179 protein-coding genes, 8 tRNA genes and 1 pseudogene (1 of these 188 only partly in view) are annotated in these 194,869 nt (G+C 65.6%); 59 read left to right on the plus strand and 129 right to left on the minus strand.

The window, feature by feature from the left end:
- The 3 genes in view from HWX87_RS12265 to tsaB are tightly spaced (each overlapping or abutting the next) and all read right to left on the minus strand, a layout consistent with a single transcriptional unit that may run on beyond the window.
- Nucleotides 1-531, minus strand: the 5' portion of a protein-coding gene (locus tag HWX87_RS12265; protein ID WP_176047356.1) for a uracil-DNA glycosylase. The gene continues 468 nt to the left of window position 1, outside the view; 531 of the gene's 999 nt are visible here — the first part of the coding sequence; it begins with the start codon at nt 529-531; its stop codon lies beyond the left edge, outside the window.
- Nucleotides 518-1,018 (minus strand): ribosomal protein S18-alanine N-acetyltransferase, encoded by a 501-nt coding sequence (gene rimI / locus HWX87_RS12270; RefSeq protein ID WP_176047357.1) that lies wholly within the window; start codon nt 1,016-1,018, stop codon nt 518-520. Before rimI ends, HWX87_RS12265 begins: the two co-directional genes overlap by 14 nt.
- Nucleotides 1,015-1,782, minus strand: a complete 768-nt coding sequence (gene tsaB, locus HWX87_RS12275; protein ID WP_176047358.1) for a tRNA (adenosine(37)-N6)-threonylcarbamoyltransferase complex dimerization subunit type 1 TsaB — start codon at nt 1,780-1,782, stop codon at nt 1,015-1,017. The genes rimI and tsaB overlap by 4 nt, the downstream gene beginning before the upstream one ends.
- A 147-nt stretch (nt 1,783-1,929) precedes the next feature.
- On the opposite strand from tsaB, the gene HWX87_RS12280 reads away from it, so the two are divergent.
- The 3 genes from HWX87_RS12280 to aceA all read left to right on the plus strand — a co-directional run bounded on the left by HWX87_RS12280 (nt 1,930) and on the right by aceA (nt 5,819).
- Nucleotides 1,930-2,199, plus strand: a complete 270-nt coding sequence (locus tag HWX87_RS12280) for an acyl-CoA-binding protein (protein WP_176047359.1) — start codon at nt 1,930-1,932, stop codon at nt 2,197-2,199.
- 361 nt (nt 2,200-2,560) lie between these two features.
- Complete coding sequence (locus HWX87_RS12285) at nt 2,561-4,114, plus strand: DEAD/DEAH box helicase (protein WP_176047360.1); 1,554 nt, start codon at nt 2,561-2,563, stop codon at nt 4,112-4,114.
- 397 nt (nt 4,115-4,511) lie between these two features.
- Nucleotides 4,512-5,819 carry an isocitrate lyase gene (gene aceA / locus HWX87_RS12290; protein ID WP_176047361.1) on the plus strand — a complete coding sequence of 436 codons (1,308 nt, stop codon included), beginning with the start codon at nt 4,512-4,514 and terminating at the stop codon, nt 5,817-5,819.
- A gap of 193 nt (nt 5,820-6,012) precedes the next feature.
- On the opposite strand, the gene HWX87_RS12295 is transcribed toward aceA, so the two are convergent.
- The gene (locus tag HWX87_RS12295; protein ID WP_176047362.1) at nt 6,013-6,447 is read right to left on the minus strand and encodes a universal stress protein; all 435 of its coding nucleotides are present in this window, start codon (nt 6,445-6,447) and stop codon (nt 6,013-6,015) included.
- Between the two features lie 159 nt (nt 6,448-6,606).
- Entirely contained in the window at nt 6,607-7,512 is a 906-nt protein-coding gene (locus HWX87_RS12300; protein ID WP_176047363.1) for a LysR family transcriptional regulator, read from the minus strand.
- A 153-nt stretch (nt 7,513-7,665) separates the two neighbouring features.
- Between HWX87_RS12300 and HWX87_RS12305 the strand changes: the two genes are divergently transcribed.
- A complete protein-coding gene (locus tag HWX87_RS12305) occupies nt 7,666-8,427 on the plus strand; it encodes a haloacid dehalogenase type II (RefSeq protein WP_175845241.1) in 762 nt (253 codons plus the stop codon).
- Between the two features lie 67 nt (nt 8,428-8,494).
- Nucleotides 8,495-10,087, plus strand: a complete 1,593-nt coding sequence (gene aceB / locus HWX87_RS12310; RefSeq protein ID WP_176047364.1) for a malate synthase A — start codon at nt 8,495-8,497, stop codon at nt 10,085-10,087.
- Nucleotides 10,088-10,215: 128 nt separating this feature from the next.
- Here the strand turns inward: aceB and HWX87_RS12315 are convergent, their stop codons facing one another.
- The gene (locus tag HWX87_RS12315) at nt 10,216-10,632 is read right to left on the minus strand and encodes a gamma-glutamylcyclotransferase family protein (protein WP_176047365.1); all 417 of its coding nucleotides are present in this window, start codon (nt 10,630-10,632) and stop codon (nt 10,216-10,218) included.
- A 257-nt stretch (nt 10,633-10,889) separates the two neighbouring features.
- On the opposite strand from HWX87_RS12315, the gene HWX87_RS12320 reads away from it, so the two are divergent.
- A complete protein-coding gene (locus HWX87_RS12320) occupies nt 10,890-11,768 on the plus strand; it encodes a helix-turn-helix transcriptional regulator (RefSeq protein ID WP_176047366.1) in 879 nt (292 codons plus the stop codon).
- A 25-nt stretch (nt 11,769-11,793) separates the two neighbouring features.
- Here HWX87_RS12320 and HWX87_RS12325 read toward each other — a convergent pair whose 3' ends face one another.
- From HWX87_RS12325 to gltX, 7 genes are all read right to left on the minus strand, one after another.
- A complete protein-coding gene (locus tag HWX87_RS12325) occupies nt 11,794-12,258 on the minus strand; it encodes a GNAT family N-acetyltransferase (protein ID WP_176047367.1) in 465 nt (154 codons plus the stop codon).
- Between the two features lie 167 nt (nt 12,259-12,425).
- Nucleotides 12,426-12,502 (minus strand) — tRNA-Asp (locus tag HWX87_RS12330).
- A gap of 73 nt (nt 12,503-12,575) precedes the next feature.
- A tRNA-Glu gene (locus tag HWX87_RS12335) sits at nt 12,576-12,651 on the minus strand.
- Between the two features lie 66 nt (nt 12,652-12,717).
- Nucleotides 12,718-12,794: transfer RNA gene (locus tag HWX87_RS12340), tRNA-Asp, on the minus strand.
- A 79-nt stretch (nt 12,795-12,873) separates the two neighbouring features.
- A tRNA-Glu gene (locus tag HWX87_RS12345) sits at nt 12,874-12,949 on the minus strand.
- Between the two features lie 137 nt (nt 12,950-13,086).
- Nucleotides 13,087-13,162: transfer RNA gene (locus tag HWX87_RS12350), tRNA-Ala, on the minus strand.
- 128 nt (nt 13,163-13,290) lie between these two features.
- On the minus strand, nt 13,291-14,700 hold the full coding sequence (gltX, locus tag HWX87_RS12355; RefSeq protein ID WP_176047368.1) for a glutamate--tRNA ligase: 1,410 nt from the start codon (nt 14,698-14,700) through the stop codon (nt 13,291-13,293).
- Between the two features lie 278 nt (nt 14,701-14,978).
- Between gltX and HWX87_RS12360 the strand changes: the two genes are divergently transcribed.
- Nucleotides 14,979-15,905 carry a patatin-like phospholipase family protein gene (locus tag HWX87_RS12360; protein ID WP_176047369.1) on the plus strand — a complete coding sequence of 309 codons (927 nt, stop codon included), beginning with the start codon at nt 14,979-14,981 and terminating at the stop codon, nt 15,903-15,905.
- Between the two features lie 150 nt (nt 15,906-16,055).
- Here HWX87_RS12360 and HWX87_RS12365 read toward each other — a convergent pair whose 3' ends face one another.
- The 6 genes from HWX87_RS12365 to HWX87_RS12390 form a co-directional block, all read right to left on the minus strand.
- Entirely contained in the window at nt 16,056-16,730 is a 675-nt protein-coding gene (locus HWX87_RS12365; RefSeq protein ID WP_176047370.1) for a C40 family peptidase, read from the minus strand.
- Between the two features lie 128 nt (nt 16,731-16,858).
- Nucleotides 16,859-18,481 (minus strand): dipeptide ABC transporter ATP-binding protein, encoded by a 1,623-nt coding sequence (locus HWX87_RS12370; RefSeq protein WP_176047371.1) that lies wholly within the window; start codon nt 18,479-18,481, stop codon nt 16,859-16,861.
- Nucleotides 18,478-19,575, minus strand: coding sequence for an ABC transporter permease (locus HWX87_RS12375; protein ID WP_176047372.1), 1,098 nt, complete (start codon nt 19,573-19,575; stop codon nt 18,478-18,480). The genes HWX87_RS12370 and HWX87_RS12375 overlap by 4 nt, the downstream gene beginning before the upstream one ends.
- 48 nt (nt 19,576-19,623) lie before the next feature.
- Nucleotides 19,624-20,667: an ABC transporter permease subunit gene (locus HWX87_RS12380; protein ID WP_176047373.1), complete on the minus strand. Its 1,044-nt coding sequence runs from the start codon at nt 20,665-20,667 to the stop codon at nt 19,624-19,626.
- Nucleotides 20,668-20,717: 50 nt separating this feature from the next.
- Complete coding sequence (locus HWX87_RS12385; RefSeq protein WP_176047374.1) at nt 20,718-22,601, minus strand: extracellular solute-binding protein; 1,884 nt, start codon at nt 22,599-22,601, stop codon at nt 20,718-20,720.
- A 141-nt stretch (nt 22,602-22,742) separates the two neighbouring features.
- A complete protein-coding gene (locus tag HWX87_RS12390; RefSeq protein ID WP_176047375.1) occupies nt 22,743-23,105 on the minus strand; it encodes a hypothetical protein in 363 nt (120 codons plus the stop codon).
- A gap of 298 nt (nt 23,106-23,403) precedes the next feature.
- On the opposite strand from HWX87_RS12390, the gene HWX87_RS12395 reads away from it, so the two are divergent.
- From HWX87_RS12395 to HWX87_RS12410, 4 genes are all read left to right on the plus strand, one after another.
- A complete protein-coding gene (locus HWX87_RS12395; RefSeq protein WP_176047376.1) occupies nt 23,404-26,622 on the plus strand; it encodes an efflux RND transporter permease subunit in 3,219 nt (1,072 codons plus the stop codon).
- Entirely contained in the window at nt 26,612-27,787 is a 1,176-nt protein-coding gene (locus HWX87_RS12400; protein WP_176047377.1) for an efflux RND transporter periplasmic adaptor subunit, read from the plus strand. The genes HWX87_RS12395 and HWX87_RS12400 overlap by 11 nt, the downstream gene beginning before the upstream one ends.
- The gene (locus HWX87_RS12405; protein ID WP_176047378.1) at nt 27,780-29,195 is read left to right on the plus strand and encodes an efflux transporter outer membrane subunit; all 1,416 of its coding nucleotides are present in this window, start codon (nt 27,780-27,782) and stop codon (nt 29,193-29,195) included. Before HWX87_RS12400 ends, HWX87_RS12405 begins: the two co-directional genes overlap by 8 nt.
- Nucleotides 29,196-29,305: 110 nt before the next feature.
- Nucleotides 29,306-29,569, plus strand: coding sequence for a DUF4148 domain-containing protein (locus tag HWX87_RS12410; RefSeq protein WP_176047379.1), 264 nt, complete (start codon nt 29,306-29,308; stop codon nt 29,567-29,569).
- 57 nt (nt 29,570-29,626) lie between these two features.
- Here HWX87_RS12410 and HWX87_RS12415 read toward each other — a convergent pair whose 3' ends face one another.
- From HWX87_RS12415 to HWX87_RS12425, 3 genes are read right to left on the minus strand one after another with little or no spacing between them, the layout of a single operon-like run.
- Complete coding sequence (locus HWX87_RS12415) at nt 29,627-30,292, minus strand: winged helix-turn-helix domain-containing protein (RefSeq protein ID WP_176047380.1); 666 nt, start codon at nt 30,290-30,292, stop codon at nt 29,627-29,629.
- A gap of 19 nt (nt 30,293-30,311) precedes the next feature.
- The gene (locus HWX87_RS12420; RefSeq protein ID WP_176047381.1) at nt 30,312-31,703 is read right to left on the minus strand and encodes a HAMP domain-containing sensor histidine kinase; all 1,392 of its coding nucleotides are present in this window, start codon (nt 31,701-31,703) and stop codon (nt 30,312-30,314) included.
- 11 nt (nt 31,704-31,714) lie between these two features.
- Entirely contained in the window at nt 31,715-32,389 is a 675-nt protein-coding gene (locus tag HWX87_RS12425) for a response regulator transcription factor (protein ID WP_175845225.1), read from the minus strand.
- 218 nt (nt 32,390-32,607) lie between these two features.
- Between HWX87_RS12425 and HWX87_RS12430 the strand changes: the two genes are divergently transcribed.
- Nucleotides 32,608-32,907 carry a DUF4148 domain-containing protein gene (locus HWX87_RS12430; RefSeq protein WP_176047382.1) on the plus strand — a complete coding sequence of 100 codons (300 nt, stop codon included), beginning with the start codon at nt 32,608-32,610 and terminating at the stop codon, nt 32,905-32,907.
- 110 nt (nt 32,908-33,017) lie between these two features.
- Here the strand turns inward: HWX87_RS12430 and cyoD are convergent, their stop codons facing one another.
- From cyoD to cysS, 12 genes are all read right to left on the minus strand, one after another.
- The gene (gene cyoD, locus HWX87_RS12435; RefSeq protein WP_011352504.1) at nt 33,018-33,350 is read right to left on the minus strand and encodes a cytochrome o ubiquinol oxidase subunit IV; all 333 of its coding nucleotides are present in this window, start codon (nt 33,348-33,350) and stop codon (nt 33,018-33,020) included.
- Complete coding sequence (cyoC, locus tag HWX87_RS12440; protein WP_176047383.1) at nt 33,351-33,959, minus strand: cytochrome o ubiquinol oxidase subunit III; 609 nt, start codon at nt 33,957-33,959, stop codon at nt 33,351-33,353.
- Nucleotides 33,959-35,965 (minus strand): cytochrome o ubiquinol oxidase subunit I, encoded by a 2,007-nt coding sequence (gene cyoB / locus HWX87_RS12445; protein ID WP_176047384.1) that lies wholly within the window; start codon nt 35,963-35,965, stop codon nt 33,959-33,961. Before cyoB ends, cyoC begins: the two co-directional genes overlap by 1 nt.
- Nucleotides 35,966-35,968: 3 nt before the next feature.
- Nucleotides 35,969-36,856, minus strand: coding sequence for a ubiquinol oxidase subunit II (cyoA, locus tag HWX87_RS12450; RefSeq protein WP_176047385.1), 888 nt, complete (start codon nt 36,854-36,856; stop codon nt 35,969-35,971).
- A 275-nt stretch (nt 36,857-37,131) separates the two neighbouring features.
- Nucleotides 37,132-38,661: an NADH-quinone oxidoreductase subunit M gene (locus HWX87_RS12455; protein ID WP_176047386.1), complete on the minus strand. Its 1,530-nt coding sequence runs from the start codon at nt 38,659-38,661 to the stop codon at nt 37,132-37,134.
- Between the two features lie 496 nt (nt 38,662-39,157).
- Nucleotides 39,158-40,546: a hypothetical protein gene (locus HWX87_RS12460; protein ID WP_176047503.1), complete on the minus strand. Its 1,389-nt coding sequence runs from the start codon at nt 40,544-40,546 to the stop codon at nt 39,158-39,160.
- Nucleotides 40,547-40,753: 207 nt separating this feature from the next.
- Nucleotides 40,754-40,847: transfer RNA gene (locus HWX87_RS12465), tRNA-Ser, on the minus strand.
- Nucleotides 40,848-40,957: 110 nt separating this feature from the next.
- Entirely contained in the window at nt 40,958-42,211 is a 1,254-nt protein-coding gene (locus HWX87_RS12470) for an aspartate kinase (protein WP_176047387.1), read from the minus strand.
- A gap of 343 nt (nt 42,212-42,554) precedes the next feature.
- A complete protein-coding gene (tilS, locus tag HWX87_RS12475; RefSeq protein WP_176047388.1) occupies nt 42,555-43,976 on the minus strand; it encodes a tRNA lysidine(34) synthetase TilS in 1,422 nt (473 codons plus the stop codon).
- A 46-nt stretch (nt 43,977-44,022) separates the two neighbouring features.
- Nucleotides 44,023-44,994, minus strand: a complete 972-nt coding sequence (locus HWX87_RS12480; RefSeq protein ID WP_176047389.1) for an acetyl-CoA carboxylase carboxyltransferase subunit alpha — start codon at nt 44,992-44,994, stop codon at nt 44,023-44,025.
- A 103-nt stretch (nt 44,995-45,097) separates the two neighbouring features.
- Nucleotides 45,098-45,925, minus strand: a complete 828-nt coding sequence (locus HWX87_RS12485; protein WP_176047390.1) for a DNA-3-methyladenine glycosylase — start codon at nt 45,923-45,925, stop codon at nt 45,098-45,100.
- Nucleotides 45,926-45,968: 43 nt separating this feature from the next.
- Entirely contained in the window at nt 45,969-47,366 is a 1,398-nt protein-coding gene (cysS, locus tag HWX87_RS12490; protein WP_176047391.1) for a cysteine--tRNA ligase, read from the minus strand.
- A gap of 233 nt (nt 47,367-47,599) precedes the next feature.
- Between cysS and HWX87_RS12495 the strand changes: the two genes are divergently transcribed.
- The 4 genes from HWX87_RS12495 (at nt 47,600) to HWX87_RS12510 (ending at nt 50,347) form a co-directional block, all read left to right on the plus strand.
- A complete protein-coding gene (locus HWX87_RS12495) occupies nt 47,600-48,322 on the plus strand; it encodes a tetratricopeptide repeat protein (protein ID WP_176047392.1) in 723 nt (240 codons plus the stop codon).
- Nucleotides 48,323-48,361: 39 nt separating this feature from the next.
- Nucleotides 48,362-48,943: a peptidylprolyl isomerase gene (locus HWX87_RS12500; RefSeq protein WP_011352517.1), complete on the plus strand. Its 582-nt coding sequence runs from the start codon at nt 48,362-48,364 to the stop codon at nt 48,941-48,943.
- An 88-nt stretch (nt 48,944-49,031) separates the two neighbouring features.
- Nucleotides 49,032-49,523: a peptidylprolyl isomerase gene (locus HWX87_RS12505; RefSeq protein WP_027784822.1), complete on the plus strand. Its 492-nt coding sequence runs from the start codon at nt 49,032-49,034 to the stop codon at nt 49,521-49,523.
- A 23-nt stretch (nt 49,524-49,546) separates the two neighbouring features.
- Nucleotides 49,547-50,347: a UDP-2,3-diacylglucosamine diphosphatase gene (locus HWX87_RS12510; RefSeq protein WP_176047393.1), complete on the plus strand. Its 801-nt coding sequence runs from the start codon at nt 49,547-49,549 to the stop codon at nt 50,345-50,347.
- 46 nt (nt 50,348-50,393) lie between these two features.
- On the opposite strand, the gene cysE is transcribed toward HWX87_RS12510, so the two are convergent.
- Both cysE and HWX87_RS12520 read right to left on the minus strand, forming a co-directional pair.
- Entirely contained in the window at nt 50,394-51,197 is an 804-nt protein-coding gene (cysE, locus tag HWX87_RS12515; protein ID WP_176047394.1) for a serine O-acetyltransferase, read from the minus strand.
- Between the two features lie 269 nt (nt 51,198-51,466).
- On the minus strand, nt 51,467-52,291 hold the full coding sequence (locus HWX87_RS12520) for an RNA methyltransferase (protein WP_176047395.1): 825 nt from the start codon (nt 52,289-52,291) through the stop codon (nt 51,467-51,469).
- Nucleotides 52,292-52,571: 280 nt separating this feature from the next.
- Between HWX87_RS12520 and HWX87_RS12525 the strand changes: the two genes are divergently transcribed.
- Together HWX87_RS12525 and HWX87_RS12530 are read left to right on the plus strand one after the other, a co-directional pair.
- Entirely contained in the window at nt 52,572-53,375 is an 804-nt protein-coding gene (locus HWX87_RS12525) for an inositol monophosphatase family protein (RefSeq protein ID WP_176047396.1), read from the plus strand.
- A gap of 319 nt (nt 53,376-53,694) precedes the next feature.
- Complete coding sequence (locus HWX87_RS12530) at nt 53,695-55,317, plus strand: NAD(P)/FAD-dependent oxidoreductase (RefSeq protein WP_176047397.1); 1,623 nt, start codon at nt 53,695-53,697, stop codon at nt 55,315-55,317.
- A gap of 177 nt (nt 55,318-55,494) precedes the next feature.
- Here the strand turns inward: HWX87_RS12530 and HWX87_RS12535 are convergent, their stop codons facing one another.
- Both HWX87_RS12535 and HWX87_RS12540 read right to left on the minus strand, forming a co-directional pair.
- Nucleotides 55,495-56,190, minus strand: coding sequence for an isoprenylcysteine carboxylmethyltransferase family protein (locus tag HWX87_RS12535; RefSeq protein ID WP_176047398.1), 696 nt, complete (start codon nt 56,188-56,190; stop codon nt 55,495-55,497).
- 1,476 nt (nt 56,191-57,666) lie between these two features.
- The gene (locus HWX87_RS12540; protein ID WP_176047399.1) at nt 57,667-59,163 is read right to left on the minus strand and encodes an AAA family ATPase; all 1,497 of its coding nucleotides are present in this window, start codon (nt 59,161-59,163) and stop codon (nt 57,667-57,669) included.
- A 348-nt stretch (nt 59,164-59,511) separates the two neighbouring features.
- Between HWX87_RS12540 and HWX87_RS12545 the strand changes: the two genes are divergently transcribed.
- Both HWX87_RS12545 and HWX87_RS12550 read left to right on the plus strand, forming a co-directional pair.
- Nucleotides 59,512-60,243 (plus strand): hypothetical protein, encoded by a 732-nt coding sequence (locus HWX87_RS12545; RefSeq protein ID WP_176047400.1) that lies wholly within the window; start codon nt 59,512-59,514, stop codon nt 60,241-60,243.
- 53 nt (nt 60,244-60,296) lie between these two features.
- Nucleotides 60,297-61,331, plus strand: a complete 1,035-nt coding sequence (locus HWX87_RS12550; RefSeq protein ID WP_176047401.1) for a hypothetical protein — start codon at nt 60,297-60,299, stop codon at nt 61,329-61,331.
- Between the two features lie 196 nt (nt 61,332-61,527).
- Here HWX87_RS12550 and HWX87_RS12555 read toward each other — a convergent pair whose 3' ends face one another.
- Together HWX87_RS12555 and HWX87_RS12560 are read right to left on the minus strand one after the other, a co-directional pair.
- Nucleotides 61,528-62,109: a hypothetical protein gene (locus tag HWX87_RS12555; RefSeq protein ID WP_176047402.1), complete on the minus strand. Its 582-nt coding sequence runs from the start codon at nt 62,107-62,109 to the stop codon at nt 61,528-61,530.
- A 116-nt stretch (nt 62,110-62,225) separates the two neighbouring features.
- Nucleotides 62,226-62,888 carry an SOS response-associated peptidase family protein gene (locus HWX87_RS12560; RefSeq protein WP_176047403.1) on the minus strand — a complete coding sequence of 221 codons (663 nt, stop codon included), beginning with the start codon at nt 62,886-62,888 and terminating at the stop codon, nt 62,226-62,228.
- Nucleotides 62,889-62,970: 82 nt separating this feature from the next.
- Here HWX87_RS12560 and HWX87_RS12565 point away from each other — a divergent pair, with 82 nt between their 5' ends.
- The 6 genes from HWX87_RS12565 to HWX87_RS12585 all read left to right on the plus strand — a co-directional run bounded on the left by HWX87_RS12565 (nt 62,971) and on the right by HWX87_RS12585 (nt 66,290).
- Nucleotides 62,971-63,597, plus strand: a complete 627-nt coding sequence (locus HWX87_RS12565) for a hypothetical protein (protein ID WP_176047404.1) — start codon at nt 62,971-62,973, stop codon at nt 63,595-63,597.
- A gap of 90 nt (nt 63,598-63,687) precedes the next feature.
- A complete protein-coding gene (locus HWX87_RS12570; protein WP_176047405.1) occupies nt 63,688-64,101 on the plus strand; it encodes a PAAR domain-containing protein in 414 nt (137 codons plus the stop codon).
- Between the two features lie 3 nt (nt 64,102-64,104).
- Nucleotides 64,105-64,608: a DUF4123 domain-containing protein gene (locus HWX87_RS12575; RefSeq protein WP_176047406.1), complete on the plus strand. Its 504-nt coding sequence runs from the start codon at nt 64,105-64,107 to the stop codon at nt 64,606-64,608.
- Nucleotides 64,601-65,077, plus strand: a complete 477-nt coding sequence (locus tag HWX87_RS38000) for a hypothetical protein (RefSeq protein ID WP_244137659.1) — start codon at nt 64,601-64,603, stop codon at nt 65,075-65,077. The genes HWX87_RS12575 and HWX87_RS38000 overlap by 8 nt, the downstream gene beginning before the upstream one ends.
- A gap of 121 nt (nt 65,078-65,198) precedes the next feature.
- Nucleotides 65,199-65,567 (plus strand): restriction endonuclease fold toxin 5 domain-containing protein, encoded by a 369-nt coding sequence (locus tag HWX87_RS12580; RefSeq protein WP_347880173.1) that lies wholly within the window; start codon nt 65,199-65,201, stop codon nt 65,565-65,567.
- 12 nt (nt 65,568-65,579) lie between these two features.
- The gene (locus HWX87_RS12585; RefSeq protein ID WP_176047408.1) at nt 65,580-66,290 is read left to right on the plus strand and encodes an immunity 52 family protein; all 711 of its coding nucleotides are present in this window, start codon (nt 65,580-65,582) and stop codon (nt 66,288-66,290) included.
- A gap of 39 nt (nt 66,291-66,329) precedes the next feature.
- Here HWX87_RS12585 and HWX87_RS12590 read toward each other — a convergent pair whose 3' ends face one another.
- The 32 genes from HWX87_RS12590 to HWX87_RS12745 form a co-directional block, all read right to left on the minus strand.
- Complete coding sequence (locus tag HWX87_RS12590) at nt 66,330-67,118, minus strand: DNA adenine methylase (RefSeq protein WP_176047409.1); 789 nt, start codon at nt 67,116-67,118, stop codon at nt 66,330-66,332.
- Nucleotides 67,119-67,285: 167 nt separating this feature from the next.
- Nucleotides 67,286-67,780, minus strand: a complete 495-nt coding sequence (locus tag HWX87_RS12595; RefSeq protein WP_176047410.1) for a DUF2514 family protein — start codon at nt 67,778-67,780, stop codon at nt 67,286-67,288.
- Nucleotides 67,777-68,271, minus strand: a complete 495-nt coding sequence (locus HWX87_RS12600; protein WP_176047411.1) for a glycoside hydrolase family 104 protein — start codon at nt 68,269-68,271, stop codon at nt 67,777-67,779. Before HWX87_RS12600 ends, HWX87_RS12595 begins: the two co-directional genes overlap by 4 nt.
- Before the next feature lie 2 nt (nt 68,272-68,273).
- Nucleotides 68,274-68,558, minus strand: a complete 285-nt coding sequence (locus HWX87_RS12605; protein ID WP_176047412.1) for a phage holin family protein — start codon at nt 68,556-68,558, stop codon at nt 68,274-68,276.
- 77 nt (nt 68,559-68,635) lie between these two features.
- Entirely contained in the window at nt 68,636-69,685 is a 1,050-nt protein-coding gene (locus HWX87_RS12610) for a contractile injection system protein, VgrG/Pvc8 family (RefSeq protein ID WP_176047413.1), read from the minus strand.
- A gap of 9 nt (nt 69,686-69,694) precedes the next feature.
- Nucleotides 69,695-69,901 carry a tail protein X gene (locus HWX87_RS12615; protein ID WP_176047414.1) on the minus strand — a complete coding sequence of 69 codons (207 nt, stop codon included), beginning with the start codon at nt 69,899-69,901 and terminating at the stop codon, nt 69,695-69,697.
- Nucleotides 69,876-70,754: a phage tail protein gene (locus HWX87_RS12620; RefSeq protein ID WP_176047415.1), complete on the minus strand. Its 879-nt coding sequence runs from the start codon at nt 70,752-70,754 to the stop codon at nt 69,876-69,878. The genes HWX87_RS12615 and HWX87_RS12620 overlap by 26 nt, the downstream gene beginning before the upstream one ends.
- A gap of 10 nt (nt 70,755-70,764) precedes the next feature.
- Complete coding sequence (locus tag HWX87_RS12625; protein WP_176047416.1) at nt 70,765-73,206, minus strand: phage tail tape measure protein; 2,442 nt, start codon at nt 73,204-73,206, stop codon at nt 70,765-70,767.
- A gap of 80 nt (nt 73,207-73,286) precedes the next feature.
- Nucleotides 73,287-73,589, minus strand: a complete 303-nt coding sequence (locus HWX87_RS12630) for a phage tail assembly protein (protein ID WP_176047417.1) — start codon at nt 73,587-73,589, stop codon at nt 73,287-73,289.
- Between the two features lie 97 nt (nt 73,590-73,686).
- Nucleotides 73,687-74,190, minus strand: a complete 504-nt coding sequence (locus tag HWX87_RS12635; protein WP_176047418.1) for a phage major tail tube protein — start codon at nt 74,188-74,190, stop codon at nt 73,687-73,689.
- Nucleotides 74,191-74,200: 10 nt separating this feature from the next.
- Nucleotides 74,201-75,370, minus strand: a complete 1,170-nt coding sequence (locus tag HWX87_RS12640) for a phage tail sheath family protein (RefSeq protein ID WP_176047419.1) — start codon at nt 75,368-75,370, stop codon at nt 74,201-74,203.
- 84 nt (nt 75,371-75,454) lie between these two features.
- Nucleotides 75,455-76,207: a tail fiber assembly protein gene (locus HWX87_RS12645; RefSeq protein WP_176047420.1), complete on the minus strand. Its 753-nt coding sequence runs from the start codon at nt 76,205-76,207 to the stop codon at nt 75,455-75,457.
- Between the two features lie 15 nt (nt 76,208-76,222).
- Nucleotides 76,223-78,187 carry a phage tail protein gene (locus HWX87_RS12650; protein WP_176047421.1) on the minus strand — a complete coding sequence of 655 codons (1,965 nt, stop codon included), beginning with the start codon at nt 78,185-78,187 and terminating at the stop codon, nt 76,223-76,225.
- A complete protein-coding gene (locus tag HWX87_RS12655; RefSeq protein ID WP_176047504.1) occupies nt 78,175-78,753 on the minus strand; it encodes a phage tail protein I in 579 nt (192 codons plus the stop codon). Before HWX87_RS12655 ends, HWX87_RS12650 begins: the two co-directional genes overlap by 13 nt.
- Nucleotides 78,743-79,639 carry a baseplate J/gp47 family protein gene (locus tag HWX87_RS12660; protein WP_176047422.1) on the minus strand — a complete coding sequence of 299 codons (897 nt, stop codon included), beginning with the start codon at nt 79,637-79,639 and terminating at the stop codon, nt 78,743-78,745. Before HWX87_RS12660 ends, HWX87_RS12655 begins: the two co-directional genes overlap by 11 nt.
- A complete protein-coding gene (locus tag HWX87_RS12665) occupies nt 79,636-79,971 on the minus strand; it encodes a GPW/gp25 family protein (protein ID WP_176047423.1) in 336 nt (111 codons plus the stop codon). The genes HWX87_RS12660 and HWX87_RS12665 overlap by 4 nt, the downstream gene beginning before the upstream one ends.
- Nucleotides 79,971-80,171: a hypothetical protein gene (locus tag HWX87_RS12670; RefSeq protein WP_027808012.1), complete on the minus strand. Its 201-nt coding sequence runs from the start codon at nt 80,169-80,171 to the stop codon at nt 79,971-79,973. The genes HWX87_RS12665 and HWX87_RS12670 overlap by 1 nt, the downstream gene beginning before the upstream one ends.
- A 60-nt stretch (nt 80,172-80,231) precedes the next feature.
- Nucleotides 80,232-80,912 (minus strand): phage baseplate assembly protein V, encoded by a 681-nt coding sequence (locus HWX87_RS12675; protein WP_176047424.1) that lies wholly within the window; start codon nt 80,910-80,912, stop codon nt 80,232-80,234.
- Nucleotides 80,909-81,439: a hypothetical protein gene (locus tag HWX87_RS12680; RefSeq protein WP_176047425.1), complete on the minus strand. Its 531-nt coding sequence runs from the start codon at nt 81,437-81,439 to the stop codon at nt 80,909-80,911. The genes HWX87_RS12675 and HWX87_RS12680 overlap by 4 nt, the downstream gene beginning before the upstream one ends.
- Nucleotides 81,429-81,959 carry a phage tail protein gene (locus tag HWX87_RS12685; RefSeq protein ID WP_176047426.1) on the minus strand — a complete coding sequence of 177 codons (531 nt, stop codon included), beginning with the start codon at nt 81,957-81,959 and terminating at the stop codon, nt 81,429-81,431. The genes HWX87_RS12680 and HWX87_RS12685 overlap by 11 nt, the downstream gene beginning before the upstream one ends.
- 3 nt (nt 81,960-81,962) lie before the next feature.
- Nucleotides 81,963-82,250: a hypothetical protein gene (locus tag HWX87_RS12690; protein WP_176047427.1), complete on the minus strand. Its 288-nt coding sequence runs from the start codon at nt 82,248-82,250 to the stop codon at nt 81,963-81,965.
- 1 nt (nt 82,251) lies between these two features.
- On the minus strand, nt 82,252-83,247 hold the full coding sequence (locus HWX87_RS12695) for a major capsid protein (protein WP_176047428.1): 996 nt from the start codon (nt 83,245-83,247) through the stop codon (nt 82,252-82,254).
- A 72-nt stretch (nt 83,248-83,319) separates the two neighbouring features.
- Nucleotides 83,320-83,664 carry a head decoration protein gene (locus tag HWX87_RS12700; RefSeq protein ID WP_175981418.1) on the minus strand — a complete coding sequence of 115 codons (345 nt, stop codon included), beginning with the start codon at nt 83,662-83,664 and terminating at the stop codon, nt 83,320-83,322.
- Nucleotides 83,665-83,694: 30 nt separating this feature from the next.
- Entirely contained in the window at nt 83,695-84,804 is a 1,110-nt protein-coding gene (locus tag HWX87_RS12705; RefSeq protein ID WP_176047429.1) for a head maturation protease, ClpP-related, read from the minus strand.
- Nucleotides 84,801-86,294, minus strand: a complete 1,494-nt coding sequence (locus HWX87_RS12710; RefSeq protein WP_176047430.1) for a phage portal protein — start codon at nt 86,292-86,294, stop codon at nt 84,801-84,803. The genes HWX87_RS12705 and HWX87_RS12710 overlap by 4 nt, the downstream gene beginning before the upstream one ends.
- Nucleotides 86,291-86,497: a hypothetical protein gene (locus HWX87_RS12715; RefSeq protein ID WP_048248427.1), complete on the minus strand. Its 207-nt coding sequence runs from the start codon at nt 86,495-86,497 to the stop codon at nt 86,291-86,293. The genes HWX87_RS12710 and HWX87_RS12715 overlap by 4 nt, the downstream gene beginning before the upstream one ends.
- Nucleotides 86,498-86,510: 13 nt before the next feature.
- Nucleotides 86,511-88,553: a terminase gpA endonuclease subunit gene (locus tag HWX87_RS12720; protein ID WP_347880174.1), complete on the minus strand. Its 2,043-nt coding sequence runs from the start codon at nt 88,551-88,553 to the stop codon at nt 86,511-86,513.
- Nucleotides 88,498-89,028 (minus strand): MarR family transcriptional regulator, encoded by a 531-nt coding sequence (locus HWX87_RS12725; RefSeq protein WP_176047431.1) that lies wholly within the window; start codon nt 89,026-89,028, stop codon nt 88,498-88,500. The genes HWX87_RS12720 and HWX87_RS12725 overlap by 56 nt, the downstream gene beginning before the upstream one ends.
- A 529-nt stretch (nt 89,029-89,557) precedes the next feature.
- Nucleotides 89,558-90,331 carry a hypothetical protein gene (locus HWX87_RS12730; RefSeq protein WP_176047432.1) on the minus strand — a complete coding sequence of 258 codons (774 nt, stop codon included), beginning with the start codon at nt 90,329-90,331 and terminating at the stop codon, nt 89,558-89,560.
- Between the two features lie 222 nt (nt 90,332-90,553).
- Nucleotides 90,554-93,061 (minus strand): VapE domain-containing protein, encoded by a 2,508-nt coding sequence (locus HWX87_RS12735; RefSeq protein ID WP_176047506.1) that lies wholly within the window; start codon nt 93,059-93,061, stop codon nt 90,554-90,556.
- A 260-nt stretch (nt 93,062-93,321) separates the two neighbouring features.
- On the minus strand, nt 93,322-93,705 hold the full coding sequence (locus HWX87_RS12740; RefSeq protein WP_176047433.1) for a hypothetical protein: 384 nt from the start codon (nt 93,703-93,705) through the stop codon (nt 93,322-93,324).
- Nucleotides 93,692-94,234, minus strand: coding sequence for a phage regulatory CII family protein (locus HWX87_RS12745; RefSeq protein ID WP_176047507.1), 543 nt, complete (start codon nt 94,232-94,234; stop codon nt 93,692-93,694). Before HWX87_RS12745 ends, HWX87_RS12740 begins: the two co-directional genes overlap by 14 nt.
- A gap of 388 nt (nt 94,235-94,622) precedes the next feature.
- Here HWX87_RS12745 and HWX87_RS12750 point away from each other — a divergent pair, with 388 nt between their 5' ends.
- From HWX87_RS12750 to HWX87_RS12775, 6 genes are all read left to right on the plus strand, one after another.
- Entirely contained in the window at nt 94,623-95,051 is a 429-nt protein-coding gene (locus HWX87_RS12750; protein ID WP_176047434.1) for a transcriptional regulator, read from the plus strand.
- A gap of 445 nt (nt 95,052-95,496) precedes the next feature.
- A complete protein-coding gene (locus HWX87_RS12755; RefSeq protein WP_176047435.1) occupies nt 95,497-95,715 on the plus strand; it encodes a hypothetical protein in 219 nt (72 codons plus the stop codon).
- A 50-nt stretch (nt 95,716-95,765) separates the two neighbouring features.
- Nucleotides 95,766-96,128 (plus strand): beta-hexosaminidase, encoded by a 363-nt coding sequence (locus tag HWX87_RS12760; protein WP_176047508.1) that lies wholly within the window; start codon nt 95,766-95,768, stop codon nt 96,126-96,128.
- Nucleotides 96,128-97,558: a pyridoxal phosphate biosynthetic protein PdxJ gene (locus HWX87_RS12765; RefSeq protein WP_176047436.1), complete on the plus strand. Its 1,431-nt coding sequence runs from the start codon at nt 96,128-96,130 to the stop codon at nt 97,556-97,558. The genes HWX87_RS12760 and HWX87_RS12765 overlap by 1 nt, the downstream gene beginning before the upstream one ends.
- On the plus strand, nt 97,555-98,031 hold the full coding sequence (locus tag HWX87_RS12770) for a hypothetical protein (RefSeq protein WP_176047437.1): 477 nt from the start codon (nt 97,555-97,557) through the stop codon (nt 98,029-98,031). The genes HWX87_RS12765 and HWX87_RS12770 overlap by 4 nt, the downstream gene beginning before the upstream one ends.
- The gene (locus HWX87_RS12775) at nt 98,028-98,282 is read left to right on the plus strand and encodes an AlpA family phage regulatory protein (protein WP_244137660.1); all 255 of its coding nucleotides are present in this window, start codon (nt 98,028-98,030) and stop codon (nt 98,280-98,282) included. Before HWX87_RS12770 ends, HWX87_RS12775 begins: the two co-directional genes overlap by 4 nt.
- Here the strand turns inward: HWX87_RS12775 and HWX87_RS12780 are convergent.
- A complete protein-coding gene (locus HWX87_RS12780; protein ID WP_176047438.1) occupies nt 98,260-99,534 on the minus strand; it encodes an integrase family protein in 1,275 nt (424 codons plus the stop codon). The two genes, HWX87_RS12775 and HWX87_RS12780, sit on opposite strands and share 23 nt — an antisense overlap.
- Before the next feature lie 159 nt (nt 99,535-99,693).
- Here HWX87_RS12780 and mutS point away from each other — a divergent pair, with 159 nt between their 5' ends.
- Together mutS and HWX87_RS12790 are read left to right on the plus strand one after the other, a co-directional pair.
- The gene (gene mutS / locus HWX87_RS12785; RefSeq protein WP_176047439.1) at nt 99,694-102,384 is read left to right on the plus strand and encodes a DNA mismatch repair protein MutS; all 2,691 of its coding nucleotides are present in this window, start codon (nt 99,694-99,696) and stop codon (nt 102,382-102,384) included.
- A complete protein-coding gene (locus tag HWX87_RS12790; protein ID WP_176047440.1) occupies nt 102,365-103,636 on the plus strand; it encodes a hypothetical protein in 1,272 nt (423 codons plus the stop codon). Before mutS ends, HWX87_RS12790 begins: the two co-directional genes overlap by 20 nt.
- Here the strand turns inward: HWX87_RS12790 and HWX87_RS12795 are convergent.
- Nucleotides 103,616-104,158, minus strand: a complete 543-nt coding sequence (locus tag HWX87_RS12795; protein WP_175045517.1) for a peptidylprolyl isomerase — start codon at nt 104,156-104,158, stop codon at nt 103,616-103,618. The two genes, HWX87_RS12790 and HWX87_RS12795, sit on opposite strands and share 21 nt — an antisense overlap.
- A 32-nt stretch (nt 104,159-104,190) precedes the next feature.
- Here HWX87_RS12795 and HWX87_RS12800 point away from each other — a divergent pair, with 32 nt between their 5' ends.
- The gene (locus tag HWX87_RS12800; RefSeq protein WP_176047441.1) at nt 104,191-105,411 is read left to right on the plus strand and encodes a cupin domain-containing protein; all 1,221 of its coding nucleotides are present in this window, start codon (nt 104,191-104,193) and stop codon (nt 105,409-105,411) included.
- Between the two features lie 56 nt (nt 105,412-105,467).
- Nucleotides 105,468-105,714 (plus strand): annotated as a pseudogene (locus HWX87_RS38310) (hypothetical protein).
- Here the strand turns inward: HWX87_RS38310 and HWX87_RS12805 are convergent.
- The 11 genes from HWX87_RS12805 to HWX87_RS12855 form a co-directional block, all read right to left on the minus strand.
- A complete protein-coding gene (locus HWX87_RS12805) occupies nt 105,642-105,977 on the minus strand; it encodes a hypothetical protein (protein ID WP_081051808.1) in 336 nt (111 codons plus the stop codon). The pseudogene HWX87_RS38310 and the gene HWX87_RS12805 overlap by 73 nt on opposite strands.
- A 43-nt stretch (nt 105,978-106,020) precedes the next feature.
- Entirely contained in the window at nt 106,021-106,797 is a 777-nt protein-coding gene (locus HWX87_RS12810) for an MBL fold metallo-hydrolase (protein ID WP_176047442.1), read from the minus strand.
- Nucleotides 106,798-106,801: 4 nt separating this feature from the next.
- Nucleotides 106,802-107,947: an outer membrane protein assembly factor BamC gene (gene bamC, locus HWX87_RS12815; protein WP_176047443.1), complete on the minus strand. Its 1,146-nt coding sequence runs from the start codon at nt 107,945-107,947 to the stop codon at nt 106,802-106,804.
- Between the two features lie 111 nt (nt 107,948-108,058).
- Nucleotides 108,059-108,961 carry a 4-hydroxy-tetrahydrodipicolinate synthase gene (dapA, locus tag HWX87_RS12820; protein WP_175845203.1) on the minus strand — a complete coding sequence of 301 codons (903 nt, stop codon included), beginning with the start codon at nt 108,959-108,961 and terminating at the stop codon, nt 108,059-108,061.
- A 46-nt stretch (nt 108,962-109,007) separates the two neighbouring features.
- On the minus strand, nt 109,008-109,610 hold the full coding sequence (locus HWX87_RS12825) for a class I SAM-dependent methyltransferase (RefSeq protein WP_176047444.1): 603 nt from the start codon (nt 109,608-109,610) through the stop codon (nt 109,008-109,010).
- Between the two features lie 8 nt (nt 109,611-109,618).
- Nucleotides 109,619-110,821, minus strand: coding sequence for a tryptophan--tRNA ligase (locus HWX87_RS12830; protein ID WP_006487046.1), 1,203 nt, complete (start codon nt 110,819-110,821; stop codon nt 109,619-109,621).
- A gap of 8 nt (nt 110,822-110,829) precedes the next feature.
- On the minus strand, nt 110,830-111,492 hold the full coding sequence (locus HWX87_RS12835; RefSeq protein WP_176047445.1) for a site-2 protease family protein: 663 nt from the start codon (nt 111,490-111,492) through the stop codon (nt 110,830-110,832).
- A 47-nt stretch (nt 111,493-111,539) separates the two neighbouring features.
- Complete coding sequence (locus tag HWX87_RS12840; protein WP_176047446.1) at nt 111,540-112,172, minus strand: L-threonylcarbamoyladenylate synthase; 633 nt, start codon at nt 112,170-112,172, stop codon at nt 111,540-111,542.
- 70 nt (nt 112,173-112,242) lie between these two features.
- The gene (locus HWX87_RS12845; protein WP_176047447.1) at nt 112,243-113,073 is read right to left on the minus strand and encodes a 3',5'-nucleoside bisphosphate phosphatase; all 831 of its coding nucleotides are present in this window, start codon (nt 113,071-113,073) and stop codon (nt 112,243-112,245) included.
- Between the two features lie 82 nt (nt 113,074-113,155).
- Nucleotides 113,156-114,046: an alpha/beta hydrolase gene (locus tag HWX87_RS12850; protein WP_176047448.1), complete on the minus strand. Its 891-nt coding sequence runs from the start codon at nt 114,044-114,046 to the stop codon at nt 113,156-113,158.
- Nucleotides 114,047-114,187: 141 nt separating this feature from the next.
- Nucleotides 114,188-115,045 (minus strand): ferritin-like domain-containing protein, encoded by an 858-nt coding sequence (locus HWX87_RS12855; protein ID WP_176047449.1) that lies wholly within the window; start codon nt 115,043-115,045, stop codon nt 114,188-114,190.
- A 143-nt stretch (nt 115,046-115,188) separates the two neighbouring features.
- Between HWX87_RS12855 and HWX87_RS12860 the strand changes: the two genes are divergently transcribed.
- From HWX87_RS12860 to HWX87_RS12870, 3 genes are all read left to right on the plus strand, one after another.
- Complete coding sequence (locus HWX87_RS12860; RefSeq protein ID WP_176047450.1) at nt 115,189-115,713, plus strand: gamma carbonic anhydrase family protein; 525 nt, start codon at nt 115,189-115,191, stop codon at nt 115,711-115,713.
- A 25-nt stretch (nt 115,714-115,738) separates the two neighbouring features.
- A complete protein-coding gene (gene hslO, locus HWX87_RS12865; RefSeq protein WP_176047451.1) occupies nt 115,739-116,689 on the plus strand; it encodes an Hsp33 family molecular chaperone HslO in 951 nt (316 codons plus the stop codon).
- 134 nt (nt 116,690-116,823) lie between these two features.
- On the plus strand, nt 116,824-117,180 hold the full coding sequence (locus HWX87_RS12870; RefSeq protein WP_176047452.1) for a hypothetical protein: 357 nt from the start codon (nt 116,824-116,826) through the stop codon (nt 117,178-117,180).
- Between the two features lie 86 nt (nt 117,181-117,266).
- On the opposite strand, the gene ftsB is transcribed toward HWX87_RS12870, so the two are convergent.
- The 9 genes from ftsB to HWX87_RS12915 all read right to left on the minus strand — a co-directional run bounded on the left by ftsB (nt 117,267) and on the right by HWX87_RS12915 (nt 128,416).
- Complete coding sequence (gene ftsB / locus HWX87_RS12875; RefSeq protein WP_027784847.1) at nt 117,267-117,692, minus strand: cell division protein FtsB; 426 nt, start codon at nt 117,690-117,692, stop codon at nt 117,267-117,269.
- 81 nt (nt 117,693-117,773) lie between these two features.
- The gene (gene eno / locus HWX87_RS12880; protein WP_011352544.1) at nt 117,774-119,057 is read right to left on the minus strand and encodes a phosphopyruvate hydratase; all 1,284 of its coding nucleotides are present in this window, start codon (nt 119,055-119,057) and stop codon (nt 117,774-117,776) included.
- A gap of 106 nt (nt 119,058-119,163) precedes the next feature.
- Nucleotides 119,164-120,018 (minus strand): 3-deoxy-8-phosphooctulonate synthase, encoded by an 855-nt coding sequence (gene kdsA, locus HWX87_RS12885; RefSeq protein ID WP_047898480.1) that lies wholly within the window; start codon nt 120,016-120,018, stop codon nt 119,164-119,166.
- 3 nt (nt 120,019-120,021) lie between these two features.
- Entirely contained in the window at nt 120,022-121,674 is a 1,653-nt protein-coding gene (locus tag HWX87_RS12890) for a CTP synthase (protein ID WP_059233729.1), read from the minus strand.
- Between the two features lie 157 nt (nt 121,675-121,831).
- On the minus strand, nt 121,832-122,677 hold the full coding sequence (locus tag HWX87_RS12895) for an alpha/beta hydrolase (RefSeq protein WP_176047453.1): 846 nt from the start codon (nt 122,675-122,677) through the stop codon (nt 121,832-121,834).
- A 336-nt stretch (nt 122,678-123,013) separates the two neighbouring features.
- Nucleotides 123,014-125,497: a DNA internalization-related competence protein ComEC/Rec2 gene (locus tag HWX87_RS12900; RefSeq protein ID WP_176047454.1), complete on the minus strand. Its 2,484-nt coding sequence runs from the start codon at nt 125,495-125,497 to the stop codon at nt 123,014-123,016.
- A gap of 57 nt (nt 125,498-125,554) precedes the next feature.
- Nucleotides 125,555-126,343, minus strand: a complete 789-nt coding sequence (locus HWX87_RS12905; RefSeq protein WP_176047455.1) for a TatD family hydrolase — start codon at nt 126,341-126,343, stop codon at nt 125,555-125,557.
- Nucleotides 126,344-126,411: 68 nt separating this feature from the next.
- Nucleotides 126,412-127,107 carry a lipoprotein-releasing ABC transporter ATP-binding protein LolD gene (gene lolD / locus HWX87_RS12910; protein WP_176047456.1) on the minus strand — a complete coding sequence of 232 codons (696 nt, stop codon included), beginning with the start codon at nt 127,105-127,107 and terminating at the stop codon, nt 126,412-126,414.
- A gap of 55 nt (nt 127,108-127,162) precedes the next feature.
- Complete coding sequence (locus HWX87_RS12915) at nt 127,163-128,416, minus strand: lipoprotein-releasing ABC transporter permease subunit (RefSeq protein ID WP_175829644.1); 1,254 nt, start codon at nt 128,414-128,416, stop codon at nt 127,163-127,165.
- A gap of 150 nt (nt 128,417-128,566) precedes the next feature.
- Here HWX87_RS12915 and HWX87_RS12920 point away from each other — a divergent pair, with 150 nt between their 5' ends.
- The 5 genes from HWX87_RS12920 to HWX87_RS12940 all read left to right on the plus strand — a co-directional run bounded on the left by HWX87_RS12920 (nt 128,567) and on the right by HWX87_RS12940 (nt 135,308).
- Nucleotides 128,567-129,643 carry a regulator gene (locus HWX87_RS12920; protein WP_176047457.1) on the plus strand — a complete coding sequence of 359 codons (1,077 nt, stop codon included), beginning with the start codon at nt 128,567-128,569 and terminating at the stop codon, nt 129,641-129,643.
- Between the two features lie 14 nt (nt 129,644-129,657).
- Complete coding sequence (gene recJ, locus HWX87_RS12925; RefSeq protein WP_176047458.1) at nt 129,658-131,355, plus strand: single-stranded-DNA-specific exonuclease RecJ; 1,698 nt, start codon at nt 129,658-129,660, stop codon at nt 131,353-131,355.
- A 155-nt stretch (nt 131,356-131,510) separates the two neighbouring features.
- Nucleotides 131,511-132,615, plus strand: a protein-coding gene (gene prfB, locus HWX87_RS12930) for a peptide chain release factor 2 (protein WP_124455448.1) whose coding sequence is annotated in 2 segments (ribosomal slippage) — nt 131,511-131,591 and nt 131,593-132,615 — 1,104 coding nt in all. Because the reading frame shifts where the segments join, the coding sequence is not laid out codon by codon here.
- Nucleotides 132,616-132,688: 73 nt separating this feature from the next.
- Nucleotides 132,689-134,215 (plus strand): lysine--tRNA ligase, encoded by a 1,527-nt coding sequence (lysS, locus tag HWX87_RS12935; RefSeq protein WP_166960275.1) that lies wholly within the window; start codon nt 132,689-132,691, stop codon nt 134,213-134,215.
- 346 nt (nt 134,216-134,561) lie between these two features.
- On the plus strand, nt 134,562-135,308 hold the full coding sequence (locus HWX87_RS12940) for a glycine zipper 2TM domain-containing protein (RefSeq protein WP_176047459.1): 747 nt from the start codon (nt 134,562-134,564) through the stop codon (nt 135,306-135,308).
- Between the two features lie 147 nt (nt 135,309-135,455).
- Here HWX87_RS12940 and iscX read toward each other — a convergent pair whose 3' ends face one another.
- From iscX to HWX87_RS13000, 12 genes are all read right to left on the minus strand, one after another.
- Nucleotides 135,456-135,665, minus strand: coding sequence for a Fe-S cluster assembly protein IscX (iscX, locus tag HWX87_RS12945; protein ID WP_176047460.1), 210 nt, complete (start codon nt 135,663-135,665; stop codon nt 135,456-135,458).
- A gap of 19 nt (nt 135,666-135,684) precedes the next feature.
- Nucleotides 135,685-136,026 (minus strand): ISC system 2Fe-2S type ferredoxin, encoded by a 342-nt coding sequence (gene fdx / locus HWX87_RS12950; RefSeq protein WP_006478392.1) that lies wholly within the window; start codon nt 136,024-136,026, stop codon nt 135,685-135,687.
- Between the two features lie 90 nt (nt 136,027-136,116).
- Nucleotides 136,117-137,985, minus strand: coding sequence for a Fe-S protein assembly chaperone HscA (hscA, locus tag HWX87_RS12955; RefSeq protein ID WP_176047461.1), 1,869 nt, complete (start codon nt 137,983-137,985; stop codon nt 136,117-136,119).
- Between the two features lie 54 nt (nt 137,986-138,039).
- Nucleotides 138,040-138,567 (minus strand): Fe-S protein assembly co-chaperone HscB, encoded by a 528-nt coding sequence (gene hscB, locus HWX87_RS12960; protein ID WP_176047509.1) that lies wholly within the window; start codon nt 138,565-138,567, stop codon nt 138,040-138,042.
- Nucleotides 138,568-138,661: 94 nt separating this feature from the next.
- The gene (gene iscA / locus HWX87_RS12965) at nt 138,662-138,985 is read right to left on the minus strand and encodes an iron-sulfur cluster assembly protein IscA (RefSeq protein WP_014896627.1); all 324 of its coding nucleotides are present in this window, start codon (nt 138,983-138,985) and stop codon (nt 138,662-138,664) included.
- Nucleotides 138,986-139,050: 65 nt separating this feature from the next.
- The gene (gene iscU / locus HWX87_RS12970; protein ID WP_006481982.1) at nt 139,051-139,458 is read right to left on the minus strand and encodes a Fe-S cluster assembly scaffold IscU; all 408 of its coding nucleotides are present in this window, start codon (nt 139,456-139,458) and stop codon (nt 139,051-139,053) included.
- Between the two features lie 67 nt (nt 139,459-139,525).
- Nucleotides 139,526-140,749, minus strand: coding sequence for an IscS subfamily cysteine desulfurase (locus HWX87_RS12975; RefSeq protein ID WP_176047462.1), 1,224 nt, complete (start codon nt 140,747-140,749; stop codon nt 139,526-139,528).
- A 69-nt stretch (nt 140,750-140,818) separates the two neighbouring features.
- Nucleotides 140,819-141,358 carry a Fe-S cluster assembly transcriptional regulator IscR gene (iscR, locus tag HWX87_RS12980; protein WP_009691731.1) on the minus strand — a complete coding sequence of 180 codons (540 nt, stop codon included), beginning with the start codon at nt 141,356-141,358 and terminating at the stop codon, nt 140,819-140,821.
- 114 nt (nt 141,359-141,472) lie between these two features.
- Complete coding sequence (locus tag HWX87_RS12985) at nt 141,473-141,955, minus strand: low molecular weight protein-tyrosine-phosphatase (protein WP_176047463.1); 483 nt, start codon at nt 141,953-141,955, stop codon at nt 141,473-141,475.
- Nucleotides 141,956-142,056: 101 nt separating this feature from the next.
- On the minus strand, nt 142,057-142,284 hold the full coding sequence (locus HWX87_RS12990) for a hypothetical protein (RefSeq protein WP_043190346.1): 228 nt from the start codon (nt 142,282-142,284) through the stop codon (nt 142,057-142,059).
- Nucleotides 142,285-142,413: 129 nt separating this feature from the next.
- Nucleotides 142,414-143,826 carry a lactate utilization protein B gene (locus HWX87_RS12995; protein ID WP_176047464.1) on the minus strand — a complete coding sequence of 471 codons (1,413 nt, stop codon included), beginning with the start codon at nt 143,824-143,826 and terminating at the stop codon, nt 142,414-142,416.
- A gap of 34 nt (nt 143,827-143,860) precedes the next feature.
- Nucleotides 143,861-144,583 carry a (Fe-S)-binding protein gene (locus HWX87_RS13000; protein ID WP_176047465.1) on the minus strand — a complete coding sequence of 241 codons (723 nt, stop codon included), beginning with the start codon at nt 144,581-144,583 and terminating at the stop codon, nt 143,861-143,863.
- Nucleotides 144,584-144,766: 183 nt separating this feature from the next.
- On the opposite strand from HWX87_RS13000, the gene HWX87_RS13005 reads away from it, so the two are divergent.
- Complete coding sequence (locus HWX87_RS13005; protein WP_176047466.1) at nt 144,767-145,576, plus strand: IclR family transcriptional regulator; 810 nt, start codon at nt 144,767-144,769, stop codon at nt 145,574-145,576.
- Nucleotides 145,577-145,664: 88 nt separating this feature from the next.
- Here HWX87_RS13005 and pbpG read toward each other — a convergent pair whose 3' ends face one another.
- A complete protein-coding gene (pbpG, locus tag HWX87_RS13010; protein ID WP_176047467.1) occupies nt 145,665-146,834 on the minus strand; it encodes a D-alanyl-D-alanine endopeptidase in 1,170 nt (389 codons plus the stop codon).
- A 653-nt stretch (nt 146,835-147,487) separates the two neighbouring features.
- Between pbpG and HWX87_RS13015 the strand changes: the two genes are divergently transcribed.
- A complete protein-coding gene (locus HWX87_RS13015) occupies nt 147,488-148,054 on the plus strand; it encodes a phasin family protein (RefSeq protein ID WP_006481973.1) in 567 nt (188 codons plus the stop codon).
- A gap of 207 nt (nt 148,055-148,261) precedes the next feature.
- On the opposite strand, the gene lpdA is transcribed toward HWX87_RS13015, so the two are convergent.
- From lpdA to aceE, 3 genes are all read right to left on the minus strand, one after another.
- Nucleotides 148,262-150,022, minus strand: coding sequence for a dihydrolipoyl dehydrogenase (gene lpdA / locus HWX87_RS13020; RefSeq protein ID WP_176047468.1), 1,761 nt, complete (start codon nt 150,020-150,022; stop codon nt 148,262-148,264).
- Between the two features lie 287 nt (nt 150,023-150,309).
- Complete coding sequence (gene aceF / locus HWX87_RS13025; RefSeq protein WP_176047469.1) at nt 150,310-151,941, minus strand: dihydrolipoyllysine-residue acetyltransferase; 1,632 nt, start codon at nt 151,939-151,941, stop codon at nt 150,310-150,312.
- Between the two features lie 68 nt (nt 151,942-152,009).
- On the minus strand, nt 152,010-154,706 hold the full coding sequence (aceE, locus tag HWX87_RS13030; protein ID WP_176047470.1) for a pyruvate dehydrogenase (acetyl-transferring), homodimeric type: 2,697 nt from the start codon (nt 154,704-154,706) through the stop codon (nt 152,010-152,012).
- Nucleotides 154,707-154,979: 273 nt separating this feature from the next.
- On the opposite strand from aceE, the gene fixL reads away from it, so the two are divergent.
- The 4 genes from fixL to HWX87_RS13050 all read left to right on the plus strand — a co-directional run bounded on the left by fixL (nt 154,980) and on the right by HWX87_RS13050 (nt 161,582).
- Nucleotides 154,980-157,496: an oxygen sensor histidine kinase FixL gene (fixL, locus tag HWX87_RS13035; protein ID WP_176047471.1), complete on the plus strand. Its 2,517-nt coding sequence runs from the start codon at nt 154,980-154,982 to the stop codon at nt 157,494-157,496.
- Nucleotides 157,493-158,131, plus strand: coding sequence for an oxygen response regulator transcription factor FixJ (gene fixJ / locus HWX87_RS13040; protein ID WP_006493245.1), 639 nt, complete (start codon nt 157,493-157,495; stop codon nt 158,129-158,131). The genes fixL and fixJ overlap by 4 nt, the downstream gene beginning before the upstream one ends.
- Before the next feature lie 241 nt (nt 158,132-158,372).
- Nucleotides 158,373-159,233 (plus strand): bifunctional methylenetetrahydrofolate dehydrogenase/methenyltetrahydrofolate cyclohydrolase FolD, encoded by an 861-nt coding sequence (gene folD / locus HWX87_RS13045; protein WP_176047472.1) that lies wholly within the window; start codon nt 158,373-158,375, stop codon nt 159,231-159,233.
- Nucleotides 159,234-159,494: 261 nt separating this feature from the next.
- The gene (locus tag HWX87_RS13050) at nt 159,495-161,582 is read left to right on the plus strand and encodes a M3 family metallopeptidase (protein ID WP_176047473.1); all 2,088 of its coding nucleotides are present in this window, start codon (nt 159,495-159,497) and stop codon (nt 161,580-161,582) included.
- Nucleotides 161,583-161,640: 58 nt separating this feature from the next.
- On the opposite strand, the gene dinB is transcribed toward HWX87_RS13050, so the two are convergent.
- Nucleotides 161,641-162,804, minus strand: coding sequence for a DNA polymerase IV (gene dinB / locus HWX87_RS13055; protein WP_176047474.1), 1,164 nt, complete (start codon nt 162,802-162,804; stop codon nt 161,641-161,643).
- 137 nt (nt 162,805-162,941) lie between these two features.
- Between dinB and HWX87_RS13060 the strand changes: the two genes are divergently transcribed.
- Complete coding sequence (locus tag HWX87_RS13060; RefSeq protein ID WP_176047475.1) at nt 162,942-163,634, plus strand: aspartate/glutamate racemase family protein; 693 nt, start codon at nt 162,942-162,944, stop codon at nt 163,632-163,634.
- 107 nt (nt 163,635-163,741) lie between these two features.
- On the opposite strand, the gene HWX87_RS13065 is transcribed toward HWX87_RS13060, so the two are convergent.
- Nucleotides 163,742-163,818, minus strand: a tRNA-Met gene (locus HWX87_RS13065).
- Nucleotides 163,819-164,000: 182 nt separating this feature from the next.
- Between HWX87_RS13065 and xth the strand changes: the two genes are divergently transcribed.
- A complete protein-coding gene (xth, locus tag HWX87_RS13070) occupies nt 164,001-164,777 on the plus strand; it encodes an exodeoxyribonuclease III (protein ID WP_176047476.1) in 777 nt (258 codons plus the stop codon).
- A 21-nt stretch (nt 164,778-164,798) separates the two neighbouring features.
- Here the strand turns inward: xth and HWX87_RS13075 are convergent, their stop codons facing one another.
- The 4 genes from HWX87_RS13075 to glnA form a co-directional block, all read right to left on the minus strand.
- Nucleotides 164,799-166,907, minus strand: a complete 2,109-nt coding sequence (locus tag HWX87_RS13075) for a prolyl oligopeptidase family serine peptidase (protein WP_176047477.1) — start codon at nt 166,905-166,907, stop codon at nt 164,799-164,801.
- An 89-nt stretch (nt 166,908-166,996) separates the two neighbouring features.
- Nucleotides 166,997-168,505, minus strand: coding sequence for a nitrogen regulation protein NR(I) (gene ntrC, locus HWX87_RS13080; protein ID WP_176047478.1), 1,509 nt, complete (start codon nt 168,503-168,505; stop codon nt 166,997-166,999).
- Nucleotides 168,506-168,551: 46 nt separating this feature from the next.
- Complete coding sequence (glnL, locus tag HWX87_RS13085; RefSeq protein WP_176047479.1) at nt 168,552-169,694, minus strand: nitrogen regulation protein NR(II); 1,143 nt, start codon at nt 169,692-169,694, stop codon at nt 168,552-168,554.
- 161 nt (nt 169,695-169,855) lie between these two features.
- A complete protein-coding gene (gene glnA, locus HWX87_RS13090; protein ID WP_014896606.1) occupies nt 169,856-171,271 on the minus strand; it encodes a type I glutamate--ammonia ligase in 1,416 nt (471 codons plus the stop codon).
- Between the two features lie 406 nt (nt 171,272-171,677).
- On the opposite strand from glnA, the gene HWX87_RS13095 reads away from it, so the two are divergent.
- Nucleotides 171,678-172,142, plus strand: coding sequence for a rhodanese-like domain-containing protein (locus HWX87_RS13095; RefSeq protein WP_176047480.1), 465 nt, complete (start codon nt 171,678-171,680; stop codon nt 172,140-172,142).
- Between the two features lie 115 nt (nt 172,143-172,257).
- Here the strand turns inward: HWX87_RS13095 and HWX87_RS13100 are convergent, their stop codons facing one another.
- The 5 genes from HWX87_RS13100 to hrpA all read right to left on the minus strand — a co-directional run bounded on the left by HWX87_RS13100 (nt 172,258) and on the right by hrpA (nt 180,384).
- Nucleotides 172,258-173,073 (minus strand): molybdopterin-binding protein, encoded by an 816-nt coding sequence (locus HWX87_RS13100; RefSeq protein WP_176047481.1) that lies wholly within the window; start codon nt 173,071-173,073, stop codon nt 172,258-172,260.
- Nucleotides 173,070-173,897 (minus strand): EI24 domain-containing protein, encoded by an 828-nt coding sequence (locus HWX87_RS13105; RefSeq protein ID WP_176047482.1) that lies wholly within the window; start codon nt 173,895-173,897, stop codon nt 173,070-173,072. The genes HWX87_RS13100 and HWX87_RS13105 overlap by 4 nt, the downstream gene beginning before the upstream one ends.
- A gap of 111 nt (nt 173,898-174,008) precedes the next feature.
- Complete coding sequence (locus tag HWX87_RS13110) at nt 174,009-174,983, minus strand: sterol desaturase family protein (protein WP_176047483.1); 975 nt, start codon at nt 174,981-174,983, stop codon at nt 174,009-174,011.
- Between the two features lie 16 nt (nt 174,984-174,999).
- Complete coding sequence (locus tag HWX87_RS13115) at nt 175,000-175,989, minus strand: beta-propeller fold lactonase family protein (RefSeq protein WP_176047484.1); 990 nt, start codon at nt 175,987-175,989, stop codon at nt 175,000-175,002.
- Between the two features lie 180 nt (nt 175,990-176,169).
- The gene (gene hrpA, locus HWX87_RS13120; RefSeq protein ID WP_176047485.1) at nt 176,170-180,384 is read right to left on the minus strand and encodes an ATP-dependent RNA helicase HrpA; all 4,215 of its coding nucleotides are present in this window, start codon (nt 180,382-180,384) and stop codon (nt 176,170-176,172) included.
- Between the two features lie 23 nt (nt 180,385-180,407).
- Between hrpA and argA the strand changes: the two genes are divergently transcribed.
- Nucleotides 180,408-181,787, plus strand: coding sequence for an amino-acid N-acetyltransferase (gene argA / locus HWX87_RS13125; protein ID WP_014896599.1), 1,380 nt, complete (start codon nt 180,408-180,410; stop codon nt 181,785-181,787).
- 50 nt (nt 181,788-181,837) lie between these two features.
- The gene (locus HWX87_RS13130; RefSeq protein ID WP_006478357.1) at nt 181,838-182,113 is read left to right on the plus strand and encodes an oxidative damage protection protein; all 276 of its coding nucleotides are present in this window, start codon (nt 181,838-181,840) and stop codon (nt 182,111-182,113) included.
- Nucleotides 182,114-182,252: 139 nt separating this feature from the next.
- Here the strand turns inward: HWX87_RS13130 and HWX87_RS13135 are convergent, their stop codons facing one another.
- From HWX87_RS13135 to HWX87_RS13145, 3 genes are all read right to left on the minus strand, one after another.
- Nucleotides 182,253-183,671 carry an MFS transporter gene (locus tag HWX87_RS13135; RefSeq protein WP_176047486.1) on the minus strand — a complete coding sequence of 473 codons (1,419 nt, stop codon included), beginning with the start codon at nt 183,669-183,671 and terminating at the stop codon, nt 182,253-182,255.
- Nucleotides 183,672-183,784: 113 nt separating this feature from the next.
- Nucleotides 183,785-185,077: a CoA transferase gene (locus tag HWX87_RS13140; protein WP_244137661.1), complete on the minus strand. Its 1,293-nt coding sequence runs from the start codon at nt 185,075-185,077 to the stop codon at nt 183,785-183,787.
- Nucleotides 185,074-186,825, minus strand: coding sequence for an acyl-CoA dehydrogenase family protein (locus HWX87_RS13145; protein WP_176047487.1), 1,752 nt, complete (start codon nt 186,823-186,825; stop codon nt 185,074-185,076). The genes HWX87_RS13140 and HWX87_RS13145 overlap by 4 nt, the downstream gene beginning before the upstream one ends.
- Before the next feature lie 173 nt (nt 186,826-186,998).
- On the opposite strand from HWX87_RS13145, the gene HWX87_RS13150 reads away from it, so the two are divergent.
- Nucleotides 186,999-187,901, plus strand: coding sequence for a LysR family transcriptional regulator (locus HWX87_RS13150; protein ID WP_176047488.1), 903 nt, complete (start codon nt 186,999-187,001; stop codon nt 187,899-187,901).
- A 21-nt stretch (nt 187,902-187,922) separates the two neighbouring features.
- On the opposite strand, the gene HWX87_RS13155 is transcribed toward HWX87_RS13150, so the two are convergent.
- From HWX87_RS13155 to HWX87_RS13170, 4 genes are all read right to left on the minus strand, one after another.
- Nucleotides 187,923-189,344, minus strand: coding sequence for an amino acid permease (locus HWX87_RS13155; protein ID WP_176047489.1), 1,422 nt, complete (start codon nt 189,342-189,344; stop codon nt 187,923-187,925).
- 91 nt (nt 189,345-189,435) lie between these two features.
- The gene (locus HWX87_RS13160; protein WP_176047510.1) at nt 189,436-190,473 is read right to left on the minus strand and encodes a porin; all 1,038 of its coding nucleotides are present in this window, start codon (nt 190,471-190,473) and stop codon (nt 189,436-189,438) included.
- A 103-nt stretch (nt 190,474-190,576) separates the two neighbouring features.
- Nucleotides 190,577-190,963 (minus strand): RidA family protein, encoded by a 387-nt coding sequence (locus HWX87_RS13165; RefSeq protein ID WP_176047490.1) that lies wholly within the window; start codon nt 190,961-190,963, stop codon nt 190,577-190,579.
- Nucleotides 190,964-190,994: 31 nt separating this feature from the next.
- Nucleotides 190,995-192,209, minus strand: a complete 1,215-nt coding sequence (locus tag HWX87_RS13170; protein ID WP_176047491.1) for an amino acid aminotransferase — start codon at nt 192,207-192,209, stop codon at nt 190,995-190,997.
- 191 nt (nt 192,210-192,400) lie between these two features.
- Here HWX87_RS13170 and HWX87_RS13175 point away from each other — a divergent pair, with 191 nt between their 5' ends.
- The 3 genes from HWX87_RS13175 to cysC all read left to right on the plus strand — a co-directional run bounded on the left by HWX87_RS13175 (nt 192,401) and on the right by cysC (nt 194,208).
- The gene (locus tag HWX87_RS13175) at nt 192,401-192,883 is read left to right on the plus strand and encodes an Lrp/AsnC family transcriptional regulator (RefSeq protein WP_176047492.1); all 483 of its coding nucleotides are present in this window, start codon (nt 192,401-192,403) and stop codon (nt 192,881-192,883) included.
- Nucleotides 192,884-192,965: 82 nt separating this feature from the next.
- Nucleotides 192,966-193,040 (plus strand) — tRNA-Val (locus tag HWX87_RS13180).
- A gap of 625 nt (nt 193,041-193,665) precedes the next feature.
- Nucleotides 193,666-194,208, plus strand: a complete 543-nt coding sequence (gene cysC, locus HWX87_RS13185) for an adenylyl-sulfate kinase (RefSeq protein WP_244137662.1) — start codon at nt 193,666-193,668, stop codon at nt 194,206-194,208.
- Nucleotides 194,209-194,427: 219 nt separating this feature from the next.
- Here cysC and HWX87_RS13190 read toward each other — a convergent pair.
- Nucleotides 194,428-194,869: aminotransferase class III-fold pyridoxal phosphate-dependent enzyme (locus tag HWX87_RS13190; protein WP_176047494.1), on the minus strand; the 442-nt coding region annotated here is incomplete at its 5' end.

The raw sequence follows: 194,869 nt of genomic DNA on the forward strand, positions 1-194,869 counted from the left end.
GATCAGCATCCAGTCGGCTTCGCGGTCGCCGACGCCGAACACGGTGTTGGTCCGCTTCTCGCACAGCCGGCACAGCGTGCAGTCGGACACGCGCGCGGCCAGCGCATCCCAATCGAGCAAGGCAACCGGCGTGCCGGCGGGGCGCGATTCGGCGGCCGGCACGGGCACGGGATCGCCCGGCGGCGCCGCGTCGAACCACGCGAAGTCGTCGGCGCCGGCAGGCGGCGCGTCGTCCAACGGCGGCATCGTGTCGGCCGAGGCAACCGGCGCGGGCGCGCGATCGCGCTCGACGACCCGGCGCGCCTGCGCAGCATCGGCGGCACGCACCTCCGCCGCCGGCGTGTCGTCCTGCACCGGCTTGCGTGCCGGGCGCGCCTGTCGATCGTCCACGCCGGCAGCGGCGCCGTCCGCCGCACCGGCTTGCGTCACGACGGGCGCTTCGGCTGCCGCGCCTTCATCCGCGCGCTGCCCGCGCCGTACCCAGATCTGCGCGAGGCCCAGTTCCTCGAGCGCCGCTTCAGCCCACGCCATGCGCGTCTCCCTCGTCCTTGTTCAGCGTCAGACGCATCACGATCGCGTCCTCCCGGCTGCGATGCTTCGCCGGATAGTAGTTCTTGCGGCGGCCGATCGTCACGAAGCCGAACCGCTCGTACAGCTGGATCGCGCGCGGATTGGACGGCCGTACCTCGAGCAGCACGCCGTCGAGCCGCTCCGCGCGCGAAATGCGCACGGCCTCGCGCAGCAGCGCAAGGCCCGCGCCCGCGTGCTGCGCGGCCGGTGCGACGCACAGGTTCAGCAGGTGCATCTCGTCGACCACCGGCATCAGCACGCAATAGCCGACGAGCGACCCCGTCACGTGCCGCAGGCACACACCCAGATAACCGTTGCGCAACGAATCCTCGAAGTTGCCGCGGCTCCACGGGAATTCGTACGCGACATGCTCGATCGCGACGACCTCGTCGAGATCGGCGTCCGTCATCGGCGCCAGATAGCGGTCGCTCAGCAAGACACCCGTCATCCCTTCGCTCCGCCCGTCTGTGCGGCCCGTGCCGCGACACGCTCGGCGGTCGTCTGCGCGACCTTGTCGCGCACGTATTCAGGCGCGGCCTGATCGGCCGGCACCACCCGCCCGGCGCGGAACGCGCGCAGCGCGGCATGCGCGACAGCCAGCGCATGCGGCATTGCGTCGCTGTCGATCACGGCCGCACGCGACGCGGCCGGCAACTGCGCGCCGAACGCGGCGGCCGCATTGCCCGCGAGTGTGAACGGCACATCGGGCACGCCGACGGCGCCCGGCGCATCGAGCGAAGCCGGATGCAGCGTGCGCCAGTCGCCGGCACCGTCATCCCATTCGAAATCGGCCCAGTAGGCTTCGTCCATCCGCGCGTCCAGCGCGGCCAGCACGCGGGTCGTGCCGGGCGCGCGCAGCCGCGCATGCTCGGCGCATGCGAGCAGCGTGCCGATCGGCACGACCGGCAACCCGCCGCCGAATGCGAGGCCCTGCGTAATGCCCGTCGCGGTACGCAGGCCCGTGAACGAGCCGGGGCCCGCGCCGAACGCGATCGCGTCGCAATCGGCGAGCGTCAGCCCGGATTCGGCGAAGAGTTCCTGGATCGCCGGCAGCACGCGCGTGCTCGACACGGCGCCCGTCGGTTCGTGGCGGACCCAGGTTTGCGGGGAGGAAACGGCGTCATCGGCATGGGCCGAGCGCAGCAGCGCGACCGAGCAGTATTCGGTCGACGTATCGATGGCGAGGAGCACTGTTTGCGTCATGGCCGACATTGTAATGCGGCGCCCCGCTCCCACGGGCGATCGGGACCGATCCGTGCGCTCGCGCGGCACCGGCGGCGGTTTGGAAGGATCGCTCGACCCCGCGCGGCGGTCCGCTTGTTAAGATCGCCCGACCTGAAACCCTTACGGAGACACCCGATGAGCGAACTCACCGCCCAATTCGACCAGGCCCAGATCGACGTCAAGCAACTGACCGAGCGCCCGGGCAACCTAACCCTGCTGCGCCTGTATGCACTCTTCAAGCAGGCAACCGACGGCGATGCGCACGGCGACAAGCCGGGCTTTACCGACATCGTCGGCAAATACAAGTACGACGCGTGGGACGCGCTGAAGGGCACGTCCTCGGATGCGGCAAAGCAGCAGTACGTCGAACTCGTCGAATCGCTGAAGAACGGCACGGCTTCCTGACCGGATCGACCGCCGCCGCAATAGGCAATCAAATCAGTGGCGCAGCGCAGCAAATTTCTTTATAATGCTGCCTGCGTCACCCCCCGCGCTCGGCTCGCATGCCGTTCCGGCCAGACGCCTCGTAGCGTTAAGCTCCAATCCGGTTTAGAACCTGTCCCCTCCTGCTTCGACCCTCGCGGTCGTCACTTATCAGGCTGGCGGCCCCGCTCCTGAAGCGCGCCGCACCCAAAACAGCTTCTAATGCCTCATCCGCCGACGGTTCGGCGGATTGCACCCGTTTCCCGATTTGCTCGCTGAATCCGACGACTTGGGTATGCGCGATTGGCGCCGACGTTTCACCCACTGTGTTTCAAGGATTGTTATGACTTCGAGCATCAACTCCAGCCCGCTCAACGCGATCGCCGACCAGGCGCTCGGTCTCGACGACGCCGCCGTACCGGCCGCGGTCGAACCGGCGTCGGACGAGCCGAGCTTCGCGTCGCTCGGGTTGTCGCCGGAGATCGTCTCCGCGCTGGAGGCCGCCGGCTATGTGAAGCCGACGCCGGTCCAGCAGCGCGCGATTCCGGCCGGCATCGCCGGCCGCGACCTGCTGGTGTCGAGCCCGACCGGTTCGGGCAAGACCGCCGCATTCATGCTGCCCGCGATCGAACGTTTCGCGCAGCTCCAGAAGACGCTGGCGCAGCAGCCGCGCGCGCCGCGTGAACCGAACCAGGGCGACCGCCGTGCGCGCCGCCCGCAACCCGTCGCGCGCCCGGGCCTGCTCGTGCTGACGCCGACCCGTGAACTCGCGATGCAGGTCACCACGGCCGCATCGACGTACGGCAAGCACCTGAAGCGCCTGCGCACGGTCAGCATCCTCGGCGGCGTCGCCTACGGCCAGCAGCTGATGCTGCTCGCGAAGAACCCGGAAATCCTGGTCGCCACGCCGGGCCGTCTGCTCGATCACCTCGAGCGCGGCCGTATCGATCTGTCCGAACTGAAGATGCTCGTGCTCGACGAAGCCGACCGCATGCTGGACATGGGCTTCATCGAAGACATCGAAACGATCGTCGCCGCCACGCCCGAGTCGCGCCAGACGATGCTGTTCTCGGCCACGCTCGACGGCAAGATCGGTTCGCTGACGGGCCGCCTGCTGAAGGATCCGGAACGCATCGAGATCCAGCAGCGCCTCGAGTCGCGCGCCAACATCGCGCAGACCGTGCACTACGTCGACGACCGCGACCACAAGGATCGCCTGCTCGATCACCTGCTGCGCGACGACGCGCTCGACCAGGCGATCATCTTCACGGCAACCAAGATCGACGCCGACCAGCTCGCCGGCCGTCTCGCCGACGCAGGCTTCGAATCGGCGGCGCTGCACGGCGACCTGCCGCAAGGCGCGCGTAACCGCACGATCCGTGCGCTGCGCGAGCGCCGCGTGCGCGTGCTGGTGGCCACCGACGTCGCGGCACGCGGCATCGACATCCCGGGCATCACGCACGTGTTCAACTACGACCTGCCGAAGTTCGCGGAAGACTACGTCCACCGTATCGGCCGTACCGGCCGTGCAGGCCGTTCGGGCACGGCGGTGAGCCTCGTGCACCACGCCGAGCAAGGCGCGCTCAAGCGCATCGAGCGCTTCGTGCGCTCGCCGCTGCCGGTCAACGTGGTCGAAGGTTTCGAGCCGCGCAAGGCGCCCCCGCGTAACGGCGGCAACGGCGGCCGCGGCCGTCCGGGCGGCGGCAACGGCGGCGGCCGACGTTTCGGCGGCAAGCCGGGCGGCGGTTATGGCGGCAACGGCAACGGTAACGGCCGCAGCTACGGCGGCGGCAATGGCGGCGGCTGGAGCGGCAAGCCGGGTGGCAGCCGTGACGGCGGCCCGCGTCGCGACGGTCAGCGCAGCGGCGGCCCGCGTCGCAGCAACTCCGCGTCGTAAGCACGCACGGGCGGCGCCTCGCCGCCGCCCCACGGATGGGCCCCACCCATCCAGCCAACCGGCGCACCTGCGCCGGTTTTTTTTCGCCCCGCCCCACATTTCACGATGCGGAAAATTTTTTTGCGTCGTAAAAAATCATGTTGCACGGCACAACCCGTGCGATTGCGGGATGGAAAAATGCGTTTCTTATCCCGAAATCAAGAACACAAGCACTTGATTTAAAACACTTAAAAATTTACCCGATCCCCGGAAAAGCCCCCTGTTTCGTGCCCGCCGATTTGCCTAGACTCTTATACAAGACTTCGCGAAACGGAATGCCCCGCGCTCCGCTTCGCGAACGGCATCACACCCGTCAGATTCGGCACATTCGGCAACACACCGCATCAAGGAGCTCATCATGTCGCGTCAGCAACAGGCACAGGAACTGCAAAAGCAATGGGAAACCGACCCGCGCTGGAAAGGCATCAAGCGCGGCTATTCGGCTGAGGACGTGGTCCGCCTGCGCGGCTCGGTCCCGATCGAGCACACGCTGGCCAAGCGCGGCGCGGAAAAGCTGTGGAGCCTCATCAACCACGAGCCGTTCGTCAACGCGCTCGGCGCGCTGACCGGCAACCAGGCGATGCAGCAGGTGAAGGCCGGCCTGAAGGCCATCTACCTGTCCGGCTGGCAAGTGGCCGGCGACGCGAACGTCGCGGGCGAAATGTACCCGGACCAGTCGCTGTACCCGGCGAACTCGGTGCCGCTCGTCGTGAAGCGCATCAACAACACGCTGACGCGCGCCGACCAGATCCAGTGGTCGGAAGGCAAGAACCCGGGCGACGAAGGCTATGTCGACTTCTTCGCGCCGATCGTCGCCGACGCGGAAGCCGGTTTCGGCGGTGTGCTGAACGCATTCGAACTGATGAAGGCGATGATCGAGGCCGGCGCATCGGGCGTCCACTTCGAGGATCAGCTCGCGTCGGTGAAGAAGTGCGGCCACATGGGCGGCAAGGTGCTCGTGCCGACGCGCGAAGCCGTCGCGAAGCTGTCGGCCGCACGTCTCGCGGCTGACGTGATGGGCACGCCGACCGTGCTGGTCGCGCGGACCGACGCGGAAGCGGCCGACCTGATCACGTCCGACGTCGACGACAACGACAAGCCGTTCCTGACGGGCGAGCGCACCGTGGAAGGCTTCTTCCGCACGAAGCCGGGCCTCGAGCAGGCGATCTCGCGCGGCCTCGCGTATGCGCCGTACGCCGACCTGATCTGGTGCGAAACGGGCAAGCCGGATCTCGAGTACGCGAAGAAGTTCGCGGAAGCGATCCACAAGCAGTTCCCGGGCAAGCTGCTGTCGTACAACTGCTCGCCGTCGTTCAACTGGAAGAAGAACCTCGACGACGCGACGATCGCGAAGTTCCAGAAGGAACTCGGCGCGATGGGCTACAAGTTCCAGTTCATCACGCTGGCCGGCTTCCATGCGCTGAACTACTCGATGTTCAACCTCGCGCACGGCTATGCCCGCACGCAGATGAGCGCGTTCGTCGAACTGCAGCAGGCCGAGTTCGCGGCAGCCGACAAGGGCTTCACGGCCGTCAAGCACCAGCGCGAAGTCGGCACCGGCTACTTCGACGCGGTGACGCAGACGGTCGAGCGCGAAGCGTCGACGACCGCACTGCACGGCTCGACCGAAGACGAACAGTTCTTCGACGGCAAGAAGGTCGCGTAACACGCCCAAGCGTCACGCCGGTGCGCGGCTCGTCACGGCGCGGCACCGGCCACCGGACAACAATCAGGGAGGAGACGGCAGGCGCGCGATGCTGATCGCGCGACCGGCCGCGCGGCCTGCGGGCCGCCTGCAACGATGCGCGCCGGCTTCGTCCGGCGCGCCCTTTTTTGCGACGCTGCCCGAGCAGCCCGCCCTACCGATAAACGATCACCGGAATTTTCGTATGGGTCAGCACGCGCTGCGTCTCGCTGCCGATCAGCAGGCTGCCGAGCCCGCGGCGTCCGTGGGACGCCATGAAGATCACGTCGCAGCCGCCGCGTTCGGCCGCCTCGATGATGCCGAGATACGGCGACGGATGGACGCTCGTCCACGTGTCGCAGACGACGCCGGCCGCCCTCGCGGCCGCTTCGACCTCGTCGAGATGCGCGCGCGCCTCGCGTTCGCTGCGCGCGCGGAAATCGGCGGGCGGCTCGATGATCACTTCGGAAAACGGCGAGTACGGGTACTGCGGCAGGCACGCATAGGCCGTCACACGCGCGCTGACCGCGCGTGCCAGGTCGATCGCGCCGTCGATCGCCTTCTGCGACAGTTCGGAACCGTCGGTTGGAACGAGGATGTGCCGGAACATCGCGCCCTCCTTCGTCAATCGCACGCCGCGTGCCGCGATCCCGTCCGGACCGTTCGCGACGCATCGGAGATGCCTCCTACGATTGTAGTGCGCGAAATCGCCCGACCGGCACCGGCAGCGGGTTCGTCCTCATATCGGAAACGCGCGGGCGGGCGCCGCCTACTCGCCCCAATAGCCGGGCTGCTCGTACGTGTGCTTCAGGTAATCGAGAAACAGGCGCACGCGCAGCGGCAGGTGCCGGCGCTGCGGAAACACCGCGTGAATGCCGATCGGCGGCGCGGCGAACGCGTCGAGCACGCTGACGAGCCGGCCGGCCGCGATGTCGTCGCCAACCTCCCACCACGAGCGCCATGCAAGACCATGGCCTTCGAGGCACCACTCGTGCAACACCGCGCCGTCCGAGCATTCCATCGTGCCGTTTACGCGTATCGACACGACCTTGTCGTCCTCCTGGAACGCCCAGCCGCGCTGCTGGTTCGCGTTCGCAGCGAGCGCGAGGCAGTTGTGCCGCGCCAGTTCCGCGAGCGTGACCGGCGTGCCGCGCCGCGCGAGATACGCGGGCGACGCAACGCACACGCGGCGATTCTCGCCGAGCTTCAGCGACACGAGCGAAGAGTCGGGCAACTCGCCGAGCCGCACCGCGCAGTCGAACCCCTCGTTGACGAGGTCGACCATCCGGTCGGACAGGTCGAGCGTGACCGACACGTCCGGATGCCCGACGCTGAATTCGGGCACGAGCGGCGCGACGTGCCGCCGGCCAAAGCCGGCCGGCGCGGAAATCCGCAGGTGGCCGCTCGCCTTGACGCCGCCGGCGGACACGCTCGCCTCCGCGTTCTGCATGTCGTTGATGATCCGCTGGCAATCCTCGAGGAACGCCGAGCCCTCGAACGTCAGCGTGAGCTTGCGCGTCGTGCGCACCAGCAGCTTCACGCCGAGCCGCTCCTCGAGCGCGTCGAGGCGGCGGCCGATGATCGCCGGCGCGACGCCTTCCGCGTGCGCGGCCGCCGACAGGCTGCCTTTCGCCGCGACCGCGGCGAACGTTTCGATCTGTTTGAACCGGTCCATGAGTCGCAAGGACGGCACGGCCGCCCTTCAAATCGCTTAAGCCGTCAAGATTAGGTATATGAAAGTAAAAGATCAAGTGATGAATAGCGTCTTTTTTAGACCATACGATCACGAATAGAATCGATCCGACCTCTGAAACTGGAGCGCAAGGCTATGTCGGCCACAACGACACTCTCCTCTCCCGACGCAATCCTCTTCGACGCATTCGGCACGTTGTTCGACGTGCGCGCGGTCCTGGCCGCGGCGGAGCAAATGTTTCCCGGACACGGGGAACGGTTGTCGCAGCTGTGGCGGCGCAAGCAAATCGAATACTCGCAGTTGCGCACGCTCGCCGATCCGGCCGGTGCGCGCTATCGCCCGTTCCGGGACATCACGCTCGACGCGCTGCGGTTCGCCGCGCGCCGGCTCGGGCTCGCGCTGAACAGCGCGGCCGAGAAGCGGCTGATGGACGAATACGCGTGCCTGTCCACCTATCCCGACACCGTGCCCGCGCTGCGCAAGCTGCGCGCGCTCGAACCGCGCCCGCCGCTCGGAATCCTGTCGAACGGCACCCCGCAGATGCTCGACATCGCGATCAAGAGCGCCGGCATGTCCGGGCTGTTCGATCGCGTGCTGTCGGCCGACACCGTGCGTGCGTACAAGCCGAGTCCGGCCGCCTACGCACTCGGCACCGCCGCGTTCGGGTCGAACCCGCGCAGCATCGTGTTCGTGTCGTCGAACGCCTGGGACGTCGCCGGCGCCGTCTGGTTCGGCTACACGACGTTCTGGCTCAACCGCACGGGCGCGCCCGCCGAGGAACTCGGCGCGCCGCCCGACGGCACGGGCACCGGCATGGCCGACCTGCTCGCATTCCTCGCCACCCCGGCTCCGTCCGGCAAGCCCGCAAACCGCACGCGCCCCAGCCCGGGTGCATGACGTTCGCAGCGCTGCCGCCTTCCCCCTTCACCGAAACCGCAACTGACCGACCAAGGAGATGAGACTCATGAGCACCCCGATCACGCTGCCGCAAGGCATGACGATCACCGGCGAAATCAAGCCGGGTTACGAAGCGATCCTGACGCCCGAAGCACTGCAACTCGTCGCGGCGCTGCACCGCACGTTCGAACCGCGCCGCCAGTCGCTGCTGCAGGCGCGTGTCGAGCGCACGAAGCGCCTCGACGCGGGCGAGCGCCCCGACTTCCTGGCCGAGACGAAGTCGATCCGCGAAGGCGACTGGAAGGTCGCGTCGCTGCCGGCCGACCTGCAATGCCGCCGTGTCGAGATCACGGGCCCCGTCGAGCGCAAGATGATCATCAACGCGCTGAACTCGGGCGCCGATTCGTACATGACGGACTTCGAGGATTCGAATGCACCGAGCTGGACGAACCAGATCGACGGCCAGATCAACCTGAAGGACGCGGTGCGCCGCACGATCTCGCTCGAGCAGAACGGCAAGTCGTACAAGTTGAACGACAAGGTCGCCACGCTGATCGTGCGTCCGCGCGGCTGGCACCTCGACGAGAAGCACGTGACGGTCGACGGCCAGCGCGTGTCCGGCGGCATCTTCGATTTCGCGCTGTTCCTGTTCCACAACGCGAAGGAGCTGATCGCGCGCGGTTCGGGCCCGTACTTCTACCTGCCGAAGATGGAAAGCCATCTCGAGGCGCGCCTGTGGAACGACATCTTCGTCGCGGCGCAGGAAGCGGTCGGCGTGCCGCGCGGCACGATTCGCGCGACGGTGCTGATCGAGACGATCCTTGCCGCGTTCGAGATGGACGAGATCCTGTATGAGCTGCGCGAACACAGCTCGGGCCTGAACGCCGGCCGCTGGGACTACATCTTCTCGGCGATCAAGAAGTTCAAGAACGACCGCGACTTCTGTCTCGCCGACCGTTCGAAGATCACGATGACGGTGCCGTTCATGCGCGCGTACGCGCTGCTGCTGCTGAAGACCTGCCACAAGCGCAACGCGCCGGCGATCGGCGGGATGGCCGCGCTGATCCCGATCAAGAACGATCCGGAAGCGAACGAAAAGGCGATGGGCGGCGTGCGCTCGGACAAGGCCCGTGACGCGACCGACGGCTACGACGGCGGCTGGGTCGCGCACCCGGGCCTCGTGCCGATCGCGATGGAAGAGTTCGTCAAGGTGCTCGGCGACAAGCCGAACCAGATCGCGAAGCAGCGCGACGACGTGCAGGTCGAAGGCAAGAACCTGCTCGACTTCCAGCCGGAAGCGCCGATTACCGAAGCGGGCCTGCGCAACAACATCAACGTCGGCATCCACTACCTCGGTGCGTGGCTCGACGGCAACGGCTGCGTGCCGATCCACAACCTGATGGAAGACGCGGCCACGGCCGAGATCTCCCGCTCGCAGGTGTGGCAGTGGATCCGCTCGCCGAAGGGTGTGCTCGACGACGGCCGCAAGGTTACGGCGGAACTCGTTCGCGAGTATACGAAGGCCGAGCTCGACAACGTGAAGCGTTCCGTCGGCGGCAACACGCAGCCGTACGAGCGCGCCGCGGCCATCTTCGAACAGATGTCGACGTCGGAAGGCTTCACCGAATTCCTGACGCTGCCGCTGTACGAGGAAATCTGACGACGCCGCACGCAGCGACGGGCGGCCGCCTCGCGCGCCGCCGCCCGTCGCATGCGACGACCGCATGAAAAAAGCGCCCCGCGGGGCGCTTTTTTCCTTTTCAGCGAAGCCGGCTGCCGCCGGCATGCTCAGGCGACTTCCTGCTCGCGCCGGTGCTGAACCCAGTCGCCCGACGCGATGCGCGGACGCCCGGCTACCGCATGTGCGGCGATCGGATAATACAGGCACGCGTATTGCCGGCCACCGAGCTCGACGGTCACCTCTTCCGGCTTGAACAGCGAGTCGACGCCCGGATAGACGCGCTCGATCTCGTCGAGCACGGGGACGAGCTGCTCGTCGACCTCGTAGACGTCGCCCCAGACCAGCGACTTGCCGGTCGCCGGCCCGGCGATCATCCCCGGATACGTGCCGAAATCGTACAGCTCGCCCGGCAGCGCGGCCGCGCCCAGCAGCGTCGGCGCCGCGATGCCTTGCCGTGCGGCCGCATGGCCGATGTCGTTGGCCTGTCCGGCTCGCAAGGTGCCGTAGACGAATACGTAACGCATCGTGGTTCTCCTCTTCGATTCGTGATTGCCGTGTTCGCGCGCGATTCACATGAAAATGCGCCTGCATCGATAGACCACGCTACCGGCCCGATGGTTCGAACCCGCCGGCGCCCGCGCCCGCGGGCCGCCGCCCGGGAATCGCCGGCGCCCATACAAAGTTCATTTGAACACGGCATGATCGCCCGAAAAACCGCCGCATGCGCACGCGCTGCGCCTTCTAAAATAACGGCATCGCCGCCGCGCTGCCCGAACCGTCCATGAATCCGCCCGTCCAAGCCGACGCATCGAACCCGTACGACGTCATCGACATCCCGCCCGAATTCGCGCCGACCGCGGTCCATCCGATGCGCGTGCGCGCACGGCAGGTCGATGCCGGCCGCCGCATCCCGCTGCACACGCATGCGTGGGCGCAGCTCGCGTACGCGTCGCGCGGCGTGCTGCGCGTCGCGACGACCGGCACGACGTGGATGGTGCCGCCGTCCCGCGCGATCTGGGTGCCGCCGCACGTGACGCACGAGGTCGTGATCGTCGAAGAGGCGTATTTGCGCACGCTGTATATCGACGAGTCGATCGTGCCGGACGGGCTCGACGCGTGCCGCGTCGTCGAAGTGACGGGACTGCTGCGCGAACTGATCGTCGCGCTCGACGCACGCGACCTGAGCGCCGCACGCGAGCGCCTGCTGTGCGGGCTCGTGCTCGACGAGCTGAGTCACGCCGAACCGTTGCCGCTCGCGGTGCCGATGCCCGACGAGAAGCGGCTGCGCATGCTGTGCGAATCGGTGCTCGCGCACCCGGCGCATGCGGAGTCGCTCGAACACTGGGCGAGCGAAGTCGGCGCGAGCACGCGCACGATTTCGCGGCTCTTCAAGCAGGAACTGGGCGTGAGTTTTTCGCAGTGGCGTCAACAGGCGCTGCTGGCGCGCGCGATCCCGCTGCTGAACCAGGGGCGCCCGCTGTCGCATATCGCACGCGAACTCGGCTACCAGAGCCAGAGCGCGTTCTCGGCGATGTTCCGCCGTGCCTTCGGTCAAAGCCCGCGCGCGTTCATGCTGCGCGGCTACGAGCATCGCGGCGCCGAAGGCGGCCTCGCGGAAGACGAAACGCCTGACGACAACGCGATCGACGCCGCTCGCTGATCGCGCGCGGCGGATCGTCAGCCCGTCAGACCGGCCGCACCATGTGACGGATCGAGCCGAGTTGCGCGAGCCGCGGCCCGGCGACCCGGTAGCCCATGCGCTGGTAAAGACGCGCGGCGGGATTGTCGACGAATACACGCAGCTGCAATTCGTGCAGCCCGCGCGCACGCGCCCAGCGGTGGGACATGTCGAGCATGTAGGTGCCGGCGCCCTGCCCGCGATGGCCGGCCGCGATCTGCACGTCGCGGATGTGCAGCGAATCGCCTTCCTCGGTCACGCGCAACACGCCGATGCGCTCGCCGTCTGCCTCGAGGATGAAGTTTTCGGATTCGCGCCAGCTCGCGTAGAACAGGTCGCTGCGCCACACGAGCCCATGGCGCTTGTAGTAGCCGCCCATGTTGCCGTGCGTCAGCGCTTCGGCGAACGGGAAATCACCGGGCTCCGCGGGCCGGAGCTGATACAGGAGTCGCAGGTCGGTCGGATCGAGCATCACGCAGGGGTCAAGAATGCATCCCGCCACGATAGCGCAGTCGCGTGGGGATGCAATCGCGAATTTCTCGTAGCGGTGAGGCGCGTGATGCGGGTGCGAGGATGTGGGGCGGGCGCGATCGACGACACCAATGAAAAAGCCCGCACAAGGCGGGCTTTTTCATTTTTTGGCGGAGCGGACGGGACTCGAACCCGCGACCCCCGGCGTGACAGGCCGGTATTCTAACCGACTGAACTACCGCTCCAGTCTTGCTGCTTGCCTGGCAGGCGTCGGTTACTTCCTGCCGGCGCATCGTTTGTTCGAACGACGCCGAAATCTGGCGTCCCCTAGGGGATTCGAACCCCTGTACTCACCGTGAAAGGGTGATGTCCTAGGCCTCTAGACGAAGGGGACAACGTACTGCTTACATCTTTAACGATAAAGCCCGTTCAAAAAACGTTCTTTGAACGAGCTTCGTTCTGGCGGAGCGGACGGGGCTCGAACCCGCGACCCCCGGCGTGACAGGCCGGTATTCTAACCAACTGAACTACCGCTCCAGCTTTTTTTTCTACCACCTGCAGGACATCGTCTCGGTCCTGCCTGCGTCGCGACACTTCTACGAAACGCCGCTGAATCTGGCGTCCCCTAGGGGATTCGAACCCCTGTACTCACCGTGAAAGGGTGATGTCCTAGGCCTCTAGACGAAGGGGACATGATCTTTTCAGACCTGTCTGACTTTCGCTATTCACTTCTGGTCAACAGCGAAGGCCGAAATTCTAACTGCTTTGAATCATTTTGTGAAGCATTTATTACTACCGCTGCTTCGCAAATCAATCCAGCTTGTTCTGTTGGTGGAGGTAAGCGGGATCGAACCGCTGACCTCTTGCATGCCATGCAAGCGCTCTCCCAGCTGAGCTATACCCCCTTGCAGAACAGAAATGAGATTATATGGACCTACTTTGATCTTGTAAATACCCTTTTTGCGATTCGCGCGAAATATTTTGCGAAGCTGCCGCGCGCTCACGCGCAGACAGCTTCACTGACGCGCGAATCTCAGGCGAGCGCGCCCTCGATGCGCGACACCACGACGTCACGCCCGAACAGCACGAGCACCGCGTCGATCGACGGCGTATGCGTGGTGCCCGCCACCAGCAGACGCACCGGCATCGCGAGCTGCGGCATCTTCAGCTTGTGCGTGGCGAGCGTCGCCTTCAGCGCGGCGGACACCGCCTCCTTCGTCCAGTCGGCCGCCTTCAGCGCAGCGGCGAGATCGGCCAGCGCCGGCCGCACCGCATCGGTCACGTGCTGCGCGATTGCGTCGGCTTCCGGTGCCGGCACACGGTAGAACATCGCCGCACCTTCCGCGATCTCCTTCACCGTCGTCGCGCGATCCTTCATCAGGCCGACCACCGCATCGAGCGCCGGGCCCGTCGCGAGCGCCGCGTCGTCGATGCCGAGCGCGTCGAGGAACGGCTTCGCGAGTTCGGCGAGGCGTGCGTTGTCGGCTTCCTTGATGTAGTGCGCGTTCAGCCAGCTCAGCTTGCTGTGGTCGTACTGCGCGGGCGACTTGCCGAGATGCTCGAGATCGAACCATTCGACGAACTGCTCGCGCGAGAAGATCTCGGCGTCGCCGTGCGACCAGCCGAGGCGCGCGAGATAGTTGACGACCGCTTCGGGCAGGAAACCCGCGTCGCGGTACGCCATCACGCTCATCGCGCCATGCCGCTTGCTCATCTTCTCGCCCTGCTCGTTCAGCACGGTCGGCAGGTGCGCATAGACGGGCGCCTCGCCGCCGAGGGCATTCAGGATGTTGATCTGGCGCGGCGTGTTGTTCACGTGATCGTCGCCGCGGATCACGTGCGTGATGCCCATGTCCATGTCGTCCACCACCACGCAGAAGTTGTAGATCGGCGTGCCGTCCGGGCGCGCGATCACGAGGTCGTCGAGCTCCTCGTTCGAGATCTCGACACGCCCCTTCACCGCGTCTTCCCACACGACCGTGCCCGTCAGCGGATTGCGGAAGCGCAGCACGGGTTTCACGCCGGCCGGCGGCTCCGGCAGCACCTTGCCGGGCTCCGGACGCCACGTGCCGTCATAGCGCGGCTTAAGGCCGGCCTCGCGCTGGCGTTCGCGCAGCGCGTCGAGCTCCTCGGCCGACATGTAGCACGGGTACGCGAGGCCCTTCTCGAGCATCTGCGCGAGCACGTCGCGATAGCGGTCCATCCGCTGCATCTGGTAGATCGGGCCTTCGTCGAAATCCAGGCCGAGCCATTGCATCCCTTCGAGGATCGCATCGACCGCTTCCTGCGACGAACGCTCGACGTCGGTATCCTCGATGCGCAGCACGAACGTGCCTTCCATCTTGCGGGCGAACGCCCACGGATAGAGTGCGGAGCGGATGTTGCCGAGGTGAATGAAGCCGGTGGGACTCGGCGCGAAGCGGGTACGGACAGGACGGGTCATAAACGGTAACTCGAACGCCTGGGGCGCATGAATGATTCGACGCGGGCGACGGCGGCAGCCTGGACAGCAACGGAGCCGGCGACGCCCGGAACGGGAAAGAAGCCGGAATTATACTCGCGCCGCACATCGCGCCAAGCGCGCCGCGTGCTTTATGATGTGCGCGCCGCGGCCGCCAGCCGGCACGGCGCCGGCCGCACGGAACCCGCCGCGCGGCCGCTCGGAACCTATCGCCGCAGCGGGCCGTGTGACCCGCCGCCAAGCCGCCGGAGAACCATTCGATGTCGTCCCCTCGCCTGTCGCGCCGCCACTTCACGATCGCCGCCGCGTCCGCCAGCCTCGCCGCCTGCACGTCGTTCGGCGACAAGTCCCGCCCCGGCAACACGTCCGGCACCGCGCCGTCGCAAGAGAAGCCCGTGAAGATCGGCATCGCGCTCGGCGGCGGCGCCGCGCGCGGCTTCTCGCACATTGGCGTGCTGAAAGCGCTCGAGGCGCGCGGCATCCCGGTCGAGATCGTCGCCGGCACGAGCGCCGGCTCGGTGGTCGGCGCGCTCTACGCGTCGGGCATGAGCGCGCTGCAGATCAACAAGATCGCGCTCGACATGGACCAGGCGGCAATCAGCGACTGGGCGCTGCCGTTCCGCTCGCGCGGCCTCCTGCAAGGCGTCGCACTGCAGAATTTCCTGAACAAGACGTTGAACAACCGGCCGATCGAGAAGATGGCGAAGCCGCTCGGCATCGTCGCGACGGATCTGCAGAGCGGCCAGCCGATCCTGTTCCAGCAGGGCAACACGGGCCTCGCGGTTCGCGCGTCGTGCAGCGTGCCGTCGGTGTTCGAACCGGTGAAGATCGGTAATCGCGAATATGTCGACGGCGGCCTCGTGAGCCCGGTGCCCGCGTCGTATGCGCGCAAGATGGGCGCGAGCTTCGTGATCGCGGTCGACATCTCGGCCCGGCCGGATGGCGCGGCGACCAACAACCCGATCGAGATGCTGCTGCAGACCTTCACGATCATGGGCCAGACGATCAAGACCTACGAGCTCGACAAGTACGCCGACGTCGTGATCCGCCCGAACCTCGCGGCGATGGGCGGCAGCGACTTCAACCAGCGCAATGCGGCGATCCTCGCGGGCGAGGAAGCGGTCGCGCGCATCATGCCGGAACTGCAGCGCAAGCTCGCGGCCGCGCGCGGCGTGACTGCGGCGTAATCGCGCCCGTCAGCGCGGAAGGCGGCCGAGGTCGCCGCCCCGCTGCGGCCTGCCGTGCGATAGCCACGCCGTCACCCGCGCCGCCCCCAAAACAAAAAACCCTGCCGCCTTTCGGTGACAGGGTTTTTTCGGTCTGACCGACCGCGAACGTCAGTTGTTGCCGTTCGCCGAATCGTCGCCGATCGTCGCGCGCACGCGCTGACGGAGGTCCTCGGGTTTCATCGGGAATTCCGATTCGAGCCGGCGCGCGCCGGTGAACCGCTTTTCCCAGTAGCCGCTGTCGAGATCGTCGACGCGAACGGTGCTGCCCGTCGACGGCGAGTGCACGAACTTGTTGTCGCCGATGTAGATGCCGACGTGCGAGAACGTACGGCGCATCGTGTTGAAGAACACGAGGTCGCCCGGCTTGAGGTTGCTCATGCTCACCTTCTCGCCGACCCGGCTCATCTCTTCCGCGCGACGCGGCAGCGACATGCCGAGCGTGTCCTGGAACACGTAGCGGACGAAGCCGCTGCAGTCGAGACCCGAATCCGGCGAGTTGCCGCCCCAGCGATAACGCACGCCGATCATGTTCAGCGCGCCGACGACCACGTCGCCCGCCTTGCCGGCCATGCCGGCGAGGAACGACTTCGCGCCGCCGCTCGACGGCTGCGCGCTGGTCTGCTGGGGGGAGGAACCCGACCCGATCTGAGTCGAATTGGTGACATTCTGGTTAAAACTGCTGACTTCGTCGGCGAACGCGCCGGGTGCTGCTGCGAACAGGGCGCCGATGAACAGCCCGGCGATGGTGCGCGCGCATGCCTGGGTCAGGGATCGATGCTGCATTGGTCGATGGAATGTGCTTAAAAATCAGCTGATTGGCGGAAAATTTCGGTCGATACTAGCCAGCGCGTAATCGTTTGTCAAAACAAATTAATAAATACAATCGAGATGGTCAGACCATTGGACGTCTATCACGCTTTCCAGACCGCTTTCAACAGCTTTTGTGTGTAAGGATGTGTCGGTCTCGTGAAGATGTCGGACACCTCCCCCGACTCGACGACGGCGCCGTCCTGCATGACCGCGACGCGGTGCGCCATCGCGCCGATCACCTCCAGGTCGTGGCTGATGAACACATAGCCGAGGTTGTATTTCTGTTGCAAATTCGCGAGCAGTTTCAGCACCTGCTGCTGGATCGACACGTCGAGCGCCGACGTCGGCTCGTCGAGGATCAGGATGCGCGGCTCCAGCACCAGCGCCCGCGCGATTGCGATCCGCTGGCGCTGCCCGCCCGAGAATTCGTGCGGATAACGGTGCAGCACCGTGCGGTCGAGGCCCACTTCGCGCAGCACCGCGAGCGACTTCGTGCGGCGCGCGTCGGCCGTCATGTCCGGGCGATGCAGCTCGAGCCCCTCGCCGACGATCCGCTCGATCGTATGACGCGGCGAAAGCGAACTGAATGGATCCTGAAAGACCACCTGCATGTTCGAGCGCAACGCGGTCTGCTCGCGGCCGCGATAGGTCGACAGCGCGCGCCCCTGGAATTCGATCTCGCCGCCGGCCGTCTTCTGCAGCCCGAGCAGCGCCATCGCGAGCGTCGACTTCCCCGACCCCGATTCGCCGACGATGCCGAGCGTCTCGCCCTGCCGCACCGACACCGACACGTCCGCGACGGCCGTCACCGGCACCGTGCCGAACCAGCCCGCGATGCCCGGCCGCTTGCGCGCGAACTGCACGCTCACGTGGCGCGCATCGAGCACGACGGGTGCGATCGGCATCACCGGCATGACCGCGCGCTGCGGCCGGCTGTTCAGCAGCCGCTGCGTATACGGATGTTCGGGTTCCGCGAAGATCCGCTCGACCGGCCCGCTCTCGACGAGCCGGCCGCGCTCCATCACGGCGATGCGTTCGGCGAAATGTCTGACGAGATTCAGGTCGTGCGTGATCAGCAGGATCGCCATCCCGCGCTTTTCCGCCTCCTCGCGCTGCAGCTCCAGCAGCAGGTCGACGATCTGCGCGCGGATCGTCACGTCGAGCGCGGTGGTCGGTTCGTCGGCGAGCAGCAGCCGCGGCCGGCACGCCAGCGCCATCGCGATCATCGCGCGCTGCCGCTGGCCGCCCGACAGCTGGTGCGGGTAACTGTCGACCCGCTTGTCCGGCTCCGCGATGCCCGTGCGCGCGAGCAACGCGATCGCGCGCTTGCGCGCCTCGACGGCCGACACGCCGTCGTGCAGCACGATCGTCTCGCCGATCTGCACGCCGATCGTATACAGCGGGTTGAGCGCCGTCATCGGCTCCTGGAAGATCATCGCGATGTCCGAGCCGCGCAGCCCGCGCATCTCGCGCTCGCTCTTGGCCGAAAGGTCCTGCCCCGCGAAGCGGATCGCGCCACTGACTTCGGCGTCGCGCAGCAACCGCAGGATCGACAGCGCGGTCACGCTCTTGCCGGAACCCGACTCGCCGACGAGCGCGACGCGCTCGCCGCGCCCGATTGCGAGCGTCACGTCGTCCACCGCGACCGTGTCGCCGAAGCGCACGTGCAGATGCTCGAGCGACAGCAGCGGTTCGTGCTGCGTCGATACGGTCGGCTCGCTCATCGCTGGCCTCCCGCTGCGCGCACCGAATCGGCGATCCGCGTGTCGAGCGCGTTGCGCAGCGCGTCGCCCATGAAGGTCAGCAGCAGCAGCGTCGCGACCAGCACGCCGAACGTCGACAGCGAGATCCACCATGCGTCGAGGTTGCCCTTGCCCTGCGCGAGCAACTCGCCGAGGCTCGGCGTCGGCGGCGGCACGCCGAGCCCGAGGAAATCGAGGCTCGTGAGCGCGAGGATCGAGCCGCTCATCCGGAACGGCAGGAACGTGATCACCGGCGTGAGACTGTTCGGCAGCACGTGGCGCCAGATGATCTGCCAGTTCGTGAGGCCCATCGCGCGTGCCGCGCGCACGTAGTCCTGCGTGCGGTTGCGCAGGAATTCCGCGCGCACGTAGTCGGCGAGCCCGATCCAGCCGAACAGCGACAGCAGCACGATCAGCAACAGGAAGCTCGGCTCGAAGATCGACGCGAAGATGATCAGCAGGTACAGCTCGGGCAGCGAGCTCCAGATCTCGATCAGCCGCTGCCCGACGATGTCGATGCGCCCGCCGAAGAAGCCCTGTACGGCACCCGCGGCGATCCCGAGCAGCGTGCCGATCACGGTCAGGATCAGCCCGAACTCGACCGAGATGCGAAACCCGTACACGAGCCGCGCGAGCAGGTCGCGCCCCTGCGCGTCGGTGCCGAGCCAGTTCTCGCGCGACGGCGGCGCCGGGTTCGGCACGTTCGAGAAGTAGTTCAGCGTGTCGTAGTAATAGTGGTTCGGCGGATAGACGACGAAGTTGCCGGGCGCCTCGAGCCGCTTGCGCACATACGGATCGAGATAGTCGGCCGGCGTCGGGAAATCGCCGCCAAAGGTCGTTTCCGGATACGCATGGAACATCGGGAAATAGGTCTGGCCGTCGTAGCGCACGACGAGCGGCTTGTCGTTCGACCACAGCGGCGCCGCGAGGCTCGCGGCGAACGCGACGACGAAGATCACGAAGCTCCAGTAGCCGAGGCGCTGCTGCCTGAAGCGTCGCCACACGCGGCGCGCGGGTGACGGCGACACGCGCGCACGGGCGGCATCGATGCGGGAAGATGCGACGGCCCGGTTCATCGCGCTCCTCGCCCCACGGCGCCGGGCAGGCGGATGGATCGTTTCATGTCAGCGCTCCAGGTTGTCGAATTGAATGCGCGGATCGACCCACACATAGCAGAGATCGGAGATCAGCTTGGTCGCGAGCCCGATCAGCGTGAACAGGTACAGCGTGCCGAGCACGACCGGATAGTCGCGCCGCACGACCGACTCGTACGACAGCAGCCCGAGGCCGTCGAGCGAGAACAGCGTCTCGATCAGCAGGCTGCCCGTGAAGAACGCGCCGATGAACGCGGCCGGGAAGCCGACGATCAGCGGCAGCATCGCATTGCGGAACACGTGCTTCCACAGCACGCTGCGCTCGGAGAGCCCCTTCGCGCGCGCGGTCAGCACGTATTGCCGGCGGATCTGGTCGAGGAACGCATTCTTCGTGAGCATCGTGACGACCGCGAAGCTGCCGACGACCGACGCCGTGATCGGCAGCGCGATGTGCCACAGGTAGTCGAGCACCTTGCCGACGAGCGACAGCTGCGCGAAGTTGTCCGACGTGAGGCCGCGCAGCGGGAAAAGCTGCCAGAACGAGCCACCGCCGAACAGCACGAGCAACAGCACGCCGAGCACGAAACCCGGGATCGCATAGCCGACGAGCACGACGAGGCTCGTCGCGATGTCGAACGGCGAACCGTTGCGCACGGCCTTCGCGATGCCGAGCGGTACCGAGATCAGGTACGTGAGGAAAAACGTCCACAGCCCGATGCTGATCGACACCGGCAGCTTCTGCACGACCAGCGACCACACGCTCTGGTGGCGGAAATAGCTGTCGCCGAGATCGAAGCGCGCAAAGCGCTTCAGCATCAGCCAGTAGCGTTCGAGCGGCGGCTTGTCGAAGCCGTACAGCGCCTTGAGCTGCGCGAGCTGCTGCGCGTCGACGCCGGTGTGCGCGCGCATCCCGAACGGCACCGCGCCCTGCTCCGTCGCGCCCTTGCGCAACTCCTGCACGGCCTGCTCGACGGGCCCGCCCGGCACGAACTGGATCACCGCGAACGTGAGGGTCAGCACGCCGATGAGCGTCGGGATCATCAGCAGCAGGCGTTTGAGGATGTAGCTCCACATAGGGCGTCGACTCGTGATCGGTGGCGGGTTGAACGAAGGGCCGGCGCGGGTCAGTGATCGGGCTTCGCCCACCAGGTCGACACGACCCAGCCCTCGGCCGAATAGTACAGCGGCAGCGTCTGCGGATAGGCCAGCGTGCGCCGGTACGCGATCCGGTGCGTCGTGCTGTACCACTGCGGCACCGCGTAGTAGCCATGCATCAGCACACGGTCGAGCGCGTGCGTCGCGTCGAGCAGGTCCTCGCGCGTCTGCGCGGTGCCGAGCGCGTGCAGCAAGGCGTCGACCGCCGGCGACTTCAACCCGATGAAGTTGTCGGAACCCGGCTCGTCGGCGAACTTGCTCGCGTAACGCGAGTACTGCTCGGCGCCCGGCACCTGCACGCCCGGCAAGCGGATCGTCGTCATGTCGTAGTCGAACGCATCGAGGCGCTTCTGCAGCAGCGCGAAATCGGCCGTGCGAAAGCGCGCGTCGATGCCGAGCTTCGCGAGATTGCGCTGGTACGCCGTCACGACACCTTCCATCGCGGCGCCCGAATCGTCGAGGATCTCGAACGTGAACGGCTCGCCCTTCGCGTTGCGCAGCGCGCCGTCGCGATAGGTCCAGCCAGCTTGCGCGAGCAATGTGCGCGCCTTCAGCAGGTTCGCGCGCAGCGAGCCCGGCGGGTTCGTGTCCGGCTGCGTGACCATCGGGCCGAACACGGCCGGATCGAGCTGCGCGCGCAGCGGCTCGAGCAGCTTCAGTTCGCCCTCGCCCGGCGTACCGGTCGCCTGCAGATCGGTGTCGGCGAAATAGCTGTCGAGGCGCGTGTACGCGCTGTAGAACAGCTGGCGGTTCAGCCATTCGAAGTCGAACGCGAGGTCGAGCGCCTGGCGCACGCGCACGTCGCGAAACAGCGGCCGGCGCAGGTTCATGAAGAAGCCCTGCATGCCGGCGCCGTTATGCTGGCGGAATTCGCGCTTGACGAGCTCGCCGCTGTCGAAACGCTTGCCGACGTCGCGCCGGGTCCAGTTGCGCGCGATGTACTCGACGAGCACGTCGTATTCGCCGGCCTTGAACGCCTCGAGCCGCGCGACGCCGTCGCCGTACAGCTTGTAGACGATCCGCGCGAAGTTGTTGGTGCCGACCCGCACCGGCAGGTCGGCGCCCCAGTACGCGGGGTTGCGCCGGTACGTGATCGTGCGGCCGTTGTCGTAGTGCTCGATCAGGTACGGGCCGCTGCCGATAGGCTGCTCGAACGCGAGCTGGTCGAACGGGATGCGCGAGCCGTCCGCGCGCAATCCCCACTTGCGCGAGAACACGGGCACGCCGCCGGCGATCAGCGGCAGCTCGCGATTCGCGCTGCGGAACTCGAAGCGTACGGTGGCCGGATCGACCACCACGGCCTTCACGATCTCCGCGAAATACGCGCCGAACTGCGGCGCCGCCTGCTTGCTCTTCAGCGTATCGAACGAGAACTTGACGTCGTCGGCCGTGACCGGGTCGCCATTGGAAAAGCGCGCGCGCGGATTCAGGTGGAACGTGACCGAACGGCGATCGGGCGCGACGTCGATGTCGTCGGCCAGCAGCCCGTAAGCGGATGCCGGTTCGTCCGAACTCCCCGTCGCGAGGCTCTCGAACAGATTGTCGATGCCCGGCGCCGGGTTGCCGCGCATCGTGAACGGATTGAACTTGTCGAACGACGTCAGCCGGTTCGGGTTCGCGAGCACGAGCGTGCCGCCCTTCGGCGCATCGGGGTTGACGTAGTCGAAATGCTTGAAACCCGCCGGATATTTCGGCTCGCCGTACTGCGCGATCGCATAGACCGCGTGGGCGGCCGGCGCGGCCAGCGTCGCGTACAGCACAAACGCCGCGGCAAAGCGGCCGGCGGCCTGTACGGCACGCTGCGCGCCGAAGCAGGCCCGTGAGGCGGCGGCCCGGGGCGAACCCTTCGTCATAGAGGCCCTGTCGGTCGAATGAGGGTAGTAACGTGGGACGATTCTACCCATTCAATCCGCCGGGCTAAAAGAAAACCGCCACGCGGGCGGTTTCTTCATCAGCGAACGTTGCGCACGCATCACGCGTGCGCACCCTGTCGATCAACGCCAGCCGTTGTGGCGGCCGTTGTCCCAATGGCCGTGACCGCGATCGCCGCCCCAGCCGCGACCATGGCGGCGGTACCACTCGTCACGGCCCCAGTAGCGACGGCCGTCCCAGTAGCGGTCGCCGTGCCAGCCGATGATGATGGCCGGCGCCGGTGCGTAGACGGGTGCCGGCGCGTAGACCGGCGCAGGCTGATAGACGACCGGCGGCGGAGGCGGCGCATACACGGGTGCGGGCGCGACGTAGACCGGTGCCGGAACGCCGAGATTGATCCCGACATTGACTCCCGCCATTGCTGCGCCCGACACGAGCAAGGCCGTCATACCGGTCAAGAGCGAGGCAATACGCAAGGTCTTCATGGATTCCTCTTTGGGGGTTGTTTGATGTGTGATTCGACTATAACGGCAAGCACCGTCTCCGCATATTTCAAGTTTGTAAGAACTGATGCGCGGCATCGCAACCGGAAGCCCGCGCTAACGTCTTGTAACAATCGACGCCTGCCCTGCCCCTCACGACCCGTTCCTAAAACATCTTTCATCCTGCCTCGCGCCTCGCGTTAAGCGGCGCCACGCACACTGCGCGAGCCGAACCGGGCTCCCGCCACGCTTCGGCACTTCGCTGACTGGCCGGCGCCCCGCGCCGGCGGAGACCTCGCCGATGCTGAAACTCGTCCGACTCGCGCTCGCGCGCCCCTACACGTTCATCGTCCTCGCGCTGCTGATCCTGATCGCGGGGCCGCTCGCGGCGCTGCGCACGCCGACCGACATCTTTCCCGACATCCGGATTCCCGTCATCAGCGTCGTATGGAACTACGCCGGCCTGCAGCCCGCCGACATGTCGGGGCGCGTCGTCACGTATTACGAGCGCACGCTCGGCACGACGGTCAACGACGTCGCGCACATCGAGTCGCAGTCGTTCCGCAGCTTCGGGATCGTCAAGATCTTCTTCCAGCCGAGCGTCGACATCCGCACCGCAACCGCGCAGGTCACGTCGATCTCGCAGACGGTGCTCAAGCAGATGCCGCCCGGCACGACGCCGCCGCAGATCCTCAACTACAACGCATCGACGGTACCCGTGCTGCAGCTCGCGCTGACGAGCGACACGCTGAACGAGCAGCAGCTCGGCGACTACGCGACCAATGTGATCCGGCCGCAGCTGCTGTCCGTCGCGGGCGTCGCGATTCCGTCGCCTTATGGCGGCAAGGTGCGCCAGGTGCAGATCGACCTCGACCCGCAGGCGCTGCAGGCCAAGGGGCTGTCCGCGCAGGACGTCGCGACCGCGCTCGCGCAGCAGAACCAGATCATCCCGGCCGGCACGCAGAAGATCGGCGGCTTCGAATACAACATCCGGCTCAACGACAGCCCGCTGACCATCGACCAGCTCAACGCGCTGCCGATCCGGACCGTGAACGGCGCGGTGATCTTCATGCGGGACGTCGCGCACGTGCGCGACGGCTTTCCGCCGCAGGGCAACATCGTCCGTGTCGACGGCCGCCGCGCGGTACTGATGAGCGTGCTGAAAAGCGGCTCGGCGTCGACGCTCGACATCATCGCGGGCGTCAAGGCGCAGTTGCCGCGCATCGAGGCGACGCTGCCGCCGTCGCTCCGGCTCGTCGTGATGGGCGACCAGTCGGTGTTCGTCAAGGGCGCCGTGAGCGGCGTCGCGCGCGAAGGCCTGATCGCCGCCGCGCTCACCTCCGCGATGATCCTGCTGTTCCTCGGCAGCTGGCGCTCGACGTTGATCATCGCCGCGTCGATCCCGCTCGCGGTGCTGGCGGCGATCGCCGCGCTCGCCGCCGCGGGCGAGACGCTCAACGTGATGACGCTCGGCGGGCTCGCGCTCGCGGTCGGCATTCTGGTCGACGACGCGACCGTCACGATCGAGAACGTCAACTGGCATCTGGAACAGGGCAAGGAGGTGCGCAGCGCGATCCTCGACGGCGCGTCGCAGATCGTCGCGCCGGCCTTCGTGTCGCTGCTGTGCATCTGCATCGTGTTCGTGCCGATGCTGCTGCTCGACGGCGTCGCGCGCTTCCTGTTCGTGCCGATGGCCGAAGCCGTGATCTTCGCGATGATCGCGTCGTTCGTGCTGTCCCGCACGTTCGTGCCGATGATGGCCCGCTACCTGCTGAAACCGCATGCCGCGCATCCGGCGGCCGTGCTCGCGCCGCACGGTGCGCCGTTCGCGCCGCCGCGCGCACGCAATCCGCTGGTCGCGTTCCAGCAGGGTTTCGAGCGCCGCTTCGCCGCGCTGCGCGCCGGCTATCGTGTCGTGCTCGGGCTCGCGCTTGCCGACCGCGTCCGCTTCGTCGTGTTGTTCCTCGCGGCGATCGCCGTGTCGTTCGTGCTGGTGCCGGGTCTCGGCCGCAATTTCTTCCCGTCGGTCGACTCGGGCGAGATCGCGATCCACGTGCGCGCGCCGATCGGCACGCGCATCGAGGAAACGGCCGCGCTGTTCGACCGCGTCGAGCGCGCGGTGCGCGGCGTCGTGCCACCGCGCTCGATCGCGAGCATCGTCGACAACATGGGACTGCCGAACAGCGGGATCAACCTCACGTACAGCAATAGCGGCACGATCGGCCCGCAGGACGGCGACATCCTCGTGTCGCTCACCGGCGACCACGCGCCGACCGCCAGCTACGTGAAGCAGCTGCGTACCGCGCTGCCGCGTGCCTTTCCTGGCGTGACTTTCTCGTTCCTGCCCGCCGACATCGTGAGCCAGATCCTCAACTTCGGCGCGCCGGCGCCGATCGACGTGCAGGTGACAGGCCCCGACCGTGCGGCCAACCGTGCCTACGCGACCGGGCTGTTGCGGCGCATCCGCACGGTGCCGGGCGTCGCCGATGCGCGCGTGCAGCAGGCGTCGACCTATCCGCAGTTCACGGTGTCGGTCGACCGTGCGCGCGCCGCGCAGCTCGGCATCACCGAGCAGGACGTCACCAACGCGGTGGTCGCCAGCCTGTCCGGCACGAGCCAGGTGTCGCCGACCTACTGGCTCGATCCGCACAACGGCGTGTCCTATCCGATCGTCGCGCAGACGCCGCAGTACCGGATGACATCGCTGTCGGACCTGCGCGCATTGCCCGTCACGGGCCGCACGGGCGCCCCGCAACTGCTCGGCGGCCTCGCGACGATCGTGCGCGGGCAGACCGACGCGGTCGTGTCGCACTACGACATCGCGCCGCTGTACGACATCTTCGCGACGACGCAGGATCGCGATCTCGGCGCGGTCAGCGCCGACATCGAGCGCGTGCTGCGCGCGAGCGCCTCCGACCTGCCGAAGGGATCGCGCGTGACCGTGCGCGGCCAGGTGCAGACGATGAACGGCGCATTCGGCGGGCTGCTCGCCGGCCTCGCCGGCGCGGTGCTGCTGATCTACCTGCTGATCGTCATGAACTTTCATTCGTGGCGCGACGCGTTCGTGATCGTGAGCGGGCTGCCCGCGGCGCTCGCCGGCATCGTCTGGATGCTGTTCGTCACACGCACGCCGCTGTCGGTACCCGCGTTGACGGGCGCGATCCTGTGCATGGGCGTCGCGACCGCGAACAGCATCCTCGTCGTCACCTTCGCGCGCGAACGGCTCGCGCACACCGCCGACGCGGCCGTCGCCGCGCTCGAGGCCGGCTTCACCCGCTTTCGGCCCGTGATGATGACCGCGCTCGCGATGATCATCGGCATGGCGCCGATGGCGCTCGGTCTCGGCGACGGCGGCGAACAGAACGCCCCGCTCGGCCGCGCGGTCATCGGCGGCCTGCTGTGCGCGACCGTCGCGACGCTGGTGTTCGTGCCTGTCGTGTTCAGTCTCGTCCATCGGCGCGATCGCGCGCCGCGCTCCGAATCCCTTTCCGTCACTCCGGGAGAACAGCATGTCCACTGAATTCGAAGTCCGTCCCCCCGGCACGCCGCGCTACCTGAAGCCGCTCGCGATCGCAGGCGCCGTCGCTGCGCTCGCCGTCGCGGCCGCAGGCGTCTTCGCCCGCCTGCACGACGCGCACGCGGTCGCCGCGTGGACCGCGCAGCAGGCGATCCCGACCGTCGCAACGGTCGCGCCGCAGCCGGCCGCAGCCGACGCACTCGTGCTGCCGGGCCGTCTCGACGCGTATGTCGACGCACCGATCCATGCACGCGTACCGGGTTACCTGCATGCGTGGTACGCGGACATCGGCGCGCATGTGAAAGCCGGCCAGCTGCTTGCGTCGATCGACACGCCCGATCTCGACCAGCAGTTGCAGCAGGCTCGCGCCGATCTGCAAAGCGCGAGCGCGAACGAGCGGCTCGCCGCCGTCTCGGCCGCACGCTGGGCCGAGATGCTTGCGCAGGATTCCGTCTCCCGGCAGGAGGCCGACGAGAAACGCAGCGACCTCGACGCGAAACGCGCGGCCGTCGCGGCAAGCACAGCCAACGTGCGGCGGCTCGAAGCGCTCGAATCGTTCAAGCGGCTCACCGCGCCGTTCGACGGCGTCGTGACGGCCCGCAAGACCGACGTCGGCGCGCTGATCGACGCGGGCAGCGGCAACGGCGCCGAACTCTTCACCGTGTCGGATGCGCGGCGGCTGCGGCTGTACGTCCACGTTCCGCAGGACGACGCGGCCGCGATCCGCGCGGGCATGCAGGTCGCGCTGACCGTGCCGGAGCGCCCCGGCACGACGTTCGACGCGACGCTCGCGGATTCCGCGCAGTCGATCGATCCGGCATCCGGCACGCTGCTCGCGCAGTTTTCGATCGCCAACCCGGCCGGCACACTGTTTCCCGGCGAATACGCACAGGTGCGGATCGCGATGCCCGGCGCCGCGCATGCGCTGACGATTCCTGCCAGCACGCTGATCTTCCGCCACGACGGATTGCAGGTTGCGGTGCTCGACGCGAACGGGCATGCCAGGTTGCGCAACATATCGATCGCGACCGATCTCGGCACGCGCGTCGAGATCGCGTCGGGGCTCGCGGCCGGCGATCGCGTGATCGACAATCCGCCCGATTCGCTTGCGGACGGCGACCCCGTGCGCGTCGCCGGCGCCGCGACGACGGAGCGTGCGCATGGCTGACCGACTGCTTGCTGCATGGCTGGGCAGCGTCGCGCTGCTTGCCGGCTGTTCGCTGGCGCCGACCTATCGCGCGCCGGATGTCGCGGTGCCGGCCGCGTTTCGCGAAACGGGCCCGTGGGTCGATGCCGCGCCGGCCGACCGACTCCCTCGCGACGGCTGGTGGCGCGTGTATGGCGACCCAACACTCGACCGGCTCGAACCGCTCGTCTCACGGGCGAATCCCGACCTCGCGGTCGCCGTCGCGCGGCACGACGAAGCCGCCGCGCTGTTCGACGAAGCGCACGCGGCATTGCTGCCGACCATCGGCATCGATGCCGAACCCGACCGCGACCGGCAGTCGGCGCGCCGGCCGCTGCGCGGCAGCGGCCAGCCCGACGTCTACGAGTCGAACACGCTCGAAGGCGGCATCGGCTACGAGGTCGATCTGTGGGGCAAGATCCGCAACACGGTCGCGGCCGGCCGCGACGATGCGCAGGCGGCCGACGACGATCTCGCCTCGGTCCGGCTCAGCCTGCAAGCCGGCCTGGCCGCCACCTACTTCGATCTCGCGGGTCTCGACCGTGAAGCGGACACGCTCGCGCAAACGATCGACACGTACCGCCGCGCGTGGCAACTGACGGTCAGCCGTCATCGCGGCGGCCTCGCGTCCGGGCTCGACGTGTCGCGTGCGCAAACGCAACTCTCGCTCGCCCAGGCGCGCGCATCCGACATCGCCGCGCGCCGCGCCCTCGACGAACATGCGATCGCCGCGCTCGTCGGCGCATCCGCATCGACGTTCACGCTGCCACCCGTCGCGGCACTGCCGGGCGTGCCGTCGATTCCGACCGGGCTCGCGTCGACGCTGCTCGAACGCCGGCCGGACGTCGCCGCCGCCGAACGTCGCGTCGCGGCTGCGAACGCACGGATCGGCGTCGCCCGCGCGGCCTATTTCCCCGACCTGTCGCTCGGCCTCGACGCCGGCTTCCAGAGCGATACGTTTTCGCCGTGGCTCGCCGCGCCGAACGAGATCTGGTCGATCGGGCCGCGCCTCGCGATGACGCTGTTCGACGGCGGCCTGCGTGCCGCCGGCGTACGCAAGTCACGTGCGCAGTTCGCCGAACAGGGTGCGCGCTATCGCGCCGTCGTGCTGCAGGCATTCCGCGAGGTCGAGGACGACCTCGCGCTGCTGCACCGCCTCGGCGACGAGTCGGACCAGGACGACGCGGCGCTCGTCGCGGCGCAGCGGTCGCTCGCACTCTCGATGTCGCGCTATCGCGACGGCGCGGTCAGCTATCTCGACGTGGTCACGGCGCAGACGACCGAACTCGATACGCAGATCGCGTCGCTCGATGCCGATGCGCGACGCCTGCAGGCATCCGTCGGGCTCGTGCGCGCGCTCGGCGGCGGCTGGCACGGCGCGCAATCATGAACGTTTCTTCATCGGCGCGCCCGGTGTCCGCACCGGCGCGCCCGATAACGTGGTTCCTGCCGGCATTGCCGTCGCGGCACCGGCCTCTGTCACTTGAACAGGATCACGCCATGAAGACCTTGATGTTCGCCACGCTCCTCTCCGCCCTCTGCGTCGCACTGCCCGGCCGGGCCAGCGCGATGCCGCCCGGTGCGGTGACAGCACCGCCGACGCTCGCATCGGCCGCGCCCGTACCGCTGCCGTCGCAACCGGCATGGAACTGGAATGCCCCGCAAGCCGCGCCGCTGACGCGTGCGCAGGTCTATCGTGAACTCGTCCGCGCCGAACGCGATGGCCAGCTCGCGCAACTGAATCGCGAACTCTATTCGCACTGACCGCGCGCACGCGAACGTGCCGTGCGACGCGCGGCACGCCCGGCGCCATACCGATCGTCACCCGCCCGCGTCGAACCTGAACCCGAATCGCGCTACGGTTTCGATCCGCGCGGAGAACGCATGCGAGGCCAGCTTGCGCCGCAACCGCACGACCAGCGCGTTGACCGTTTCGGGCTCGATGTCGGCATCACCCCATGCATAACGCAGCACGGCATCGCGCCCGACCGGCCGCCCCGATTCCCGCAGCAGGCATTCGACGAGACGGAATTCCCGTGCGCTGAGCGCCAGCCGCCTGCCATGCTCCTCCAGTGCGCGCGTCGCCGCGTCGAGCCGGACCGATTCACGCGTTTCGATCGCGCCCGTCCGGCGCCACAACGCGCGCAGCCGCTCGTGCAGCTCCACGAACGAACACGGATGGGCAAGACACACGTCGCAGCCGGCCTGCAGCATTCGCGCACGCTGCGCGGGTGTGGTGCCGGTGACGATCGCGGCAATCGTCGCTCCCCCGGCCGATGCAGCCAGTCGCGGCAACCCGGTGAGGATCGCCGGGTCGGCCGCCGCATCGGGTGCCGCAATCACGATGGCATCGAACCGGTCCTGCGTCGCCGCGAAGCAGCCGTCGCGCCATCCGTCGACGCGTTCGACGCCATGCATGCTCTCGCGAAACGCCTTGTCGAGCCGTGCGGCCTCGGGCGTAGGCGGCGCAATCAGCAGGATGCGCATCGATCGCTCCCCGGTGCCGTCATGCGAGCGAGCGCGGCCAGCATTCGACCGTGATCGCCGTGCCGGCCGGCTGCGCATCGCCGATCCGCAGCGCGAAACCATGTACGCGCATCACGGCCGACACGACGCTCAAGCCGAGCCCCGACCCGTTCACGTGACGCGTGCGCTCGCCGCGGTAGAAGCGTTCGAGCACCGCGTCGCGCTCGCCCGGCGGGATGCCCGGACCGGTGTCCTCGAACCGCACGAGCGAGCCGTTCGGTGTCGCGTTGAGCACGACGCGCACGCGGCCGCCCGGCGGCGTGAACTTGATGGCGTTGTCCGCGAGATTGCTGAACGCCTCGAACAGCAATGCGCGGTCGCCATGAATGCCGTCGACCGGTGCCGCGTCGAGCGCGAACGAGACGTCAACGGCCTCGGCCAGCGGCTCGTAGAGTTCGCACACATCGCGCAGCAACGCCGCGACGTCGACCGCGGCAAAGCCGCCGCGCCGGCTCAGCGTGCCGATCTCGGAGATGCGCAGCATCGCGCGAAAGCGTTCGAGCAGCCGGTCGGTTTCGTCGCGCGCCGACGCCAGCAGCGCCGCCGACGCAGGATCGTCCGCGCAGAACGGCTGGTCGGCCAGTCGCGCCAGCATCGTATGCACGCGTGCGAGCGGCGTGCGCAGGTCGTGCGCGATGCCGTCGCAGGTATGGCGCACCTCGCCCATCAGCCGCTCGACCTCGTCGAGCATGTGGTTCACGAGATGCGCGAGCAGGTCGAGTTCGTCGTAGCGGCCGACCGGCAGCCGCTTGCCGAGATCGCCTTCGGCGATCTGCCGCGTGACGCGCCGGATCGCGGCGACGCGACGCATCTGCCGCATGCCGAGCATGCTGCCGCCCGCGATGCCCGCGATCAGGATCATCACGCCGCCGATCACGAGCCCGCGGATCGCGACATCGCGGATCTGGATGAAATGCGACAGGTCGCGCGCGACGACCAGCGTCATCCCGTTGTCGCGGCGCACGGCCATCGCGCGGGTGATCGGCGCGGGCTGGCCGTCGAGCGGTGCGAGCGTACGGTTCAGCGTGCGCCCGTCGCGATCCGTGCGCAACGCGGGCAGTGTCGCGATATCGCCGGCCACACGGCGACCGGTCGCGTCGAACAGCCCGTAGAAACTCGTATGCATGTGCTCGTGCTCGAGCCGCCGGTGGATCGCGAGCGGCAGCTCGGCATCGGGGATCGAATCGAAATAGATCAACTGCCACGCGAGCACCTCGTCGGTGTCGCGCGTCATCGTGTGCGTCGCGGCGACGTTGATCACGCCCGCGAGCAGCAGCAGCGACACCGAGAAGATCGCCGCATACGCGCACAGCCAGCGAAACGTCGTCGTATGCCAGCGGCGCGTGAAATTCGCCGCGCGAGCCGCGTCCATTCCCGCCTCCGTCACGCGAGCATGTAGCCCGAGCCGCGCACCGTCTGGATCATCGGTTGCGCGCCGGGCGGATCGATCTTCTTGCGCAGCCGGCCCATGTGGACGTCGATCAGGTTGGTGCCGGGATCAAAGTGATAGCCCCACACGGTCTCGAACAGCATCGTGCGCGTGATCGTCTGGCCCGCGTTGCGCATCATGAACTCGAGCACGCGGAATTCGGTCGGCAGCAGTGGAATCTCGTCGCCGCCGCGGCGCGCGCAGCGCGAAATGAGGTCGAGCTCGAGCGCGCCGACCTTCAGCAGCGTCTGCTGCGGCACGCCCGATGCCTGCCGGCGACGCAGCAGCACCTCGATGCGCGCGCTCAGCTCGCCGGAATCGAACGGCTTCGTCAGGTAATCGTCGCCGCCCGCGCGCAGCCCGCGGATGCGCTCGTCGACATCACCGAGCGCGCTCAGCATCAGCACCGGCGTATCGATGCCGACCGTGCGCATCGCGGTCAGGATCGCGAGACCGTCCGCGCCCGGCAGCATCCGGTCGAGCGTGATCGCGTCGTACGATGCGCTCATCGCGCGCATCATCCCTTCGCGGCCGTTGTCGATCCAGTCGACCTCGAACCCGCGCGCAGTCAGCTCGCCGACGATCTCGTTCGCGGTCACCGCATCGTCCTCGACCGTCAGTACTCGCATGGTTGTCCTCGCAATGAACGTCATGACGGGCGCACACGTTGCGCCCGCGACTATCGTAGGCGACGCGGCCACCGTCCGGCGTTACATGAAACATGCTTCATCCAGCGCCACGGCAGGCACGCGTGAAACATGTTTCATCCGTGCGTCGCCTGCCCCGCCGTGCGCGCCGCCTACGCTGACGTCATGCGGCATCGGGCCGCGCAACCAGGAGCTACCGGATGAAACTGTCGACCACCGTCGCCTGCATGCTGCTCGCATGCGCGAGCACCGCCGCGTTCGCGGGGCCGCACCTCACCCCTCGGGAATGCCAGGCATACCCGTTCGTTCACACGGGCCACGAGGTCACGCATGCGGACCTCGTACGCGAGCTGACCGAACTCGAACAGGTCGGCTACGATCCCGCGCACGCGAGCCCCTACTACCCCGACGATCTCGACGGCGCGAAGCATCGGCTCGACGTCGAATACCGCGCGGACTGCACGCATGCGCTGACGGCCGACGCGGGCGTGCAGCACTGACCGCACGGCCTGGAGCAACGCGGCCGGGGAGCAATAAAAAAGGCGGCACTCGCGTGCCGCCTTTTTGTCATGACCGCGCATGGATATCGACCGCTGCGCCGCGATGCCGCTCAGCGCGACATCATGTTCATGCTGACGTTGTGCATCACCCACAACGTGCCGACAATCAGGATCGCCGCGGTCAGCACCGTGTAGCTGAATGCCATCACGTTCCAGCGCTGGCCCGACGAGCCGTTCATGTGCAGGAAGTACACGAGGTGCACGACGATCTGCACGAAGGCGAGCACGGCCAGCGCGATCAGCGACGCATGCGGCGACAGCACGCCGCCCATCACGAGGCCGAACGACGCGGCCGTAAGCAGCACCGACAGGATGAAACCGGCGACGTAGCCGCCGACACTGCCGTGCCCTTCTTCGAGTTGAGACGAATGCGAATGGGCCATTTAGATCACGCTCGCGAGATAGACAAAGGAAAACACGCAGATCCACACGATGTCGAGGAAGTGCCAGAACAGGCTCAGGCATGTCAGGCGCCGCAGGTCGCGATCGGTCAGGTCGCCGCCGCGGAACACGATCTGCCCGGCGAGCACGACCATCCACAACAGGCCGGCCGTCACGTGCAGCCCGTGCGTGCCGACCAGCGTGAAGAACGCCGACAGGAACGCGCTGCGCTGCGGGCCGGCGCCTTCCGCGATCAGGTGCGAGAACTCGCGCAGCTCCATCGCGAGAAACGCCGCGCCGAGCACGAACGTCACCGCGAGCCATGCGAGCAGCGCGCCGCGCCGCTGCTTGTACGCCGCGAGCATCGCGAAGCCGTACGTGATGCTCGACAGCAGCAGCGCGGCGGTTTCCACCGCGACGCCCGGAATGTCGAACAGCTCTTTCGCGGTCTGGCCGCCCGCATACTGGTGGCCGAGCACCGCGAACGTCGCGAACAGCGCCGCGAAGATCACGCAGTCGGTCATCAGGTACAGCCAGAAACCGAACACCGAATGCGACGGCGGATGGTCGTCGTGCTCGAGCAAGGTTGCGCTCAAGGTTTTCTGCAACATCAGTTGGCCTCCAGTTCCACGTCGTCGACGCGCGCGGCCACGCGCTTCGTCGGCTGCTTGTCTTCGATCTTCCGCACCGTCGACGCGGGGATGTAATAGCCGTCGTTATCGCGCGAGCTGTAGATCACGAGCGTCGCGATGATCCCGACGAGCCCGCCGATCGCCATCCACCAGATGTGCCATACCAGCGCGAAGCCGAGCACCAGGCTGAAGATCGCGATCACGAGGCCCGCGCAGGTATTCGACGGCATGTGGATGTCGCGGAACGTTGCCGGGTTCGGCCGGCCTTCGCCGCGCGCCTTCATGTCCGCATAGGCGTCGAGCGTGCGCACCTGCGGGATCGTCGCGAAGTTGTAGTCGGCCGGCGGCGACGACGTCGCCCACTCCAGCGTGCGGCCGCCCCACGGGTCGCCCGTCGTGTCGCGGTACTCGGGCAGGTGGCGGTTGCGGATGCTGACCACCAGCTGCAGCACCTGGCACGCAATGCCGATCGCGATCAGCACGGCGCCGAACGCGGCGACCAGCAGCCACGGATGCCACGCCGGGTTGTCGTAGTGGTTCAGGCGGCGCGTCATGCCCATGAAGCCGAGCACGTAGAGCGGCACGAACGCGACGTAGAAACCGATCTGCCAGAACCAGAACGCGGCCTTGCCGAGCTTCTCGTTCAGCTTGAAGCCGAACGCCTTCGGGAACCAGTAGTTGAAGCCCGCGAGATAGCCGAACAGCACGCCGCCGATGATCACGTTGTGGAAGTGAGCGATCAGGAACAGGCTGTTGTGCAGCACGAAGTCCGCGCCGGGAATCGCCATCATCACGCCGGTCATGCCGCCGAGCGTGAACGTGACCATGAAGCCGATCGTCCACAGCACGGGCGTCGTGAATTCGATCCGGCCGCGATACATCGTGAACAGCCAGTTGAACACCTTCACGCCGGTCGGGATCGCGATGATCATCGTCATGATGCCGAAGAACGCGTTCACGTTCGCACCCGAGCCCATCGTGAAGAAGTGATGCAGCCACACGAGGAACGACAGCACCATGATCGCGCAGGTCGCGTACACCATCGTCTTGTAGCCGAACAGCGGCTTCTTCGCGAACGTCGCGATGACTTCCGAGAAGATCCCGAACGCCGGCAGGATCAGGATGTACACCTCCGGATGGCCCCACGCCCAGATCAGGTTCAGGTACAGCATCGCGTTGCCGCCGGCATCGTTCGTGAAGAAGTGCATGCCGAGGTAACGGTCGAGGCCGAGCAGCGCGAGCGTCGCGGTCAGGATCGGGAACGACGCCATGATCAGCACGTTCGTGCAAAGCGCCGTCCACGTGAACACCGGCATCTTCATCAGCGTCATGCCCGGCGCGCGCATCTTGATGATCGTCACGAAGAAGTTCACGCCGGTCAGCAGCGTGCCGACGCCCGAGATCTGCAGCGCCCACAGGTAGTAGTCGACCCCTACCCCCGGACTGAACTGCAGCTCCGACAGCGGCGGGTAGGCAAGCCAGCCCGTCTGCGCGAATTCGCCGATCACGAGCGACACGTTGATCAGGATCGCGCTGACGGCCGTCATCCAGAACGAGAGCGAGTTGATGAACGGGAACGCGACGTCGCGCGCGCCGATCTGCAGCGGCACGACCAGGTTCATCAGACCGACCATGAACACCATCGCCATGAAGAAGATCATGATCACGCCGTGTGCCGTGAAGACCTGGTCATAGTGGTGCGGCGGCAGGTAGCCGGGCCCGTTGTACGCGAGCGCGAGCTGCATGCGCATCATGATCGCGTCGGCGAAGCCGCGCAGCAGCATGATCAGCGCGACGATGATGTACATCACGCCGAGTCTCTTGTGGTCGACCGTGGTCAGCCATTCCGTCCACAGCCACTTCCACCGGCCGGTGATCGTCAGCGCGGCGAGAATGCCCAGTACGACCAGACCCATGAAGGCGCCCGCCCCCATGATGATGGGCTGATCGAACGGGATCGCCGAAAGTGTGAGTTTGCCGAACATGCGTTACCCCTTCGTGCCGCAGGCGGCGTCCTTCAGGTCGAGGACGTGGCCATCGTTGTATTTCGCGATGATGTTGTGGAAGAGCCGCGGATCGACCGACGAGAAGTAGCGCACCGGCGCCTTCTCGCTCGGTTGCGCGACGGTGCCGTACACGGTCGCGTCGAGCCGGTCCGGCGACGCCTTCACTTTCTGCACCCATGCATCGAACTGTTCGCGCGGCTCGGCGAGCGTGCGGAACTTCATGTCCGAGAAGCCGCGGCCGCTGAAGTTGGCGGACGTGCCCGCATAGTTGCCGGGTTCGTCGGCGATCAGGTGCAGGCGCGTCTGCATGCCGGCCATGGCGTAGACCTGACCACCGAGCTGCGGGATGAAGAACGAGTTCATCACCGAATCCGACGTGATGCGGAAGTTCACCGGCGTGCCCACCGGAATCGCGAGCTGGTTCACCGACGCGATGCCGAGTTCCGGATAGATGAACAGCCACTTCCAGTCGAGCGCGACGACTTCGACGTCGATCGGCTTCACCGACGACTCGAGCGGCTTGTACGGATCGAGCTCGTGCGTGGTCTTCCACGTCAGCACGCCGAGGAACAGGATGATCAGCGTCGGCACCGTCCAGATCACGACCTCGATCGCGGTCGAATGCGACCAGTTCGGCGCGTAGGTCGCGTTGCGGTTCGATGCGCGATAGCGCCACGCGAACCACAGCGTGAGCAGGATCACCGGCACGACGACGACCAGCATCGCCCAGGTGGACGTCGCGATCAGCGCCTTTTCGGCGGCGCCCACGCTACCTTTCGGATTTAGTACATCTAAATTACAGCCTGACAGGCTCAACGCCGCGCCGATTGATATCAGCGCCGACCAGCCTCTTGAAGCTTTTCTTTTCATCACACAGCCCGAGGGTCATTGAATCCGTTTGCGTATGCCCGATGCGCATTCGATCCACGAAAGTGGCCGAATCATACGTCGCGCGGGTGCGATGAAAAACCGGTGGATGCGGCAAATCATCATTGCAAAATCTGCCGTGAGTCACATTGTCGCGGGGCAATTTCACGCAGCCGGAAGCCGGCCCGGCGCTCGCCGTGCCGGACCTCGATCGATGCGTGCGCAACGAGCCGTATCGCCGTGCGATGCGGCCCGCTTGCGCGGCTCGACTGGCGGGGTCAGTCGTGCGTCGACGCCATGTACGACGGCAGCACCGGCACAGGGCCGTCCCCTGCCGGCACCTTCGACTGGCTTGCTTCCTGGATCAGCTTGCCGACGGTCGGATCGATCGCGTCGGTGAACGGCTTCGGATCGATGCCGATCGCCAGCACGATCAGCGCGAGCGACGCGAACATCACGATCTCGCGACGATTCAGGTCGGCGAGCTTTGCGATCCGCTGGCTCGCGACCTTGCCGAACACGACGCGCTTGAGCATCCACAGCGTGTACGACGCGCTGAGGATCAGCGTCAGTGCCGCGATCGCGCCGATCCAGAAGTTGAAACGGATCGCGCCCATGATGACCATGAACTCGCCGACGAAGCCCGACGTGCCCGGCAGGCCGACGTTCGCCATCGCGAACAGCACAGTGAAGGTCGCGAAACGCGGCATCACGCCCGCCACGCCGCCGTATGCGGCGATCTCGCGCTGCTTCGTGCGATCGGCGAGCACGTTCACGCACAGCAGCATCGCGCCGGCGACGAAGCCGTACGACACGAGTTGCACGATCGCGCCCTCGACGCCGATCCGGTTGAACAGGAACAGCCCGAGCGTGACGATGCCCATGTGCGCGACCGTCGAATACGCGAGCAGCTTGCCGAGATCGGTCTGTGCAAGCGCGATCAGGCTCGCATAGACGATCGCGAACAACGACAACGCGATCACGGCCGGCGCGAAGAAGTGACTCGCATCGGGCGTGATCGGCAGCGCGAAACGCAGGAACCCGTAGCCGCCGAGCTTGAGCATCGCGAGCATCAGCGCGGCACCGGTCGGACCGTCGGTGTAGACGTCGCTCAGCCACGTATGGACCGGCCACATCGGCACCTTCACCGCGAACGCCGCGAAGAAGCCGAGGAACACCAGCAACTGCGGCGCGAAGCCGAGCTGCAGCGTGCGCCACGCGGCCATGTCGAACGTATGCGACTGCGCGTACAGGTACAGCATCGCCATCAGCAGCAGCAGCGAGCCCGCGAACGAGATGAAGAAGAACTTCACGGCCGCGTACACGCGGCGCTCGCGCCCCCAGGTGCCGATCAGCAGGTACAGCGGAATCAGCGTCGCCTCGAAGAAGATGAAGAACAGCAGCCCGTCCTGCGCGACGAACACGCCGACCATCAATCCCGACAGGATCAGGAACGACGCGTAGTACTGCGCGACGCGCACCGTGACCGACTCCCACGACGCGATCACCACCACGAGCGTCGTGAAGGCGGTCAGCACGACGAGCCACAGCGACGCGCCGTCGATGCCGACGCGCCATCCGGAGTTGAACGCCGCCAGCCAGTCGCGGCTTTCGACGAACTGCATCGCCGCCGAATGGGCGTCGAAGCCGGCAACCAGCGGGACGACGGCCGCGAGCCCCACGATCGCGCCCGCGAGCGCGATCAGCCGCGTACGGCGCGGGTGGTGGTCGGAACCGGCACGCAGCAGGCACGCGCCGAACAGGATCGGAGCCCAGATGGCCAGGCTCAGGAAGGGGAAATCATGCATGTCAACAAGGCCTTGAGGAGGTCGCGCACTGCATCGGGGACAGGCGAGACGAAAGGAACGAAATCAAATCGACAGGTAGATTTCGTGAATCGCCAGTGTTGGCAAAATGTAAAGCGACATCACGGAAAAACTTGATGTCGCTCAAACGCGATCGGGTTAACCAGCATAAGGCGATTGATTATTTTCTGCAGCGCAGCAGAGCCTCAATTTTCCATTCCGATGCATGACGCTGATTTTATTCAGTAATTTTTTGTATTGCGTGCCATGGCAAATCGCGAAAAACGACGCAATGCCGCATTTTTGGCGTCAGCACGTCATTTCACGGGGCCGGAACAGGATTATCGAGGGCGCGCCGGGTGGCGATCCGACGCCTCGCTTTTCCTTACATCGATCATTACGTTTTAATTACTTTTCACCGACGAGATACAGGCCGAGTGACTGGCACCCTGCCCGCCCAGTGTCGCGGCAGGCATCGCACCCTTCATGTTCCCGGCCGTCAGCGCTGATGACTCAACCGATCCCAGACGCGCATCGTCACCGCGCGATAGTGGTTGTGTTGTGCGGGGAAATGGACGAAACGGCTGTCGCGCGTCGCATAGACCGGCGATGACGCGAGCGTCGTCGCGTCGACGATATGACGCGCATCGATCAGGCCGGACTCCAGCAGCTCCACATAGATCGCCTGCTGGTCGCCGCCGCTCGCGTAGACCGACGATCGATCGTCGAAATGCTCGATGCGCGCGCAGATGCGCTCGACGAGTTCGCGCATCGGCGCCACGTTGCGCACGCCGATCATGCACGAGTTGATCGCCCAGGCTGTGTGATCGGTACCGATCAGGAAGTCGCGGCCATCGATCACGCTGTCGATCGCCTGACTCTGGTCGATCGCCAGGATGTCCGCATCGACCCAGAACACGAATTCGTGATGCGGCAGATGTTCGCGAATCAGATGCAGCTTCGCCCAGTTCGCGTCGATGCCGCGCGGCAGGAACGCGGGCGCCTCGCGATACGCGTGGTACGCATAGCCGTGCCGCGTGCAGTAGCGGACGAAGTTCTCCTCGTGCAGATCGCCATAGCCCGCGATATGCGACGTATGCAGGCTCACGAACGCAATGCGGGCATGCGGATTCACATGCCGCTCCGCCTCACGCGTTCGCTGCTGCGCGGCGCGCCAGTCATCCAGCGCACGCGGTTGATCGCCGTGCTGGTACCGCTCGGCATCGTCGACGAGCGCAACCACGTAGCGGAAATCGTAGTCGGCCGCCGGCGCCCAGACGCTCTCCACCGCCTGCCACTCGGGCGCGTGGTGCACGACGAGCGGCCGCGCGCCGGCGATCGAATCGATCGAGATGCCATCGCTCCAGACCGTCTGCGCCGACGCGAAATGGCCGTTCGCGAGCGGTACATCGAACGGCAGCGGAGGAAAGTGCTCCGCAAGCAGCGTCGCCTCGCAAGCATCGCGGCGTTCCGGAAGGCGCATCGCCCACTTGCCCAGCTCGAGTGCGAGCTTGCGCAATCGCTCCCGCACGTCGGGCACGTTGCGGAAGATCATGCCGCTTGCGGCGGGCAGCGGCGACTTCGACGTCTGCGTGGTGACGATTGCGTCGTAACCGTGCGCGACGTCCGGCAGCGCGTGCGGATCGAACACGACGGAAAACGGATCGAGCACGAGCAGCAATGCGCCCGGCTCCATCGCGACGAGCTGCGCGATGATCGCGTGGTACTTGTGCAGGATCTGCTGGCGCTCGCCGTACACGTGCATACCGTCGACCGTTGCATGCCGATAGCCGTGCAGCTGCGCGTAACGCGCGTGGTTATCGACGAGTCCGTCGACAGGCCGATGAGAGAGGAAAGTCAGAACGGAATGCGGGCTTGCCAAGAGCATCACCTTGAATTGCGCCAGGACGATACGCGATATGTAGCGCATGACGGGGGCTCAAGTCGAGCATTCATTGCCGGTGGGGCCGCGACGAAGTTCGCGTGAGGATGCGATCCGGCAGCATCGAACCTTTCGCGCGCGACACGGCACGATGGGCCCGAAAAAGAAAAAGCCCCGTCAGTCCTAGAACTGACGGGGCTTTGTCACCGCTTTTGGCGGAGACGGAGGGATTCGAACCCTCGATCCAGGTTTTGGCCCAGATGCTCCCTTAGCAGGGGAGTGCCTTCGACCTCTCGGCCACGTCTCCCAAACTTTCGCTCGCACCAGGGAGGCAGTGCGACGAGAACGAGATAATATAGGGTTTCGAACCGTACGTCAATTTCCGTGATGCATTTTCTTCAATGCATCACGAAAAATTCACGATGCCTGGTCGAGTTCGAATGCCTTGTGCAGCGCGCGGACGGCCAGCTCCATGTATTTCTCGTCGATCAGCACCGAAATCTTGATTTCGGACGTCGAGATCATCTGGATGTTGATGCCCTCTTCCGACAGCGTGCGGAACATCTTGCTCGCGACGCCCACGTGCGAACGCATGCCGACGCCGACGACCGACACCTTCGACACCTTCGGGTCGCCCTGCACGCGCTCGGCGCTGACGTGGCCCTTCACCTGGTTGGTGAGAATGTCCATCGCCTTCTGGTAGTCGCCGCGACCGACCGTGAACGTGAAGTCGGTTTTGCCTTCGACGCTCTGGTTCTGGATGATCATGTCGACGTCGACGTTCGCGTCGGCGACCGGGCCAAGGATCTGATATGCGATGCCCGGCTTGTCGGGCACGCCCATCACAGCAATGCGTGCTTCGTCGCGCTGGAACGCGATGCCGGAAATGACTGCCTTTTCCATGGTCTCGTCTTCTTCAAAAGTAATCAGGGTGCCCGAGCGCATTTCTTCGTCGAGCGCAATCATCGGATCGGTCAGGCTCGACAGCACACGCGTCTTCACCTGGTATTTGCCGGCGAATTCGACCGAGCGGATCTGCAGGACCTTCGAGCCGAGGCTGGCCATTTCCAGCATCTCTTCGAACGTCACGCGTTCGAGGCGGCGCGCCTCTTCGACGACACGCGGGTCGGTCGTGTAGACGCCGTCGACGTCCGTGTAGATCAGGCACTCTGCAGCATCGAGCGCAGCCGCGACCGCCACCGCCGACGTATCGGAGCCGCCACGGCCCAGCGTCGTGATGTGACCGTCCGGATCGACGCCCTGGAAGCCCGTGATGATCACGACCTTGCCTGCGTTCAGATCGGCCTTCACGCGCTCGTCGTCGATCGAGTGAATGCGCGCTTTCGTGAACGCGCTGTCGGTCTTGATCGGCACTTGCCAGCCGGCGTAGCTCACGGCCTCGACGCCGATTTCCTGGAGCGCGATCGACAGCAGGCCGACGCTGACCTGCTCGCCGGTCGACGCGATCATGTCGAGCTCGCGCGGGCTCGGCTGGCTCGAAATCTCTTTCGCAAGACCGAGCAGACGGTTGGTTTCGCCGGACATCGCCGAAGGCACGACCACCATCTGGTGCCCGGCCTGATGCCATTTTGCGACGCGTTTCGCGACGTTCTTGATGCGCTCGACCGAGCCCATCGAAGTGCCGCCGTATTTGTGTACGATGAGTGCCATTGTCGTTCTGAACTGGAGGAGAAACCGCACGGGCGCGCTGGGCAGGCCGCGTAGCCGTTCAGTCACGCGGCTTGTGGCTGTGGACGGACGACGAGAGGGACGGCTGGGACGCAACACGCAAGCGTGACGGATTTTGCCCGGAAGGCCGATCAGGCCGCGCAAACCGGGTACGTCACGCGGAAAACCTGCACAAAACGCTCAAAAATCGAGCCGAGCAAACGACCGAGCGTACCCGATAGAAGCCCGCTTGACAAGCCGCCCGCCGTGTTGGCGGCCGTTCCGGCGCTGTTTACCAAATGGTGAAAATGGGCGCGCCATCACGGCGCCGGAAGCCTGCCCGCCGTTACGCGATCAGCAGGTCGGGACGCCATTCGATCCGGCGCCAGGCGCCGTCGCCAGCCGCCTCGCTGTCGAACAGGTCAGCATCGCGATTGATGCCGAGCCGCGGCACGTAGATCAGCCGCTCGCCCGCGAACAAGAGCGGCACGTCGCGCTGCCAGGCCGGTACGCCGCGCTCCTGGAACAGGTTCTTCAGCGTGCGGCCCGGCCCGCCCGGCGACGCGCGCATCCGCTCGCCGCCCGCGCGGGCGCGTACCGCGAGCCGCACGCTGCGCAGCAGCGCCTCCGGCACGGCATCGGCACTCCCCGCCTCGGCTTGCGCGAACAGGTATGTGCCGCGCCAGCCCGGCAGGTGCCACACTTCCTGTCCATCCCACGCGAGCGCCGCTTCCGGGTGCGGCGTGCCCGTGCCGTCGTCGGCCGGTTCGCTGCTGTCGCCCGCTTCCCAGTAGACGACATCGCGATAGAGCCGCAGGCACTGCCCCGCGTGATCGACACGCAGCGCGTGGGCGTCATGCGCGGCGCGCAGTTGCCGCATCATGTTGGCGAGCCGCGCGGCCGACGCGCCCGGCAAGCCGAGCCGGCGCATCCAGAAGCGCAGCAGGTTCGCGCCGCGCGTGTCGTCGAACGCGACCAGCGCGTCGCGCGACAGCGCATGCCCGTCGTCGCGCGCGGCGGCGGCGAAATCCAGCTCGGCCAGATCGTCGAGCAGCCGCTGCGCGGCGGCCGCATGCTGGGCCGCGCGGCCGAGCGCATCGCGAAAGCCCGGGAAATGCACGGCCAGCGCCGGCAGCACGTCGATACGCAGCGCATTGCGCGCGTAGCGCGTGTCGCCGTTCGATTCGTCGTCGATCCAGGCGAACGCGTGCTGCTCCGCATAGCGCTCAAGTTGCACGCGCAACAATCGCAGCAACGGCCGCACACGCTCGACGCTCACGCCGTCCGGGCGATAGCGCGGCGCCATCGCGGCGAGCCCGGCGATGCCCGCGCCGCGCAGCAATTGCAGCAGCACGGTCTCGGCCTGGTCGTCCGCATGCTGCGCGAGCCATAGCGTGGCTGCGCCGTGGCGTTCGCACATCTCGTCGAGCGCCGCGTAGCGACGCTCGCGTGCCGTCGCCTCGATGCCGAGGCCGCTGTCGCGCGGCACATCGACGCGCATCGATTCGAATGCGACGCCGAGCCGCGCGGCTTCCGCTTCGGCATGCGCGACCCACGCATCGGCGTTCGCGCTCAGGCCGTGATGCACATGCAGCGCGACGCAGCGGGACGCGCCCGCGACACGCACGGCCGCATCGAGCAGCACGGTCGAGTCGAGGCCGCCGCTGTAGGCGATCGCGATGCACGCATCGGCCGGCATGCCGGAAAGCGCAACGCCGACCGCGTCGAGGACGACGCGGTCGGCGGAGAATTCGGTCGGCGGGATCACGAGCGGGACGCGCGCGCAGCGGCGCGCGAGTTGAATACGCAGCCGGTCATGCGCCGGGCGTGGTTTCCTTGAACTTGCCGTAGGCCATCAGGCGTTCGAAGCGGCGCTCGCGCACTGCATCGATGCTCATGCCTTGGAACTGGCGCAGCGAATCGGCGAGCGCGCGGCGCAGCAGTGCGGCCATGCCCTTCGGATCGCGATGCGCGCCGCCGAGCGGCTCGTTGATGATCTTGTCGATCAGGCCGAGCGCCTTCAGGCGGTGCGCGGTCAGGCCCAGCGCTTCCGCGGCTTCCGGCGCCTTCGCGGCGCTCTTCCACAGGATCGACGCGCAACCTTCCGGCGAGATCACCGAATAGGTCGAGAACTGCAGCATCATCACGGTGTCGGCCACGGCGATCGCCAGCGCGCCGCCCGAACCACCCTCGCCGATCACGGTCGTGATGATCGGCGTCTTCAGCTCGGCCATCACGTACAGGTTGTGACCGATCGCTTCCGACTGGCCACGCTCTTCCGCGCCGATGCCCGGGTATGCGCCCGGCGTGTCGACGAACGTGAAGATCGGCAGCCCGAACTTTTCGGCGAGACGCATCAGGCGTTCGGCCTTGCGATAGCCTTCCGGACGCGGCATCCCGAAGTTGCGCGCGGCGCGCTCCTTCGTGTCGCGGCCCTTCTGGTGACCGATCACCATGCACGGATGACCGCCGAAGCGCGCGAGGCCGCCGACGATCGACAGGTCGTCCGAGAACGCGCGGTCGCCATGCAGCTCGTGAAAATCGGTAAACAGTTCCGCAACGTAATCGAGCGTGTACGGACGCTGCGGATGCCGCGCGATCTGCGAAACCTGCCACGGCGACAGGTTCGCGTAGAGGTCTTTCGTCAGTTGCTGGCTTTTCTTCGACAGCCGCTCGATTTCTTCCGAAATATCGACAGCCGAGTCGTCCTGCACGAATCGCAGCTCTTCGATCTTGGCCTCGAGTTCGGCGATCGGCTGTTCGAAATCCAGAAACGTGGTCTTCATGTGTTCGAATCCTTGGGTCTTGCGGCAGCGCGTATTCTACCCGCGCGGGCGACGCTCAAAACCGACTCTCAACTATTGATGTTTAAAACCCGATAGCCAACGCTCAGGCGTCGGTGTCGGGCGCATCGAGGCTGCGCCACATGTACCAGGTCGCGACGGTGCGCCACGGCTCCCAGTTGGCGGCGACTTCACGCGCCTCGCTGCGCGTGACGGGTTCCCCGCTGAAGTAATTGACGCTGATCGCGCGGATCAGGCCCGGGTCGTCGAGCGGCAGCACATCCGGCCGCGACAGGTTGAAGATCAGGAACATCTCGGCCGTCCAGCGGCTGATGCCGCGGATCTGCGTGAGTTCCGCGATCACGTCCTCGTCGTCCATCGACGTCCATTTGTCGACGTGCAACGCGCCCGATACGAAATGCTGCGCAAGATCGAGGATGTATTCCGTCTTGCGTTTCGACAGCCCGCATGCGATCAGCTTGTCCGCACCGAGCCGGATCACCGGCTGCGGCGCGAGTTTCGGACAGGCGTCCTCGATGCGCGCCCACAGCGACTGCGCGGACGGCACCGAAATCTGCTGGCCGACGACCGAGCGCGCGAGCGTGACGAACGGGTCGCCGCGCTTCACGAGATGCGCGGGACCGAACTTCGGAATCAGTTTCTTCAGGATGCGGTCGCGCTTGACGAGGTCGGCGCATGCCTTGTCCCAGTAGGCAGGACGCACGACGACCTCCTCGCCGTCCGCTTCGGACGCACGGGTCTTGCGGGCCGCGTCGGCAGCCGGTTGCGCAGCCGCCGGCTGCGCATGACCGTTCAGCGCGCCGTTCGGCGCGGCACGCGTCGCGTCCGCCTTCGCCGCCGGCACGCGCCTGGCTGCCGGACGCGCGGCGACCGTGGTCGCGCGCCTGACCGGCGCTTTTCTAGCCGTTGCCATCTTGCCTCCTACCTGACGGATCGGTCAGTGGAACGCACCGCGCTCATACGCGACGCCATTCGGTCGATCCGCCCGGTTTGTCTTCAAGTGCGATGCCGGCTTCGAGCAATTCCGCCCGGATCCGGTCCGCTTCGGCATAGTCCTTCGCTTGCTTCGCCGCGACGCGCGCGGCGATCTTCGCTTCGATCTCGTCGGCGGCGACCCCGCCCGCCTGCGCGGCGCCGGACGCCTGCTGCAGGAACGCGCGCGGTTCGCGGCCCAGCAGGCCGAGCAGGCCCGCCAGCTGTTTCAGCTGCCGCGCGAGCGACGCGTCGCGCGTGCGATTCACTTCGCCCGCGAGCTCGAACAGCGTCGCCACCGCGACCGGCGTGTTGAAGTCGTCGTTCATCGCGGCCGCGAAACGCTGCGCGTGCGGCTCGTTCCAGTCGAGCGCGAGCGTGTCGGCCTCGACGTCCTTCAGCGCCGTATACAGACGCGTGAGCGATGCACGTGCGTCGTCGAGATGCACGTCGCTGTAGTTGAGCGGTGACCGGTAGTGCGTGCGCACGATGAAGAAGCGCATGACTTCCGCGTCGTACCGCTCGAGCACTTCGCGGATCGTGAAGAAGTTGCCGAGCGATTTCGACATCTTCTCGTTGTCGACCTGCACGAAGCCGTTGTGCATCCAGTAGTTGACGAACGTCTCGCCGGTCGCGCCTTCGCTCTGCGCGATCTCGTTCTCGTGGTGCGGAAACTGCAGATCCTGCCCGCCACCGTGGATGTCGAAGTGATTGCCGAGCAGCGAGCAGCCCATCGCCGAGCACTCGATGTGCCAGCCCGGGCGGCCCATCCCGTACTTCGATCCCCAAGACGCGCCTTCCGGATCTTCCGGCTTCGCGCGCTTCCACAGCACGAAATCGAGCGGATCTTCCTTCGCATCGTTCGCCGCCACGCGTTCGCCCGCGCGGAGGTCGTCGAGCGACTTGCCCGACAGCTTCCCGTAGTTCGTGAACTTGCGCACCGAATAATTGACGTCGCCATCGGTCGCCTGGTACGCGTAGCCGTTCGTCTCGAGCGTCTCGATCATGCCGAGCATCTGCGGGATGAACTGCGTCGCGCGCGGCTCGATGTCGGGCCGCTGGATGCCGAGCGCACTTTCGTCCTCGTGCATCGCGCCGATGAACCGGTCGGTCAGCGACTTGATCGTCTCGCCGTTCTCGACCGCGCGGCGGATGATCTTGTCGTCGATGTCGGTGATGTTGCGCACATACGTGACCCGGTAACCGATCGCACGCAACCAGCGCTGGACGAGGTCGAACACGACCAGCATGCGCGCGTGGCCCACGTGACAATAGTCGTAGACGGTGATCCCGCATACGTACATCCGCACTTCGCCGGACTGGCGCGGCACGAAAACTTGCTTGTCACGCGCGAGCGTGTTGTAGATGCGCAGTGATTCCATAGAGATGAACCGTGAGCCGAAGGAAACCGCCCTGGCGAAGCTCGCCCAGCATGCGAAACGGACGGACCATCTGCTGCGGCGCCAGGCCGAGCGTCCTCGTATCACATGGGGCGGTCAGGCTGCAAGCACAGCGGTGACGGCCACGAGAGGCAAAGAAAGACTGTCTGCCGCTCGCCGGAACGCGCAGACGTTTTGTTAGAATGGCTCGGAGTATAACATTCCGATTTACGCCTATGAAACCTCATCGCGGCCGCGCGCAGAGCGCTGCGACCCTCGTTGCGACCACCGTCATGGGCGTCGCGCTGACGCTTTTCGCGGTCCCCGCGGCGCATGCGCAGAAGGCCCCGGCCGTCGCCGACGGCACCCCCGAAATCGACGCATCGATCGCCGGCAAGCAGTGGAAGCAGGCGCTCGCGCAGCTCGATGCGCGCATCGCGTCGAACCCGCACGACGTGCAGGCGCAGTTCAAGCGCGGCACCGTGCTGGCCCGCCTGAACCGCGACGACGACGCGATCCAGCAGTTCGTCGCGATCACGCAGGCGTACCCGGAACTGCCCGAGCCGTACAACAACCTTGCGGCGCTTTACGCGAAGCATGGCCGCTACGACGACGCGCGCACCGCGCTCGTCACCGCGACGCAATCGAATCCGAGCTACTCGCTCGCGTACGAGAACCTCGGCGATCTCTACCTGCGCCTCGCGGCCGAGTCGTACAAGCGCGCGCAATCGCTCGGCCGCACGAGCGGCGCCACCGCGCAGCGCCTCGCCGATCTCCAGAAGATCGTGTCGCCGCCGAAAGCCGCGTCGAATGCACGCGCGGCGACGCCGGCCACGCGCGACTACACCGACCGCGCCGCCGCGAACGTGAGCACCACCACGCTGCCGATGTCGCCGACGTTCCAGTTCAGCGGTCCGTCGGGCGCACTGGCGGCGCCGTACGTCGCGCCGTCGCAATAAGCGGCGCGACCTTCTTTCCCTCCCAACCTGAGGATCGCAATGAAACGTCTGTTGCTGGCGCTTGGCGGCGCCGCCCTTCTCGCGACCGCGACCGCACCTGCGTTCGCGCAATCGGCTACCGCGCACCCCGTCGTGCAGCTGAAGACCTCGCAGGGCGACATCCGCGTCGAGCTCTACCCGGAGAAGGCACCGAAGTCGGTCGCCAACTTCCTCGATTACGTGAAGGCCGGCCAGTACAACGGCACGATCTTCCATCGCGTGATCAAGGGCTTCATGATCCAGGGCGGCGGCTACAAGACCAACTTCGAGGAGAAGCCGACCCGCGCGCCGATCCCGCTGGAGAGCCGCAATGGTCTGAAGAACCTGACGGGCACGATCGCGATGGCGCGCACGAGCGATCCGAACTCGGCCACCGCGCAGTTCTTCATCAACACGGTCGACAACAGCGGCCTCGACTACCCGAACCCGGACGGCAACGGCTATGCGGTGTTCGGCAAGGTCGTGTCGGGCCTCGACGTCGTGAAGAAGATCGAAGGCGTCGCGACGACCTCGCGCGGCCCGATGCAGGACGTGCCGGCACAACCGATCGTGATCGAATCGGCCAGCATCGTCTCGAAGTAAGAACCTGCCGGCACGTCCGGCGACTCACGCGGCCGCGTCGCACGACCGGCCGCGTGCCATTTAAACCGCCTCACCGAAGGAATTCATCATGGTTGAACTGCATACGAACCACGGCGTGATCAAGCTCGAGCTCGACGCCGAGAAGGCACCGAAGACGGTCGAGAACTTCCTGAACTACGTGAAGAAGGGCCACTACGACGGCACCGTGTTCCATCGCGTGATCAACGGCTTCATGATCCAGGGCGGCGGCTTCGAGCCGGGCCTGAAGCAGAAGCCGACCGACGCGCCGATCGACAACGAGGCGAACAACGGCCTGAAGAACGACAACTACACGGTCGCGATGGCTCGCACGAACGATCCGCACTCGGCCACCGCCCAGTTCTTCATCAACGTGAACGACAACGACTTCCTGAACCACTCGTCGCCGACGCCGCAGGGCTGGGGCTACGCGGTGTTCGGCAAGGTCGTCGAAGGCCAGGACGTGGTCGACAAGATCAAGGGCGTCAAGACGGGCAACGCTGGTTTCCACCAGGACGTGCCGGCCGACGACGTCGTGATCGAAAAGGCCGTGGTGGTCTGACGCACGGTTACGGAGACACTTCGATGTTGCAGGAGAGTCCGCCGCGAAGCGTCTCCGCGGGCGTGCCAGGCGAGCGCGAGTACGCGCAAGCCGCACGCCCGTTCCTGTTTCTCTCCGATCTGCATCTGAGCGAAGCGATTCCGAAGACGGTCGCCGCGTTCGAGCATTTCGTGAAATACACCGCCGACAGCGCCGACTCGGTGTTCATCCTCGGTGATCTTTTCGAATACTGGATCGGCGACGACATCCTCGACGACGATCCGTTCGCGGCCCGCATGGCCGCGCTGATGCACACGTTCTCCGAGCGCGGGATCGCGCTCTACGTGATGCACGGCAATCGCGATTTCCTGCTCGGCCGTCGCTTCATGAAGGCAGCCGGCGCAATGCTGCTGCCCGACCCGTCGCTGATCATGGCGTTCGGCCAGCGCATCGTGCTCGCGCACGGCGACGCGCAATGCACGGCCGACCGCGGCTACCAGGTGTTCCGCCGCTTCGCGCGCAACCGCGTCGCGCAATGGCTGTTTCTCGCGTGGCCGTTCCGCTGGCGCCGCGCGCTCGCGCAGCGCATGCGCTCGAACAGCGAAGCGGGCCGGATGCGCCCTGCTTCGGCCATCTACGACGTCACGCGTGAAGGCGTGGCCGCCCTGTTCCGGAAGAGCCGCGCGAGCGTGATCATTCACGGCCACACGCATCGGCCCGCGCGCCACCTGGAACCGGGCGGCATCCGCTGGGTCCTGCCCGACTGGGATCTCGATCACGGCGCGCCGCGCGGCGGCTACCTGCGCGTCGACGCGGAAGGTATCCACGCGATGCCGCTCGACTGACGCCGCCGTCACACTGACCGGCGGCCGTCGGCACGCATCGCGTTCGTCACATCTGGCGTTCGACCGTCTTTCCTTCCAGCACCGCCGACAGCCTGCGCAGGTCGAGGCGCGCCGCATCAGCGCCCTGCAGCGTTTCCAGATGCGTCCCGAGCTGTTCGAGCGCCGCGACGATCTCGTCGACACGACGGCTTTCCTTCGCCGCGTGATCGATCAGGCCGTGGATCGCGAGCGACATCGGATCGTCGGCGTTCGGCGTGATCCCGTACGCGCAGAATGCCGCGCGCTCGGGCTGCGGCTTCGGCTGTGCCGGCATCACGACGCGTGCCGGATTGCCGACCGCCGTGCCGCCTGCCGGCACCGGCTTCACGACGACCGCGTTCGAGCCGATCTTCGCCCCCGCCCCGACCGTGAAACCGCCGAGCACCTTCGCGCCCGCGCCGACGATCACGCCGGCTTCGAGCGTCGGGTGGCGCTTCGCGCCGCGCGTGAGCGACGTGCCGCCCAGCGTCACGCCCTGATAGATCGTGCAGTCATCGCCGATAATCGCCGTCTCGCCGATCACGACACCCATGCCGTGGTCGATGAACACGCGCCGGCCGATCGTCGCGCCGGGGTGGATTTCGATCCCCGTCAGGAACCGGCCGGCCTGCGACGCGAAACGCGCGAGCCAGTAGCGCTTCGCGCGCCAGCATGCGTGCGCGAAACGATGCAGCACGAGCGCATGCAGCCCCGGATAACAGGTCAGCACTTCCCATGCACTGCGAGCGGCGGGATCCCGCTCGCGAATCGTTGCAACGTCTTCGCGCAGTCTCGTGAACATGATGTGGTCTGGGAAAAGGCCGGCGCGCATCGCCGGCAATGACCGGCCGTTATCGCGCCGGGTAATTTGCTTATGACGTCCGGCGATTGTAGGGCCAGTCGCGCACGGCCGCACGCGGTCGCGCGTTCACCCCGCGGCCGGCGCGGGTATTCGGGCGGGAGGCTTGCCGGAACGGGCTTCCGGGGAGGATCGACCGGGTGGAATGCGCCGGGCCGGGGCGCTACCGCGCTGACCGACGCGCAGCCTGCGTGGCCCGAAGCGGCATCCGGGCGACGACCGAGCAACCGGCCGCCGGCCGCTTACGCGTCGCCGCCGGGCTTGCCCGATTTCAGCAGGATGTGCTTCGCGACGCCGCGCAGGATGTTGACTTCCTCGCGCTCGAGGCCCGTGCGAGCAAATAAGCGCCGCAACCGCGGCATCAGCTTCTTCGGATTGCGCGGATCGAGGAAATCGAGCGCGATCAGCGCGTTCTCGAGGTGGACGTACATCCGCTCGATCTCGTCGCTCGGTGCGAGCGTGCCGACTTCGGCCGACGGTTGCGCCAACGGCTCGCTCGCCTGCTCGAGAAACGCGACGCGCAACTCGTACGCGAGCACCTGCACGGCCTGCGCCAGGTTCAGCGAGCTGTAGGCCGGGTTCGCCGGAATGTGCGCGAGCGCGCTGCACTGCTCGACATGCTCGTTCGCGAGGCCCGTGCGCTCGTTGCCGAACACGAGCGCGATGTCGCCCGTGCCGACCTGCGCGCACGCCTGCGCGGCGGCCGCACGCGGCGCGAGGCGCGGCGGCCCGTATTCGCGCGTGCGCGCGGTCAGTGCGATCGACCAGTGAACGCCGGACAGCGCGTCGCCGAGCGTCGGCACGACATGCGCGGACGCGAGGACGTCGTCCGCGCCGCTGGCCATCGCGATCGCCTCGGGGTCGCTCTGCACGTGCGGCACGCGCGGCGCGACCAGCACGAGACGCGAAAAGCCCATCGTCTTCAGCGCGCGGGCGGCCGCCCCGACATTGCCGGGATGGCTCGGCTCGACCAGCACGAAGCGGGTGGACGTGAAGCCGCCGGACGGCGGCGGGGACGAGGCCGCGCCCGGCTCGGACGGCGCGGCGGTGTTCTGCGGGGTTTCCACTACGATGCGACTCGGTTCATCAGAATGGCAGTATGGTATCGCCATCGCCGCGGCAAACCCACTCGTCCGGACGGACAGTGGGGGTTTCCCCGCATTCCGGTCGCCTGAAACCGCCAAAAATCGGGTAAAATCATGCCTTTACGCGTCGCACACCGTGCGGCGCGGGTCGTACCCCGCTCTTTGTCAATTCGCGTCTCACCTCGCCCGGCATGCTTGCGCCGTTCCGGGCGGTTGTCCCACTTCGTGGCGGCCCGTGCCGCCGGCTACAGGATCCAGGCTCATGCATCCCATGCTCAACATTGCTGTCAAGGCTGCGCGCCGCGCCGGACAGATCATCAACCGCGCGTCCCTCGATCTCGACCTGATCGAGATCCGCAAGAAGCAGCAGAACGACTTCGTCACCGAAGTGGACAAGGCCGCCGAAGACGCGATCATCGAGACGCTGAAGACCGCCTACCCCGATCACGCGATCCTCGCCGAGGAATCGGGTGAATCGGAGAACGAATCCGAATTCAAGTGGATCATCGATCCGCTCGACGGCACGACCAACTTCATCCACGGCTTCCCGTACTACTGCGTGTCGATCGCGCTCGAGCACAAGGGCGTCGTCACGCAGGCCGTCATCTACGATCCGAACAAGAACGACCTGTTCACGGCCACGCGCGGCCGCGGTGCGTACCTGAACGACCGCCGCATCCGCGTCGGCCGCCGCGACCGCCTGGCAGATGCGCTCGTCGGCACCGGCTTCCCGTTCCGCGAGAAGGACGGCCTCGACGCGTACGCACGCCTCTTCACCGAAATGACGCAGGCCTGCACGGGCCTGCGCCGCCCGGGCGCGGCGGCACTCGATCTCGCGAACGTCGCGGCCGGCCGCCTCGACGCGTTCTTCGAGCAAGGCATCAACGTGTGGGACATGGCCGCGGGCAGCCTGCTGATCACCGAGGCCGGCGGCCTCGTCGGCAACTACACGGGCGACGCCGATTTCCTGCATCGCCATGAGATCGTCGCGGCGAACCCGAAGATCTACGCGCAGATGATCCCGATCCTGAACCGCTACAGCCGAGTCCACCCGGCAGCGGAGTAAAGGCCCGAGCCGCGCCCGCATGGCGCGGCTTTTGTGCAAACCGCTCGCGGGCATCGTCACGATCGCGCGCCGTTCGCCTCCCGATCGCCCGGGAGGCGCGACAATCTTCCGTGCACAAGGGGCGCTTCGTGCGCCTATCCTGAAGTTGCCCGAGTCGTCCGGGCGGGTCGGCGTACTGCTGCCCGCCCTGCTTTTCCCGCAATGACAATGAATGGTTTGCGTCCGGCAGGCCCGCGCGACGAACAACGCCGCCGCCGGCATACCGGCCCCACCCGTATCAACATCGCCACGACGCCGTGGCAATCGCATCCGAGTCCCCATGTTACGGCTAAGCGAAATTAAACTCCCCCTCGACCACCCCGAGAGCGCACTCGAGGCCGCCGTTCGCGCGCGCCTCGCCGAGCTTGGCGTGGCGGCGGACGAGCTCCTCCGTTACACCGTGTTCCGCCGCGCGCACGATGCGCGCAAGCGTTCGGACATCAAGCTCACGTACATCGTCGATCTCGAGGTCAAGGACGAAGCGGCCGCGCTCAAGCGCATGGCCGGCAAGCCGCATTGCGGCAAGACGCCCGACATGGCGTACCACTTCGTCACGAAGGCGCCCGAGCGCGCCGATTTCCTGCGCCCGGTCGTCATCGGCATGGGGCCGTGCGGCCTGTTTGCCGGCCTGATCCTCGCGCAGATGGGCTTCCGTCCCATCATCCTCGAACGCGGCAAGGCCGTACGCGAGCGCACCAAGGACACCTTCGGCCTGTGGCGCAAGAGCGTGCTCAACCCGGAATCCAACGTGCAGTTCGGCGAAGGCGGCGCCGGTACCTTTTCCGACGGCAAGCTGTACAGCCAGATCAAGGATCCCCACCACTATGGCCGCAAGGTGCTGGACGAGTTCGTCAAGGCCGGCGCACCGGAAGACATCCTGTATCTGAGCCGGCCGCACATCGGCACGTTCCGCCTCGTGAGCATGGTGGAAAAAATGCGCGCGTCCATCCACGAACTCGGTGGCGAAGTGCGTTTCGAAACCCGGGTCGACGATATCGAAATCGATCAGGGCAAGGTGCGCGCGCTCAAGCTGTCGAACGGCGAAACGCTCCCGTGCGACCATGTGGTGCTGGCCGTGGGCCACAGCGCGCGCGACACGTTCCAGATGCTGCACGACCGCGGCGTCTATATCGAAGCCAAGCCGTTCTCGCTGGGCTTTCGCATCGAACACCCGCAGGGGCTGATCGACCGCAGCCGTTTCGGCAAGTTTGCGGGCCACAAGCAGCTCGGCGCGGCCGACTACAAGGTGGTTCACCACGCCAATAACGGCCGGGCCGTCTACAGCTTCTGCATGTGTCCGGGCGGCACGGTGGTCGCAGCGACCTCCGAGCCGGGCCGCGTCGTGACCAACGGGATGAGCCAGTATTCGCGCGCCGAGCGCAACGCGAATGCCGGCATCGTCGTCGGCATCACGCCGGACGACTATCCCGGCGGCCCGCTGGCAGGCATCGCGTTCCAGCGCAAATGGGAAGAACGCGCGTTCGAACTCGGTGGCGGCGATTACCGCGCGCCGGGCCAGTTGGTCGGCGATTTCATCGCAGGCCGGCCGTCGACGTCGCTGGGTTCCGTGGAGCCGTCGTACAAGCCTGGCGTGAATCCGACCGACCTCAGCACCGCGCTGCCGAACTACGTGATCGAAGCCATCCGCGAAGCGCTGCCCGAGATCGACAAGAAGATCGCCGGCTTCGCGATGCACGATGCGGTGCTGACCGGCGTGGAGACGCGCACGTCATCGCCGATCCGGATTCGACGCAAGGACGACTACCAGAGCATGAACGTGGATGGCCTGTATCCGGCCGGCGAAGGCGCCGGATATGCGGGCGGCATCTATTCGGCGGCGATCGACGGTATCGAAGTCGCGCAGGCGGTCGCACTCAGCATGACGTCGGGACACACGTCCTGACAAGCCGGACAAAGCCGGCGTGCGAAGGTCCGTGACCCGAGTACGCCGGCTTTGTCCTGACAAGCCGGACAAAGCCGGCGTGCGAAGGTCCGTGACCCGAGTACGCCGGCTTTTGCACGTCCGCCGCGCCACTCTGTCTCATCGGCGCACCGCCACGGCGCGCTTTCGGCATTCCCGTCAAAACACGCCGGGAATCAGCCGGTACCGAACCTTCGTCTTGTACGCGCGATAGTCGGCGTCTTCCGACAGCACCCGCTCTTCCATACTGATTCGCCCGATCTGCAACAGCATCCAGATGCCGATCGTGAGCAGGTTTCGCGTATTGAAGTTTGCAAGCAGGAAACCGATTTCGGACAACAGATAACCGGCATAGATCGGGTGGCGCATGAACCGGTACGCACCGGTCGACACGACGCCGCGATTCGCCGGCAGCAAACCGAACGAGCGCCCGAGCGACAGTTTCGCGAACAGTTGCCACGCAATCCCGCAAATTTGCCAGGTGCCTCCCGCCCACTCCGGAATCAGTTGTGTGCTGGCAGTCAGCTGATAGGTCAGGCAGTAGAACGAACCGCCCAGAGAAAAGCACACCGCGACGGGATGCCAGTCGCGCCGTGTCGGCAATTTGGCAAAAGCCGACATGCCGACGGTCAGTACTGCGGATACCAGCAGCAGGATCAGCGTGATCCGGCTCGGGTCCGCTCGCCACGGCATGTAAATCAGACAAGCAAATACGCCCAGCACGGTCACTGACAACACGCGAGCACCAAGCTCGATCAGATTGATCCGCTCCGACTCATCCGCGACCGCTGCAACGTGCGGCACCAGCGTACTTTGCGCGCACGCGCCCCCCGCATCCTGTATGGCCTGCTTCATGTTTGTGCCCCGAACTTACTGCGTTTTTATATATATTGCCGTTTCAGACTAGCACGCTCCCTCCCTTGAAACTTGCCTAAGTTTCAGTTTTGCGAGGTTGATTGGTGTAAGTCCCGAGAGCATCGGCAAATATAAGGACCGTGTAACTGGATTACGCGGTCTGCCAAACGTTTCACAGTTCGCGGCACTGTCCAGACGGACGAAATCGCCTGCGGCCGGCCGCAATGAGTGGCTTGTATCCGCGACAAAAAAGGGCCGAATGAAAGCCGCGGACCGGATGCCATGATCGAAACCGACCGATGGCGCCGCGCAGCCCGGTTCGAAGCGGCAACACGCCGCCCGACGTCCAAGCACACGCGCTGATGTGCGGGGTGCCGTCGGCACGCAAGGGTTCGCGCGATCGCCCACACCTGGCCAAACGGCGAACTTCGCGCGTGCACATGGAAGCGACTGGTAAACTCGGGCAACCCAAGCAACAACTTCATGCCTGACCTATGACCACGCTGTCGCCCGACGCCTTCGCCGGCCACACTCCGATGATGCAGCAGTACCTGCGCCTTATCTGACAAGGCTAGATACGTAAAGCTACGCCAAGACCTACGCCACCCCGTCGGTCAGGAGAATGACGAGCGGCATTCGGCCACGGCTACAGCAAACTCGTTGCACCCAGAATAGCCCGCTCCCAGCGGGCTTTTCGTTGTCTATGCACTCGCCGTCCGCATCCAGTTGCAATACTGCATCCCATATCCGATGATGAATGGACGAGACACATGATAGGCGCGTCCGCAACATTCTTCGCCCCGTCGTGCACACACCATCACCGCTTTCGAAGCCTTCCAACAGGAGGTGCAAGATGGAAAAAATTGCGGCAGATCAAACCAAGATCGTAATCAGCCTACTCGTTCTCCATGTTTTTCTTGCGCTCTGTCTGCTGGTATCGATTATTTTGTTTAGATTTGCGCCGATTCTAATCGTTGGTCTCCTTACGGTCGGTTGCAGCATCTTACTTAGCCGTATCAGTCGCGATAGCGATGCCACGCGCCACATAATCAAGAGCCGCGGTGGCAAGGTGTATCTGTACTGCATGTGGGGTATTGCGGCATGTTCGGCGCTCGTTTTGGTTGTACCGAATTACCTAGGAATATTTACGCATCACCGTTAAACAGATGCCCCATGTGGGCTCACTAGTAATCTGGCTGCCAAAGCGACTTTTCCCGGTCACATGAGCACGCAACCCACCGCAGCACCTGCACCCGTCACCCCAATGATGCAGCAGTACCTGCGCCTTATCTGACAAGGCTCGATGTACAAAGCTACGCCAAGACCTACGCCCGCACTTTCGAGGACGGACCGTTACCACCCACAGCTGTCGTCCAGACCTGAGCAAATCCACAGCCGCTTCCGATTCACAGAAGCTGCTGCTCAGACGCCGTATACGTCGCCCGCAGTCTCATACTTTGCTCACGGCTAGCAAGACTAGCCGCGAACGATGGGACCCATGAGCCGCATGATCCTAGCCCGTTCGCTCTCAAAGAGATGGTCAGCTAGCAACTTGAGAAGCGTCTCTTTCACATCGGACGAACTGACGTTCGGGAGTTGCTCTGCGATAACACCGCATACCCGGCCAACAAGCGCCTTGCATGCATCGCGGTCATCCGGCGCGGGCAAGGCCCCCACATCTCGTTGAACCACAGTAATCTGAAGTCTGTAATGCGTGCGCAGGGTATCCTGAACGTACCGTATGCTGCTGTGCAGAAACGTCGCCAGGCCCACTTCCGGCGTAACGGGCAGGTACGAAATCGAATCCCTCTCCCCATCTCTAATCCGAACAATGTCCTCTGCTCGCGCTGTGTTAAGGCCCTGTTCAGCATCCTCATCCAACATCACATAGCAACGGGTAATAGCAGGAAGCAAAGGCCGTTGACGAACAAAAAATCGTAAGACGTTCGTCATTCCACCAACAGGAATGACCTGTATGCTCGGTGCCAACTGATTGTTTCGATACTCCTGCTGCATGAATCTAAACGCAAATTGTTCTACGATGACTTGTGCGGCTTCGTCTTCGACATAGACGATCACGTCGGCAGCGGTTTCTTCGCGGTAAGCAAGTGCCCCCAACACGAGAGACGGGAAGCACTTGTCTTGGCAGACGATATTTCCAGCAGCGTCCTCTTGGAGAAGCAATAGCCGGCTTGCCCTAGCCTGCTTAATCAGCGTCGCGGAATGAGTCGATACGATAATCGTTAGAGCTTTTTCGGCTGCGATATCATCAAGATAGCGAAGAAGCATCACCTGAGCCATCGGATGGAGCGCAAGTTCAAGCTCGTCGATCAGTACGAGCGAGCCACGAGGGCAATCTTTCAGCAGCCGTAGCAGTTTCAGGATGCAGAGCTCTCCGAGACTCAGATTCTTTTCTGAAATGTAGTGCCGTGCATTTCGCCAGGGCACGGCCGGGAGCTCCAACAAAAACGCGTCGCTACCGACTCCGGTCCGGAGATTTATGGTTTTGAGCGCACTGAACTTGCCAGTATTGAATATCCTGTTCGCGGCAGCAACGATATCCGCGTGCGCGGGCCGTACTCTCCTAGGCTGAAAGTCGTCCCTGTTGGGCTCAATACGCGTTGCGTCGGCTGCTATATAACGTACGGAAGGAAATCCAGCCTGACTCAGTAGCTTACTATTGGCCTTCGGAAACGGAACCCAGCGCTCGCCGCGGTACCGATAGGTGACAGCCGCGCCATTGACGTCATATCGGACGGATGAACCGTCGAAGGAATCAAGCCTGTCCGACATCTGAGATGCGGGAAAATGCGTCGGAAAAGCGTTGCTGAAGCCTATCCGCCGAAGGCACGCCAGCAGGGACGTTTTCCCGGTTCCGTTGGCCCCGGTCAAAAGCCACACCCCGGTATTTGGAATCGTGAATTCTAGGCGACGAATGTGTCGTAGGTTTTCGATTGTGATTCGTATGGCCATCAGCTCACCATTCTCTTCGTTTTAATTACCGGCGAATGCTACCAGCTTATCCCCTTAGCTACGTGTCGCATCGGCGAGCCGTCAGACCCACAGATGACAGCAGCAAGTCAATGACGCCCTTGGCATAGACGAACCAGACGTTCGAGCGTCCAAGCTATGCCGTGGCCGAATGGCACTACCTGCCGATCGCTGTCGCCCGCCATCGCCAACACCTGGCCAGATGGCGAACTTCGAGCGGTCCCGTGCGGGCCGCTGGTAGACTAGGCCTGCCAAAGCAACTTTACCGATCACATGAGCACAGCCCCGCAGCTGCCCCTGCAACCGTCTGCCCTTCGATAAGGCGCAAATATGGCCACGCTTGCCCCAGAGCAGCTTCTTGCTGAGATTGAAGACATTATCCGCACAATGCCGCCCCGGGCAACCATTCGGCACGAGTTGCCGGAAAACTTTGCCTGGCTTGGCCGCGCCTCTGCGGCGATGCGTTTGTGGGATCCCGTGAGAGCCACGCGGTTCGATGGCTTCGTCGAGACCATGCACGCGCACCTGGCCATTGACGCAAATCGGGGAATTCGAGGCGTTCAAACAATGCTGCATCAGGCCGGCCACGAATTGCGCATGCAAACACTGGGCCCTGTGACGATCGCAATGGGGCAAGGGGCCGTCTTCGACTATTTTGATGAAGTTCGCAAAGTTGTTGAGGCAGCGAAGAACGAACTACTGTTCGTTGATCCATACCTCGACGCGGAATTCGTCTCGCGGTATCTGCCACACGTAGCACCGGGCGTTACCGTACGCCTGCTAGGTCGAGAACGCATGACTACGCTCCTTCCAGCCGTGGAACTTTTGCGACAGCAAAACAGTGTGACAATCGAAGTACGGTCGGCCACAGGATTTCATGACCGATACGTCTTTGTAGACAGATTATCTTGCTATCAATCGGGCTCATCTTTTAAGGACGGCGCGAAGAAGGCGCCGACAACGCTTACACAGATAGTGGACGCTTTTGATGCGATGCAAGCAACATATCAAGAGTTGTGGGACAAAGCAACGCCGCGCAGCCAATCGATTATGTGCTTATAAAACCCAAGCACATCCAAATCCATCAACGCAATCCAACAGTTTTTTGCTGATCGATGACCTTCGACATTTCGGCACTCACCGCGCGTGAATCATTCTGGGACACTGTTGGCGTTTGGTTAGCAATTTTAGTCGCACTCGGCGTGATTATGGAGTCCGTAGTCGACTTCAAAAGTCTAGCCAAATTGACAACACTCGATAGACGCGAAGAGCTTAAGGAAAAGATCGCCAAACTCGGACTTTTGATCCTCATCGTAGCGTTGGTTGGTGAGGTTATAGCCGCAGTAAAAAGCCACGATGTGGGCGAAGAGATCATCCACGGCTTAAACACAGAGATTTTACAGGGGCAAGACCGAGAGGCAAAACTTGTAGAACTCACGAATAAGCTTGGCCAATCGAATCGATCTCTAAGCTCAGAACTCGCCGAACAAGACTCCCTTCTTCGATCCTTACAAAATCGAAGCGCGGCATTCGAAAGCCTTGCTAAGGCCCAGAAGGCACGGGACGATGCGGCCCTCGACCTTTTAAAATCTGAGGAGAAAAAACTAGAAATTGCTCAGAAAGACGCAAATGCGAGCTCAATCAAGGCAGAGAAGGCCGCTGCAATTGCCGACACGACAGCATCAAATATGGAAAAGACGCTCCATGCAGAAGAGGAAATGCGTCAAAAAATGCACAACCTCATAACACCAAGAAGCCTTACCGAAGAACAATTAGTGAATATTTCTCGGGTCTTAAAACGACACATCGGCACGTCAATTGACATCTTGCAGATTGGGGAGAACCCCGAAATCGAAGGATTGCGATCGCAAATCGATAAGGCGTTGTTAGCTGCTGGCTGGAACACTGTCTCGGCCACCGCGGTCGGCAGCGGTTCGTTTGTTGGCGTTGCGGTCGCAGTCGTCGAAGGCGCGCACGAATCAGATATTTCTGCAGCCAACGATCTGCGAGCCGTGCTAAACAGAAACGAGATCAATACCATCGACAAGGGCATCCAAAAGAGAGGGTATTGGCCTAACGCATATATGTCTGCCGAGGGGACCACTGCGAACAAGGCACCGATCCGACTCTACATCGGCAGCAAGCCATAGGTTGCAATCAGCCCCGTAGTTCAGGGGATGGAATGATAAGCGCAACGCTTGTCCAGCAAGGCTCCCGCCCCTTGCTGTAGCAAATTCGTAGCACGTAAAAAAGCCCGCTCGCAGCGGGCTTTTTTACGTCGTGATGTTGCGCCGCGTGCTACCCAGTGGAGCATCTAGCACACTGCTCCCTTGGCGACCGGATCCATCACTCCTCCGATTCACCTCGGGGCTGTACATCCAGCAGAACAGCCTCCGACCTTTGCGAATAGTTGTATGCCCGGTCTCGAATTTCATAGGACACGACCACCCTGCCGTCATTGCCCGTAGCGTCAATGGTGCTCAAAGGAATCACGACAGCAACTGGTTTTACCCCCCCGCCGTCCGCGACATCGTGGAATGTGGTGCTCTCGCCTTTTAGACCTTTCCAAGAAAGTACGATCGTGTCGCCTGCAGCAATGCCTTGGTAGCGCGGAATAACCACCGTAGCGCCCGCGTCCGATATATCCCCCAAATGCAATATGCCGTTGACAGCTTCTGGTATCACTGGCCGCGGCAAGCCGATTCTACCTGGCGGAATATCAAATTCCATTGCCGCCTCGTCGTCCGCGACAACGTTGGTTACGCTTGTGCCACTCCAGTAAATTTGAATCAGATCACCGACGGCCTTTGATTCGTATGGCGGAATAGTCACCGAAACACCCTCGCCCGATAGAGCTTTCGGGTCCAACAAGCCGTCGTCGGCTTGTGGTATCAGCAGCGGCGGCAACTCACTCTTATCAGCAGTCATAGCCCTCTCTCCTTGTTCTCGATTGGTTTGCGCGGGACACCACAGCGCTTACACATCGTACTAGGCGGGAGGAACTTGGGTAGTCGAAATTGTGAATTCTCGCAGGACGCGCGCTGTTATTTGCCCGCCGCTTCGGCAGCCATACCGTCAGCCGGGAACAGCTGCAACATCGCACGTGCGGCCTCGACGTTCGTCGTGTGCAACCATTCGTCATAGTCGGTCGGTCGCAAGATGACCACGGACCGCTTCTCGTCGCCGGGCTTGTGCATACGCGCCATCACGGCATGGCCGTCCGCGTTGACGGTCATCATGGTCATGCCGACCAGCGAGCGCCCGTCCTCACCTTCGTAGCGCCGCCAAATGCCGGCGACGCAATACGGTTGCCAATCCATTAATCCGATCCGCTGCCAGACGTTTCGTCCCGTTTCGTAACACGGCTCGTATATCCATCGGACCGGGATCAAACAGCGCTGACCAGCCCGCCACGCCTTGCCGTAGAGTCGAGACTCACCGACCGTTTCTGACCGGGCGTTGACCGTGTCGAACTTTTTCCGCTTCTTCCCTTTGTCGTCGACTCGCTCAGGCTGCATGAATTTCGGCCAGAAACCGAACACAGCTTTGACGACGCCAAGACCATCACCATCCGCCCATGCGATCGGCGCTGCATAGTCTGGATACACATCCGGCTCCCAAGGGTCGCGATGGTACAGATCGCCGATCCCGATCTTCAGCTCATTGATGCCCGGATCTTCGTCTGGCGCTTTGTAATTTGTGCACACGGCCCGCCCCCATTTTTGAGACTTGACGGCTCCATCTTACCGCGCGATAAACTGTATATCCATACAGTATTTTCCGCGCATCATGATTCTGCCCCCATTCGATCCGCCACAGTTCGACGCGATGTCGCAGTGGTGGCGCACGTGCACGTATGCCGACGTCCACCGGCTGATTCTCGAAGTGCTGCACCTGCGACTCACGCTGCGCGAAATGGGCACCCTGACCGGCGATGCTACGCGCATGATCGCGTACCTCGAACGAGCCGACGAGCTGAAGTACGCGGCACCGCTGCGCCGCTTGTCGATCAAGATCGACAAGGAGATCTCGCGGGCAGGCAGCATGGGGAATCCGCGTGCGTCCGTTGCTCCGTTTTCCGACGAATGGCGCGCACGCGAAGCCATGAAATGCCGGCTCCATGACACTCCAGAGGAGCCAGATCCCGGCTCCGACAAGGCAACGAAGTTACCCGAGTTCCAACGGCTGACGTGGGAGGAGTTGCGCGACGCGTGGAGCGTGGCCGACTTCAAGAAAAGGCGTGCGCTGACGCTCGAACAGCGCTTCGTGCTGGAAGTCGTGCACGTCCGCCGAGCGTTGCGACTCATGGAGAAAATGGTCGGCGCGGCCGAACTGGAATTAAAGAAGAGCGGTTATCCCGACTCGTTCGCGCTCGACCAGCTCCGTCGCATGATCGACAGCGCTCGCTTCGATTGACAATAGTTGACTCACCGCGAGTTAGCCAACGGTCAGCCGTTCTCTCGGAAATGGTAAATTCATACGAAAACCACACCTACGAGAGAACATATGGCCCGAGCCATGATCTGCGTCGGCGACACGACGACGCACGGCGGCCGCGTGCTGGAGGGCAGCGCGACCGCGACAATTGACGGAAAGCCCATTGCCGGCGTCGGACACAAGGTTATGTGCCCGCAGTGCAAAGGCGTCTTTCCGATCCTGCCGACGGGGCGGCAATACTCGCACACGTTCGACGGACGAGAAACCGCCATCGAGGGCATGAAAACTGCCTGCGGAGCGACGTTGATCGCCTCACAGTCGTCCGCGACTTTCGACGACGTCGGATCTGGCAAAGCAACGACTGGCGGCGCCGTCGCAGCCGTCGCAGCCAGTGCTGCTGCGCTCGCCCCCTCGCCGACACTCTGTCTCGAATGCCTGAAGGCTGCGGCCGAAAACGCCGCGACGATGATCGCGCGCGGATAGCCCATGACCGAAAATTCGATCGAGGCTTTCTTCTTCATGCGTCAACAGCAGTTGACCATGCAGGTGCACCTGTACGCCCTTGTCGACGGCCTTCTTTACGCGGATGCGGCCAACGGATCATCACCCCAGCGATCGCGGTCGGCCGTGGCCGTGTTCGACGACACGCAGGACGCGACGCTGTCCGACGCGGGACCATGGCTATTCAGCTACGAGCACGCACCCGGCCGCATCCGCCAGACGCTCGCCGCGATGGCAGCCGGCCCAACTGGCGTGACGTGGCTGATCAGCGCATATCCGATCGAGTCTCTCGCCGACGAGCTGCGCAGACGCCTCGATGTACGCCTACCAGACGGCCGCACGGCCCTCCTGCGATTCTTCGATGCCCGCATCATGCCCAACATGGCGTCGCTGATGGAATTCACGCAGCGCATGCAGTTCTTCGTGCCGACATTTGACTGGCTCGTCGAAGTAAATGGAAAACTGAGGGGAGTACACCCGCATGCTTGAACTGACAAGCGAACAGGTTGCCGGCCTTGCCGAGATCGATGCGCGCGGCTACGTCGAGCGTGTCAGGCAGGATCTCGTCAAAGCGGACCCGAAACTGGCCGCCGACACCACGCTTCCAACGAGACTTTGGAATGCATATATCGCTGCGCGTCAGCTCGGCATCGAATCCGACGAGAACGTCGAATCGTTTCTCCACATCGAAGCGTACGCCCCGAGTTTCTATACGAAGCCGGCGACGCGCGCATGGCTAACTCGTCCTGGTCGATCGCCGGACGAGCGCTTTCACGACTATTTCCGCGTCATGAAATGGCGCATCGAACATCCGGAATACGACAGGAGATCAATAGATGGCGGGGTTCGCGGTACCAATAATAGAGGCGGCAGCGACAGAGCTTGGACCAGTATTGGCGCGAGCTGGCGTCGCCTTGTTGGGCGGACTGGGGCTGGCGGGGACGGCGAGCCTGTCTAGCGATACGCCAAAGGACGAGAGCAAGGCCAAGACAGACGCCAAGGCAGTGCCCCGCACCGGAGAAAAGTGCAAAAAATGTCCGCCGGAAGAATCTGGGCAGCCTCTCCGCAGAAACCACCACATGTCGGCGCATGCTCGAAAGTACCAAGCCAGGATCACGGGGCGGCCGTACAGCGTCGAGGAAGGGTGGAGCGAGGAATGGGTGTGGCTTGGAACTGACTTCGACGGATTCTTGCCCGCCGAATGCCTGTTGCAAGAAGCAAAGTCACTTTATGCGAAGTTTTTGGAACGCGACAAACACGGCGAACTTCAGCCGCGTGAATGGTTCGACGGTCACGAAGACCTTCAGAACGCCTTGATTCGGCAAGCGAAAAAGGTGAACGCTAACCCTCCAGCTCGTCTGAAATGGTACTTTGAAGAAGCTGATACGCAGGAGTTCATGCTTCCCTACCTGACCACCAACCGAGTACAGTCGGTCGTGCAACCGTAATCCGAGACGAATATGGACTTCAGGCTTCAATTCAAGGACGCAACGCTCGACCCGATGAACTTCGAGCAGGCACTATCACGCATTCACGTCGTGACGAACGAGCTGGCTCAGATCGACCCAAAGTTTAGTCGCTGGTACGCACGCGGGAAAAGCCGCGACGAGGCATTGCTCTATCCCGCGTTCGAAGACGGGGCACCATCAACAGCAATCCAAGCCGTACTGAAGCACAAGTTCGCAGCAGACCCAACAACAACATTTGTGGCATTGTGGGACGGCAACGAAGGCGACGCGCGCGGCGCGACTCTCGCGTGCCATCTCAATGAGGCAGGCACCTACAACTCGTTTGAGCTGTCGATGTCGGACTCAACTGCCCTCGGCAATCTCGATGCGGTGCTCAGAATTGTGCGTTCCATCGTTATGGCGTTCAACCCGGCCTACATCACGGTTTCCCCGCGAAGCTACGTGGCGAAGCAGGTTTTCGACGACAAACCCGGCGTCGGCTGGATGCTTTACCTGCCAACCGTAGTAACACAGCAGCAGGTTCCTGAGGCCCGCGAGATTGTTCCAGTCCCGGAGGCCGGCAAAGCTCAGACTGGCACAATCATCGTCAGCACAATCGATGCTCCGTTCTCGATGCAGAATCCCGAGCACATCGAGACGGCAAATCGCATCGAGGTCCGGCTCGTCGATCAAGATCTTCTGCCCGCCTTTGCAGACCTGTAATTGCAATGCCGGCGCGATCCGTTGCGCCGGCATCATCGATTAAAACAACCCTACAGGCTGCGCCGCGACATCCCAACTGAAAATGATCAGCTCGTTCCGCTCGACGCCTTTCCCGCCCCCGACCGTGTACTGAATCGGCACGGTTTCGATGTGAAACCCGTCGAACGCACGCCGGATGTCCGGATGGTCATTCAAGCTAACGACCGCACGGCCTTTGATAGAACGTAGCTTCGCGGCCATCTTCTCGTATTCGGAGAACGGAAATGCGACCCCATACCCTTCGGTCTCATAGTACGGCGGGTCCAAGTAGAACAGCGTATGCGGCCGGTCGTATCGATCGATACAGGCTGCCCAATCCAGACGCTCCACGAACGTATTCGCCAAACGTAGGTGTGCCGCAGACAGTTCCTCCTCGATGCGCAGCAGGTTTAGGCCCGGCGGGGTTGTCGTCGCCGTACCGAATGTTTGCCCTTCGAGCTTCCCGCCAAAGCAACTTTTCTGCAGGTAGTAGAAGCGTGCAGCACGCTGGATATCGGTGAGCGTTTCCGGGACCGTCTGCTTCAGCCATTCGAACACCTGCCGGCTGGTGAGCGCCCATTTGAACTGCCGCACAAACTCCTCCAGGTGATGTTGCACGACACGGTATAAGTTGATCAGCTCGCCGTTGACGTCGTTGACTACTTCAACCTTCGCCGGCGGCCGAAGGAAATACAGTGCGGCCCCGCCAGCGAACACTTCGACATAGCAGTCGTGAGCCGGGAAACGCGGGATGATGTGGTCTGCGAGACGGCGCTTACCGCCGATCCAAGGAATGATGGGATTTGCCATTGTGAAAGCCGTTTTTAAACTTGGTGTAGAATCCGGCCCGCCTACGTAGGTAAGCAGGGCCTTGGCTGATTCACTGGCTAGCTCAGTGGAAAGGCGACCGGGTCAATGCGCGAACATTTCCCCGGTCGCCCTGTTTCTCTCGAAGCTGCGTGGCTTCGATTGCCGCGTTACTGCGGCAGATTGGTTTGTGCGTTGCCGATCAACGCGTCGTAACTGCGCTCGCATTGCCTGCCGGCGATGCCTCGCTCGTCAGCGATCTTTGCCAACTCTCCCGCACGCTCGTCAGCCCGGCCGAACACGTCGGCGAGCAGATCGAGGGCGTCGCCGGTTGCCGGGCTTCCGGCCGCAGCGCCGGCACGCCGGACGTCGTCGACGAGTGCGGCGACTTGCTTGCGCAGCCCATCAGCAGAAGCACCTGCAACAGCAGCATCAGCGGCTGCCTGATCACGTTCTTTCGCAGCATCGGTTGCGATCTCCTGTTGTGCCGCCAGCCGGCGGCGAAATTCGTTACGTTCGTTCGTCAGGCCATCGATCTGCCGCGCCTGATCCGCCACCTTCGCGGATTGGTCGGCATCGCGATGCCCCTCGAAATAGCCACAGGCAGCGCCGGCTATGACGCTGGCGACGACGAGCAGCCAGATGCGCGGATCGATCCACTTCATGCGGTCACCTCCCCACCGGCCAAGCGATACGCAGCCAGCAATTTCTCAATGTCGTTTTCATGCTGGCCATAGCCGGCCCCCGGCAGACTGGCCCACACGTTCGATACCTTCGCGACGGCTTCGCGAAACCGACCCGCGTCGATCAACGGCAACGCACCGTGCTCGCGGAGCTGCTGCAGCGCGTATCGATCCTGCGACACCGGTCCGAAGTCGGGCAGCTTCATCTGCGCCTGATAGATCCGCCACCAGCGCGTGAGGATCTGGTAACGACCGGCCGCTGTCGACGGCACGCGGATCTGTCGGTTGAGCACGTTCGGATGCGCGGCATAGCTCGCAAACAGCAGCGGCCGCGATGCCGTCGCACCGACCAGTACGTTGTAACCGTCGTCCGACTTCGCGAGCAGCGGCGAGCCGATCTCACTAACTGCGATCATGTCGAGAAACGCCACACGGTTCATTCCGCCCGCAGCGGTCACACTGATTCGCGCCATCGTCACTTCCCCCCAAATACACGCTTTGCATTCCGGCGCAGCAGCACTTCGAGGTACTGCGACCCCACAATGCCGAGCGCACTCCCGAGGCCGAGCAGCGCGATCGGCGGCAGATCCGGGATCTGCAGCAGCGCAATGCCGGCCACCATCGACGTAGCGGACCCCAACATGGCCCGGCCGGCGACGAGCCGAATCGTCAGCTGCTCCCCGCCCACCAACACCTTCGCGATGCCAATCAATCCGCCCATGATGATCAGCTCCAGAATCGTCTTTTCGTGGTCTTGCATCGGTTCCCCTTAGCCCGATAAAAAGAAAGGCCGCCCCGGTTTCCCGTGAGCGGCCTGCAAATACAGTGCGTGACGCGTTACTGCGGCGCCGGCACCACCAGATTGATTTTCTTGCCCGACTTCTTCTTGTGCCCGACCTTCGCTTTCCCCTTGTTCCCTCCGTTCAAAGTCACGACCGTGATCCACCCGCGCGATGCGTACGTGTGCTCGACCGACTCGATCAGAAACTCACCGTCGACACCGGTCTTGAACCCTTTCAGCGCGATCGTCTTTTCCGCCGACAGATCTGCACGCCCGCGCATCGTCAGCCGGCTCGTCGACGTATGCCGATTGAGCGTCGCCATGCGCGACGTGGCACCGGCCTTCGCGGCTTCCGGACTGGCGAATGCGTGGCGCTCGGTATGCACCGCGGACGCACCTGGCGGCGCATCCGGATTCGGGATCGTCAGATCGATCTTCTTCCCCGTCTTGCGGTCGTGCACCTTCGTACGCACGGCCGCGAAGCTCGCGCGGTCCGGGAAGTTGATGTCGTAATCGAGCAGGTCACCCGGCGCGAGCGTGACGATCGGCAGCGGCTTGCCGCTCGCACTCTTGCCACCGCCGCGTGGCAGGACGATCAGCTTGCCGGCCTTGACCGTCGCCGTCGCACCGTACTGGCGAGCCACGCGTGTGATGAAGTGCAGATCGCTCTCGCCGAACTGGTCGATGCGCGGCACGACGACGTCGACGTCACATGCGGCCACCCACTTGTTACGACGCGCGACGTCGCCGACGATGTCGGCCAGCTTCACGTTCGACCAGCTCCCGTTACGCTGCGTTTTCGACGTCGCACGCATGTTCGCGGGCTTGCCCTTGATCACGACGCTGGCCGGCGGCCCGCGCAATCCAACCTCGTCGACGGCATACTCGCCGAGCATCGACAGCCCCTGCCCCTCCCAGCCGATCGACACCTTCAGCGTCGCGCCCTTCGGCGGAAACTCGATGCGGCCATCGCGATCGTCGAGCGTGATCGTGCACTCGTCTGCGTCTAGACCGGGTTTGTCCATCGACCGGATCTCGAGCACGCGATCCTGAATGACCTTCGTCACGTCCGAGCCGTTCGCGACAATCTGAAAAATCGCTTCCATTGCACCTCACTACGTCCAGAGTTGGACGGACTCGTCACGCGGCGCATCCAGATCCGGCATCAGGATCTCGACGCCGGCCGGGAACGGCTGCGGTCGATTCGCCAGCCCCGGATTCGCTTCGTACACGGCCTCGACCGTTCCCTGCAGCGCCCCGTAGAAGCGATAGCAAAGCGTGTCGAGCACGTCGCCGTCAGACGTTCTTAAAGTCTTCGCCATAGCGACCGAACTCCACCGAGAAAGTTTGCTTGCGCGGCAAGCCGTCCGCGAGCAGCGCGTCCTGTTCCTCCTCGATCGCCTGCAACAGCCAGCGGCCGAGCACTTCGCCGTCGCCCGTCGTGAGCTGCACGGGCTTCATCCGGCCGCCGATCGCACGCAGCCGGCTGATCTGCTTCGTACCGGCCCCGAGCGACGGGAACACGACGCCCGAGAGCGTGATCGTTTCGCCCCCTTCGCTGACGGGCTGCAGCGCCTCCTGACGATTCAGGCGCTCCTGAGACGCCACGCGATACCGCGTCGCTCGTCGCAGCTTGTCGTGAGCTGCTGTCGACAGGTTGAAGTGGAACGCGTCTCCGGCATCCGTCGTCATCGACATCAGGTGTGGCGTGCTCGACGACGCGCCGTCGAACAGACCCGACAGCATCGAGCCGACACCCGTCGACTTGATCACGTCCATCACCGCCGAGTCTTTCAGGCCAACCGCCGCGTTGAATTGATTCCACGCCCCGCCCAATGCAGACTTGACGCTGTCGGCGGCAGCCCGCACAAGGGGGAAATTCGATCCGTCGACGGCCTTCAGAATCGAGCCGATCGATGCCTGCGTCGCGTTGAAGCTGCGCACGACAGCGCCGACCTGCGGAAACAGATCCGACGCCACCGACAGCGCGCTCGTCGCGCCTGTCAGCAGCTCGGCCGCGCTGCTCAGATTGCCGGTCGCGAGACGCTGCAGCACCTCGACCGTCGCCATGCTCGCCGCACGGTTCCGATCGAATATGCGAACCATCTGCCGCACACGCTCCGTCGCGATCCCCGCCTGCGTTGCCGCCCCCGTGATCTGTCGAATCACGTCCATAGCGCCTCCCTTACATATGCGGCGAGTCGAACATTGCTGTCCGGCTATTCGCCTTGCGTTGCTGCTCCTCCATCATCCGCGTCAACTGCGGACTGACCTGCTGGAGGAACTTGTTAGCCATGTCGGCATCGCTCCCTTCGATCTTCACATTGAAGACCGGCGCGAACGTGTTCGTCTGATCGATACGCGGCCCGAAGCGAGCGTCTGCTGCCGGACTTTCAGCAGCCTTCGCCGCCTTGGCGACCGCTTCGGCGTTCGCAGGCGTCTCGTCGGGTTTCTGGCCCAGAACCTTGTTCGCGATGGCACTCAATGCCTTGTCGCCCACAAACGTCCCGAGCGCCCCGCCAAGCACGCCGACAACGGCCGTTCCAATCGGCCCGCCAATCGAGCCGACCACCGCCCCGACCTTCGCGCCGATCACTCCACCCGCGAGACTGCCGGCAATGCCAGCAAAGCGGCTGGCCTTCCGATCGTTCGTATCCGTGCTCGACGCGACGGCGTACGCCTCGCGTGCCGCCAGTCCGAACTTCAGCACGGTCGCCCCGACGGCCAGCTTCCCGGCATACGGTGCGACCCGACCGAAAATCGCGCGCCCCGCGTTGAAGATCCGGCCGATCCTGCCGAACCGACCCGCGCGAGCAGCTGCACGACGCGCAGCTCGACCCGCTCGTCCACCGCCCATCAGATCGCCAAGCCCGCCACCATCGCCCCCACCGCCGGGCATGTTGACGACGAACACCCGTTGCACACCACCAGCGGCACCTGCCGCCCCTCCGATCGCGTCCAGCGCACGTCCGACTGCGCCACCCGCACCACCGGCACGCCCCGCAGCCCCTCGACCACCACGCGCAAGCACCGTGCCGCGTGCGATATCGAACATCCCGCGACCAATGCTCCAAAGTGCCTTTGCTCCACGCACCGCGAGCACCGTGCCGGCAATGCCGACAACAGCGGCCGTCGCCTTCGGGGCGCTGTCCGCAGCGGACTGGATACCGCTCCCGGCTCCCTTTGCCGCCTCGCCAACGCGATCCGTGACCGGACGCAGGGCGTCGCCGATGCTGCGCATCGCGTCGTCCCATCGCTGCCCGACCTCGCTCCAGATCTGCTTGGACGTCTCGCGACGTGCCTCCAGATCCTTCTGGATCTCACCGCTCGCCTGCTGCGCATTGCGCTTCAGGTTCGAATACAGCTCGGCGTTCTGCATGTACGCCGTCAGCGCCGCCTTGACCTGCATGTCGTTGAACAGGTCGCCGGTCTTCATCGTCTCGGCGAATGCGGCCATCTGGGTCTGACGCTTGGCCGGGTCCATTTCGGAATTGAACTGCTTTGCCGCAGCCGCGAGCTGCTTCGCCTTGGCCGGGTCGACACGCTCGATGTACGCGCGGGCGAGCACGAACGACGCCTCCAACGTCGACCAGCCCTTGCCGATCGCCTCGCGCATCTTTCCCTGATAGTCGACGCCGGCCTTCGCATAGTTGCGTTCGGTCTCGCCGGAGCCGATCTTCGAGAACCAGTTTTTGAGGTTGTTCGCCGCCTCGTCCGAGCTGCCGGCCGTCTTCATCTGCACCTGGAGCATCGCCCCGAGCTGCGTCACCGAATCCTGCCCCGTGATGCCGACCTTCTTCATTTCGGCGAGCAGCACCGGAAACCACCGTGCCATGTCGACGGACTCGAACGACCCTTCCTTGCCGAGATACGCGATCGCTTCGAGCGCCTTCGACATCTGCTGCGGGTCGACGATCTCGGCGTTCTGCTGCAACGCTTGGATCATCTTCGCGGTCTCGACCGTCGTCGCACCCTGACCGATCGAGAACTTCGCAACCAGCGGCGCGAAGTTGAGCGCACGATCGAGATCCATGCCGCCGGCAACCATCTGGTTGACGGCGTCGGCCAGCTCGTTGCGGCCGATCCCGTTCGACGCAGCATCGCGCCGGATACGCGAACCCATCGCGGCCTCTTGCTGCGTGCGCGCAATACCCGCCTTGAGCGCGATGTCGCGAATGATCGCCTGATAGTTCGCGGCAATCGTCGCCGGCACCGCGACCGCCGCCGTCAGCTTCACCGCATCACCGATCACGCCACGCCCGGCCTCTTGCCCTGCCGCCAGCCGCTCGCGGCCGGCGACCTTCAGATCCAGTCCGCGAGCGGTTCGCCCGAGCTGCGCATACGCGCGGTCGAGCCGGCCAACCTCGATGCCGGCGTCTCGCAGCGATTTCAGATTGCTGTCGAGCTTGCGACGGATGCCATCCGCCGCGCTGTCGCCCGCCAAATGCAGCCGGCGGAACTCATCCTGCAGCCGCATCGTCTCGCCGATCTGGCGCTGCCAGAGCCGGGAGTCGTTCGCCCGCTTCTTCATCGCGTCGATCTTCGACGACGTGTCGGAGATCGCTTTCCCGAACGTCGCCGAGACGGCACCGCCGATCACGATCCCAAGCGCTAAGTCTTTCGCCATCCCGGCCCCCTCAATCCGTCAGCCACCAGAGCATGTCGTCGACGGTCATCTCGTCGATCGATGTCGGCGACATGCTGTATTCACGCACCAGCCGCTTCGCCAGCGCCTTGAGCGTTTTTCGGTCCAGCTTTGCGTACGGGTCGAAAAGAGTAGTACGCGTCTTGCACGCGCTCGTAATCGGCCATATCCATCGCATCGAGATCGCTCGGTGCGATGTCGGCGAGCGACGCGAACAGGATCAGCTCCTGTTCCTCGGCATCGTTCGGCGCGAGCTTCTGCGCACCGCGCATATCGCGCACCTTCGGCCGGCGCATCGTGAAGGTGTCGCACTCGACGCCGTTGAGGTGGATCGGATAGTCGAGCTTGATCGAGACTTTTTCCATGACGGTTCCTGAAACGAAAAATGGCGAGCTGTCGGCTCGCCATTGATTACACAAAGTAGCTTTGCTGCGTGTCCGTCGAATGACGACCGCGAGGCACTTACATGCCGAGAGCCTTGCGAACTTCGGCGAGCTGGTCGACGCCGTTGATCACGCGCTTGCACGCGAAGATATCGATCTCGTGCACGATCGCACCGGCGACTTCCAGCTTGTAGTAGTCACACGCCACGCTGAACTTCGCGTCTACCTTTTCACCGGGCTTCCATTCGCCGGGGTCGACTTCGTACAGCATGCCGCGCAGGTACACGGCGACGCTCTTCGTCTTGCCGTTGCGGTCCATGAAGACCGCACGGAATACACCGTTGAACGCGCCCTGATCCACCAGCCCGAAGAAGCGCAGCACCTCGTACTCCATCGTCGACATGGCAAACGACGCATCCATCGCTTCCATGCCCTGATCGACCTTCGCCGTGCCGTCCATACCGCCAGCGCGAAAGTCATCCGTCTTGATTTTCAGCTTGGGCGGCGTCATGCTCGTTGCGCGACCGGCGTAGCCCCGGCCGTCGACGAACGCATTGCAGTTATGCAGAGTTTCCGGAATCATCGTTCCTCCCTTAGATCTGGTTATCCAGCACTTCGGTCAGCCACTGATTCGTGACCTCGAAGCGGAAAATCGGGTTTTCGGCCGGCGGGACGTCCGTGAATCGGATGTTCCAGTACACCTTGCCGTCTTCGAGCTGGCTCGCCGTGTTCAGCATCGGGTCCGGATAGACCTCGAAGTTGATCACTGCGCCCTGACGCTTCAGATCGCGCATGAAAGCCTGCAGCCCTTCGGTCACGTCGCTGACGTACGTCGCCGTGATGCCGCGATCGACTGCCCACTTGTGGCCGGCCTGAACCGCATCCATGACGATGTCGAGCGTGCGCACGCGCGTGACGAACTTCCACTTCGGATCGGCCGACAGCGTGCGGTTCCCCCACAGGCGGAAACCGCCGTCGCGAATGATCGTCGTGATGTTCGCGTTATTGAGCAGGTTCGCCCGGCACGTCTCGTCACCGTCGAGGTATTCGATCGGCCGACCCGTACCCGTGATCTCGACGATCTCCTTGTTCGACGGCGACGCCCAGAAGCCGATCTTCGCGTCGGTCTGACAGAACAGCCCCGCCGTGTACGTCGACGCCGGCACCGCGATCTCGCCGTTCGTCGCGTTGTCCCATGCCTTCGCGCCGGGGTCGACCATGTACAGGCGCTTGCTGCCGAAGTTCTTCGCGTACGCGATCGCTGCCTCGTCGTCGACGTTCGGGCCGTCGATCACAGCCATCGCGCGCAGCTTGCCGGCGAGCGAGTCAGCCGCCGTCGCGACCGGTTGCTTGGACGTATGCCCAGGTGCGATCAGCAGTCGCGGCTGCGTATTGAAACGCGACTTAGCGTCGAGCAGTGCTTGCATACCCGTACGCGCACCACCGGCCGAGACACCGCCGATGATCGACGACGTAAGCTGCGCTGCATCACCCGCTGCCGGCACACCGACCGCGACGACGATCGCGGTGCTCTGCGCATAGATCGCGCGGGCCGCTCGCGCGACTGCGCTCGTCTCGCCGAACGCACGCACCGCTTCGCCGTAGCTGGTCAGCTGCACGGGGACATTCGGCTGCGCCAGATCGGGGCCGGGCGTGTAGGTATCGGTCATGCCGACAACCGACGACGACGGCACCGCAATCGTGCGCGGGCCGCTATCGACGATGGTCGTCGTGATACCGTGAAAAAAGGAAGTCGCTGCCATGCGGATCTCCGGAAATAAAAAAAGCCGCTCATAGGAGCGGCTTGAAACGAAACGACGCCAATCAAACGAATGGCGCCGGCAAAGTTACTTTTCGACAGTCTCGACCGCTTCAGGCAGCGGTTCAGCTTCGACATCACGATTCGGCGTCGCAGCCTCTGCTGCTGCGCGATCGGCTTCGACCTGTTTCGCCTCGGCTTCACGCTGCGCAGCCTCCTCGGCTTCGCGAGCCGCTTTCGCTGCCCGCTCGGCTTCCACCGCCGCGAGAATCGCAACCGGATCGGGTTCGTCCGGCCACGCCATCTGCGCCGGGAAGTTCGGCGACTCGACCACGCGCACCAGCGCGAGCTGGTACTCGGTCCACGCATGGAACGTTGCCGCTTCGAGATCCGAAAGTCGCCCCGTCACCCACGCATCCGACTTGCCGAGATTCTGCTGCCGCGCTTTCTCCAGCCGCGCGAAGAAGTCATTCATCGCCACCTCGCGCGCCTTGCCCGCAACGACTACTTCGTCGATCGCCCACGCACCATCACGCCAGACGTGCGCATCGGACGGACGCGGGACTTCGGTCAGTCCCGCTTCGTCAGGCGTCACGCCCGCGACCGTGATCTCTGCGGCCGAACCGGACTCGGTGCGATAGAGGCGCACACCGCGATAGTCCGGCAGCATTTCCCACTTGTCGTTGCGCCAGAAAGGCCACGTACGCGCCGGACGCTCAGGCAACGGTTTCAGCGTGCAGAACGCAGGGACCAGAACGCGGTTCGGATTCATGGGGTCGGCATCAGCGAGAAAGCTCACGATGTATTGCCCCGTCAGGTTGTCGTACTGATTGCAAAGCATGCTCTACCTCATCTGTTAGAAAGCGCGGATCATCGCGAGCACCGCGACGTTGCGCATACGCGCTTCACCGCCACCATCGGCCGCCACGCTGATTACGTGCGAGTGATTCCCGGCACCGCCAATACCGACGTTGTGCCCGTGCGCCCCGGCCGCGTCAGTATCGAAAGCGTGCGCGTGATTGCCTGCGGGCCTCGTCCACGGCTGCGCTGTGTTGTCGATAGAAAAGAGGCTCGCCAGACTGCCGCGATCCGTATCGCCGCCGTATTGCGGCAACAGCGCATCCATTTGGTGGGTGTGCTCCCCCGCTCCTGCGGTCGAGCCATGGTGTACGTGAGCGCCCTGCGAATCGGTCCATGCGATGTGCACGTGGTCACCGCCCGCGGCCGCAGACGCACCGTGTGCGTGCGAGCGGTTTTGACTGTCCTGCCACGTACCGACACGCCGGCCGCCATCAACACCACGCCCGGCATCGGCGCATCGAATACCTTCCCCGCGAAACTCCGGAATCCGGAAGTTTGTCGCACCATCACCGTTCGAGAACGAAGCCCAATTGTTGTTCGCCCAATCCTTCTCTTCGACCAGCGCACCGCTGCCCTGCGCGTAGGCCCACAACGCCGGATAGTCCGCTCGATTCAGCACGGTGCCGTTGAGCGTGAGACATCCGGCACGCGGTGCGGTACGGGCTTCAAAGATGATCTGGCCGATCGAGGCGGATGCGATCGCATCCGCAACGAACGCGGTCGAAGCGGCACGTGTCGACCGGTCACCAGCGGCCGGCGTGGGAACCTGCACCGGGCAATCGAAGATCGTGCCCTTGTCGGCCAAGAAGCGAGCCGTCACGATCCCGTTACACGTGATGCCGAACGCACCGTCAGCGATGTGGTACAGCCCCGTATCCGGCGCACCGTCTTTGTCGAACGTCAGCGACGGATTCTGCGGCGTACCTTCCGACAAAACGATCCGCGCTCCCGGCGCGAACCAGAGCGTGCCCTTCGAGGTTCCGCCGAGATTGAGATCGAACGGTGTCAGGTTGCCCGCGTGATGAACGATGTGACCATCGATGCGGAACGTTCGGTCGCTGTAGTAGTACTGAAACGACCCTTGCGCACCCGAGTACCACCCGGCCGTATCTGCGTTCGCGTAGAAATACCCATTGTTCTGGCCCAACAGAATCCGGCCTTCACCAGCGGACCGTTTCAGCGTGAGATCGGCAGCCATTTCGACCGGACCACCGAATTTCGTGCCCTGTCCGGCCCCGTCGATCGTAACGAGGCCGGTATCCAGCGACCACGCAAGCGGCCGGTACGCGTTCCAGGTGCCAAACGGATCGCCCTTTTTCGTCTGCAGCAGGTACGCAGACATGCCGTCATGGCGCAGCAGCACCCCGTAGTTCGGATCAGTCATACGAAGGTGCCCACCATCGGCCCCTTCCATGCCGGTAATCTGGAGACCCTTCGCAAACGACGCACGGTAAGCGACCTGCATCCCGTCGCGGCCGTTGTCAGCGGTCGTCCCGACCAGCAAACGACCCTCAGGCGTGAATCGAGCGCGTTCTGCCCCACCCGAGTTGAAACACAAGAAGCTGGGGGGGTTGAGCGTCAGATTGTTGCCGAGCAAGACCACATACGGCACGCCGTTCGCGCCGAGCTGCAGGTGACCGTCTGCCGGCGAGAACATGCCCGTATCAGGATCAGCATCGAACGCATACCCGACGTTCTTCGGATTGTTGCCCGCGATCGCGCCGGGCTTGCCGAGCAGCGCCCCCGACAGCGCACCGCCCGACTTGTCCAGCTTCCCGTTCCCGAGTCCCGTGACGACCTTGTCGGCCGCGTCCGCACGGTCTTTCAAGTATCGCGTACGGTTGCCAAGTTGCTTGAGTGCGATATTGTCAACGCCGTCCGGGCCGCCCTGCACCGGGTCCTCTGTCTCGAACTGGCGAATCCCCGCTTCCCACTTACTCTCTTCTTTCAAATCGGCCATGTTCCGATCACCCCTCGCGTATATTGACCGTTGCGCGTCGCGAGTCCGTTATGCCGGATCGCAACCTCCGAAAAATCGAGCCACGCCAGCACACTGCGCGCAGGCGCATAGCGTTCGATAGCGCGTTTCAGGTTTTCCCCCTGATCACGCGTTACCGGCTGCCGTAGCGTCACGATGTATTCGGCCCATGCCGTCGAACCGCCGTACCGATATCTGCCGTTCCGCCTGAACGACCCGTCGCGGCGCTTGATCTGCCGCCCTTCCTGAATATCGATCTCGCCGAACCCGAGCCGCCGCACGATTTCGCGGATCGCCCACGGCGTCCCCTTCTTTTGGTAGATCGCCAGCGACGACTTGATCAGCTCGCGTCGCGCCCCTTCGGACTCCGCCAGCTCCCATCCGTCGACCGCGAGCGACCACGCGAGCCACGGCAGGAAAGCGGCCGGACAACGATCCGCATCCCAGAGCGTGCGGATCACGTTCGGGTCGACGGACGGCCGCATCACCTGCGCGAGCGCCGCTTCCAGACTCGTCTGATTCGTCGGCAGTAGCGCTTCAGTCATCATCATTTACCTTCGGATTGAGCACGATCGACGTGCATCGCGCGAACTCGTCGATCGCGCACACGACATCGGCCGCAGGGGACTTCAGATCAACGCGCACGACACCCGATTCCTTCGGATGCAGCGCCCCGGTTACTGCCGATCTCGGCATGCCGACCCGCAAGCCCCCTCCTGCCGCAACCGCGATATCAAGATCCTGCCGTCGCGCCGCAAGCACCACGCCGGGATCAGGCCCGCGCCCGACGTACACGTCGGCGACAATCGAATAATTGACCGGCCGTGCGGCGACGACCAGCAACGTGTCATTGAGCGGCCGACGATCTTCAGGCGAAAGCGCCCGACGTACCGTGTCGAGCAATGCGCCGCTGGCAATGCCACCGTTCGAAGACGACTTCACCACCACGCGCACGACACCCGGCTCGGGATGGTCGACGCGTACGTCGGCGACGTCTGCCGATGCATCCATCGCAAGCGATCGATAAGACCCTGACGGCCCGGCCGTCGACGCGCGCTCGATCCCCATCTGCGTACGCAACCGCAGCCGCTCGTCGCGCTCGTACGTGACCGGAATCGGCGGATGCGCCTCGGGATCGCCGGGGTCCACGATCTCTTTCTTCAGGTTCCAGAGCACCGCGAGGTGTTCGAGATCCGCACCCGTCGCATACGCCAGCAGCACCGCACGCCCGGCATCGTTGACGCGCGCCCGAAAACGCACGTCCTCGTACGCAGCCAGTTCCAGCAGCTTGACGACGGGATCGGATTCGAGCGCCGCCGACCAATCCGGATAAATGCTCTTGAAGTGCTCCAGCTTGCGCTGGTACAGCTCCTCGAAGTCCAGCGTCTCGACGAGATCCGGCGGATCAAGCGCCGACAGATCGATCACTGTCATATCGTCACCTCGAAAACAACGTCGTCGCCGCTGTAGCGGCCGGCGATCCGAAAAGTTACTTTGCCGTCCACGACAGACAGCGCCTTCACGCTATCCAGCGCGATGCGCGGCTCCCATCGTCCGATTGCACGCGCGGCTTCAGCCTGCGCAGCCGAGATCCATCCGCGCGTGACGGGCAAGTCGACCATCGCAGGGAGATCCGAGCCGTAATCGGGCCGCTCGCGGCGGGTTCCCTTGCGCGTGCTCAGGATGTCCGCGATGCTCTGCACAAGATGGTCGAGACCGCCGATCAGTCGGCCCGTACGGCGACACATACCGACCAGCGCGGCCATCACCGCGCCTTCGTCGGAATACGCTTGAAGCACTCGCGCGATTCGAGATACGCGATGTGCTCAGGCTCCGTCACTTCCGTTTTGCCGGCCAGCACGGCAACATGCGAGCCGTCTGGGAACACGATCACGCGGCTGCGGAATTCGGTATCGATGAACGTCACGGGTGCCGCTGCCCCGCCTTGCTGTGCGTCTTTCGCCATAGCCACCCCCACAAACGAAAAACCCCGCACGGGGCGGGGTTCAAAGTCACTTTGATACGGTCACACTGGCGGGCCAACCAGCTCGCCGTCGCCTTGCTCACGGTGCCTGTGCTTCGTGAGCGACCTACCGCCGGCCACGACGTCTTCGGTATATTCAGCGCCACCCGCGATCTTCATCGCGACACCGCCGCCCTCACCCGGCTTGCCCTGCATGCCGCCGTTGAACGTGAGCATCTGCTCGGTCGTCGTGTTACCTGTGAACGTCGAGTCCGGAACGTCCGCCAGTAGCTTCGCACTGCGCAGCGTCGCCCCGTCCGCCTTCAGCTCGAACTCCGTCCCGCCGATGCGAAACACGATCCGACCACCCGCCGGCACCGACAGCACGTATTCATGGCTCGCATGGTTGTACTGTTCGAACGCGCCGTCCGGGAAGTCGGTCGCAGTCTCGTCGGGACTGGACCGGCCTGACCCGCCGTGCTGCTCCGTGTAGTAGCCGGGCGCGACGAACGCCCCCGCGAGATCACCGGACGGTGCCCACAAGGCGACCTCTTCGTCGACAGACGGCGGACGCCAATGCCGAACCTTCCCGGCGGCACCGGCCTGCCATTTGAGCCAGTCGCTCACCCAATCGCCGACACGGACTTTCACGCGCGGCGGGTCGTACGTGATCGCCTCCACGACCGCGGATTGCGTCAGGCACGCCATACGACGATCCATCTCGCCAAGCTCGAAGTCGCTCACACGATCCCCCACGCCAGATTCGCCGGATTCCAGTATTCGTCCTTGTGCGCAGGCCCGGTGTTGGGATCGACGCCCCACAACACCGCACGCCCCTTCGTCGGCGGCTCGTACACGTCGCCCAGGTCAAATTCGTGCACCCATTCGATCAGCCAGACGAGATACGTGTCCAGCTCGGGCCGGAACGGGTCTTCGCCGGCCGATCCGACCTGCTTCCCCGGCGTCATGGGCAGCCCCCATGTCGTCCCGTGCACCGTTTGCAGCACGCGAGCGGACAGCTCGCGCACCTGCAGCTCGGCATCGGGCACCAACGGGTCCACGATCACGCGGGCCTGCATGCGCGCGACCAGCGGCACGCGACCCGTGCCGTCGTCGTGTCCCGGCTCCAGCTCCGCCAGCTCGATCGCGACGAACGGCGTTTCGATCGACTTGCCGATCTTCGGATACGCGTGGATGCGATCGAGATCCGGCAGGCGCGCACGCAGGCCGGCCTCGATACCGTCATGTAGTTGCTTCAGGCTATCGAGCACGATTCGCCGCCTTCTGGATTTCGTAGTTGACCTCTTGCCGCAGCACCGTCATCAGCCGCACCTCGCACGCGCGTGCCGCCCGACGAAATGCCGGGTCACCCGTCTGCGACCATTCGACCGTCACGACCTCGAACGGCGTGCGTTCCTTACCGGTTCGCCGGTAGATCGGCCCATCCGGCTGCACCTTCGTCTTGCGCCACGCCCCCTCGAATAGCGATTTGCCGGCCCGGATGCCCTTCTTCGTGCGACGGGCTGCGCCGAGACGATGTGCCTCGATCGGGTTCAGCCCGAGCCACACCTTGCCCGTATCGAGCGACCGCATGAAGAAGTACATCCGCTGCCGCAGCAGCTTCTGCTGGATGCCCGTCGCACCGCTGACCTCCTTCGCGGTCTGGCTCCTGATCCATGCGCCCGTCTTGCGCAGCGTCCGACGCCATGCCGCCTGCATTGCTGCAGGCGGCAGGCCTGCGAGCGCTTCGAGCGCGCCCTTCAGGTCAATCTCGACCTTCAACAGATCCATCCGTCACCTCAGAATCAAGATCGTCCAGCCCGTGCCGGTCGCATGAATCTCGAACACACGGAACCGCTCGCCACCTGCTTCGACGATGCTGCCCACGGACACATGGGCCGCGTCGTCGTCGGTGATATCGAGGATCGGCGCAACGAGCTGCGTGCGTTGCGTCCCGAGATCCGGGCCGAGCCACGGAGCCTTGAACATGCCCTGCAGGGGTTTGCCGTCGATCTTGACCTCGTCCGACAGGTCACGCTTCACGGCCGTGTCGACGGCGGCCATCAGATCCCGGAACGCCATGTCACGCCTTCAGCTTGATCAGCGCCTTCGGGCGCGTGCACATGTGGACCGGGTTCGACTGCGCCTCGATCTCGATACCCTTGCCGAACTGCATCAGCTCCTGCTTCGCGTAGTACGGAATGCCCGTCGTGTTGACCGACTCGACATAGTCGGCCGGCGCGAAGCGCGAAATGAAGAGATCCGGAACACCTTCCGGAACCGCGTGCGCCTCGTCGTCGGCCACATAGCCGATGGCACCGACACGGCCGCGATAGCGCTCGAACGTGATCCCGCCGAAGTCGAACGCGTCGCGCGCGTCGCCCCGCAGTTGCGCTGCCATCACGGACGCCAGGTACGTCTCCTTGATCGACTTCGCACTGATCAGCTTGTTCCAGAACGCGCGACCACAGAGCGCGCGCACACCCGTGTACGTCGTTGCGCCGAGCGCATCTTCGATCGCGTCCTGCACGTCGAGACACTTCGTGCGCAGCTCGGTATCGGCCTTGCCCAGCTCGAACGGAATCACCGTCTGGTCGATGTCGAAGTACTTCCACAGGTCGACCAGCACGCGCTTACCGTCCGCATCGAGCACCGCGCCCTTGATCGCCCCGATGCGATGGAATTCGTGCGTCGCGTCGAGCTGGCGGCGCATCTTCGCGAGCCGGCGATTCACGACTGTCTGCAGCGCTTCCAGCTCGGTCTCCGAGCCGAACGCGCGCAGGTTCTGGATCTCGTCCGCCTTGATCACCGCACGCTGCGGCAGGTGCACGGCGTTGATCGGAATCATGCCGCGCTGGCTGCCGCCCACAACGGCAGCCGGAGAACCGCGCTCGCCGGCCGCAACGAGCGCGAGCGTGTCGCCGTCGCGCTCGATCTGGATCGTCGTCGTCGTAATGCCGTCCTCTTCGAACAGCCCGAGCGTGCCGATGCGGCCGGGAACATACGGCTGCTCGTTGATCGCAGCACTCAGGGACGACAGCGAGAACGCATCGTCTTGAAACAGGGCGATATCCGCCATACAACCTCCGACATGAAAATGGATACAAAAAAGGCCACGCGGTCGGCGTGGCCTTGAATGGGGTGTGATGTATCAGCGAACGATCACGTGGCGCTCAGCGAGATCGCCGCGACCGGCGGCATCGAGACCCGTGAGCAGCCCGCCAGCGACTTCCGCGAGCCGGACGACACCCGTCGCCGGTCGCGGCGCTTCGGACGCCGCCAGCGGCGCGTAGAGGATTGCAGCGGCGACTTCCGAACCGTCGTTTGCCGCGTTGTCGTACGGCGCATACTCGCCGGTACTCGTCACACCGAGCAGTTGCCCGGCCGGCAGCGCCGGGCCGGCCTTGACGATGATGTGCTCGCGCGAGATCTGCCCGTTACCCTCCGACACGAGAAATTCGGCCGTCAGAATCCCCTGTACCTTCCATTTCGACATGAGTTTTCCCCTCCTCGGGTTACGTCAAAGTTACTTGCCGCTCTTGCGAGCCGCGTAGATGGACGCCGCACGCGGCGCATTCGCGACCACGGGCGCGTCTTGCGGCGCAACCGGGGCAGCACGATGGCTGATCGGCTTCTGCGACGCCGTCACGCGCTCGAACAATCGCGCGCGCACCTGGTCTGCCGACAGGCCGTCTGCCACGAAGCCGGCCGTCAGCTCAGTAAGGCTCGCGGCCAGACAGATTCCGGCGATGTCCTGCGCGCTGCTAATCGCCGCGTCGACGGTCGCCCGATCGCGCAGGCCGGTCGCCAGCACGATGCCTTCAGCGCAGTGCTCGATACGAGCGTCACGACACGTCGCGTACACATGCGCCGCCAGCGCCGTGACGTCCGGCGTTGCCGGCGGCTGCGGCGGCTGCGGCGGTTGCGGCGGTTGCGGCGGTTGTGGCGGTTGTGGCGAAGGATCGGCCGGCGGATCGGCCGGCGGCACCTCGCCGTCGCCCTCCAGCACCGCCACGATTTCCGCAGGCACCGCCGCATAGCGCGCAGCGATCCGCGCTGCGCCCGCGTATGCGGCGATACGGATCGGATCGACAATGGCGTCGCAGAAACCTTGCTCCTTCGCCTGCGCGGCCGTGAGCCACGTCTCGGCATCCATGATCGCGCGGACCTCGTCGTCGGTCCGGCCGCTGCGTTCAACGTAGGCCGCCAGCATGCTGTCAGACATGCTTTCCAGCAGATCAGCGAGCTTGCGCAGATCGCCCGCCTCGCCGGCCGCGACCGTGTGCGGGTTGTGGATCATCAGCCGCGCGTTCGACGGCATCTCGATCGTGTCGCACGCCATGAGGATCAGCGACGCTGCCGACGCGGCGACGCCGTCGACGCGTCCTGTCACCTTGCCGGCATGCCGGCGCACCGCGTTGTAGATCGCGAGCGCATCGAACACGTCGCCACCCATCGAGTTGATCGCGACGACGATCGATGTCGCGGCCGACGCAACCTCGTCGAGCTTCGCGGTAAACAGATCGGCATCGGTGCCCCAGAATCCGATGTCGCCATAAATCCGGATCTCGACCTCGCTCCCGCCCGCTGCGTTTGCCTGCGCGCGGATGTCCCACCACCGCTTCTTCCCTTTCATTCGCCATCCCCATTAGAAAGACTGCCCACCCCATCCGCCGGATCGAGCGTGTCATATCGAATCCCGAGCCGGCGCTCGCGCGCGAGATCGTCCGCGTTCTCCATGTCGACCTGCTCCGGATCATCGCCACGCGACAACACCGCACCAGTCCGACTCGCCAGCCCGGAGCGGATCTCCATCCGCTTCGCCGTGACGTCCTGCACCGGATGGATATACGGCCAGCCCTGCGGCACCCATCGCACCCGCAGATAGTCGCGACGGCGTCGGTAGTAGTCCGGCATCGGCATCGCACCCGACAACGCGCAAGCGTCGACCCACCAGCGCCAAACCTTCCGGCAAAACTGATGAATGAACACGTTCCACTGGATCTGCTCGACCGACCGCCGGAATTCATTCAAGATCACCCGCAGCACACGATCGCTCACGTCGCGCAGATCGCCCGTCATGACCTCGTATGGCATGCCCACCGACGCCGCAGCGGCCATCAGTTGCTGACGCATGAATGGCCCGTAGTCGGTGCCTGCGCCCGGCGGCTCTGCAAACGTGACGCTTTCACCCGGAGCCAGCTCCTGCATGCTCCCCGGTTCGAGCGACACGACCGGCGAGAAGCCGTCGACGTCGTATTGCATTTCGCCACCCGTTACCGGATCGCCCGGAAAACCCGGCTCTGCCGGCGGCTTCGTGATGAACCCGGCAAAGAGGTTGCTGACCTCCTGCCGGAACAGCACCGCATCGTCGAAGTTGTCCAGCGACTTGAGCCGCAGCAGCACCGTCGACAGTTCCGGGACGCCGCGCACCTGGCCGGGCCGCAGCGCGAGGAAAACGTGCGCGATCTCGTCGGCCGGCACGCGTACGGTCTGCATGTTGGTCGTCGACGCACGCCCGTATTCGCCGGGATGACGCTGCAGCAGGTGATACGCAACGCGTCGACCGTCCGTGTTGAACTCGACGCCGTTCACGATCTCGCCCCCGCCCGGCACGATCTCGTTCTTCTCCATCGGAAGCAGATCGCCTTCGAGAAGCCGGATCTGCATCGGGACCGCCAAGCCCTCGCTCGGACTGCGCAACTGACGACGCACCAGCACCTCGCCGTCGCTGAAGAACGCACGCGCTGCGAGCGTCTGCACACCTGCCATATCGAACAGGTCGTCCGCGTCGATCTCCTCGCAGCTATCCTCCCAAAGTTGCTTTTGCATCTTGCGCACCGCATCGTTCGAATGCTGCGGGTGCGCTTGGATGCCGTTCCCGATCGTGTTCGATACGAGCCGCGCGATCGCCGTCTTCGCCCACGGATCGTTTCGGATCGCGTCGCGAGCGCGCGAGCGCAACAGCGACAGGTTTTGTGCCGCCGCTGCATTCGGTCCCGCGCCCGACGCCCGCCACGACTTCGCCCGTGCGCCCGTCGTGCTCGCCGACTCGTACGCCGCCGCCTTCAGCCGCGTCGGCACCACGAATCCACGCCGCGCGAGTGACGGGAAACTCGGCTTCATCGCACCCCCTTGCCGGCGTGACGAATCCGGACGATCGACGAGCGTCCGGCCGCACCGTTCAGAGCACGAATGATCTCGGTGCGTGCTTCGCGTAGCTCGCCAATCGAGCGATATTTAACGCGTCGGTCGGCATACTGGACTTCCAGCTCACCCTTCGCGATTGCCGACTGGATGCGCTCCAGATCCTGCTTTGTGTATGCCATGCGATTCCCTCGTTTAGCGGCGCTTCAGGTAGGTCGACCGAGCAACACGACGGCCCTGAATGCGCGAAACCCCGCTCGGAGGCGGGGTTTCGGCGGGTTTTACTACTGGCGGCGATGGCCGCGGAATCTCGGTAACGACCTCTTCGGCCGGCGGATCGGGAAGCACCTCGACCGGGATCACCGAAGGCAGCACCTCCAGCACCGGAACCGCATCGAACAGCGAGACCTGCGACGCGCGATGCTGCTCGACCTGCCAGTGCGCCTCGGTCATCAGGTGCACCTTCATGCTGCGGGCCGCGTGCATGGCGTACCCTTCGCAGTCCAGCGCCTCGTTTCTCTGACTGATCTTCTTCCACACGCGCTTACCACCACGTGGCCCCGGCACCTTGACCTCGGCCGTGAGCTGCGACAGGTAATCGCTGCGCACGCCGCTATACCAGTGCATGCGACCCGGCCCGTTGCCTTCGAGCTTGAGCCGGTTTTCGAGGATCAGATCCTTCGCTCGGCTCACGCCGACCATATACGGCCTCAGACCGTACTTCGCCGCCTTGCTGTTGTTGCGCGTCGAATCGATCGACGCCTTCGGCACGCTGAAAATCTCGGCATCGGCTTCGCTGCTGCCCTTGGCAGCCATCACGTTATGACCGGCCTTCTGCGCAGCACGTACATACTTGTATACCGCGTCGGACGTCGCGCCGTCCGACGAATCGATCGACGTTGCGCGTACGCGGAGCTGCCACCCATTCTCGTGCCGGAACGAGTGCGTAAGCATCGTCGTCAACGCGCCCCATACACCACCCGTCATCGGGTCTTGCTGCTGATCGGTCACATTGCCGTAAATCTCGCCCCATACGACGAGCCAGCTTTCCTCGCCGCGTCCCCATGCGCGCACGATGACCGCAAGGCGGTCGTGCTGCACATCGACGCCCAGCGTCAACAGCAGACCACCGGTCGGCACCGTCAGCTCCGCGTACGGCAGCGCTCGTTCCGCGAGCACGTCCAGTTCGGGCAGGTCGGTCTTGTATTTGTACGGCCGCCCCTGCGAGTTGTTCACGAATGAACGCATCTTCGTATCGTCGCCCTCGCGCAGCGCCTTGTCGGCCGTCAGCCACTTCTTCACCAGCTCCGCCATGTTCGAGCCGGGGAACGGCGACACCAGCTCGTTGATGCGAAAGCCGGCGACGCCATGAAACGGTGCCGTCGCGACCCATCGCCCACGACGAACAGCACGGATGCGCGTCGCGTCGTCCCACAGCGAACCGCAATGCGGACAGGTGTAACGGGCCGTCTCCGGTTGTGCGCGGCCGTAGACCTCATGCTCGACTTCGGCGCGTTCGCTCCAGGTGACGTTTTCCCACGCCAGCTCGTGCTCTTCGTCGCAATCGGGGCACGGCACCAGATACACGCGCTGATCCGACGCCGCATAGCCCTGCTGGATACGCGACAGGCCGTCGACGGTCGGCGTGCCGCCCAAGATCATCTTGCGCCGCCGGTCGGAATAGCTTTTGTTCCGCTCCTCCAGCAGCGTGATCGAGTCGCCCTGCTCGCGCACGTTCGTGTTCGCGTCGTCCGGCTCCTCGACCGCGACGACCGGGGCCGGCGTCGACTTCACGTCGTCCGGCGCGTTCGACGTAATGAACTTCAGGAAGCCGCGCGCGAACGTCTTGTGATCCCACAAGTTGTTTTTGTCGCGGGCAGCGTGCACCGGTAATTTTGCCGACAGGCGAGGCGTCACCTCGACCATCGGCTCGAACTTCTCCAGGTTGAACTTCTTCGCCGTCTTCTCTTTCGGGAACATGACGATCATCGGACACGGGTCAACGTCGATCCGCTTGCCGATGTAGTTCAACAGCACGCCGTCCGTCCACGCGACCTGCGCCGACTTCATGCACACAACCTTCTGCACGGTCGGATCGTCCAGCGCTTCGTGCATGCCGAACACCCACGGTGTGATGTTCGGGTTATAGCGACCGGGGCTGGCCGATCCCTTCGCGCTCAACCTACGATGTTTGCGCGCCCACTCCGTCGTCCCAATCCGCTCCGGCGGACGTAGCATCTTCGCGATCCGGCGAATCACCGCGTGGACTGTCGGGGTTGTATTCAGAAAGCTGCTCAAGGCATCCATATATGTGCTCGTTCAACCATTCGACGTCCACCGCGACGCCGTACAGCGTGTGCAGCTCCTGCACCAGCTTGTCGGAGAGCGATAGCAGCTCCGTTTGAAATGCGCCGACCATCAGGCCGTACGCCTGTTCGAGCTGCGCTGCGTTGACGAGCTGCCCCTTCTTCTCGGCCAGCGTCAGCAGCTTGATCTCGCGATCGACGATCTCGGTCTTCGCGCGTTCGGCGACAAGATCGATGCCGGTCCCGCTTGCACGGCCCGCAGCGATCTCGCGTAGGTGCCTGATATACGCGACGCGGATCTCGTCGATCGACACCGCGCGGTAATCGAGTCGAACCTTGTCGACGAACCGCGAGACGGCCGACTGATCTAGGTCCAGGTGCTCGGCGATCTGCTGCTGAGTCGGCATGAATATGACCCCCTATGGAGACTCGCCAGTAGAGAAAAAACGCGGGTGCGAGCCCCCGCGTACCCCCTGCCCATAGGGTCCCCTGCTCATTTTTTAGGCAGACCGGAAGCCGGCCGCGACGTCCGCGATCGGGACGTCGCCGGCCCTGTCCATCGCCCACACAACGCGGTCCATCGCGTCGTCAAACACGAAGCACCGCGCAGACACGCGCCCCATGCTTCGATCTTCATCCCACGTCGACCGGACCTCACATGGCCCGGCGCTCGTCGACTCGATTCGCATTTCAGCGCCCCAATGCAAAAAGCCCTGAGGGCTTGCGCACTCAGGGCTTTGAAATTCATTTCGTAAGGGCGAACGCCCTCCCAACAGATCCCGACAGACAGTTATCGTTGTTGGTCGCGGCGCTCCCGCGATTCAGTACGCCTGTCGGGCGATTGTTGCGACACGAGGGTGCGGTCGCTCACGTATCCAGTGACGCGGTAAAGGATGTGCAGAGTGTAAGCGATCCACTCTTGAAATGGAATACGTTTCATCCTCGCAATTGCCGGCGCATTGTGTCGGACACCGATCCATCTACTGTATCGAGCAGCGCGAGCATGTCGTGAAAGCGCCATGACCAATTGCGTCGATACTCGGCAAGCGATACGCCGAGCGCGTGCGCCCGGCCGGCATCGTCGACCTGCCGCTTACCGGAACCGGAGCAGTCGGGGCAAATGTGCCGGCCCTTCGCATTGGATACCGGCGACGCCGCGATCCGCCCCATCCCGCCGCAGTCGTCGCATGGTTCGTATTCCCGAAAGACCAGCGGCCCGTTACGCCCGCTGAAGAACGGGATACGCTCCTCAGATACGCAGATCTTCCCGCTGCCCGCACATACACTGCACGTCCGCGTTGCCGTCGTGACGGCCGGCGCTCGACGCACGACCCCGCGTCCCTCGCACTCGATGCACTGATCGTTCACCCACTCATCCAGCAATCGCAGCGCGAACCGCTCGACGATGTCGACCTTCGATCGCTCGACAGCATTCCCCGCACGTTGGTCGCGACGCTCGTCGCGCGAGTAGCCCGTGAATCGCGCACGCTTGAATCGGCCCGACGTCCGGATCATCTGCGCCAACAGCAGCGTTGCACGCCGAACCATCGCGGGCGTCGACTGCGGACCGGCCTTGATTCGGATCAGCAAGCGACCGAGATCGTTCGCAAAGGCGAGTGCGCCCAAAGTAACTTTAGGATCGGCAATCGGGTCGGTGAACTGACCACGAACGCTCATAGCAACGCCCACCCGCTCCTTCAAATCGATCATGACTCTCTCCTATTCGTCCTAATGTCTCAATGTCCCAAGGGAAAAGGCTTGCAGGGGTGCGCGCCTGCGACATGCGCGACATGCGGCGCTCACGTCGCGCATGTCGCGCCCCCGCACCCGCGCCCGAGACCGCGCCTTGGGACATTGGGACATGGGACGTCCGCAGCGCGCCAAGGCGGGGCAAGTGGCGCGCCTGCCGTGCAGGCACAGCGCGCCAAGCGATTACAGGGGACTGTCGTCATCACCCGCTGCGACCAGTTCACGCTCGACGCTCGGCTCTTGCTCTTCGCTCACGTAGTACCAACCGCGCGATCCGGTCGACTCGCGCTTGCGCACCCACCCGAGCGACTTCAACGCCTTGCCGATGCGGCGCTGCTCTGCCAATGTCCACTTCGACGTATCGAGCTTCAGGATGTCCGCGAGGATTTCTTCCATCGTCGTGCGCGACACGAATTCCAGGGCCTTGGCGATCTTGTCCTCGTACACGTCGCCTTCGTAGCGTTCAGCCTGCTCGATCTCGAACAGCGCGCGCTCATGCTCCTCTACGTGCCACACGACGCCCGAGCGATACAGGTGCACGGCTTCCGCCCAGAGCTGTTCGCGAACGGCCACAATGCCATCGATGTCGACCAGACCGCCGACACGAAGCGGCCAGTAACGACGGTTGCCCGACTCGTCCTTCAGGTACGTGTCGAAGTTGACGGAGCCAGCGAACACGCACTGACGCGGGACGTCGGTCGCACGCTTGCCGTAGAAGTTGCGGAACCGGTCGACGGCCGTCGCGAAGAAGCTCTTCACCGCCGACGAGTCGGCTTTGTTCAACGAGTCCAGCTCGGCCAGCTCGATGACCCACTTCCCGGCCAGTACCGCGTACGTGTCTTTGTTGCCGATCTGGATCGGCGTATCGGTGAACCACGCAGCGCCGGCCAGCACCTTCAATGCCGTCGATTTGCGGTGCCCCTGCTTGCCTTCGAGGATCAGGACGTTGTCGACCTTGCAGCCCGGTTCCATCACGCGCGCGACGGCGGCGATCATCCACTTCATGAACGCGAGCTGCACATACTCGCTGTCGGCCACGCGCAGGTATGTCGACGGCATCGATCGCACACGCGACACGCCGTCCCACTTCAGCCCTTCGAGGTATTCGCGCACGTCATGAAAGTGGGTCACGTCGGCCACCAACAGGACCGCGTTCATCACGATATCGGTACGCACCGAGAGGCCGTATCGCTGCGACAGCCAAAGCGCGCAGCGCTGATCGTCCATGTCGGTCCACTCGCCCTTCACGCCCTGCAGGAACGGTGGCGCTTTGCGCTTCATCACCCGCCCGCCAAAATCATCCTGCTCGATGACGCCCCGCCATGCCTTGTGGTTCGACAGGATCATGTGCACGTTGCCGAGCGTCGGCAACAGCGTGCCCTTGTCCGAGCGCGCAAGATCCTGCTCCCACGTGTGCGCGCCGTTCTCTGCATCGTAGCCGTCCCGTTCCGGCCGTTTTGCGGCAGCGGACGTCGCGGCCGGTTTCGTCGGCGCGACGTCCGCGGTCGGCACGTTGACCGTTGCCGGCCGGATCTCTTCGTTGGCTGGCGCGATGACGCGCAAGATTGCCGCCTGCACCTGCGCCTCGACAGCCTCGAAGCCCTCTTCTACGTGCAGGTCGTTGAAATCGGTCAGCTTGCGCTCGCCGCGATTGGCAAAGACCGGAAAGACGACGCTGACGTCGTCGACCGTCGCTGCCGCCTCGTACGCACGCTTCAGGCCCGTGTTCTCGAAGCGCTTACGCCGCAGCGGCATCACATCGTTACCGTAGCTCACCTCGACGTACGGCACGCCGTTGTCGTCACGTCGACGTGACATCGCGACCATGTACCACGTATTCTTCGCCTCGATCCGCACCGGGTCGGCCCCGAATACCAGCTCACCACGGAAAGCGAACTCGTCGACGAGCCAGTCGCGTACGCGCTGCTCGATCTTCCAGTCGTCGTCGGCGCAGATCAGCACGTGCGCATCCGGATACGTCTCACGCAGGTAGCGCACGGCCGGGAGGATGCCGCCCGCGTCGAAGCAGATATCAACAGCGAATGCGTCGTCGATCGCCATGCGGATCGCCCGTGCGGTTGCATAGCCTTCGGCCACCAGTACGATCTGGTCGTCCGCACCAACCTCGCCGAGCAGGTACGAAGCGCCCTTCTTTTCCATGCCCTTGTTGAAGCGCTTCGCGCCGTCCGGCGTGATCTTCTGCAGGCCAACGAGACGAGCGTCATCGCCATACTGATACATCGGCACGAAGATCGTGCCGTCCGCATCGAAACGCACGCCTTCAGCCGTGATGTGTTTGCGGTCCAGGTACGCAGACTCGCCATGCTCAGCCGCACGACCCCACTGATCGCGCGCACGGTTCGCCGCTAGTTTCGCCTGCCGCGCGTCACGCTCGGCCTGCTCACGTTCGGCCGCTTCCTGCCGGCGACGCGTCTCCGCAAGCACTTCCTCGCTCAGCGGCGCACCACTCCATTCGAAGCGCTCGGTTCCCGGATCGTCACCGGAGAAATGGCCGAACGTGCCGCCGTAGCCGATCACCGCGCCCTTGCTAACAACCTCTCGAAGCTGATACCAGTATTTCTTGCGCGGCCCGTAGCGATGATGCTTACCATCCGCGACCGGATGGCCGGCGGGCAGGTCAGGATGACCCGCTGCACGCAATTGCTGAATGATCTGGTCCAGTGTCGCCATACAATAATTCCCTCTGTCAAAGTCACTTTGGCCGCATGTCGCGGCCAGATCACAATTCGTTGAGCTGCGCCGTGTCAGCTCGAACGCCGGGCCGCATCCAACTCGGCGAGGCGGCGGTCGCGTGCGACCTTGTGAGAGTAGCTGCGCCACGCTGCCCGACCGGCCGCATAGGACTGCCGTCCACTCGGCGAGCGGCTGTACTGCGATGTGCAGCGTCGCAACGCGCTACTGATTCCGTTCACGTTCACAGGGGTCTCCGGTTATTTGCCGCGCAGTCGACGCCATTCCGTCGACATGGAATCGTCGAACGCGGCTAGGTCCGGCGCGCAGAGAAGATCGGTTAGCTGGTCGCGGAACGCGTGACGTTCCGCCTTGGTTGCGAGCGCGGCGCACGCGCGCGCGGCTCGCTCGATGAAAAAACGCGTGCGCCCCGCTGCGATCGCTTCGGCAAGAATCGGAGCGAGGCGATCGGGGAACGTGGCGATCAGTTCGGATAGCAAGCGCCCCGCGTCTGCAGGGGCAGACTCGAATCGGGATGCAAGCGCCGTTACAGCACATGCCAATTGCTGCTCGGGCGAGCAACAGAGGCTGATCTGTTCACGTTCGGGCCGGCAGCACGTCATGCCGGGCTTAAACCGTTCCATGACGACGGCGGCGACGCGCGGCGAGGTTGCGAGCAGCGTGAATCAAACGCTGGAAGAGACGCTGGCCCTTGCGGCCGGTCGCGATGATCTTCTCGGCGTGTTGATCGTCGATCCGCTGATCGGCCAGCGCCCGTGTCACGTCGTCAGCAACGAGACCCACATGCGCCTGCAGGTGCAACGCCGTCGAAACGAGACGCAGAGTGCCGGGTTCGCCGATGTCGTCAGCGGCGTGGTCGTCGACGTGCTCGGCCACCAGCCCGAATCGCGAATTCAATGCATGCAGCGCGTCGAGCGCGTACACCTCGCCCTCGGCTTTTTCCTGCATCCACTCGATCAGCAGCTCGAACATCTCCATCGACAAACGACTGTCGCCAACGCCACGCAGGCGAAGGCGAAGCGATTCCGGCGTGATGTTCTTGCCACGCCGGATGGTGAGGTGATTCGCCGCGTCGGCGACACCGCCGGGCGTGTTGCGAACGGACGTATAGAGCACGTCCAGCCATTCGGTACTGTCGTATCGGCAGGTCATAGCGGGAGATTGGTAGATAGTGACTTTCATCCTGTTGCGCACGCGGGGCCGCAACTAAGATTCGGCTCATGGGTACGTGACTACTTTGGTCACGCCTCGGTTGGAGTGTCACAACGACTCGTCGTGTGAATCCAGAGAGGTAAACAGATCAGGACGCGCGAGCTTCAAGAACAACAAACGCGCTCGCGGAATGCCATTGCGACGCCACTCCGAAACGGACGGCATCCGGACTTCGCAGAGTTGAGCGGTTGCGGCCGTTCCGCCAAATGCGTCGATCACGGCGCACGCGTAAGGGTCTCGATTCAGGAGCGTATTCATGCCGCCATGTTAGGCGCTCCTTACACCAAAAGCAAGGCATTCCTTACGCCCATTCAGTTAGGCTTTCCTAATGACGACACTAGCCGAACGCCTAGAACAGGCAATGAAGTTGCCGCCCGAGAAAAAAGCTGCGGACCTGGCGCGAGCTTGCCGAGTGCGAGCGCCCTCGGTCAGCGACTGGTTAAGCGGGAAAACGAAGAAAATGGAAGGCGCGAATTTGCTTCTCGCGGCCGAATTCCTGAACGTCGATCCGTGGTGGCTCGCGACTGGCGAAGGCCAGATGGTGCGTCGTGCGAATGCGCCCGCACCACAGAGGCAGGAAACTCTAGGCGCTCATGCTCAAGCACTTGTTGATGCGCTCGCCAAAGCAGACAAGGTCGGGCTGCCATCGACAGCATTTGTCGCGCTGCTGGAAACACTCAAGGTGTTTGAAGATCTGCGCGGACAGCAGACTGGTGATCTTCTCGATCTGAATGCCCCTGACCCGCAAGAGGGGTAAGGTTCCAGTCGAACACTGCGGCCCTGCGGTGCGTTCCGACACACCCGGAACGTATCCCGCGCCCCCTGATCGGGCCACCAAGGATCTCAACATCCCAATCGAAGTCATCGCTGTCATGCGGGCCGATGATCCGCACCAGCATGCCGATACGCGACCGGTTTCGGCATCGACTGACGATCGCCACATCGCCCGGTTTGCAGCGCAATTCCCCTGTTGACATAGCCCCGCAACAACCTCCCCTCGGCAATATTTTCGCGTTACCACTGTATAAACATACAGTATTTGATCGGAAGAATACAACACCTTTCAGGAAGGTTCACTGCATTCTCCCGGCCCGTTCGCTGACGACTCGGAAAAATAGTTAGGCATTCCTATTGCGTATTGCAGAAGGAATGCCTAATATTCGGCTTCATCGCTGCCGCTTGTGCAGCCCTCGGAGAAGCCCATGAAAATGCTCGACCATCAGTCCACCGATCGCCACGAATGGCTTCGTGACGAAAGCGCACCCCGCATCACGCCGTCCGAACCGGCCCGCCAAAGCAACTTTGAAAAGTCGAAGGTCTTCCGCTGGACGGTCGTCGCCGCCCTGCTGTTTGTCGTCGTGAATGTGTTCCAAGACGACCCGGTCGTCGCTCCGACGACCGCCTACCACGTCAGCGTTTAAGCCGCCTCGACCTAGCCGGGGCGAGTTGCCCCGGCGCCATGGAGACCACCATGCCGCGAATCAAAGCCCGCACCCTTCCCCTCGTCGACGTCGAGCGTCGCGACACGCTGTCACTACGCACCATTGCGCGGTACGACCGGAACGCACGCCGTCCGTCGACCCCGATCCTGATCGGCAAATACGTCGTCGGTCGCCGCCCCTTGGCCGACAGCGTACATACGGAGTATTTGATCCTCGACGGCACTGAGATCGCCGGCAAGCAGATCTCGATCCCGAGCGAAGGCGACTGCGCCACCGCGATCAAGCGTCTGCGTGACGCGAAGCGCGCAGCGAGCATCGAGGCATCGAAGGCGATCAAGAAAGCGAAGAAGCAGAGCAAGACGAGCACGGCAGCACCGCAGGAGGTCGCGTAATGGATGACCGCACGCAACAGCTCGACCTGACCGCGCCGATCCCGACCGGGAACACGAAGGCCGCAGCAGCCGCTGCGGGCGCAACGTCTGCGGACCTGTGGATGGTCCCCTACGGCCAACTTCACTATGACCCGTCCGACAACATCCGACCGGTTGATCCCGAATGGGTGACGCACCTCACTGCCCTCATCGTTGAGAACGGGTACGACAAGGGTTCACCGCTCCACTGCTACGCGCGAAAGGTTGACGGGAAGGATCTGCTGTACGTGTACAAGGGTCAGCACCGCTATCTTGCGGCTGGCAATGCAATCGAAGCTGGCAAGGACATCGGCAAGATCCCGGTCGTCGTTCGCGACGCCAAGACAGTCAACCGCGCCGAAATGGTTATCGACGGCTACCTTAGCAACGACAGCAAGCGATCGTCGCCGCTTGAACTGGCCGGCGTCGTCGCCGAGCTTCGCGACATCCACGGCATGACCCTCGCGGCCATCTGCAAGCGCCTGAATGTCAGCGACCAAACGATCCGTGACGTGGGCCTGCTCGAACGAGCACCGGCCGAACTGCATAAGCTCGTACGGGACGGTCAATGCACCGGCACGCTGGCGATTGAACAGATCCGCCAGCACGGCGGCGACAAGGCGCTCGAACGTATCGTCGTCGGCATATCCAAAGCTGCTGAAGCCGGAAAATCGAAGGTGACGAAGAAATTCCTCGACATAGCGCCCCAGCTCGATGCGCTCCCGGACCCGGCATCATCGTCCGAACAGGCAATACATGCGGCCACGACAACCAACCCCGCACCGATCGGAGCGTCGACAGCCGCGAACGTCACTGTCGAGACGCAGGCGCCTGCACAGCCCGCCCCGCGCCAAAGCGCTCCCGCGAAGATCAACGACGTGCGCGCAAAGCAACTTTTGCAGGCGCTGCAGGCCGTGCTGCACGACCCCGTGTTCGGCAAACTTTCACCGGGAACCATCGAGGGCGTCCATCGCGCATTCGCTGGCCTTGAAGGTCTGCTCGACAGCCCCTCCCGATCGAAAAAGCATCCGCTTCACACTCCGAACCCGCACGGCGTATTCCAAGACTGCGAGAAACTTCACGCACCCAAGGCGACCAGCTCCGGTTTGATTCCCGCGAGCATCTACGTTGCACAACCCGAAGAAGGCGCGTGGATCTATTCGTTCGAAATGAATCTCGCACCGACCTACGCCTTCGGCGACCACTACCCGTCAATGCGGGACACGCCTGCGATTTTGCGGACCCGCGTTCAAGCCATTCGTGCGGCTGTGTCTGACGTGACTCGGCTGATGCACCACTCCGGACGCGCTAAATCGAAGTCTGCAGCATCCGTCAATGCATGGCTCGACAAGCTGTTCACGACGCCCGACCCCGACTGGACGCCCGAAATGGCGCAGGAGGCAGCCAAATGACCCCGCGCCCGGCCCTTTCTACCCCACGTCCGCTGCCGCGAAAGCGGGAACACGCGAAGAAGCGCCCGGCTATCTCACTGGCCAGCGTCAACGGCACTTCGATGCAGTCGAACAGCAGCGGGCTGACGCCCGCAAAAACGATCCAGACACACGAAGCGCCGCTCGCGCGGCGCAAACCTATCCAGATGAACGAAGCCTTGGCGGATACCCGCCAAGGCAGGCTCGCGCGGCTCGACGCCCTTCACATCGAGATCCGGTCGTTGATCAGTGAGATCTCGCACGCGGCCGACGTCGAGCTGCTGGACCTGATGGCCGACGAGATCGGATCGTTCGCTCGCCACAAGACGGCGCAGGACGCTCGCACCTGGGCAGCCACCGCCGGCATCACGCTGGAAACCGGTTTGATGCAACTGGCTCGCGCAGTGCCAGGCGCGGCCGATGAAGCATTGAAGAATCAAGGAGCACCTGCATGACCGTTGCAATGAAACCGATCTACCTCGATATCGAATCGGTGTCGGCCGCAATCTCCCTGTCGCCAGCCGTCATTCATAAGCTCGTCCGGCAAGAAGAGTTTCCGAAGCCTCGCGCGCTGTCAGGTCGTCGTGTCGGGTGGCTCACGCGGGAAATCGAAGAATGGGCAGAGGCCCGGACACCGTCGGAATTCTTGCCGCCGCCAAACTGCGGAACTGGACGACGCAAGGCTAACGCACATGCGCCTGACTGACCGCCTCCAGCTTCACACTCAACTTCGACAACCACTGTCGGCGCTCGGCGTCATAGTCGTGACGATTGTAGACGCCGCCAACCCCCGGCAGCATGTGCCCGATAATCGCTTCACCGATCTCGTACGGACACCCGAGCGCAGCCAGCATGGTGCGCGCCGTGCGACGAAGATCATGAGGTGCCCAATGTGTCACTGCGAGGCGCGGCCGGACCTGTTTCGGCTTCGTTTCGCTATATGGCATATGGAAGTGCACCGCTGTACCGAACACTTTCTGTTGCATCGGGCCGTCTTTGTCAGCCGGGAACAACCAACCTTTCCCGTATCGCTCTAGCCGACGACGAACAATTGCTTCCGCCCGACCAACAAGTGGCACCCGCAAGTCCGTTGCGTTCTCGTGGCGAGCATTTTTTGTCTTGACCTTCGGTATCGTCCACCAAAGCCCGTCCGATTCTTCGGCAATCTCCCTCCCCTCCATAGACCCAATCTCAGCGCCACGTGTTGCCGTCCACAGATAGAGCGTCAGGGCGTCTTCGACGTTGCGACTGAAGTTCGGCAGCCAGTTGATCACCGCCCCCGCCTCAGCGTCGCTCAGAAACCGCTTCACGGTTCCGGTCGGCTGCCCCTGAATACGCTTGCCGTTACTACGCAAACGACCGCGCATAATCTGACGCCACCAGTTCGGCGAGGATTCGTGTAGTTTGCCGGCATCGAGCGCATAGTCCCATGCAGCACCCAGCTCAAGCCGAAGCTTCGACGCCTGCACGGGGATGTGACGAAATGAATCGATCTTGGTAAAAGCACGCTCGCGGGTCAACTCGGCCGCCGGCGTCTCTGCAAGATCGCCAATCATGGTCCTGAACATCCGTGCGACTTCGGCCGCGCCCTTCGGTTTTCGATTGTGCTCCACATGCCCTTTCAGGTACGCGGCACACACGTCACCCACTGTCAGCGAATCCCCTTGCTGTACCATTACGGCGACAGTGCCGAGTGCTTGTCGCTTACACAGTGCGGGGTCGTTGCCTGCGTTGCGCTGATCCCTCAGACGCTCCCATTCAACGGCCGCAGCTGCGATCGACAGCGCGGGCCATTCGCCGATTTTGATTTGTCGCATACGCCCATCGACGGGCGATTTGTACCGGTAGATCCAGCTACGGCGCGAAGCTGTTGCCTCAAGCCTGAGACCAGGACAACCGTCGATATTCAAATGTGCACCGGGCAAAAGTTGCTTTGCAGTGCGCGCGTCAAACCGCATTCAATCCTCGGCGTAGGTTTCCGCCACACACAGGACAGCACCGGCGTAGGCGTAGGTTTCGTAAAGAGCGAAAAGCTACGCTGATGATGAGAATTTAGCAAGATGTCGTGACACGGGGAAATTCGACACCGAAGCCCCAGAAACTGACGGAAAGCCTTGATGGATAAGGACGTGCGAGAAATTACAGAACAGAAACAGCAGCTTACAGAAGCCGCCTTTAGCAATCACACTCCGATGATGCAGCAGTACCTGCGCATCAAGGCCGACCATCCCGACACACTCGTCTTCTACCGGATGGGCGACTTCTACGAGCTGTTCTTCGAAGATGCGGAAAAGGCCGCACGCCTGCTCGACCTGACCCTCACGCAGCGCGGCGCGTCGGCCGGCACGCCGATCAAGATGGCCGGCGTGCCGCATCACGCGGTCGAACAGTATCTGGCGAAGCTCGTGAAGATGGGCGAATCGGTCGCGATCTGCGAACAGATCGGCGATCCTGCCACGTCGAAGGGGCCCGTCGAGCGCAAGGTCGTGCGCGTCGTCACCCCCGGCACGCTGACCGATGCGGCGCTGCTGTCCGACAAGAACGACGTGTACCTGCTCGCGATGTGCACGGGCCACAACAAGCGCGGCGTCGCAGTCAACGTCGGCCTCGCGTGGCTGAACCTCGCCAGCGGCGCACTGCGGCTCGCCGAAATCGAACCCGATCAGCTCGCGGCTGCGCTGGAGCGCATCCGGCCGGCCGAAATCCTGACGCCGGACGGCGCGACCGACGCCGTGCCCGCAGGCGCGGGCGCAAGCAAGCGCGTGCCGGCCTGGCACTTCGACATCGCATCGGGCACGCAGCGCCTGTGCGACCAGCTCGACGTCGCGAGTCTCGACGGATTCGGCGCGCACTCGCTGACGAGCGCATGCGGCGCGGCCGGCGCGCTGCTGCTCTATGCGGCGGCTACGCAGGGCCAGCAGCTGCGGCACGTGCGCAGCCTGAAGGTGGAGAACGAAACCGAATACATCGGGCTCGATCCGGCCACGCGTCGCAACCTCGAACTGACCGAGACGCTGCGCGGCACCGAATCGCCGACGCTGTATTCGCTGCTCGACACCTGCTGCACGACGATGGGCAGCCGCCTGCTGCGTCATTGGCTGCATCACCCGCCGCGCGCGTCGGTTGCCGCGCAATCGCGCCAGCAGGCCATCGGCGCGCTGCTCGATGCGCCGGCGAACGCGAGCCTCGATGCGCTGCGCAGCGCGCTGCGCCAGATCGCCGACGTCGAACGGATCACCGGGCGTCTCGCGCTGCTGTCCGCGCGCCCGCGCGACCTGTCGAGCCTGCGTGACACGTTCGCCGCGCTGCCGGCGCTGCGCGAGCGCATCAGCGCGATCGTCGCGAATGCCGATTCGCTCACGCGCGTCGATGCGGCACTCGCGCCGCCCGCCGAATGCCTCGACCTGCTGACCAGCTCGATTGCGCCCGAACCGGCCGCGATGGTGCGCGACGGCGGCGTGATCGCGCGCGGCTACGATGCCGAACTCGACGAACTGCGCGACATTTCGGAGAACTGCGGGCAGTTCCTGATCGATCTCGAAGCACGCGAACGCACGCGCACCGGCATCGCGAACCTGCGCGTCGAATACAACAAGGTGCACGGCTTCTACATCGAAGTCACGCGTGGCCAGACGGACAAGGTGCCCGACGACTACCGCCGCCGCCAGACGCTGAAGAACGCCGAGCGCTACATCACGCCCGAACTGAAAACCTTCGAGGACAAGGCGCTGTCCGCGCAGGAACGCGCGCTCGCGCGCGAGCGCGCGCTGTACGACTCGGTGCTGCAGGCGCTGCTGCCGTTCATCCCCGAGTGCCAGCGCGTCGCGTCGGCACTCGCCGAGCTCGACCTGCTCGCCGCCTTCGCCGAACGCGCGCGCGCGCTCGACTGGGTCGCACCGACCTTCACCGACGAGATCGGCATCGACATCGAACAGGGCCGCCACCCGGTCGTCGAAGCGCAGGTCGAGCAGTTCATCGCGAACGACTGCCGGTTCGGCACCGAGCGCAAGCTGTTGCTGATCACCGGTCCGAACATGGGCGGCAAGTCGACGTTCATGCGGCAGACCGCACTGATCGCGCTGATGGCTTACGTCGGCAGCTACGTGCCGGCGAAGTCGGCGTGCTTCGGTCCGATCGACCGGATCTTCACGCGCATCGGCGCAGCAGACGATCTCGCGGGCGGCCGCTCGACGTTCATGGTCGAGATGACCGAGGCCGCGGCGATCCTCAACGACGCGACGCCGCAAAGCCTCGTACTGATGGACGAGATCGGCCGCGGCACGTCGACGTTCGACGGCCTCGCACTCGCGTGGGCGATCGCCCGCCACCTGCTCGCACACAACGCGTGCTACACGCTGTTCGCGACGCACTACTTCGAGTTGACGCAGTTGCCAGCCGAATTCCCGCAGGCGGCCAACGTCCACCTGTCGGCCGTCGAACACGGCCACGGCATCGTGTTCCTGCACGCGGTCAACGAAGGACCGGCGAACCAGAGCTACGGCCTGCAGGTCGCGCAGCTCGCCGGCGTCCCGGCACCGGTGATCCGCGCCGCGCGCAAGCACCTCGCCTATCTCGAACAGCAGTCGGCATCGCAGCACACGCCGCAACTCGACCTGTTCAGCGCACCGCAGGCGATCGTCGACGATCTCGAATGCGCAGATGCTCCGGCCCGGCCCGACGCACCGCATCCGGCGCTCGACAAGCTGCGCGACATCGATCCCGACGATCTCAAGCCGCGCGAGGCGCTCGATCTGCTGTACGAACTGCGCACGCTGGTCCGGTCGCACGATGCCGACGGGCACGCGTAAGCGCATCTCGCCGGGCCTGCCGGCCCGCGCGGCCGCCGCGCTCGTCGCGGCGTTACTCGCGCTCGCGCAGGCCGGTGCGCAGGCTGCACCGCCGAAGCGCACCACCGCGCCCTACTCGTTCGCGGTCGTGTCGGGCGTCATCAACGTCCCGGCGGACGAACCCTCCGCCCAGCGGCTGCTCGATTCGATCGCGCGCGAGCGCAACCTCGCTTTCGTGGTCTATGCGGGCGATCTCAAGGGTTCGAAGGAAGCGTGCCGCGATGCGCTGTATTCGCAGCGCGGCGCGATCCTGGATTCGGCGCGCGTGCCGCTCGTGTTCATTCCCGGCCACGACGACTGGCTGACGTGCAACACGGCAGCCGGCGGCGGCTACGATCCGGTCGAGCGGCTCGACTTCCTGCGGCAGACGCTGCTCGCCGACTCCGCGCTGCCCGATCCCGGCGGGCTGCAGATCACGCGGGAAAGCGAAGTCGCACGGTTCCGGCCGTATCGCGAGAATGCCCGCTGGATGCGCGACGACATCGTCTACGTCGCGCTCAACGCGCCGGCGCCGAACAATCACTACCTGACGGCCGGCGGCCGCAACGGCGAATTCGAGGATCGCATCGTCGCGAACGGTTTCTGGATCGACCACGCGGCCGAATACGCGAAGCGGCGCGAAGCGCGCGCGATCGTGGTGATTTTCGAAGGCGATCCGCAGTTCGAACGCTATGAACGCGCGGAACGCTTTGCGTGGCTGCGTTTCAACCGGCCGCGCGTACGCGACGGCTTCCGTGAGCTGAAACGAACGCTGGTGAAGGCTGCGGCGACGTTCCGCGGCCCGATCCTGGTGATGCACGCGAGTGGCGAACCGCTGGCGAACGGCTTCCTGATCGACCGGCCGCTGCGTGCCGACGATGGTGAGCTGATAGGAAACCTGACGCGCGTCGCGATCGGACCGCGCCATCCGGCGAATCAGTGGGTCAAGGTGAGCGTGTCGCCGTCACGGCAGACGATCTTCAACGTGAGCCTGCAGGAGGTGCCCAAGAACCTGCCGGTGCCGCCCGCGCTGCCGCTCGTGCCGCACGACGACGTACCGCTGCCACAGATGCCTGAAATCCCTGCGTTGCCGGCGTTGCCCGACTCGTCGTCGGTCGCGCCGCCGCTGCAGGGTGACGGCGCCGCCCCGGGCGGCGCGTCGTGGCCGGTGCCGCCCCCTGCATCGGGGCCGGCACCCGGCCTGCCTGCCAGCTCAGTGCAGGGTACGCCCTGACGGCGCTTCGCCATCTTCGTCTTCGTCCTCGTCGACGATTTCGAGCCCTTCCGCGCCATGCGCGTGCTCATGCTCGATTTCGTCTTCGGTGGCTTCGCGAACGTCCTTCACGGTCAGTGCGAAACGCAGCGCCATGCCGGCCAGCGGGTGATTGCCGTCGAGCACGACCTTGTCTTCGGCGACGTCGGTGACCGTATAGATCAGCGAATCGACTTCCTCGTCGCCGTCTTCCGGCGTGCCTTCGAACTGCATACCCACTTCGAGCGGCTCGGGAAAACGATCGCGCGGCTCGATCTTCACGAGTTCGGGATCGTAGTCGCCGAACGCGTCCTGCGGCTCGAGCTGAACCTGCGCCTCGTAGCCCGGCTCGTGGCCGTCGAGCTGTTCCTCGATCTTGGGGAACGTGCCATCATAGCCGCCGTGCAGATAGACCATCGGCTCGTCGCTTTCCTCGATCAGATTGCCCTGTGCATCCGACAGCTTGTAAGTGACCGACACGACGGTGTTTTTTGCGATTTTCATCCAATTCTCCCAAATACAACTCTCATTATACGATGCGCAACCGGTCTCAAGCCGAACCGCGGGATACCGCTGCCGCCCCGCTCGGCGCGCCGCCTTCCGATCTTCCCACACCGCTGCTCGGCGGTCTCACGCCGGCGCAATTCATGCGCGGCTACTGGCAGAAGAAGCCGCTGCTGATCCGTCAGGCGATCCCCGGCGTCGCGTCACCGGTCTCGCGCGACGCGCTGTTCGAGCTTGCCGCCGACTATGACGCGGAATCGCGACTGATCACCCATTTTCGTAACAAGTGGCAACTGGCGCACGGCCCGTTCGAACCGGGCTCGCTGCCGGCCGTCACGCGCAAGGCGTGGACCCTGCTCGTACAAGGGCTCGACCTGCACGTCGACGCGGCGCGCGCGCTGCTCGACCGCTTCCGCTTCATCCCCGACGCGCGGCTGGACGACCTGATGATCTCGTATGCGACGGACGGCGGTGGCGTCGGCCCGCATTTCGATTCATACGACGTCTTCCTGCTGCAGGTCGAAGGCCGGCGCCGCTGGCGTGTCGGTGCGCAAAAGGACCTGTCGCTGCAGCCGGACGTGCCGCTGAAGATCCTCGAAAACTTCGAGCCGAGCGACGAATGGGTGCTGGAGCCCGGCGACATGCTTTACCTGCCGCCGCACATCGCGCACGACGGCGTCGCCGAAGGCGAGTGCATGACCTGCTCGATCGGCTTCCGGGCCCCGTCCGCCGGCGAACTGGGCGCCCAGTTCCTGTACTATCTCGCGGAGCGCGGCGGCCTGCGCGACGGGGGCGGCGACGATCTCTACCGCGACCCGAAGCAGCCGGCCGTCGATACGCCCGCACAATTGCCTCCGGCGATGGTCGAGCGTGTCGCCGAGATCGTCGATGCGATCCGCTGGCGCAAGCGCGACGTCGCCGAATTCCTCGGTTGCTACCTGAGCGAGCCCAAGCCGAACGTCGTTTTCGACCCGCCGGCGCGCCCGTTGTCCGAGTCCGCGTTCGTCACGCAAGCTTCACGACGTGGCGTGTGTCTCGACAGAAGGGCCGCATTGATGTATAACGCGCGCTCGTACTTCATTAATGGTGAGGAAGGACCGCTCGAGCAGGCCGGTGAATGGCTGCCCGAACTGGCCAATCAACGCCAGATGGAGGCGAAACGGTTTGTAACACTATCCCGGGTTCCCTCAATGACAGCCTTGTTGCACGAGTGGTATCGTGCGGGCTGGATACGGGTCGGAAACCGGAATTAGTGTGAGTCGCCCCGTATGCCCGTACGGATCAAATTCTGTATGGGAAAGACAACGTATTGACCCCGCATTTGTCGACGGTCGATAGGAAAGTGCATATAATTTCCGCCCAAGCCGTAGGGAAGATTCACGCTCTAAGAAGTGCATCTCCACCAGCGGCCCAGGTCGGTGTTGGAGCACATTACCGGTATTGTTTCGCGCTGTTGCTTACCTTTAACCATAAAAGGACGTGATCATGAAGAAATCCCTCCTCGTAGCTTCCCTGTTGGCTGCTGTTGCACTGGCTGCTTGCAACAAGAGCGCTGATCAAGCTGCTTCGTCGGCTGCAAGCGACGCGGCTGCTGCTGCTTCGACGGCTGCTTCGGCAGTTGCTGGTGCAGCGAGCGACGCTGCTGCCGCTGCTTCGTCGGCAACGGCTGCTGCGAGCGACGCTGCTGCTGCAGTGGCGTCGGCTGCTTCGGCAGCGACGGCTGCTCCGGCTTCGGGCGCAAGCCAGTAAGCCTCAGCGTCAGCTGAAAAAAAACCGGCCCGAGGGCCGGTTTTTTTACGTCTGCCGTTTCCGTACACATCGCCCGGCAGCCGCACCGGGCCGCCGTAGCGGCCCTGCCCTGCTCATCCGAGCATCAGCCAGTCGAAGCCCGCGTCCTGCGAGGCCACGATCACGTCCTCCCCATCCGTCCCCAGTACGCCGCCGAACGCCCGGCGGGCCAGTTCCGGCAGGTTGTTCTGCTGGCTCAGGTGCGCCGCGACCAGGTGCTGGAGGCGGCTGCGTTCGAGCGACGCGAGGATGTCGGCCGCCGCGTCGTTGCTCAGGTGCCCATGGTTGCCGCCGATCCGCGCCTTCAGCGACTGCGGATAGCGGCTCGCAGCCAGCATCGCGGTATCGTGGTTGGATTCGAGCACCAGCGCGTCACAGCCGCTCAGGACGGCCGTGATGTGCGGCGTGGCCATCCCGACGTCCGTCAGCACGCCGAGCCGGCTGCAGCCGTCCATGAACACGAACTGGAGCGGTTCGCGCGCATCGTGGGGGACCGTATAGGGCATCACGGCCAGATCGCGTATCGCGGCCGTCTCGTCGCCCCACAGCACGTGGAGATCGACATCGGCCTCGTCCGCGCCGACCGCGCGCGCGGTGCCCCAGCTCATGTAGAGCGGCAGCGACGCACGGCGGGCGAGCGTCAGCGCGCTGCCGACGTGGTCGCTGTGTTCGTGGGTGATGAGGATCGCATCGAGATCATCGATGCCGAGATTCAGTCGGCCGAGCCGGCGCTCGACCTCCTTGGCGGAAAAGCCGCAGTCGAGCAGCACGCGGGTGGTCGTCGTGCCGCTCGAGGCCTCGACGACCAGCGCGTTGCCTTCGCTGCCGCTTCCGAGGCTGGCGAATCGCACGCGCTCAGTTCAGCTGCGCGTGCAGCAGCGAGATGATCCGCTGCGCGTCCGACGAGTTGTCGACCTGGCCGTTTGCGCCGACCACCGCGACCTGCGTGCCGCCGGCGCCTTGCGCGCGCACGTTGACGAGGAATTCCTTGCCCGGCTTCGCCGCCGACGGGCCGCCGTAGAACAGCTTGCCGAACAGGCCGTCACGCTTGAGCTCTTCCATCGTATTCGCGTAGCGCACGGTATACATGCCCTTCTCGCGGTCGCGATTGTCGACCGTGAAGTTGGTGCGGTCGAGCGCCAGGCCCACGCGCAGCCACGCGCGATCGAACGACTCGGCCAGCTGCAGCGTCGCCGCGCCGCCGCTCGTGTCGCTGACCTGCGCCGGCGCCGTCGCGGGATGCGCGTCGGTCAGCAACTGCTTCGCCTGCGCGTCGGTCAGGCCGAACTTCTGCATCAGCTTCGACAGGAAGACGGCTTCGAGCACCGGGTTGCGCGGACGTTCTTCCCAGCGCGACGACGTGCCGCCCTGCGGGCCGACCATCATTTCTTCCATCGCGCTGTGCGTGATCGAGATGTCGGTGTTGCCGTCCGACGTGCGGTTCACGAGCGTGCGGAAGCGGTCGCGCGTGCCCGAAGAGTAGGCGAAATCGATGACCTTGCCGATCGTGCGGCGGAACCAGTCGTCCGGAATGTTCGCGCGGTTTTCGGCCCAGTCGGTCGCCATGATGCCCGTCGACGGCGCATCGGTCTTCAGCGAGAAGCCGTTCTCCTGCCAGAACTCCTTCAGGATCGGCCACAGCTGCTCGGGCGTCCGGCCGTCGACGACGAGCCAGCGGCGATCGCCGTCGCGCTCGATATGCATGCCGAGCGGATCCTGCGCGCTCGGGATGCCGTCGGTCGCGTTGCCGGCCTGCGTCGTGACCCGCGGCGGCAGCGTACCGAGCCCGGCGTTGCTCGGCGGCGCAACGAACTGCTGCGTCGTCGGCACCGGCTTCAGGTCGCTCGGCACCGCGAGCGGCGGCGCCGAACCGGTGTTCTTGTAGTTGACCCGGTCGGGGGCCAGGTAGTCGTTCAGCGTATCGCAGCCAGCGAGCGCGCCCAGCGCCAGCGCCACCACCGACAGCTGGATGGCGCGAGAGGAAATGGCGAAACGTTTCATGAAATCCTTCGTCTTGCTAGAACGCTCGTCAGGAGCGGCGCCGGACGGAGCCGGCCGGTGCGGGTTGATCAGGGGTCGAGCCGGCGACCGCAGGACGCGGCCGCCTCGGCATCAGAGAACGCCGGCCTCGACGAGGGCCGAACGCACGGCATCGTGGCAGCGCTCGTCGAGCGCCGTGAGCGGCAGCCGGATACCGCCCTGCATCTTGCCCATCGCCTGCAGCGCCCACTTCACCGGGATCGGGTTCGCCTCGATGAACAGGTTCTTGTGCAGCGACAGCAGCTTCATGTGCAGCGCCCGGGCGGTCTGGACGTCACCGGCCAGCGCCGCGCGGCACAGGTCGCTCATCGCACGCGGGGCGACGTTCGCCGTCACCGAGATGTTGCCGTGGCCGCCGAGCAGCATCAGCGCGATCGCGGTCGGATCGTCGCCGCTGTAGATCGCGAAATGCTTCGGTGCGGCCTTGATCAGGTGCGCAGCGCGATCGATGTTGCCGGTCGCTTCCTTCACGCCGATGATGCCCGGCACTTCCGCGAGGCGCAGCGTCGTTTCGTTCGCCATGTCCGCGACCGTACGGCCCGGCACGTTGTACAGGATCACCGGCAGGTCGACCGCTTCGGCGATCGCCCGGAAGTGGCGGTACATGCCTTCCTGCGTCGGCTTGTTGTAGTACGGCACGACCTGCAGCGTCGCGTCCGCGCCGACCGCCTTCGCGTGCTTCGTCAGCTCGATCGCCTCGGCGGTCGAGTTGCCGCCCGCGCCCGCGATGATCGGGATGCGTTTTGCCGCATGCTCGACCGCCGTGCGGATCATCAGGATGTGCTCTTCGACGTTGAGCGTTGCCGACTCGCCGCTCGTACCGACCACGACCAGCGCATCGGTGCCTTCCGCGATGTGCCAGTCGATCAGTTTGCGAAACGCCGGCAGGTCGAGACTGCCGTCTTCGAGCATCGGGGTGACGATCGCGGGGATGCTGCCGCGGATTTGAATGCCGTCTTGGGTGCCGTTAGCCATGAAACGCGATTGAATGTGTACCGGTAAACGTTGAGATTGTAGCGGATTAGCCGGGCAGTTCGTAACGTGGAATTCCCGCCCCCGCCTTCGGGGTCGCGCCCTCGCGCACCGCGCAGAGACGCTGGACGAACGCCTCGCGCGGCGCGGCGACAAAACCGTCCTCGTACGCAACCACCCGCAGGCGGCCGTGCACGGCGTCCAGCAGCTCGCCCGGGGCGAGCAGGAACGCGGGGTTGGACGGTTTTCCGACCGTTTCGTTTCCTTGCGCGAAGGTTTCGTAGATCAGCACGCCGCCCGGCGCCACTGCATCGAGCAGATGGGGCCAGAGCGGACGATGCAGGTAGTTCGTGACGATCACGGCCGCAAACCGCTCGCCGGCCGGCAGCGGCCACGGCGCGCCTTCGAGATCGGCCGCGCGGGCCTCGACGCCGGGAATCGCGCGCAACGCGGCCAGCGCGACCGGATCGCGGTCGAGCGCGACGACCGGATGCCCATGCGACGCGAACCAGCGCGCATGGCGGCCGCCGCCCGCGGCGACATCGAGCACAGCGCCGCCGGCCGGCGCGAGCCGCGACCATTGCGCGACCCAGCGCGACGGCTCGGCCTGGGCGACGTGGCCGCCCGCGGCGGCGATGACGGATTCGCTCATGCGCCGGATCAGTTGTACGACAGGCCCATCGCGTCGCGCACGTCGCGCATCGTTTCCGTCGCGTACTTGCGCGCCTTGTCGCAACCGTCCGCGACGATCGCGCGCAGCAGCGACGGATCGTCCATGTACTTCTGCGCGCGCTCGAGCATCGGCTGCTGTTCGCGCAGGATGCCTTCGACGACCGGCTGCTTGCAGTCGAGGCAACCGATGCCCGCCGAGCGGCAGCCCTTCTGCACCCACTCGTGCGTCGCTTCGTCCGTATAGACCTGGTGCAGCTGCCACACCGGGCACTTGTCCGGATCGCCCGGATCGGTGCGGCGCACGCGCGCGGGATCGGTCGGCATCGTGCGGACCTTCTTCGTGATCGTCTCGGCGTCTTCGCGCAGGCCGATCGTGTTGCCGTACGACTTGGACATCTTCTGCCCGTCGAGGCCCGGCATCCGCGATGCTTCGGTCAGCAGCGCCTGCGGCTCGACCAGGATGATCTTGCGCGCGCCTTCGAGATAGCCGAACAGGCGCTCGCGGTCGCTCATCGACAGGCTCTGCGATTCCTGCAGCATCGCGCGCGCCTGTTCGAGCGCCTCGTCGTCGCCCTCCTGCTGATACGCATTGCGCAGCTCGTGATAGAGCTTCGCACGCTTGCCGCCGAGCTTCTTCGCGGCTTCGAGCGCCTTCTCCTCGAAGCCGGGCTCACGGCCGTACAGGTAGTTGAAGCGGCGCGCGATTTCGCGCGTCATCTCGACGTGCGGCACCTGATCCTCGCCGACCGGCACGAGCGAACCGCGATACAGCAGGATGTCAGCCGCCATCAGCACCGGGTAGCCAAGGAAACCGTAGGTGGACAGATCCTTGTCCTTCAGCTTCTCCATCTGCTCCTTGTAGGTCGGCACGCGTTCGAGCCAGCCGAGCGGCGTGCTCATGCCGAGCAGCAGCGCGAGTTCGGCATGCTCGGGCACCTTGCTCTGGATGAACAGCGTCGCCTGCGCCGGATCGATGCCGGACGCGAGCCAGTCGATCAGCACGTCCCACACGTTCTTCTCGATGACCTCGGGAGTCTCGTAGTGCGTCGTCAGCGCATGCCAGTCGACGACGCAGAAGAAGCACGGGTACTCGGACTGCAGCTTCACCCAGTTTTTCAGCACGCCGTGGTAATGACCGAGGTGCAGCGACCCGGTGGGTCGCATGCCGGAGAAAATACGTTCTGGGAACATGATTGTCGTTAGAGGAGCGAGGCGAATGGGGACAGGATGGCGCTCAGGACGGCGTAGCCGACGTTGACGAGCGGGCGCAGCCAGAAGTTCGTCAGCACGCCCGTCGCGACCAGCGCGAGGACGATGATGAAACCGTACGGCTCGATGCGCGACAGCGCGATCGATTGCTTCGGCGGCAGCAGCGCCGCCAGGATGCGGCCGCCGTCGAGCGGCGGCAGCGGAAACAGGTTCAGCACGCCGAGCACGAGGTTCGCGCTGACGCCGGCAAACGCCATCCGCGTGAAGAACGGCTCGTCGATGCCGACGGCGGGCAGCACGAGGGTCAGCAGGCCCCAGACCAGCGCCTGCACGAAGTTGCAGGCCGGGCCCGCGAGCGACACCCACAGGCTGCCCCAGCGCGGGTTGCGCAGGTTGCCGAATGAAACCGGCACCGGCTTCGCATAGCCGAACAGGAACGCGCCGCCCGTCAGGAAGTACATCACGAGCGGGATCGCGATCGTGCCGAGCGGATCGATGTGGCGCATCGGGTTGAACGACACGCGCCCCATCACGTAGGCGGTGTTGTCGCCGAGCAGGCGGGCGGCATAGCCGTGCGCGGCCTCGTGCAGCGTGATCGCGAAGATCACGGGCAGCGCGTAGACGGCGATGGTCTGTATCAGGGAAGCATCCATATCGCGTTATTGTAACAAGCGCACTCGCGCAAAATTGAACGGCCCGCTCATGCGGCCGAGAGGCCGAACGGTTCCAGCGCGCCGCGCCCCGCGCGCACGAGTTCCGGCTCGTCGCCGGTCAGGTCGATCACCGTCGACGGTTCGCGCGGGCACGCGCCGCCGTCGATCACGAGGTCGACCTGCTTCTCGAGCCGCGTGCGGATTTCTTCAGGATCGTTGAGCGGCTCGTCGTCCGGCGGCAGGATCAGCGTCGTGCCGAGCAGCGGCTGGCCGAGCGATTCCAGCAGCGCGAGCGTGATCGCGTGGTCGGGCACGCGCAGCCCGATCGTCTTGCGCGACGGGTGCGACAGCCGGCGCGGCACTTCCTTCGTCGCCTGCAGGATGAACACGTAGGGGCCCGGCGTCACCGACTTGATCTGCCGGTACTGGCGGTTGTCGACCATCGCGAAGTTCGCGAGCTCCGACAGGTCGCGCACGAGCAGCGACAGGTGCTGCTTCTCGTCGAGGCCGCGAATCCGGCGCACGCGTTCGACCGCGTCCTTGTCGTCGAGATGGCATGCGAGCGCATAGCTCGAATCGGTCGGCATCGCGATCACGCCGCCCTTGCTGATGATGTCCACGGCCTGCTTGATCAGGCGCGGCTGCGGATTATCCGGATGAATCCTGAAGAACTGGGACATGGGGGTACGTAAAGGGGGAAGAATCGGCAACGCACGGGCGGCGGCAAGGGCAGCGATCAGCCGCCCTGCGTCAGAGCCAGCGCTCCCAGACCGGTGTGAGGTCGGACGGCAACGGCGGCAGGCTGCCGAGCTCGATGCGGCCCTCGCCCGGCGCGTGGAAATCCGAGCCGCGCGACACTTCGAAGCCGAAGCGGCGCGCAACCTCCGCGTATTCGCGGTACTGGTCGGGCGTATGACTGCCCGTGATGACTTCGATCGCGCGGCCGCCCAGATCGATGAATTCGCCGAAGAATGCGTCGAATTCGACGGGCGTGTAGCGGTAGCGGCCCGGATGCGCGACCACGGCTTGGCCGCCCGCCGCGCGGATCCAGCCGACCGCGTCGGACAACGATGCCCAGCGATGCGGGACGAAGCCGGGCTTGCCGTCGCCGAGCAGCCGGTCGAACACGTCGGACGTCGATTCGGCGTGGCCGTTCTCGACGAGAAAGCGCGCGAAGTGCGTGCGCGAGATCAGGTCGGGATTCGAGACGTACTTCAGCGCGCCTTCGTACGCGTCGGGAATGCCGAGCGTCGCCAGCTGCTCGCCGATCGCCAGCGCGCGCGCCGCGCGGCCGTGGCGCGTGCGATACAGGCCGTCGACCAGCGCCGGGTTCGCGGGATCGATGTTCAGGCCGACGATGTGCACGGTGCGCGCCGCCCACGTGACCGAAATCTCGACGCCGCTCAGGTAACGCATGCCGAGCGCTTCCGCCTCGCTGCGTGCCGCTGCCTGGCCGCCGATTTCATCGTGGTCGGTCAGCGCCCACAGGGTCACGCCGCCCGCATGCGCGCGGCGCGCGACGTCGGCAGGCGACAGCAACCCGTCGGAAACATTGGAATGGCAGTGGAGATCGGCGTTCATTGTCGGCATGGCAGGTAAGGCTTCATTCTACTGCAACGCGGCAATTGCGCCGCCCGCCTGCCCTGCCGACGGCGTCGCGCGCCTACGCGCAGAACGCCTCGATCAGCGCCGCGATCTGCTCGGGCTGGTCGTGGTGCACCATGTGGCCGGCGTCCTCGACGAGCTTTTCGCGCCAGTCAGGGAACGCGTCGAAACGCGCCTTGAATTCGGGCAGCGGGATGTCGCCGGCGATATGCGCGAGCGTCGGCGAATTGACGGCTTCGACGTGCAGCACCTTCGCCCGCACCTGCTTCCAGGTAGCCATCACTTCATCGAGCCGGTACAGCAGCGGGCCCGGCATCTTGTGCGCCGGATCGGCCAGCAGGTGGTAAAGACCGTCGTCGCCGCGCTTCGACCAGTGCTCCGCGAGGAACGCGGCACGGCGCGGGGCGAGCCGCGGATTGGTCTTGATCAGGCGCGCCGCCACGTCGTCGAGGGACGCGTACGGTCGCAACGCCGGCGGCTCGCGCAGTTCGTCCAGCCAGCCGCGCAGCCGGCGCGGCGCCTGTTCGGCCCGGGCAGGCGCGAGCCCGAAGCCTTCGAGGTCGACCACGCGGCGCACGCGTTCCGGCCGGGCGCCGGCGTACAGGCACACGACGTTCGCGCCCATGCTGTGCCCGACCAGGTTGACTTCGCCGGCCGGCGCATAGTGGTCGACCAGCGCATCGAGATCACCCAGGTATTCGTGGAACCAGTAGTGGCCGCCGCCCTGCCGGGCGACCGGCCAGTCGGACAGCCCGAAGCCGCGCGCATCGGGCGCGATCACCTGCCAGTCGCCCGCAAGCGCGTCGACGACGAACTGGAACGACGCCGCGACGTCCATCCAGCCATGCAGCATGAACAGCATCGGCGCATCGGGCCGGCCCCAGCGCCGCACATGCAGCTGGACGCCGCGCACCGTGACGAAATCGGAAACAGAACTCGAGGCACTCATTGCAGCCGCCAAAAAAAGAATGGTCGTTCGATTATAGCGGCGACGCCTGCGTTCCGGCGGCCGGCAATCGAGGCCACGCTCTAGCAGTGGTGACATTCGGACGGCCGCCGGGAAGCACCGTCGGCCGGGCGCGCGGGCCGGCTAACGTGCCGCGTTTCCGTCCGCGGCGTCCTGCGCGGCCAGTTCGTCGAGTTCGGCCTGCTCGAAGCCGGCATCGCGGCGCGCATCGAAATTGAACGGGCCGCGCAGCCGCGGCGCATGGTATTGCTCGGCCAGCTGCCGGTAGGTCGGCACCGGATCGCGGCCGGCTGCGTCGCACAGATGCCGGAACCAGCGGTTGCCGATCGCGACATGGCCGATCTCGTCGCGCAGGATCACGTCGAGGATCGCGGCCGACGCGTCGTCGCCCGCCTGGACGAGCCGCGCGCGGATCGGCGGCGATGCGTCGAGCCCGCGCGCCTCGAGCGTGCGCGGCACGAGCGCCATGCGTGCCAGCACGTCACCCTTGGTCCGTTCGCACATCTCCCACAGTCCGTTGTGCGCGGGAAAATCGCCGTACGCATGCCCGAATGCCGCCAGCCGGTCGGACAGCAGCGTGAAGTGATAGGCCTCCTCGGCCGCGACCTTCAGCCAGTCCGCATAGAACGCGTCCGGCTGGCCCGCGAAGCGCCAGACCGCGTCGAGCGCCAGGTTGATCGCGTTGAATTCGATATGGGCGAGCGCGTGCAACAGCACCGCGCGTCCCGCGGGCGAACGCATGCTGCGCCGTTCGAGCTGGCGCGGCTCGACGAGCGGCGGACGGGCAGGACGGCCGGGCAGGCAGGCCGGTTCAGGCAGCGCGAGCGACGGCGCGATCGCGGCCTGCCCGGCCCGCAGCGCATCGTGCAGCGCGCGCACCCGTGCGGCCTTCGCCGCCGGTTCGGACAGGCACAGCGCGTCGAGCGCCACGCGGCGCACGCAGGCCGGCGTAGCGCCGGAAGACGAAGACTCCATGCTCATAAACGGGGACACCTTGCGTACGCATCGCGGGAGCATATGCACGCGACGGTTTACAATATGCGTTTGTTCCACGGCGCCATGCGCCGGGCAAACCGGACGCGCCATTCTACCGGCGCCCATCATCGAAGAGACAAGGAGACTCCGTGACGATCTACAAACTGGGCGAGACGGCCCCGACGATCCACGAAAGCGTATTCGTCGCCGACACGGCGGCCATCATCGGCAAGGTCGTGCTCGAGGAGAACGCGAGCGTGTGGTTCGGCGCGACGATTCGCGGCGACAACGAAACCATTGCCGTCGGCGCCGGCAGCAACGTCCAGGAAGGCGCGGTCCTGCACACGGACCCGGGCTTTCCGCTGACGATTGCCGAAAACGTGACGATCGGGCATCAGGCGATGCTGCACGGCTGCACGATCGGCGAAGGTTCGCTGATCGGGATTCAGGCGGTGGTCTTGAATGGTGCGGTCATCGGCCGCAACTGTCTGGTTGGCGCCGGCGCGGTCGTGACGGAAGGCAAGACGTTCCCGGACAACTCGCTGATTCTCGGCGCACCGGCAAAAGTCGTGCGCGAGCTGTCGGCGGAAGACATCGCGCGGCTGCGCGCAAACGCGAAGACGTATGTCGAGCGGCGCGCGCATTTCAAGGAGCAACTCGTGCGGATCGGGTGATTCGCACGGATTTCAAGGAAGAAGAGTGAGCGACCAGTTACAGAAATTCATGTTCAATGCGGCGCCCGTGCGCGGCGAGATCGTTTCGCTGCGCAATACGTGGCAGGAAGTGCTCGCCCGCCGCGACTACCCTGCCCCCGTGCGCACGGTGCTCGGCGAGATGATGGCCGCGTGCGCGCTGCTGTCCGCGAACCTGAAATTTCACGGCACCCTGATCATGCAGATCTTCGGCGACGGGCCGGTCCAGATGCTGGTCGTCCAGTGCGGTTCCGATCTGTCGATGCGGGCCACCGCGAAGTTCGCCGGCGACGCGGCGCAAACGATCGGCGACGACACCAGCTTCGCGTCGCTCGTCAACGCGAGCGGCCACGGCCGTTGCGTGATCACGCTCGACCCGGCCGACAAGCTGCCGGGCCAGCAGCCGTACCAGGGCATCGTGCCGCTGAACGGCGTCGACGGCCCGCTCGAGTCGGTGTCGCAGGTGCTCGAGCACTACATGCATCACTCGGAGCAGCTCGACACGCGGCTGTGGCTCGCGGCCGATCGCGACCGCGCGGTCGGCATGCTGTTGCAGAAGCTGCCGGGCGACGGCGGCATCGTGCCGCGCAACGCCGAAACCGATATCGACACGTGGGAGCGCGTCTGCACGCTCGGCGGCACGCTGTCCGCCAAGGAACTGCTCGAGGTCGAACCGGAAGTCGTGTTCCGCCGGCTGTTCTGGCAGGAAAACGTGCAGCACTTCGAACCGGCCGGCACGCGCTTCCAGTGCTCGTGCTCGCGCGAGAAGGTCGGTGCGATGCTGCGCATGCTCGGTCGCGACGAAGTCGACAGCGTGATCGTCGAGCGCGGCCACGTCGAGATCCACTGCGAGTTCTGCAACCAGCGCTACGAGTTCGATCCCGTCGACGTCGCGCAGTTGTTCGCGGCACCCGGCGTCGAGACCGGCATCGCGCCGGCAACCGACCAGCGTCACTGAGCGGCGTGCTCGTGCCCGCCATCCGGGCACGGGCGCATAATGACGCACGAGCGCCGCACGCACGGCTCAGGCACCGGAGGCCCGGCCTTCGGTGCACGCCATTTCCCGCCGTCGGCGCGCTGCAGGAGAACCACATGAATCGCCTCCGCCCGTTTCGCACCCTCATCCTGACGAGCGCCGCCGCCGGCACGCTCGCGCTCGCCGGCTGCGCGATGCCACCGCCGACGTCCACGATCCTGAGCCGCCTGCCCGAACCGGGCGCGTCGGGCGGCCAGCCGCCCGCGCTCTCGAGCGCCGAACGCAAGCGCTACGACGAGATCGACCAGCAGGTCCTGCGCGAACAGAACAGCGCCATCGCGGCCGAGGCAGCCGCACGCGCATGGGCGTACTACTCGCCACCGCCCGTGACCGTCTACGGCGGGTACTACGGCGGATGGGGAAATCGCTGGGGAACGGGTGTCAGCTACGGCTACCCGGGCTGGTGGTGGTGAGCGGTCAATCGATCGATTGACGACTGGCAGGAAATAAAAAAGCGCGGTATTTCCCGCGCTTTTTCAATGGGTTCGAGGTATCGCGATCAGTGATGCGCGGCCTTGCCCTTGTCGCCGCCATGATGCCGCGACGGCTTCGCAATCGACTGCGGATTCGGCACGACACGCACCGGCGCCGCGGAGACGGTACCGCGCGTCGACGTGTTCGACGGCGTGTTGTTCAGCGGCCCTGCGGGCGCATTCGGCGACACGAACTGCACGAATACTTCGCCGTCCTTCACCATGCCCATCTCGTAGCGCGCACGCTCCTCGATGGCCGCGGTGCCGCTTTGCAGATCCTGCACTTCGCCGGCCGTGCGCTCGTTGCGCAGCTTCTCGTCCGCATTCTTCTGGAGCTGGTCGTCGAGCTGCTGACGCAATTCATGCACCCGCAGCCAGCCGCCGTGTCCCCACCATAGGGGGTACTGAATGAGCGCCAGCAAGGCAATCAGGACGACAGTGACAAGCCGCATGTAAGAGACGCAGATATAAGAAGCGCCGCTCCGCGCACGTGCACAGAGCGGCGTCGATATGACGAACCCGATAGTAGCGCGTTAGCGCAGGTTATAGAAAGCCGATTTACCCGGGTAGCTTGCGATGTCGCCGAGATCTTCCTCGATGCGCAGCAACTGGTTGTACTTCGAGATGCGGTCGCTGCGCGACAGCGAACCCGTCTTGATCTGACCGGCATTCAGGCCGACCGCGATGTCCGCGATCGTCGAATCTTCCGTTTCGCCCGAGCGGTGCGAGATCACGGCCGTGTAGCCCGCGCGCTTCGCCATTTCGATCGCCGCGAACGTTTCGGTCAGCGTACCAATCTGGTTGATCTTGATGAGGATCGAGTTCGCGATGCCCTTCTCGATGCCTTCCTTCAGGATGCGCGTGTTCGTGACGAACAGGTCGTCGCCGACCAGCTGCACCTTCTTGCCGAGGCGGTCGGTCAGCAGCTTCCAGCCTTCCCAGTCGCTTTCGTGCATGCCGTCCTCGATCGACACGATCGGGAACTTGTCGGCGAGCGTCGCGAGGTAGTCGGTGAATTCGGCCGACGACAGTTGCAGGCCTTCGCCCGCGAGCTGGTACTTGCCGTCGTGGTAGAACTCGGATGCCGCGCAGTCGAGCGCGAGCAGCACGTCTTCGCCCGCACGGTAGCCGGCCTTCTCGATCGCCTGCAGGATCGTCGACAGGCACTCGTCGTTGCTGCCGAAGTTCGGCGCGAAGCCGCCTTCGTCGCCGACTGCCGTGCTCATGCCGCGGTCGCTCAGGATCTTCTTCAGCGCGTGGAACACTTCCGCGCCGCAACGCAGGGCTTCACGGAACGTCGGCTGGCTGACCGGGACGATCATGAATTCCTGGATGTCGAGGCTGTTGTTCGCGTGCGCGCCGCCGTTGACGATGTTCATCATCGGCACCGGCAGTTGCATCGCGCCCGAGCCGCCGAAGTAGCGGTACAGCGGCAGGCCTGCCTCTTCGGCAGCGGCCTTCGCGACGGCCATCGACACGGCCAGCATCGCGTTCGCGCCGAGGCGCGACTTGTTGTCGGTGCCGTCCAGCTCGAGCAGCGTCTTGTCGAGGAACGCCTGTTCCGACGCGTCGAGGCCCATGATGGCTTCGGAGATTTCGGTGTTGATGTGCTCGACTGCCTTCAGCACGCCCTTGCCGTTGTAGCGGCCGGCTTCGCCGTCGCGCAGTTCGATCGCTTCACGCGAGCCGGTGGACGCGCCCGACGGCACCGCCGCGCGGCCCATCGTGCCCGATTCGAGCAGCACGTCGCATTCGACGGTGGGGTTGCCGCGCGAATCCAGAATCTCGCGGCCGATGATATCTACGATGGCACTCATGGGTTTCCTCTGAGAATGACGATGGATTCTTCAAACTGCGACGGCGCGCGCGCCGGAACCGCTTTCGCTACAGACGCGCGAAGCCGTCGCAAGGTTCATTCGATCTTTAATTGAAATCGTTTTCCAGGAACGGATTGCGCTTCACCGCCTGGTCGAGCGTGACCAGCGTCTCCAGCAGCGCACCCATCCGGTTCAGCGGCACCGCGTTCGGGCCGTCCGACTTCGCTTCCGCCGGATTCGGGTGCGTTTCCATGAAGAGGCCGGCAACGCCCGTCGCGACCGCCGCACGCGCGAGCACCGGCACGAATTCGCGCTGGCCGCCCGAGCTCGTGCCCTGCCCGCCCGGCAACTGCACCGAGTGGGTCGCGTCGAACACGACCGGCGCGTTCGTCTCGCGCATGATCGCGAGCGAACGCATGTCCGACACGAGATTGTTGTAGCCGAACGAGACGCCGCGCTCGCACGCCATGAAGCGGTCTTCCGACAGCCCCGCTTCACGTGCCGCGTCGCGCGCCTTGTCGATCACGTTCTTCATGTCGTGCGGCGCGAGGAACTGGCCCTTCTTGATGTTGACGGGCTTGCCCGAGCGCGCGCACGCGTGGATGAAGTCGGTCTGGCGGCACAGGAACGCCGGCGTCTGCAGCACGTCAACGACCGACGCGACCTGCTCGATCTCGTCGATCGAATGCACGTCGGTCAGCACCGGCAGGCCGAGCTGACGCTTCACCTCGGACAGGATCCGCAGGCCTTCGTCCATTCCGAGGCCACGGAACGACTTGCCCGAGCTGCGGTTCGCCTTGTCGTAGGACGACTTGTAGATGAACGGAACGTTCAGCTTCTCGCAGATCTCCTTCAGGCGGCCCGCCGTGTCGATCGTCATTTGCTCCGATTCGACGACGCAGGTACCCGCGATCAGGAAGAAAGGCTTGTCGAGACCGACCTCGAAATCGCACAGCTTCATGCTTTACACTCCGCGCGCTTGCTTGTTGGCGAGCGCGGCTTCGACGAACGACTTGAAGAGGGGATGACCGTCACGCGGCGTGGACGTGAATTCCGGGTGGAACTGGACGCCGACGAACCACGGGTGCATCGAACGCGGCAGTTCCATCATTTCCGGCAGATCCTCGCTCGGGGTACGGGCGCTGATGATAAGGCCGCCGGCTTCGAGCTGGGGCACGAAGCGGTTATTGACTTCATAACGGTGGCGATGGCGTTCGTTCACGTCCTTGCCATAGATTTCTTCCGCCATCGTGCCCGGCTTGATCGGGCAGCGCTGCGAACCGAGGCGCATCGTGCCGCCGAGGTCGGATTCCTCGGTGCGCGTCTCGACCTTGCCGTCGCGGTCATACCACTCGGTGATCAGCGCGACCACGCGTTCCGGCGTGTCCGGCTCGAATTCCGTGCTGTTCGCCTGCTTCAGGCCGACGACGTCGCGCGCGAATTCGATCACCGCGAGCTGCATGCCGAGGCAGATGCCGAGATACGGCACCTTGGCTTCGCGCGCATAGCGGATCGCCGCGATCTTGCCTTCCGTGCCGCGACGGCCGAAACCGCCCGGCACCAGCACGGCGTCGAGATGCTTCAGGCTGTCGACACCGTTCGCCTCGATCTCTTCCGAGTCGATGTACTCGATGTTGACCTTGGTCGACGTGTGCAGCGATGCGTGGCGCAGCGCCTCGATCAGCGACTTGTACGACTCGGTCAGGTCGACGTACTTGCCGACCATGCCGATCGTCACTTCGTGCTTCGGGTTCTCGAGCTTCTCGACGAGCGCCGACCACATGCTCAGGTCGGCGTCCTTCGGCGACAGCTTCAGCTCCTCGCAGATGATGCGGTCGAGGCCCTGGTCGTGCAGCATCTGCGGAATCTTGTAGATGCTGTCGGCGTCCCACACCGAGATCACGGCGTCTTCCGGCACGTTCGAGAACATCGAGATCTTCTTCGATTCGTCGTCGGGGATGCGGCGGTCGGCACGGCACAGCAGCACGTGCGGCAGGATGCCGATCTCGCGCAGCTTCTGCACGCTGTGCTGGGTCGGCTTCGTCTTCAACTCGCCGGCCGTCGCGACGTACGGCACCAGCGTCAGGTGCACGAAGCACGCGCTGTTGCGACCGAGACGCAGGCTCATCTGGCGCGCAGCCTCGAGGAACGGCAGCGACTCGATGTCGCCGACCGTGCCGCCGATCTCGACGATCGCGACATCCGGCTCACCGCAGGTGGCCGACGCGGCCCCGCGCTCGATGAACGCCTGGATTTCGTTCGTGATGTGCGGAATGACCTGCACGGTCTTGCCGAGATAGTCGCCGCGGCGTTCCTTGCGGATCACCGATTCGTAGATCTGGCCGGTCGTGAAGTTGTTGGCCTTGCGCATCTTCGTGCTGATGAAGCGCTCATAGTGGCCGAGGTCGAGGTCGGTCTCCGCTCCGTCTTCCGTCACGAACACTTCGCCGTGCTGGAACGGGCTCATCGTGCCGGGGTCGACGTTGATGTACGGATCGAGTTTGAGGAGGGTGACTTTCAGACCGCGCGATTCGAGGATCGCGGCGAGGGAAGCGGCGGCAATACCCTTGCCAAGGGAAGAAACTACGCCGCCGGTGACGAAAACATATTTGGTCATCGCTGGATGCTCGCGGGAAAAACGGATTATACCGTAAAGCCCGCCCTTCTCTCAGCAATTGGCGCGATGATCGCGCCCTTTCGTGCCGACCCGCGCCAGCCGCGCGCGCCGGGGCAAACCGGCCGGCCGGTCGGCGCGCGGCGGCCCGCGCGACGCGTCAGGCGCGCTTCGCGAGCGGCGCGCTGACCTGTGAAACGCCGCCCTCCTCCGCCTTCAGCGAATTCAGCATCCGCTGCAATGCGCGGGCGGTCTCGAGCGGCCGCTCCATCGGGAACAGGTGACTGCCTTCGAGCCACTCGACGCGGCCGCGCGCCGCGCGCCGCGTCGCATCGAGCCCGACCTGCCGCACCTCGCGCGAACGCGTGCCGGCGAGGAAACCGAGCGGCACCGGCGCGCCGTGCGCGAGCCGCGGGCCGAGCGTGTGCGGCAGCGTCCGGTAGATCAGATACTCGACCTGGCGGTCGAACGCGAGCGCCCGCTCGCCGTCGGCGCCGGCCTGCGGAATCCCGTAGTCGATGTAGTCGGCCAGCATCCGTTCGTCCCAGCGCGCGAACGCCGGTTTCTCGCGGAAGTGCCGCCAGACTTCGTCGCGGCTGACCCAGCGCGTGCGCCGGTTGCGCGTCGCGGCGGCCGGCGACAGCCGCTCGTCGAGCCCCGCCCACTGGCTCGCGCGCAGTGCGCCGGCACGCCAGCCCGCGATGATCGGCGAATCGATCATCACGACGCCGCGCACCCATTGCGGCTTCTTCAGCGCGGCCATCAGCGACAGGTAGCCGCCGAGCGAATGGCCGACGAGCCATACCGGGCGCTCGTAGCGCCTGCCGATGTCGTCGAGCAGCTGCTCGACGAGGTGCGGCCAGTCGCGCGTCACCGGATAGCGGCGGTCGTGGCCGATCCGTTCGATGTAGCGCAGCTCGTAGTCGTCGGCCAGTTCGGCGAAGATCGTCCGATACGTCGACGCCGGAAAGCCGTTCGCATGCGAGAAGTGGAGGATGTCCTTCAAACGCCGTTGTCTCCTTTGTCGACGAGAGTTAGTGCTTTAGCACTTACTCTCGTCCCATGCTTCGCGGTCGACCAGAGTTAGTGCTTCAGCACTTACTCTCGTCCCATGCTTCGCGGTCGACCAGAGTTAGTGCTTCAGCACTTACTCTCGTCCCATGCTTCGCGGTCGACCAGAGTTAGTGCTTCAGCACTTACTCCCGTCCCGTGCTTCGCGCTCGACCGGAGTGGATGCTTCGGCACTGCTCCGCTCCCGTGCTTCATTTTCTGCCGGAGCCGTGCTTCGGCACTTTACGCCGGCCACGCGTTTTCTTGCCTGATACGCCGGCGCTCGCCGCGCTCACCGGTCCATCCAGTACCGGCGCCGCTCGTCGCGATAACGCACGAATGCGAACCCGCCATCGGCCGGCGCGACGTCGAACCGGATGGCGCCGTCGCGATCGGTGCGCGGCAGCGGAATCCCGCGCGCCTCGTAGCGTGCGAGGACGCTCCGGTGCGGATGCCCGAAACGATTGCGATAGCCTACAGGAAATACCGCGACACGCGGCCCGACCGAATCGAGGAAAGGCTCGACCGACGACGTGCGGCTACCGTGGTGCGGCACGACCAGGATCTGGGCGGCCAGCGCGTCGCGCGCGGCGCTCACGAGCCGGCGTTCGGCGGGCGCTTCGATGTCGCCCGTCAGCAGCGCGGACGTCCCGCCCGCATCGATGCGCAGCACGCACGACTGCCCGTTCGACGAACCCGTATCCGGGCCGCCCGACGGCCAGAGCATCGTGAACACGACGCCGTCCCAGGTCCAGCGCTGCCCGGCCGCGCACGGCAGCCGGTCGGCAACGCCGGCGGCCATCGCATCGCGCCACAGTCCGCTCTTCGGCGGAATGCCCGCCAGCAACTGGCGCACGTCGGCGGCCGCATAGACGGCCGGTGCGCCGCCCGCGTGATCGGCGTGCGCATGACTGATCACGAGCGAATCGATCACCGCGATACCACGCGAGCGCAATGCCGGCGCGACGATCCGCGCACCGGCATGCGTCGACTCCGCGCCCGGCCCTGCATCGAACAGCAAGGTCCGCCGCGCGGTCTCCACCAGCACCGACGCGCCCTGCCCGACGTCCAGCACGGTCAGCCTGAAACCGCCCGGCGGCGGCGTGTCGGGCGCCGGTGCAACGAGCGGCAGCCACGTGAGCGGCGCCGCCCAGCGCAACGGCCAGCCGCGCGGCATCAGCGCCCACACGACACCCACGCAGGCCAGCGCCAGCACCGGCCAGTCGGGCATCGGCAACCAGAACACGCCGGCCGGCCAGTCGGCGAGGTGCCCGAGCAACGTCATCATCGGTTCGAGCGCCGCGTGCGCGAGCCGGAACGCATCCGCATCGAGTGGCGCGGGCAGCGCGATGCCGGCCAGCACGACCGGCGTCACGACCGCGCTGACCCACGGAATCGCGAATGCATTGCCGAACGGGCCCGACAGCGAAATCTGCGCAAACCACGCGGCCGTAAGCGGCGCGAGACCGATCGTCACCGCGTACTGTATGCGCGTGGCCTCGGCGAGACGACGTCCCGCGCGCACGCCCCACGCGCGCAACCGGCTCGACAGGCCGGCCGCGCCGCCGCCCTCGTCACCTTCCGCGCCTGCCTCCTGCACAGCGCGCCAGCCGGCAACCGCCAGCAGAATCACGGCGACCGCACCGAACGACAGCCAGAACCCGGCCGACAGCACCGCCCACGGATCGGCGAGCAGCACGCCGCCCAGCGCCGCGCACAGCACCGCCGACGTCGGCACGCTGCGTCCGGCCAGATATGCGATGCCGCCGCCCGCGATCATCCACCACGCGCGCTGCGCCGGCACGTTGAAGCCGGCGAGCGCCGCATAGCCGGCCGCGGCCACCAGGGCGGCAAGCGCGGCCGCGTACTGCGCAGGCAACACGAGCGTCGCGGCCCGCGCGCGCCAGCGCAGCCGGCGCCAGACCATCGACACGAGCCCGCCCGCCATCGCGCCGACCAACCCGACATGCAGGCCGGAAATCGCGACCAGGTGGCTCGTGCCGGTGTTGCGCAGGGCGCGCCAGTCGTCGTCACCGATGCCCGACTGGTCGCCGATCGCCAGCGCGGCGACGATGCCGCGATGCGCGGCGTCGACACCGAGCGTCTCGCCAATACGGGCCCGCAGCGCGTCGCGCAGCCGATCGATCGACGCACGCCATCCCGATGCGCGCGCGTCGAGCAATGCCGCCCGCCGTGGTGCGCCGATGTACCCGATGGCACGAATGCCCGCCGCGAGCCACGCCGCCTCGCTGTCGCGCACGCCGGGATTGGCCTCGGCATGCGGCCGCTTCAGGCGCACGACGAAACGCCAGCGCTGTGCGGCACGCAGGTCGGGAAGCGCATCACGTGTCGCGGGCCCGCCGTACGCGCGCCACGACAGCCGGATCAACGGCGGAAAGCGGACCAGCCCCGCATCGTTCGACTCGACCGCGAACAGCAGACGCGCGCCGCTCTCGTCGACGACGGGCAGGCCCCTGATCACGCCCGTGACGACGATGTCGCGCCCTTCCCATTCCGCCGGCAAGCTGTCGCCCAGCCGCCATTCGGCGCGCACGGCCGCGTAGCCGAATCCCGCGACGCAGGCCGCGAGCGCGCACAGCATCCAGCCGAGTGCGGCCGTCGTACGCGTACGCGGTCGACGCATGCACCACGCACCCAGCGCCGCGCTTCCGGCGAGCATGGCCGCCCCGGCCAGCCATGCGATCGCGCCCGGCAACGCCGCCTGCCGCTGCAGCACGACGACGCCGAGCGCGAACGCGATCCACGCAACGCGCATTCCACCTCCTCGTCGACCTGGCGCCGCGATGACGAATACGGCGCCTTCCGGCAACGATTATGCGGATGAAAGTGCGAGTCGCGGCAGCGCGGCGAGCGCGTTAGCCGAAGTGCATAGGGACACGGCGCCGGCATCGAGCCCGCGCAGTTCGGCGAGCACGTCGCCGATGCGCGGCACCTGGTCGGGCGTGTTGCGGGACTTGTACGCCCATTCGGGCGCGATGTCGGGCGCGTCGGTCTCGACGACGAGCGCGTCGAGTGGCAACTCCGTGGCAAGCCGGCGGATCTGCAGCGCACGCGTGAACGTCACGTTGCCGCCGAAGCCGAGATGCAGCCCTTGCGCGAGATACGCTTCGGCCTGCTGGAAACTGCCGTTGAACGCATGCGCGATGCCGCGCCGCACGCCGAAACGGCGCAGCCCGGCGAGCACGCGGTCCTGCGACTTGCGCACGTGACACAGCACGGGCAGGTCGAATTCGCGCGCCAGCTTGAGCTGCCCCTGATAGAAGAACTGCTGACGGTCTTCGTCGAGCCCCGGCACGAAATAGTCGAGGCCGATCTCGCCGATCGCGACGAAGCGCGGGTCGTCGAGGCTCGCCTCGATCTCCATGCGCAGCCGGTCGAGATCCTCGTCACGCGCCTGCGGCGTATACATCGGATGGATGCCGAGCGCATAGACGGCGCCCGGCGTGCGTTGCGCGAGTTCGCGCACCGTCGTGAAGTTGTCGCGCCCGATGCTCGGGATCACGATGCGCGACACGCCGGCCGCGCGCGCCGCGTGCGCGACCGCGTCGCGGTCGGCGTCGAACTCGGCGGCATCGAGATGGCAGTGCGTGTCGATCCACATGGCGGCATGTCCTGCGCCCTCGCGCCGCGCCAGGGCACACCCGGCAGCAGCCCGAAAGCGTTCGCTTCTTACACCGGCAGCGCCGGCTCCTCGTACAGCACGCCGTCGCGCAACCGCATGATGCGGTCGCAGCGCGCGGCGAGATCGGGATCGTGCGTGACGATCACGAAGCTCGTTTCGAGCGTCTCCGACAATTCGAGCATCAGGTTGAACACCGTGTCGGCCGTCGTACCGTCGAGGTTGCCGGTCGGCTCGTCGGCGAGCACGCACGCCGGTTTCGTGACCAGCGCACGCGCGATCGCGACGCGCTGCCGCTCGCCGCCCGACAGCTCGCCCGGCCGGTGCTTCGCGCGCGGGCCGAGACCGACCCGCTCGAGCATCGTCTGCGCCTCGGCACGCGCGGCCTCGGTCGTCATCCGGCGGATGCGCAGCGGCATCGCGACGTTGTCGAGCGCGGTGAATTCGGGCAGCAGGTGATGGAACTGATAGACGAACCCGAGCGCACGATTGCGCAGCTCGTTGCGCTCGCGCTCGGCGAGTTGCGTAAACGGCTTGCCGAGCAGCGACACCTCGCCCGCGCTCGGCTCGTCGAGCCCGCCGAGCACGTGCAGCAGCGTGCTTTTGCCGGAGCCCGACGCGCCGACGACCGCGAGCTTCTCGCCGCGCCGCACCGTCAGCTCGGTGTTGTTGAGCACCTGCACGTTGAAGCCGCCCTGCACGAACGCCTTCGTGATCCCGCGCGCCTGAAGCACGTATTCCTGCATACCAGCCGAATCCTGTCTGTTGTGTTGTCGTGAATCCGCCAATGCGGTCGCGCGGTCATTCATAACGGAGCGCCTCCGCCGGCTTCACCTTCGCACCGCGCCAGCTCGGATAGAGCGTCGCGACGGCCGACAGCGCGAACGCGATCAGCCCGATCCGGATCACGTCGCTTGCGACGAGTTCGGACGGCAACTCGCTGATGAAGTACACCGACGGCGGCAGGAACTGCACGCCGAACAGGTGCTCGATCATCGGGATCAGCCACGGGATGCTCCATGCGATCAGGCAGCCGAGCGCGACGCCGGACGCGGTGCCGACGAAGCCGATCGTCACGCCCTGCACGACGAAGATCTTCATGATCGACCCCGGCTGCGCGCCGAGCGTGCGCAGGATCGCGATGTCGGCCTGCTTGTTGGTCACCGTCATCACGAGCGACGACACGAGGTTGAACGCGGCCACCGCGATGATCAGCGTGAGGATGATGAACATCATCCGCTTCTCGATCTGCACGGCCGAGAACCAGGTCTTGTTCTGCTGGGTCCAGTCGCGGATGTACAGGCTGCCCGACAGCGTATGCGACAGCTCGACCGCCACGTCCGGCGCCTTCTGCATGTCCTTCAGACGCAGCCGCACGCCGGTCGGCGCGACCATCCGGAACAGCGCCTCGGCGTCGCGAATGTTGATCATCGCGAGCGTGCTGTCGTATTCGTAGTGCCCGGACTCGAACACGCCGACGACCGTGAACTGCTTCAGCCGCGGCATCATGCCGGCCGGCGTGATCGACCCTTCCGGCGCGACCAGCGTGACCTTGTCGCCGACCGTCACGCCGAGGTTGCCGGCGAGCGCATCGCCGAGCACGATGCCGAACTGGCCCGGCACGAGCGCGGCGAGCTGGCCCGCCTTCATGTCCTTGCCGATGTCCGACACCTGCGGCTCGAGCGTCGGCTCGACGCCGCGCAGCATCACGCCACTCACGGCGTCCTGGCGCGTGAGCAGCGCCTGTGCATCGACGTACGGCGCCGCGCCGATCACCGACGGATTGCGGCGCGCTTCCTGCGCGGTCAGTTGCCAGTCGGGCATCGAGCCCGTCGGCGAGAACACCTCGACGTGCGCGAGCACCGACAGCATGCGATCGCGCACTTCCTTCTGGAAGCCGTTCATCACCGACAGCACGACGATCAGCGCCGCGACACCGAGCGCGATCCCGAGCATCGACACGAGCGCGATGAAGGAAATGAAGCCGTTGCCGGTCGTGCGTTTGCCGGCGCGCGTGTAGCGCCAGCCGATCTGCCATTCGTACGGAAGTTTCAAGCGAATCCTTTCTGCTGGTTACGGCGGGGAGGCGCCCCGCGGCCGGCCCGCCGCCCGGTGGCGGCCACCGGCCCGGGCACGGTCGAAAAACGGCCGCCGGACGCAAACGGGCCGTCAGCCGGCCCGATCACGCGCGCAGTTTGCCATACAATGCGCACCATCATGCACGACCGACGCCTCCATTTTCTCGTTCCGTTCGCGCTGCCGTCGGCGGCCGATGCGGCCTCGTCCCTGCACACGCTGGACAGCCCCGCGCTCGAAAAGTTGCTCGCCCGCGCCAGCCTCGTCGAGCGCGTGGCCGGCGAGGACTTCCAGCGCACACTGCCGCACGAGCGCTGGCTGGCCCGCCAGTTCGGCGCGACCCAGGGCAACGCCGCGGACGAGGCACCGCTCGCGCCCTACATGTTGCTGGCGGACGGCGGCGATCCCGGCACACAAGCGTGGGCGTGCGTCGAGCCCGTCCACGTCGAAATCGCGCACGATCACCTGGTGCTCGTCGACCCGGCCGCCCTCGCGCTCGACGAAGGTGACGCAGCCGCGCTGCTCGCGGTCGCGCGACCGCTGATCGAGGAGCTCGGCGTGCGCCTCGAAGCGCCGAACCCGGCGCGCTGGTACCTGTCGAGCGACCAGCTCGCCCGGCTGGCCGGCGCCGCGCCGCTGCGCGCAAGCGGCCGCAACATCGAAATCTGGCTGCCGCACGAAGCCCATACCGGCGAGCGCTCGCGGATGTGGATGAAACTCCAGAACGAAGTGCAGATGGCGTGGTTCCAGCACCCGGTCAACGACGCTCGCGAAGCGCGCGGGCTGCCGGCCGTCAATTCGATCTGGTTTCATGCACAGGGCACGCTGAAGCCGGTCGGCAAGCCGTTCGCACGCGTGCTGTCCGTGTCGCCCGCGGCGCTCGGCCTCGCGCGCGCCGCGCAAACCGAAGCCGGCAGCGCGCCCGCGACGTTCGGCGCGCTGCCCGCCGCCGACGGCGCAACGCTCGTCGAACTGCCGGCGCTGACCACGCCGTTCATCGAGCAGGACTGGGCGCGCTGGCACGACGGGCTCGTCGCGCTCGAGCGCGACTGGTTCGCGCCGGCCCTCGCCGCGCTGCAGAACGGCGCGTTGTCGAGCGTCGATGTCACGCTGTGCGGCGACACGAGCTCCGTGACGCTGCACGCGACGCGCGGCGACCTGCGCAAGTTCTGGCGCCGCCGCGCGCTCGCCTCCCTGTTCGAATAACCCATCCATCGCGTATGACCCGGATCGTTACCCGCCCCGTCGCGCCCGCCGACGCCGAAGTGCTCGCGCGCCACGGCCTGCACCCCGTTCTCGCGCGCCTGTATGCGTCGCGCGGCGTGCAGTCGCCCGCCGACATCGAGACCGCACTTGCGCGCCTCGTCCCGCCCACCGAACTGAAGGGCTGCGCCGATGCGGCGTCGCTGCTCGCCGACGCGATCGCCGACAAGCGACGCCTGCTCGTCGTCGCCGACTACGACTGCGACGGCGCGACCGCCTGCGCGGTCGCGGTGCGCGGCCTGCGGATGTTCGGCGCGCAGATCGACTACCTGGTGCCGAACCGCTTCGAATACGGCTACGGCCTCACGCCCGAAATCGTCGAACTCGCGGCCGCGCGCAAGCCCGACCTGCTGATTACCGTCGACAACGGGATCGCGAGCGTCGCGGGCGTCGAAGCCGCGAACGCCCGCGGCATCGACGTGCTCGTGACCGACCACCACCTGCCCGGCGACGCGCTGCCGATGGCCCGCGCGATCGTCAACCCGAACCAGCCCGGCTGCGCGTTCCCGAGCAAGCACCTCGCCGGCGTCGGCGTGATGTTCTACGTGCTGCTCGCGCTGCGCGCCGAGCTGCGCCGCCGCGGCGCATTCGCGAGCAAGGAAGCCGAGCCGCGCCTCGACGGGCTGCTCGACCTCGTCGCGCTCGGCACCGTCGCTGACGTCGTGCGGCTCGACGGCAACAACCGCGTGCTGGTCGCGCAGGGGTTGCAGCGCATCCGCAACGGCCGCATGCAGCCGGGCATCGCCGCACTGTTCCGCGCCGCCGCGCGTGAAGCGCGCACCGCGTCGGGCTTCGACCTGGGCTTCGGCCTCGGCCCGCGCCTGAACGCCGCCGGGCGGCTGTCCGACATGTCGCTCGGCATCGAGTGCCTGATCACCGACGACATCGGCCGCGCGTGGGACCTCGCGCAGCAGCTCGACGTGATGAACCGCGAACGCCGCGAGATCGAGGCCGGCATGCAGCAGCAGGCGCTCGCCGATCTCGCCGACGTCGATCCGGCCGACGCGTGCACGATCACGCTGTTCAATCCCGAGTGGCACCAGGGCGTGATCGGCATCGTCGCCGGCCGGCTCAAGGAAAAATTCCACCGCCCGTCGTTCACGTTCGCGCACGCCGACGAGGAAGGCAAGCGGGTCAAGGGTTCGGGCCGGTCGATCGCCGGCTTCCACCTGCGCGACGCGCTCGACCTCGTGTCGAAGCGCGAACCCGACCTGATCGTCGCATTCGGCGGCCACGCGATGGCGGCCGGCCTCACGCTCGACACCGAGAACGTGCCGCGCTTCGCGGCCGCCTTCGAGGCCGTCGCGCGCGAATGGCTGTCCGACGACGCGCTCGCCCGCGTGATCGAGACCGACGGCGAACTCGAGGACGCGTACTTCACGCCGCAGTTCGTCGGCCTGCTCGACGAGGCCGTGTGGGGGCAAGGTTTTCCGGCGCCGCTTTTCTCGGGCGAATTCGACGTCGTGTCGCAATCGCTCGTGAAGGAGAAGCACCTGAAGCTGCAGCTTGCGCGCGGCCGCCAGCGCTTCAATGCGATCTGGTTCAACCACACCGAACCGCTGCCCGAGAGCGCCCTGGTCGCCTACCGGCTCGTCGCCGACACGTGGAACGGCGTCACGCGCGTCCAGCTGATCGTCGAGCACGCAGCCGGCTGAGCACGGGCCACCCGGCCCGCTGCCGCGCCCGCCCCGGCATGCGCGCCGCGCCGGATGGGGCCGCGGCACACGTGCGCGCACCGTTTGCGTCACCGGGCAACCCTGCCGATCGGCTATAATTCCGCTTTTTTACGAAGCAAGAATAGCGAACGATCATGGAAGCGGAACGTCTCAACGCGATCGAAAGCTCCCTGCTCGACCTGCGCAACCGCGCGGGCGAGCTTCGGGGGTATCTTTGACTACGACGCCAAAGCTGCGCGTCTGACCGAAGTCAACAAGGAACTCGAAGACCCGAACGTCTGGAACGATTCGAAGAACGCCCAGGCGCTCGGTCGCGAGAAGAAGCTGCTCGAAGGCGTCGTCACGACGCTCACCGCGCTGGATGGCGACTTGCGCGACGCACTCGACCTGTTCGAGCTGGCGCGCGAGGAAGGTGACGAGGACACGCTCCTCGCGTCGGAAGAAGATGCCGCGAAGCTCGAAGCGCGCGTCGGCGACATCGAGTTCCGCCGGATGTTCTCGAACCCGGCCGACCCGAACAACTGCTTCATCGACATCCAGGCCGGCGCCGGCGGCACCGAGGCTTGCGACTGGGCATCGATGCTGCTGCGCCAGTACCTGCGCTACTGCGAGCGCAAGGGCTTCAAGGCCGAGGTGCTCGAAGAGTCCGACGGCGACGTCGCCGGCATCAAGAACGCGACGGTCAAGGTCACGGGCGAATACGCATACGGCTTCCTGCGCACCGAAACGGGCATCCACCGCCTCGTGCGCAAATCGCCGTTCGACTCGTCGGGCGGCCGCCATACGTCGTTCTCGTCGGTGTTCGTCTATCCGGAAATCGACGACTCGATCGAAGTCGAGATCAACCCGGCCGACCTGCGCATCGACACGTACCGCGCATCGGGCGCGGGCGGTCAGCACATCAACAAGACCGACTCCGCGGTGCGGATCACGCACATGCCGACCGGTATCGTCGTGCAGTGCCAGAACGACCGCTCGCAGCACCGCAACCGCGCAGAAGCGATGGCGATGCTGAAATCGCGCCTGTATGAAGTCGAGATGCGCAAGCGCCAGGCCGAACAGGACAAGCTCGAATCGAGCAAGACCGATGTGGGCTGGGGCCACCAGATCCGCTCGTACGTGCTCGACCAGAGCCGCGTGAAGGACTTGCGTACGAACGTCGAAATGAGCAACACGCGTGCGGTGCTCGACGGCGATCTCGACGACTTCATCAGCGCCAGCCTCAAACAGGGCGTGTAAGCGCCGCGGCGCGGCCTGGCCCGCGCCGCCCTTCCCGTTTGCGTTGCCGCACCCACTCCGAATTCCGACCATCATGACCGAACCGACCCAAACGCAGCCCGCCGTCACGGCGGACGAAAACCAGATCATCGCCGAGCGCCGCGAGAAGCTGCGCGCCCTGCGCGAGCAAGGCGTCGCCTACCCGAACGATTTCCGGCCCGAGCACCACGCAGCCGACCTGCAGGCGAAATTCGCCGACTCGGACAAGGCCGCGCTCGAAGCGAACCCGGTCGAGGTGTCGGTCGCCGGCCGCATGATGCTCAAGCGCGTGATGGGCAAGGCGAGCTTCGCGACGGTGCAGGACGGTTCGGGCCAGATCCAGTTCTTCGTGACGCCGAACGACGTCGGCGCCGAAACCTACGACGCATTCAAGAAGTGGGACCTCGGCGACATCGTCGCCGCGCGCGGCGTGCTGTTCCGCACCAACAAGGGCGAGCTGTCGGTCCAGTGCAAGGAGCTGCGCCTGCTGTCGAAGGCGCTGCGTCCGCTGCCGGACAAGTTCCACGGCCTGTCCGACCAGGAAATGCGCTACCGCCAGCGCTACGTCGACCTGATCGTCACGCCGGAAACGCGCGACACGTTCCGCGCCCGCACCAAAACGATCGCGTCGATCCGCAAGTTCATGGACAACGCCGAGTTCATGGAAGTCGAAACGCCGATGCTGCACCCGATCCCGGGCGGCGCGGCGGCGAAGCCGTTCGTCACGCATCACAATGCGCTCGACATGCAGATGTTCCTGCGCATCGCGCCGGAGCTGTATCTGAAGCGCCTGATCGTCGGCGGCTTCGAACGCGTGTTCGAGATCAACCGTAACTTCCGGAACGAAGGCGTGTCGCCGCGTCACAACCCGGAATTCACGATGATGGAGTTCTACGCCGCGTACACCGACTACCGCTGGCTGATGGATTTCACCGAGCAACTGATCCGCCAGGCGGCAATCGATGCGCTCGGTACCGCGACGATCCAGTATCAAGGCCGTGAGCTCGACCTCGCGAAGCCGTTCCATCGCCTGACGATCACGCAGGCGATCCAGAAGTACGCACCGGACTACACCGCCGGCCAGTTGTCGGACGACGCGTTCCTGCGCACCGAACTGAAGCGCTTCGGCGTCGACGTGTCGCAGCCGGCGTTCCTGAACGCGGGCATCGGCGCGCTGCAGCTCGCGCTGTTCGAGGAAACGGCCGAAGCGCAGCTGTGGGAACCGACGTTCATCATCGACTACCCGGTCGAGGTGTCGCCGCTCGCACGCGCGTCGGATACGGTGCCGGGCATCACCGAGCGCTTCGAGCTGTTCATGACTGGCCGCGAAATCGCGAACGGCTTCTCGGAGCTGAACGATCCGGAAGACCAGGCCGCACGCTTCAAGAAGCAGGTCGAGCAGAAGGATGCGGGCGACGAGGAGGCGATGTTCTTCGACGCCGACTACATCCGCGCGCTCGAGTACGGGATGCCTCCGACCGGCGGCTGCGGGATCGGCATCGACCGTCTCGTGATGCTGCTGACCGACAGCCCGACGATCCGCGACGTGCTGCTGTTCCCCCACCTGCGCCGCGAAGACTGATCGCCGCGCCCGCGTGTGCGCCGCGCCCTGCGGCGCGCACGCGTCAGCTTTGTAACGACGCGTAAATCCCGCCAGCCTGCGTTCGCCGGCTTTCGATCCTCCCCCGTTTTATTCCCCCATCGCAACGGCCTTCTCCGGGTTTTCCCTGTCGCGACCGCCGGTGCCCCGCTGCAATTCGTTACACCTTGATACGGTGCGCCGCACGCCGCTGGACGACACTCCTGTTGCGTCACCACGCATGACCACGGGACCAGAACCAGGCGCAGGAACGCCCGGTCTGCTCGCTCCCGAGCGTGGGATCCGGCCCGGCCCGCAGTGCCGACCCGGATCGACATCGGAGAAAAAAATGGACAACCAGAATCAGACCACGCCGCAAAAGCAACGCCTCCACCCGCTCATCGCCACCGCAGCCGGCGCCGTCATCGTCGCCAGCCTCGCGGCGACTGCCGCGATCACGGGCGTCTTCCCGAAGGCGAGCAGCAGCAACGCACAGAATGGCCAGACCCAGGCTGCGCTGATCGCATCGCAGCCGGCCGTCGATACGGCCGCGGCCGCCAGTGCCGCATTGGCCGCGCAAGCACAGCAGCAGGCAGCCGAACAGGCCGCCGCGCAGCAGAAGGCTGCCGAGCAGAAAGCTGCCGTCGCGCAGGCCGAGCCGAAGCCCGCGCCGCGCCCGGCAGCACCGGCGCACCGCCGTCATACGACGGCACCGCAGCCGCCGCAATACGCGCAGCAGCCGTCGGCGCCGGCCCAGACCTACTGCCAGAGCTGCGGCACGGTCGTCGCGATTTCGCAGACGCGCACGCCGGGCCAGAGCTCGGGGATCGGCGCCGTGGGCGGCGCTGCGGCCGGCGGCCTGCTCGGCAACCAGTTCGGTCACGGCAACGGCCGCACCGCGATGACGATCATCGGCGCGCTGGGCGGCGGTCTCGCCGGCAACCAGGTCGAGAAGCAGGTGCGCGCGGAAACCGACTATCAGGTGCAAGTGCAGATGGAGAGCGGCGCGACGCGCACGTTCACGTACCACAACCCGCCGCCGTTCGGCCAGGGCCAGCGCGTGCGGATCGAGAACGGCACGCTGGTCGGCGCGTAATCGCCTGATTGCATCGGTGCCCCCTGCCCGCGCGTCGTGCGCGGGCAAGCGACCAGAAAACGAAAACGGCTCGTGAGCAAGTGCTCACGAGCCGTTTTTTTCATCGGTGCGGTACGCGCCCATGCGGCGCACGCGGTGCCCGGTCGGTCAGTCCTCGTCGTCGAAATCCGATTCGTCGATCCAGTGGGCCTGGATCGCTTCAAGGATCTTCTCGCCGGAGTGCTTGGGATCGTCGTCGAAGCCGTCGAGTTCGAGCACCCACTGGCGCAGGTCGACGAAATTGATCCGCTGCGGGTTGATGTCCGGGTGCTTGTCCGCCAGCGCAATGGCTATTTCACGCGAATCGGTCCATTTCATCGCCTGCCTCCGGTTTAGGTCAGTGGTTTTCCTTCGCGTGGTTGATCGAGTACTTCGGAATCTCGACCACCAGGTCCGAATCTTCCTTCACGATCGCCTGGCACGACAGGCGCGACGTCGGCTCGAGGCCCCACGCCTTGTCCAGCAGATCGTCTTCGTCCTCCTCGGACGGCGTCAGATCGTTGAAACCCTCGCGGATCACCACGTGGCACGTCGTGCATGCGCACGACTTCTCGCATGCGTGCTCGATCTCGATCCCGTGATCGAGCAGGTTGTCGCAGATACTCTTGCCGGGCGTCGCGTCGATCACTGCGCCATCCGGACACAGTTCGACGTGAGGCAGCACTACCAGTTGAGGCATGTCCGTTCCGTCAGTCAGGGTGCGGCGCCAGGCGCCGCACGGTTCATTATCGCGCGCAGGCCGTCGCCGGCCGATGCGCGGTTCGCAAGTTCAGATCTCGTCGAGCCGGCGGCCCGACAGCGCGCGCTTGATGCTCTTGTCCATCCGGCGCGCCGCGAATTCGTCGGTGCCGTCGGCCAGCGTCTTGGTCGCCGCTTCGATCGCGTTCGTATCGTCGCCCTGCGCGACCGCGCGCAGCGCGGCGGCAAGCGCATCGACCTGCGTACGCTCGTTGGCATCGAGCAGTTCGCCGTCGGCCGCCAGCGCAGCCTGTGTCGCTTCGAGCATCCGCTCGGCCTCGACCTGCGCTTCGCGCAGCGCGCGGGCGCGCATGTCGATTTCGGCCGTCTTGAAGCTCTCCTCGAGCATCTTCGCGATGTCGTCGTCGGCGAGGCCGTACGACGGCTTCACGACGACCGACGCCTCGACGCCCGACAGTTGTTCGCGTGCGAACACCGACAGCAGGCCGTCCGCATCGACCTGATAGGTCACGCGAATGCGCGCGGCGCCGGCCGTCATCGGCGGAATGCCGCGCAGCTCGAAGCGGGCGAGCGACCGGCAGTCGGCGACGAGCTCGCGCTCGCCCTGCACGACGTGGATCGCCATGGCCGTCTGGCCGTCCTTGAAGGTCGTGAATTCCTGCGCGCGCGCGATCGGAATCGTCGAGTTGCGCGGAATGATCTTCTCGACGAGGCCGCCCATCGTCTCGACACCGAGCGACAGCGGAATCACGTCGAGCAGCAGCCAGTCGTCGCCGGTACCGCGATTGCCCGCGAGCAGGTCGGCCTGGATCGCCGCGCCGAGCGCGACGACCTGGTCCGGATCGAGGTTCACGAGCGGCGGCTGGCCGAAATATTTCGCGACCGCGTCGCGGATCACCGGCATGCGCGTCGCGCCGCCGACCAGCACGACACCCTTGATGTCGGCCGGCGTGACCTGCGCGTCGCGCAACGCCTTGCGGGTCGGCGAGAGCGTACGCTGCACGAGCGGCTCGACGAGCGACGCGAACGTGTCATGCGTAATCGTCTGCACGAGGTGCGCACCGCCCGACAGCGTGACATCCAGCGACGCCTGCGGCGCGGCGGACAGCGCTTCCTTCAGCACACGCACACGGTCGAGCAGCAGGCGCACGTCTTCGGGCGCCAGCGTCTTCGCGTCGATGCCGGCCTGCGCGAGCACGTGGCCAAACAGCGCATGGTCGAAATCGTCGCCGCCGAGCGCGGAATCGCCGCCTGCGGCCAGCACTTCGAACACGCCCTTCGTCAGCTTCAGGATCGACAGGTCGAACGTACCGCCGCCGAGGTCGTACACCGCGTAGAGGCCTTCGGCCCCGTTGTCGAGGCCGTAGGCAATCGCCGCGGCCGTCGGCTCGTTCAGCAGACGCAGCACGTTGAGGCCCGCGAGGCGCGCGGCGTCCTTGGTCGCCTGACGCTGCGCGTCGTCGAAATACGCGGGCACCGTGATCACCGCGCCGACCAGATCGTCACCGAGCGAATCCTCGGCGCGATAGCGCAGCGTCGCGAGAATTTCGGCCGACACTTCGACCGGGCTCTTCACCCCGTCGATCGTACGGATCTGCACCATGCCCGGCGCATCGACGAATTCGTACGGTGCGTTTGCCGCTCCTTCGACCTCGGCCTTGCCGCGGCCCATGAAGCGCTTGACCGATACGATCGTGTTGCGCGGATCGGTAGCGGCTTGCTCCTTCGCTTCGTGGCCGATGCGACGGCCGCCCTTCTCGAGGTAGCGGACCACCGACGGCAGCAGCATGCGGCCTGCTTCGTCCGGCAGCACTTCCGGCACGCTGTTGCGCACGGCCGCGACGAGCGAGTTCGTCGTGCCGAGATCGATCCCGACGGCGAGTCGCCGCTGGTGCGGCGCCGGCGCCATGCCCGGTTCGGAAATTTGCAGTAAAGCCATCTTGGTTCGTTCGGGCGCTCGGCCCGTTTGCTGCGCGTGCCGCGAGGCACGCGGTTAAGTTTCGAGGCGCTCGATCTGCGCGCCCACTTCCGACGCGACGCGTTCGATGAACATCAGCTGGCGCACGGCTTCCGCGGCGGCCTGGTCGGCGCCGCTGTCGAGCAGCGTGCCGAGGCGCTCGACGCGCACGCGCTTCTCGTCGCGCAACTCGGCGAGCAACCCGTCGAGCGCGTCGACGTTGCGGGCGGCCGCGGCATCCTCGATGCCCTCGCGCCACTCCATCTGCTGCATCAGGAACGCCGGCTCCATCGCCGTGTTGTTTTCCGCGCCGATATCCACGCCGCGCAGCGACAGCAGATAGGACGCGCGCTTCAGCGGATCGCGCAGCGTGCGGTATGCCTCGTTCGCGCGGGTTGCCCATTGCATCGCGATGCGCTTCTGTGCATCGCCGGCCGCCGCGAAGCGGTCCGGATGCACCTGCGTCTGCACCGTCCGGTAGGCGGTATCGAGCGCCGTTTCGTCGAGCGCGAATTGCGCCGGCAGGTGAAACAGGTCGAAGTGGCTGTCTTTCAGCGAGACCATCGTCGCGTTCAATTCCGGTTCGTCGCGCGGCAAACGCCGCGCATTAAAAAGGCGGCCCGTGCCGCCTCTTGCCCGCATCGCGCGGAAATCCGCGTCACACGCGGAACGATTCGCCGCAACCGCACTCGTCCTTCACGTTCGGGTTGTTGAACTTGAACCCTTCGTTCAGGCCTTCGCGGGCGAAGTCGAGCTCGGTGCCGTCGATGTACGCGAGACTCTTCGGATCGACGATCACCTTCACGCCATGGCTCTCGAACACTTGATCCTCGGGAGCCAGCTCGTCGACATACTCGAGCTTGTACGCGAGCCCCGAGCACCCGGTCGTGCGAACGCCAAGCCGCAGGCCCACACCCTTGCCGCGACGGACGAGGTATTTCTGAACGTGCTGTGCTGCTTTTTCGGTCAGTGTAATTGCCATGATGTCCTTGCCGCGGCGCGCCACCGGGGCCCGCCGCGTTTCCTTCTCTAGCTGCTCGATGCCGCTCAGGCTGCTGCCTGATCGCCTTCCTTGGTGTCGTGGCGCTTCTTGTAGTCGGCCACGGCTGCCTTGATCGCGTCTTCCGCGAGGATCGAGCAGTGAATCTTCACCGGCGGCAGCGCGAGTTCTTCGGCGATCTGCGTGTTCTTGATCGACAGGGCTTCGTCGAGCGTCTTGCCCTTCACCCACTCGGTGACGAGCGAGCTCGACGCGATCGCCGAACCGCAACCGTAGGTCTTGAACTTCGCGTCTTCGATCACGCCGTCCGCGCCGACGCGGATCTGCAGCTTCATCACGTCGCCGCAAGCCGGCGCGCCGACCATGCCCGTGCCGACCGTGTCGTCGTCCTTCGCGAACGAACCGACGTTGCGCGGGTTTTCGTAGTGATCCAGAACCTTGTTGCTGTAAGACATGACTCAGACTCCTTGACTCGTTACGTCTGCGTGCGTCAATCCGCCCGCGGGTGCATTCAATGCGGTATTAGTGTGCGGCCCATTCGATCGTCGACAGATCGATGCCTTCCTGGTGCATTTCCCAAAGCGGCGACAGTTCGCGCAGCTTCGCGATCTTGCTGTTCAGCAGGTTGATCACGAAGTCGACTTCCTGCTCCGTCGTGAAGCGGCCGACCGTGAAGCGGATCGAGCTGTGCGCGAGTTCGTCGTTGCGGCCGAGCGCACGCAGCACGTACGACGGCTCCAGCGACGCCGACGTGCACGCGGAGCCCGACGACACCGCGACGTCCTTGATCGCCATGATCAGCGACTCGCCTTCGACGAAGTTGAAGCTGATGTTCAGGTTGTGCGGGACACGGCGTTCCATGTCGCCGTTCACGTAGGTTTCCTCGATCTGCGACAGGCCGCGCAGCAGCTTGTCGCGCAGCATGCGGACGCGCTCGTTCTCGGTCGCCATTTCTTCGCGGGCGATGCGGAACGCTTCGCCCATGCCGACGATCTGGTGCGTCGCCAGCGTGCCCGAGCGCATGCCGCGCTCGTGGCCACCGCCGTGCATCTGTGCTTCGATGCGCACGCGCGGCTTGCGGCGCACGTACAGCGCACCGATGCCCTTCGGGCCATAGGTCTTGTGCGCCGAGAACGACATCAGGTCGACCTTCAGCTTCGCGAGGTCGATCGCGACCTTGCCGGTCGACTGGGCGGCGTCGACGTGGAACACGATGCCCTTCTCGCGGCAGATCTCACCGATCGTCTCGATGTCCTGGATCACGCCGATCTCGTTGTTCACGTGCATCACCGACACGAGGATCGTGTCCGGGCGCAGCGCGGCCTTGAACACGTCGAGGTCGATCAGGCCGTCATCCTTCACGTCGAGGTAGGTGACTTCGAAACCGTCGCGCTCGAGCTCGCGGCAGGTATCGAGCACGGCCTTGTGCTCGGTCTTCACCGTGATGATGTGCTTGCCCTTGCCCTTGTAGAAGTTCGCGGCACCCTTGATCGCAAGGTTGTCCGATTCCGTGGCGCCGGACGTCCAGATGATCTCGCGCGGATCGGCGTTCACGAGTGCGGCCACCTGTTCGCGCGCTTCCTCGACTGCACGCTCCGCATCCCAGCCGTAAGCGTGGCTGCGCGACGCCGGGTTGCCGAACTGCTGGCGCAGGTACGGCACCATCTTGTCGACCACGCGCGGATCGACGGGGGTCGTCGCGCTGTAATCCATGTAGATGGGCAGGTGGAGAGTCTCTTGGGTCATCTGTCGCTCCGGGTATTCTGTGCAGGGACTAACTATGTGCGTTATGGGGTATGGCGGGCGCCTTCGCGCTCACGAACTCGCGATGTTGAACACCGAATTGGGGCCGAGCGGCATCGTGCGCACGGGCTCGGCCGGTGCGGCGACGGGCTCCGGCGTGCGGCGATCGCGCAGCACCGCAGGGGCGCCCTCGCGTGCACGCTGCTGATCGACGAGATCCTGCAGCGACACGGAGTCGAGGTATTCGACCATCTTCTGGTTCAGGGTCGACCACAGCTCGTGCGTCATGCAATGGCCGTCGGGCTGCTTCGAGCCGTCGCACGTGCCTTTGCCGCCGCACTGCGTGGCGTCGAGCGGTTCATCGACCGCGATGATGATGTCGGCAACGGTGACGTCCTGCGCGCGACGCGCGAGGTTGTAGCCGCCGCCCGGGCCGCGCACGGATTCGACGATTTCATGCCTGCGCAGCTTGCCGAACAGCTGTTCGAGATACGAGAGCGAAATCCGCTGGCGCTGGCTGATGCCTGCAAGCGTCACCGGGCCCTGCTCCTGGCGCAGTGCCAAGTCAATCATCGCCGTGACGGCGAAACGGCCTTTGGTGGTGAGTCTCATGGTGTCTAGGGGACTGCAATCTTGACGATTTTGGTCAAGTATAAATATTTGACGTTTTTAGTCAAGTATCCATGTCTTTGAAAGGGTATTCGCAGACCGCTGAATACCGTGCGATTAGCGCGCCGTACGGGCCCGGAGCGTCTCCAGCAGGCCCGCGCACGCGCGTTCGACCTGATCGAGTACCTGTTCGAACCCCTGCGCGCCGCCGAAATACGGATCGGCCACTTCGGTTTCGGTCGAGCCCGGCGCGAATTCCATCAGCAGGCGCACCTTGTCGCGATGCTGCGGCGGGCAGCGCCGTTGCAATTCCGCGAGATTCGCCTCGTCCATCGCGAGCAGCAGGTCGAAGCGCTCGAAATCTCCCGCGCTCACCTGCCGCGCGCGCAGCGCCGACAGGTCGTAGCCGCGGCTGCGGGCGGCTGCCTGCGCCCGCGTATCGGGCGGCTCGCCAACATGCCAGTCGCCGGTGCCGGCCGAATCGATCGCGATCCGGTCGGCCAGCGCGGCCGCGTCGACCTGATGACGCATCACGCCTTCCGCGGTGGGCGAACGGCAGATGTTGCCGAGACAGACGAAACAGATCGCAACGCGGGTCATCGCACTATCGGAACGTTGCGGCGGACCGCGTGGGAGAAGAGCACGCCATTATACAAAGACGGCCGAAATCGCGCCGCCGCGCAAAGCGACGGCGCCATGCATTACAGCGCCTTCGGCGCGGCGAGCACGACGTCGCCGGATGCTGCCGGCAGCGGCTTCGCCGCGTCGCCGACCAGCCCGAACGACACCGCGCGCGCCAGTTCGGCAGACGCCTGGTGCACCGCCAGCGGGCCACGCGACGGCGCATCGGCCATCGCATGCAGATAGGCTGCCGCTGCCAGCGGGACGACGATTGCCAGCGGCCAGTACATCGATATTGTCTTTCTCATGATGCGGACCTCCTTGACCTCGTACCCCGGAACCCAATTCCGGGGACTACAGACAGGATTCTATAGATCGCATCTATCGAGATAAATATGCAAATAGCGAACGCACTGTTGCCGCCCGATGAACAGTCGTCAGCCGAGGTGGCTTTGGGACGCCGCGTACAGTTCGCGGAACGTGCGCCCGGTCGGTGTCGGCATGTCGCGCGTATCCATCCAGCCGGCCATCATCGGCAGGCGCCGCAGCGTGCCGCCGCTGCCGCCGAGCCGCTCGAGGACGCGCACCGCGAGCTTGGTCGTCAGCGCGTACAGCATCGGCCGCCGCGCGAAGAAGCCCCATGCGGCGAGCGCCGCCCGCTCGCGCCACGGCCGCAGGTGCCGCTCGACCTGCTTCTCGCGCAGCGTGCGCAGCAGGTGCGACAACGGAATGCCGGCCGGACACACGCTGTCGCATTCGCCGCATAGCGTCGCGGCCTGCGGCAGGTCGAGCGTGCGGTCGAGCCCGACGTAGCTCGGCGTCAGCACCGATCCCATCGGCCCCGGATAGACCCAGCCGTACGCGTGGCCGCCAACCTTCTGATACACCGGGCAGTGGTTCATGCACGCGCCGCAGCGGATGCAGCGCAGCATCTCCTGGAATTCGCCGCCGATCAGGCCCGTGCGGCCGCCGTCGACCAGCACGACGTAGTTGTGCTCCGGGCCGTCCTCGTCGCCCGGCCCGCGCGGCCCCGTCAGCAGCGAGAAATAGTTCGACGTCTTCTGTCCGGTCGCCGAACGCGGCAGCAGGCGCATCGCGGTCACGAGGTCCTCGAGCGTCGGCAGCACCTTCTCGATGCCCGTCACCGCCACGTGCACGCGCGGCATCACCGTGCACATGCCCTCGTTCCCCTCGTTCGTCACGATCGCGACCGAGCCCGTCTCGGCGATCACGAAGTTGCCGCCCGTGACGCCCATGTCGGCCGACATGAAATGCGGGCGCAGCACCTCGCGCGCCTCGCGCGTCATGTCCGGAATCTCGGTGAGCCGCTCGCGGTGGTGTGTGCGCGCGAACAGGTCGGCGATCTCGTCCTTGTCCTTGTGCACGACGGGCGCAATGATGTGGCTCGGCGGCTCGTTGTCGTTGATCTGCAGGATGTATTCGCCGAGGTCCGTCTCGATCGACTGCACGCCCATCTCCGCGAGCACCGCGTTCAGGCGCATCTCCTCGGACACCATCGACTTGGTCTTGATGACCTTCTTCACGTCGTGCCGGCGCGCGATGTCGGCGACGAGCCGCGCGGCATCCGCGGTCGTTTCGGCGAACAGCACCGTCGTGCCGCGCCGCGTCGCCTCGCGCTCGAACGCTTCGAGCCACACGTCGAGGTTCTCCAGCGCGCGGTTGCGGCGCGCCTTGAGCGCGGCGCGCGTGGCCGGGAAGTCGATCGCGGTCATCGCGTCGGCGCGCGCGGACACGAACTTCGTCGACAGCTTCTTCAGGTTCTGCTGCAGGCGCTGGTCGGCCAGCTTCTGGCCGGCGCGCGCCTTGAAATGCATCGATTGGACTTGCATCGCGGTATCGGGAAAAAGTGAGCGGAACCGGGCGTCAGACGTCGCCCGCCAGCACCTGCGCGACGTGCAGCACGCGCGTGTCGCGGTCGCCGGTGCGGCGCAACCGCCCTTCGATGTTCAGCATGCAACCGAGATCGCCGAGCACGACGGCGTCCGTGCCCGATGCGCGCACGTTCGCGCACTTCTCGTCCGCGATGGCCGCCGAGATGTCGCCGTACTTGATCGCGAACGTGCCGCCGAAGCCGCAGCAGTGCTCGCAGTCCTTCATTTCGGTGACCGCGACGCCGCGCTGCGCGAGCAGCGCGCGCGGCTGCGCCTTCACGCCGAGTTCGCGCAGACCCGAGCACGAATCGTGATAGGTGACGGGCCCGGTGAATTCGCCCGGCGCGAGCGACACCTTCGCGACGTTCGCGAGGAAATCGGTCAGTTCGTAGACTTTCTGCTGGAACCGCGTGTAGCGCCCCATCAGTTCGGGGTCGTCGCGGAACAGGTCGCCGTAGTGCGCGCGGATCATCCCGCCACACGAACCCGACGGCGCGACGACGTAATCGAACTGCTCGAACTCGCGCAGCGTCTTTTCGGCGAGATCGCGCGCCAGCGCGCGGTCGCCCGAGTTGTAGGCCGGCTGGCCGCAGCAGGTTTGCGCGGGCGGCACGATCACCTCGTAGCCGGCGTCGCGAATCAGCTTGAGCGCCGAGAAACCGATTTCGGGGCGCATCAGATCGACCAGGCAGGTCACGAACAAACCGACTCGCATACGTGCTCCTTCGAGAAAACGGCTCTCATTATCCGCCGTTTGGCCGGCAAGACCAACGCCGGCTCGCAGGCAAGCCCGCCGCGCGCGAAACGAGGACTTCCTCGAACGGCGTTCGCTTTTTTCACAATACGAGATACAATCGTTGCAACACCGCTTGACGCGTCAACCGATTTCTCCCCCGACATGAGCCAACCCATCCCGGATTCAAAAACGTCGATCCAGGTGATCGAACGCATGATGCGGCTGCTGGACGCGCTCGCCGCGCACAGTGATCCTGTCAGCCTGAAGGAACTGGCGCAGCGCACGGAGCTGCACCCGTCGACCGCGCACCGCATCCTCAACGACATGGTGACCTGCCGCCTCGTCGATCGCTCCGATCCCGGCACCTACCGCCTCGGCATGCGGCTGCTGGAGCTCGGCAACCTCGTGAAGGCGCGCCTGTCGGTGCGCGACGCGGCGCTGATGCCGATGCGCGAGCTGCACCGCCTCACCGGGCAGACCGTCAACCTGTCGGTGCGCCAGGGCGACGAGATCGTCTACATCGAGCGCGCGTATTCCGAGCGATCGGGGATGCAGGTCGTCCGCGCGATCGGCGGCCGTGCGCCGCTGCACCTCACGTCGGTCGGCAAGCTGTTCCTCGCGGCCGACGAAACGTCGCGGGTGCGCGCCTACGCGACGCGCACGGGCTTGTCGGGCCATACGCAGAACAGCATCACCGACATCGCGAAGCTCGAGCGCGAACTGACGATCGTCCGCCAGCAATCGTGCGCGCGCGACAACGAGGAACTGGAGCTCGGCGTGCGCTGTATCGCGGCCGGCATCTACGACGATTCGGGCAAGCTCGTCGCGGGCCTGTCGCTGTCGGCGCCGGCCGACCGCCTGCAGGACGCGTGGCTCGGCCAGTTGAGCCGCACGGCGCTCACCATCTCGGAATCGCTCGGCTACCGGCCGGCGCCCTCGAAGGACATCGACGGGCTGCAGCGGCAGGCGTAAGCCGCCCTCGCCGGCCTCGGTGCCGGTTCCGCCGGACAAAAAAAAGCCCCGCGATTGCGGGGCTTTCTTGTTGGAGCCTGCGGTGCGATCAGGTCCCGCCGTTCGGCGTATTGGCTGCCGTCAGGCGCTCGCTGCCACCGGCGTCGAGCCAGTTGCGCAGGCGCGATGCGTCGGCGAAGCGCGAGTACTTGCCGAACGAGTCGAGCAGCACCATCACCATCGGCCGGCCATGGATCGTCGCCTGCATCACGAGGCATTCGCCTGCTTCGTTGATGAAGCCCGTCTTCTGCAGGCCGATGTCCCACGAGCCGTTGCCGCGGATCAGCGCGTTCGTGCTGTTGTACGCGAGATTGCGCTTGCCCGTGTACACCTCGTAGCTGCGATCGGTCGAGAACTGGCGGATCATCGGGTACTGATACGCGGCATTGACCATCTTCACGAGGTCACGCGCACTCGACACGTTCGAGCTCGACAGGCCGGTCGAATTCTCGAAGTGCGTATCGGCCATGCCGAGCGTCTTCGCCTTCGCGTTCATCGCGGCGATGAATGCCGGACGGCCGCCCGGGTAGTAACGCGACAGCGCGGCAGCCGCGCGGTTTTCCGACGCCATCAGCGCGATGTGCAGCATGTCCTCGCGCGACAGCACCGAGCCGACCGACAGGCGCGAGCCCGTGCCCTTCTCGTAGTCGCGGTCTTCGTCGGTGACTTCGATCTGATCGGTCATCGGCGCCTTCGCGTCGAGCACGACCATCGCCGTCATCAGCTTCGAGATCGACGCGATCGGCACGACGGCGTGCGAATTCTTGTCGAACAGCGGCTCGCCGGAATTCTGGTCGACGACGTACGCGACGCTCGAGCGCAGCGCGAGCGCGTCGGGCGTGTCGTGCAGGCCGAACGCCTGGCCGACCGTCGGCCGGCGCGGCTGGAACGCGACCTTGCGGACCGCGCCGCGATGGCCGCCATGCAGGTTGTTCGCCGCGAGCGTCACGCGCTTTCGCGACGCCTTCGCGCGCGGCGCATCGGCCGCAGCGACCTTGGCGGATTTGTCGGACGTCGCCTTTGCCGACTTCTTCTTCGCTGACGAAGCAGGAGCGACGGCCTTTTTCTTGGCGGCTTGTTGGGTCTTCGCGGTAGCGGCAAAGGCGTCAGCAGGCGCGACGGACGCGGTGGTCGCCAGCAAGGCGACTGCGACCGACACAGCCGTGCCGAGCGTCATGCTCTGCAACAATCTGCGCGGTGAAAACGATTCGGCTTTCATTGGGGTCTGGACAAAGCGGGCGGGAGGTTTCCGCAAGTGTAGTTAAAGCTGAAAAAAAGAGCAATATTAGGCACTTACCGATCGTCGTTAAACCGGAATGTAAGGGTCGGTCAACCTCAGACCAATTGACCCTCCCGCTCCCATCGAAAAAACTCATGGGTGCACTGCCCGACAGCGCCCGTCTCCCGATTACCACACGGTTAATTGAGATAACGTCACTTTGGAGGCGATTTAAAGCGGGGAAACTACGTATCCGGTGCTCGGCGTGCCAAGGGCGCCGGTCTCGACCGTGGCGGCGGCACGTCGCCACGGCACGCGCATCGAAACAGCGCGTTTTTCGACAGGAACAGAAGGATAACGTTCCATGGGCCTGTCAGGTTTACCTGTGCATGATCATGGTGCGCCACGCTTGCCCCGCGGTCGTGCGCACCATCTGGGATCGCGCATGAAACCGATTCCGGACGGCCACGATAACTCGTTGTTTTATCGATAATTTGTCGCGATTGTGCAACGCACAAAAAATACTTGACATCCGTTTTCTCTGCCCTAAAATACGCCTCATTGCTGCGTTGCACAAAGCACGCGCATCCGAGGTTCCCCGTCGTAGTGCCCCTTACCCTGCGATCGACGCGATCGCTTTTCAGGAGCTGGACATGTCCTTGCTGACCCCCGAGCAAATCGCCGCTGCACAGAAAGCCAACCTCGAAAGCCTGTTCGGTCTGACGACCAAGGCATTCGAAGGCGTCGAAAAGCTGATCGAACTCAACCTGCAAGTCGTGAAGTCGACGCTGGCCGAAGGCCAGGAAAACGCACAGCGCCTGCTGTCGGTGAAGGACGCTCAGGAACTGATCGCACTGCAAGCCAGCCTGTCGCAGCCGGTCGCTGAAAAGGTGCTGTCGTACGGCCGTCACCTGTACGAAATCGCATCGTCGACGCAAGCCGAGTTCGCGAAGGTTGCCGAAGCGCAATTCGAAGAGCAGAACAAGAAGGTCCAGGCACTCGTCGACAACGTCGCGAAGAACGCCCCGGCCGGTTCGGAAACGGCTGTCGCCGCGCTGAAGTCGGCACTGAACGCTGCGAACACGACGTACGAAACGGTTCAGAAGGCCACGAAGCAAGCCGTCGAAATCGCTGAAACGAACTTCAACGCCGCTGCTGCCGTCGCAACGAAGGCTGCAACCGCCGCTGCTGCACGTCGTTCGAGCAAGCCGGCCGCGTAAGCGTCCCCCGCTCCTGAAAGAGCCGCGCCCAGCGCGGCTTTTTCGTTTCTGGCGCCGGAACGTGCGCGCACGGCCCGCCACTCGCCTCGTTCGATCAAGCGTTCTGATCGCAGCATCGGCCGCAGACAAAAGAAAACGCCGCCGCCCGGATTACCCGGGCGGCGGCGTTTTTTCGTGGCCGGCGCATGGCCGGCCGTGCCGGTCGCGTTACTTCTTGCGTTGCGGCGGCAGGTCCGTACAAACGCCTTCGTACAGTTCGGCGGCCATGCCGACCGATTCGCCGAGCGTCGGGTGCGGATGGATCGTCTTGCCGATGTCTTCCGCGTCCGCGCCCATCTCGACGGCAAGGCACACTTCGCTGATCAGGTCGCCTGCGTTCAGGCCGACGATCGCGCCACCGATCACGCGATGGGTTTCCTCGTCGAAAATCAGCTTCGTGAAGCCTTCGTCACGTCCGTTCGCGATCGCGCGGCCCGAAGCGGCCCACGGGAACACGGCCTTGCCGTACTTGATGCCTTCGGCCTTGCACTGGTCTTCCGTCTTGCCGGCCCACGCCACTTCAGGATCGGTGTACGCCACCGACGGGATCTGCAGCGCGTCGAAGTACGCCTTCTCGCCGTGCGCGGCTTCCGCTGCGACGTGGCCTTCATGCACGGCCTTGTGCGCGAGCATCGGCTGGCCGACGACGTCGCCGATCGCGAAGATGTGCGGGACGTTCGTGCGCATCTGCTTGTCGACGTCGATGAAGCCGCGATCCGTGACCGCGACGCCGGCCTTGTCGGCACCGATCTTCTTGCCGTTCGGGCTGCGGCCCACCGCGACGAGCACGAGGTCGTAGCGCTGCGCTTCCGCCGGCGCCTTCTCGCCCTCGAACTTCACGTAGATGCCGTCTTCCTTCGCTTCCGCGCCGACCGTCTTGGTCTTCAGCATCACGTTGCCGAAGCGCTTCGCGTTGTACTTTTCCCAGACCTTCACGAGATCGCGGTCCGCGCCCATCATCAGGCCGTCCATCATTTCGACGACGTCGATCTCGGCGCCGAGCGTCGAGTACACCGTCGCCATTTCGAGGCCGATGATGCCGCCGCCGATCACGAGCATGCGCTTCGGCAGCTGGCGCAGTTCGAGTGCGCCCGTCGAATCGACGACGCGCGGGTCTTCCGGCATGAACGGCAGCTTCACGGCTTGCGAGCCCGCAGCGATGATCGCCTGCTTGAACTTGACGACCTTCCTGCCGTTTTCGCCCTGCACTTCCATGTGGAACGGATCGACGAATGCGCCGACGCCGGTGACCACTTCGACCTTGCGTGCCTTCGCCATGCCGGCGAGGCCCGTCGTCAGCTTCTTGACGACGCCGCCCTTGAAGTCGCGCAGCTTGTCGAGATCGACCTGCGGCTTGCCGAACGTGATGCCGTGCGACGCGAGCGCCGCGGCCTCCTCGACGACGAGCGACGTATGCAGCAGCGCTTTCGACGGAATGCAACCGACGTTCAGACACACGCCGCCGAGCGTCGAGTAGCGTTCGACCAGCACGGTCTTCATGCCGAGGTCGGCTGCGCGGAACGCGGCCGAGTAACCGCCGGGGCCGGCGCCGAGCACGAGCATGTCGCACTCGATGTCGGCGGCGCCTGCGTAGCTGCCGGCTTGCGGCGCGGGCGCCGGAGCGGCGGCCGGTGCCGGCGCGGCGGCGGGCTTCGCTGCTTCGGGTGCTTTCGCGGGAGCGGCGGCACCGGCTGCTGCTTCGACGATGGCGATGACGGTGCCTTGCGAGACTTTCTCGCCGGCTTTGACCTTGATTTCCTTGACGGTGCCGGCGACGTCGCTGGGCACTTCCATGGAGGCTTTATCGGATTCGAGCGTGATGAGCGTTTGCTCTTTTTCGATCACGTCGCCGGGTTTCACATTGACTTCGATGACATCGACACCGCTGAAATCGCCGATATCCGGAACCTTGACTTCGATGAGACTCATTACTGTCCCCTTCTTGATTAGCTGCAGACAGAGGGGGGAGAAACCCGCGGAAGAACCCATTACCACGACTACGGCCTGACAAGAGCACGCGACGTTGGGCAGAACCACCTTTGCCGTCCGCCCAAGGACGCGCCTTTCTTTTGGTTACTTTTCTTTGGAAGACAAAGAAAAGTGACCGCCGCCCCGCGCAGGGGCGACGCCAATAGACCGTTAGCGAAACAGGTTCAACGAAGAGGCGTGGATGACCGACACAAAACCCACGCCCCCGCGAGCCACTCCCACGCTCATCAAAGAGCGATGCGCCGGAAATCGCCGAGCAACGCGCCGAGATACGCATTGAACCGCGCGGCTTCCGCGCCATCGATCACGCGATGGTCATACGACAGCGACAGCGGCAGCATGAGACGCGGCACGAACTGCTTGCCGTCCCACACCGGCTTCATCTGCCCGCGCGACAACCCGAGGATCGCCACTTCCGGTGCGTTGATGATCGGCGTGAAGTTCGTGCCGCCGATCCCGCCGAGCGACGAGATCGAGAAGCAGCCGCCCTGCATCTGGTCCGGCTTCAGCTTGCCTTCGCGCGCGGCCTTCGACAGGTCGCTCATTTCCTTCGCGATGTCGACGAGGCCCTTCTTGTCCGCATCGCGGATCACCGGCACGACGAGGCCGTTCGGCGTATCGGCCGCGAAACCGACGTGGAAGTACTGCTTGAACACGAGGTTGTCGCCGTCGAGGCTCGCGTTGAAGGTCGGGAATTTCTTCAGTGCGGCGACGACTGCCTTGATCACGAACGCGAGCATCGTGAACTTCACGCCCGCCTTCTCGTTTTCCTTGTTCAGCTGGACACGCAATGCTTCGAGCTCGGTGATGTCCGCTTCGTCGTTGTTCGTGACGTGCGGGATCATCACCCAGTTGCGATGCAGGTTCGCGCCCGAGATCTTCTTGATGCGCGACAGCGGCTTCGCCTCGAACGGGCCGAACTTCGAGAAGTCGACCTTCGGCCACGGCAGCAGGTTCAGCTCGCCGCCGCCTGCCGGCGCGGCTGCCGCGCCCGGTGCCGCGCGCTGGCCCGTCATCACGCCCTTCACGAAGCCCGTGACGTCTTCCTTCGTAATGCGGCCCTTCGGACCCGAACCCTGCACGCGTGCGACTTCGACGCCGAGTTCGCGCGCGAACTTGCGTACCGACGGCGACGCGTGGCTGGCGCGGTATTCACCCGACGGCGCGGCGGCCGGTGCGGCGGCAGCCGGTGCCGGCGCAGCCTTCGCGGGCGCCGGTGCAGCGGCCGGCGCCGGCGCGGCAGCGGCCGGAGCCGGTGCGCTCGCCTGCGGGGCGGCAGCCGCTGCGCCTGCGGCTTCGAGCAGCACGATCAGCGTGCCTTCCGATACCGAATCGCCCACCTTGACCTTGATTTCCTTCACGACGCCGGCGGCCGGGCTCGGCACGTCCATCGTCGCCTTGTCCGACTCGAGCGTGACGAGCGACTGCTCCTTCTCGACCGTGTCGCCGACCTTCACGCCGATCTCGATGACCGGAACGTCCTTGTAGTCGCCGATGTCGGGCACCTTCACTTCGAGCGTGCCGCCGGCTGCTGCCGGGGCGGCTGCGGCCGGGGCCGGCGCTGCAGCCGGAGCCGGAGCGGCGGCCGGCGCAGCCGCGCCATTGGCCTGCGCCGCGGCGCCGCCCTCGAGCAGGATGATCAGCGAGCCTTCCGACACGGAATCGCCCACCTTGACCTTGATTTCCTTCACGACGCCGCCTACCGGGCTCGGGACGTCCATCGTCGCCTTGTCGGACTCGAGCGTGACGAGCGACTGCTCGGGCTCGACCGTATCGCCGACCTTCACGCCGATCTCGATCACCGGCACGTCCTTGTAATCGCCGATATCCGGCACCTTCACTTCGATCGCTTGACTCATCTGTTTCTGTCTCCATGGCCACGCGCGCTCCTCGCGGGAGCGACGCGCGGCATCACACGGCGTGTGCGTTAAACGGTCATCGGGTTGGGCTTGGACGGATCGAGGTTGTACTTGGCGATCGCGTCCGCGACCACCTTGCGCTCGATCGTGCCTTCGTCGGCCAGCGCGTTGAGCGCGGCGACGGTGACCCAGTGACGGTCGACCTCGAAGAAGTGACGCAGCTTCTCGCGGGTATCCGAGCGGCCGAAGCCGTCGGTGCCCAGCACGACGAAGCGGCGATCGATCTGGCCGCGGATCTGGTCGACCAGCGCACGGACGTAGTCGGTCGATGCGATGACCGGGCCCTGCGTGTCCTTCAGGCACTTCTGCACGTGCGACAGGCGACGCTCTTCGGTCGGATGGAGCAGGTTCCAGCGTTCGACCTGGTGACCTTCACGCGCGAGCTCGGTGAAGCTCGGCACGCTCCACAGGTCGGCAGCGACGCCCCAGTCGTTCTTCAGCAGGTCGGCCGCAGCGATCACTTCGTTGAAGATCGTGCCCGCGCCGAGCAGCTGGACGCGCGGCGCCTTCTTGTCGGCGTCGGCCTTCTTGAACGCGTACATGCCCTTGATGATGTCGGCCGCCACGTGCTCGCCCTGCGGAATCGCCGGGTGCTCGTAGTTCTCGTTCATCACCGTGACGTAGTAGTACACGTCTTCCTGGTCCTGCACCATGCGACGCAGGCCGTCCTGGATGATCACGGCGAGTTCATAACCGAACGTCGGGTCGTAGCTCACGCAGTTCGGCACCGATGCCGCCCACAGGAGCGAGTGGCCGTCTTCGTGCTGCAGGCCTTCGCCGTTCAGCGTCGTGCGGCCCGCGGTACCGCCGAGCAGGAAGCCGCGCGAACGCATGTCGCCTGCGGCCCATGCGAGGTCGCCGATCCGCTGGAAGCCGAACATCGAATAGAAGATGTAGAACGGCACCATGATCTCGCCGTGCGTCGAGTACGACGTCGCCGCCGCAATCCAGTCGCACATGCCGCCCGCTTCGTTGATGCCTTCCTGCAGGATCTGGCCGGTTTCCGATTCCTTGTAGAACATCAGCTGGTCGGAATCTTCCGGCACGTACTTCTGGCCCTGCTGGTTCCAGATACCGATCTGGCGGAACAGGCCTTCCATGCCGAACGTGCGCGATTCGTCCGGGACGATCGGCACGACGCGCTTGCCCAGCGCCTTGTCCTTCAGCAGGATGTTCAGGATCCGCACGAACGCCATCGTCGTCGAGATCTCGCGCCCTTCGCCCGTGCCCTTCAGCAGCGGCTCGAATACATCGAGCGCCGGCACCGGCAGCGACGTCGCCTTCTCGCGGCGGTGCGGCAGGTAGCCGCCGAGGTCCATGCGCTGCTTGCGCATGTATTCGAGTTCCTTCGAGCCTTCCTCGAACTTCAGGTACGGCACGTCGGCGATCTGTTCGTCGGTGATCGGCAGGCGGAACTGGTCGCGGAACTTCTTCAGTTGCTCGACCGGCAGCTTCTTCTGCTGGTGCGTGATGTTCATCGCCTGGCCCGACTCGCCCATCCCGTAGCCCTTGATGGTCTTCGCGAGAATGACGGTCGGCGCACCCTTCGTGTGCGTGGCTTCGTGGAACGCCGCGTAGATCTTGTGCGGATCGTGGCCGCCGCGGTTCAGCGCCCAGATGTCGTCGTCCGACCAGTCGGCGACGAGCGCCTTCAGTTCAGGCGTATTGAAGAAGTGCTCGCGCACGAACGCGCCCGACTCCGACTTGTACGTCTGGTATTCGCCGTCGACGACTTCCATCATCCGGCGCATCAGCGCGCCCGACTTGTCGCGTGCGAACAGCGCATCCCAGCGGCTGCCCCAGATGACCTTGATCACGTTCCAGCCGGCGCCGCGGAACTCCGATTCGAGCTCCTGGATGATCTTGCCGTTGCCGCGCACCGGGCCGTCGAGACGCTGCAGGTTGCAGTTGATCACGAACACGAGGTTGTCGAGCTTTTCGCGGCTCGCCATCCCGATCGCGCCGAGCGATTCCGGTTCATCCGTCTCGCCGTCGCCGAGGAATGCCCATACCTTGCGGCCTTCCGTCTTCGTGATGCCGCGCGCTTCCAGGTACTTCATGAAGCGCGCCTGGTAGATCGCCATGATCGGGCCGAGGCCCATCGACACGGTCGGGAACTGCCAGAAGTCCGGCATCAGCCACGGGTGCGGGTACGACGAAATGCCGTTGCCGTCGACTTCCTGGCGGAAGTTGTCGAGCTGTTCTTCCTTCAGGCGGCCGAGCAGGAACGCGCGCGAGTACACGCCCGGCGACGAGTGGCCCTGCACGAACACGAGATCGCCGCCGTGCTGGTCGGACGCTGCGTGCCAGAAGTGGTTGTAGCCGACGTCATAGAGCGTCGCGGCCGATGCGAACGATGCGATGTGGCCGCCGACGTTCGTGTCCTTGCCTGCGCGCAGCACCATCGCCAGCGCGTTCCAGCGCGTGTACGAACGGATGCGGTGCTCGAGGTCCTGGTCGCCCGGGATCTTTGCCTGGGCGCCGACCGGAATCGTGTTGATGTACGGGGTGTTGGCGGAGAACGGCAGGTGTTCGCCGTGCATGCGGGCGAACTCGATCTGCTTTTCGATCAGGTAATGCGCGCGGCCGGTGCCCACGGAGGAGATCACGCCATCGAGCGACTCCAGCCACTCGACGGTTTCTTGCGGGTCGTCGTCACGTTCGGCGGCGACATATTTCATCACTTCGTTCGGTACAGCGGACATTCTCGTCTCCTGGGTCCTGGAATGTGAGGATCGCTCTCGTGCAGACGTCGCGACGCGGCCGGCTGCGGGCAAGCTCCAGCGGATTGTAATGAGCGTGCACGGGCCTGCGCAACAAAATTTTCGAATTGTGAGATCTTTTCTCGCAATGCGGAATATTGCTGCGCTGCACCCATATTTCGGGGCGCTCCGGCACGCCGCGGCGGAACAAATCCGTTTCCGTTCAACATATCCGGTATAGGTTTTCCATGTATTGCGCTGCGCTACAATCCTGCCATGTTGACCGATCGGCTTTTCGCACGCTCGGCGCGACCGTCGGGCCCGCCGGCGGAGTCGCAGCCGTCCCGTTGGCACCACGGACCGTGGTGGTCCAATTCCTATTTGCTGACGCCGCTGCTGTCGATCCTGGTGTTCCTCGTGGTGATGAGCCTCATCCTGTGGAGCCTCAATCGCCGCGAACAGCAACAGCAGGAAGACACCCTCTTCCGTAACGTCGCGTGGGCGCAGCAGCAGATCCGCCTGTCGATGACGGGCGCGCAGGAACAGCTGCAGGCGCTGTCGCGCGATCTCGCGTCGGGCCGCCTCGACCAGAACGCGTTCCAGATGGCCGTCGCGGACGTGATGCAGACGCATCCGGAAATCCTCTACCTGAACTGGTACACCGCACCCGGCGTGCAGCGCTGGCCGACCGTGCATCCGCCGCTGCTCGGGCAGCGGCTCGCGAAGCCCGGCGACGCACAGATGCAGGACGCCGTGCGCGGCGCGTACGACGAAGCGCGCAGCACGCGCCGCCAGGCCTACTCGCCGCTGATCTACGACGACTTCGGCAACGGCTTCATCACGCTGCAGACGCCCGTGATGCGCGGCGACCGCGAATATCTCGGCTCGATCGCCGCGGTGTTCTCGGTCGAAGGCATCCTGAAGCACGACATCCCGCAGGAACTGTCGTCGAAGTACAAGATCTCGATCACCGACTCGAACAACCGCGAGCTGTCGTCCACGTCGACACGCCCGCGCCTGCCGCGCGACTCGCACTACGACCTGCCGCTCGATCCGCCCGGCCAGGGGCTGACGGTGCGCGTGTACGCCTTCCCGCAGCTCACGAACCTGACCAACAACACGCTCGTGTGGCTCGTGGCCGGCCTGTCGTGCTTCGTGCTGTGGAGCCTCTGGAGCCTGTGGAAGCACACGCGCCAGCGCTTCGAGGCGCAGCAGGCGCTGTACGCGGAAGCGTTCTTCCGCCGCGCGATGGAAAACTCGGTGCTGATCGGCATGCGCGTGCTCGACATGCACGGCCGCATCACCCACGTGAACCCCGCGTTCTGCCGGATGACCGGCTGGGACGAAACCGACCTCGTCGGCAAGGTCGCGCCGTTCCCGTACTGGCCGCGCGACGCGTACCCGGAAATGCAGCGCCAGCTCGACATGACGCTGCGCGGCAAGGCGCCGAGCTCGGGCTTTGAACTCCGCGTGCGGCGCAAGAACGGCACGCTGTTCCATGCGCGCCTGTACGTGTCGCCGCTGATCGACAGTTCGGGCCGCCAGACCGGCTGGATGTCGTCGATGACCGACATCACCGAACCGAAGCGCGCGCGCGAGGAACTCGCGGCCGCGCACGAGCGCTTCACGACGGTGCTCGAAAGCCTCGACGCCGCGGTGTCGGTGCTGGCCGCCGACGAAGCCGAGCTGCTGTTCGCGAACCGCTACTACCGCCACCTGTTCGGCATCCGCCCGGACGGCCATCTCGAGCTGTCGGGCGGCGGCTTCGACCGCGCGCAGGCATCGTCCGACTCGATCGACATGGTCGACGCGTTCGCGGGCCTGCCGGCCGCCGCGCTGACGAGCAGCACGGCGGACGCGCAGGAGGTGTACGTCGAGAGCATCCAGAAATGGTTCGAAGTGCGCCGCCAGTACATCCAGTGGGTCGACGGCCACCTCGCGCAGATGCAGATCGCGACCGACATCACGACCCGCAAGAAGGCGCAGGAACTCGCGCACCAGCAGGAAGAGAAGCTGCAGTTCACGAGCCGATTGATGACGATGGGTGAAATGGCGTCGTCGATTGCTCACGAACTGAATCAGCCGCTCGCCGCGATCAACAACTACTGCTCGGGCACGCTCGCGCTCGTCAAGAGCGGCCGCGGCACGCCGGAGACGCTGCAGCCCGCGCTGGAAAAGACCGCGCAGCAGGCGTTGCGCGCCGGGATGATCGTCAAGCGGATCCGCGAATTCGTGAAGCGCAGCGAGCCGAAACGCCAGCCGGCGCGGGTTGCGGACATCGTCGCCGACGCAGTCGGGCTTGCCGAAATCGAGGCCAGGAAGCGCAGGATCCGGATCGTCACGGAAATCCTCGCAAGAATGCCTATTATTTATGTCGACCCCGTGCTGATCGAGCAGGTGTTGATGAACCTGATGAAGAACGCGGCCGAGGCGATGGCCGACGTGAAGCCGGCGTCGGCGGACGGCGTGATCCGCGTCGTCGCCGACATCGATGCGGGCTTCGTCGACATCCGCGTGATCGACCAGGGTCCGGGCGTCGACGAGGCAACCGCCGAACGCCTGTTTGAACCGTTTTACAGCACCAAGTCCGATGGCATGGGCATGGGGCTGAACATCTGCCGTTCGATCATCGAATCGCATCGGGGGCGTCTGTGGGTGGTCAACAACGTCGAGCCGGATGGCCGCATTTCCGGCGCGACGTTCCACTGCAGCCTGCCCATTGGGGAACCCGCTGATCTCGGCCAAGGGGGGCGCGAGGCATCGGCATCACATACCGTTACGGGAGAACTATGAATAGCCCTGTCACCACCACTCAGGAAACCGTCTTCGTCGTCGACGACGACGAGGCCGTACGGGACTCGCTGCGCTGGCTGCTGGAGGCGAACGGCTATCGCGTGCAATGCTTCTCGAGCGCGGAGCAGTTCCTCGATGCATACCAGCCGGCGCAGCAGGCCGGCCAGATCGCGTGTCTGATCCTCGACGTGCGGATGTCGGGCATGAGCGGTCTCGAGCTGCAGGAACGCCTGATCGCCGACAATGCCGCGCTGCCGATCATCTTCGTCACGGGTCACGGCGACGTGCCGATGGCCGTGTCGACGATGAAAAAGGGTGCGATGGACTTTATCGAGAAACCGTTCGACGAAGCCGAGCTGCGCAAGCTCGTCGAGCGGATGCTCGACAAGGCCCGAAGCGAAAGCAAGAGCGTCCAGGAGCAGCGTGCGGCGAGCGAACGCCTGTCGAAGCTGACCGCGCGCGAGCAGCAGGTGCTCGAACGCATCATCGCGGGCCGCCTGAACAAGCAGATCGCCGACGATCTCGGCATCAGCATCAAGACGGTCGAAGCGCACCGCGCGAACATCATGGAAAAGCTCAACGTCAACACGGTCGCCGACCTGCTGCGCCTCGCGCTGTCGAAGAAGCAGGCCTGAGCGTCTTCAGCGGCCGCGGCGGCGCTGCCCGCCCGGCCCGCAACCGGCGCTTGCCGCCCCGCGCGATGCGGCCCACTCGCGCGGCGGCAGCCTTTCCTCCCGGCGCACGAGTGCCGCGGTCATGACGCTTCCCGCTGATTCCCTGTCGGACGGCAGCAGGCGAACGGTATAATTGCGTGCTTTGCTGCGGCGCCCGCGTGCCGTACGCCCGCATTCCAACTTCCCGGCAGGACCCACCACCATGACAGCCCTCCTCATCGACGGCAACGCCCTTTCGAAGACCCTGCGCGGTCAGGCCGCCGAACGCGCCGCCGCCCTGACCGCACGCGGCCACCAGCCCGGTCTCGCGGTGATCCTCGTCGGCGAGAACCCGGCGAGCGAAGTCTATGTGCGCAACAAGATCAAGGCGTGCGAGGACAACGGCTTCTTCTCGCTGAAGGATGCGTACCCGGCCACGCTGTCGGAAGCCGGCCTGCTCGCGCGCATCGACGAACTGAACCGCGACCCGAAGATCCACGGCATCCTCGTCCAATTGCCGCTGCCCGCGCATATCGACAGCCACAAGGTGATCGAGGCGATCGCGCCGGAGAAGGACGTCGACGGCTTCCACGTCGCGAACGCCGGCGCGCTGATGACCGGCAAGCCGCTGTTCCGCCCGTGCACGCCGTACGGCGTGATGAAGATGTTCGAGGCGCACGACATCGCGCTGCAGGGCGCGAACGCGGTCGTGATCGGCCGTTCGAACATCGTCGGCAAGCCGATGGCGATGATGCTGCTCGACGCCGGCGCGACCGTGACGATCTGCCACAGCAAGACGCGCGACCTCGCCGCGCACACGCGGCAGGCCGATATCGTGGTCGCCGCGGTCGGCAAGCGCAACATCCTGACCGCCGACATGGTGAAGCCGGGTGCGACGGTGATCGACGTCGGCATGAACCGCGACGACGCCGGCAAGCTGTGCGGCGACGTCGATTTCGCGGGCGTGAAGGAAGTGGCCGGCCACATCACGCCGGTGCCGGGCGGCGTCGGCCCGATGACCATCACGATGCTGCTGATCAACACGATCGAAGCGGCCGAGCGCGCCGCCGACGCGGCCGCCTGACCCCCTGCCCGTTCAGCCGGCGCGCGGTTCCGTGCGCCGGCGTCTCGCCAGCCGCATCGCCGCGGCTGCACCGCGCCGGTCGCCCGCTGCCGGTCGCCCGCCGCCGGTCGCCCGCATCCGCCCCTGCGTCAATCGCGTCATTAGAAACTAACGATTGGAAAGCGCGCGATGCGCCCCAATAATGTCGGTATCGGGCGCCATCGCGCCCCGCCGCCGTTACCCTTTTCATCCCGGTTCATCCGGCAACAGACAGGGAGTCTTATGTCCGCCAGCGCCAACACCAATCCGCTCCTCGACTTCTCCGGCCTGCCCCGTTTCGGCGAGATCCGCCCGGAACACGTGACGCCCGCGCTCGATACGCTGCTCGACGCAGCCAGCCGCGCGGTCGAAGCCGCGAGCGCAAGCGCGACGCCGTCGACCTGGGCCGCCGTCGTCGAGACGGTCGAGCACGCGACGGAGCCGCTCGGCCGCGCATGGGGCATCGTCGGCCACCTGAACGCGGTCGCCGACACCCCGGAACTGCGCGCCGCCTACGGCGAAAACCTGCCGCGCGTGACCGAGTTCTGGTCGAGCGTCGGCCAGAATCTCGCGCTGTACGAGAAGTACAAGGCGATCGCCGCGAGCGCCGAATACGCGACGCTGTCGGCCGAGCGCAAGAAGATCCTCGACAACGCGCTGCGCGATTTCCGCCTGTCGGGCGCCGAACTGCCCGAAGACCAGAAGCCGCGCTTCGCGGAACTGCAGGAACAGCAGGCCGCCCTGTCGAAGGCGTTCTCCGACCACGTGCTCGACGCGACCAACGCGTACGCGTACTTCGTCAATGCCGAAGCCGACCTCGCCGGCCTGCCCGGCGACGCGATCGAAGCCGCCCACGAAGCCGCGCAGAAGGACGGCAAGGACGGCTGGAAATTCACGCTGCACTTCCCGTCGTACTTCCCGGTGCTGCAGTACGCGGACAACCGCGCGCTGCGCGAGACGCTCTATCGCGCCTATGCGACGCGCGCATCGGAGCTCGGGCCGCAGTACGGCGACGGCAAGGCCGAATGGGACAACACGGCGATCGTCGCCGACGAGCTGAAGCTGCGCCGCGAAGAGGCGCAGATGCTCGGCTACCGCAACTTCGCCGAAGTGTCGCTCGCGCCGAAGATGGCCGAATCGCCGCAGCAGGTCATCGCGTTCCTCGAGGATCTCGCGACGCGCGCGCGCCCGCACGCGGACAAGGACTGGGACGAGCTGCGCGCATTCGCCGCGAAGGAACTCGGCCTGACCGAACTCGCGCCGTGGGACGTTGCATACGCGGCCGAAAAGCTGCGCCAGCAGCGCTACGCGTTCTCGGAAAACGAGGTGAAGCAGTACTTCCCCGAGCCGGCCGTGCTGAAGGGCCTGTTCACCGTCACCGAGACGCTGTTCGGCGTGCGGATCAAGGCGGACGACGCGCCGGTATGGCACAAGGACGTGCGCTTCTTCCGCGTCGAGAACCGCGACGGCTCGCTCGTCGCGCAGTTCTATCTCGACCTGTACGCGCGCGAAGGCAAGCGCGGCGGCGCATGGATGGACGACGCACGCTCGCGCGCGAAGCGCGGCAGCGGCGTGCAGACGCCGGTCGCGTACCTCACCTGCAACTTCTCGGCACCGATCGGCGGCAAGCCCGCGTGCTTCACGCACGACGAAGTCATCACGCTGTTCCACGAGTTCGGCCACGGGCTGCACCACATGCTCACGCGCGTCGACGAGCTCGGCGTGTCGGGCATCAACGGCGTCGAATGGGATGCCGTCGAGCTGCCGTCGCAGTTCATGGAGAACTTCTGCTGGGAATGGGACGTGCTGTCGTCGATGTCGTCGCACATCGATACGGGCGCCACGCTGCCGCGCGAGCTGTTCGACAAGATGATCGCCGCGAAGAATTTCCAGAGCGGGCTCGGCACGCTGCGCCAGATCGTGTTCTCGATGTTCGACATGCTGCTGCACGTCGACTTCGACCCGGCCGGCGCCACCGGCGTGACCGCATTCGCGCGCGAGATCAACGAGCGCTATCACGTGATCCCGCAGGCGGCATTCTCGCGCTGGCCGAACACGTTCAGCCACATCTTCGCGGGCGGCTATGCGGCCGGCTACTACAGCTACAAGTGGGCCGAGGTGCTGTCGGCCGACGCGTACGCGGCATTCGAGGAAGCGGCCGCCAAGAGCGGCAGCGTGCTCGACGCGGCCACCGGCACGCGCTATCGCCGCGAGATCCTCGAGGTCGGCGGCAGCCGCCCGGCGATGGATTCGTTCAAGGCGTTCCGCGGCCGCGAGCCGGAAATCGATGCGCTGTTGCGCCACAACGGGATGGCCGCGCCCGCGCACTGAGCGCGCCGCCCGGCCCTTCCGGTCGCATCGACAGGCACCGCTTCGGCGGTGCCTTTTTTCATGGCGCGGGCGCGTCGTCGTCGAACAGCGAGAACTGCCCGTGCCGCTCGGCCGTGTCCTCGTCGATGCGCACGCCGACGCCGAGCAGCCGCACGGCCTGCGCGCGCCGCTGCAGCCCCTTCGCGAGCAGCGTGACGGCCGTCTCCGCGTTCGTCGCGTCGGCCACGCATTCGACCGTCGTGCGCTGGAAATCGGCGAAGCGGATCTTCACGTACAGCTTGCGGATCGACCGCGCGGCGCCTGCGCGCTCGACGCGCGCGTCGAGCTGCACGACGAGACGGCGGATCTCGTCCGCGCATTGCTCGAGCGTCGTCAGGTCGGTCACGTAGGTCGTCTCGACGCTGACCGACTTGCGCTCCTGATCGGCCTGCACGGGCCGTTCGTCGATTCCGCGCGCCAGTTCGTACAGCCGCCGCCCGAATGCGCCGAACTCGCGGTGCAGGTCGATCAGCGGCCAGTCGCGCAACTGCGCGCAGGTCTGGATGCCGAGCCTGTCGAGCCGCGTGGCCGTCACCTTGCCGACGCCGTGCAGCTTGCGCACCGGCAGCGCCGCGACGAACGCGTCGATTTCGTGCGGCCGCACCACGAACAGGCCGTCGGGCTTGTTCCAGTCCGACGCGATCTTCGCGATGAACTTGTTCGGCGCGACGCCGGCCGACACGGTCACGCCGACCGTGTCGAACACGCGCTGGCGGATCTCGCGCGCGATCAGCGTCGCACTGCCCTGGCAGCGGTCCGACCCGCTGACGTCGAGGTACGCCTCGTCGAGCGACAACGGCTCGACGTCGGGCGTGTAGTCGCGATAGATCGCCATGATCTGCCGCGACGCCGCGCGATACTTGTCCATCGCGGACGGCAGGATCAGCAGGTCCGGGCACTTGCGCATCGCCAGCGCCGACGACATCGCCGAATGCACGCCGTAGCGCCGCGCCTCGTAGTTACAGGTCGCGATCACGCCGCGCTGGTCGGGCCGACCGCCGACCGCGAGCGGCCGGTTGCGCAACGACGGGTCGTCGCGCATCTCGACCGATGCGTAGAAACAGTCGCAGTCGCAGTGAATGATCTTGCGCGTGCGTGGCAGCGCGTCGCCCGGCGGCGGCACGTGCGGATCGGCAGGCGGAATGATGGTCGGGTTCACGGTGCCGATACTGTACAAAAACACAGTGCCGGTTTCAACTGTCGCGTGCGGCCGCGCCCGGCTGCGCCGTACCGGCCCGCTTTGCGCGGATCGTACCGGCCGGGTGCCGGCAGCCGCGCCTATACTCGTCTGCCGCGAAACACGAAACGGGAAGGTGACGGATGAAGACGATCGGACTGATCGGCGGCATGAGCTGGGAATCGTCGGCCGAGTACTACCGGATGATCAACCGGCACTCGAAGGCGCTGCACGGCGGCCACCACAACGCGAAGAGCGTGCTCGTCACGGTCGATTTCGCGGAAATCGAAGCGCTGCAGCGCACGCACGACTGGGCGGCGCTCGGCGAGCGGATGGCCGATGCGGCACGGCAGCTCGAAGCGGCCGGCGCCGACCTCGTCGTGCTGACGACCAATACGATGCATCGCGTGCACGCTGCGATCGAAGCCGCGGTGATGCTGCCGTTCCTGCACATCGCCGATCCGACCGGCAGCGCGCTGCGCGACGCAGGCGTCGAGCGCGTCGCGCTGCTCGGCACGCGCTACACGATGGAGCTGCCGTTCTATGCGGAGCGGCTGCGCGACAAATTCGGGATGGACGTGCTCGTGCCGGACGAACGCGGGCGCGACGACGTGCACCGGATCATCTACGACGAGCTGTGCCACGGCGTCATCACGGCGGAATCGCGTACGACCTATGTGTCGATCATCGAGGAACTGGCGCAGCGCGGCGCGCAGGCCGTGATCCTCGGCTGCACGGAGATCACGCTGCTGATCGGCGCGGACGATTCGCCGCTGCCGGTGTTCGACACGACCGCGCTGCATGCGAAGGCGGCCGTGGAGTGGGCGGCGCGATAACCGCGACGACGATTTCGGGCACAGAAAACAAAAAACCCGGCACGAGGCCGGGTTCCTGTCGACGAAGCGCGCATCGGTCATTTGCGCTGCACATCGTCTGGTGTGCTTGGTTGCGGGGGTAGGATTTGAACCTACGACCTTCGGGTTATGAGCCCGACGAGCTGCCAGACTGCTCCACCCCGCGTCAGAGAAATAAATTATAGGGTGATGAAGTACTCACGTCAACACTTTTGTCACAATTTCTTCTCTCCCCTTCCAGATAGCATGCCGCGCCCCCTGCTCCGCGTCGCGCAAGCGCGCGTTCGCACCGCATGCTCGCGGTAAGATGGCGGCCTTCGCATTCACGCCGCACACACACTCCCGTTCATGAAAATCGCCACCTGGAACGTCAACTCGCTCAACGTCCGCAAGCAGCACGTGCTCGACTGGCTCGTACAAAGCGGCACCGACGTGCTGTGCCTGCAGGAACTGAAGCTGTCCGACGAGAAATTCCCGCGCGCCGATCTCGAGGCGGCCGGCTACCGCAGCTGGTTCACGGGCCAGAAGACCTACAACGGCGTCGCGATCCTCGCGCGCGAGTCGCTGACCGTCGACGAATCCGACGTCGTGCGCAACATCCCCGGCTTCGACGATCCGCAGCAGCGCGTGGTCGCCGCGACGGTCGACGGCGTACGCATCGTGTCCGCGTACTTCCCGAACGGCCAGGCGCCCGACTCCGACAAGTTCGTCTACAAGATGCAATGGCTCGACGCGCTGCAGGCGTGGCTGCGCACCGAGCTGCAGCGCTTCCCGAAGCTCGCGCTGCTCGGCGACTACAACATCGCGCCGGAAGACCGCGACGTGCACGATCCCGCGAAATGGGAAGGCCAGAACCTCGTGTCGCCGCAGGAGCGCGCGCACTTCGCGCAACTGATCGAGCTCGGCTTCGTCGATGCGTTCCGCCGCTTCGAGCAGCCCGAGAAGACCTTCACGTGGTGGGATTACCGGATGATGGCGTTCCGTCGCAATGCCGGGCTGCGCATCGACCACATCCTGCTGTCGCCGGCGCTCGCCGAGACCTGCACGTCGTGCGAAGTCGATCGCACGCCGCGTACGTGGGAACAGCCGTCCGACCACACGCCCGTCGTCGCGGTCGTCGGCTGATCGTCCAATCCGCCCGCGCGCTCAGCGCCGCGCGGGCGCCGGCCCGAGATGGGCCCACAGGAAGCCGAACTCGGCCGCATCGGCCTCCGCACGCTCCAGATCGTCGGCACTGCCGTGGCCGCCGTCGGTGTTCTCCCAGTACCACACCCGTTCGTGACCCAGCGCATGCATGCACGCGGCCATCTTGCGCGCATGCGCGGGATGCACGCGGTCGTCGCGCGTCGACGTCGTCAGCAGCAGCGGCGGATACACGACACCTTCGCGCACGCGGTGATACGGCGAGTACGCAGCCAGCGCCGCGCCCTCGCGCGGATCGTCCGGGTCACCGTATTCGTCGAGCCATGCGGCGCCCGCGTGCAGCTTCGGATAGCGCTGCATGTCGAGCAGCGGCACACGGCACAGCACCGCGCCGAACAACTCCGGCCGCTGCATCATGCACGCGGCGACCAGCAATCCACCGTTGCTGCCACCCTCGATCCCGAGCTGCGCGGCGGTCGTCACGCCGGTCGCGGCGAGATCCCCGGCTACCGCGAGGAAGTCGTCGAACGAGCGCTGCCGGTGCTCGCGCTGCGCGTCGACGTGCCAGCGCGGTCCGAACTCGCCGCCGCCGCGGATATGCGCGAACGCCATCACGCCGCCACGTTCGAGCCACCCGATACCGAACGCGTCGCTGTAGCCCGGCAGGTTCGGAATCGCAAAGCCGCCATAGCCCGACAGCAAACACGGCCGCGCGACGCGCGTGGCGCCTTCGGCAGGATCGAGTGCATCGCGCGGCCCGATCAGCGTGTACGGCACCACCGTGCCGTCCTGCGAACGCGCGCTGGCGCGGCGCACGACGAGCCCGGCCGCATCGAACTGCACCGGCGGCCGGTCGAGCAGCACGCGGCGCGACGGCGCATCGTCCGCGCGATCGGCCAGGTCGGCCAGCCAGCATTCGGGCGGATCGAGATAGGTGTCGACATCGACGTACACCTCGTCGTTCAGCGTTGCCTCGACGGGCTCGACGTCGATCTGCGCGTCGCCCACCCACTCGAACGGCCGCGCATCCCACGTCCACGTACCGTCGTCGGCCTGTCGCGGTTGCCACAGCATCGTGCGGCTGTGCACGTCGTCGAGCCAGCTCGCGATCAGCGTCGTGCGCGTGTGCGTCCACGTGCACGCGGACGTCGTCGGCTGCGGCGCGAACAGCGTCGTGAATGCGCGCGCCCCCGTGAGGAATGCCTGCTCGCGGATCGCGAGCAGCGAGCCGCCCGCATGCCGCACACCGTCGCAGTCCCAGTCGAGGCGCGGCTCCAGCACGAGCCAGCCTTCCCAGAACCCGACCTCGACATGCGTCGGCACGTCGTAGCGTGCCCACTCGCCCGCTTCGGTCGGCCAGTACGCGTGCGCATCGAAGAAGTCGACGCTGCGCCACGCGACGTGCCGGTTGTCGATCGGATCGAACCACGCGCCCGCGCTGATGTCGTCGGGTTCGCCGCTGAAGACGACAGGCGCATCGGCGAGCGCCGTGCCGCGCACCCAGCGCAGCGCTTCATACGGATAACCTGCCGCGGTCGCATGCGCTTCGCCGCGATCCCAGCTCACGTAGACGGTGTCGCGGTCGATCCAGCCGACCGTATGATGACCCGGCTCGTCGATCGTGAAGCCGCCGTCGACGAAACGGCGTTCGACGAGATCGAATTCGCGCACGACGACCGCGTCGGCGCCGCCCGGCGACAGCGACAGCAGCGCGCGATCGCCGTCCGGATACAGGATCGCGTCCTGCTCGAACACCCACGACTCGCCCTCCTCGGCACCGAGCGCGTCGACGTCGAGCAGCGTTTCCCATACAGGCTGACCGGCACGCCAGTCGTCCCAGCGCGTACGGCGCCACAGCCCCTTCGGATGGAGATCGTCCTGCCACAGGTCGTACGCCCAGTCGCGCCAGCGGGTCGGAATCACCGGGCGTTCGCGCGGCAGGTACGCTTTGGCGAGACGCGCAGTCAGCGCGCGATACGCGTCGTCGTCGCGCAGCACGGCGCGCGTGCGCGCATTCTGCTCGTCGACCCACGTGCGGGCACGCTTGCTGTCGAGCGATTCGAGGAAACGGAACGGGTCGGCCCCGGCGGGCCAGCGGAAGGAATCGGACATTGAGGATCGGCGGAATGGCAAACGGCGTGCAAACCGCGATTATGTCCGATCGCGGCATGCGCGACGCCCGCGCATGCCGCAAATCGTGCTCAGGGCTCCAGGTGGAGTTCCTGGATCTTGCGCGTGATCGTGTTGCGGCCGATGCCGAGCCGCTCCGCGGCCTCGACCTTGCGACCGCGCGTGAAGTCGAGCGCCTCGCGGATCACGGCCGCCTCGAAGCGGCGCGCGAGCTCGTCCATCACGTCGGCCGAATTCTCGCGCAACAGCCGCGCGACTTCGGTGCGCAGGCCATGCTCCCACAGCGGGTAGCCGGCCGGCGCACTGCCGTTCGGCGCGGCCGCGACGGGCGCGCTCGCGACCGGCATTGCACCGATCGCGGGCGGCACGGCCGGCGCGCTGCCGGGCGCATCCGCGCCGTCACCCGTCGCGACGACCGGCGCACCGGCCGGCACGAGGTCGGGCGGCAAGTCCTTGATCTCGACCGTCTGCGCGGGCGCCATCACGGTCAGCCAGTTCGCGAGGTTCTCGAGCTGCCGCACGTTGCCGGGAAACGCGAGCGACGTCAGGTACGCGAGTGCGTCGTCGGACACGCGCTTCGGCTCGACGCCGAGATCGCGCGCGCTCTTCTGCAGGAAGTGGCGCGTGAGCAGCGCAATGTCCTCGCTGCGTTCGCGCAGCGGCGGCAGGCGCAGCCGGATCACGTTGAGCCGGTGGTAAAGATCCTCGCGGAACAGCCCCTGCCGCACGCGCGACTCGAGATTCTGGTGCGTCGCGGCGATCACGCGCACGTTCGCGCGCAGCGGGTTGTGGCCGCCGACGCGATAGAACTGCCCGTCCGACAGCACGCGCAACAGGCGAGTTTGCAGGTCGAACGGCATGTCGCCGATTTCGTCGAGGAACAGCGTGCCGTTCTCGGCCTGCTCGAAGCGGCCCTGCCGTGTCGTCTGCGCGCCGGTGAACGCGCCGCGCTCATGGCCGAACAGCTCGGATTCGAGCAGGTCCTTCGGAATCGCCGCCGTGTTCAGCGCGATGAACGGCCCGTTCGCGCGCGGGCTGTGGCGATGCAGCGCGCGGGCGACGAGTTCCTTGCCGGTGCCCGACTCGCCGGTGATCAGCACGGTCGCGGCCGAATGCGACAGGCGGCCGATGGCGCGGAACATGTCCTGCATCGCCGGCGCCTGGCCGAGCATCTCGGGTGCTTCGGCCACGCGCTCGTCCTGCGGCGCGCCGCCGCGCAGGCTTTCTTCCACCGCGCGGCGGATCAGCTCGACGGCCTTGTCGACGTCGAACGGCTTCGCGAGATATTCGAACGCGCCGCCCTGGAACGCCGCGACGGCGCTGTCGAGATCGGAGAATGCCGTCATGATGATGACGGGCAGGCCCGGCAGGCGCTCGTGCATCGCCTGCAGCAACTCGAGGCCCGAGCCGCCCGGCATCCGGATGTCGGACACGAGCACCTGCGGCGTCTCGTGGTCGAGCGCGGCCAGCGCGTCGCGCACGTTCGCGAAGCTCTTCGTCGCGAAGCTGTCACGGGCGAGTGCCTTTTCAAGCACCCAGCGGATCGATTGGTCGTCGTCTACTATCCAGATCGGCTTCATAGGTCGGTCAGGTTTGGGTGAATCCGGTGAATCGCAATGTCGCCGCTCAATGGTCGAGCGGCAGCAGAATCTGAAATTCGGTACGTCCGGGCCGGCTTTCGACCTCGATCATCCCGTCGTGCTGCTGCACGAACGTCTGCGCGAGCGTGAGGCCGAGACCGCTGCCGTCTTCGCGCCCGGACACGAGCGGATAGAAGATCCGGTCGCGGATCTCTTCCGGAATGCCGGGCCCGTTGTCGATCACGTGCAAGTCCAGTGCCAGCCGGTACAAGCGCTTCGCGATCGTCACCTTGCGCGCGATGCGCGTGCGCAATTCGATCTTCGCGTCGCCCTGCGCGATCCGCTCGCGCAGCGCCTGCGCCGCATTGCGCACGATGTTGAGCAGCGCCTGGATCAGCTGCTCCTTGTCGCCGCGCAGGTCCGGCACGCTTACGTCGTAGTCGCGCTCGATCGTGAGCCCGCGCGGGAATTCCGCGAGCATCACCGCGCGCACGCGTTCGCACACTTCATGAATGTTCACGTCGCCGACGATGTGCGGATGCCGGTGCGGCTCCAGCAACCGGTCGACGAGCGTCTGCAGGCGATCGGACTCCTTGATGATCACCTGCGTGTATTCGCGCAACTCGCCGCGCTCGCGCTCGCCCAGCTCGAATTCGAGCAGCTGGGCTGCGCCGCGAATGCCGCCGAGCGGGTTCTTGATCTCGTGCGCGAGGTTGCGGATCAGCTGCTTGTTGACCGCGGTCAGGTCGTGGATCCGCTCTTCCCGATCGGTGCGCGACTGCCGTTCGTTCTCGAACAGCTCGACGAGCACGAAATCGGGCGAGGTCTCGAGGAAGCCGACGATCGCGTGGACATGCAGCGGTTCGCGGCCGGGCCGGTCGAGCACGGTATCGAGGTGCGTCGCGTGAAAGCGTTCCTCGCCGATCGCGGTGATCGTCGACGCCAGCTCGTTCGCGTTCGGAAAAATCTCGCCCCACGGCCGCTGCGCGAGCTGCCGGCGCGAGATGTCGAGCATCGCCTCCGCCGACGGGTTCGCGAACGCGATCCGCAGCGTCTTGCGGTCGAGCACGATCACGACCGTCGGCAGCGCTTCCAGCCCCGCCAGCAGGCCCGAGCGTGCGAGCCGCTCGTCGTCCGTCAGTCGCTCGGGCTGCCCCGTTTTCGCCTTGATCAGATTCTTCAGAACCATCTGCGTGCTTGTCGCGCCTCACCGGGCCAGAAAATGAAAATCACCGGAACAAAAAAGGGACGGCCGGACGCCGTCCCCTTTCAGACTCCGCCGCTCCCGCCGCAAGCCGCGCGACGGGAACGAACCGGCAAAACGGCGCTGAATCGAAGCGCCATCGCCGATTAGAGCGAGTAGTACATCTCGAACTCGATCGGGTGCGTCGTCATGCGGAACTTCGCCAGCTCCTGCTCCTTCAGCGCGAGGTATGCATCGAGCATGCCGTCCGTGAACACGCCGCCGCGCGTCAGGAACTCGCGATCCTTGTCGAGCGCTTCGAGTGCCTGGTCGAGGCCCGCGCAGACGGTCGGGATCTTTGCATCTTCTTCCGGCGGCAGGTCGTACAGGTTCTTGTCCGCTGCTTCGCCCGGATGGATCTTGTTCTGGATCCCGTCGAGACCGGCCATCATCAGCGCCGTGAAGCACAGGTACGGGTTCGCCATCGGATCCGGGAAGCGCGTTTCGATACGGCGGCCCTTCGGGTTCGACACGTGCGGAATGCGGATCGATGCCGAACGGTTACGCGCCGAGTAAGCGAGCTTGACCGGTGCTTCGAAGTGCGGGACCAGACGCTTGTACGAGTTCGTCGTCGGGTTCGTGATCGCGTTCAGTGCACGGGCGTGCTTGATGATGCCGCCGATGTAGAACAGCGCCAGTTCCGACAGGCCGGCGTAGCCGTTGCCCGCGAACAGGTTCTGGCCGTCCTTCCAGATCGACTGGTGAACGTGCATGCCCGAACCGTTGTCGCCGACGACCGGCTTCGGCATGAACGTCGCCGTCTTGCCGTACGAGTGCGCGACGTTGTGGATGATGTACTTCGACCATTGCGTCCAGTCGGCGCGCTCGACCAGCGTCGAGAACTTCGTGCCGATTTCGTTCTGGCCCTGGCCCGCCACTTCGTGGTGGTGCACTTCGACCGGGATGCCGAGCTGTTCGAGCAGCAGGCACATTTCCGAGCGCATGTCCTGGAACGTGTCGACCGGCGCGACCGGGAAGTAGCCGCCCTTCGTGCCCGGACGGTGGCCCGTGTTGCCGCCTTCGAATTCCTTGCCTGCCGACCACGGTGCTTCTTCCGAGTTGATCTTCACGAAGCAGCCCGACATGTCCGTGTTCCACTGGACCGAGTCGAAAATGAAGAATTCCGGTTCCGGACCGAAGTAGGCCGTGTCGCCGATGCCCGTGCTCTTCAGGTACGCTTCGCCGCGCTTCGCGAGCGAACGCGGATCGCGCTCGTAGCCCTTGCCGTCGGCCGGCTCGACCACGTCGCAGGTCAGCACGAGGGTCGACTCTTCATAGAACGGGTCGACGAACGCTGCGTTCGGGTCCGGCATGAGCAGCATGTCCGACGCCTCGATGCCCTTCCAGCCCGCGATCGACGAACCGTCGAATGCATGGCCGCTTTCGAACTTGTCCTCGTCGAACGCCGAAACCGGCACCGACACGTGCTGTTCCTTGCCGCGCGTGTCCGTGAAGCGGAAATCGACAAACTTGCAGTCCTCGTCCTTCACGAGTTGCATGACGTCGGCGACGGTTTTACTCATAACCTCTTCTCCTGATTGAACAATTCCGGCGGACTGGGAACCGCCTCGTTTATCGAGCTGACCGGGGTCTTGCTTTGGCGCAGCGCGCCCCGATTCGACCGAATTCTATATAGCAGCTTCCGTGCCATCTTTGCGAACGACGGGCACAAATCGCGCCAGAGCTCGCCACGAAAGGGCTGTGCTGCGCGATTCCGGGGCCTTGCGCCGCACCGGTCGCTCGCCGGAAGCACTCCAATGGTGCAATCACGGCAGCCTGCCGCAGCCACCGAATCATTCTGGTGCATGCGCACCATTCTGCACTCTTTTGGTGAACGCGTGGGCCACGCGTGCACCGCACCGCATGCGGGCGTCCGTGCCGCGACGCCGCGCTAGAATGGTCGTTTGACCGATACGGAGACTCCCTGCCATGAGTACGCTCGACCAGCTTTACGCGAAGGCCGACGAACGCCGCGCACAAAACGCGCTCAATTACGCCGGCGCGCTGCTGCCGGTCGAGGCCTTCGAGCTGCTGCAGCTCGACCCGTCCGCGCGCCTCGTCGACGTGCGCACGCGCGCCGAACTCGACTGGATCGGCCGCCCGCTCGTCGGCGACGGCCAGTATCTGCACCTCGAATGGACGCGCTACCCGGGCGGCGTGCCGAACGCCGAATTCGTCAACGAACTGCAGGCGGCCCTCCCGGCCGATACGCCGATCCTGTTCCTGTGCCGCAGCGCCGCGCGCTCGAAGCTCGCCGCGGTCGCGTCCGCACAGGCCGGCTTCACGAAGGCGTTCGATCTGCTCGAAGGCTTCGAGGGCGCCAAGGACGCCGAAGGCCACCGCAAGACGGTCGACGGCTGGTGCTTCCGCAAACTGCCGTGGATAGGCGCCTGACGGCGCACGACGCTCACCGGCTACGACAACCTCATCGTCGAGCCGGGCGATGACATGCCGATGACGGGCCGCGTTGCGCGGCCCGTGGCTTTTGCGCGGCCGTCTGGCCGGCTGCTCAGACGCGCGGCGTGTCGGGCTCGACGACGTCGCCGCCGAGCAGGTGCACACCTTCGCGCAGCTTCACGAACGCGGCCGCGACGGCTTCCGGTTCGCCCTTCACGCCAAGGTCGATATGACGACGCGCATAGATGCCGCCGCGCTCCGCATCGCCGACGCTCGGCAGGCTGAACACGCGCACGCCCGGGAAATCGCGCTCGATGCGCTCCATCAGCGGCGTGAGCGTCGATTCCGGCAGCTCGAACACGTACAGCGAGCGCTCCGCGTGCGGCGTCGCGTGATGCAGGTGCGCGTACTTCGTGTCGAGCACCCATTCGATCATCGGCCAGGCCATCACCGGGAAGCCCGGTACGAAATGCAGGTCGCCGGCCGAGAAGCCGGGAATCCGGTTATAGCCGTTCGGGATGATGGTCGCGCCCACCGGGAACACGCCCATGTTGAAGCGGTGCTGGTTCTCCGGCGAATCGAAGTCGACCGGCGTGGCCGGATCGGCGTGCGTTTCACGGATCCGCTCCGAAATCAGCGCCTTCGCTTCCGGATGCAGTTCGAGCGCCACGCCGAGCGCGGCGGCCGCGCACTGGCGCGTATGGTCGTCCGGCGTCGCGCCGATTCCGCCCGTCGAGAACACGATGTCGCCCGACGCGATCGCACGCGCGAGCGTCGCCGTGATGCGCGCCGGATCGTCGCCGACGTATTCGGCCCAGTCGAGCGCGAGGCCGCGCGCGCCGAGCAGCTCGATGACCTTCGCCAGATGCTTGTCCTGCCGGCGGCCCGAAAGGATTTCGTCGCCGATGATGATGATGCCGATGCTCATGCCTGCCCCATGTCGATTGCGGTGGCGCGCGCGCTCGCGCGCAGGTCTTCCAGCGCGCGCAGGCAATAGTGCCCGAACCACAGCGCGGAGAAGACGAGGATGAAAGCGTATACCCAGATCATGGCGGCCGCGACGAACGGGAACAGCACCATCATCCAGACCGACGAGACCCACACGAAGGTCGGCACGGTGCCGAGCAGCCCGGTCGCGACGCCGATGCCGATCAGCGGCCAGCGGTGCCGGCGCACGAGCGCGCGGCGCTCGTCGCGGCTCGCGTGCAGCGCGAGCGCGTCGTAGGTCATCACGCGGTACGTGAGCCAGCCCCAGATCACCGGCGGCAGCAGCGCGAAGAACGGCGGGATCAGCCACAGCGGGATCGTCACGACGAGCAGCACGACGCCGACGAGCGCCGCGCCGAGCGAATTGAACGCGCTGCCGAAGAAGGTGCCGCCCCGCTTCGATTCGAGCGCCGCGAACTGCCGGTTCGACAGGTGCTTGATCACGACCGGCATCGAGATCGTCGCGATCAGCAGCAGCACCGTCAGCACGATCAGCGGGATCGCGAGCGACACGACCACGAACGGCGCGACGACCGCATGCAGCTGCGACATGCCGATCGCGTCGAACGCGCGATACAGCATGGCCGTCAGCACGAAGCCGTCGAGCGCGCCGCGCGCGATATCCAGCAGCGTCTGCCACGAGAACCACAGCACGGCGCCCCAGAGCAGCGCCGAGACGACGAACGGCATCAGGGTGAGCCACAGCATGCGCGGGTGCAGCGCGCTGGCGAGCGCCCGGACGAAAGAGCGCAGCAAGTCGTTCATGCGAGCCTGTATCGACGGAGAAAAACGGGGAAAGGATAAACCACACGGCCCGCGTGCGCCGAAGCGCATGCGGGCCGTGTGGGAATGCCGTTCAACGGGAGCGGGAGCGCGTCAGGCCGACGCCGCGCCGCGCTTGGCGGGGAACAGGCGCCGGAAGATCCGCACGAACGCGAGGCCGTGCTGCGCCCAGAAGCCGTCGCCGTAGGACACGCCCTCGACCTGCTCGCGGATGCCGGTCGGCTCGACCGTGCGGTTCCACGACGCGGTGCCGAACATCATGTCCCACCACGGGAACAGCACGCCGAAGTTGCAGCCGTACTTGGTGCCTTCGTGACCGTAGCCGACCGCGTGGTGCCGCCGGTGGAAGATCGGGCTGACGAGCAGGCGCTCGCCGAGCCAGCCGAACGACAGGCGCGCATTCGTATGCTGGATGCTCTGCATGAAGTTCGTGAACGCGGTCAGCACGACGAACTGCGACGGCGTCACGCCGATCACGAGCGCGATCGCCGCGAAGAAGCACGACTGGAGCACGTCGTCGAGCAGGTGGTTGCGGTCGTCGCACCACAGCGACATCTGCCGCTGGCTGTGATGGACCGCGTGCAGCTCCCACCAGATGCCGAACTTGTGCTGCCAGCGGTGATACCAGTAACCGGCGAAATCAAGCACGACGAGGTAGATCGCGAACGAAACGATCGGCTTCGACGTCACGCCCGGCCACAGATAGTCGAGGTTGACGTTCGCGACGCCGTGCAGGCGCAGCCACGCCTGGAAGTTGTCGAACACCGGCTGCAGCGCGAAGAAGAAGAACAGCGTGTAGATGCCGAGCTTCGAGATCGCCGTGTAGATCACGTCGACCCGCACCGCGCGGCGGTTCTTCCAGCGTTCGACCGGCAGCAGCGCCTCGAGCGGACGCAGCAACGCGAACATCAGCACCATCTGAAGCGCGCCGATGATCACCCAGTACAGCGCGTCGTAGGTGTCCTCGTCATAGTCCATCAAGTTGAACTTGAAGAGGAGCGGCTGCACGACGTCGACGTACAGCCAGGTCTGGATGTCCGACACGAACGCATCGATCAGGTGCAGCATCGTTCGCCTCCGCCCGTCACGCGCCGTTCGCCGCCTTCCACGGCGCGCGGTCGTAGAAGTAGATGCCGTGCGGCGAGCGGCCGACGGCGATCGTCTGCACCAGCTTGCGCGAGGCCAGGTCGATGATCCCGACCTTCTTCGCGAAGCGGAACGTCACCCACAGCGTCTTCTTGTCGGCGGACAGCTCCATGTCGTCGGGGCCCGGCAGCAGGCCGGTGATGTCGCCGACGTTGGTGAGCGTGTTCTCGTCGATGATGCTGATCGTGTTCGCGACGCGGTTGGTCACCGCGACATGCGTGCCGTCGGCGAGCGAGCGGAAGTTGTGCGCGCCCTTGCCCGTGTAGATCTGCTTGACGATCTTCTGGTTGCGCCAGTCGACGACCGCGACGTAATCCGCGCCCGTCATCCCGATAAGCAGGAATTTGTCGTCCGGCGTGAGCCACAGGCCGGCCGGCACCTTGCCGACCTTCATCTTCCACTTGACCGTCTGCGTCGGCAGATCGATCGCCGCGATCTCGCCGGACACCTGCAGCGACACGAGCAGCGTCTTGCTGTCCTTCGTGAACGCGAGGTGGCTCGGCATCACCGCGAGCGGCACGCGCTTCACGAGCTTCAGGTCGCGGCCGTCGTAGCCGTAGATGTCGACGCGGTCGAGACGCAGGCCGGCCGCCGCGAACCACTTGCGGTCGGGCGAGAAGCCAAGCTGGTAAGGATCGTCGATCCCTTCGACGGTACGCTGCAGCTTGCCCGTCTTCGGATCGAGGAACATCAGGCTGTTCGAGACCGAATTTGCGACGATCAGCGACGCATTGTCGGGCGTCGCCATCAGGTGATGCGGCTCCTTGCCGGTCGGCATCGTGCTGACGACCTCGCGGGTCTGCTGGTCGATCAGGGAAAGCGTCGCTTCGGCCGAATTGAGGACGATCACGTTATTCGCGTGGGCGGCGGGCGCCAGTACGGCGGCGGCCAGCGCGAGCGTGCGGCCGAGGGAAAGGAAAGTGCGCATGAAGACTCACGTCGTGGAACAACCGTCATTGTAAAACGTTCGACCGGCCGCACCGGTTGACGGCAGCCGGCATTGCGCCACTTCGACGCCTGCCGCGGCGGCCGGATGGGCCGCCGCGGCAAGCCCCGCGCGGCCGGCCGGGGCTGGCCGCCGGTACGGGCCCGGGAAGCCGATGTTGCGCTAGCGCTGCATCGACTCCCAGACCTTGTGCAGGCGCTTCACAGAGACAGGCATCGGCGTGCGCAGTTCCTGCGCGAACAGCGAAATCCGCAGTTCCTCGAGCAGCCAGCGGAATTCCGCGAGCCGCGGGTCGGCGACGCCGCCGCGCTGCGACACCGCGCGCTGGTACTGCTGGGCGAGCGGCAGCAGGTCGGCCGACTGCTTCGCGTCGCGCGCCGGATCGGCCTTCAGCTTGTCGATCCGCAGCGCGATGCCCTTCAGGTAGCGCGGGAAGTGCGCCAGCTGCGTGTACGGCGTGTCGATCACGAAGCGCTTGCCGACCAGCGCGGCGAGCTGCTGCTGCAGGTCCGCGTGCGCCTGCGCGAACGGCTTCGCCTGCGCGAGCTTCTTCACGAGTCCCGCATATTCGGCCAGGACCTGGCCGACCAGCCGCGCGATTTCCTGCGCGAGCAGGTTCAGGCGGCTGCGGCCCTCGTCGCGGCGCGCGTGGAAGCTGGCGTCGTCGTCGGGCAGCGGGTCCTGCAGGCACGCGCGGTCGAGCGCCGTGTCGATCAGCTGGTCGCGCAGTTCGTCCTGCGTGCCGAGCGACATGTACTGCATCGCCATCTCGCGCAGGCCCGGCAGGTTCTTCTCGAGGAACTTGATCGGCTCCTTCAGCTGCAGCGCGAACAGCCGCCGCAGGCCCGCCCGGTGGATGCGCGCGGCCTCCTCCGGCGAATCGAACACCTCGACGTCGCAATGCGTGCCGCGGTCGACGAGCGCCGGGTAGCCGTACAGCGTCTGGCCGCGCCGGCGGATTTCCAGCAGCTCGGGCAGCTTGCCGAAATTCCAGGTGGTCAGGTTCTCGTACAGCGCCGTCGCGCCGGCTTCCGCCGGAGCGGCCGTCTGCGGCGCCGGACCCATGCCGGCCTTCGCGCTGCGGCCAACGGCACCGGCCGTGCCGGCCGTACCAGCCGCCGCCGGCGCCTGGCCGACCGGCTGACCTGCATCGGCATCGCCGCCCGTCGCGATCGTCGACGCGGCCGCGATCTTCTGGAATTGCTGCTGCGCCTGCGCGCCAAGCTCCTGTCGAAGCTGCGCGAGATTGCGCCCCATCGCGAGCTGGCGGCCGTGCTCGTCGATCACCTTGAAGTTCATGAACAGGTGCGCGGGCAGCGTCTCGAGCTTGAAGTCCGCCGTCTTCATCGCGATTTGCGTCTCGCCGCGCACGTCGGCGATCAGCGCCTCGACGAGCCCGCCCGCGCCGAAGCGCTCGCGGCCCATCCGCTCGACGAAACCGGCCGCGTACTCGGGCAGCGGCACGCAGTGCCGGCGCAGCTTCTGCGGCAGCGATTTCAGCAGCAGTTGCACCTTTTCCTTCAGCATCCCCGGCACGAGCCACTCGCAGCGGCGCGCGTCGACCTGGTTCAGCGCATACAGCGGCACCGCGAGCGTCACGCCGTCGCGCGGCGTGCCGGGCTCGAAGTGGTACGTGAGCGCCATCTCGACGCCGGCCATCGTCGCGCGCTTCGGGAACAGCTCCGTCGTCACGCCGGCCGCCTCGTGGCGCATCAGGTCGTCGCGCGACAGGTACAGCAGCCGATGCTTGTCCTCCGCCTGGCCGCCCTTCTTCACTTCGTCCCGATACCAGCGCTCGAACGCGACGCCCGTGTGGATCCCTTCCGGGATCGCCTGGTCGTAGTACGCGTAGATCAGCTCGTCGTCGACCAGCACGTCCTGACGGCGCGACTTGTGCTCGAGCTGCTCGATGTCGGCGAGCAGCTTGCGGTTGTGCGCGAAGAACGGCAGTTTCGTGTCGAACTCGCCTTCGACGAGCGCGCCGCGGATGAACAGCTCGCGCGCCCGCGCCGGATCCTGCTTGCCGAACGCGACACGCCGGCGGTGGTAGATCGGCAGCCCGTACAGCGTCGCGCGCTCGTACGCGCTGACCTGCGCCGGACGCTTTTCCCAGTGCGGCTCCGACAACGATTTCTTCAGCAGGTGCGCGCCGACCTTCTCGACCCATTCGGGCTCGATCTTCGCGAGGCAGCGCGCGTACAGCCGGCTCGTCTCGACGAGCTCGGCCGCCATCACCCAGCGGCCGGCCTTCTTCGCGAGCACGGAGCCCGGCCACAGGTAGAACTTGATTCCGCGCGCGCCGAGATAGTGCGGATCGTCGTCGGCTTTCAGGCCAAGGTTGCCGAGCAGGCCCGTCAACAGGGCCAGATGGACCTGCTCATAGGTCGCCTCGACTTCGTTCAGGCGCCAGCCGTGCTCGCGCACGACGGTCAGCAGCTGCGAATGGACGTCGCGCCACTCGCGCAGCCGCAGGTGCGACAGGAAGTTCTGCCGGCACGCGTCGATGAGCTGGCGATTCGACTTCTTGTGCGCGACGGCCTCTTCGAACCACGCCCAGATCTTCAGCCACTGCAGGAATTCGGAACGCTCGTCGGCAAACCGGCGATGCGCCTGGTCGGCCTGCTCCTGCGCCTCGATCGGCCGGTCGCGCGGGTCCTGCACGGACAACGCGCTCGCGATGATCAGCACCTCGCGCAGCGACTGCTGGTCGCGCGCGGCGAGAATCATCCGGCCCACGCGCGGGTCGAGCGGCAGCCGCGCGAGTTCGCGGCCGAGCGGCGTCAGCGCGTTGTCGTCATCGACCGCGCCGAGTTCATTGAGCAGTTGATAGCCGTCCGCGATCGCGCGGCCGGGCGGCGGTTCGAGGAACGGGAACGACTCGATCGCCGTCAGGTGCAGCGACTTCATCCGCAGGATCACCGACGCGAGCGACGAGCGCAGGATTTCCGGATCGGTGAAGCGCACGCGCGCCTGGTAGTCGCTTTCCTCGTACAAGCGGATGCAGACGCCGTCGGCCACGCGGCCGCAACGGCCCGCGCGCTGGTTCGCGGCCGCCTGCGAGATCGACTCGACCTGCAACTGCTCGACCTTGTTCCGGTACGAATAGCGCTTCACGCGCGCAAGGCCCGTGTCGACCACGTAACGAATGCCCGGCACCGTCAGCGACGTTTCGGCCACGTTGGTCGCGAGCACGATCCGGCGCGCATTCGACGCCTTGAACACCTTGTCCTGGTCGGCCGCCGAGAGCCGCGCGAACAGCGGCAGGATCTCGGTGTGCGGCGGGTGGTGCTTGCGCAACGCCTCGGCCGCCTCGCGGATCTCGCGCTCGCCGGGCAGGAATACCAGCACGTCGCCGGGGCCTTCGCGGCACAGCTCGTCGACCGCGTCGACGATCGCGTCCATCAGGTCACGCTCGGCTTCGCGCGCGGTCTTCACGCGGTCGCGGCCGCCCGTGCCTTCGGCGTTCTTCACGGCCGGGCGATCCTCGGCCACCGGACGGTAGCGCATCTCGACCGGATACAGCCGCCCGCTCACCTCGATCACGGGCGCCGGACGCTCGTCGGTGCCGAAATGGCGCGCGAAGCGATCGGCGTCGATCGTCGCGGACGTGACGATCAGTTTCAGGTCGGGCCGCCGCGGCAGGATTTCCTTCAGGTAGCCGAGCAGGAAGTCGATGTTCAGGCTGCGTTCGTGCGCCTCGTCGATGATCAGCGTGTCGTACGCCTTCAGCAGCGGATCGGTCTGCGTCTCGGCGAGCAGGATGCCGTCCGTCATCAGCTTCACGGACGCGCCCGGCGCGAGATTGTCGGTAAAGCGCACCTTGTAGCCGACCACCTCGCCGAACGGCGTGCCGAGCTCCTCGGCGATCCGGCGGCCGGTCGACGACGCGGCGAGCCGGCGCGGCTGCGTATGGCCGATCAGGCCCGTGCCGCCGGCGCCGAGGCCGCGGCCGAGGTCGAGACAGATCTTCGGCAACTGCGTGGTCTTGCCCGAGCCCGTTTCGCCGCAGACGATGACAACCTGATGACCGGCGATCGCGCGCGCGATTTCGTCGCGCTTGCCCGACACGGGCAGGCTTTCGGGATACGTGATCGGCGGAACGGGATTCGGCGCGACGACGGCGCGCGGCGCACGCTCGCGGCGCGGGCGCTCGCCCGTTGCCGGCGGTGCGCCCTTCGCGGCCGGTTGGCGCGCATCGCCGCGCCGTTCGTCGCCGCGCGGCCCGCGCGGCGCGTGTGCCGGCGCGCCCGCCGGCTGGTCCTGCTGCTGGCGCGGCGGCTGGCCCTGCTGCTCGCGGGCGTCGGCCGCACCATCCGGGTGCCGGGCCGACGGCGTATTGGCCCGCGTCGGCGCGGGACTTTTAGAAACATTCGACATGGGGGCGCATTATAATCCCGCCCATGAATTCCCAAACCGACCTCCCTCCCGCCCAGACCGGCGCCGCGACGCCGCCGGCCGCCGACGATTCGGCCGCCAGCCACGCGCAGTTCGTCGACTGGATGCGCTCCGTCGCGCCCTATATCCACAAGTTCCGCAACAGCACGTTCGTCGTGGGGTTTGGCGGCGAGGTGGTGCAGCAGGGGCTCCTGAACGCGCTCGTGTCCGACATCGCGCTGCTGCAGGCGATGGGCATCCAGATCGTGCTGGTACACGGCTCGCGCCCGCAGGTCGAGGAGCAACTGAGCCTGCATGGTGTCGAATCCGAGTTTTCGCACGGCCTGCGCATCACCGATGCGCGCGCGCTCGAATCCGCGAAGGAAGCGGCCGGTGAAGTGCGTCTCGACATCGAGGCCGCGATCAGCCAGGGGCTGCCGAACTCGCCGATGGCGCACGCGCACATCAGCGTCGTGTCGGGCAACTTCGTGACCGCGCGGCCGGTGGGGATTCTCGACGGAGTCGATTTCGCGCATACGGGCATCGTGCGCAAGATCGACGCCGAATCGATCCGTCATTCGCTCGCGAGCCGCAAGCTCGTGCTGCTGTCGCCGCTCGGTTTCTCGCCGACCGGTGAAGCGTTCAACCTGTCGATGGAAGACGTCGCGTCGGCGGCCGCGATCGCGCTGCGCGCCGACAAGATCATCTTCCTGACCGAAGCGCCGGGCATCGTCGACGACGAAGGCGAGCTGGTGCGCGAAATGTCGCTCGACGCGGCCGCCGAGCTGCTCGATTCCGGCAACGTCCAGGGCGACGACGCGTTCTTCCTGAAGCACTCGATCCGCGCGTGCCGCGGCGGCGTGACCCGTGCCCACCTGATCCCGCAGTCGCTCGACGGCAGCATGCTGCTCGAACTGTTCCTGCACGACGGCGTCGGCACGATGATCTCGTACGAGAACCTCGAAAGCCTGCGCGAGGCGACGCCGGACGACGTCGGCGGCATCCTGTCGCTGATCGAGCCGCTCGAGTCGGACGGCACGCTGGTGCGACGCGGCCGCCACCAGATCGAACGCGACATCGACCACTTCTCGGTGATCGAGCACGATGGCGTGCTGTTCGGCTGCGCGGCGCTGTATCCGTACCAGCAGGAGAAGATCGGCGAGATGGCGTGCCTGACGGTCGCGCCGGAAGCGCAGGGTTCGGGCGACGGCGAACGCCTGCTCAAGCGCATCGAGCAGCGCGCCCGCGCGCGCGGCCTCACGCACATCTTCGTGCTCACGACGCGTACTGAGCACTGGTTCCTCAAGCGCGGCTTCGTCAAGGTCAGCGTCGACGACCTGCCGGAAGACCGCCGCAAACTCTATAACTGGCAGCGCAAGTCGCTCGTGCTGATGAAGCAGCTCTGAGCGCAGGCACGACTGCCCTCCCCCCAGTTCGATTACAGGAGAAGTACACGATGGCTCGAATGATCCAATGCGCGAAGCTCGGCAAGGAAGCCGAAGGCCTCGATTTCCCGCCGCTGCCGGGCGAACTCGGCAAGCGCATTTACGAGAGCGTCTCGAAGGAAGCGTGGCAGGGCTGGCTCAAGCAGCAGACGATGCTGATCAACGAGAACCGCCTGAACATGGCCGACCCGCGCGCGCGCCAGTACCTGATGAAGCAGACGGAAAAGTACTTCTTCGGCGACGGCGCGGACCAGGCGTCCGGCTACGTGCCGCCGACGGAAGGCTGATGACTCGACGCGCGCGGCCGGCAGCCTGCCGGCCGCACGCTCCAGGAAAGACGGCACCGTGTTTCGCACGGTGCCGTTTTCTTTTGGCGATACGCATCCGGTGCGTCCCGGCCTCCCGCGCGGCAGCCTTGCGTGCCGCTCAGCCGGCCGGCTTCAGCGCACCGCCCTCGCCCGGCTGTGCATTCCCGTCAGCCGCGGATTCCGCGCTGCCGCCTTCGGTGCCCCATTCGGCCGCATCGCTGCGTTCGGCCGTCGATAGTTCATCCGCGCGATACCCGGTGCGATTCAGCAGCGCCAGCATGCAGACGAGCGACACGAGCGCGTAAAGCCCGGATGCGACCGCGACGCCGACGATGCTGCCGGTCGCGTTGAGGATCGCCTGCGCGAGCACCGGCGTGCCGCCGCCGACGACGAGCGCGCTCAGTTGATACGCGAGCGACAGGCCCGTGTAGCGGATGTTCGCGGGGAACACCCGCGCGAGCACGCCGCCGACCGCGCCATAGAACATCGCCGACGGAATCGTCGAGATGCACATGCCCGCGACGGCCACCCAGTACGAACGCGTCGCGAGCGCATGGAACATCACGGGCATCAGCACGATTTCCGGAATCAGGATCCAGCACATCGCGCGGCGCATGTCGACCTTCGACACGAACCACGCGCCGACCGGCTGCAGCAGGAACTGCACGACGAGCGAGATCGACAGGATGCCAAGGAACGTGCCCTGCGCGTAGCCGAGCTCCTTCGTCGCCCACGACAGCGCGAACGTGCTGCGGAAATACGTGACGTTGATCACCGGCAGCGTGCCGGCCGCGAGCAGCACGACCACCCAGTGATCGCGCACGACGTCGCGCAACGGCAGCTTCACCGTGCGCTTGCGCGCGAGCACGCGCTGCATGTCGGCCGATTCCTCGAGCTTCAGCCGGATCACCATGCCGATGATCACGAGCACGGCCGACAGCAGGAACGGAATGCGCCAGCCCCACATCAGGAACGACGGCGTCGGCAGCGCGCTCAGCGCGAAGAACGCGGCCGTGGCCAGCAGGTTGCCGGTGGGCGAACCCTGCTGCGCGAACGCCGCGTACAGGATGCTGCGATGCTTCGGCGCGTTCTCGCTCGCGATCAGCACCGCGCCGCCCCACTCGCCGCCGACCGCGATACCCTGCAGTACGCGCAGCACGACGAGGCCGGCCGGCGCCCAGACGCCGATCTGCGCGTAGCCGGGCAACAGGCCGATGCCGGTCGTCGCGAGGCCCATCATCACCAGCGTGATCACGAGCGCGGTCTTGCGTCCGACGCGATCGCCGAGGTGCCCGAACACGATGCCGCCGAGCGGCCGCGCGGCGAAACCGGCCCAGAACGTGACGAACGCGAGCAGCGTCGCGACGCCCGGGTCCATCGTGCTCGCAAAGAACACCTTGCCGAACACGAGCGCCGCGGCCGTGCCGTAGATGTAGAAGTCGTACCACTCGATCGTGGTGCCGACGAACGCCGCGAAGGCGGCGCGGCCGGGCCGCAGCTGCGGCTGAGCGGCGGACGGGGATTGCGGACGGCTCATTGATGTCTCCATGTCTGTGATCGGTGGCGCGACTGTCGCGCGCCTTTTCCGGGTGGCCGGCTCTACGCCGCCGGCCGGCGATGTTGCTGCAGGGTGCGTTGCCCTGTGTTGCGCTACTTTTCGTTGCGGTCCGCCAGCGCGTCATGCTCGCCTGCGGGCCCCGCCGGCCGGTCACGTCTGGTCGGTCTCGTCTGGTCGGGAACCGCCCTCAGAACGCCGGCCTCGAGCAATTGCTGCTGAAGCGCGCGATCGACGCCGAGCCGGTCGAGCACTGCACGCGTGTCGCCGCCCAGCGCGGGCGGCGGCGAACGGTAGGTAGCCGGCGTGCGCGACAGCTTCACCGGCGACGCGGTGCCGCGATACGCGCCGATCTCGACGAACAGGTTCCGGTGCAACGCATGCGGATCGTGCGCGACGTCGGCCACCGTCCGTACCGGCCCGCACGGCACGCCGGCCGCCATCAGGTCACGCGCGAGCGGCTCGCACGCGTGCGCGGCGAGCCGCGCTTCCAGTTCGGCCTTCAGCTCGGGCCGGTGCGCGCAGCGGCTGCGGTTGTCGACGAAGCGCGGATCGCTTGCGAGCGCCGGCGCGCCGAGATACGCGACGAGCCGCGCGAACTGCCGGTCGTTGCCGACCGCGAGGAAAACCGGCACGGTCGCCGTGCGGTAGCTGTCGTACGGCGCGATGTTCGGATGCGCGTTGCCGCTGCGCTCAGGCACGCGCCCGGAGCCGAAGAAGTTCGGCAGGTGCGGATGCAGCAGCGACACGCCGCAGTCGTACAGCGCGATGTCGATCGACTGTCCGCGCCCGCTCTTCTCGCGCTCGGCCAGTGCCAGCAGGATGCCGGCGAGCGCATTGAGCCCCGTGACCATGTCGACGATCGGCAAGCCGATGCGCGTCGCGTCGCCGTCGCGTTCGCCGTTGACGCTCATCAGCCCGGCCATCGCCTGGATCACCGCGTCGTAGCCGGGCAGCCCGCCGAGCGGGCCGTCGTCGCCGAAGCCCGTCACCGCGCAGTGGATCAGCCGCGGGAAGCGCGGCTGCAGGTCGCGTGCATAGTCCATCCCCCAGCGCGCGAGCGTGCCGGGCTTGAAGTTCTCGACGAGCACGTCGGCTTCTTCGAGCAGGCGCCACAGGATCGCGCGCCCTTCGTCGCGCGACAGGTCGAGCGCGAGCCCTTCCTTGTTGCGGTTGACGCCCATGAAATACCACGCGGTATCGCCGAGGAACGGCGGCCCCCAGCCGCGTGTTTCGTCGCCGTCCGGCGGCTCGATCTTGACCACCGTCGCTCCGTGGTCGGCGAGCGCCTGCGTACAGTACGGGCCGCCGAGCACTCGGCTCAGGTCGACGACTTTCAGGCCGTCCAGGGCGCCGCGGGTCGCGTTCGTCGCATTCGCCGCGCTCATCGTTCGACCTCCGGCAGCAGGTCGAGCGCCGTGTCGAGTGCGACCGGCGTGCCGCGCAGCAACGCATCGAACGCGGCCGATTCGTCGTCGCGCGACGCCGGCGCGAGCGGATCGACCGGCAGCAGCTTGTGGCGCACGATCAGGTGCGCGAGCGCGAGACGCCGGAAGTCCGGTGCAAGACGCACGCCCTCGCAGGCCATCAGCACGGCCGCGCTCGCGTAGTACAGCGCGGACGCGGCCTGCCGCACGCGAGCGTCGTCGCCTTCCGCCGCGACCCGCGCAAGTGCGTCGCAGGCGCGCGCGAGAATGCGCCGCAGCGCCGCGCGGCTCGCATCGGGCAGCGGCGCCGCGCCGAGCCGGTCGCCAAGGAACGCGCGCAGCGCATCGAGTGCGTGCTCGCGCTGCGCGGCCCGTGCGACGTCCAGCGCGACGATGTTGCTCGTGCCTTCCCAGATCGAGCCGAGATGCGCATCGCGCACGATGCGCGCGTCGCTCCATTCCTCGATGTAGCCGGTGCCGCCACGCACTTCCATCGCATCGCCCGTCACGCGGCGCGCGTCGCGGCATGCGCGAAACTTGATCAGCGGCGTCAGGATCCGCACGCAGCGCGCGGCCTGCTCGTCACCCGCGTCGGCCTGCGGCAGCAGCAGCGCAATCTGCATGAACATCGCGCGCGCGGCCTCGGCCGGCAGCAGCATCTTCATCAGCTGGCGCTGCATCAGCGGCATCTCGATCAGCTTGCGGCCGAACGCCTCGCGATGTGCGGCGACGTGCAGCGCCTCGTTCAACGCGCGCCGCATCAGCCCCGCCGCGCGCACGCCGTTCGACAGCCGCGACATGTTGATCATGTCGGCCATCTGGTGAAAACCGCGGCCGATCTCGCCGATCAGGAACGCCTGCGCGCCGTCGAGCGCGATCTCGCCGCTCGCCATCGAACGGCTGCCGAGCTTGTCCTTCAGGCGCACGATCCGGTAGCGGTTGCGCGTGCCGTCCGGCAACGTCTTCGGCAGCAGGAACAGCGCAAGGCCCTTGATGCCGTCCGGCGCGCCGTCGGGCCGCGCGAGGACCATCGCGAGATCGGCGTCCGCGTTCGAGCAGAACCATTTGTCGCCGGTCAGGCGCCAGACGGTCTCGCCGTGTGCGTCCGTCTCGCGCACTGCGCGCGTCGCGATCCGGGCGACGTCGGAGCCGGCCGCCTGCTCGGTCATGAACATCGCGCCCTGATACAGCGTGTCGAAGTCGCGCGATGCAAGCATCGGCAGGTAACGCGCGACAAGCGCCGGATCGCCGAAGCGGCGCAGCGTGCGCGTCAGCGAGTCGGTCATGCTGACCGGGCAGCACAGCCCGAACTCCGCCTGCACGAACAGGAACGTCAGCGCGTACTTGACGAGCGGCGGCACGGATTCCGGCCCGTGGCTCAGCGATGCGAGCCCGAGCTCCGCATAGGCAACGCGTTCGAGCGCGACGTACGCGGGATCCTTGTCGATCCGCTGCACGGCCTCGCCGCGCCGGTTGCGATGCTCGAGCACGGGCGGGTGCTTGTCCGCGCGCGATGCCCACTCGTCGAGCTCGCCCGACACGCGTGCGCCGAGCGCGCGCAGCCGCGGCTCGAGTTCGGCATAGTGCGCGTCGCCGAGATGCAGCTTCAGCAACGCGCCGAGGTCGGGATCGGTGGAGAAGAAATTGATGCCCCGACTGTCGGGGATGTTGGATGCGCCGGCGTCCGGCGTGCGAGCGGTGTCGTTCATGCGTGCGTCTCCTGGGTTGCCTGCACGTCGGCTGGAGGCGCCGCCGCGGCGCCCGGCCAGTCCCGCGCAAAGCCTTCCGCAGAGCGTAGGCGTGCGATCGATAAGCGTCCAATACAGGATTTATCCGGTACGATAGATATCGCTTATCGATGCCGACGCCGGGAGGAGACACCATGGAACTGAGGCAGTTGCGCTACTTCGTGGCGGTCGCCGAGGAACTGCATTTCGGGCGCGCCGCGAAGCGCCTGTTCATCTCGCAGCCCGCGCTGAGTTTCGACATCCGCAAGTTCGAGGACGCGCTCGGCGTGCAATTGTTCTCGCGCACCAACAAGACCGTCGCGCTGACCAACGCGGGTGAGGTGCTGCTCGGCGAAGCGCGCCGGCTGCTGCTGCAGGCGGCCGAAGCCGAGCGTCTGACGGTGCGCTCGGCTTCAGGCCTCGCGGGGCGGCTGCGGATCGGCTTCGTCCATTCGATGCTGTATCGCGGGCTGCCCGATGCGGTGCGGCGCTTCGAGGCCGACTACCCGGGCGTCGAGGTCGTGCTGAGCGAAATGAACACGCAGGCGCAGGTGCAGGCGATCCAGCGCGGCCAGATCGATCTCGGCTACGCGCACTGGGGCCACTTCCCGCCCGAGGTCGAATCGGTACCCGTCTATGCGGAGCCGTTCGTGTGCTGCCTGCCGGCCACGCATCCGCTCGCTCGGCGCAAGCAGGTCGCGCTCGCCGCGCTCGCGACGGAACCGTTCATCCTGTTTCCGCGCGAAGCGGCGCCGCACTATCACGACCTGATCATCGCGCAGTGCGTGAACGCGGGATTCAGTCCGCTGATCCGCCACGAAGCGCGGCTGTGGCAGACGATCCTGTCGATGATCGAGTTCGGGATGGGCGTCGCGCTGGTGCCGCGCGTGCTGCAACAGGCAAAGAGCGACCGGCTCGCGTTCCGGCCGCTGAAGGATGCGTCGCTCGAATCGCGCACGCTCGCGTTGAAGCGCAGCGGCACCGCCGAGCCGGTCGCGCTGCGCTTCGCCGACTACGTGCGCGCATCGATCGACGGGCTGCCCGCGCTCGCGGGCTGAGCGCGCGCGCCCGCCTCTACGTCACGACTTCGCGCCGGGCTGCAGCACCGGCTGCGCGCGTCGATACCACACCGCATACACGACCGACAGCGCAACCAGGAACGGAATGCCGAAGATCAGCGTCATGTGGAATTCCGCCGTGAAGTAGGTCGTCACCATCACCGCGAGCATCAAGCCTGCGCCGAGCAACGTCAGCAGCGGAAAACCGCGCATCCGGAACGCGGGCGCCGGCAGGCCGAGCGCCGCGCGACGACGCCGGAAGCAGTAGTGTGTGACGAAGATCATCATCCACGTGAACAGCGCGCCGAACATCGACACGGCCATCATGATCGTGAACGACGCGTCCGGATACAACACGCTCAGCACGGTCGCAAGCGCGATGCCGAGCGTCGACAGCATCAGCGCGCCGAACGGTACGCCGCGTGCGTTCACTTCCCCGAGCGCCTTCGGCGCATGCCCCGCACGCGACAGGCTGAACATCATCCGCGTCGTGATGTAGAGCTGGCTGTTCATCGCGGACAGCGCGGCGATCAGCACGACGAAGTTGATCAGTCCGGCCGCGCCCGGCAGGTGGATGGCCTCCATCACCTTCACGAACGGGCTTTCGTCGCGCCCCGCCGCCGTCCACGGCACGATCGCGAGCATCAGCGCGAGCGTGACGAGGTAGAACAGCACGAGCCGCACGATCGTCGAGCGGAACGCACGCGTGACCGCGCGCTCGGGATCCTCGGCTTCACCGGCCGCGACCGCGATCATCTCGATGCTCAGGTAGCTGAAGATCGACACGATCACCGCGACCCAGGTGCCCCACGCCCCCTTCGGAAAAAAGCCGCCGTGCTCCGTGTAATGATGGAATCCCGCGCGTGCCGCGCCGTCGCCGACCAACCCCGGATTGCCGAACACGACATAGGCGCCGAGCACGATGAAGCCGACGATCGCCGCGATCTTCACGACCGAGAAGCCGTACTCGACCGCGCCGAACACATCGACGCTGCGCGCGTTGACGAACACCAGCAGCGCGGAGAACCCGACGATCCACAGCCAGCCCGGCACGCCCGGCAACCAGTACTTCATGTACAGCGCGATCGCCGTGACCTCGGTGCCGACCGCGAGCACGATGCACGCCCAGTACGCGTAGCGCACGAGGAACCCGGCCCACGGGCTCACGTAATGTTCGGCGTATGCGCCGAACGAACCGGAGGTCGGGTGCGCGACCGTCATCTCGGCGAGGCAGCCCATCAGCAGCAGCGAGATGAACGCGCCGATCGCGTAGCTGACGAGCACGCTCGGGCCCGCGAAGCCGATCGCGAAGCCGCTGCCGAGAAAGAGGCCGGTGCCGATGGCACCGCCGATCGCGATCATCGCCATCTGCCGTGCGGAAAGCGTGCGGCGCAGGCCTTGCTCGCGCGCCGCGATATGCTGGAATTGCCCTTCTGTTTGCATCGAATGACCTCGTTCGAAAGCGATTGTCCGGCCGGAATGTCGACGGCGCGCGGCCCGGCGCCGGACCGGCCGGCCGCCGCGCGCCGCGGGCTCAGAACATGTGGCGCAGGCCGGCCGCAACGCCCGTCTGGTTGCCGCGTCCGGGCATTTCAGTGAACGCGCCGCCCGTCACGCGGTTGTAGTCGACCGTCGCGTAGACCTGCGTTGCCTTCGACAAAGCGTACTCGGCCTCGAGCACGCCCGTGTAGCGCTTGCCGCCGTTCCCGGCCACGCCGTTGACGTTGCGGATGTCGTCGTAATACGCGACGCCCGTCACCGACACGGCCGGCGTGACCTTGACGCTCGCGCCCGTATAGAAGATCGCGTCGCGACGCGGGTTGTCCGCGAACGCACCGTAGGTCACGTCGCGGTCCGGCGCGTTCAGCAGTTGCTGGTCGAGCATGCCCGTGCGGTCGATGCCGCCGAGATAGCCCGCGTACAGCGTCGCCGCGCCGAACGCGTAGCGTGCGCCCGCGCCCCACGCCTGCTGCGCGCGGCTGTTCAGGTCCCGCACCTGCTGGTAGGTCGCGCCGACCATCAGCCCGCCCTGCGTGTACGACACGTGCGTGCCCCAGTACGCATTCGCGCCGAGGCTGCCCGCGACACCGCCGAAGCCGTAGCTCGCGCCGACGTTCAACCCGCCGAACGTGCCGTCGTAGCTGACGACGTTGCTCGCACGGCCTTGCGTGAGAAAATACGGCCACATGTTGGCCGTATAGTTGCCGACCGTCAGCGGATCGAGATCGCCGAACAGGTTGAACGCCTCGGTCGCCTGGCGGCCGAGTTTCACGGTACCCCAGTCGCTCGCAAGACCGACATACGCGTAGCGGCCGAACAGCGCGCCGTCGAGCTGCCCGTTCTGCGGCTCGAAGCCGCTCTCGAGCTGGAAGATCGCCTTCAGGCCGCCGCCGAGCGCTTCGCTGCCCTTCAGCCCCCAGCGGCTGTTCGTGATCGCGCCGTTGGTCATCTGCACGCTTGCACCGTTCGACGCATCGGCATGCGTCGTGTAGCGAATGCTCTGGTCGACGATCCCGTACAGCGTCACGCTGTTCTGCGCCATCGCGCCGCTCGCGGCAAGCGCACTCGCCATCATTGGCAGTGCGAATCGATTGATTGTCCTCATGTTCTCCTCCAGTCCTGTTGTCGTTGGTCGATGATTGCGAGACTGCACACCGCGCAATGCGGCGTTCCTGCTAGGTGCGTGCCACGGGCAGCGCGACGTACGCGACGAGTTCGACGCGCATCGCCGGATGCGCGAAACCCTGCACACCGACGCACGTCCGGTTCGGATACGGTTCGCGGAAGTGGCGCCGGTATTCGGCGTCGAATTCGGGCATCGCCTTCACGTCGGACAGGTAGACGAGCACCTGCGCGACGTCGTCCATCGTCGCGCCGGCCGCCGCGACGGCCTTCGCGAGATTCGCGAGCGTGATGCGCGCCTGTTCGGTCATCGTGTCGCCGGCGATCGCACCGGATGCGTCGACCGGCCCGTGCCCCGTAAACATCAACCCGCCAGCGCGGGTCGCCCACGAGAATGGTTGTGCAAGCTGCGGCAGGTCGACCGGGATCGTTTCAGCCATCGTGTCCTCCTTGTGATCGGGGCCGGGACATTCACGCGGCCTGCCGCGACGCGCCGCCGAGCACATCGGCGATCGCGTTCGCGACGTGGTCGACGTTCGCATCGTTCAGGCCCGCGATGCACATGCGGCCGGAGCGCAGCAGATAGACGCCGTGCGATGCACGCAACCGGTCGACGTCGGTCGCGGCCATGCCCGTGTAGCTGAACATCCCGCGCTGCGCGACGAGTGCGTCGAACGCACGGTCCGGCAGCCGCGCGTCGAGCCGCGCCTTCAGTTCGCCGCGCATCCGCTTGATGCGCGTGCGCACCTGCGCGACCTCGTCCTCCCAGCGCGCGCGCAGCGCGTCGTCGTTCAGCACGGTCGACACGAGTTGCGCGCCGAACAGCGGCGGGCTCGAATAGGTGCGGCGTACGCCGGCCTGCAACTGACTCAGCACCGTCGCGGCCTCGCCCGCGTTCGCGCAGACGACCGACAGCCCGCCGACGCGCTCGCCGTACAGCGAGAAGTTCTTCGAAAACGAATTGCCGACGATCGCGGGCAACCCGGCATCGACGATCGCGCGCACGGCCCATGCGTCGTCGGCGAGACCATCGCCGAAGCCCTGGTACGCCATGTCGAGGAACGGAATCAGTCCGCGCCGCGCGAGCACGTCGATCACCGCGCGCCATGCGTCGCGGCCGAGGTCGAGCCCCGTCGGGTTGTGGCAGCACGGCTGCAGCAGCACGACGCTGCGCGCCGGCAACGCATCGAGCGCGGCAAGCATCGCGTCGACGCGGATGTCATTGCGCAATGCGTCGTAGTACGGATACGTGTGCACGTCGAGGCCGGCGGCCGAGAAGATCACGCGATGGTTGTCCCACGTCGGGTCGCTGATCCAGATCGCACTGTCGGGGAAATAGCGCTTCACGAATTCCGCGCCGAGCCGGATCGCGCCCGAGCCGCCGAGCGTCTGCAGCGTCGCGATGCGCCCTTCCGCGAGCGCCGCGCAGTCGTCGCCGAACACGAGGCGCTGCACGCCCTGCCGATACGCGGCAAGCCCTTCCATCGGCAGATAGGTGTGCGGCGCGCCGGCTTCGCGCAAACGCTCGGCCGCGATGCGCGTGCTGTCGAGAACCGGAATCCGGCCGGCGTCGTCGTAGTAGAGGCCGATGCTCAGGTTGACCTTGCGCGGATGCGCATCCTGCTGGAAGGCCTGGAACAGCGACAGGATCGGATCGCCCGGATAGGCGGGAATGTGTTCGTACATGGCGAAATGGCGGTAGAGGTTGAAAGCGGCGGCGCGACCGGCGGCATCACGTTGCGCCGGGACGGGCAGTCGGGACATGGGGCGCATGTTATCGAGGACGAAATAGAATGAGCTTCACTTTTCGATGACGAACCCGCCCGATTGCAGTAGAGTCTGCGGATCCAATCTCAAAATTCACCGGATTCTGCGAAATGACTCTGGATCGAACCGATATGCGGATCCTCCGGCACCTCGAACGGGACGGGCGCATCAGCAATCAGGACCTCGCGAACGCGGTCGCGCTGTCGCCGTCGGCATGCCTGCGGCGCGTGAAACTGCTGGAGGAACGCGGCGCCATTGCCGGGTATCGCTGCGCGATCGAACCGAAGAAAGTCGGCGTCGCGTTCGAGGCGCTCGTGCATGTGTCGATGCGGCCTGACGTACCCGAGTGGCACGACCGGTTCGTGGAAGCGATCCAGCAGTGGCCGGAGGTCATCGCGGCGCAGATCGTCACGGGCGGGTCGAACTACGTGCTGACGGTTCGCGCGCGCGACCTCGATCACTATTCGGATTTCGTGATCAACCAGCTGCACCGCGCCGCGGGCGTGATGTCGATCAACTCGAGCATCGTGCTCGCGACGCTCAAGCGCGACGGATCGATCCTGGATCTCGTCGAGCCGTCCGCAGCCGGCTGACCGATCGTTGCGCGGGTCTGAAAAATATTTGCAGAAAGTACTTTACAGACCCTCAAAGCACTGACATAATTTCAGCTTCTTTGGGCGGTTAGCTCAGCGGTAGAGCACTGCCTTCACACGGCAGGGGTCACTGGTTCGATCCCAGTACCGCCCACCAAAGAATTCAAGGCCCTGCGTCTCACGACGCAGGGCCTTTTCGTTTTGGTGCGCCAGATTCACGGCGCGGCTCCGTCATCACCTCCCCGGCGAACCTGCCTCTCGACCTCGCCCCCCCTTTCGCGACCGGCTCGTGGATTTGCGCCTGCGGAAAATCAATGCCGGTGCGGTCAACCCGCTGGCGCTCAGTGCGGTTTTCCAACAATATTGCCGCATGGCCAATCGGAATCCCGCGCAGAAACACGGTCGTTCAAACGCTGTTTGACCATGGCGTGCGTCGATTCGCCAAACACCAATAGCTCGTATCGGCTGATGCCAATCAGGCAAATGCGCTATCAGCGGCAAAATCTCCCATTTCTTCGTGCTTCGAGCGCCGCCCGATCAACGCCGCCTCCCGGTCCGGCGGACCGACAAAGATCAGACATTTCATTCAGCCCACTTTCATGCTTTCATCACGAAAGAAAGAAAATTGCCAGTGTAATTTTTGGTAATTCTTCTGTAACATTTGTAGAAATCCGGATGCATAGAATCCTTACACCAAATAACAACCAGCCGAATCGGCATCGCATTTAGGCACGAAATCATGACTTGCGATGGTGAGAGCTGGTGATAGAGATTGCACACCCATGGCACAAGAGAAGAACGACTACACCCTGTGGCTTACCGGTCTGAGCGGCGCCGGCAAGTCAACCCTCTCGCGCGAAATTGCAAAGCAATTGCGCGCGCGCGGCATTCCGACTTGCATACTCGACGGCGACGAATTGCGGTCAGGCGTATCTCCCGATCTCGGTTTCTCGCGCGAAGATCGTACCGAGAACTGCCGTCGCACCGCCGAAATGGCGAAATTGCTCAATGCGCAGGGTTTTACCGTCATCGTCGCGCTGATCTCGCCTTATGAAGCCGACCGGCAACGCGCACGACATATCGTCGGCGCAGATCGGTTCGTCGAGGTTTATCTGAAAACCGATATTGCGACCTGTTCCGCACGCGATCCGAAGCAGCTTTACGCAAAAGCGATCACCGGCCAGACGACGCAATTCACCGGCATCTCGGATCCCTACGAAGTACCGGTCACACCCGATGTCGTTGTCGAAACCGGGACGATGGATATCGCGTCGTCGGTCGCGCACATCATGGCGTTCGAGCGGCAGCGGTTCACGCACGCTTAATACCGCCCGGTTTCATTCCCCTTCAGGCGACACCCGGTTCACTTTCCGGCGATCGGACCGGCCACACTGGCCGGCCCGGTGCCGGTAACGACACGCTGCGGAATCGCCCGCGCCCCAACGCCTGTCCAGTTCGTCGGCATTCGTCGAATTTCCGCCGAAAAAACACAACGCACTGCGACATGACGGCGGCCACGCAAGCTTGGCCGAATCGTTGCGCGACTACCCCACCCGCTCCGCCGTCGCATCGAACGCGCGCTTCGCCTTGTCGACGATCTCGTCGACCTCCGCCTCGCGTATCACGAGCGGCGGCGACAGCAGCATCCGGTCGCCGGTCGCGCGCATGATCAGGTTGCCGTTGAAGCAGAAGTCGCGGCAGATCGTGCCGATATCGACACCCGCACCGAACCGCTCGCGCCGGCCGCGATCGCGCGCAAGCTGAACGCCCGCGACCAGACCCGTGCCTGCAATCTCCCCGACGACCGGATGATCACCCAGCGCGTCGCGCAGCCGGCGCTGGAAATACGGCCCGATGTCGCTCTTCACGCGCTCGACGATCCCTTCGTCGCGCAGCAGCTTCAGGTTCGCGACCGCGACGGCTGCCGCCACCGGGTGGCCCGAGTACGTGAGCCCGTGATTGAATTCGCCGTTGTCGATGATCGGC

The sequence above is a fragment of the Burkholderia sp. BCC1644 genome, from assembly GCF_902833225.1.
In the GTDB taxonomy this organism is placed as follows: Bacteria; Pseudomonadota; Gammaproteobacteria; order Burkholderiales; family Burkholderiaceae; genus Burkholderia.

Coding starts and splice junctions, on each gene's coding strand:
- rimI (WP_176047357.1), bottom strand. CDS start 1,018: ATGACGGGTGTCTTGCTGAGCGACCGCTATCTGGCGCCGATGACGGAC.
- tsaB (WP_176047358.1), bottom strand. CDS start 1,782: ATGTCGGCCATGACGCAAACAGTGCTCCTCGCCATCGATACGTCGACC.
- HWX87_RS12280 (WP_176047359.1), top strand. CDS start 1,930: ATGAGCGAACTCACCGCCCAATTCGACCAGGCCCAGATCGACGTCAAG.
- HWX87_RS12285 (WP_176047360.1), top strand. CDS start 2,561: ATGACTTCGAGCATCAACTCCAGCCCGCTCAACGCGATCGCCGACCAG.
- aceA (WP_176047361.1), top strand. CDS start 4,512: ATGTCGCGTCAGCAACAGGCACAGGAACTGCAAAAGCAATGGGAAACC.
- HWX87_RS12295 (WP_176047362.1), bottom strand. CDS start 6,447: ATGTTCCGGCACATCCTCGTTCCAACCGACGGTTCCGAACTGTCGCAG.
- HWX87_RS12300 (WP_176047363.1), bottom strand. CDS start 7,512: ATGGACCGGTTCAAACAGATCGAAACGTTCGCCGCGGTCGCGGCGAAA.
- HWX87_RS12305 (WP_175845241.1), top strand. CDS start 7,666: ATGTCGGCCACAACGACACTCTCCTCTCCCGACGCAATCCTCTTCGAC.
- aceB (WP_176047364.1), top strand. CDS start 8,495: ATGAGCACCCCGATCACGCTGCCGCAAGGCATGACGATCACCGGCGAA.
- HWX87_RS12315 (WP_176047365.1), bottom strand. CDS start 10,632: ATGCGTTACGTATTCGTCTACGGCACCTTGCGAGCCGGACAGGCCAAC.
- HWX87_RS12320 (WP_176047366.1), top strand. CDS start 10,890: ATGAATCCGCCCGTCCAAGCCGACGCATCGAACCCGTACGACGTCATC.
- HWX87_RS12325 (WP_176047367.1), bottom strand. CDS start 12,258: ATGCTCGATCCGACCGACCTGCGACTCCTGTATCAGCTCCGGCCCGCG.
- gltX (WP_176047368.1), bottom strand. CDS start 14,700: ATGACCCGTCCTGTCCGTACCCGCTTCGCGCCGAGTCCCACCGGCTTC.
- HWX87_RS12360 (WP_176047369.1), top strand. CDS start 14,979: ATGTCGTCCCCTCGCCTGTCGCGCCGCCACTTCACGATCGCCGCCGCG.
- HWX87_RS12365 (WP_176047370.1), bottom strand. CDS start 16,730: ATGCAGCATCGATCCCTGACCCAGGCATGCGCGCGCACCATCGCCGGG.
- HWX87_RS12370 (WP_176047371.1), bottom strand. CDS start 18,481: ATGAGCGAGCCGACCGTATCGACGCAGCACGAACCGCTGCTGTCGCTC.
- HWX87_RS12375 (WP_176047372.1), bottom strand. CDS start 19,575: ATGAACCGGGCCGTCGCATCTTCCCGCATCGATGCCGCCCGTGCGCGC.
- HWX87_RS12380 (WP_176047373.1), bottom strand. CDS start 20,667: ATGTGGAGCTACATCCTCAAACGCCTGCTGCTGATGATCCCGACGCTC.
- HWX87_RS12385 (WP_176047374.1), bottom strand. CDS start 22,601: ATGACGAAGGGTTCGCCCCGGGCCGCCGCCTCACGGGCCTGCTTCGGC.
- HWX87_RS12390 (WP_176047375.1), bottom strand. CDS start 23,105: ATGAAGACCTTGCGTATTGCCTCGCTCTTGACCGGTATGACGGCCTTG.
- HWX87_RS12395 (WP_176047376.1), top strand. CDS start 23,404: ATGCTGAAACTCGTCCGACTCGCGCTCGCGCGCCCCTACACGTTCATC.
- HWX87_RS12400 (WP_176047377.1), top strand. CDS start 26,612: ATGTCCACTGAATTCGAAGTCCGTCCCCCCGGCACGCCGCGCTACCTG.
- HWX87_RS12405 (WP_176047378.1), top strand. CDS start 27,780: ATGGCTGACCGACTGCTTGCTGCATGGCTGGGCAGCGTCGCGCTGCTT.
- HWX87_RS12410 (WP_176047379.1), top strand. CDS start 29,306: ATGAAGACCTTGATGTTCGCCACGCTCCTCTCCGCCCTCTGCGTCGCA.
- HWX87_RS12415 (WP_176047380.1), bottom strand. CDS start 30,292: ATGCGCATCCTGCTGATTGCGCCGCCTACGCCCGAGGCCGCACGGCTC.
- HWX87_RS12420 (WP_176047381.1), bottom strand. CDS start 31,703: ATGGACGCGGCTCGCGCGGCGAATTTCACGCGCCGCTGGCATACGACG.
- HWX87_RS12425 (WP_175845225.1), bottom strand. CDS start 32,389: ATGCGAGTACTGACGGTCGAGGACGATGCGGTGACCGCGAACGAGATC.
- HWX87_RS12430 (WP_176047382.1), top strand. CDS start 32,608: ATGAAACTGTCGACCACCGTCGCCTGCATGCTGCTCGCATGCGCGAGC.
- cyoD (WP_011352504.1), bottom strand. CDS start 33,350: ATGGCCCATTCGCATTCGTCTCAACTCGAAGAAGGGCACGGCAGTGTC.
- cyoC (WP_176047383.1), bottom strand. CDS start 33,959: ATGTTGCAGAAAACCTTGAGCGCAACCTTGCTCGAGCACGACGACCAT.
- cyoB (WP_176047384.1), bottom strand. CDS start 35,965: ATGTTCGGCAAACTCACACTTTCGGCGATCCCGTTCGATCAGCCCATC.
- cyoA (WP_176047385.1), bottom strand. CDS start 36,856: ATGAAAAGAAAAGCTTCAAGAGGCTGGTCGGCGCTGATATCAATCGGC.
- HWX87_RS12455 (WP_176047386.1), bottom strand. CDS start 38,661: ATGCATGATTTCCCCTTCCTGAGCCTGGCCATCTGGGCTCCGATCCTG.
- HWX87_RS12460 (WP_176047503.1), bottom strand. CDS start 40,546: ATGCTCTTGGCAAGCCCGCATTCCGTTCTGACTTTCCTCTCTCATCGG.
- HWX87_RS12470 (WP_176047387.1), bottom strand. CDS start 42,211: ATGGCACTCATCGTACACAAATACGGCGGCACTTCGATGGGCTCGGTC.
- HWX87_RS12480 (WP_176047389.1), bottom strand. CDS start 44,994: ATGAAGACCACGTTTCTGGATTTCGAACAGCCGATCGCCGAACTCGAG.
- HWX87_RS12485 (WP_176047390.1), bottom strand. CDS start 45,925: ATGGCAACGGCTAGAAAAGCGCCGGTCAGGCGCGCGACCACGGTCGCC.
- cysS (WP_176047391.1), bottom strand. CDS start 47,366: ATGGAATCACTGCGCATCTACAACACGCTCGCGCGTGACAAGCAAGTT.
- HWX87_RS12495 (WP_176047392.1), top strand. CDS start 47,600: ATGAAACCTCATCGCGGCCGCGCGCAGAGCGCTGCGACCCTCGTTGCG.
- HWX87_RS12500 (WP_011352517.1), top strand. CDS start 48,362: ATGAAACGTCTGTTGCTGGCGCTTGGCGGCGCCGCCCTTCTCGCGACC.
- HWX87_RS12505 (WP_027784822.1), top strand. CDS start 49,032: ATGGTTGAACTGCATACGAACCACGGCGTGATCAAGCTCGAGCTCGAC.
- HWX87_RS12510 (WP_176047393.1), top strand. CDS start 49,547: ATGTTGCAGGAGAGTCCGCCGCGAAGCGTCTCCGCGGGCGTGCCAGGC.
- cysE (WP_176047394.1), bottom strand. CDS start 51,197: ATGCGCGCCGGCCTTTTCCCAGACCACATCATGTTCACGAGACTGCGC.
- HWX87_RS12525 (WP_176047396.1), top strand. CDS start 52,572: ATGCATCCCATGCTCAACATTGCTGTCAAGGCTGCGCGCCGCGCCGGA.
- HWX87_RS12530 (WP_176047397.1), top strand. CDS start 53,695: ATGTTACGGCTAAGCGAAATTAAACTCCCCCTCGACCACCCCGAGAGC.
- HWX87_RS12535 (WP_176047398.1), bottom strand. CDS start 56,190: ATGAAGCAGGCCATACAGGATGCGGGGGGCGCGTGCGCGCAAAGTACG.
- HWX87_RS12540 (WP_176047399.1), bottom strand. CDS start 59,163: ATGGCCATACGAATCACAATCGAAAACCTACGACACATTCGTCGCCTA.
- HWX87_RS12545 (WP_176047400.1), top strand. CDS start 59,512: ATGGCCACGCTTGCCCCAGAGCAGCTTCTTGCTGAGATTGAAGACATT.
- HWX87_RS12550 (WP_176047401.1), top strand. CDS start 60,297: ATGACCTTCGACATTTCGGCACTCACCGCGCGTGAATCATTCTGGGAC.
- HWX87_RS12555 (WP_176047402.1), bottom strand. CDS start 62,109: ATGACTGCTGATAAGAGTGAGTTGCCGCCGCTGCTGATACCACAAGCC.
- HWX87_RS12565 (WP_176047404.1), top strand. CDS start 62,971: ATGATTCTGCCCCCATTCGATCCGCCACAGTTCGACGCGATGTCGCAG.
- HWX87_RS12570 (WP_176047405.1), top strand. CDS start 63,688: ATGGCCCGAGCCATGATCTGCGTCGGCGACACGACGACGCACGGCGGC.
- HWX87_RS12575 (WP_176047406.1), top strand. CDS start 64,105: ATGACCGAAAATTCGATCGAGGCTTTCTTCTTCATGCGTCAACAGCAG.
- HWX87_RS38000 (WP_244137659.1), top strand. CDS start 64,601: ATGCTTGAACTGACAAGCGAACAGGTTGCCGGCCTTGCCGAGATCGAT.
- HWX87_RS12580 (WP_347880173.1), top strand. CDS start 65,199: ATGTCGGCGCATGCTCGAAAGTACCAAGCCAGGATCACGGGGCGGCCG.
- HWX87_RS12585 (WP_176047408.1), top strand. CDS start 65,580: ATGGACTTCAGGCTTCAATTCAAGGACGCAACGCTCGACCCGATGAAC.
- HWX87_RS12590 (WP_176047409.1), bottom strand. CDS start 67,118: ATGGCAAATCCCATCATTCCTTGGATCGGCGGTAAGCGCCGTCTCGCA.
- HWX87_RS12595 (WP_176047410.1), bottom strand. CDS start 67,780: ATGAAGTGGATCGATCCGCGCATCTGGCTGCTCGTCGTCGCCAGCGTC.
- HWX87_RS12600 (WP_176047411.1), bottom strand. CDS start 68,271: ATGGCGCGAATCAGTGTGACCGCTGCGGGCGGAATGAACCGTGTGGCG.
- HWX87_RS12605 (WP_176047412.1), bottom strand. CDS start 68,558: ATGCAAGACCACGAAAAGACGATTCTGGAGCTGATCATCATGGGCGGA.
- HWX87_RS12610 (WP_176047413.1), bottom strand. CDS start 69,685: ATGGAAGCGATTTTTCAGATTGTCGCGAACGGCTCGGACGTGACGAAG.
- HWX87_RS12615 (WP_176047414.1), bottom strand. CDS start 69,901: ATGGCGAAGACTTTAAGAACGTCTGACGGCGACGTGCTCGACACGCTT.
- HWX87_RS12620 (WP_176047415.1), bottom strand. CDS start 70,754: ATGGACGTGATTCGACAGATCACGGGGGCGGCAACGCAGGCGGGGATC.
- HWX87_RS12625 (WP_176047416.1), bottom strand. CDS start 73,206: ATGGCGAAAGACTTAGCGCTTGGGATCGTGATCGGCGGTGCCGTCTCG.
- HWX87_RS12630 (WP_176047417.1), bottom strand. CDS start 73,589: ATGGAAAAAGTCTCGATCAAGCTCGACTATCCGATCCACCTCAACGGC.
- HWX87_RS12635 (WP_176047418.1), bottom strand. CDS start 74,190: ATGATTCCGGAAACTCTGCATAACTGCAATGCGTTCGTCGACGGCCGG.
- HWX87_RS12640 (WP_176047419.1), bottom strand. CDS start 75,370: ATGGCAGCGACTTCCTTTTTTCACGGTATCACGACGACCATCGTCGAT.
- HWX87_RS12645 (WP_176047420.1), bottom strand. CDS start 76,207: ATGCTTTGCAATCAGTACGACAACCTGACGGGGCAATACATCGTGAGC.
- HWX87_RS12650 (WP_176047421.1), bottom strand. CDS start 78,187: ATGGCCGATTTGAAAGAAGAGAGTAAGTGGGAAGCGGGGATTCGCCAG.
- HWX87_RS12655 (WP_176047504.1), bottom strand. CDS start 78,753: ATGATGACTGAAGCGCTACTGCCGACGAATCAGACGAGTCTGGAAGCG.
- HWX87_RS12660 (WP_176047422.1), bottom strand. CDS start 79,639: ATGACAGTGATCGATCTGTCGGCGCTTGATCCGCCGGATCTCGTCGAG.
- HWX87_RS12665 (WP_176047423.1), bottom strand. CDS start 79,971: ATGGCCGCGCTGGTCGGTATGTGTCGCCGTACGGGCCGACTGATCGGC.
- HWX87_RS12670 (WP_027808012.1), bottom strand. CDS start 80,171: ATGGCGAAAGACGCACAGCAAGGCGGGGCAGCGGCACCCGTGACGTTC.
- HWX87_RS12685 (WP_176047426.1), bottom strand. CDS start 81,959: ATGGATCTGTTGAAGGTCGAGATTGACCTGAAGGGCGCGCTCGAAGCG.
- HWX87_RS12690 (WP_176047427.1), bottom strand. CDS start 82,250: ATGGCGTTCCGGGATCTGATGGCCGCCGTCGACACGGCCGTGAAGCGT.
- HWX87_RS12695 (WP_176047428.1), bottom strand. CDS start 83,247: ATGGCGGATATCGCCCTGTTTCAAGACGATGCGTTCTCGCTGTCGTCC.
- HWX87_RS12700 (WP_175981418.1), bottom strand. CDS start 83,664: ATGTCGAAATGGAAGGTACAGGGGATTCTGACGGCCGAATTTCTCGTG.
- HWX87_RS12705 (WP_176047429.1), bottom strand. CDS start 84,804: ATGAAAGGGAAGAAGCGGTGGTGGGACATCCGCGCGCAGGCAAACGCA.
- HWX87_RS12710 (WP_176047430.1), bottom strand. CDS start 86,294: ATGAAGCCGAGTTTCCCGTCACTCGCGCGGCGTGGATTCGTGGTGCCG.
- HWX87_RS12715 (WP_048248427.1), bottom strand. CDS start 86,497: ATGGCATACACAAAGCAGGATCTGGAGCGCATCCAGTCGGCAATCGCG.
- HWX87_RS12720 (WP_347880174.1), bottom strand. CDS start 88,553: ATGCTACGTCCGCCGGAGCGGATTGGGACGACGGAGTGGGCGCGCAAA.
- HWX87_RS12725 (WP_176047431.1), bottom strand. CDS start 89,028: ATGCCGACTCAGCAGCAGATCGCCGAGCACCTGGACCTAGATCAGTCG.
- HWX87_RS12730 (WP_176047432.1), bottom strand. CDS start 90,331: ATGATCGATTTGAAGGAGCGGGTGGGCGTTGCTATGAGCGTTCGTGGT.
- HWX87_RS12735 (WP_176047506.1), bottom strand. CDS start 93,061: ATGGCGACACTGGACCAGATCATTCAGCAATTGCGTGCAGCGGGTCAT.
- HWX87_RS12740 (WP_176047433.1), bottom strand. CDS start 93,705: ATGGAACGGTTTAAGCCCGGCATGACGTGCTGCCGGCCCGAACGTGAA.
- HWX87_RS12745 (WP_176047507.1), bottom strand. CDS start 94,234: ATGACCTGCCGATACGACAGTACCGAATGGCTGGACGTGCTCTATACG.
- HWX87_RS12750 (WP_176047434.1), top strand. CDS start 94,623: ATGACGACACTAGCCGAACGCCTAGAACAGGCAATGAAGTTGCCGCCC.
- HWX87_RS12755 (WP_176047435.1), top strand. CDS start 95,497: ATGAAAATGCTCGACCATCAGTCCACCGATCGCCACGAATGGCTTCGT.
- HWX87_RS12760 (WP_176047508.1), top strand. CDS start 95,766: ATGCCGCGAATCAAAGCCCGCACCCTTCCCCTCGTCGACGTCGAGCGT.
- HWX87_RS12765 (WP_176047436.1), top strand. CDS start 96,128: ATGGATGACCGCACGCAACAGCTCGACCTGACCGCGCCGATCCCGACC.
- HWX87_RS12770 (WP_176047437.1), top strand. CDS start 97,555: ATGACCCCGCGCCCGGCCCTTTCTACCCCACGTCCGCTGCCGCGAAAG.
- HWX87_RS12775 (WP_244137660.1), top strand. CDS start 98,028: ATGACCGTTGCAATGAAACCGATCTACCTCGATATCGAATCGGTGTCG.
- HWX87_RS12780 (WP_176047438.1), bottom strand. CDS start 99,534: ATGCGGTTTGACGCGCGCACTGCAAAGCAACTTTTGCCCGGTGCACAT.
- mutS (WP_176047439.1), top strand. CDS start 99,694: ATGGATAAGGACGTGCGAGAAATTACAGAACAGAAACAGCAGCTTACA.
- HWX87_RS12790 (WP_176047440.1), top strand. CDS start 102,365: ATGCCGACGGGCACGCGTAAGCGCATCTCGCCGGGCCTGCCGGCCCGC.
- HWX87_RS12795 (WP_175045517.1), bottom strand. CDS start 104,158: ATGAAAATCGCAAAAAACACCGTCGTGTCGGTCACTTACAAGCTGTCG.
- HWX87_RS12800 (WP_176047441.1), top strand. CDS start 104,191: ATGCGCAACCGGTCTCAAGCCGAACCGCGGGATACCGCTGCCGCCCCG.
- HWX87_RS12805 (WP_081051808.1), bottom strand. CDS start 105,977: ATGTGTACGGAAACGGCAGACGTAAAAAAACCGGCCCTCGGGCCGGTT.
- bamC (WP_176047443.1), bottom strand. CDS start 107,947: ATGAAACGTTTCGCCATTTCCTCTCGCGCCATCCAGCTGTCGGTGGTG.
- dapA (WP_175845203.1), bottom strand. CDS start 108,961: ATGGCTAACGGCACCCAAGACGGCATTCAAATCCGCGGCAGCATCCCC.
- HWX87_RS12825 (WP_176047444.1), bottom strand. CDS start 109,610: ATGAGCGAATCCGTCATCGCCGCCGCGGGCGGCCACGTCGCCCAGGCC.
- HWX87_RS12830 (WP_006487046.1), bottom strand. CDS start 110,821: ATGTTCCCAGAACGTATTTTCTCCGGCATGCGACCCACCGGGTCGCTG.
- HWX87_RS12835 (WP_176047445.1), bottom strand. CDS start 111,492: ATGGATGCTTCCCTGATACAGACCATCGCCGTCTACGCGCTGCCCGTG.
- HWX87_RS12840 (WP_176047446.1), bottom strand. CDS start 112,172: ATGTCCCAGTTCTTCAGGATTCATCCGGATAATCCGCAGCCGCGCCTG.
- HWX87_RS12845 (WP_176047447.1), bottom strand. CDS start 113,073: ATGAACGCCGATCTCCACTGCCATTCCAATGTTTCCGACGGGTTGCTG.
- HWX87_RS12850 (WP_176047448.1), bottom strand. CDS start 114,046: ATGAGTGCCTCGAGTTCTGTTTCCGATTTCGTCACGGTGCGCGGCGTC.
- HWX87_RS12855 (WP_176047449.1), bottom strand. CDS start 115,045: ATGAGCATGGAGTCTTCGTCTTCCGGCGCTACGCCGGCCTGCGTGCGC.
- HWX87_RS12870 (WP_176047452.1), top strand. CDS start 116,824: ATGAATCGCCTCCGCCCGTTTCGCACCCTCATCCTGACGAGCGCCGCC.
- ftsB (WP_027784847.1), bottom strand. CDS start 117,692: ATGCGGCTTGTCACTGTCGTCCTGATTGCCTTGCTGGCGCTCATTCAG.
- eno (WP_011352544.1), bottom strand. CDS start 119,057: ATGAGTGCCATCGTAGATATCATCGGCCGCGAGATTCTGGATTCGCGC.
- kdsA (WP_047898480.1), bottom strand. CDS start 120,018: ATGAAGCTGTGCGATTTCGAGGTCGGTCTCGACAAGCCTTTCTTCCTG.
- HWX87_RS12890 (WP_059233729.1), bottom strand. CDS start 121,674: ATGACCAAATATGTTTTCGTCACCGGCGGCGTAGTTTCTTCCCTTGGC.
- HWX87_RS12900 (WP_176047454.1), bottom strand. CDS start 125,497: ATGCGCGTTGCGTGGATCGCGTTCGCGCTCGGCGTCGTCGTGCTGCAG.
- HWX87_RS12905 (WP_176047455.1), bottom strand. CDS start 126,343: ATGTGGATCGACACGCACTGCCATCTCGATGCCGCCGAGTTCGACGCC.
- lolD (WP_176047456.1), bottom strand. CDS start 127,107: ATGCAGGAATACGTGCTTCAGGCGCGCGGGATCACGAAGGCGTTCGTG.
- HWX87_RS12920 (WP_176047457.1), top strand. CDS start 128,567: ATGCGCACCATCATGCACGACCGACGCCTCCATTTTCTCGTTCCGTTC.
- recJ (WP_176047458.1), top strand. CDS start 129,658: ATGACCCGGATCGTTACCCGCCCCGTCGCGCCCGCCGACGCCGAAGTG.
- lysS (WP_166960275.1), top strand. CDS start 132,689: ATGACCGAACCGACCCAAACGCAGCCCGCCGTCACGGCGGACGAAAAC.
- HWX87_RS12940 (WP_176047459.1), top strand. CDS start 134,562: ATGGACAACCAGAATCAGACCACGCCGCAAAAGCAACGCCTCCACCCG.
- iscX (WP_176047460.1), bottom strand. CDS start 135,665: ATGAAATGGACCGATTCGCGTGAAATAGCCATTGCGCTGGCGGACAAG.
- fdx (WP_006478392.1), bottom strand. CDS start 136,026: ATGCCTCAACTGGTAGTGCTGCCTCACGTCGAACTGTGTCCGGATGGC.
- hscA (WP_176047461.1), bottom strand. CDS start 137,985: ATGGCTTTACTGCAAATTTCCGAACCGGGCATGGCGCCGGCGCCGCAC.
- hscB (WP_176047509.1), bottom strand. CDS start 138,567: ATGGTCTCGCTGAAAGACAGCCACTTCGACCTGTTTCACCTGCCGGCG.
- iscA (WP_014896627.1), bottom strand. CDS start 138,985: ATGGCAATTACACTGACCGAAAAAGCAGCACAGCACGTTCAGAAATAC.
- iscU (WP_006481982.1), bottom strand. CDS start 139,458: ATGTCTTACAGCAACAAGGTTCTGGATCACTACGAAAACCCGCGCAAC.
- HWX87_RS12975 (WP_176047462.1), bottom strand. CDS start 140,749: ATGACCCAAGAGACTCTCCACCTGCCCATCTACATGGATTACAGCGCG.
- iscR (WP_009691731.1), bottom strand. CDS start 141,358: ATGAGACTCACCACCAAAGGCCGTTTCGCCGTCACGGCGATGATTGAC.
- HWX87_RS12985 (WP_176047463.1), bottom strand. CDS start 141,955: ATGACCCGCGTTGCGATCTGTTTCGTCTGTCTCGGCAACATCTGCCGT.
- HWX87_RS12990 (WP_043190346.1), bottom strand. CDS start 142,284: ATGAGAAAGACAATATCGATGTACTGGCCGCTGGCAATCGTCGTCCCG.
- HWX87_RS12995 (WP_176047464.1), bottom strand. CDS start 143,826: ATGCAAGTCCAATCGATGCATTTCAAGGCGCGCGCCGGCCAGAAGCTG.
- HWX87_RS13000 (WP_176047465.1), bottom strand. CDS start 144,583: ATGCGAGTCGGTTTGTTCGTGACCTGCCTGGTCGATCTGATGCGCCCC.
- HWX87_RS13005 (WP_176047466.1), top strand. CDS start 144,767: ATGAGCCAACCCATCCCGGATTCAAAAACGTCGATCCAGGTGATCGAA.
- pbpG (WP_176047467.1), bottom strand. CDS start 146,834: ATGAAAGCCGAATCGTTTTCACCGCGCAGATTGTTGCAGAGCATGACG.
- HWX87_RS13015 (WP_006481973.1), top strand. CDS start 147,488: ATGTCCTTGCTGACCCCCGAGCAAATCGCCGCTGCACAGAAAGCCAAC.
- lpdA (WP_176047468.1), bottom strand. CDS start 150,022: ATGAGTCTCATCGAAGTCAAGGTTCCGGATATCGGCGATTTCAGCGGT.
- aceF (WP_176047469.1), bottom strand. CDS start 151,941: ATGAGTCAAGCGATCGAAGTGAAGGTGCCGGATATCGGCGATTACAAG.
- aceE (WP_176047470.1), bottom strand. CDS start 154,706: ATGTCCGCTGTACCGAACGAAGTGATGAAATATGTCGCCGCCGAACGT.
- fixL (WP_176047471.1), top strand. CDS start 154,980: ATGTTGACCGATCGGCTTTTCGCACGCTCGGCGCGACCGTCGGGCCCG.
- fixJ (WP_006493245.1), top strand. CDS start 157,493: ATGAATAGCCCTGTCACCACCACTCAGGAAACCGTCTTCGTCGTCGAC.
- folD (WP_176047472.1), top strand. CDS start 158,373: ATGACAGCCCTCCTCATCGACGGCAACGCCCTTTCGAAGACCCTGCGC.
- HWX87_RS13050 (WP_176047473.1), top strand. CDS start 159,495: ATGTCCGCCAGCGCCAACACCAATCCGCTCCTCGACTTCTCCGGCCTG.
- HWX87_RS13060 (WP_176047475.1), top strand. CDS start 162,942: ATGAAGACGATCGGACTGATCGGCGGCATGAGCTGGGAATCGTCGGCC.
- xth (WP_176047476.1), top strand. CDS start 164,001: ATGAAAATCGCCACCTGGAACGTCAACTCGCTCAACGTCCGCAAGCAG.
- HWX87_RS13075 (WP_176047477.1), bottom strand. CDS start 166,907: ATGTCCGATTCCTTCCGCTGGCCCGCCGGGGCCGACCCGTTCCGTTTC.
- ntrC (WP_176047478.1), bottom strand. CDS start 168,505: ATGAAGCCGATCTGGATAGTAGACGACGACCAATCGATCCGCTGGGTG.
- glnL (WP_176047479.1), bottom strand. CDS start 169,694: ATGGTTCTGAAGAATCTGATCAAGGCGAAAACGGGGCAGCCCGAGCGA.
- glnA (WP_014896606.1), bottom strand. CDS start 171,271: ATGAGTAAAACCGTCGCCGACGTCATGCAACTCGTGAAGGACGAGGAC.
- HWX87_RS13095 (WP_176047480.1), top strand. CDS start 171,678: ATGAGTACGCTCGACCAGCTTTACGCGAAGGCCGACGAACGCCGCGCA.
- HWX87_RS13100 (WP_176047481.1), bottom strand. CDS start 173,073: ATGAGCATCGGCATCATCATCATCGGCGACGAAATCCTTTCGGGCCGC.
- HWX87_RS13105 (WP_176047482.1), bottom strand. CDS start 173,897: ATGAACGACTTGCTGCGCTCTTTCGTCCGGGCGCTCGCCAGCGCGCTG.
- HWX87_RS13110 (WP_176047483.1), bottom strand. CDS start 174,983: ATGCTGCACCTGATCGATGCGTTCGTGTCGGACATCCAGACCTGGCTG.
- HWX87_RS13115 (WP_176047484.1), bottom strand. CDS start 175,989: ATGCGCACTTTCCTTTCCCTCGGCCGCACGCTCGCGCTGGCCGCCGCC.
- hrpA (WP_176047485.1), bottom strand. CDS start 180,384: ATGTCGAATGTTTCTAAAAGTCCCGCGCCGACGCGGGCCAATACGCCG.
- argA (WP_014896599.1), top strand. CDS start 180,408: ATGAATTCCCAAACCGACCTCCCTCCCGCCCAGACCGGCGCCGCGACG.
- HWX87_RS13130 (WP_006478357.1), top strand. CDS start 181,838: ATGGCTCGAATGATCCAATGCGCGAAGCTCGGCAAGGAAGCCGAAGGC.
- HWX87_RS13135 (WP_176047486.1), bottom strand. CDS start 183,671: ATGAGCCGTCCGCAATCCCCGTCCGCCGCTCAGCCGCAGCTGCGGCCC.
- HWX87_RS13140 (WP_244137661.1), bottom strand. CDS start 185,077: ATGAGCGCGGCGAATGCGACGAACGCGACCCGCGGCGCCCTGGACGGC.
- HWX87_RS13145 (WP_176047487.1), bottom strand. CDS start 186,825: ATGAACGACACCGCTCGCACGCCGGACGCCGGCGCATCCAACATCCCC.
- HWX87_RS13150 (WP_176047488.1), top strand. CDS start 186,999: ATGGAACTGAGGCAGTTGCGCTACTTCGTGGCGGTCGCCGAGGAACTG.
- HWX87_RS13155 (WP_176047489.1), bottom strand. CDS start 189,344: ATGCAAACAGAAGGGCAATTCCAGCATATCGCGGCGCGCGAGCAAGGC.
- HWX87_RS13160 (WP_176047510.1), bottom strand. CDS start 190,473: ATGGCGAGTGCGCTTGCCGCGAGCGGCGCGATGGCGCAGAACAGCGTG.
- HWX87_RS13165 (WP_176047490.1), bottom strand. CDS start 190,963: ATGGCTGAAACGATCCCGGTCGACCTGCCGCAGCTTGCACAACCATTC.
- HWX87_RS13170 (WP_176047491.1), bottom strand. CDS start 192,209: ATGTACGAACACATTCCCGCCTATCCGGGCGATCCGATCCTGTCGCTG.
- HWX87_RS13175 (WP_176047492.1), top strand. CDS start 192,401: ATGACTCTGGATCGAACCGATATGCGGATCCTCCGGCACCTCGAACGG.
- cysC (WP_244137662.1), top strand. CDS start 193,666: ATGGCACAAGAGAAGAACGACTACACCCTGTGGCTTACCGGTCTGAGC.